The sequence below is a fragment of the Nitrospiraceae bacterium genome, from assembly GCA_035623075.1.
Lineage (GTDB): Bacteria > Nitrospirota > Nitrospiria > Nitrospirales > Nitrospiraceae > DASPUC01.
In genome coordinates this window covers 1-230,686 of record DASPUC010000022.1, presented here as the reverse complement: position 1 = coordinate 230,686, position 230,686 = coordinate 1, and the positions used below count along the sequence as shown (strand labels likewise).

The following is a 230,686-nucleotide window of genomic DNA, read 5'->3' as shown; positions in this document are numbered from 1 at the left end:
TTCAAGGCCGTTGTATGCGCTGACTGCGAAGAAATATTGTGTGTTGGGGTCAAGTCCCGTGACCGTTGCAGAGGGGGATCCAACAAAGGTTGAGGCGGTGTAATTACAACTGCCAGATTGGCCGGCGGACTGCGTCCCATAGTGAACGAAATAGGCATACACGGATGGATCAGAATCGGGATTCCAGGCAAGTGAAACAGAAGCAGTGGGACTAGCGGAGCCGCCGCCACCTGTACTTGGACCACCACCTGAGCTTGATCCCCCACCGCTCGGTGGTGGTACCATCGAATTGCCACTGGGGTCCGTCCCGCCACCACCACAACCGATGATGAGTGCCATGATGACGACTCCGAGGCCGAACCGTGTAGCGGTACACAACAATTGACAGGTAGAAGATAACCAGAGGGCTAATAGGCGCATTAGAGAGCAGAACCTTCTCAAATCGATCGGCAGAGGATCCTAATTCTTACTTGGGTCCGGCATCGAGCAACGAAATATCGCGACGCTTCGTACCCGGCAGTCCCTTCAGCAAGGGCGATGCCGTGGGTGACGGGATGTGGGAGAGCCCTGAACATCGCCGAAGGTGCAGCGCTGCAAGATTAAGAACTGTGAAAAGTTCAGAGGTTATAGATTATTGACGATTGGCGTATCTCCGGGCAGGTGGCGAGCCCGGTCAAGAAATTTTGAAGGAAGAGTGCAGGAAGTGTAGGGACTAGCCTACAGGCAAAAAGAAGAACAGGAGAAATCTCGGAGTTTCCAAGCTAGGCTATGACAGAGGAAAGTGGAAGCGGTCAGACTTACGGGACCGAGCGTTCTTTGAAGAAGCGATACAATAGGAACCCATTGAGGAGGACCACGATTGACAGGATGGTGTACGTGGTAATAGCAGAGGCCAGTTGCAACTCGACGAGCACTCGGGACAAGCCAAACGCGACTACCAAGGCATCAAACGCCATACAGATCCGCCGGAATGTTTCGGGATCCATCCAGCGGATCAGATACGTTCCAAGAGGAATACCCAGCAACACGCTCGGGACAATCAACGGAATGATTTCCATACTACCGGCACTGTAGAGGCCGAGGAAGCCATATGCCACGGCGGTCAGACTGGATTCGGCCACACGAATAACACCCAAGGCGGCTCGGAAATCCTGCTTGGCATATCCTTGATTGTTAAACAGCAACGCCAAGGGAGGGCCGGAGATGGTGGTGACGGAATAGAGCGTACCGATTCCCATCCCAAAAGGGATGGCAATGGTTTTCTCGGCACGAATAGGTTTTCTGATTCCGGCAGCCTGGAGGAGAATCAGAGGTAGTAAAGTAATGTAGGTTACAAATTTAATCCAGGCCGGTTGGACCATAAAAAGGATATAGCTCCCGATCCCAATGCCGATCCCCAGGCCGATAAGAATAGGTGCGACGCGCCACCAAATGTTCGGGATGCTCTTCCGGTTGATGTAGAGGACGTAGCTATTGATCACGAGTTCAACGAGAACCAGGGCTGGATTCAAGACGCGATTGGTATAAAACAACAAGGCGACGGGAACAGTGATGGAGGAAAAGCCATATCCCAGAGCTCCATTGACTGTTGCAGCGAGGAACGTGATGAGGATCAGCACAATTTGGTCCATGGCTACCCTTCTCGACGACTTGCTGCGAAGTCATTTAATGTATAGTTGTCCAGGATATCTGCAATGGCGTCGCGTACCGGTCCCATCACCTGCTGGACCGGACAGACTGGTTTGTCCGCATAGGGGCAATCTCGACATTTTTGGTAGGCTGTCTTGCTCACACAGCTGATTGGCGCAAGCGGGCCATCCAGAATGCGGATGACTTGGCCAACCGTAATGTCTTCTGGTCGTTTGATCAGCTGATAGCCGCCTTTCATTCCCCGTCGGCTGGCAAGCAAACCGGCACGCTTCAGTGCGAGTAAAATTTGTTCGAGAAACTCCACAGGAATGTGTTGACGGTCTGCGATGTCGTGACGTTGAAGTGAGGTCTTGCCGTAGGCGAGGGTAAGTTCTAGCAGGGCTCGAAGGCCATATTCGCTTTTCTTTGATAGTTTCATCGTCTAAATCGACTTAGTTAATCAAGTTTTCTGACAATAGACTACCCATCATCTGACCGTCAAGAGTTCATGTTCGCTTTTCTATGTTTAGAGCGAATCTCATCTGGATCAACAGTAGCAACTTCTTTGGTTACGGTTCTTCCGCAACCCATTGATCACAGAGGGAATGTTGCTTGACAGCCTGCGCGCATTCCTGTTAGCTTCACACCTCATTTTCTGGTTCAGAGCGAGCCCATTTCCACAACTGCCCGGACGACTGCTGGACTGTTTGTGACCTTCCAGGACCTGATCCTTACCCTCCATCGCTTCTGGGCCGACCAAGGCTGCGTTATTCAGCAGCCATACGACCTCGAAATGGGGGCTGGGACCTTTCATCCTGCGACCTTCTTACGCTCGCTCGGCCCGGAGCCCTGGCGCTCGGCCTATGCGCAACCCTGTCGTCGACCAACAGACGGGCGGTACGGAGAAAATCCGAACCGACTACAGCACTACTACCAGTACCAGGTGGTACTGAAGCCGTCACCGGATAACATTCAAGACCTGTATCTAGAGAGCCTCGCCCGGCTGGGGATCAATCCGAAACAGCATGATATTCGGTTCATGCAGGACGACTGGGAATCTCCGACGTTGGGAGCTTGGGGGTTGGGATGGGAGGTGCGACTTGACGGGATGGAAATCACCCAGTTCACCTACTTTCAAGAGATCGGAGGAATCGAACTTAATCCGATCACGGTTGAACTGACTTACGGAACCGAACGGATCGCGATGTACCTGCAACAAGTCGATAACGTGTTCGATCTGACTTGGACGGAGGGAATCACCTACGGCGACATCCATCATGAAACGGAGGTCCAGTTCTCCCGTTACAACTTTGAGGAGGGGGATGTCGCGATGTTAGGAGCTACCTTCCAAGCGTTCGAGGCGGAGTGCAAGCGCCTGCTTGCCAAGAAAGATGCGAGGCTGACGTTGCCCGCTTACGACTACTGCATCAAGACCTCGCACATGTTCAATCTACTCGATGCCCGCGGGGCCATCAGCGTTGCGGAGCGAACTGGTTACATAGCGCGGGTGCGAGCGTTGGCGCGGCAATGTGCGGAACGGTATGCCGAAGAACGGGCCGCCATGGGCCACCCACTGAGCGATCGTCCCAGCACCTCGTCGAAAACGGAACGCCGGCAGACCACCCGTCGCCTATTCAAGTCGTAGGAATGATCTGATTGATGGGCAGAGCCAAGGTTGCAACATCCAAGAAGCACGCGACGTCTCGCTCATCGAGCGCGGCCGAACTGTTGGTGGAGATCGGTAGCGAAGAGCTCCCCTTTGACTTTATTGCCCCGGCCCTCGCATCGCTCAAAGAAAACACCGAACGGATGCTGGCAGAATCGCGGCTGTCCTATCGGCACGTGCACACGGTGGGAACCCCCCGGCGTCTCGTCTTCGTAGTGAACGGACTGACTGCCCATCAAACTGCAACGGTGAAAGAAACCATGGGACCGTCCAAAGCGGTTGCCTTCGATCAAACCGGTCAACCGACGAAAGCGGCGGTCGGATTTGCCTCTGGGCAAGGGGTGGCGGTGCAAGATCTTCAGCTCAGGCAGACTCCGAAAGGCGAGTATCTCTTCGCGGTCAAGCGTGAAGAAGGACAACCGACTCGTGAGGTGTTGGCAGAGTTGGTACCTCAGATCATCGCCACACTCTCCTTCCCGAAATCGATGAAGTGGAATGAGGCAGGGGTTCGATTTGCCAGACCGGTGCGGTGGTTACTCGCCCTCTTCGATGGGACCGTGCTGCCGATTGAGGTAGCCGGTGTTAAAGCCGGTCGTAGTACTTACGGACACCGTATTCTCGGAGGCGGCAAAGCAGTGGTCGTCCGTGATTATGCCTCCTACGAGTCCGGACTCAAACGGGTCGGCGTCATGGTCGAGCAGGACAAACGACGCGCAGTGATTCACGAACAGTTGATGCAGGTCAGTCAGAAGGCCGGAGTTCACTTGAATGCGGACGAGGCTTTGCTGGAACAAGCGACCTACAGCACGGAGTGGCCGGTTCCTATCATGGGGAGTTTCAGGCCGGAATATTTATCGGTACCGTCGGAAATCCTGATCACCTCGATGAAAGAGCATCAGGGATTCTTTTCAGTGCGGGACAAGAAGAGCGGTGCCTTAGCCGCACACTTCATTGCCGTCGCCAACAACGAGATGAAGGACATGTCGCTCATTCGACAAGGGAACGAGCGTGTCTTAGCGGCTCGGTTGGCTGATGCCAGATTCTTCTACGATGAAGATCGAAAGACCACACTCGCGGAACGAGTGACGAAGCTCTCCGGTGTCGTGTTTCACCAGAAGCTCGGCACCATGGCCCAGAAACAGGAACGAATTACCAAGCTTGCCGTTCTGTTAGCGCAGCAATTGGGTATGGATCAGGAGTCAGCTACGATTTGTTCTCGGGCTGCAAGCCTGTGCAAAGCCGATCTCTTATCCGGTATCGTGGGGGAGTTTCCCGAGTTGCAAGGGGTCATGGGCGGCTATTATGCGCTGCATGATCAAGAGCCAGTTCCTGTAAGCCATGCCATCATGGATCACTATAAGCCTCGTGCGATGGAGGGGGATCTACCTCGCTCGCTCGAAGGGCAAGTGGTGTCCCTAGCGGACCGCATCGATACCATCGCGGCGTTCTTTCACGTCGGCATGGTGCCAACGGGATCGGAAGATCCGTTTGCATTGCGTCGCCATGCAACTGCCATCGTGCGTGTCTTAGTGGAGGGAGGCCTCCGGCTCGATCTGGGCCGGGTGATCGAGCAGGCTAGGACGATCGTCGCCGAGAGTGGGTTCAAGGCGGTAGCCGGGTCTGATGTCCAGCAACAGCGGATGGTGGAGTTTCTGTTTGAGCGAGTCAGATACTACGGGAGGGTAAAGCACGGACTGCGCGACGACGTGATGGATGCTGTTCTTCTGGTAGCCGACCATCGCCAGTTCGATCTGCAGGATCAGCTAGCCAAGATGCACGCGCTTCAGGGAATTACGACGCAACAAGAATTTGACCCGCTCATTATCGGGTTCAAACGTGCGCATCGGCTCGTGGAGAAAGAGCAATGGGACCGTGGACCAATCGATCCTACGGTGTTTAAAGATGCCGCCGAGACGGAGCTCCATCAGCAGAATGGTTTGTGTCGTCAAGACTTCGACCACCACATGCGGCAAGGGGAGTATCAGAAGGCCCTGGATGCGTTGGTCCGTGTAAAGCCGGCGATCGATGCCTTTTTCAACGGCGTGATGGTAAACGCAGAGGACCCCACATTGCGGAATAACCGACTCTCCTTGCTCAAGGAAGTCGATGAGACCTTTATGTCATTCGCCGACTTCTCTCGGATTGTGGTACAAGGGAGCTAGGGTGTTGCCACTGGAGCGACCGAATGGAACAGGCTTTCCTGAACGAAATTGCCCCGCGACTTTCGGTTGAGGCAGAGCAACGGGCAGGCCGCGTCCGGCGCCTCGGTATCGCAGTATCCATTGCCCTGATCATCATTTGTAATGTGATTCTTCTATTCGGTGTCTGGGCCAGCGGGGTTAATCTCGACGAGCTGGTCAGGAGCCCGGACTATTTCAATGCGAAGCAAGACATCTGTCTCAGGTTGACATGGCAGAAGGTGGCTGGCGCGTCGGAGCCGATGCGACTCTGTTCCGAATGGATCAACTTGTCTGATCCTTCCGGAAAGACTCATCAACTCCAGAATGACATGAAGGTCCGCCAAGGCGCCGATGGGCGGTACTATGTCGATCAAGGAATTCGCGCCGACTATCGGTTGCTCGGAGTTGCACTCTTCGTCGTTGTCGTGATCGTCATGGGGGCTGTGGTACAACGCTATTTGGTCAGGCGGTATAAGTTACATTTGGATGCAGCCGCTGGGCAGACCTCATTCGTACAGTGACGTCCTAGCAGAAGGAGAAGGGCTCGTGGCGAAGAAATATGTTTACTATTTCGGCGACGGCAAGGCCGAAGGCACATCGAACATGAAAGAATTGCTCGGTGGAAAGGGCGCGGGGTTGGCTGAAATGACCAATTTGGGCATTTCGGTTCCTCCCGGTTTTACAATCTCGACGGGAGCCTGTGTCGAATACTACAAGCTGGGGAGAAAATATCCGCCCGGCATGTGGGAGGCTTCCCTACGGGCGTTAAAGCGCGTCGAGCGGTCGATGGGCATGGGGTTTGGTGATCCGGAACGACCCCTCCTGGTCTCGGTGCGTTCAGGTGCGCGTGCATCCATGCCGGGCATGATGGATACCGTGCTGAATGTCGGGTTGACGACGAAGACCGTTGAGGGATTGGCGGCCAAGACACGAAATGATCGGTTTGCCCAAGACAGCTACCGCCGGTTCGTTTCGATGTTCGGCAGCATCGTCATGGGGGTCCCGCGCGAGCATTTCGAGGCGATCCTTAAACACAAGAAGACCGAAGTCGGTGTGGCCCATGAAACACATTTGGATTCACGCCACCTTCGTGAGTTGGTGGCGAGCTTCAAAGCGCTGGTAAAAGAAGAGACCAAGAAAGAATTTCCTGACGAGCCGCTTGATCAACTGCGCATGGCGATCAATGCCGTCTTCTCATCCTGGTTCGGCGCCAGAGCCAAAACCTATCGCCAACTCTATGGCATTCCCGATTCGTGGGGCACGGCGGTTAACGTCGTGGCGATGGTGTTCGGCAACATGGGAGAAACGAGCGGTACCGGCGTTGCGTTCACCAGAAACCCCAGCACGGGCGAAAAGGCATTTTTTGGCGAATGTCTGATGAACGCACAGGGAGAGGATGTTGTCGCAGGAATCCGTACCCCTCTACCGGTGAGCGCGCTCGCGAAGAACGTCCCGGAGGCGTACAAAGATCTCGAGCACACCTACAAGAGACTTGAGAAGCATTATCGCGACATGCTGGATCTGGAATTTACGATCCAGGAGGGCAAGCTCTACATGCTCCAAACGCGGGTCGGCAAACGAACCGGCATCGCAGCCGTTAAGATCGCGGTCGATATGGTGAACGAGGGAGCGATCTCGAAACGTGAGGCAGTGCAGCGGATCGGTCCCGACCAGTTGGCGCAGTATTTGTATCCGATCTTCGATCTGAAGGAAGAATCTAAAGCCAATCCGCTGGGAAGAGGCCTTCCAGCTGGTCCGGGCGCTGCGGCTGGGAAAATCTCACTGACGCCCGATCGTGCGGTCGATATGAAGGCGGCCGGACAGCGCGTCATTCTGGTCCGACAGGAAACAAGCCCCGACGATATTCATGGGATGAATGCCGCCGCGGGATTTTTGACTGCCAGGGGAGGCATGACGTCCCATGCGGCCGTCGTTGCGCGCCAGATGGGCAAGGTTTGCGTGGCGGGGTGTGAAGCAGTCGAGGTCATCGACGCGCAATCCGTTCGAATCGGCGCCAAGGTCTTTCGCGAGGGGGACTATATTTCCGTCAATGGTTCGACCGGGAACGTGTATGAAGGAGACATCCCGGTCGTTGAGTCAGAAATCATTCAAGTCATCCAAGGGAAGTTGAATCCGAACAAATCGGATAAGTATCAGCGGTTCGCGACGATTCTGTCCTGGGCCGACGAAATCCGGAGGCTGCGCGTGCGGGCCAATGCAGACGTGCCGGACCAAGCGCGTATCGCCAAGGGGTTCGGAGCCGAAGGAATCGGCCTCTGCCGCACCGAGCACATGTTCTTCGCTGAGGATCGCATCCCGATCATGCAGAAAATGATTCTGGCTCGTACAAAAGAGGAACGAGCAAAATACCTCGATCAGCTGCTGCCCCTCCAGAAACAGGATTTCATCGGCCTCTATCGAGAGATGAGAGGGTATCCTGTCACGATTCGCTTGCTGGACCCACCGCTCCATGAGTTTCTCCCAAAACGTGAAGAGCTTATGGTAGAGATCGCCCAGCTCGAATTGACCGGCAAAGATGCAGCCTTGTTGAACGAGAAGCGGCGGCTTTTGGCGCGCGTGGAAGAGTTGCATGAGTTCAACCCAATGCTCGGCCTCCGCGGATGCCGACTGGGGATAACCATGCCGGAGATTACCCGCATGCAGGCCCGCGCCATCATGGAAGCGGCCTGTGAAGTCGCGAAGGAAGGAAAGAAAATCGTACCGGAAATCATGATTCCCCTCGTCGGGATGGTCTCGGAAATGAAATCGCAAAAGGAACTGGTGCGTGAAGCAGCTCAGGAGACAATGAAGAAAAACAACGTCAAGCTGTCTTATCTTGTCGGCACGATGATCGAGCTGCCGCGTGCTGCGGTCACAGCTGATCGCATCGCAGAAGAGGCGGAGTTCTTCTCGTTCGGCACGAACGACCTCACGCAGACGACGTTCGGATTCTCCCGCGACGACGCGGCCAAGTTCATCGACTTCTACAAAACGACCAATATTATAGAAGCGGATCCTTTCGCCGTGCTGGATCGGGAAGGTGTTGGCTCATTGATGAGGCAGGCGATCGGAGCTGGTCGAAAAACTCGTCCGGGGATTAAACTCGGCATCTGTGGGGAACACGGCGGCGATCCGAGTTCCGTGGAGTTCTGTCACCAAGTCGGTCTTGACTACGTCAGCTGTTCCCCGTTCCGCGTGGCCATCGCGCGTTTGGCTGCTGCCCATGCTGCGTTGGCTGAAAACGAAGCCCCGAAAGCGTCGCAGCAACACTCCACATCCCGTTCCAGACCGAGCCGATCGGCCCGGGCCGCACACCGCCGCTCACGGGTCGCTCGCAAGAAACGGTGATCACCGCCGCACAGGATCTCCGCTTCATGACCGTGGCTCTTCGTCTAGCTGCGAAAGGCCGCGGCAAGACCAGCCCGAATCCGATGGTCGGCGCGCTTGTCGTGGCACAGGGACGCATTGTCGGTCGCGGCTACCACCACGGCCCGGGACAACCCCACGCGGAAATTCTTGCGCTTCAGGAAGCCGGACCTCGCACCCTCCGCGCGACCCTCTATGTGACGCTGGAGCCTTGCCATCATGTCGACAAACGGACTCCGCCCTGCGTCCCCGCGGTGATCGAATCAGGCGTGCGTCGGGTCGTCGTAGCCATGATCGATCCCAATCCATCCGTTAAGGGGCGGGGAGTCGCCCAGCTTCGACGCGCCGGGGTGACCGTGACAGTTGGTGTGGCACGGGAGGAGGCGGAGAACCTTAATCGCACCTATGTCCATTGGGTTAGTACAGGTCGTCCGTACGTTATTCTGAAAGCAGGAATGACGCTGGATGGAAAGATTGCCACGGCCCGAGGAGAGTCGCGATGGATCACGGGCGCCAAGGCGCGACAAGAGGTGCATCAGCTCAGACGAACGGTCGACGCCATTCTGGTCGGGAGCGGCACGGTCATCAAGGACGATCCTTCCTTGACCGCCCGGATTTCCGGGTATCCCCTCAAACTGGCTGCGCGTCAGCCGTTGCGTGTCGTCGCGGACAGCCGTCTTCGCGTGCCTCCGTCAGCCAAGGTCTTTTCGAAGCATGCGCGGACATTGATTGCCACAACATCCAAGGTATCTCGGGCCAAAGTACGTCTACTCGAGCAACGAGGGATTGAAGTCGCAATGCTACCGTCGGTTCGCGGTCGCCTGGTCCTCCGGGCGTTAATGGCATATCTAGGTAAGAACGGCGTGACGTCAGTCCTCATTGAAGGCGGAAGTACACTCAACGCAGTGGCGTTACGATCGAAGCTGGTCAATCACGTCGTTCTTTATATGGCGCCCACGCTCATGGGCGGCCAGGATGCACGTGCCGTCATCGGTGATCGGAGCCCAGGACGATTGGCTCAATCGATGAAGCTCCGGAACGTCACCGTCCGCCGCCTGGGGGACGATGTTGTGGTGGAGGGCGATCTCTGAAACTCACGTCCATCATTGGCGTACTCATCGGTCTGGTCACGCTCGTGGCCAGCATCGGTTGGGCCGAACCGCCGAAATCGGCCCGTCCCGGTCTTGTTCAACTGGTGCTTCAGTATCTCGACGTCGCGGATGCGGAGCAAGCAGAACGAACGTTACAGGACATCGTCGCTGATCCGGATGCCTCGATCGACACTATCACGCGACTGATCCAAACGGGGCGCGAGTATAAGGCTCAGCCGGTTGGAACAATGCCGGATGAGCAGATCATGGTGCAGGGGCGCACCTACCACCTCGCGCTGTTCGTGCCGCAGACGTATCAGCCGAGCAAGGGGTATGGGCTGGTTGTCTGTTTGCACGGAGCCGGATTTTCCGGCGAGGCTTACCTGGAACGGTGGCAGGCTAGGCTCGGGGAGGATTACGTCCTTGCCTGTCCCACCTACCCGGCGGGAGCGTGGTTCACGAGATGGGCGGAAGATCTGGTCATGGCGACAATCCATTCGGTCCAGCGACGCTATCACGTCGACCCTGATCGGATCTTTCTCACCGGTATGTCGAACGGGGGAATCGGTACCTGGCTGATCGGGATGCACCAGGCTCCGACGTTTGCCGGGATTGCACCGATGGCGGGGGGACTGGATGATGTCCTGCTGCCGTTTTTGGCGAATCTTCAATCGACTCCTGTCTATATGATTCATGGAGCCAAGGATCAGGTGATGCCCGTGGAATTGAGCCGAACCATTTCACGCGAACTGGCAAACCTAGGCTATTCCCACATCTATCGAGAGCATCAACGGGAACACCCGATGGCCGGCGGACATTATTTCCCGCGAGAAGAATTGCCGGCTCTGGTTGCATGGTTCAATGCTCAACGTCGCAATCCCTTTCCCGCCACAATACGACTGGTGCGAGAGGCGAGTCATTTCCAGGCCTTCGGCTGGGTGCGCATCGATGCCACAGATGAGATCGCAGCCTTCTCGGACGATCTCATCAATAAACGCGATGAACTCACCAAGCGCAAGCAGTACGCCACGTTGGAAGCGACAATCGCGGCGCCAAACCGTATCGAGGTCGAGACAAAGCGCGTGCAGCGCTACAGCTTGTTTCTCAACGACTACTTGATCGACTCGGCCAAGCCGCTCACAGTCGTGACGAACGGGCAAGTCTCGTTCGAGGCGCTTGTCGTACCGTCAGTTGATATCTTGTTGCGGCAGGCGCGACTCCGACAAGACCCTCGCCAGCTCTTTCCCATCCATGTCATGATTTCGGTCCAGAAACCGGTCTCATGAGCCCAGGCTGGTTGATAGTGCGAAGTGATGGGCCGATGGTTTTTGTCCTTCTGATGGGGCTGGGCGCAACCAGCCTTCCTGGTTTGGTACGGGCGGAATCCTGCGTTCTCACGCCTCAACATGCAGGTGTGACGTTCCCTGTGGAGAACGTCGATCCCGATTGGGCCTGCCGGCTGCAATCTATCATCGGCAACTATACGACCGTGAATGCCGTGGGGCCGATTCGGGCTGCTTTGTCGGAGTCGATGTATCAGTATCTCCTGGATCGTCCCCCTCTCGCCGCGGCCTTGATCAATCGACTTGATCTGGGTCTGTACAAAGCGGAAAGACAAGGTGCAGGTCGTTATTGGGGTAACGATGGCGAAGGAACCGAGGGGATCGTGGAACTTGTCTGTCAGGATCGGTCATCACGGATCTACTATCTCGTGGGATCTCACCACAGCCGGTTGCTTCCGAACATGACGGGGAAGGCTGTCGTGTTCCTCAGAATGAATCCGGTGAAAGAGGCTGGCGGAGCCGAGGCGATGGATAGCACGATGGTCTCGTATACGAAATTGGACAATCGCATCCTGTCAGGGCTGATGTCACTGCTTCGTCCGCTTATAAGCGGGATCATCGCGCGCAAGCTGGCAAAAGGAGTCGAGGTCGTGAACCGTTTGGGTTTAGAGATGCGTGAGCGCCCGGAGCGGGTCCTCTTTGAGGCAACGGATCCTCCTTCGCTGCCAGCAGAGGACGTGGCCTTCTTGAAAGGTGCGTTGGGACGTCAGCAGATTCCACCTCTCTCCGGTCAAACGAAAACGACAAAACCATGACCACCACGCGCAGTTTTATTTTGCTCTGTACGATCGGCGTATTCTGTTTCATCAGCTACAACATGGTGCGCATGCCTGTCTTGGCCTTGTTTGCGGAATCGCTGGGGGCCGGCCCAGAACGTATCGGCCTGATCGTGTCGGTCTCAACTCTCACCGGGGTGTTCCTCAAGCTGCCGTCTGGTGCGCTGTCAGACATTTATGGCCGGCGGCTGCTATTGCGCATCGGGGTCGTGGCTTTCGGGTTGCCGCCCTTTCTTTATCCATTCGTATCCGATTTGAATGTGCTGACAACTTTGCGGTTCGTCCATGGACTTGCTACGGCGATTTTCGCGCCGAGCGCTCTGGCGACCGTGGCTGAGCTCTATCGCGAGCGACGCGGCGCCGCACTCGGGACTTATACCGCCTGTACGCAATCCGGCGCCCTACTGGGTCCCTTTATCGGAGGCTATCTTGTCTATGCCGCCGGGTTCTCATCCGCGTTCGTGACGGCGGGAGTCTTTGGCTGTGTTGCCGTTGCAATCTTTTATAGCCTCCGCCTGAATGCACCCCCGCCACGGCTTCATGAGAAAGGGCTCACGCCACTACTGGCGGAGATGTGGAAAGGTTTTACGATCATGGCGAAAAACCGGAAGGTTCTGATTACCAGCTCCACGGATGCCGCCAAGATGATTGCCAATGGGGCCCTTATGGCGTTCCTCCCGCTCTATGGCGTGGCCGCTGGATTAAACCCTGGCGAAGTCGGTCTTCTCTTTACCGTGCAAGCGTTCACGTCGTTCTGTTCGAAGCCGATCATGGGGCGGGTATCCGATCGGCTGGGGAGGCAGCCGCTCATCATGATCGGATTGCTGATTTGCGCAGCAACCTTCGTCTGTATACCGCATGTCTCGCTCTTTGCTTTCTTGCTTGTCCTTTCTGCGGGATTCGGATTTGGTGAAGCCGTGGTCTCGTCTTCCTCCTCGGCGCTCGTCGCCGATAGTTCTGAATTCAAAACGCTCGGTGCAGGCATGGGGATGCAGGGGACCATTATGGACATCGGCCACGCAAGCGGACCGCTGCTCGCCGGGGTGTTAATCGAACGGATGAGCTATGCGAATGCGTTTGCCATCATTGCGGGCATTCAGCTGCTGGCGGCAGGGGTGTTCTGGCTGACCATGAGACGGGCATAGCCCCGGTGCTATAATGGGCCACTGTGAAAGAGTATGCGACGGAAAACATTGTAATCGGGGTACTGGCTTCGATTGGCGTGGTTGTCTTGATCGTTGTTTTCGCCTATGTTGTTCGTCAAGTCTTGAAGAAAGAATCGTAGCTGAGCGCTGACGGCTGAGAGCTTTTCTATGTTCACCGGCATCGTAGAGGAAATGGGCGCCGTAACGGCAGTAGAGAAGACTCTCGCAGGGACGAGACTGACGATTCTCGCCGCGACCGTTTTAAGTGATCTCAAGATCGGTGATAGCGTCAGCATCAACGGCACTTGCCTCACGGTCGTGACCAAGGGTGAGCGCAACTTCGCGGTGGAGGTTTCTCCTGAGACCCTATCGGTGACGACGCTCGGTCATTTGACGACAGGGGCCCCAGTGAATCTCGAGCGGGCGATGAAACTCAACGAGCGCATCGGGGGGCATCTTGTAGCCGGCCATGTCGATGGAGTGGGCACTATTCGCGACCGTCATCAAGAGGGCAACGCCATCTTTTTCACGATCGAGGCGCCGCACGAGATTCTGCGCTACTGTGTGGTGAAGGGGTCGATCACTGTCGATGGGATTAGTCTCACAGTCAACGACGTGACTGAGAAGGGATTCTCGGTTGCCATCATCCCACACACCGCCAAGGTGACGACGCTCGGCCTGAAGCAACCAGGGGATTCAGTCAATCTCGAATCCGACCTTATCGGCAAATACGTGGAGCGACTGCTGCAAGAGCGAAATCAGCTTCCTAAGTCCATACCGGTCATCGACAAAGAATATTTGCAGAAGCATCGCCTGATTTAAGATGTCGCCATCAGCGCTCGACTCGCGGCTCTGCTGAAGGCTGATTATTCGACATTCCCGGTCGTTACTTCACGAGGAACGGCTTCGAATCCTCGCCTGATGCCGTGGTCACCGTCAGAATAGCCAATCCCTTCCGACCGCCGCTCGGGACGGTTGCGGTAATCTTCGTTGCGCTCTCCATCTTGAAGGTGGCTGTGTGACCAGGACCGAATGAGACGCTGCGCAAACACTCGGTGCTTCCGAAATTCGCTCCGGTAATGGTCACCTTATCGCCGGGCTTGCCCTCATCTGGACTAACCTTGTCGATCTTCGGAGCAACTCCAAAGCAGGCCGTTGCCTTTCCCGCTGTTTCAGCCGTCTTGAATTTGGGCTTTTCCCCCTTCGGTTTTGCCGCTTTTGGTTCCTGGCTGGTTTTGGGCTTCTTCACCTTTGTATCCGACTCCGCTGCTGGCGCCATGCCCAGAGTGCCGCAGAGGAATCCGCCGATGACCATGCCCACGACCAAACTCATCCTCCAGCTAGATCGGACCATACCAGCCTCCTTGGTTGGCTGACCGCTGCACGCTGACGACTGACGGCTACTCTTCAATGGTCGAGATATCGCCGGGATCTTGTCCAAGCTCCTTTGCTTTCAGCACCCGTCGCATGATTTTGCCGGAACGAGTTTTCGGGAGCGAAGCCACGATGTCGATCTCGGCCGGCACGGCGATCTTCCCCAGTTCTTGCATCACCTGATCTTTGATCGATTGAATCAGCTCATCGCTTCCTTTTTCGCCCTGCTTCAGAATGATGAAGGCTTTGATGGACTCGCCGACCGTTTTGTGCGGCTTCCCGATGACCGCCGCCTCCGCCACAGCGGGGTGACTGACGATCGCGCTCTCCACTTCGGCCGTGCCGAGCCGATTGCCCGCCACTTTGATCACGTCGTCTGCTCGACCCATGAACCACATATAGCCATCCGCGTCTTTGTGGCACACATCACCAGCGGTATAGCAGTTCGGAATCGTATTCCAGTAGGCCTTGTAGCGCTCCGGATCTTTATAGATCGTTCTCATCATCGAGGGCCAAGGTTTCTTGATGACGGCGAATCCGCCGGCATTGGCCGGGAGGCTCTTCCCTTCCCGGTCCACCACGTCGGCTTCGATGCCCAGGAACGGCCTCGTGGCTGAGCCAGGCTTCAAAGATACGGTCGGCAGAGGAGTAATAAGGATAGAGCCCGTTTCCGTCTGCCACCACGTATCCATAATCGGTTTCTCTCCTCCCGTGACACGATGAAACCACTCCCAGGCCTCCGGGTTGATCGGCTCTCCCACGCTGCCCAGGATGCGGAGCGTGGAGAGATCGAATTGTTTCGGCCACTCTTCGCCGTATCGCATGAGCAGGCGAATCGCGGTGGGGGTGGTATAGAAGATCGAGACGCCGTAGCGTGCGATCAGATCCCACCAGCGACCGGGATTTGGATAGTCCGGTTTCCCCTCAGCTGTGAGGATCGTCGCGCCGTTTAGGAGCGGGCCATAGACAATATAGCTATGTCCCGTGACCCAGCCGGGATCCGCGACGCAAAAGTACACGTCATCGTCTTTGAGGTCGAACACATACTTCGTCGTCAAATACGTGCCGACCATGTAGCCGCCGTGAACGTGCACCACTCCCTTGGGCTTACCGGTCGTCCCGGACGTATACAAGATGTAGAGTGGAGTCTCAGAGTCCAGCTGCTCTGCTTCGCAGAGGGTCTTCTCCGGCTTGAGCCAGTCATGCCAATCGATTTCTTTCGGTGAAGACAGGGCGATCTCCGGTTTCAGTCGTCGCACGACCACGACACGTTCAACGGACTTGCAATGGGCCACTGCTTGATCGACGACGGGTTTGAGCTGAATAACTTTACCGCGATCGTATCCGACATCGGCGGTGATCACGAGGCGGGCCTCGGCGTCCTGAATGCGCGTGGCCAAAGCCGGCGCACTGAATCCTGAATAGACCACGCTATGGATTGCACCGATTCTGGCACAGGCGAGCATGGCGATGATCTGCTCGGGAATTTTCGGGAGATAGATGCTGACCCGGTCGCCTTTCTTGATGCCTAAGGCTTTCAATGCGTTCGCGCAACGGTTCACCTGTCGGGACAGTTCCCCGTAGGTGAACACCCGTTCCTGGTCGTTTTCACCCACCCAAATGACAGCGACTTTGTTTTTACGACCGGCCATGAGGTGTCGATCGAGGCAGTTGTGCGAAATGTTACACGTAGCTCCGACGAACCACTTAGCCCAGGGATAATTCCACTCGAGGACCTTCGACCAGGGACGAAACCACTCGAGTTGATTGGCAGCCTCTGCCCAGAATCGCTCAGGATCAGCGATCGATTTGGCGTACGCTGCCTCGTAATCCTGAATGTGGGCGGCCGCTCTGGTGGCAGGAGTCGGTTGGTAGATACGACTTTCCTTCAACAGGGTGTCGATGTTGTCGGCCATAGATGAGTACTCCTTCGACAGGCGGGTGTCAGACCCCGAATCGGCTTACTGAGAAAAGCCTGATCGGCATTATGCGGAAATGGTACGCGCATCTGCAACTGTACCTTGGTACGGGGCGTGTAGGAAACCGTCGGACTAACAGCGTGAGATTGTTGGGCCTGTCGGTCTTTAACAGGCTAGTTTCCTTGACAGTGATTGTGGGGCCAGAGTAGGCTGATTTTGTATGGCGGTTCACCCATACAGCTCCCCAATGCCTTTGCCGACGCTCCGACATAAGCAAGCCTCGCTCATCATCATCCTCTCATGTCTCTTCTTCAGCTGGAACTGTGTTTCTGTCTCTGCCCAAATGGGAAAGCCGGAGGTTCTTTATTACAAATCCTGGGCGGTGATTATCGGGATTGAGAATTATCTGGTTGCGCCGAAACTTCCTGGCGCGGTCGACGAGGGCAAGACCGTCGCTCACGCGCTTCGACAGCTTGGATTTGAGGAGGTTGTCGAGCTCTACGACAAGGATGCAAGTCTCCGTCGTCTGCAACAAACTCTCACGGATTTCTTGCCGAGAAAAGTCGGCAGGCAGGATCGACTTGTCCTGTATTTTGTCGGGCATGCGGGCATCACCCAGGATTCAGCCGGAAAGGATCTTGGATATCTGGTCCCGTGGGATGCCCAGCTTGGAACTGTCTCAAAGGCGATCACCTTTGAGCAGCTCAAGGAATTTACCAGGCGGACGGCTTCAAAACACACGCTGCTGATTTTCAATGCAGCGGTCCGGGGGTGGGAAGAAACCGCCGCTCAACAATTGTCGCTTGAAGGGCGGTCGGCCCCTGAAGAGGATACGGAAAAACGGGTGGTGCAGATACTGACGGCGGCCGACAAGGGCGAGACGTTGAGTCAGACCCAAGGGAAAAGTCTTTTCATCCAGATGCTTATCGACGGACTTCAGGGCCGCGCCGATCAGGACAAAAATGGCTGGTTGATGGCCTCCGAAGTGGGAAGATACGTCAAGCAGCAGGTTGAACAGGCGACACAAGGCAAGCAGCACCCGTTGTTTTCTCGCTTGGAGGGAGACGGCGATACGATCCTGGTGGAGGGACGGAAGGCGGCCTTCATCATGGGGGCGGGACCGCAGACGCCGGCAGAACGACAAAAGGCAGCGAAAACGCAGTATGAGCAGGCCTTTGCCCTCCTGCAGGCCGGCAAGTCTGCTGACGAGGCGCTGGAACGACTGAACAAGGCGATCGAATACGATCCCGCGTTTGGAGATGCCTATGTGCTGAAGAGCTACGTGCGGTTCGAAGTGCTGCCGAATCTGGACGAGGCGATGTCTGCGGCCAATTTGGCGGTCCAACATGCGCCGAATAATCCGGATTCATATTACACGCTGGGGTTGATTCAACAGAAGCGGGGCAACTATGCGGAAGCGGAGCAGGCCATGCGGAAAGCCGTGGCTGTCAATCCCAACTATGCCGACGTCTATTTCTCGTTAGGGGAGTTGTATGCGGATCAGATCAACGATCAGCCGAAGGCCGTGGAGTCGTTCAGGCGTTATCTCGAGTTAGGGGGTACCAATCCCCGTGCCCGCGCCGCCGTGGAAAAGGGCGGTTCCTCCAACCCCTAGACGTTCCTCCTTTACTCACGCTCCCCTCCTTTGAGGTACCCGAGTCCGATCTTCAGAGCCCGGCGTGTGATTTCCGCCCAACGGACCTCTGGGTAAGCAGCGAGCACTGCTGCTGCTTTAGGGTCTTGCACCTCGAGATTCGCGATTTTGATGATCCCGTCTTCAATCCGAACATCAGCCACAATCTGTTCCTCCTTTAGAAAGACGGCAACATGTGCAAAAAACACACGATGGGGTCAACCCGTGGCCCAGTGTTGCGTTGACTGGAGTAGGGGTGCATGTTAGCATGAATTTGTCCAGGTTCTCGACGACTCACCAGCGACAAAGGGGGAGAGATTGACCATGCCAATCACCAAGGAGGAATGCGCATGAAGACGTCACAGCAGATGTTCATGAAACTGGCTGGCGGGGGATTGGTGGTTGCCTTGTTGCTCGGCCTTACAGCCTGCGGCGGTCCTCCCAAATGGGTCAAGCAGGGCTCAGGGGCGCTCAATGAAAAAGACGGCAAGTACTTCTATGGAGTCGGAGCGGTCGCTGGTGTGAAGAATGAGCCATTGGCGTGGGATACAGCTGAAAACCGAGCCCGCGCAGAGATTGCCAAGAGCTTCGAAACCTATACCGGATATCTGATGCGAGATTATGCCGCCTCGACGACGGCTGGGGATTTTACCAAGAATACGGAAGAACAGAATATCGAACGTGCCATCAAGACGGTGACCTTCACGACGCTCAGCGGTGTTCGGCCTATCGATCGGTATAAAGATGAGAAGACGGGAACGTACTATGTTCTGGCCAAGCTCGATCTGGAAAATGTGAAAAATACTCTTGATCAATCAAAAGAGTTGAACGCCCAAGTCCGAGATTTTGTGCGAAAAAATGCCGATCGTGCTTTTGAGCGGCTGGAGAAAGAAGAAGACAAACGTGCCAATCGGTAAGTCCCCATCGCAATGAACCTGATGCAGGCAAAGGAGATCGGCATGAAGGGACTTGCCGAAACACACGCAAGGCAATGGGGCCGCTGCTCTCTAGTGTTCCTCATCGTGCTGGGGGCCGGTGGATGCGGCAGCGAAACCAAAGTGACACGCGTGGATTCGGGTGTCGTGACGGACCTGAGTGGACGGTGGAACGATACGGACTCCCGCATGGTTGCCGAGTCCCTGGTCAAGGATGCATTGGAGTACCCCTGGCTCAATAATTTTACCAGCTCCAAGAAGCGCCAGCCCGTCGTCGTCGTCGGAACCATTGTGAACGACAGCCATGAACACATCAGTGTTCAGACCTTCGTGACCGATCTCGAGCGTGAGCTGACGAATTCGCAGAAAGTTACGTTCGTAGCTGGAAGGGGAGAACGAGACGAAGTCCGTACTGAACGCAAAGAGCAGGCGATGTTTGCGCGGGAGGACACACAAAAGGCTCCGGGAAAGGAAATCGGCGCCGACTATATGATGAAGGGCACGATCTCGACGATCCTTGACGAAGCGGATGGCACCAAGGCCGTGTTCTATCAAGTCGATCTGCAGATGATTGATCTCGAGAGCAATGCCAAGGTTTGGTACGGTCAGAAAAAGATCAAGAAAGTCATCGAGAAGAAACGCGCGATTTTTTAGGCTCCACGAACTCCGTTGAGCCCGATTGCCTCACGCCCCACCGCTCCAATCTCGGCACGGTGGGGCGTGTTGTTTTTCACCCACGTCTGTCTCCCCCATCTTTTGCTCGGAGTCCTTACCGGCTGTGGTCCATCGGTCAACCGGTATGTGTTAATTGAAGAAAGCCTCCGTGCGAACGACCCCAAGCGCGCCGATGAAATCGTGGAAGGGGCTGAAAAGGATTACGGGTCGAAGAGCCGTGCGCTCTACGGCATGGATCGCGGGATGACGCTCCAGTTAGCCGGTGACTACCAGAAGAGCAATTCAATGCTCGAACAGGCGGAAGATGAAGTTGACCGCCTGTACACGCGGAGGATCAGGACGGAAACGGCTGCGTTCCTCACGAACGACAATGAGCTGCCGTACGAAGGTGATCCCTACGAACAGGTCTTGATCAACGTCATCAAGGCGATCAACTATGCCGAGCTTGGACAGTGGCAAGATGCGCTGGTTGAAGCCCGCCGTATCGATCACCGGCTCAACGTGTTATCGGATAGTACCAGTAACAAGAACGCCTATAGAAATGATGCATTCGCCCGCTATCTTACCGGGATTCTGTACGAAAGCACGGGAGATCTGAATAATGCGTTCATTGCCTATCGCACGGCCTATGAAACGTTCGAAGCCACTCATGGCTGGTCATACGTCTCAGTCCCAGCGCAATTACGCACGGACTTACTCCGTGCCACCGACGCGATGCATTTGAGCCAAGAACTCATGGAGTATCAACGGTTGTTTCCTGGGACTACCTGGGAGTCCAGTGAAGCGGCCCAACGACTCGCTCAAGTCGTCGTGATCAGCTATAATGGCCGGGCGCCACGCAAGGAGGATCAGTTTCTTGACCTGCCGATCAGTCTCGACGCGCTGCAATTGGTCTTGCTCAACCGCGGGCTTTCACAATCCTCTCGCCAGAACAACCGGGTTGCAGACAGCGTCCTGTATGGACTTAATGGGCGAGTGGTCCGAGTGGCTTTACCAAGGCTTGTCCCTCAGCCAACGCAAATCAAGAGTGATTTTGTGATGCTCTATTCCGACAGCGGAGCCCAACTGAGCGCGCGAACGGAAGTGGTTCACAGTGTAACAGCGATCGCCGAAAAGACGCTGTCCGAGCGCTTGCCGGGCATCACTGCCAAGGCTCTGGCGAGGGCGGCGGTCAAATACGGGTTGGCCGAAGGGGCGACACGGGGAGCTCAGCACGCGGCCGGAAGGGATGCAGGTCCATGGGTTGGATTGCTCGTGGGGTTGTTAGCTCATGGCCTGGCGGTCTACTCCGAAGAGGCCGACAAGCGGAGTTGGCAGACCTTACCTGACGAGATCCATCTCGCCCGGCTGTGGATACAGCCTGGCCGATACCAGGCGCACATTGGTGGGGCTAGCCAGCACAAAGGTCTCGGAGGAGTGGAGACGACACGAACATTTACACTCGGCCCGGGGGAAACAATTTTTCTCATCCAACGGGTGATGCCATGATAAAGGAATGGTTGCGGGCACCTTGGCGTATCAGTATGGGATTTGTAGTACTGATCTCCGCTGGTTGTTCGTGGTTTGGAGGGCAAGGCAAGCCCGACTGGATCGATGGTGTCAGCCGAGCCTATCCGGCGGAGCAGTATCTCCTCGGTGTCGGTCAGTCCGACAATCGAGCGGCGGCGGAGGATCAGGCCTACGCCGCAGTCTCGCGTATATTCAAGGCAGAAGTCAGTGCGCAGGCGAAGGACTGGGAATCGTATATGGTGATCGAGCAGCGAGGGCAGAGTAGCGAGCAACGCCGGGTGGCACTTGATAATTTGACTCGTGTGTCGACCGATAAGGTGTTGGAGAATGTTCAAATCTTAGACCGATGGGTGGACAATCAGAAGCGGTTGCACTATGCCTTGGCCGGTATGCAACGCGCGCAGTCCGAAGCAGCCATCATGGAGCGAATCAGAGACTTGGATCGTACCATTCAGGAAGAAGTCGATCATGCGCACCAGACGGCGGACAAGCTCGTCAAAGTCAAGGGGCTACGCCGGGCTGCCAAGAATCTCGTCCTGCGAGAAACCTATAATGCAGATCTCCGAGTCATTCGCCCGAGCGGGCAGGGAACGGCGGCGTCCTATCGAGTCAATGAGCTCACGAGCGAGCTGGAACAATTTCTCGCGACGAATCTGGTACTGGCTTTATCCGTCACCGGAGATCAGGTCGAGCCGGTGCAGCAAGCCCTCACCGAAGGGTTGATTCGAGAAGGCCTTCGTGTGACGAGCCGTCCGTTCGACGCCGCCAATTCGATCAGCGCCACTTCATCGGAACCGTCGCCTGAATTGCTGATTCGGGGTCTTGTCCGTGTGTGGCCGATCGATGTGCGGGATCCTCAATTCAAGTACGTGCGGTGGTGCAGTGATTTCGAAGTCATCGATTTGGCGGATCAGCGGGTGGTCGGAGCCCTCTCGAAAGGGGGGAAGGAAGGTCATCTCACAGAACGGGAAGCGACAGCAAGAGTGATTCGCGTGATGCAGCAAGACATGTCGACGGATGTGGCGAAGGCGATCGCGGCACATGTGTACGGAGAGACAGAACTGCCGGCTCAGGCAAATCCGCCTGCAGGATGTCCTCGAGAGGGACAGCTATCCAAACCGGCCGCAGCAACACATTAAACTACAAGAGAGGGAGGGCTCTTTTGATGGGAACTGGACGAGCAGGTCGCGCTCCGCGCAGTCGCGGACGGGGGTTGACGGTGATGCAACAGCGGGTGCCAAGTCGGCTGGCAAAACGCCGGTTGGGCGAACGCCTGCGGGAGGATACGGCATCGTTCAATAAGGGTAATCTCGCAGAAAAGTTGCGCAAAGAAGGCTATGAAGAATCACCGCTGGATGAACTCCAAGATCGCCTCTCGAAAATGCCGGGATCGATGGCGGCGGTGATTCTAAAGGGGAGGGTGTGAGCGCATGCCGTACTACTATTTCGACTCGACAGCCTTAGTAAAGCGGTACAGCATGGAACGCGGGACGCGCATCGTCAATAAACTCATGGTCAAGCGGGGGAAAATCGCTATCCTTCCGACCTGGACCGTCACGGATTTTTATTCGGTGCTTTCGAATCGAGCCCAGTCCGGGGAAATCACACGTGACGATTGTTATTCCGTTATCTATAAATTCGAAATCGAATCGCAGCAGGGCCTGTACCAATTCCTGACGCCGACAATGCAAACCTACCTGGCAACCAAAGAGCTCGCACTGGAGTATCCCTTTCTGCGATCTCCACAGGTACTGCATTTAGCACTGGCCTTGGAATTGAAGCCCTTACGATTGACCGTGGTGAGCTCGGACTCTCAGCTGTTAACGGCGAGTCGATCGGCCGGGCTGCATATCATCAATCCGGAAGAGGATTGAACGGGCTCAGCGTGGGAATTGAGAGTACCGAGCTGACGACTGAACGTCGTGACTGACACCTTTACGGGCACTGGTATTCGGATATCATCGAAGCAATCACGGTGCTCCAGTCATCAGCGGTGGCGCGTAGGTGTGTGGCTCGTTCGGCCGGAGGCCCTGTCAACGTTGTATCCTTTTCCAAGAGAGAGGTCGCTTGCAGCACGCTGCTATTGGCGAGAGCCAGACTGCCGCAGACTCCCGAGGAGGCCGGCAACTGACCACCGGCCCGTCGGAACAATGCCATTGCCCGGTACGCATGTTCTTGTGAGCGGAAAAGCTTTTCAGCCCCTTGAAAGACGCGAGCCGTAGACGCTACGTCTTTGTGCTTCGTCGCTAATTGTTTGGCCATCAGTGCGGCACGACCCATGCTCATGGCGGCGCCTTCCGGGTCGTTGTTCGCCATCAAATCCTCTGCCTTGGCCTTAAGCCGATCCATTTCAGCTTCGTCACCGACAACCTGACTCCAGCCGACTGTCTCCGTATGCCAGAACAAGAGTCCGGCCAAGATGACAATGGCCCTGCCGTGCGTTGTTGCGACACGCCGACGAATCGCCATGGGGAACGACCCGCTTACTGGAGGTACTCCCACGTGTCGATCTGTTTGATACTCCAGTTGACGGCTTCCTTCAGCTTCACAAGCTTGGGATCAGCGTCATTCTCTCGGACCTGGTAGAGCGATTTCTGCAGGGCCAACAACGGTTCATGAGCCCGGCGGTCCGGGAGTTTTCCCAATGCCCATACGACTTCGGTCTTCAGCACGACGTCATCTGTTTTCAGCGTCTCCAGCAAAGGATCTACGATCGTGAAGTCTCCGTGCAACGCGCCGAGTACTCCCAACGCTTTGGCTGCCGACGGACGCAGTTCGGGTCGGCCGTTCTTCATGGTTTGGACTAACGTAGGGATGGTGTCCTTCTGGCCGATGTTGCCCAACGCCAGAGCGGAGGCTTTCGCGATCTCCACGTCATCCCCATTGAGTCCGGCCAAAAGCCGTGGCACTGCTTTGGTCGAAAAGAGATGTCCGAACAATCCGATCAGTTTGACCTTACGTGCCGGCGGTGTCGCAGGGTCGTCGTACAACTTGAAGAGCCGGTCTTCCTGCCCCCATTCGGCAGTGAGCAACGCCGGAAAATCATAGTCCTCCAGCCGTTCCTTTAGTTTGCTCATGGCATAGGCGGTCGGATCGCCGGCCTTCGCCGCGTCGGCTGCTTGCTGCGCGTCGACGAACTCCGTTCTCACCTCCTTGCGCCAACCCATCTTCTTTCCATCTAACAAATAAGACAGTTGACAGGCTGGCCCTTTCCACACGCGCGCCGGAGAATCCGGCTGATCCGCATCACTCCCCATGTTCGTGGTGCCTTCCCAGGTTTTCCGCTGTTCGCATTTCACCTTGAAGACGACGTCGTGCGCTTGGGACGGATCGGTCGCCACCGTGTAACTCAGCTCCTTCATCCGTTTGATGACAACATCACTGAGCGCACCGGGATCGATCGATCCCTTGTCTGAGAGCGCAATCACCTCCACCAGCACCCGATCGACTTTCTCGAGCTCGGCTTTCTGTTCTGGGGTGAAGGATTCTCGGCGGGCCCAACTGGTCGCAGCCAGCAGTATGACGAGCACAACACTCCACACGATTACCTGCTTCATGAGTGCCTCCACGCGCCGAATAGAATAATTCCACGAGCACAATAATCCTCGCTACCACTGTACAGAAGAGACTGCGACTACGGCAAGTTGCAAGTTGAAGGAGAGGAGAGGCCGACAGTATAATCGCGCCCATGCTCGCGGGCCTCCGGATAGCCTTTGTCGGGGCGGGGAATATGGCTGAAGCCATGATCGCCGGCCTATTACACGCGAAGCTCGTTCACCCTGCTCAGCTTGTTGCTTCGGATATCGTTCCGCGCCGTCTTGAATCGCTCCAACAAACGTACGGAGTGGAGACAACCGGATCAAATCGAGAGGCGGTTTCCGGTGCACAAGTCATCGTGCTCGCCGTGGAACCGCAGATTCTCGACGAGGTGTTGGGAGAAATTGCCCCAGGTATCGGCTCCGACGTCTTGATCGTGTCCGTTGCAGCGGGATATCCGATTGCACGGATTGCCCGCCAAGTGCACGGGGCCCAACGGATTGTCCGTGCTATGCCTAATACTCCGTCGAGTATCCGCGAAGGTGTGACGGCCCTGACTTATGGAACCGACTTATCGGAGAATCATGTGGCGATCGCACGAGCCATGTTCGAGGTCATCGGGACTGTCGTGGTCGTGGCTGAGCGGTCGATGGATGTCGTCACCGGACTCAGCGGCAGCGGGCCCGCCTATGTCTACATCATGATCGAAGCCCTAGCGGACGGCGGTGTCAAGATGGGGCTTCCAAGAGAAACCGCACAACTGCTCGCCGCACAAACGGTGGCTGGGGCGGCGCGGCTGGTTATAGAGTCCCACGAACACCCGGGGGTTCTGAAGGATCGCGTGGCGTCCCCGGGGGGAACGACGGTTGCGGGTCTTCATGAGTTGGAACGGGGACGTTTCCGTGCGACGCTGATGTCCGCGGTGGAGGCGGCAAGCCGGCGTTCGGCTGAACTGGGCATGGTTTCGTAAGAAAGGAGTCACGAGGTGCAATATTGGGTGAAAGTGGTGTTTGTCGACAACCAGGAACTGATAGTCAAAGATGCCGTCCGTCATACGATTAGCGATGACATGGAAGTGCTCGAGGTCGATACACCCAAGGAGGTGTTTATTATTCCCATGAAGCAACTCAAGTATTTAAGCTGCGACGCGACCGTGTTTTCCGGCAAAAAGCCGAGCTAGAAGAGCCTGGGGCACATTGTCGTGCTAGGTGCTTACTTTCAGTCCGACGATGCCTGTCACGATCAGCAACAACGAGACGAGTCGGAGTAGTGCGGTCGACTCGGCGAACAACACGATTCCCAAGATCGCTGTGCCAGCTGCGCCGATGCCCGTCCACACGGCATAACCGGTTCCCACAGGAATGGTCTTCAATGCCTGTGCGAGAAAATAGAAACTCGCGATCATGGCTATCATCGTGCCGGTGCTCGGCCCAAGTCGCGTAAATCCCTCCGTATATTTCAACCCGATCGCCCATACGATCTCGAACATTCCGGCGATGACGAGATAGAACCAGTTCATTTTGTTTTCCTCCCTTCAGGTAACGGAAGCTGTCTTGTCTTGGGGCGTGTGATTCAGCCGCGTGCCCATTGTAGCTCGGATTACAGCATTCGCGGATGATTTCACATGACTCGCTTTGCCGGTTCTACTTCCGGACAGTCGGTGGGACGGAGACCTGAACCCTGGCTGTGGGTGTCATGCTCCCACGTGGATTGTCGGGGTCCAGCCAGACGTTGTATTGGATGGTTCCGGGCTAGGAAAAGCACAGGCTCGCATATTCCCGGGGCGGAATCGTCGCGGAATCATCCATGGTACCGAAGTGGGTAAATCCCTTCTCGCATGATACGAGATCCAGACGATGATGGCTCAGAAGGCTGACATTGACAGGGTCCGACCGCAGATTCTGCCAGCGAACTTCCTCGCCCACGTAGACATATAAATCCTGGGGACTGACCTGTTCGCGGATCTGGACGAAATGTGTGCGGACCGAAGGATTGGGCGTCGACGTATGCGCGCAGCCGGAAAAGGATGCAAGGCATGCCAACGCGATGATCAGACTGACTCGGAGCGTTCGTAAATCGCGGCGATCATTCATAGATATCTGGTCCTTTCCTTTACCGGAATGGATGTCGGGCCTACTCGGTTTTCTGGCACAGAGCCATCTTTTCCGCGCCGCGTCGGTTCCTGTTTCCCCGCGTAGTGGTCTTGAATGGCGCATCTCATCGGAAGCTGCGCATGAGCAGTTGAGAGAACGCCCTGCCGAGGTAAGGTGAACCTTAGTCTGGATTGTCTCGTTCGATGAAGGTGTCGAGTTCGTCGACAGCCGGAATGGGTTTTTTTAGTCGTTTCATGGCCGAGCCAAACGCACCGATCGTCCTGGTCCGACCTCTCCGCGAGCAGGCCTCATCCCCTTTAAGGCCATCGACCCTAAGGCTCCGTTTGCTTGAACGTCTCTATTCGTCAGGATGAGGGGGTCGATCACGTTGCCACAATTCATACAGAGCCACCCATCGTACTCCCACGTATGATCGCCGATAAAGTGCATGGCAACGCTGAGTCCGCCGCATCGGTCACATGTCATGGAGCCTCCTTCAGACATTCATCGACCCCCGGTGTTATCCCCTGACAAGCCAGACATACAGTGAAGGAGACGATCGTTTCCGATTGGGCTGCCTCTTTGATCTGAATGTCGGAACGAGACCGTCGACGTCTCGATCAGAAACCAGGCCAGTGATTTCCCCCAGCGTGGTGCAGAACGGATGTTCGGGAGGTGAACACCCGCGTGCAGAAGGGGGCAGCTTCCGCCGCATCACTGGATGGACACTGACCTGGAGTTCCTGGTCGATCTTGCGTTGTCGAATCATATGCCATCCTGCTTGATGTCAAAGACGAAGAAGCATTTCGATCGAAACAATTCTGTGTCCAATGGTTTAACGAGATATTCCCTGGCTCCCAATCTGATAGCCTGCCGCAGGCGGTCGATGAGAGTCGAATGGGACATGGCGATTACCGGTATGGAAGGGTAGCGGTCCCGTAGTTCCTGTAACACGGCCATCCCGCCGAGCGCGGGCATATCCAATTCCAATAGCACGCCGACGAATGATACATGCGGGGCTTCGCGTGCCAGCCGTGCCAGCGCTGAGATGCCACTGTCTTCCCCTGTCGCGTCAAATCCCATCGCACGAAGTCGATCACAGAGAGCCACACGGAAATCATCGTCATGGTCGATAACAAGAATACGACGCTGCATAGACAGCTCCTCACCAGGCCGAGGCGTGATCTCCGCGGATGCGCGTTGTCGAGTCAGTGACGCCGCTCTCATGAATCTGCCCTCTTGTTTGCTCCCACAGTGTGCCGCTTGGTCCTCTGCTCAGCCCAACAACGCATTGGGCCGCCCATTGTGTGGAGTGATCGAAGGTCTACCGATCTCAATCCCGTGGAACAGTAAGGATAGTCAGCGATGTAATCTTCCAATCCTCTTCGGTACGGACACAAACCTTCCTGCCTTGCCTGACGACGATAATCAGTGTCCCAGCCGTCCATTCGGACGAAGATGCATCACGGTGTCAGTTAAGAGATGTTCACGGAGACGCGAAGCGCGTCGACGATGCTGTCTTCTGTCCCTGAAGGTACTGACGATCAGCAACATAATGGCGGCGACCACGATGAGAGCCGTCGGATCTTCGAAAAAGGGAAAAAGGTCTGCGATCGGCATGGTGCCCTCCTTGCGTCAGAAGATCATTTGTGGGAAAAAGGAGAAGATGATGCCTGTAGCCTCACTCGGGGTTCGTTCTACCTCGCCGAATTCGGACGCGAGGCTCCCTCTGACGATCTTCAATGACGATCATGATTTGTTGGGGCGCGCTGCACTGATAGTCTGGCATTCCAAATGCCCGGAGACGAAATGATCCTTGCGTGGTTCGAACCGTTTTCTGAGTTCCTACTTGAGAGACGAGGTCGTCATCCCACAGTGTGCAGTCCTGTTCCCTGACTCGGGCTCCCAACTTGACGATCTCGATACGCAGGTCATTTTTCGACAAGGTAGTCGCGTGATGTCCGTCACACTTGCCCATCAGTTGACGGGCTTGTTCGTTGGCGTACTTCAACTGCATCGCATGTCCAAAGACGACGATCCCAGGCTCAAGCCTGGAACTGGGTGACACGTATTCCTGAAGGCTGCGACCGTCCATATACGTTGCTACGCCCTGATCCGGCGGTCAGCGGTCGATTCTGCACGCGGTTGGTCCGGCTGCCCGTACGTCAGCAGCTGACGGTAGAATGTCTCGCACGTTTCACAATAGACATCGACCACCTGCAGGGATGACAGCACAAGTCGGTAATGAGTCAGGAATCCCGATAAGTCTTCCCATTCCCCCGGGCCGCCCTGCTCTCTGTAAAACCGTCGTACCCGACGGCACAACAGGCAACGATCCACGAGCTGATCTTTGCACACGTTGGTCGTGATCGCCTGAACCGATGACATCCTACGCCACTCCTTTTTCATTCGGTATCCACGTGTCATGTCCGAAGAAGGCATGACCGGCATACCGTTCGAGTGGTCCAGGTTGAAGGTCCCGAATGACCGCCCTGAGCCTGCCGCGCAAGTTGCGCCGTCCCACTTTCGAGAGAAAGGCCGAGGCCCCTGCAGAAAATGCCGCTGCGACGTATTCTTGCTCTTTGTGATTACTCAGGAAAATAATCTTGACGTCAGGCATGAGGGCTTTCACTTGTCGAACCGCTTCCAGACCGCTCATGATCGGCATGTCGACATCGGAAATAATAACCTGCGGCTGTAGTTTCAACGCTGCGGCCACCAAGGCATTTCCGTCGCTGACTGTACCAACGACACAGAAGTCGTCTGAGAGCAAAGCGCTCAGGTAATGCAGGAGCGGCGGGTGTTCATCGGCGAGCAGCACACGCACTTTCTTCATGTGAACCCTCCTTGGACGCAGCCCTGGACCGGCCAATGGGCGTCGCTCGGTTATCTCTTACATGTGTACTCAATCGCACGAACCAGCAGAACTAGGGATATGCCTAGGAGACCCAAGAAAGACTACCGGGTAAGGGAAGGTAGGGTGAGATGATGCTGGGCGGACGGGGTAGTTACTCGGAAGAGATCAGTCCGTGGGTGAGTGCATATTTCGTGAGTTCAGCGGTGGTGTGAAGATCGAGTTGTTCCATGAGCTGCGATTTGTGGAACTCAACTGTTTTGGGGGAGATATTGAGGACGCCGGCAATCTCCTTAACCGTTCGGCCCTCGGCGACCAGCTGAAGGACCTCGCGCTGACGCACGGTAAGTGTGTCGCGCTGGATCAAAGGGGCTCGTCCGCCTGCAAGAGCGGAATGGACCAGGTTCTTGGCGATCAAGGACGTCACATAATAGTTCCCGTCCATCACGGTGTGAATCGCTTGAACAAGTTCGGATCCGGCGGACCGCTTGAGGAGATAGCCTGAAGCTCCCGACTTAAAGGCCTCGCTGATATAGGCTTGATCTGCGTGCATCGTGACGAAGATCAGTTTGGCCTGCGGAGCGATCTTGCGTAGCCGACGGGCTGCATCGATGCCATTGAGCTGAGGCATCGAGATATCCAGTGTGATGACGTCCGGTCGGTGCCGCTCCGCAGCTTCGAGCAGGGCCCGTCCATCTTCGACTGCGCCCACAATCTCGCAATGCTCCTCTAGGAGTTTCCGGAATCCGTCGAGGACAAGGGTGTGATCATCAGCGAGCAGCACGCGCGGTTTGTTCATAGATGGTCCTCGAATTGCGGGACCCGGACGCATACGTGCGTCCCTTTCCCTACGGTGGAGGCGATGTCCAATGATCCGTTCACTAAGGCGATCCGCTCTTTCATGCTCAGTAATCCCAATCCGTTTCGCACCGAATGAGGATCAAACCCGACGCCGTTGTCGGTGATCACAATCATGAGAGACTCTCGCGTCCGGCTGAGTTCGACGGATACCGTCGATGCCTGCGCATGCCGCGCGATGTTTCCCAAACTCTCCTGAGCGACCCTATACAAACATGTGGCGATATTCTGTGGAAGTGTTTTTGATACACCATGGTTCGCGAATTGACCGGTCGTTCCGGTCCGAGCGGTGAAGTCGTCCACTAACCGTTGGAGCGCGATGGGGAGACCGAGGTCGTCGAGGATGGAGGGATGTAACTGGTAAGCCAGGTGCCGAACGTCCTCGGAGAGTTCAGCCACTCGGTCTTGAACAGCCCGGACGACTCGACCATGCTGTTCTGGTGTCAGAGACAGCGGCCGATCGAGAACCTCCAGCTCGACCGCGAGGAGGGCTAACCGTTGGTTGATGTCGTCGTGAAGGTCGCGAGAAATACGCCGCCGTTCCTCCTCCTGTACGCGAAGTAACTCCGCAGCCAAGGATCGCAACTCATGGCGACTTGCGTCGAGCATTCGTTCGGTGTGCATTCGTTCGGAGACTTCCGTCACGAGCGCCTGATTGACTGACGCCAAATCCTTGGTGCGTTCCCGTACACGTTGTTCCAGCTCCTCGTTCATCCGGGTGAGTTGTTCCTCGTGTCTGCGGCGTTGCTGGAAGTATAAGACCGGAGTCCATATGATCACCAGACTGAACAGCCGGTTGCTGAGAGCCACCCACAGAGGAATGTTAAATATATCAGGACTCAATACGAAACCAACAAGATTGAGGATGGTGCAGACGCTTGCGACTACGAGAGGAAACGTCGTCCCCATGGAGAGAAAAGAAATCAGAAGCGGGACCACGTACAGAACCTGGTTCGTCAGACCACGAGGCGTCAAGATATCGAACAGAAAAATGCCCACCGTCAATGCGACGACGACACCGACGATAAGCCCCTTTCTTGCCTGGGTATGCATCGAGAGTGCTCTCGATCGAATTATGAATTATCCTCCCCCGTAGGTGAATGGTTCAAGCAGAGGGAGTGCCGGAACATGACGGTGACACGGACGATGATAACGTTCTGATACGCCGGAGGTGGTGTCCGTTGAGACTGCGCCTTGGGGTCTGTATGTTCCCACATGCTCCGACAGAGTTTTCCGCGTGGGAAGGGGAGCAAAGTCGCATTGAACGGGAAGATGCGGCAGCGATGGAGCCGTATACGCAGGGAGACTCCTTCGAAGCGTTGAAACGTTGTGAAGGCTCGGTACCGGGAGACTGACTAGCGGCTAATCCTCGGTCGCGACTGTCCACTCGACCAGACGCCCGTGTCTGAACACGAGATTCCACTCGTACGAGCGATCATACATGGCCTCGTAACGAAGCCGTGCCATCGGTCCAACGCTAAAACGGGCGGTCGGTTCGCCGTAAAGCTTGATGACGTGGTCGATGGTCACGCCAAGTTCAATTCCCTTCGCGGTTCTGATCGGCAGGGATGTGCGTATCGGGGCGTAGCATACTCCCGCGATGGGAGGGTCCTGGGACACTGTGATTGCATCCACATGGGCATTAACGTCAAGTCGGAGATAGCTTGAACCTTTAGCTCCTGCTACGTTGTACAAATAAGAAATCGTATCTCCGGTCGAGTTTGGAACCAGGCAGGGGGATAGGCCAAGCTTCCGTTCCACTTCCGGTGCCGCATCATGCCCGGCTACCACGGTCGCCAATTCCCAATCGTTGGGGCCCATCGGCGCAGCGCTGGCGAATACGGTAAACCCGAACACGAGCAAGCCCGTTAATGCCAGCATCACCCAGAATAGTTCCCGGTCACCACATTTGTTCAACCACGTCCGCACGGTGGAGCCCTCCTTAGACCGATCTATAGCCATACGCCTCCGTCCAGACGGCAGCAAAGCATGTGCCAATCGAGAAAGGCGAAAATGGCCTGCATTTTAGAGGTTAACGGGGAAAATTTGAGCGGTCCCGCACAGGTCGCACTGTGCGTACGGTCGCGTACCGGGAACTGAGGATCGAGGCCCTCGACAATGACTTTACAGTTGAGGAATACTCCTGCCGAGGGAACTGGGAAGGGGAAAGCCGGCACACTGTCACCGGTCGATGCGAAGAGACGGTGGCCTATCGCTTGGCATCGTCGCCGGATCCCATCCTAAAAGAAGCTCGAGTGGACGGAGCAGTATTGAACCTGTGACAGGTAAGGAAAGTGCAATCTGATGGGAGGAGCAACTATGCTGTGGCCACTAGGTAGAAAGCCGGCTGTTGTGAAATGGTTTATGTTCGCGGCAGTGTTGGTGATGCCGTTGTCGGGGGCGGCGGAAGTTTCTAATGACCTCCTGGTTCGATATCTTCTCGCCACCGTCCAAGCGTTCCGCACGGTCTATGTTGAGTTTGTCACAGAGCGGGTCAAGCAAGTGAACATCCAAGCCAAAGAAGATTGGGTGAAAGATAGCCATTCGATCATGCTTCCGTTTCAGTTCGTGAAGGTGGCAGGGCAGGAACTGAAAACCTTGGTCAAAGGAGTGGATGTGGGCCTTGTGTCGCTGACCCCTTTGTATACGTCAAACTTTCCCAAGACCGAGGCGGAGGCGGAGGCTCTGAAAAAACTCTTGGCCGATCCCAAGCTGAAAGTCCTGACATTCAACGATGGGAAAGAGTTCAAGGGGCTTTCCGCTGACCTTGCGATCGAACAGAGCTGCGTGGACTGCCATAATCATCATCCTAATAGTGTTAAACAAGATTTCAAAAAGGGAGATGTGATGGGAGCGATCGTGGTTAGACTGAGACTGTGATCAATCGTCCCGTACCCCGCGTGAGCGGGCAACTCACTCCATCATGTGTGTGACGTTCTCTGCCCCGTGAAAACGGAGGAGAGGTCACAATTTCGCAGATGATAATTGGCGGGACCGGCAAAGCGGAGCGTCATGTCATTACCGACGGTGGTATTCCTCTTCGACGTCGATAATACGTTGCTGGACAACGATCGGGTCACTGCCGATCTGAAAGAACACCTGCAACGGGAAGTAGGTCTCAAGCGAGAACAGCTCTATTGGACCATCTTCGAGCGGCTACGCAGCGATTTGGGCTATGCTGATTATTTGAGAGCGCTGCAACAGTATCGTGTGGAATACCCCCGCGATCCTCACGTGCTGACAGTCTCGCGGTTCCTCATCAACTATCCGTTCGCGAGCCGGCTGTTTCCTCAGGCGCTGAGTGTGCTCGATCATGTCAAACATTGGGGTAAGGTGGTGATTTTGTCGGATGGCGACGTTGTCTTTCAACCGTGGAAGATCGAACGTTCCGGGTTGTACGCCGCTGTCAACGGCAACGTCTTGATCTACATTCACAAGGAGCAGGAATTGGATGACGTTGAGCGACGATTTCAGGCCGATCACTACATTCTTGTGGACGACAAACTACGGATTCTCACTGCAGTCAAGAAAAGCTGGAGCAGCCGCGTCACCACGGTTTTCCCCCGACAAGGTCACTATGCGAGAGATCCCCAGGCGATCGCCGGTCTTCCTGCTCCGGACCTTGCTATCGAGCAGGTCGGTGACCTGCTTCAGTACGATCTTCAAACACTGCATGCCCTCGCCCGCTCCGAATAACCCTATCGTGCGAGCACTAAATCATCAGGTTACAGCGGGGAACCCTAGGCGCACGACGACAGAAGTGGGATGCACCCGACGAGCGGCTCGAACAACGAACACACGACTACGGTACGAAGAGACGCTCTCCCTGCTTGCATCACCAAGCGACAGAGGGAAGCTGTTCTTTAGTGTACTGATTGGCCCTTCACGATCGCTTCGGCTTTCAGCCAATCCTCCACATCATGGCCGTCTTCTCTGCCGCGCTGCTGATACAGTTCATAGGCAGCCGCTGCAACACGGTGCACGATGTCCCCGTGAGATCCATTGAGGTTGCCTCTCTCGTCGGGGCGCGCGCCCTTAATCAGCTTCTGAATTTGACGTTGTTTTTTCATCGGCATGCTCCTTTCTTGTTCAAGATCAATCACGCCCAAAGTACCAATCCCTCGGCATCAGCAGGGAGATGGTTCTCCTCTGATGAAGTGTCACCAATCACTGAAGCCCCTGTTCGATCAAACCTGATTCCACATCTAGATGCTTATTCTCCAGGTTTTGTCGCTGTTGACGGAGTTCCTGAAGGGCTTTCGCATACTCTTGCTGGTGCTGCCGCCACTGGTCCAGCAACTGCTTCTTCTGTTCAGGCTGAGCGGATGCCCGCTGGAGGCTATCCCGGGCCAAAACCAGATGATCACGCTGTAAGACCCATTGTTGACGGTGCAGTTGCCAGCCAGATAAATCGAGAGCCTGCAGGTCCTGCAGCACGGGAGGTGTTTTGGTCGAAATCTGTTGTGCGTCGGTCATACGTTTCGACAGTGCATTGATATTGCCGTTCAGCTGGGTAATGCCTTTTGTTAAAAGGTCAACGACCGGATCGCTTGGCCCGAGATTATTGTGCTCTCCATGGCTTGTACCGACACAGGCAGTGGCACCTATTGCAAGCACTCCGACTAAGACCCACGGTCTTCGTACCTTCATAGGTCCTCCTTCACGGGCAATTCCGACAACTTAGTGTAGTCCACATTCCAGATTACTTCCCAGCTACATAACGAATGGCCGTCCCGGTCAACACTTCTGTTCGCCCAGTCTGGTCAGCAGCTCCTTGTACAAAACTCCAGGGATCGTAGTAGAAGGGATTCCACCACCCCCAGCCGCTTGCGTAGGGGCTGAAGCTGTCCGCCGTCGGTCCGAGGGTCGATTCATAGAGAGGACTCGGCCCCATCATGGATTCCAAAACGTCCGATCTCCCCAGCACCACCGCGTCGGCTCCCATCGATTCTGCACGAGCCAAGATTTTGTCGCGCATCTGGTCCTCATCCGCAGTCTGGCTCGTCGCGATAATCCGGGCCAGATCGATATGCGGAGCACCGGGCTCGGACTCCAGCCACTGCACAGGAATATGATTGTTGCGCGGCGGATACGACTCATGGGTCAACGGCTCGACACGCACTGACACACACCCGACCAGCATCGCACAGGCACAGAAGAGTAGTCCGTGGCCGGCAGTATCGATGAACGAATGGTCCGATGAAATGATCCGGCAGGGTATGGTGAGACTGGGACGGATGGTGTTTCTTGGCGAGCGGCTGGGCATGAGTCGCCAACCTATGTAAAGCCCTAGCGATAACGAGTTCATTGATCTGTCTTAAGATCGTTCACGTTCGCCGTTTCTGTATAGCGGATGGCTGTTCCCTTGAGCATTCTAATCGTCTCGTCGTACGGGACTGCAACGCTGCCGGAGTACATTCCTCCCCACGGGCCCCATCCTCCAAATGGGCCACCATATCCGCCGCCATAGCCCCAAGGACTGCCATAGTATGGACTGTAATAGCCCCACGGGTTATAGACTGGCTCATACGCTATTTCATGAGTCGTTTGAGTTTGTGGCTTGTCAAACACGACGGCATCGGCTCCGAGAGTCGCCGCCCGACTCAAGATCTTTCGCTGCAAGCTGCCGAAGCTCAGCGAGGTATCGCCGATCCGCAATTCCGCAATTTCTCGATATGGTCGCGTTGGGTTTTGCTGCAGCACGGCCACCTCGTCGGCGGAGTTCTTGGGCGGAAATGTCTCGTTCGTCAACAGGATGGTGTCTACCTTTGCGCAAGCAGAGATGAGAAGGTAGAGACCAACGACCGGTAGCGTTGGAACGGACCGCTTCATGCGGGGCTGCCTCCGGCTCCAATACGCAAGAGGGTGTTCGGCTCCTCACGATGTTCCGATCTGATGCAGATAGTTACATCGACAGTTTGTTAAACGCATCCAGCGCTGCGACTTTGTAACACTCCGCCAAGGTCGGATAATTGAACACCGCGCGTAGAAAGTAATTCAGCCCCCCGCCCAGATCGAGCACAGCCTGCCCGATATGAATGAGTTCGGTCGCCCCGGTGCCGATGGCGTGGGCCGCGAGGAGACGCCGGTCTTCTCGATGAAAGAGGAGCTTCACCAGACCGCTGTCGTCGCCGAGGATTTGTCCCCGTGCGATCTCTCGATATCGGGCGACGCCGGTTTCGTAGGGAACGTGCTGCTCAGTCAGCTCATGTTCAGGTGGTCCTACCATGGAAATTTCAGGAATGGCGTAAATGCCAACGGGTAAGTGCTCGGGGAGGGGTTCCACTTCGACTCCGAACGCGTGACAAGCGACCTGACGGCCTTGCGAAGCTGATGTGGAAGCGAGGCTGGGGTAGCCGATGATGTCTCCCGCGGCAAAAACATGCGGCACCTCCGTCCGATACTGTGCATCGACCTTCAACCGTCCGCGCTTGTCAGCTGTTAAACCAATCGCCCCAAGGTTGAGTGGATCTGTTGCACCGATCCTCCCGATCGAATAGAGCACGGACTCCGACACGATACGCTTCCCGGACTCCAGGGTGATCACGGCGCGACGCGGTTGATCTTCAGTCAATTCCAGCCGTTCGACCGCCTCACCCAATCGGAAGGTAACGTTCCGATTACGCATTTGGTGCATCAATTCCTCAACAATTTCGGAATCGAGAAACTCGAGGAGTTGCGTCCGCTTATCCACCAGCGTCACGTTGATCTTCAGCGCGGCCAGCATCGACGCGTATTCGACACCAATGATACCTCCTCCGATCACGACCATCTTCCGAGGAAGTCGCCCCAATTTCACCATATCGTCACTGGTGAGAATGACTTGTCTGTCGACGGGTACACCATCAGGTCGCGCGGGTACCGTGCCGACCGCGATCAAGATGTTGGCGGCTGTGATGAGTCTCGATTCGTCTTCGTTTGTAACGACGACGGTATGCGTATCCTTGAAGGAAGCTTGGCCTTGAATCAGTGCGACATCATTTCGGCGAAGCTGATCCGCTACCACTTCGACTTCGCGTGTCGTCACGTCTTCGACACGCGTCAACAACTGAGCCGTCGTGGGTCGGCTTTCGAAATGATTTCCCAGGTGATGTTCAATATGATCCGCTGTGGATACGAAGGAAACGACTGCCTCGCGAAAGGTCTTGCTGGGAATCGTCCCGGTCTCGACGCAGACCCCGCCGAGAATGCGTCGGCGTTCGACGACAGCGACTCGCTTTCCCAGTTTCGCGGCTTGGATCGCCGCACGTTGGCCGGCCGGCCCGCTGCCGATACACAGGAGATCGAAATCGTACGCTGGCGCCATCAGTTCGCCTTCATACCGTTTCTAAGGGCGGAAGTCATGCCTCCCAGCTCTGGCCGTGTCCAATTCCTGATCACGGGCGAAGGAGAGGACGTCAGACTCTTCTTCAATCCGGGACGAAGTCAGGCGTTTGACTGGTCGATGCGATTATAACCTGTTCGATGGCTTCTTCAATGCGGTCGAGGCCCATTTGGGCTTGCTCCCTGTAGTAGGCATATCGAGGTTCAGCAAAGTTGGCGACGACGAAACTAAACATCTCTTCCGCGAATCCGGAGTGTCCTTCGTCTTGAGCGGCTTGTCCGGCCAACAAGGTACACGCAGCAGCCATGGCTTTGGGGTCCACCGCAAAACGGGGAGGAGGATCCGCCAATGTCTGCTCGATGACTTCAGGCAGTAACCGAGCTGCACGCGCAGCTTGATCCATGAGGCTAACAGCGCGATTCAACTGTTGAGCGTCCTGCCACTTCTGAGTCACATGGGGGCTCGACTGGCAATGGGTGTACTGTTTCCACGAATTCACGAAGACCGCGTCTTTCGACGCCCGTGTCTCATCGAGTGGTTGGATCCCCTGGCATCCGCTCAAGAGAGTCGCTGCGACATAAACGTGCCACCGCATTACGCTCTCCTTCTATCAGGACACGCGAGCGATCGTCTGCTTCCAACGATCTTCGGGCGTTTGCAGCGTTGCCGAACGAAGCACGCTGAGTACATGTTGGGTGTTATACGGTTTGCGGACGCATGAGAACGCTCCCCGTTCGGCTGCGTGATCGACGAGGTCTTCGGTATCACCGGAGAGAAGAATGACCGGGGTATTCGGCCAGACCACTTGGCTGAGGACCAAGAATTCCATCCCGTTCATCCGCGGCATGTAATAGTCCGTAAGTACCGCATCAAAGTGTCTTTTTTTCATCTCGTGCAAAGCCTCAAGCCCGTCAGCGGCAAGATGGACGTTATACTTCGCCTGCTGAAGCAAATCGGCGAGAAACTGCCGGGCCTCTTCGTCGTCGTCCACGACAAGAACCCGCTTGCCATATCCATCCATGAGCTCCTCCTCTCTTCTGTAGGTTTCCCTATGGTCGAACGACTCGATCACACCCTCTCCCTTCACGGCAAACAGATCTGGCTCGAATTTCCCGCCCTGTAAGTCTGGAGACTTCCACTCGACGATGAGTTCACAAAACTGCTACTCGATCCGCGTCACCGAAAGGGTATGGCCTTCCTGCGAAATTCTGGCTTCGATCCTGTCCCCGGGATTGGCTCTCTGGGGGACTTTCGTGTCGCGGCTGAGTTCCAGACGCAGCTCTTCACCTGTCCGAGTCGTGACGACATAGGACTTGTCCACGATCTCAAGGATGTCCTCGCCTTGAGGGGTCTTGGCCATATGAAATTCGCCCTCGACCGTGGACACTTCCCCAGTGACGGTCTTGGAAGCGGACGGATCGGAATGAGGTTGAGCCCCGACCAGTGTAGCGACCAGGCTGAGACCGGTTGCTGCGATGGCGGTACGGTTGAATTTATGACTCGGCCCCATAGCGCCCTCCTTCAAGGGTACCGAAGCAGCTGCCCACCTGCTGTCCGAATACCATTCTCGTCTTTCACCCGGAGGCAGCCTCCTGTCTGCCATTCCAGTCACGCGCTGGCGGACAAACTCGGCCAGGAACGGTTGCGATCGATGCTGTTCTCGATGTCACGGGCACTCGTCGAGAAAACCAAACCCGCGCGAGCAGCGGCGACCGACGGGTACCTACGTTGGCCGAGGTCAAACATGGCTTGGAGAATCCGTTCCTTCTTTCCCCAATCGCTCCATTGAACATGCGTGGTCGGTAGCACGAGCAGGCGCGAGAATTGGCGCGCGAGAACCGTCGCCGCGAAATTTACAGTGGGAATCATGCGATACACTTCATTGGCGATCTCATGTTCCTGGGCGTCTCCGACATACCGCTGAAGCATTTCGAAGTAGGCGACCAAATCCGGCACTGCTTCTCGAAATAACTCCATGAGTGAGGCAGCCCGCGACACGAATACCATCGTGTTCCAAAGCCAACCGTCTTGCAGCATGACATCAGCCGCTTCCTCAGAGGGTTTCTCCACGAATCGATCGACATGGCAGATCGATGTCGGTCCATCCGACAAGATCGATGGGCCGAGCTTCATCCAACCGTACTCCACTTCCGGAGATGTTGGTTCAACGGCCAGCACGATAGGGGAGTCGGAACGAGTGCGTACCAGAAAATCCGTTGCTTCGCCCACAGCGCGCATCAGACGTCGGCCCGGTAATACAAAATGATCGGATGGAAAAATGGCGACCAGTGCATAGGGATCTCTTCGAAGAATATGCACAAGAGGGAAGAGAATGCCCGGTGCCGTATCTCGGTTAAGCGGCTGAAACAATACCGAGCCGGGAGGCTTCTTGCCGAAACTTTGAAACATATATCGTCGATGATGAGCTGTGCCAACAACCACGAGCCGTTCCGATGGGATGAGCAACCGTGCTCGTCGTACGGTGCGCTCCAGCATGGTTCGCGTGCCGATCAAGGCACAGAACTGTTTAGGCGCTTCAGTACCTGTGTGCTCGCGAACAAATTCTTTGAGTCGCAGTCCATCCCCACCAGCTAATACGATTCCCCATAGTGATCCCATTGTGGTGTTCACGTTCACCTCCGTTGGGTTCGCCCGAACGAATTGCACAGTTCACTGTGTGCATATTCGAACGGTATTGGCGGAAGGGGCCCCTCCAGGAGGGGAGGGGCATAATCGCGTGGGCACTCCGCGATGACACCTTCCGGTTATATTGCTTGTGGCAGCCAACCCACTTGAACGATTCTCGGTCCTCTGGCCTTCCCTCTTCGTGACCGCATGTCATTCTGCGGTTGAGGGGCCACTCTATTGGCACATATGACGGCGTCCTCGAGGTTTCCGCAGTTCAAGCATCGCAGTGGATCTATTCCCGTGGAGCAGGCATCTTCCATGAGATCGCAAGAAGCTTCGACGACCATCAAACCACCACAGCGTTTGCAAGACATGCGGCCTCCTTACTGATTTATCTCGGTTCTGTCGATATGTTCACTACAAGCCCTCATGTGCAGAGTCGGTTCCGATGCCAAGCAAGTTACAGCAATACTGATGCCAGGGCGTTTATCATGATGCGCTTCTGCCGGCTCGATGAATGATGCGAACTACCAATGTGCAAGATAAACCCAGTGAGAACTCAAATTATTGATGTGTCATTGTGTCAATCGATGCCAGGTCGACACACAATACCTCAGGATTCTGCGAGGATGTAGAAACTGAGCGTAGTGACTACAAACGACTACGAGGTAGCCGAGTCGAGGGGTTCCGAGGTGGATGACGAGGAGTCTTTGCCCATCCCGTATCGATCAAGGCAACGGTAGAGCGTTCGCCTACTGATGCCAAGCAAGCGAGCGGCCTGTTCTTTGTTGCCTCCAGTTGAATCTAAAACTTTGAGTACGTGCTCGCGTTGGAGAGCGCTCAGTGTGCCTGGCAAATTCTCCAACTGATCCGTGCGGCTGCCTTCACCGTTGCGAATTTCAGCAGGGAGATCATCCAAAGACAACACCGTGTGGGTGGCCAGCGCCACGGCCCGTTCGATGACGTGCTCCAGTTCGCGCACGTTGCCGGGCCAAGGATAGTGGAGCAGGGCCTGCATCGCACCGGGAGACAGAGAAGCAGTCTCGGCCTGCTTCTCTGTACTATGACGAGCAAGAAAGAACTCGGCGAGCAAGGGAATATCCTCCGGTCGCTCTCTGAGCGGAGGCAACGTAATGGTGACGGTATTCAAGCGATAGAGGAGATCCTCGCGGAATCGTCCCATGTTGACCAGTTGATGAAGACTGCGCCGCGAGGCCGCAATGACCCGAAGGTCTACGGGAACGGCTTCGTTGCTTCCGACTCGCCTGATTTCTCCCTCTTGAAGGGCGCGTAACAATTTAGCCTGGCCGGCCTGGGACAGGTCCCCCACTTCGTCAAGAAAGAACGTGCCGCCGCTGGATTCCTCCAGCAACCCTCTTCGGGAGGCGTGGGCGCCCGTATAAGACCCCTTCACGTGACCGAACAGTTCGCTCTCCAACAGTGAGTCCGGGATGGCGCTGCAATTGACAGCGACAAAAGGCCGAGCTGCACGGGGGCTGTTGTCATGGATCGCCCGGGCGATCAGTTCCTTCCCTGTCCCACTCTCGCCGTGAATCAACACCGCTGTCCGGCTGCGGGCAACCTTTCCAACGACTTTAAACACCTCCACCATCTTGCGGCTCTGCCCGATCGTAGAGGCTGCCCGCGGGCGTTCACTGAACACCTTTTGTAGATGACGATGATCGCGGACGAGCCGACAATGTTCGACCGCGCGATGAGCCACCAGGATGAGCTCATCGAGGTTCACTGGCTTCGTGATGTAATCGAACGCGCCTTGTTTCATAGCCTGAATCGCAGTCTCCACAGACCCAAAGGCGGTCATCAGGATCACGGGCGTCTCAGGGGCTACGGTCCGAAACGTCTCCAGCACCTCCATGCCGGAAACCCCAGCCATTTTGATGTCGCTGAAGACCGCGTCGAATTCGCTGTGTCCCGCTTTATCGATCGCTTCCTCTCCGTCACAGGCCAGTTCAATCTCGAAATTGGCCTGCCGAAGCGCTTCCGCCAGCATTTCCCGGCTGCGGGTGTCGTCGTCCACGATGAGAAGACGGTGATCACGACTCATGGTGCTGGTCTCCTGTGCGAGAATCATCCCATACCGGCAGATCAATAGTGAAGCAGGTGCCCTGGCCAACGACACTGTGCACGGCCATCCTCCCCCCGACTGACGACACCACTCGATGGCAGATCGCTAACCCCAACCCAGTCCCGCCGCGATTATGCCGTGTGGTGAAAAACGGTTCGAATATCTTTGCCACATGATCGGATGGGATCCCGCAGCCGGTATCTTGTAGGATCAGACGGACGGCGCCTCTCTTTAACGCTGCGTCTCCGCGAAGGACGATCGTCCCTTGTATCCGTTCATCAATGGCATAGAGGGTCTTTACTGTCAATTCTCCACCGTCAGGCATAGCTTGTATGGCATTGGTCACCAGATTGAAGATCATACCGTGGAGTGCTCGTTGATCCCCGCCAACGGAGGGCAGCGGCGCTGCCAGGTCCATCTTGAACACAATGCGTTTTCCGGACAGGCTTGGTGCGATCAAACCCTCGACTCCTCGAATAACCTCGTTGAGGTCGACTGCAGCTGATCGTACCTGCAGCCTGGTCGATTCAAGAATGTGCTGTATGATGGTCACCATCCGATCAATCTCAGAACGAATGATGGTCAAATGCCGATAACGCTCCTGACGATCCGCTTGTTTCGATAACAACTGGAGGTGGCCGGATATTGCATTCAGCGGGTTTCCCAATTCGTGTGCCATCACGGCGGACAGTTCCCCCAACGCCGCTAATTTTTCGGCGCGCTCGGTTTGGATACGCGCTTCGACCAACATCGAGTTGGCCCGGTGCAATTCCTCCTTCGTCTCGGCCACTCGTCTCTTTAACATGTCGTTGAACCCTTGGATCTCTCCTAGCAATGCCTCCTTGACGGCAAGGGCCTCCCTGACTCGACCGAGCATTCGGTTGAACTGGCCGGCAACGTCTTGGAGGTCGGATGGTCCGACGAGAGGAGCCTGGCTCGTCAAATCTCCTCCCTCAGCGCGTCGCATGGCTTGCAAGAGCTGGCGGATCGGTTGGTGGACTTTCATCCGGATGAGCAGAAGGAAGACCAGGCAGGTGATGGTCACTGCGGCTATGCCGACATCTTTGGCCAATCGCCCTTCTTGCCGTATCAAGTGATCATATTTCCACACTGAATAGCGGCCGCGTAATGCGCCCACAATCTGACCGTTCAGCCGGATCGGAGCCGTGATGAGCCAGGCCCGGTCGACCAAGGAGTCATCGAAATGTGCCACGGAGCGGCCGGCCGTAAGTTCTGTTTGTTCGTGCAGGCTGAGGGTATCGGGAACGGCCTCTGGATCGCTGCTCAGGATCAACCGTGTGGAGACCGGCGTGATCTCATAGACCGAGAGTCGATGGATGCCGGGCCTGAGTTCGAAGATGTCTTGGAATGCTTCCCGCAGTGCGTCGAGGTCATGGATGTTTCCTGATTTTCCGATGATGCGGCTCACGGAACCTGCGGCACGAAGAAACTCGGCGTGAAGATTTTGGGCGGCGGCCTGCTCGATGACCAGCCGGTCGAGCAGATTCACCGCCGCGATCGTCAGGGCTACGAGGACGATCCCCGAGACCATGACCCAGGCCAACACCCCGTTGAACCGTTTGATCTTGCTCGTCATCCCGTCCTGTTCCGAATCCTCCCGACGGAGAGCCTAGAAGAGGAATTTCAAGCCGACCAGGTACCTACTCTCCCTCTCGTCGAGCGACACCTTCTGTACCCCACGTACTTCAGCCAATGTAGGGATTGCAACGAGATCGAACTGAGTCGGCACCCGTACATTCATGACCTGTTCCCTCTTGGGCGCTTCCTTCATGATGAGCAGCATTCCCTGAGAGGTGATATTCATCAGCAGGGCCATACCGTGATGGTCACGGAAGGTATCTTCATCTGCTGACCGAGTCACAGTGTATGAAATACGACGTACCGACTCGATCCGTTCGCTCTGTCGCAGATTCCACGCCACGGTTCGCCGATTCCGATCAGTGTTGGGAAAGTTATTCATTGACATCGATCTTGCCTTTCTTCTTCAGCGGGAATGGGCGTCCGTCTGGATGAGCTGGTGAGGCTGATCCGAACCGGGGTTGACCAGGATCGGGACGTTGAGTTTGTCCGGCAATAGCACCAGTTTTGAGTTTGGGCTGTCGTACAACTTGTAGCGGAGATAGTCGGGCGTCAACGTTTTCGTGATGGTTTCCTGCGCTTTGGCCTGTCCGATGGCCCGAATGCGCAATCCTTCTGCCTCGCCTTCGGCTCGAATCCGAATCGAATCTCCCTCACCTTTGGCTCGAGTCCTGGCAATCTCGGCATCCTTCATGGCGATCGTCAGCTCAAATTCCTTCTGTTCTTTTTCCTGCTCCTTGGCTTGTTTCTGCTCAATGGCGCTTAAGACGATCTGCGGAAAGTCGACGTCCGCCAATGCGACGCTTTGGATTGCAAGGTGACGGCCCTTCAATTTCTCAACCACGACAGCCTGAACTTTGCTGGCGATCTCGGAACTCTTTTCCGGAACCGTGACCATGTTGTAACCGGAGACTACGCTCCGGACTGCAGCCAAAAATTCCGGCTTCACGATTCGAGGGTAGAAATCCGGGCCCACCTCGTGCGCGAGAAAGTACACTTCTTCAGGAATCGGCCTCAGAATGATCGCAGCCTTGACGATGACTTGAAGGTCATCGGCGCTGAGGGCGTCGATGCCTTCGGTAAAGCTTTGCCACCGAACGTCATAGAGGTAGACATCGTTCCAGGGCGCCCTCCAGTAGAACCCATCCTTGAGAGGTTCGGTGGAAAGACCTTCGGAAAACGGACGCCACATGAGACCACGCTGGCCGGGTTGAACACTCGTTCCTGCGCAGGCACTGCTTAGCAACAGCAAAGGAATGGTCACCAGCATCAATGCATATGTAATGTGACGAGACATGGGGACCTCCATACGTCATCCATGATGACCATTGTTAAGGTAGAGTGGGTCTCATAGCTTGGGAATGGCCATTACCAGCTATGTCCAAATGCCAGCCCGCGAGATGTTCCCGTTCTTTTGCCGCATTTTCGTAGAACTGAACGAGGAAGCGGGCACCTGAGACCCATTCGGACTCGCCCCCGAACAGGCGTTCGTAGACCAAGACCCGTTGCGAGAGTTCCTCCGCCTTTAAGCGGAGTAGGACCGCTTCCTGACTGTAGTAGCTGGCGATTTTCCGTTGATCTTGAGAAGGATCTGTAGACGTAAGATCGAGGAGGGTCGAAGTTCGTGCACAGCCAAGTCCTGCAACCGCTACGAACAGCGCAAGCAGACCAATTTCCTTACACCTGTGGCCTCTCGCTATATTCATAGTGTTCGCTCGCTTTGGAGGACCTGGACGTAGCCTGCCCGTTAGGACCAGGGCTCAGAAAAATCACCTCATAGTCCCACCGGTGTGCGACGAGCTCAACGTGTTTTCGTTTGCTCAATTGACTGAGAGCGTTGAACAGGATTTGCCAGGTGCAATCGGGAAACGCTTCGGCGAGCTCGGAAAACATGACCCGTTGTCCCTTGGGTTGAAGGGTACGGATCCTGAATTCGATCTCCGTTTCGGGTGCGGACATCTCTGCGGGTTTCATCGCAGCCTCGTGGAAGGGGCATCCACCGATGTTGAGAGTCTACCCGGGCTCTCCTGCCCTCAAGCGGATGTGCAAATCCTAGTCCTCGTCTTGGATTTCGCTGACTGGTTCCCGAAGATCAAAAATCCAAAGATCTACATAACCAAACCTCTTGACGAGGGGATAGGTCGCTACGTAGCATCCCTTGTGTCAGCTCGTGATCGCTCACTCGCACTGTGCAGGATGTGCGAATACGCTCAGATAGGTGTTGATCAACTAGGTTTTTGCCTTTGCAATGGTGATTTTCTCCGCCGTGCACCTGGCATTGCTATTGCTGGATTCTTCCTCGGTCGATCGTACGGACGAATGAATCGACAGCATCCATTTCATACCCTTCTCTGAACGGGTGAACTCGCATCTGTAAGTGATGGCAGCGGGATTTTGAAACTCTTTTCGAGTAGAAAAAGAGGCATCTAACCGTATCGTTTTGTCACAGCTGTGCCGTTCTGGCACGAGAAACCTGGCAAACTCTACTTTCTTTTCGCGATTCGATCGGGCCGATTCACATAATGTCACATGAACATGCGTCAGCCGAACAATATGCTTCCTGCACCAGATTTCAGGCGTGAGTAAATGCCGAAGCTCCTTCTTCTCACAGATAGTCCAGGGGAAGCAGAGCTATTTTGTGACGCACTCACGGTTGTATGGGAAAGACTCGAATCTCCGCCAAGTTCCCCACAGCCAGCTATTGATGTGCAGCATACAGCTGAGTGTGCCCTGGAGAGTTTGAGGAAACAACTTGCCCTCGGGGCTCATAGCCTTCCAGATCTGATTGTGCTCGACCTGAATCTTCCCGGAGCGACCAGCCTATCCTGCTTGCGGGAATTGCGAAATGATTTCCGCCTGGCGAACCTGCCCGTCGTCGTCATGGCCCGGTCTGATGCCCAGCCGAGCATGCGGACCCTCTACGGACTTGGCGTGGTCGGCTATCTCGTCAAACCACGGTGTTTTTCTGATTTGATCACCATGGTGCGCAAGATTTGCCAAACCTGGCTTCCCAAGAATCCTCGTCAGGAAATCTGCTTGTCGGATGGGGAGCAGAATTTATGACAATGCTACTTCTGATCTTCCGTCAGTCGTTGGAACATGAACTTCATCAACTGCTGGCTGAGCTTGAGGTCAAAGCGTTCACCGAAGCACCCAAGATTCACGGAATGGGGGAGGCAGGGACAACGTTCAACGCATTTCCCTGGCCCGGACATAATTGCATGATTATTGCGGCACTGGAAGACCAAGAGGCCGACAAAGTTGTGAAACGATTGCGAGAATTTCGTGACGATCTCGCCCGCCGACAGAAGGGTGCGAAGATTCCTATGCGAGTCTTTGCCTATCCTTGTACACGACTGATCTAGGGAATGGCACCGCTATCTATGGTTTGGGTTTCGGCTACGAATCCGTTCGCCGTCATCACCCTACACGCAGATCGACAACAGCTCTTTGTGGAGAGAAATGAGGTCGCGTCCGCGCGCAGTGCTCTCAACGTGGTCAAAACGCCTTGGGTTAGGGCTGGCGTCGATCGCGGAGGTCACCCAAACAACGACGATACTGTAACTGGACGAAGTGCGCTCCTCGGTGGGCCAAATGTCCTGAAGGCGAGGACTGCGGCTGCTGTCGATTCGACCGACCAGGCCTACCAGAACTTTTGACCTGATTCCGCCGATTGACTATGATCAGGGGGCTTTCTTAGGATAGTCCAATGAGGGCCTGATGCGCTGGCTTCTCCAATTCCTCAGTAATCTGCCGATTGCCCGCAAATTGTTTCTTGTCTCAGTGATCCCTATCTTGGCCGTGATGGTGCTGAGCACTCTCACGTATCGGAGTGTCGTCACCTTTTCCGAGGATGAAGGAGAGCTCAACAAAATCTATCTCGCACAACGGTTGGCGGCGGAGTACTTGCGTTTGGTCGTGGATCTTGAAACAGGATTCCGTGGTTTTGTGCTGACGAGACAAGAGAAGTATCTCTATCCCTATCGAACAGCCCAGGATCACATCATCAATCTTGGGGCCTCCTTGGAAGAAAAGGTTGAGCATAATCAGGAACAGCGGGCTCACATCGCGAAGGTCGAGGAATTGGTCAAGCAGTTCATGGGGGAGAAAGAAGAACTTATCAAAGCCGTAAAGTCCGGACTCACCGAAAACGCTCTTCGCCACATCGAGGAGGGGCGTGGCCGAGAGATGATGCTGAAGATTCGCGGTGAGATGGCCTACTTCGACCGTCTCGGGCAGGAAGAACTGATCGCGCGATTGTCAAAACTGTCGCAGGATCGAAATACCATGCTGGCCGTCATACTCGGAGGGGGAGGGCTCGCACTCGTGCTGATGATCGCCACCCTTCGCCTCATTGCGCGGTCGATTACAGGTCCCCTGGCGATGCTGGCGAAGGTTGTCGGTTCGTCGCCGGCCGGAATGGTTCCTACTGTGCCGGTGATGGATCGGAAGGACGAGATCGGCAATCTGACCCAAGTCATGCATGCCATGAGCGCGCAGATCAGGGATCACCTTGCCGTGGTCGAGAAATCGGAAACCGAACTACGCGCGTTGAATCAGGACCTGTCTGCCTCCGAATCCAAGTATCGGAGCCTGGTCGATCATGCGCCGTTCGGCATCTTCACGACAAAGGGCATGGCCATGGTATTCAGCAACCGATATAACACGACATTGGCGGGCCTCAACCCGGATGAAGAAGCCGATCCCGAGGCGATTCGTAGCGCGTTTCATCCTGAAGACAGGGATCGGGTCCTTGCAGAGTTTGCCAAGGCCGTCAGGGAGGGCCGACCGTATGAAACAGTCTTCCGGTTTCTTCATAAGGACGGAACGGTGAGGAAAGTGTTGAGCCGGCGCATTCCAATTAAGGATGCCGACGGGCAGGTTGTGATGTATCAGGGGTTTAATATCGACATTACCGCGTTGGATCAGATGCAAACACGACTGAGCCGCTCAGAACGGCTTGCGACCCTTGGTCAGGTCGCGGCCGGAATCGCCCATGAGATTCGAAACCCGCTCGTGGGAATCGGATCGACCACATCGCTACTGGTTGAAGAAACCGACAGCAAAGATCCTCGACGTTCTGATCTGGAAGTCATCCTGAGAGAAACACGGCGATTGGATCGGATCGTGAATCAGATCATTGAGTATGCAAGGCCTCGCGAGCTAGCTCCCGTACTGTTCTCTTGTTCCGACTTGGTAGAGGAAGTGTTGAAATTGCTCGATGTGCCTCTCTCAAAGAAAGCGTTGACGGTCACTTGTGCGGTTTCCGCTGCTTTACCTAAGGTTTATGCTGATCGAGATCAAATCAAGCAGGTGTTGTTGAATGTGTTCCAGAATGCCATTGAGGCCTCTGAAGAGCGGGGCGGGCTCAGCGTCGCGGCGTGTCCGTTCGCAAGAAACCTGGACCCCGGCCTTGCGATCACCGTGACGGATCAGGGGCCCGGCATATCGTCAGAGGATCTTCCGCACGTGTTCGAGCCGTTCTTCACGCGGGGAAAGCACCGGGGGACTGGACTCGGCCTGGCCATTTGCCGAAATATCGTCGATGCTCATGGCGGCGACATCCAGTTGATGAGCGACAAGGGCAAGGGAACGACGGCTCGGCTCTGGCTTCCTCTTCGACAACAACCCAGATTGATCGAGGTTTAGTGTATGCGCGCAACGATCTTTGTCACTGATGATGAGCCGGCGATCCGTGCGTCAATTATCAAGCGCCTATCACGGCGGCACCACCGCGTTGTGGGGTATGACTCGGGAGATGCGCTCATGAAAGCGATCGAGCAAGACCTCCCGGACCTCGTGATGCTGGATCTGAAAATGCCCGGCCTGAGCGGTCTCGATACGTTGAAGCAGTTGCGGCCTCTCGTCCCCCATGCCTTGGTCATTATGTTGACGGCGTACGGGACAGTGCAGGATGCGGTCGAAGCGATGAAGCTCGGCGCCTACGACTTCCTCATCAAGACCGTGGATCTTGAGGGCATCGACCCCGTGGTGGATCGGGCGCTCGAATTCCTCGCCCTCCGACGGCGTATCGATTTTGAGCGGGAGCATGAGAGTAGCCAGTATGCGCTCTCCAACGTGGATGCGCGGAGCGCGACGATGAAGCAGCTCTTGTCTCAAGTGCGCGACGTAGCGGCCAATCCCAAATCCACTGTCTTGCTCCAAGGAGAAACCGGAACGGGGAAAGAATTTTTCGCGCAGGTGCTTCATCACAACGGACCCAGGTCCACCGGCCCGTTCATCGGTGTCAATTGCACGGCCATCCCCAAAGAGCTCTTTGAAAGCGAGCTGTTCGGTTACGAGCGGGGCGCATTTACCGGCGCGCACCAACGAAAAATCGGATTGCTGGAGAAGGCCGAGAGCGGGACACTGTTTCTCGACGAGATCGGTGATCTCGATCTATCTATGCAGGGAAAGCTGCTTCGTGTACTACAGGAAAAATCGTTCCGCCGGTTGGGCGGGACCGACGATATATCGGTGGATTTCCGGCTCATGACCGCAACGAACCGCGACCTCAAGAAGGAGGTGACGCGGGGAACCTTCCGGGAAGACCTCTACTTTCGGCTGAACGTGGTCTCATTCGAACTTCCACCCCTGCGAGCCCGAGTGGAAGATATCCTGCCTCTTTGCATGGGTGCGATGGTCCGGTTCGGCAAAGAGTTTGGGAAAGAGATTCTCGACATTGAGCCGGAAGCCAAAGCTCTCCTCGAGCGGTACGCCTATCCGGGAAACATCCGTGAGCTTCAAAATATCATCGAGCGGGCAATGATTCTCTGCCACGGTAAAACGCTCACGGTAAGCAATCTACCCCGCGAATTGCGAGAAGCGCCCCAGCAAATCGCCGTGACCAGCACGCAGGGGGATCAGCCCATCGTACGAGCGGAAATGCAGCTCGGCAAACAATCGCTCGCCGACATGGAGTTCGCGATCATTGAGGAGGTAGTCCGCCTTTCAGGCCACAACAAAAGCCTTGCTGCCAAACATCTGGGCATCACCCGTTTCGCATTAGATCGGCGTTTAAAAAAAATTGCAGACGCGTGAACATGTCTCCGGCAACGGAGGCATTTGCAGGTAGACACAGGATATCGGCCGTCGTCACGTCAATCGGGGTTTGTAGGGAGCCCAGCCAGTTGACAGAGGACGATGTGAGGCGTATGAAGACAACCAGTACGTCGTCTATCGGCGATTCTCCGTGTTTAGCCGTTCACCACGGAGGGGGTCAATGAAGGAAGACCTCAGTCCACCGGACCTGGCAGGCCCGCCGAGCTAAAGGCGGGCGTCCTATCGGTCACGTGAGCCATCTCTCCGACGGCAACACCATCTCCCGCGTAGGGAACCCAAGAGCGGTCTGGCATCGCGGTTCAGGTTGGATCAATCCCCCATGCGCGCAAGACGTACCTGCGACTGAAGAATAGAAATGCGGTCGAACAGCTTTTGCGCGAATTGGCGAATCGACTCGATCAGCCGATACCGGTGGAGCGTCAGCGGCTGGCCAACAGTTCCTGCACAGCATGATTCCAGCCGACGGGCCCGATGCCGGGTGCCCGAGTCATGCCGGGAATATGGATATCAGGATCGTAGGAGCCGTCCGGCTTCTGAACGAGGATCGGATGGTCGACAGTCGCCAGGAGCGGTGCATCGTTGACACTATCCCCGATTCCTACCGTTTCGATCCGGTCGCCCTCGCCTTGTAATTGGTGCTGGCGCTGATAACACCGGAGCAGGAGCGCTGCTGCCTGCCCCTTGTTGTTGTCGCCCGTCAGATGGAAGAACCGTCCGCCCTTGGTCCACCGCAGACCCCGCATGACGATTTGGCGACAGACTTCTTCAATGAGCGCCGGAGGGCCTTCCAAGAGATAGGGTTCGTCGTATTCCCTCTGTTTGGCGAGGGAGGCCTCCTGCCGACTAAGCTCCGTCACTTGCATGACGTCATCGACGGACAAGTCGCCGAAGCCTCGTAAGGTGGTGGCGACATTTTTTTCAATTTGTTTGAGGACATCGCGCAATATGCCGTAGGGAAGCCCGAGCTCGATCACGTCATAGGAGTTCCTGGCTCGTGCCCGTTCGAGCGGGAAGTCGAAGTGGCCTCGAGGGACGAAGACGGCGGCGCCATTTTCTACGATGAACGGGTCGTGGTGACTCAACCGCTTCCGCAACGGTTCGATCTCCGCCCGCGTCTTGCTGGATACGAGAACGAGCGGAATATGCTGCGCCCGGAGAGCCTCTAACGCTGGCCTAGCCGGTTCATAGGAATACGTGGTGCTGTCCAGCAAGCAGCCATCCAAATCTGTATAGACGACCAGCTGAGTCATGAGTAGTCAAATCGTCTTTCCACGTGAAGGCTGTATTGCCGTCTTGGCTACAAATGCCGCAAATCGTCGGTGCTGTCGGATCGTGATCGTCCTGCGATGCGGCGTTCGAGGAATTCCTTGGCGAGATCCTTCCCTCCGAGTCCGAAGGCGATGGCGGTAGCGAGCACGACACCGCCCCACGTAATTCCGAATCCCACCACGACGATGTTTTGGGCGATCCCCAGTTGTTCAAGGGCCATGGCGCCAGCGAGCAGCAGGATGCCCCAGCGAGCCGTAGCCGCGATAAGCCTGGCTGGGGGCAGTCCTGCATTCACGGCCGCGATCAGAACGGCTTGAGAGATGAAATTCGAAAGGAAATATCCTGCGAGCACGATCACCGCAGCCGTGACGAAATGCGGGACGTACGCTAATAGCGATTGGGCGAATTGGTTGATCGGAGCGAGGTTCAAGACTCCCAACGCGGCAATGGTGGCCAGAAGCACCACCGTCCAGTAAAAGGTGCGACCGATGAGCCGAGAGGGATCGGTCTTGATGCCGCCGCGAAGCAAGGCGGCATTGATCCCGAGCCGATCACTGAGGTGGTCGACACCGATCACGCGGAGCAGCCGTTCGACGAAGGTGCCGGTCAACCAGGCCACGGCGAAGCCTCCGAGCAGGATCATGCCCATCGCCAGGAGATTGGGGAGCACGGACAAGACATGCTGTCCGAGAATTTGGAGCGGCCCGATAATCGCTTGGCTAAGGAATTCGCTCATACGTCCCTCCCGCATCGGTCGCGGTTCGGTGGGCTAAGGGGTCCCCAGGTTCATGTGATTCCGAACCGGCCCAACGCTTGATCAGGTACGGTTTCAATCGCTCAAAGGTCTGACACAACGCCTCGATTCTCAGTTCCGCCTCGGCCGACGTGAGCCCTTGTGTGGTCAGGACAAAGGAGGCGGTTCGCCCTAAATATAATGGTGTCAAGGCTTTTAGGAGGTGATCACGAGACATCATTCGCTTGTGGTAAGCCGCAGCTGCGTCGTACACTACCTTGACCCAGAGCTCATCGGAGATACGACAGTCATTGCTGGGTGCATTCTTCAATCGGCACAACTGAGCGAGCGTGCCTTCAGCGAGCATTTTTTGCCAGACGGCCTCGAGATCCGTCAGCCCTTGCTGAAAGTTCGCGACCATCCGCTCAAGATTGACATGCACGGGCTCCACGCCGACTTCGTAGCGAAATCCGAAGAGGGGAACCGGCTGCGAGCTCTCCTGACGGAACCATAGTGTGTCATGCCGTTCCATCGCAGCGAAGAGTGCACCCACAACCTGAGTCAGCATGGCAGACAGGTCGGCTGCCGGGTCCTTCGGGTTGTGAATTTTGGCCCCGAGAAAACTTTGGCAGACACGGGCGCCGCTGGCGATGGCTTCTGTCGTCATCCAAATGTCGATGCCAAATCGAGCCACCTCGGACTCCCACACATGCTGGTCGAGATAATGGGTGGCAAGCGAACCGGAGAATCCAAATTCGCCGCCGATTGGTTGACGGATCCGCTGACCGTAGAGAGCCCTCGTCAGGGGATAGGCAAGGCTGTTCGTAATCGTCCCGTCGTACTTGTGCCGCAGATAGTAAGGTGCGACGTAGTCGTATCCCTCGTCGAGCAACGGACGTAACAATAGCTCGATCCATTCCGGCGCGATGCTCCGCAAGTCCGCATCGACCACGGCGCAGGCTTTCGCATTCAGCCGGTTGGCAATCTCGAAGATGGTCCGAAACGCGCTCCCTTTCCCCGGTATCCCGTGGTAGGGAGTGATAATGCGGTGCAACACGCTCTGCTGATCGCTGATGAATAATTGGTTGGGGTCAATGATAGTATGGGCCACGATGTCGCGGGTTTTGTCGGAGGAGCCCCCATCGGAATTGACCAGCACGGCGCGCCGATCAGGAAAGTACTTCGCCAAACCCGCGCTCACCGCCTGCACGACGTGACCGACTGTTGCAGCGTTGTTGTAGCTCGGGATGCCGACAAGAATGTCCGTCGATCCGATGGTGAGGATCTGTGCATCGGTTTCCGGCGTGAGCGGGGTCCGAGCGGTGCTCATCGTCCTGGCGATACCGTTTCGGTCGTAGGATCCCATGCGTGGTCCTCTTCAACCGCTTCGACGAGGCGGGCGAAGAAATCAGGCACGGCATGAGTGACGCGACTCCAGTTGGAAATCATCGGAACACCAAGAGGGTCCTCGAGAAACCCTTCTGTCGCGAGCTTCATGCCTTTCAGGAACACCTCGACGGCGGTCCGTTCCTCATGGCGGTCGAAGGTGAGGCTGTTGATTGCCGCATCGTTCTCATACCGGCTGATGGCGTCCTGAGCTGCTTGGAGATAGGTGGCCCGCAAGGTTTTCAGGATGCCGTCCGACAGTACCACGCCTTCGCTCGCTAAATTTCTGAAGAGAGACTTCGTGATATCCACACACATTTTTAGCAGTCCGCTTTCCGGATTCTGACTGGAAAGAGATTGATGTTTATGGTCGTAGGCGTCTGCAATATCGGCCTGGCAGATGCGCCTCAGAGCGCAATTTCGGTAGACCTCGGACAATACGCCGACCTCCAATCCCCAATCCCCGGGGATTCGGTTGATCCAGGCCAGGTCGCGAACCATGGCGAATTCTCCGGCAAGGGGATAGCGAAAACTGTCGAGGAAGGTCAGGAGTGGGTGAGGTCCCACGAGCTGTTGAAGGCTTCGGATCAGCGGAGTGATAAAGAGCCGTGTGGCGCGACCGTGCAGGCGGTCGGTGACTCGGCTGTAGTAGCCTTTGCAAAATTCATAGCCGAGGTTCGGATTGGCGACGGGATAGCAAAGCCGTGCCAGATACTCGCGCCGATAACTCGTAATATCGCAGTCGTGGAGTGCGATGACCTGGCTATGGTTGCTAGCCAGCACGTAGCCGAACGCCAACCAACAACCGCGTCCTTTGCCCGGCAATCCGATATCGATGTTCTGTGAGACGAGCAAGTTGAGGAGCGTCTGGATGCGGGCGCCGTCGTTCCAGATCAGCCGGACCCGCTGGGGCAGAACGGCGAAATACTGTTTGGCCAGGCGAAATTCTAACGCTGATGCCCGATCGAGTGAAATCACGATTTCGTGGAGGTACCTGACGGTCTTCAGGACCTCGACAATTGTCTTGAGAGCGGGTCGTTCCAACTCGGCATAGAGAGACGGAAGCACCAAGGCGATCGGATGCATGCCCCCGCATCGTTCCAACTCGCTCTCTAATTGATCGACATTCGGGCTGCCGAGTCTATGAAGAACAGTCACGACGCCGTTTTGGTAAAAGTCTGACATGCGGAACTCCAGTCAGATAACGAAAGGTCACCCTCTAGGGGGCGTGAATAGAGAAGAATAAGAAGCGGTATTATAGCCAGTGGATAACGACCGATTTAGGATACCTGAATTGCACAGGGTGTGCCATACGGAACTTGGGGGAAAGCCGACTTCTGGCAGTTTTCTGTTTGAAAACTGGGGCATTCCCTAGTGGCAAAAGCCTTCACTTATACAAATGGATCGGATAAGCGTTATGGCCTGTCGGTAGACAGTCGCTTCGCGAGGCGGTGGGCTAATCGCTTCATGCCGGCAGATCGATCGGCTGGATCGAGGAGGACGTTGAAGATGTGTAATTGGCTCGAATCGGCCAATGCGGTCGCAAGTTTCTGTTCGAATTCTCCCTGCGTTCGAATACGTGAGCCGACTCCACCACCCACGACATCGCACATCCGTTCATAGTGCCATTCGTGAAGATCGTTGAAGGGGCCTTCCAGAATTTCCCGTTCGGTCGAATATCCGTGATTGTTCAGGACGATGATGATCGGAGCTTGGCCGTACCTGACAGCCGTGGCAAGTTCAGAACCCGTCATTTGGAACGCGCCATCACCGACCAAAACGATGGGCCGGAGCGAGGGATCGGCGAACGACGCCCCCACCGCAGCCGGAACGGCGAAACCCATTGAGGTGTAATACGCCGGCGAAAGGAATTCAAACCGCCGGTGAACGTGAAGATCGGCTGCGGCAAATAAGGATTCGCCGACATCGGCGATCACGAGGGTTTTTTCGTCCAACACACTGTCAAGGTGGTGAAAGAGTCCACTCAACCTAATGGGGGAATTGGGTCCGTTCGTTCCGGCTTCGATTGGAATCGTCGGTGGGAGGGAGCGCGAAGGAAACGTTGGAAGCTGGTGAGTCGCCAATGCTCGGACAAAGTCTTCGAATCGAATCGCATCATAGCGGTGATGCTTGATAGCAACTCGATCTGCCGTCGCATGGATAGTCCGGCCCTCAATCAGCAGTGGAGAACGAACGTCGAAATCTTCGACATCGGAGAGAATTGAGCCGAGAATCAGCAAACAATCGGATTGATTGATAAACTGTTGAACATCATCGCGCGCGATCAACCCCCCGTACACACCGACGTAAAGCGGGTGGTCTTCGCGAATGACCGATTTGCCCAACAAGGTGGACGCAATTGGAATGTTCAGGCGCTCGACAAGCCGGGCCAGGTCATCTTGCAGTCCGAAACGGCCGATTTCTGCGCCAGCCAGAATGGCGGGTCGGCTGGCAGAGGTCAACATGGCCCGGACTTCTCCAATGGCCTCGTCGAGGGCTGCCGGATCGCTCGGTTCATCTTCGACACACATGGGACGGGAAGGGGTGGAAAGGGGAGCATGGACCATGTCGCGCGGGATCTCGATATAGATTGGTCGACGGTATCGAAGCAAGGCAGCAAAGGCCCGATCCATTTCGCGTTCCGCTGTGAGAGGATCGTCGAGCGACACTGCAGCAACCGTCATCTTTTCGAACACCTCACGCTGGGTTGAAAAATCGCGCACCATATGATGCAAGTAGGGTGTGCGCATCCGCTCTGAGAGTCCGGGAGAGCCGGTCAACAGGACGACAGGAGATCGCTCGGCGTACGCACAAGCGATGGCGTTGACCGTGTTCAAGCCACCGACGCAATAGGTTACACAGACCGCACCGATCCCATTGATGCGGGCATAGGCGTCCGCGGCGAATCCGGCGCAGTCTTCACGGGTTGTGCCGATGTGACGGATCGGTGAGGTTTCCAGAAGCTTGTAGAGACTCAGGACATAATCGCCGGGAATTCCGAAGATATGGCGAACCCCAAGCTTGTGCAGTCGATCAATGACCGTGGATCCGATCGTTGGCTTTCGTACCATCGAGTGCTCTTCCTCAATCCAGCAAACCACAGCTGACGGCGGCCGTCAAGCAAAGGAAGAACCACAGGGGGGCTTGACCTTCCTCTCGAGCAATCGGATAAGTACCTCCGATGATCCGACACGATGCACCCAGGGGGACGATCCGACTCTCGCGCTCCGGGAGGGGACAGGATTCCCGGCACCTCTGGGTGTACGCCGGCCATATCGATGAAGTCAGGGGAGAGCCGACGGCAGGCGATGTGGTCGATGTCGTGGCATCAAACGGAAGGTTTGTTGGTCGAGGTCTCTTCAATCCACACTCCAAAATCCGCGTACGCCTGCTCACGTTCGAGGAAGAACCCATTACGGAACAGTTTTGGCGGGGGAGGGTGATGCAGGCGATTTGTCTGCGGGAGCGAATTGTGTCGGCCACGAACGCGTATCGACTTTTGTACGGAGAGGCGGATCAGTTACCTGGCTTGATCGTGGACCGGTATGATGACGTCTTGGTCATGCAAACCTTGTCCTATGGTATGGACTGTCGAAAGGCTCTATTGGCCGATCTGCTGTGTCAAGAAGCGGGGGTCGGCCGAATCTACCTACGGAACGATGCGAAGAGTCGGGTCCTGGAGGGATTGCCGTTTGAAAAAGGATTCATGCGCGGAGGGGGAGCCACGCGAGTCGAAGTCCAAGAAGGGCGGGCGTCTTTTCTGGTCGACATTGAACGAGGCCAGAAAACCGGCTGGTTCTGCGATCAACGAGAAAACCGGCTGGCAGCGGCGCGACTCACGGCTGGCGCCGAGGTGCTGGAAGTGTTCTGTCACACAGGCGCGTTTGGGATGCACGCAGCACTGGGAGGCGCCAGGTCAGTCGAAGGGCTCGATGTCAGCGAAGACGCGCTCATGCTGGCGCGCGAACATGCGTCGTTGAACAAGGTGAACGATCGATGCCTGTATCGGATGGCTGATGCATTCGAGGAGTTGCGCAACCTAGAACGGGGAGGCCGGCGCTATGATGTGGTCATGCTCGATCCGCCTGCCTTTGCCCGAAGCAAGCAAGCAGTCCCGCGGGCCTTGGCGGGGTACAAGGATGTCAACTTGCTGGGGATGAGGCTCACAAGGCCGGAGGGGTTCATGGTGACAAGTTCCTGCTCTCACCATGTCAACGAGCAGGATTTTTGGATCGCCATCTGCCAGGCGGCGCGCGATGCCAGCCGACAGGTCCGTCTGCTTGAGCAACGTGGGCAAGCGAGCGACCATCCTGTTCTGGCCGCAATGCCGGAGACACGCTACTTAAAATGTTTCCTGCTGCAAATACTCTAGGTGCCGCCAGGGAATGTAGATTCTAATCACTCGGTGGTTCGAAGTGGCCGGGGGGACGATTCTGCCAGGGCACTGTGGCTTGTTTGGATTGTTTCACGAGGCTCCGCAAACTCGCCTCCGCGGCTCTCAAGAGTTTCGGCTCGCCGCTTTGCAGGAGCGCGGTGAGTAGGACATACAGCGAGCGGTCCATACGCGATCCGGTGAGGATCCGTTCAGTTATGGGATCCGGCCCGTTTGGAGTCATCGCCAGTTCGTCCTCTGGTCGCTCGAACAACGTGGCAAAGGTGGTGGGATGAGCAAAGAGCCAGGCGACCGGAATCTTCAAGGCAGCCGCCACCGATTCAATGGTCGATGCCGATGGATCGACGCACTCCGATTCGATTTCCTCCAAGGTAGTCGGCGAAAGCTGCGCTTCAGCTGCCACGTCCTCAACTGATTGACCGCGCAATAGTCTCCACGCTTGGATCAATGCGCCGATTGCCATGGGCCGATGATACTCAATCACCCCTGTCTCCGCAACCAGTCTTCAAGTATACGACTCTGAATATGTATATATAATCCAACACTTACGCTCGTTTTGTCCTTGTGGAAGATGAGGATTGAAATCGGGTACAATGAGTTCTCAAACAGCATACTAGCATTTAGGAGGCGCTCCATGCTCGGGACCGATATTCGGGGAATTCTTGCAGAAGAAGAGGAAGTTCAGCGACGGCAGCAGGCGTTGAAGTCCTTGCTGTCTATGCGTGCGAAACAACTGCGCGAGTCGTTGGAAGAACGGATCAAGCGTGCAAGGTCAAGTGGTGACTGGACGATGCTGTCGCGCGAGGAATGTGCGTCCTTGCACAAGCAGGAAAAAGCCTACTTGAAGTCTCAGTTCCAACAGCTCCAGCACGAACGGGACCGTACCAGAGGCAAGCTCACCGCGCTCAAGCGAGCCAAGGCGCGTGCGCAACGGATTCGAGCAGCCGAAGCCGCATCTGGCCGAAAGCGCCGTTGACCGATCTTCGTTCAATCCACGTTGCATTCCTCACGTGAGGTCCATCCTTCCGGCTCTGACGCGTGCGCAAGGCATGCGTCTTCGAGCACTCCTTCAGGACAAACGAGTACGAGCCAAGGAACGCGCCTTCGTCACCGAAGGCGCTAAAGCCGTTCATGATCTCCTTGTTCGTTTTCCGAGATGCATTCTCAGCCTCGTCATGACTCCAACGTATCTTGCCCGGGAGGACGCCGCCGCCCGACGTCTGAGATCTGGAGTCACGGCGAAACAATACTCCTGCTCTGATGTCTTGTTTGGAAGACTCTCCGACCTTGATGCGCCTCAAGGAATCCTAGCCGTAGCTCGACAGGCGACCTGGGATGAGGAAGCGGTCCTCCGTCAATCGGCCGTCTTGGGGATTTTCGGTGAGCAGCTTCAGGATCCTGCGAACGTGGGGGCTATCATCCGCACGGCAGCGGCCCTTAACGTAGATGCACTCTGGCTTTCTCGCGAATCGGCCGACGTGTACAACCCCAAAGTGGTGCGTGCCACCAGCGGAGCGCTGCTGTCCTTGCCGATTTTCGAAGCGAACGATGTGTCCCGTTTCATTCGGCACGAGTGCCGAATCTATGCGGCCGATGTGCCAGGCCACGGAGCGACCCCGATAGACGAAATCAGCGAGGTGCCGCGAAAACTGATTTTGGCTGTTGGGAGTGAAGGCCGGGGTCTATCTGCTGAGACCAGAAAGGCCGCCGCGCTTCGATTCACGATCCCCCTCAGCCGGGACGTCGAGTCTCTGAACGTTGCAGCCACCACGGCCATTGCCACATTTCATTTGAGACGATTGCGCCAAGTCGGGTAGTCGCGAGTCGTTCTGTACTTTCATTCCTGACATACACGAAAATTTTGCGGTACGGGTGGCGCGGAGTCGGTGCTGGGTGCGCAGGACCGAACTAGGGGGTTTCTGGCTTTATAAAAGTACATGAATATCAATAAAATATTGTACTTATAACAATAAGGCAATGTCAAACATGATGTTAAAACTTACACAGCTTGGGTCATATACAGGCGCAAATGCGTGGACGATACCTTTCATGGCTGACGGGCTGGCCGGAACCGTCTGGAGGCCAAGCATCGGTCCTTCCAAAGTGGGGAATAGCATTACTATAATAGGTGGCATCGTTCGGTGACGTTAATTCTTTGCACAGCGATTCCAGTGTTTGGCTAGTACGGGTAGGAAGATGTTCTGGTCTTCCTCTTGCAGCGGGGCTGCCATAGCGCAATATGCAACACAAAAATAGACCTAGTCTGGGGAATATGTCATCAGTGGCAGGTTTTGCTGTGGCATTTTTCTGCAGCAGAAGGTTTTTCTCTGGCAGAACATATGTTTGGTTGTCCTAGTTACGACAACCGTTGGAGAGAAAGATGACCGAGGAGTGGGGCGCGATTCTGGTTGTTGACGATGATGTCGAGATGCGGGCGTTGGTTCATGATGTGCTGAAGGCCCGCGGACATCAGGTCACCACTGCCGGGAATGGGCAGGAGGCGCTCATACAGTTGGCGCAAACAGACTTTGCCGTGGTGCTCACGGACCTACGGATGAAGGGAATGGAGGGCACAGAGCTCTTGGCGGAGATTAAGCGTCTCTACCCGGACACCGGCGTGATTCTGATGACGGCGTTCGGATCCGTAGAAACTGCGGTCGAGGCGATGAAACATGGCGCCAGCGACTATCTGACCAAACCGGTCAAGAGTGACGAGATCGTGCGCGTCGTCGAACGAGTCGTGCGGGAGGCTGCACTCCGGCGTGAAGTGAGCCGGCTGAGGAAGGAAGTCCATAAGGAATACAGCTTCCACCAAATTCTCGGCAAGAGCAAAGCGATCCAGGGGGTATTCGATCTCATCCGCCGGGTCGCTGATAGTCCCACGAACGTACTCATCACCGGCGAGAGTGGGACCGGCAAAGAGCTGGTCGCCAAGGCGATCCACTATAACAGCGACCGGCGAGAGGCGCCGTTTGTGCCGGTGAACTGTGCAGCGATTCCCGAGCAGTTGCTGGAAAGCGAGCTCTTCGGTCACATGCGAGGGGCTTTTACCGATGCCAAGATGGATAAGCGGGGCTTGTTCGAGGAAGCGCAAAAGGGGACGGTGTTCTTGGACGAAATCAGCGAATTGCCCCTCATGCTTCAAGCCAAAATCCTGCGCGTGATTCAAGAGAAGGAAATTCGTCGGGTAGGGGCGACGAAGCCAATCTCCGTCGACGTGCGGATCATTGCGGCGACCAACCTGAATCTCAATGACGAAGTCAAAGCCAAGCGATTCCGAGAAGATCTTTACTATCGACTCAACGTGATCGAGCTCAAGCTGCCGCCGCTGCGTGAGCGGCGGGAAGACATCCCTCTCCTCGTCGACGCCTTTCTGAAGAAATGTGGAGTGGTGCGCGGGAAGGAAATGAAAGGAGTGAATGAGGCTGCCCTCGCCATGCTGATGGATTATGCATGGCCCGGCAACGTCCGTGAACTGGAGAACGTCATCGAACGGGCGGTCACCCTAAGTTTGGGGGAAAAGATTTCTCCGGATGATCTCCCGCCGGCCGTGCAGGGTGCGCGCGGAGACCGCCGTGTTCTGGACGAGGCGGCGGAAAAAACCCTTCCGCTTCATGAGATCGAAAAAGAATACATCAAGAAAATCCTCGAAAAGATGGGCGGGAACAAATACCAGGCCGCGCACGTGCTGGGCATCGACCGTAAGACTCTCTATCGCAAACTTGGCGAAATCGAAGGCAAAGCCCAACCAGAACTGTGATCGCCTCATTCAGATCGACGTAGGCCGGAATCGATCGTATGAAGGTTGAGAAAAGTCTTGTCATGTGCGCCGCGCCAGTGGCGATCCCGGTCTTGGCCTTTGCCATTTTTGTCCTTGATCTGCTGACTCCGGTGGGGGTGGCAGTGTCCGTCCTCTACGTCATCCCCCTCGTGATGACATTCCTTTCTGTGCGCGAACGAGATCCTGTCTACTTCTGCATCGTCGCAACAGGACTTCTCTGGGCCGGACTGTTCTTGAAGCCTTCCGCTTTGCTTATCCAGTACGGTGCGTTGAATCGGGCCTTGGGCACGTTGGCATTGTGGTTCATCGCGGGTGCGCTACTCCAACTCAAAAGAACCCGAGCTCATCTGGCCACTGCCGAAACAGGTAAGAGCCAAGCTTTGCAGGAACTGATGTCGGAACGTGCCGGGCGATCGCAAGCGGAAGGGTTGCTCACGGCGGCGCAAGAGGCGCGGGCCTCTGCGGAGACGGCGGTAATGGGAGCGCTCGCTAGCCGCCGAGAGGCGGAGGAGCAATATCTCATCACCCGTCTGAGATTGGAAGGCATCATCCAGTCTGCAATGGATGCGATCATTACGGTGGATGAACGACAACGCGTCTTGATGTTCAACGACGCAGCCGAACGTATGTTCAAATGCCCGGCTCGTGAGATGATCGGCCAACCGCTTGATAAGCTCATTCCCGATCGATTTCGTGAGGCACATCGGCTGCACATCCAGAGGTTCGGCGGATCGGGCGTGACGAATCGGAAGATGGGGGGGCTTGGCACGATCATGGGACTTCGTGCCGACGGCGCAGAGTTCCCGGTCGAAGCAGCCATCTCGAACATCATCGTTGAGGGCAAGAAGTTCTACACGGTGATCCTGCGCGATATTACAGATCGGAATCAGGCTGAGCGGCTGGTACGCCAGAGTGAAGAGCGCTATCGACAACTCATTGGTGTGTCACCCCTCGCGATCGTGGTCTATCGCGGGGATCGAGTGATCTTCATCAATGACGCTGGTCTGAAACTCTTCGGGGCAGTGAAAGCGGAAGAGATTCTCGGGAAATCGCGCTTCGACCTGTTCCATCCGGACTGTCATGACTTGATTCGTGAAAGAGTCCAGCAATTGATGGAAGGCAAGATGACGGTGCCCATCGTTGGAGAAAAACTCGTGACGCTCGATGGAAGGGTTGTCGACGTCGAAGTGAGCAAAGCCCGATTTATTGATGAGGAAGGGCCGGCGGTTGTGGCCATGATTCGGGACGTCAGTGAACGTAACCGGCTTCAGGAACAGCTCCGAAGAACCGAGCGGATTGCAGAACTCGGTACGCTTGCCTCCGGCATGGCGCATGAAATCGGTACGCCGATGAACGTGATCCTCGGCCGAGCCGAGTACTTGATGCAACGAACGCAAGAGGAACCGCTCAAGAAAGGCTTGCAGACCATCGTCAGTCAGGTTGAGCGTATTACGAAGGTCATGAACCAGTTATTGGCCTTTGCGCGGCGGAGACCGGTGGAACGGCGGGCGCTCGATCTGCAAAAGACAGTCGACGATAACCTGGAGATTTTCGAGGAACGCCTGGGTCGGCATCGCATCGTCATCGAGCGAGCCTTCGCTGAGTCATGTCCTCCCGTGTTTGCAGACGCGGATCAGATGAGTCAAGTGGTGATCAATCTCGTCATGAACGCACTTCATGCGATGCCCGATGGGGGAACCCTGCGGGTTGGGGTTTCACCGCACGAGAGGATGGTCAGGCTCACCGTGGCTGACACCGGTCACGGCATCCCTGAGGAAGTCGTTGCCAAGATCTTCGAACCCTTCTTCACGACCAAAGAGTTCGGGAAGGGTACCGGTCTCGGCCTGACTGTTGTGAAGGGGATCATCGAGGAGCATCACGGAACCATCAGGGTCGAAAGTGATACCGGTAAAGGCACGACCTTCACGATTCATCTGCCGATGTATCAGCCGAAATCATAGCCTTCAGCCATCAGCTTTCAGCGTATGCGCAACTCCTAGAGTCAACTCTAATGTCTTCGCTGATAGCTGATCGCTGATAGCTGTTCCCATCCCCTGTAGCGGTTCTCGACAAATAACCTCACCCAATTGGGGTGTTTCTCCCCATTCCACCATCCTCGAATCGTCCTCCATCGTACGTTTCCTCAGAAATATGAGCCATTCTTCAGGGCGGGAGGGAGGATCACGCCGAAAGTTTATGAGGCACGTGACTTGCGTTTCCCTGAGCCAGGGGCCGATCCGGAACAGGAATGAGAGTGGTGACCGAAAGGAAATCCGCCGTGGTGCTGATTGTTGAAGACGACAATGATATGCGCAGTCTGCTCTGTGACGAACTCTGGAGCGAAGGTTACCAGCTCAGAGAAGCCAGAGACGGTGATGAGGCTCTTCGAATGGTGCTGGAGTCAGCGCCCGACTTGATTCTGACCGATCTGAAGATGCCGGCCGGGGGATTCGATTACATCAGTCGCCTGAAGACCTTCGCTCCCCACTCCCCAATCGTGCTAATGACCGCCTTCGGAGGGACCCGAATAAAGTCAGATGCATTGAAGTGGGGCGCCGCGGCCTACTTCGACAAACCGGTGCGGCTCGGCGAGTTGAAGGCGACGGTGCGACAATTGTTAACGAGCAAGGTTGCAGAGGAGTTCTGACAGCTTGTAGGTCTCAGCTGTCGGCCGAAGAGGTCGAGATGGCCGGATCTCTATCAAACCAATCAGCCTCCCGTAGCCTGAATGATCCTGTTCTCACGGCTCGTCTTGAGGCGATCAAACAACTCGCCGGTGGATTGACCGACCGTATCGCGGTCGTGGATCGCAACTTCAACGTCGTCTATGCCAACGAGTCGGCATGGACGGAAACCCTGCATGATGGAACGGGGGCACATCCTGCTAAGTGCTATGCGGTGTTCGCACATCGTGGTGGAACCTGTGAATCGTGCCCGAACATGACATTGTTCGAATCATCTGAAGTCCAGCCCGATGCCGGCGCCACCATCGAAGACCGGATGCCCTGCGACATGTATCAGGTTTTCCCGCTCACATCTGATCGGGGTGAGGTGGAGTTGATGCTGGTATTGTTCAAGCAAAAGACGATTCAGGGTCAGTCGGATCCTGCCCCTCCGCCAACGGAAAATTCCCTGCTCGCGCAGAGGGAATCCCTGGATGAGCTGATCGGTCGAAGTCCCGTGATGCAGCAGCTCTTCGAGATGATCGGCCTGGTGGCGGATAGTACCGCGACAGTCCTGATCCAGGGGGAGAGCGGGACGGGGAAGGAGTTAGTCGCAAAAACCATCCACAAAATTAGCTATCGAAGGAGCGAGCCATTTGTGATTGTCGATTGCGGTTCGCTGCCGGAGACGCTGCTCGAGAGTGAACTGTTCGGTCACGTGAAAGGGGCCTTTACCGGTGCGGTTTCGAACAAGCGAGGCTTGTTCGAAGAAGCGGATGGCGGGACGGTTTTCCTGGACGAAATCGCCGACACGACTCCATCGTTTCAAGCCAAGCTCCTCCGAGTTCTTCAGGAAGGGGAAATCAAACGTGTCGGAGGAACTCACCCGATTAAGATCGACGTTCGGGTCATCTCGGCGACCAACAAAGATCTTACCGAACTCGTCCGGTCGAAAGCTTTCCGACAGGATCTCTACTATCGGTTGGCTGTCTTGCCGTTGCATCTTCCGCCCGTTCGGGAACGACGGGAGGATATTCCGCTGCTCGTCAACCACTTCATCGCGACATCCTGTCAACGACATCGGCAGCCGTTCCGGACGATCTCGCCGGACGTGATGCACGCATTGACCGAAGCGACGTGGCCCGGAAACGTCCGCGAGTTACAGCACTATATCGAGCGGGCTGTGGTCACGACCGTTGGCCCTCAGCTGACGTGTGGTGACATCGTGGCGATGGGATCAGAACAGGCGGAACGAGACCTTCGATCTGTATCGCGGGGCGCGATGAAGCAAGCGGAGCGGGCACGCATCATCCAGGCTCTTCAACAGTCCGATGGCAACCGCGTCAAAACGGCCAAATTGCTCAAGATCAGTCGGGCAAGTCTCTATAACAAGCTGAGAACATATCAGATTCATTAGTGTCGTATTGTTGGGTTTGTAGGCAAGTGCTAAACACACGCGATCAGTAAATTCTTTGTCCGTTCTTTGATACTCTGAGAGCAAGCAGTTGTTGCCGATCTGGAATCATTACGGTGTTCGACGTTGTGAGTTTGCACCGTGATGAGTGTCCTCTTCATCGCCCTGCTCACATGTTATGCGGCGGGTGTCGTCCTACCTGCTTGTCTGCCAAGGCGCCCTAAACTGCAGAATCTTGTCGCCCACAGCTTCACCTGTGCGGCGGGCCTCCTTGGTGTAGCACTTGGCCTAGCAGGTCTGATCGCATCTGAACCCCTGACCACCTCGCTCTCCTCCACCATCCCCTATCTAAGTTTTGCAGTGCGCCTCGACCCGCTCGCAGCGGTTTTCCTGGTGACCATTTCGTTAATCGGTTTCGCTGCTTCAATATATGCCGTGGGGTATGTAACAGAGTTCTACGGCCGGCACTCCATCGCCGCGCTCGGCTCTCTCCTTAACGGTTTTCTACTCTCCATGACGCTCGTGGTTGTCGCGGATAATGGGTTCTTCTTCATCATCGCCTGGGAATTGATGTCGCTCATCTCGTATTTCCTGGTTGTGACGGAGCATGAGAACGCGGACGTCCGCTACGCCGGATTCTTTTATCTGGTCATGACTCACGTGGGAACGGCCTTTGTCGTGCTGACCTATCTGATCCTATTCCAGGCAGCCGGCTCATTCTCGTTCGAGGCGTTCCGTCATCCGACACAGTCCTTGCCAGAAGGGATGAGGACGCTGGTGTTTCTGGCCGCCTTGATCGGCTTTGGAACAAAAGCCGGGATCGTGCCGTTGCACGTCTGGCTCCCTTACGCGCACCCAGCCGCACCGTCGCATATTTCAGCGCTTATGTCGGGTGTCATGATCAAAACCGCGATCTATGGGCTGATACGTGTGTATTTTGATTTTCTCGGCGGACAATTCCCCTGGTGGTGGGGATTCGTTGTGTTACTTGTCGGAACTGTGTCGGCATTGCTTGGTGTGATGTATGCGCTCATGGAACACGACCTGAAGAGTCTCCTCGCATTTCATAGCGTGGAAAACATCGGCATCATTCTGCTCGGCATCGGAGCCGGCATGATCTTTCAGACATACGGGCTGAGAGAATTTGCCGCGCTTGGACTCCTCGCCGGGCTCTATCACACCGTGAACCACGCGGTGTTCAAGGCTCTGCTCTTTTTTGGGGCCGGTTCTCTTCTGTACGCCACGCACAGTCGGAACCTGGAGGAATACGGCGGTCTGCTCCGACGCATGGCCTGGACCGGCCTGTTCTTCCTTGTCGGTGCTGTGTCGATCTCAGCGCTGCCACCTACCAATGGATTCGTGAGCGAATGGTTGGTGTTTCAAACACTCTTCCTGAGTTTTCAACTTCCGGCTTTGTTCCTCAAGCTGATGCTTCCGGTTGCGGCGGCCATACTGGCCTTGACCGGTGTCTTAGCCCTGGCCTGTTTTGCTAAGGCTTTCGGCATGTCGTTTTTGGCGCTCCCGCGGAGCTACCACGCGCGCGATGCTGGAGAAGTTCCGATCGCGATGCGATTCGGAATGGGAATCCTGGCCGTAGTGTGCGTCATCCTGGGTCTGGCTCCCATGATCGTGGTGCCTCTCCTCGATCGGACTACGGCACCGCTGACGGGGGTGTCGATCAGCGACAAAATGTTGGCGCTCGACGGATGGGCGTTGGCACCGATGAACGTGGAGTTCTCGAGCATCTCACCGCCTGCGTTGGGGATCATGCTGATCGCTGGCGGTCTCCTTGCTCTGCTGTTGGCTTTCGTGTTCGGGGGACGGCTGGTGAGGCGCTCGTATAAAACCTGGGCCTGCGGGATTAATGTGTCGCCGCGAATGGAGTACACGGCTACGGGGTTCGTCCAGCCCATCAAGAGAGTCTTCAGCACCATCTATCGGCCGACCGTGAAGCTCGAGACTGAGTTTTTGGAAGAGTCCCGCTACTTTGCCAAGCGACGCCGATTTGAGTTTCACATCGAGCCGGTCTTCCAGAAATATCTCTACGATCCTGTGGTGGATGCCTTTATGGGAATCGCCGACCGGCTACGCATACTTCAGGCCGGCAGCCTGCACCTATACTTGGCCTATATTTTTGTTGCGCTCGTGATCCTGTTGCTGTTCGCCGTTTAAGAGAAGTCGAAAGAAAGAGGCAATCAATGATTTATATGGTCTTCCTCGTTGTGACGCAAGCCGTCTTGCTCCTTGCGATCTCCCCTTTTCTCGTAGGACTCATCCGCAAAGTGAAAGCGCGATTCCAGTGCCGGAAGGGCGCAGGTGTGTTCCAGCCCTATGCAGACCTTGCCAAGCTCTTCCGGAAGCAGCCGGTGGTTTCGACCACCACCTCGTGGATCTTTACCGCCGCACCCTATATTGTGTTTACCTCCGCACTGTCGGCAGGCCTGTTAGTCCCAGCGTTCACCTCTCAAACCCCCATGAACTTTGCGGGAAACATCATCGCGCTCGTGTACCTCCTTGCACTGGGGACGTTTTTCCTGATTCTTGCGGGACTGGATGCCGGATCAGCGTTCGGCGGGATGGGCGGCAGCCGGGAGGCCATCGTGGCGTCGTTGACAGAGCCGGCCATGATCCTCTCTATCTTTGCCATCGCATTGACCGCAGGCTCCACCAATCTCAGCACCATTGTCCATAAGACCGCGTTGTTGGAAGGCATCGTGACCGACCCATCGCCGCATCTGATGGCGTTGGCGGCCCTCTTTATCGTGGCGCTGGCGGAAACCGGGCGGGTGCCAGTCGATAATCCGGCGACGCACCTCGAACTGACCATGATCCACGAGGCGATGGTTCTGGAATATTCAGGCCGGTATCTCGCCTTAATCGAATGGGCGGCCGGGATGAAGTTGGCGGTGTTTCTCTCCTTGATCGCGAATGTCTTTGCGCCCTGGGGGATTGCAACCACGCTGACGCCCACCGCGATGGGAATCGGACTTCTCGCATATGTGGTGAAGATCGCTGGACTCGCGGTGCTGATTGGGACCCTGGAATGCATGTTCGCTAAATTGCGGTTGTTCCGTGTGACAGACCTCCTGGGTGTTGCCTTTATCCTCGCATTGCTCGGACTGCTGTTCTTTTACATCCTCCGGAGCTGAACGGATGCCAATCTCTTCTCACGTTGGATCGCAACTCGTTGATTTGTGCTCAGCGTTGTTGTTATTGACCTGCTTCGCGATCGTGGCGCAGCGACGGCTATCCGCCTGTGTCGACTTATTCGCACTGCAGTCGGGCTTCCTGGCTCTGACGGCGTCAGTGGTGGCCTTTCTGACCGGTAACCATCATATCTACATCGCAGCCGGGCTGACCGGCCTGATCAAGGTGGTGATCATTCCACGGGTTCTGAAAAAGGTCATCGAGCGGCTCAACGTCAAGCGCGAGCTGGTGATGAATGTCAACGTGCCGGCCGGGCTGTTAATTTGCGGTGCCCTCGTCATGCTGGCCTTCTTTATTACACAACCGATCATCGCGCTGGGATTTGTACTCACTCGCGATTCGCTCGCCATCGCGCTTGCGATCGTGCTCATCGGTTTTTTTACGATGATCGCGAGACAAAAGGCCGTGACCCAGCTGGTGGGCTTTCTCGTCATGGAGAACGGTCTATTTTTAGGGGCCACGGCCGCCACCTACGGGATGCCCTTGATCGTTGAGCTGGGTGTGTTTTTCGATGTGCTCATTGCGGCGTTGATCGCTGGGATTTACACGAACCGCTTACAAGATGCGTTTGACAGTGTGGATACCAGCCGTCTCACGGTGTTGAAGGAATAAGGGGGGATTCGACGGAATGATCGAAGTGGTGATTTTGCTGGCTGCGCCGCTCCTCGCCGGGTGGCTGAGCCTGATCGTTCACCGGTCCGCCTTGCTCCACGCGATCAATCTCACGAGCATCGGCGTGCTGGTGACGGCAGAAATCCTAATCAGCAGGACCGTCCTGAACAATGGGCCGTTCACGGCCCTGGCATCGTTGGTCTACTTCGACGCCTTGTCGGTTTTCATTCTCTTCATCATCGGAGCGGTCGGACTGGCCTGTTCGTTCTACATGCGCTCCTATATGGATGACCAGGTCGCACGCGGTGTGATCGCGCCCACACGACTCAATCTGTTCTTTTTTCTCTTCCACATGTTCTTGCTGTCGATGGTGATCGCGACGGTCGCAAACAGTGTCGGAGTGCAATGGGTGGCGATCGAGGCGACGACGCTCGCCACGACCTTTCTCATCGCCTTCTGGCGACGACGTGCTTCATTGGAAGCAGGCTGGAAATACCTCATCTTATGTTCGGTCGGGATTTCCCTCGCGCTCTTCGGCGTCGTGCTCACGTATTACTCGTCATTGCATGTGCTGGGTAACGTCAGTGAGGCGCTGAATGTCACGCAGTTGCTACGCGTTGCCGACCGACTGAATCCTCACGTACTAAACCTGGCCTTTATTTTTATGCTGGTGGGTTACGGCACCAAGGTGGGGCTCGTGCCCATGCATAGCTGGTTGCCGGATGCGTATACCGAGGCGCCGGCGCCGGTGGTGGCAATGCTGGCGGGTGTCCTCGAAGTTGTTGCGGTGTATGCGATCCTCCGTATGAGAATGATTGTGGATCACGCGGTGGCATCTTCTTTCACGGGAGGGTTGCTGGCGCTGCTCGGGTTTACCTCATTGGTGACCGGCGCGTTTTTTATCCTGATTCAGCACAACTACAAACGGCTGTTTGCCTATTCCAGTATCGAACATATGGGAATTGCCATGATCGGATTCGGAGTGGGAGGGCCACTGGGAACGTTCGGCGGGTTATTTCATCTGTTGAATCATGCGTTCGCCAAGTCGATGGCGTTTTTTGCCGCGGGCAATATTCATCGCCGCTTCCATACAGTAGAAATCGGCGAGGTGCAGGGGCTGGCCATCGCGCAGCCCTGGACCGCGATGGCGTTGATGATTTCAGGACTAGCTCTCTCGGCGCTGCCTCCATTCGCATCGGTCGTCAGTGAAGTGCAAATCATCACAGCGCTCGCTGCACAAGGGGTTCCGGGGGAATGGCTCAGCAGCACCGGAGGCATGGTGACCTTTGCTGTGTCAGATCAATTCAGTCGTTTGGGTCTTGCCGGAGTATTCTTGCTGAGTGCCATTCTGGCGTTCGGCGGCGTGCTCTATCGTACGACCGGAATGGTCTGGGGCACACCGCCGGAGGGAATCATCCGAGGAGAAATCTGGACGCTAGGCCATTTGCCAATCGTGTTGCTCACTGCCGCGCTGGTAGGATTCAGTCTCTTCCTTCCGCAGCCCATGCAGCAACTCTTAGAGCAGGCCACGCGACTTTTATTGATCCACTAAGGAGGACAACGGCCATGACAGAGGCGAGTTCATGTGAGTATGTGCTAAAGACTGCGTTTCCGTCGATCGCACAGAGTGAACCGGCGCAAATCGATTGCTCGCATTTTACAGTTCCCAAGGACCTGATTCCGTCGATCACCCACTACCTCCACACTCAACCGAGCCTGCGTGGTCGAATGACGATGCTGTGGGCTGTCGACAATCGGCCCATGCGCGACTCTTACGGATTGCACTACCTGTTTACTTTGGAGTCGTCCCGCCGATGGGTTTTGCTGTCCACCGAGCTTGCCGGGAACAATCGGCTGTTTCCTTCCATCACGCCCCACATTCATGCCGCCAAGTGGTACGAGCGTGAGATTCGCGACATGTTCGGGTTGATTCCGCAGGGACACCCGGATTTGCGGCGTCTCATCCGGCACGAACACTGGCCCAAAGGGGCACACCCGCTCAAGAAAGACTTTCACTGGGACCATGTGCTGGGTCGACAACAGGGTGAGCATCGTTTCCGCCACATCGAAGGAGAAGGGGTATTTGAAGTACCGGTGGGCCCCATTCATGCCGGGATCATCGAGTCGGGGCATTTTCGATTTTCTGTGGCAGGCGAACCCATCATGCAACTCGAGTTGCACCATTTCTGGAAGCATCGTGGAATTGAAAAGCTGTTCGAGCAACAGAGACTGACCGAGGCGGTTCCGTTGGCTGAGAGGGTGTCCGGCGACACGACGGTCGGACACAGTTTAGGCTATTGCCAAGCGGTTGAATCGCTCTTGCATCTGGACGTGCCGCGCCGCGGACGCTATCTCCGGAGCCTGTTTCTGGAACTGGAGCGCCTCCACAATCATCTCGGCGACGTGGGTGCGATCTGTAACGATACGGCCTACGCCCTGCCCCATATGCATTGCGGTCGGATGAAAGAGCGCATCATGCAGCTCAACGACCGCCTGAGCGGTTCACGGTTTCTCCGCGGGGTGAACCGGGTGGGTGGGGCTGCCGTGGATCTCACAAGAGAACAGCTGGCCGAAATCGTGGACGAACTGAATCGCATGGAACCGGACTTTTCAGAGTTGGAATCGATCATCGCCGCCAACGCCTCTCTGACAGACCGGTTGGAGACCACCGGTGTCCTGACAGAACGCACGGCATGGGATCATGCAGTCGTGGGAGTTGTCGGACGAGCGTCGGGTCTCGATCAGGACATCAGGCGTGATCGGCCATTTGCCGCCTACGACGAGCTGCCGGTCAAGGTAGTCCCTTATCGGTATGGCGACGTGCGGGCGCGAATGCGGGTCCGCATGGATGAGATTCATGAATCTATGCGGCTGATCAGAGAGATTCGCGAAAAGATTCCGCAAGGGCCGGTCGCCGTCGAACCAGACCGCACGCCCAACGCCGGTGAGTGGGCCCTCTCGGCAGTCGAGGGCTGGCGCGGCGAAATTGTACATATGGTGATGGCCGGAGAACAGGGCGCCATTCATCGATGTAAGGTGCGTGACCCGTCGTTCGTGAACTGGCCAGCAATACAATGGACTGTCCTGGGGAATATCATTCCGGACTTTCCGCTCATTAATAAGAGTTTCAATTTGTCGTATGCGGGGAACGACCTGTAAATGATAAGAGGAGCCTATCGTCATGGGCGTGAAGTCGACGTCTGCTAACTCACGGCCGTCAGTCGAGGAGGAATCATGTTCCGTATTCTCAAGAAGAGCCTCAAAACCGGAGTTGTAACGGGCCAGTATCCTGAAGCCGTTCTACCCGCGGCAGCACCGACACAGGACGTACAAGCCAAAGCCAAGCCGTTCCGTTCATCTCTTGCATTCCGCGCAGTGGACACCGGTTCGTGCAATGCCTGTGAGATGGAATTGAACGCACTCGCAAATCCGGTCTATGACATCGAGCGATTCGGAATTCACATCGCTGCTTCACCACGTCATGCGGATGCGCTCGTGGTGACAGGTCCTGTCACCGTCAATATGGAGCGTGCGTTACAAGATGTGTACGACCAGACGCCTGACCCGAAGATTGTCATCGCGCTCGGTGACTGTGCGGTTCACTGTGGCATGTTCAAGGGCAGCTACGCCGTGACCGGCCCAGTGGAGCGGCACATTCCAGTCGACGTCCGCATTACCGGCTGCCCACCGCGCCCATCAGAAATTCTCAAGGTCCTGTCAGAGCTCCGAGATGACCAACATTCCTCCCGCGACTGAACGAAGCTGTGACATCTGCCGAACGAGTCTGCTTAGCAACCTCTTGCAGCACGAAATTTCATTAACAGCTGTCCCGAATTTCCCCACATCTCGTTGTTGAGCTGTCCAAGAGTTTAGACAACCAAACACGTTGAAATCTCAATGTCCTTCTTCTCTGGATACATGAGACTGTCTAAGAGCGTAGAAATTTTCGCCGGCCATTGTTGACCTGCTGAAGGGGCAGCAGGCCACTAACTCCATGTGATCGCTAGGAAATTTCCAATCCGAATTCTGATGCGCCACTCCGGCACGTCGATTGCGCTAGATGGATTCCGCTGGTGAGGGTCTGGGTGATTTTGGACCGGCCTCCGAATGACCCACTCCTTCGCAAGAAGGGACCCTTCACCAGCTCTAAAACTGTAGGCCGACGGAAGCAAAGAAGCCTTCAGCAATCAGCTTAAGGCTGAAAGCCGAGAGCAAGAGTCAATCAACCATCCGCCCAATGAGGCGGGCACAAGAGGGGGAGGCCGTACGATGAGTTCCTTTAAATTTCAACCAAGAGGCAGGCAGCGCCGCACCAGTCTGGCGCTGATGCTGAACAGTGTGCTGCTGACGAGCAGTCTGGTGGTGACACCGGGATTGTTTGCGGCAGAACCGGGAGAGGCATCCCATGAGGGGCATGCGACTCCCGTCTCGATGCCTGGCTGGGCCCAGGCCCTCAAGAGTCAGACGTTGGTCGAGGATGCGATTGAGGGACGGGCGGGGCGATCCGAGAAATTGGAGATGCAGCACAATCGTCTGATGCGCCGGCTCGAGGAGCAGGCTCAGAAAGACGCGCAGGCCCAGCAGACGTCCGGGGCCTTCAACCACACATCGATGATGCACCAATATATGGGCGGCGACGGATCAAGTTTCCTACTCATGTCGGATGCGAGCAAGGGCGAGCCGGTCTTGACGTCGGGGGGCAAGTGCCCGGGCGGTGTACCGACCAAACAGTACGACATCTCGATGATCAACATTGAGATTACATTGAATCGGTGGCTCGATTACTATCCCGGCTACATGTACGTCCTGACTGAGGATATGGCGAAAGTGCGGGCCGAAGAAGCGAAGAACAAGGCTGCCCGTGACCAAGAAGGGTATGATCCGGGAGCTGTCTCTACCGGGTTGCAGGGCGACATGATTCAGCCCTTGGTCATTCGGGCGAACCAGGGCGATTGCGTGAAGATGACACTGCGCAATCAGATGGAAAGCGAGGATGGCAGCTTGTTCATCCAGGCTTCCAGCATGATCGTGAGCGCGACCGGCAAGCCGGCGACCACGACAAATCCGGAGTCCATCGTGGCTCCGGGCAAGGCGCAGGAATTTGAGTGGTATATCCACCCGCACATGCAGGAAGGGGTGCGGCAGTTCCATTCCTACAGCCATGACCGTGAGTTGACGGTGCTGGGCCTCTTCGGCGCGTTTATCGTGGAGCCGAAGGGTTCGAAGTACCTTGACGCGCTCGGAACAGGGCCCGCGCCTGAGACGAAGAGCGGATGGCAAGTGATGATTGATAATGGGTCCGGAGCGGACTTCCGCGAATTCGTGATTTTCTATCACGAGATCGGCGACGAAGCCTTCCGCCCATTGAACAAGAAGGGTGACTTCTTGCCCCAGCGGGATCCATTGACCGATGCCTATCGGCCGGGCGGACGAGCGCTGAACTATCGTAGCGAGCCGTTCGGTATTGATCAGATGCATCTGCAGCATGAGTATTTCGGCTTCGAAGACGAATCGATGGCCTACAGCGGCTATACCTTCGGCGATCCGCCAACCACGATTGCGCGCGGGTATTTAGGCGAACCGGTGAAGTGGCGTGTGGTGCATGGTGGGTCCGAAGTGTTTCACTCTCACCATCCGCACAGCGGGTCGATTCGCTGGCAACGCAGTCCGGTCACGGAGCCCAATAATCTCTGGGCGATGGGTCAGGATGGTCCGGTGAAGTATCCGGTCGTGCGGACCAAGTCCGACCGCGTGGACGTGGAAGTCATCGGCCCGTCTGAAGCGCTCGACCTCGAGCCAGAATGCGGCGGCGGCGGCTGCCAGCACCTGGCGGGTGAATTCCTCTACCACTGCCATGTCGCGCACCATTATGTGGCGGGCATGTGGGGCTACGGCCGGTTCTATAACACGTTACAGGTCGGCGCGGGCCACACCGACACGATGCCAGACATGCGGGAATTGCCGGACCGGCAGGGCCGGATGAAGCTCGGCGTGTCGTCCGACAAGCTGATCGGGACGACGGTCGATTGGTTCGGGAAGACCTTCAAGATTGTCGACAAGAGCCAGAAGACCAATTGGAAATCCGATCCCATCATTGTGAACATCAAGGATTGGGTGGAAATGTGGGTGCCGGCTCAGGGTCAGCCTGGCCACACGAATGACGAAAAGGGCCAGATCATGGCCTATGACGCCACCGTCTGGGATTGGAAGTGGAACGGCAATGTGGCTGTGGGCGAACGGGAGAGCACGGCGAAATATCCAAAGTATCCCGCTGCGGCGAAGTGGGATGATAGCACCAGGCCAGCCATTCTCTTTGACCCGACCACGGGCAAGATGGCTTGGCCGTTGTTGAAGCCCCACTTCGGCAAGCGGAATCCGTTCTCTGCGAACCACAGCGGCGCGCCCTGGTTAGAGCCGATTCACCAGGATGCGAACGGTGAGCGGACTTCCGAGCCGGCCAAGCCGGGCGAGCAGGGGCGGTGGAGCCTCTGTCCTGAGAATGCCAACCAGAAGTTTTATAACATCCACTTTGTCCGCATGCCGATCACCCTGGCCAAGAAGCAGGGCAAAGAGCCGGCCATGGTCGACAAAGACGGTCTGATCTATGTGCTCCACGAAGAGGAGCGTCTGACCAGAGCCAACGACGACCTCAAGTTCCCAGCGGTCATCCGCGCCAACGTGTATGACTGCGTAGACTTGGTCCTCACCAGCGAATGGGACGACGACGAGTACACCAACTTCCAGTCGTCCAAGATCAACATCCATCCCCACTTCTTCCAATTCGATACGGGGAACTCGGACGGCGTGATCTCGGGCATGGAATACGAAATGTCGGTTCGGCCGTTCACGATGTGGGGCAAGCCCACCAAACACGGGTTGCCGGCTCCGATGGTCGCGAAGATCGTCGGCGGTGCCAAGGCAGGAGCCACCTCCATCAAGATCCAGCTGGCGCCCGGTGCAACGAAGTTCCACGAGAACACCGAGGTGATGGTCGGGATGGATTGCTTGGAGAAGGGCAACGACCCGACGGTCTCGCTCCCGCGGGATAAGAGCTGTTCCGAAGTCGCCCGGATCAAAGATATCAAGGGCGATACGGTCACGTTCTTCAAACCGCTAAAGCACAACCATCCGGCGAACGACCTCGTGTCGCCGGAGTTCGTCCGCTATCGGTGGTGGGTGGATGTGGATCTGGGGACGGTGTTCTGGCACGACCACGCGTTCGGCGCGACGACCTGGCCGCATGGCGGGTTCGGCGTGACGATCGTGGAGCCCTTCGGGTCCACCTATCACGATCCGAGGAATGGCAAACTAGTGTGGAGCGGTCCGATCGCGGACATTCACAGCAACGAACCGATTGGCGCCGGTGTCAGCGGCAGTTTCCGTGAGTTGATGGTCTCCATCCACGACACGGTGCCGCATACTGTGAACATCATCGAAGCCGGCAATCCTCCTGGGCAGCCGGTCGAGGTGGCACTGGAAGCCGGCAAGACCGTGTCGTTCCAGATGCCGGAAAAGATTCTGAACGCACCGAATAAGTACATCAACGGCGGCACGCATACGACCGGCAGCGGCCTCAACTTCCGCGCGGCGCCGTTTGCCCAACGCCTGTCGAACAATCCGGATACGTCGAAGCTGTTCAGCAGTGCCATCCATGGAGACCCGGGTACGCCGTTGCTCCGTGCGTACACGGGGGACACCATGGTGTTCCGTCTGTTGCACCAGCTCATGAACGAATCCCATGTCTGGACCATTTCAGGCCATACCTTCCTCACGGAACGGTACGCGGCGGATGCTAATCGGAAGAACTCGATTCACGTCGGGATCGCCGAGCGGTATGACCTCGTGACCAAGGCCGGTGGATTCCAGGGCATGCCGGGCGATTACATTCACTTCAACGGCCGAAGCTCGCACTTCGCCGAGGGCGGATGGGGCATCGTGCGCGTGCTCGATAAAGAAACGGCTGACCTCCAGCCGCTCCCACGGGGAACGAATCCTCTCGGGATTCGGGCGACTCCAAGTTTTGTGTGTCCGGCTGATGCTCCGGTGAAAAGCTTCAACGTCGTGGCGTTGGACCGCCCGATGAAGCTCAATCCGAAAGCACCGGATGCCATCGAGGTAGACTTCGAGCGGAAGATCGAAATGACCATGCCGGAAGGCAAGATCTACGCGCTCGAGGAAGAAGCGACCACTGTGGCCGGCAACGTGACGCCAAATCCGCTCACGCTGCGTGTGAACCTGGGTGATTGTATCAAGGTGAATCTGAAGAACAAGATGAAGGCGAGCCGGGCGTCGTTCTTTGCGCCGGGATTGTCCTTCGATCCGAAAGACAGCCAGGGCCTGAACGTCGGCAACAACGGCGGCGATCAGACCATCGGCCCAGGTGAGAGCCGTGCCTACACCTACTACGCCCATCCTTCCAACAAGGAAACGACGTCGCTGGTGTGGGACGGTGGGAACATCGTCGTCAATCCGCGTAACGGATTGTACGGCGCCATCATCGTCGGTCCGAAGGGATCCCAGTATCGTGATCCCGTAACGGGGGCCGACATTTCGCAGAAGAATTCCTGGAGAGCGGACGTCATTGTGGATGGCAGCTTACCGGAGAACGTGGGTAAGCGGAACTATCGCGATGTGGCCCTCTTCTTCCAGGATGAAGACAACATCATTGGCACCGCGTTCATGCCCTACGTGCAGAACGTGGCCGGTTTGACGTCGGTCAACTACCGCGCCGAACCGTATAAGTTCCGTGAAGAACAAGGCTGCTCGTTGGGCAAGATCTTCCAGCCTTGCGTAGTGGACAAGCCCGAAGATCCGGTGACGCCGTTGATCGAGGCGCATGCCGGTGATGCGGTCCGCATCCACGTGATCGGGGCGAACAGCGAGCAAAACGGAATGTTCGGGGTCGAAGGCCATGAATGGCCAATCGAGCCCTACATGCCGGGTGCCGACATGATCAGCGTGGTGGAATATGCCGGATCCGAGACCCTGGATGTCTTTATCCGTGGCGGTGCGGGCGGACCGTACCGTCAGGTGGGAGACTTTGTGTGGTCCAATCAACGGCTTCCCTACACGCAGTCAGGGCAATGGGGTTACCTCCGGGTATTGCCAGTTGGCGATTCGCGGCTCCAACCGCTCGGAATCCAGGGGATGGGTGCCAAGCGTGCGGATGTGCAGCCTGAGCCCCAAGCTATTCCGACCGCGATGAAGTAGTCGACCGCGGAATAGTCGTCGTCGATACGGGGGAGCTGCGCGCGATGTGTAGCTCCCCCGTGTTCTTATAAAAAGGAGGCATGAGCAGTCAGCTTTCAGCTATTAGTTTCGGCTGACTGCTGAGGGCTGATTGCTGAGAGCCAAAATCGAGGAGGCCGGAACAACAATGAAGATAATGAAGATAATGAAGAAACTGAAGATACTGAACACAATTCTCGGTGTGCTGATCATCGGGTGGCTTGCCGAGACTGTCTGGGCCTATGAGGAAATTACGGTTTCGGATGGTGGGACTCTCATGGGTACCGTGAAGCTCGAGGGCGTAGTCCCAAAGCCGAAGGGATACAATCTCTTGACGCTGCCCGATCCCTACTACTGCGGCCGGATTTCAGACGGGCAGGGCTGGCGCATTCTGCAACCGTTCCAGGTCGGGCCTGAGGCTGAGTTTCGCGAAGTGGTGGTCTATCTGGATGGAATTGACAAGGGCAAACCCTTCGACGAAACAGGCGTGCCGAAAATTGAAGCGAAAGACTGTCTCTTCGTCCCCTTTACGACGATCGTGCGGGACGATCAAACGGTGACGGTAGTCAACATGGACCCTGTGATGCACGACATTCAAGCGTATGAAACGTCGCATCTGGGGCCGCGAGTGCTGTTCAACGTGCCGCTGCCGATGAATCCGCAGCACCCGAGGAACCTCAAGGATCGCAGCGATGCCGCGATGTACCACAAGCACATGGCCGGCGCGCCGATGAAGCAATTGGTCAATCTCAGCAAGGGCCGGCAGACCTTCGTCATGCAATGCGGTTTTCACGCGTACATGGAGAGCTGGGGCGTGGCCGTGAGCAATCCCTACTTTGCCAAGACGGACCAACAGGGCCGGTTCACCATGACCGATGTGCCGCCGGGCACCTATAAGCTGGTCGTCTGGCATCCCTATATCCGTAGCGCGATAGAGCAAACCGTCACCATCGGTCCGAAGGGGACGGTGGAGGCCAATATCGTCGTTCCGGCCCCGACCGGGCGGCTCTATGCCAATGAGGTGCTGGAGCATGCCTACGTTCGCTACAACGTGCCTGAGGAAACGAAGAAGGAAATCGATCCGATGATCAAGAAGCAGGAACACCACTAACGTGAGGCGTGACCCCTCGACGGGGCTCGGGGTCACCCTGAGCAAGTCGAAGGGTGAAACGTAAGGCGTGAGGCGAAGCATTGGCGAGGGGCTAGTGGCGAGAGGATAGGAGATGGTTCGGAGAAGAAAGGGCATTGCTATTCAGAGGAAGTATTCCCCTCGCCTCGTGCCTCGTGCCACTTGCGTACTTCTCTGCCTCTTGCCCCTTGCCTCTAGCCTGGTCCTATGCAGCCTTGCACTGGCCAATCATGAGTCTTCAAAGCAGCCGCCACTGTGGACACCGCTGGATGGACCGGAACGGCTGGCGGCAATGGACACACCGCAAGGGATGGTGACGGTGCCGGCCGGTTGGTTTTTGATGGGCAGCGATCTGAGCGTAGACCGTGCAGCTGGTCCGCAAGAACTGCCGCAACACAACGTGTATCTCGATGCGTTTCAAATCGATCAGTACGAAGTGTCGAACGTGGATTATCTGCGCTTCGTGCTGGCTACAGGGGTGGACTGGCCGCCATTTTGGCGGGAAAGTCCGTTTCCTGAAAAGGCGGCTCTCCATCCGGTCATTAACGTGAGCTGGTACGAGGCAGAGGCCTACTGCCGCTGGGCGGGCAAACGATTGCCTACCGAAGCGGAATGGGAAAAAGCGGCGCGGGGTGTGGATGGCCGGATCTTTCCCTGGGGCGACGAACCGGCTGGATGGATCAAGAGCAACATCGCCCATTCGGGGTCCAAACGCGGCTTCAAGTATCCGCCGCTCGCGAATATCAACCGGTATGACAAGGGCGTGAGTCCTTACGGCGTCTACCAAATGGCAGGCAACGTGAGTGAATGGGTGGCGGATTGGTTCGATCCGGAATACTACCGGAAGGGCAACAATGAGAACCCTAGGGGACCTGAATCGGGCGACATCAAAGTCTTCCGTGGAGGCTCATGGAATGAGGATCCGGAGGTGGCTCGCTCTGCCGGGCGCAACGGCGGCGAACCGGATCGGAAGAGCTATCTCACCGGCTTTCGTTGCGCAAAGTCTGGAACAAGCTCTCAGCCATCAGCGATCAGCTATCAGCTCACGAAAACTCCATAAGTTACTGACAGCTGAAGGCTGATCGCTGAAAGCTTAAGAAGGAGGAGACCAAAGTGTGGAAGGTAAAGACATACAGAGGTTTCGGAAGTGGGACTGGGTCGTCAACACACTGCTGATTGCAGCTGCGTTGTTTGCCCTGTCTCGCCTGGCCTGGGGGCTGAATACCCAAGACATCGTGGTGGAGGTGGAATGGACGGAGGCAGGGAAAAAGATCGCCGCGGAACGTGTCGCCACCTGGAAGGCCAAAGACGAGATGGTGCTGGTGCCGGCCGGTGAGTTCATCATGGGCAGCGACAAGAAAACGGACCGACTCGCGTATCGTGGCGAGACCCCGCAACGGCGCGTCTATCTGGATGCATTCGAGATCGGCAAGTATGAAGTGACGGCATTGGAGTATCTCCGGTTTGTCCTCGCGACGAATCGGAATCCCCAATTAGATTGGCGATACGACGGCGGGAATTTCCAGGAAGCCATGGCACATCATCCCATCATGCACGTCAGCTGGTACGACGCCGATGCCTTTTGCAAATGGGAAGGCAAGCGGTTGCCGACGGAAGCGGAATGGGAGAAGGCGGCGCGTGGGACAGATGGTCGGCTCTATCCGTGGGGCAATGAATATGCCGGGCCGAGCAGGGCGAACTTCGGAAGGACCGGCCTCTCCGGTCCTGTGCGGGATCGTCCGGAGCGGCTGCTGCTGTATCCGCCAATCATCTCCGTCGATAAGTACGACAAGGCCGTGAGTCCCTACGGGCTTTATCAGACGATCGGCAACGTGGCTGAATGGGTGGCCGACTGGTACGACAAGGATTATTACGCGACGGCGCCGGAACGCAATCCGAAAGGTCCGGAGACGGGAACCCAGAAGGCGTTCCGTGGCGGCGGCTGGATGGACAGCACGACAACCATGCGCGTCGCCATGCGGAATGGAACCGATCCAAACACGAAGATCAATTGGATGGGCTTCCGATGCGCGCGATCTATGAATGATACCTATCAACTATCAGCAGTCAGCAAGTCGATCAACCCCCTCCTGGCCTCCCCCTACTAGGGGGAGGAAGGGTGGGGGTGGCTGAAGGCTGACAGCTAGTGGCTGATAGCTATCGCTTTACGTGTTTCGATGACTCGACTCTTCAACTTGCTGATGTCTCGGGCCGGCGAGCGCAACTCAGCGAAGCCGTCGGAAGAGGAGGCAGCTCTTCCGATCATTGCCCAGGGAGGGGGACATCATGCAGATCGGGAAAACATGGTCGAACATTGGAGTGTGGTCTGTCGCAGTTGTGATCGTCGCGGGGCTCGCTGTTTGTGGTGCCTGGCCGGCCTTGGCTGAAGAAGGCACCGGAAATCAAGTATTTTTCAGGGGCGGGTTCGTGGGATTCAACAGCAACCGGGGAGGCGGATTCTTCACCGATTGCGGCCTTGGCCCTTCTACCACATGTAACCAAAACAACGACAGCACCGGCTGGTACGTCGGGGCTGGGTTGGATCTGGTGCTGTCGAAGAATATCTGGGGGGCGATGGATAAGACCTGGGCCTTGGGCGAGATCGGACTCCAGTTCAATCGGATCGGGTCGTCCACCGTTTGCGGCGGTGTGACAGCAGCAGCCGGCGGCTGTCCAGCAAAAACTCAGCTGACGTCGGTGACGATCGACGTGGCCCCCAAGATTAAGTTCATGGAAGGGAGCCCGCTCAGACCCTGGATCATTCCCATCGGGTTGGACATCATGGTCATCAGCCCTCCCTCTAACCAGACGCAGTATTTGGATGTGGGTGTCGAGTTCGGGGTCGGCGTCGAATACGAAGTATGGAAGGCTTTCAAGCTTGGACTGGAAGGTCGGTATCACCTCATGGCCAACATGACCAACACGAACAATAGCTATGGGCAGGTCGGCCCGTATGTGGGCATTTCGTTCTAGCTCGAAACACCTCTGTGTCAGATCGGTGTAGGAGTCTCGCCACGTGACAAAAGGTGCAGTCTTGAATCTGGTTGTTCACATTCCTCATCGCGGCACCGAGCCGGAACCCAGTGCGCTGGGCCTCGCTCAGCGCGCGCCGACGTTCACGACGGAATGGATGAATAAAGAGCGAATGAGTGTCGCGATTTTCCCTTCGCTGCCCACGGGGATCGATCTTGCCGTGCAACTGATTGGTGCGGCAATTCACATCGAGGGAGCATGGGCCAGCGTCAATTCCAAACCGATCTCCAGCCTGACGAAGCTCTGGCAACGCCTCGACTGCTATCGTGGCAGTCTTGCAATAACGGCTTCGAAGCGCTATTGCCAGGAGAAGGCTGTTCTCTTCAACACCCTCGTGGGATGCGAACACCAATCTTGCCCGGTGCCCTGCCAGTTCGTGTGTACACCGTGCCTGCGCATAACGCAGGAAGGATCCGCGTTGTCAGTCGATCAGCGCCATGAGGCGGTGACTGCTCTGGCAGAGATCGACTGGTGTCCCAGCTTGCGACTGCCTCAGAACGAAGAAGAACAACTCTGTATCCCGTCGAATTCAACTACGTTGACTTCCACGAGTTCCTAGTATCCGACTTTCCGATGCTTCCGCTCGTTGTCATCTGGCTTCACATCCTGGCAGCGGTCGTTTGGATCGGCGGGATGATGTTTCTCTCGTTGGTGCTGGCTCCACTTGTCAGAAGGGAGAATACGGTACCGGGGTATACGGTTCTTTTTCGATCAGCCGCACAACGATTTCGACTCATCGTATGGTTGGCGATCGGTATCCTTCTCAGTACGGGACCGGTGCTCCTACGTGGAAGAGGAATTTCCAGCATAGACATGACGCAGTGGCCACCAGTTTTTCTCTTCAAGGCGGCCCTTGTCGTGGTTCTCCTTCTGCTCACCTTCTTGCACGATCTCTTGCTTGGACCGCTTGTCAGTCGGAACAGTACAATACCGGCTCGTGTTCGGACCGTGGGGGAACAGATCTTTATGAGAGCCTCCCGCTGGGTTCCACGGCTTGCCTTGGCTGTCGCGCTGGGAGTGCTCTTTGTCGCCGTCATCTTTGTGCGGTCCTAGCCCGGTTCATTCTGTTGCCTTTTGCAACAGCGTCGTTTAACCACTGGGGCGGGGCTCACCTCGGTTCTGTTCCTTCTCCATAGCTTCAGCCTCGAATCGTTGATATTATTCCTGCCCAGATTCTAGGCTAATGAAACTGTTCTGCACGGCCCTCTCCTTGCAGCCTCTGACACGGTGTTGTAATTGGGGAACATCAATGCCCCGCAGGTTGGTTTGAAATGAGGATTCCCAAGCGCGGTGGCCTGGTTGTCGCCGGACTGGTTGCCTTGCTTGCCGGGGGCTATTTGGCCGTGGGTGCTGGTTTCTGGAATCGCGGATTGCCGGAAGGGTTGATTCAGGCCAACGGACGCATCGAAGGCGATCACCTGACCATTGCCAGTAAATTTCCCGGGCGTATTCAGGAACTGCTTGTCCGCGAAGGTGACACCGTCACAGCAGGGCAGGTTATGATTCGAATTGACGACGTCCAGACCCGTGCCAGGGTTGATCAAGCCCTGCACGGGTGGGAGGCACTCGAGGCGCAAGTGCAGGCGGCGCATACCGCTCTGGCTGTCCTCAACCTGGACGTGCCCTTAGCGATCGAGTCGGCCCAGTCCCACGTCGATGAAGCCCGAGCGGGGCTGGAGAAGGCGAAGACCGTCGAGCGGGAAGCCAGCCTGGATGAGCAGCGCTTCCGCAACCTGCTCCCCGAGCAGGCAGTGACGCAGCAACAGTACGATCAAGCACTTGCCCGATGGAACGTGGCGAAGAGCGAAGTGGCGGTGGCACGGTCGACGCTCGAGAAAGCGACGAAGGAGCTGGCGCAAGCGGAATTGGGGTGGAAACGGATTCGCGCCAAGGAGGATGAGGTCGCCGCGCTGGAACGTCAGCGGGATCAACTCGAAGCGGTATTGAATGAAGCAGAGAGCGTGCTGGCCGATCTCACGATTCGTGCACCGGCCAACGGAACCATTACGACGCGAATGGTGGATATCGGCGAAGTCGTCACCGCCGGGGCGCCACTGTATGAAGTTGTGGATCTGGACCGGCTGTACCTCAAAGTCTATGTGCCGGAAAACCAAATCGGAAAAATTCGGTTGAATCTGCCGGCTCGTATTTACACCGATGCGTTCCCCGATCGGCCGTTTGATGCAACGGTGCGATACATCGCCTCAAAGGCGGAGTTCACGCCCAAAGAGATTCAAACCCCGGACGAGCGCGTGAAGCTCATTTACGCGTTGAAGCTCTATGTGAAAGAGAATCCGGATCATCAACTGACCCCCGGTCTGCCGGCCGATGCAGTCATTCGCTGGAAGGACGATGTGGCGTGGGTGAAACCGAAACGATGAGCAGCCCCCCACCCTTCCCTCTCCCTACTAGGGGGAGGCTAGGAGAGGGTTGAGCTGATTACTGACGGCTGATAGCTGAAGAAGGAAGGAATAGATGCTCAACAATGACCAGCCGATAGTCAAAGTTGAACGTTTCGTGAAGCGCTACAAAAAGCATGTGGCGGTGGATGGTGTGGATCTTATGATCCAGAAAGGTGAGATCTACGGCCTGATCGGCCCGGACGGTGCCGGCAAGAGCAGTCTGATGAAGGCGATCGCGGGCGTCTTGACCTATGACGGTGGCGAAGTGGGGGTGTTCGGGACCCTGGTTGATTCTGAGCGCGCTGCTGAGCGAGTGAAGCCGCGAATTGGTTTCCTGCCACAAGGTCTTGGACTGAATTTGTATCCTGACCTCTCAGTCGAGGAGAACATCGATTTCTTTGCCAGACTCAGGCTGGTATCTGAGCACGAATTGGCCGAGCGGAAGGCCCGACTTCTCGCCATAACGAGGCTCGACAAATTTCGAAATCGAGCCATGAAGAATCTGTCCGGCGGAATGAAACAGAAGCTCGGGCTGATCTGCACTCTCATTCACGAGCCGGAACTCGCGATTTTGGACGAGCCGACGACAGGAGTCGATCCGGTGTCGCGCCGTGACTTCTGGGCGATCCTGGCAGATCTCATTCACGCAAAAGGCATGACCGCTCTTGTCTCGACTGCCTATATGGATGAGGCCGCGCGGTTTCATCGCTTGTCATTTCTCTCTCATGGGATGGTCTTGGCTGCAGGAACCCCAGCGGAAGTGCAGACGAAGGTTCCCGGATCGATCTTGACGTTCGAAACGGATCGTCAGATGGAAGCAGTCGCCAGGCTGAAGCCGAAATACAGGCAGGTTGAGCCGTTGGGTTCCAAGCTGCATGTGTTCACAGAGGAGACCGACCATGCCCAAGCGGTGAAGAGTCTCGAGGCGAGCCTTGGTGATATAAAGCCGGAAGAGATGCATGTGAGCGAGCCGGAGCTGGAAGATGTGTTCGTGGCGCTGTTGCTCCGGCAGGCCACGGAACAGGAAATTCCCACATTACCAGCGACGCCGGGCCAGCTCCCGAACTCGGGACTTGCCATCGAAGCAAGGGAACTCGTTCGTGACTTTGGACGATTTCGCGCGGTGGATCGCGTCAGCTTTCAGGTCAAGCCCGGAGAAATCTTTGGACTGCTCGGCGCAAACGGTGCGGGAAAAACGACTGTGATCAAGATGCTGAACGGTATCATGCCCCCGACTGAAGGAGAAGGATGGGTAGCCGGGGCCGATATGAAAACCGCGGGAGAGACGATCAAGGAACGGATCGGCTACATGTCCCAAGCTTTTTCGCTGTACCTGGACCTGACTGTGGAGGAGAACATCCGGCTCTTTGCCGGAATCTATGGGCTCGATCGTAGAGCGACCAATGGACGGTTGGCATGGATTGTGTCGATGGCGGGATTGAAAGGATATGAATCGAGTCTGACCGGTCGATTGCCGATGGGTGTTCGCCAACGACTGGCGTTGGGCTGTGCATTGGTTCACCGACCACGCGTGCTCTTTCTCGACGAACCGACATCCGGCGTCGATCCGATCGGACGCCGTCAATTTTGGGACATTCTGTCACGCCTGGCTCGCGAGGAGGGTGTGGCGATTCTGATTACCACTCACTATATGAGCGAAGCCGAGCATTGCGACCACCTCGCGTTGATGTATGCGGGCCGCATCGTGGCTGAAGGATCTCCTGCCTCTATGAAAGACCAGGTTGCGCGTGAGGCAGGTCGTCTCCTCGAAGTCACCACGGATCGACCAGGCGACGCCCTCCGACGACTCACGCAGGAGGGTTTCCTTGGGGCTGCTCTGTTTGGAACCAGGATTCATCTGCTGTCGCAGGATCCCTCTCACGACGAAGTTCGGCTCCGGGAAACGCTCTCCTCCTCGGCTGTTCATGTTCAGACCATCGCGGTGCGTCCACTGAGTCTGGAAGACGTTTTTGTCCATCGCGTCATGGAACTCGAGCGACAGGAACGACAGGCAGCCAAAGAGGTGGCTGCATGAACCTCGGGCGTATCGCAACCGTTGCGTGGAAGGAATGGCGTGAGACCATTCGGGACCGGATCTTTGTTCTTCTCGCTTTCTTCCTGCCAATCTTATGGATGCTCGTCTTCGGCTATGGGCTTGTGCAGGATGTTGAGAATATCCCGTTCGCCGTGGTCGATCGCGATCATAGTGCCCTGAGCCGTGATTTTCTGTCTCGTTTTACCGAGTCGCGTTACTTTAGTTTTCGGGGCTATATCCCGAGTGAGAATGAGGCCGGTGCCCTGCTCCAGAGTGGCAGGATCAGGGTCGCCATCATCGTCCCTGAGAAATTCGAAGAATGGTTGCTCAGGGGCCAATCGGTCGGGATTCAGACGCTTATTGATGGGACGTTTCCGCTCCGGACGGATATCGTCAAAGGCTATGTCATCGCCATCAATGGCGCCTTCAGCGAAGAGCGACTGGTCGACTATATCTCCCGCCGGAATGGGATTTCGGTTGAACAGGCCGAGGACCAGGTGCGGCCCATCAGGCTGGAGGTACGATATCTGTATAACGAAGAAGTTCGGAGCACCTGGTCAATGGTGCCGGCGCTCATCATGTTTACCTTGATGGTCTCGTCCCCCTTGATGACTGCGCTGGGGGTCGTCCGAGAGAAAGAAACGGGTTCCATTTACAATATTTACAGCTCAACCGTCACCCGATTCGAATTTCTCGCTGGCAAGCTACTCCCTTATGTGGCGATCTCCTCGGTGAATGCCGGGGTCCTATGGATCATCGCCACTCAATGGTTCGAAGTGCCGTTTAAGGGCAGCGTGCCATTCTTTCTCGCCGCCTCGTTGGTGTTTGTCCTCAGCAGTACCGGTATCGGCCTGCTCGTGTCTCTCCTGGTGCGCACTCAGATAGCCGCCCTGATCGTCACAATGATTGTGAGTATTATCCCGACAGTCCTGTATTCCGGCCTGATCGTTCCCGTCTCCTCCCTTAGTTCCGGCTCACAGATCCAGGCCCATCTGTTTCCAGGGATGTACTACACCAACATCGTCCGCGGAGCGTTTCTCAAAGGGGTAGGTCTCGAGGTGCTTTGGATGGACGTGTTGGCCCTGGCTGTGTACGCCGCCATTTTGCGGATCGCGGGGCATCAGCTCTTTACAAAGAGACCGCGATCATGAAGTCTGTGTTGGAAACCCGGTCACAACGCGCCATCGTGTGGTGGCGTCGTTTGCTCGTGATGACTCGAAAAGAGATGCTTCAGTTGTCCCGAGATATCCCGATCGGGGTGCTCCTCGTGTACTCTTTCACGCTGGCCGTATACCTCACTGGCAACGGCATCCGGTCACAACTGCAGAATGCCACCCTTCTGGTGCGGGATGCCGACCACAGCTTCTCGTCGCGCGAACTCATTCACAAGTTCCAGGCCCCCTTCTTCCGTCTGGAAGGTGAGATCGCTGATCCTCAAGAAGGTCTTCGCTGGCTGGACCAGGGCAAGGCGATGGCGGTCTTGGAGATCCCACCGCGGTTTCATGAGCAGCTCGGGAGAGGTGAGCCCACGGCAGTGCAGCTGTTAGTCGACACGACCAACTCGCCGCAAGGTCTCTCCGCTGCGAGCTATGCTGCGCGCATCGTCGCACAGTTCGGACAGGAAACCGCGCTGGTGCGAGTCGCGGACACAGAGGAGTCGTCACAGAATCTTCCGGTGATCATGAGCGAACATCGAGTCTGGTACAATCCGGACCAGAAGGACACCTGGTTCGAGTCTATCTCGCATCTCCTCCGCCAGATCACGATCTTTGCGATTCTGCTTCCCGCGGCCGCTATGGTTCGCGAAAAGGAACGGGGTACTGTAGAGCAACTCCTGGTCTCTCCGTTGACGCCGTTTCAGATCATGTTACCAAAGGTTTTGGCCATGACGGTGGTGATCCTGTGTGCCACGGCGGTCGCGTTGTTCGGAGTGATGCGGCCTGCGTTCGGGGTGCCGATCAAAGGAAGCGTCGTGTTGTTCTTCGGCCTCACGGCCCTGTTCGTCTTTACCACTGCCGGCATGGGCTTGGCTGCCGCGACATTGACGAGGAATCAGGCGCAGGTGGGGATGATGACGTTGCTCGTGGTCGCTCCCATGTTGTTGCTGTCAGGCCTCGTGGCACCGATGGAAGCCATGCCGGCGTGGGCCCAGGACCTCATGATCTTGTCGCCGCTCCGATATTTCATCGAGATTGCACACGGCATTCTGTTGAAGGGGGTTGGTTTGAGCATCCTGTGGGACTCAGTCCTCGCGATGGCATTGCTCGGGAGCGGGCTGTTCGGATTCGGCATGTGGCAGTTCCGGCGACAGTTTGAGTAACGGAGTGTGGCCATGAACAAAAAAATTTCATTCTCCATCTGGTACATCTTCCTCGCGATCTGGGCGGTCATTCTCGTCCACGATTTTATTCATGCGGTCCAGAAGGTTGAGGAACTGCCGTACAGCGAATTCAAGGCGCTGGTTGCATCCGGCAAAGTGGCGGAAGTGTCAGTGACCGCTCAGAAAGTATCCGGCAAGCTAAAGCCGGAAGGGGAGACGAAGGAGGAGAAATTATTTACTTCTGTCCGGGTTGAAGATCCGGATCTGACGAGGGATCTGACGGCCCATGGCGTCAAGGTCACCGGCGTGATTGAGAGCACGTTTTTCCGCGATGTGCTGTCCTGGCTGCTGCCGGTCGTCGTGTTCATCGGGATCTGGTACTTTATCTTTCAACGGTTGGGCCAGGCCCAGGGTGGCTTCATGCGAGTGGGGCAGTCCAAGGCCAAGATCTATATGGAGAAGGACATCAAGGTAACCTTCGCCGACGTGGCTGGCGTGGACGAGGCGAAGGAGGAACTCCGCGAAGTCATCGAATTCTTGAAGACGCCCGAGAAGTTTACAAAACTCGGCGGAAAGATCCCCAAGGGAATCTTATTGGTCGGTCCACCGGGAACAGGAAAAACGCTACTGGCCCGGGCTGTGGCAGGCGAAGCCGCCGTGCCGTTTTTCAGCATCAGCGGGTCGGAATTCGTGGAGATGTTCGTGGGAGTCGGCGCGGCCCGAGTGCGGGATCTGTTCGAGCAGGCGAAGGGCAGAGCCCCTTGCATTATCTTTATCGATGAGCTGGACGCGTTGGGCAAAGCGCGTGGGATGGGGCCGATGGCTCACGAAGAGCGGGAGCAGACGTTGAATCAATTGCTGGTGGAAATGGACGGATTCGATCCCCGCACCGGCGTGATCCTCATGGCCGCTACCAATCGACCTGAAATTTTGGACCCGGCGCTGTTACGGGCTGGCCGGTTCGATCGACACGTGCTCGTTGATCGTCCGGACAAGATCGGTCGTCTGGCCATTCTGCGGGTTCATGCCAAGCAAGTCACGCTCGCGTCGGACACCGATCTGGAGACCATCGCAGCGATGACACCTGGGTTCTCCGGCGCCGATCTCGCGAACGTCATCAACGAGGCTGCGCTGTTGGCGGTCCGGCGGGGAAGAGACCAAGTGGGGCTGTCCGAATTACAAGAGGCGGTCGAGCGCGTGATCGCCGGTCTGGAGAAGAAGAATCGTGTCCTGAACAAGATGGAGAAGGAACGGGTCGCCTACCATGAGACCGGCCACGCGATCGTGGCCTTGTCACTCCCGGGAGCCGATACGGTACAGAAGATTTCGATCATTCCTCGTGGGATCGCCGCGCTCGGGTACACCCTCCAACTGCCGACGGAGGATCGATTTCTCATGACGAAAACCGAACTGGAACAGAAGATCGCAGTGCTGCTCGGCGGACGGATCGCCGAGGAGTTGATCTTCGGCGAGGCGTCCACCGGCGCGCAGAACGATCTCGTGAAGGCCACCGACATTGCGAAGAGTATGGTGAAGGCCTATGGAATGAGCGAGAAGCTCGGCATGATCACCCTGGAGCGTGAACGCCAGCCAGCGTTCATGCAGATTCAGGTGCCTTCGGAGAAAGGTGACTACTCCGAGGAGACCGCCCGTGAAATTGATTGTGAAATCCGTCGCATCATTGAAGACCAATACGAACACGTCAAGCGCCTCTTGGCTGAAAAGAAGAATGCGCTCATTGAAGGAGCAAAGGTGCTGCTCGAACGAGAGGTAATCACCGGCGGCGACCTCAAGGCCATCCTGGAAAAATACTAGCTCCTGGGTGGTTCTCCATGTGTTCAGGGTTGCGTGTGTGCGCCGGGTGCGTTAAGACCGGCTCAAAAGTTCGATGAAGTCGTCGTTTAAAACCGGTTTGAGTTTTGGTCTTACCTCCGGCGTGATTACGACGTTGGGGTTGATGGTAGGACTCCACTCGGGTACTCACTCGCGAGCCGTGGTGATCGGCGGTATTCTGACAATCGCGATTGCTGATGCCATGTCGGATGCCTTGGGTATGCACATTGCGGAGGAGTCAAAGAATAGCGGTTCCACCAGCGAGATTTGGGAATCGACCATCGCAACCTTCGTCGCCAAACTGATCATCGCGCTGACGTTCGTGTTTCCGGTGTTCTTTCTCCCGCTTTCAACGGCGATTATCATGAATGTCGCATGGGGGCTCTTGCTCCTGGCGATCCTCAGCTTCGCCCTTGCCCGTGCCCAGAACATCGCCCCATGGAAGGTAATCGGTGAGCATGTGGTAATCGGTATTGCCGTCGTGGGGATAACCCACGCTCTGGGAGACTGGATTCGAGCGACGCTGACTTGAGAAAGACCTCATGGACCAGGCGAGACCCACGCGCAATCCCCTTGTTGCGTACCTGTCGATGGAAATCGGGTTGGATCCTGCCATGCCGACCTATGCAGGAGGACTGGGCGTGCTCGCCGGCGACACGATCCGGTCCGCCGCAGATTTGGACATCCCGATGGTGGCTGTCTCACTGGTCCACCGGCGTGGCTATTTCTATCAGCGTCTCGATACACAAGGCTGGCAGACCGAAGAGCCGGTTGCCTGGCCGATCAATGATTTTTTGAAGCCGGTGGATCATCGTGTGACAGTGGAGATTGAAGATCGTCTTGTGCAGGTCCGGGCCTGGACCTGCCGCGTCAAGGGTGAGTCTGGAGGCGATGTGCCCGTGTATTTCCTCGACACGGACGTGAGCGACAATCAATCGTGGGATCGGACATTGACGGACGTGTTGTATGGGGGAGACGATCATTATCGACTCTGTCAGGAGGTGGTCCTGGGATTTGGCGGTTATCGCCTGCTCAAGGCGCTGGGATACGCCGATGTACGACGGTTTCATCTGAATGAAGGGCATGCCGCCTTGCTCGTGCTGGCATTGCTGGAAGACATGCTGGCATCTCGTGCCCAGGGTGACGTGGTTCCAAGCGATCTCATCGAGGCGGCGCGCGAACGATGTGTCTTCACCACCCATACGCCGGTACCGACCGGACACGACCAATTTCCCGATGACCTGGCCCGCCGTGTGCTTGGCCCGCGCCGCTGTGGCTGGCTCCAGGCCTGTGGGCAGGATAATCAACTCAACATGACCAAGCTTGCGTTGCGTGGTTCCCGCTACGTCAACGGAGTAGCGATGAAGCACGGCGAGGTGTCGCACAACCATTTCCCCGGCTATCCGATTCACTCCATCACCAATGGTGTCCATGTAGCGACATGGGCAGCCCCCTCGTTTCAACACCTTTACGATCGACATCTTCCGGATTGGCGCCGCGATCAACTCTCGCTCCGCTATGCCATCAGTATTCCTGCGTCGGAGATCTGGGAGGCTCATCTCGAAGCGAAAGGCGCCTTGATCGAGTATGTAAATCGAGAAACAAATGCGGGGTTCGAGCACGACGTCCTGACCATCGGCTTCGCGCGACGGGCAACCGCCTATAAGCGCGTGGATCTGATTGTCCGGGATGTCGAACGACTCAAGGCCATCGCCCAACGGATTGGGCGGTTCCAACTCGTGTTCGCCGGGAAGGCCCATCCGCGCGATCAGGTCGGCAAGCAACTGGTCCATCATATTGTTGAGATCAGCGCTGCGCTCCGGGGCTTCATCCCCGTGTCCTACCTCAGCAACTATGACATGAGCCTGGCCAAGCTGTTGTGTTCCGGTGTCGATGTATGGCTCAACACGCCGCTTCCTCCGATGGAGGCGTCGGGAACCAGCGGGATGAAGGCAGCGATGAACGGAGTTCCGAGCCTCAGTGTACTCGACGGCTGGTGGATTGAGGGTCACGTAGAAGACATAACCGGCTGGTCGATCGGTGACCGAGTCGACTCGTCCGAATCGAGTGGTGACCTGGATACCAAACACGCGGCGGAACTCTATCGAAAACTCGAACAGAAGGTTGTCCCGTGTTTTTATCAGGGCCGCGAGCGCTTCATGGAGATCATGCGCCATACGATCGCGTTGAACGGCGCATTCTTCAATTCTCAGCGCATGCTGGCACAGTACCTGCACAATGCCTACCGACTGGTTGGTGAATATCTGCGGCTCGGCTGAGTTCGGAGAGGGAACCGATGACCGATCGTGAAGCTCAGGCGGAGTCGAATCTCGACCAGACGTACCACCATCTCCTGACGCTCTGGACGTCCGGTGTGCGGGATTATCACTCAATGCTGTCCGATTACTTGACGGCCAACTCGATTTTTGTCGCCGTCATCGGGCTACTCGTCTCACGGGAATCATTGGCGCTGCCGTTCACGCTCCTGATCCTGCTCCTCTGCATCTTCGGGATTCTCTTGTCACTCCAAATGGCGATCGTGCTCGGCCGTTTTTCGGGCCAGAATGCCCTATGGGAATGGGAACTTCGAGGAATAGAACGACGCCCGGGCTGGCGTGCACAAAAACTTTTAATGAGCCTCCATCAACTGCATGAAACCAGGCAGGCTATTGAAGATCCAGGCAACGAGCCTCCGGTATTTCAACCGAACTGGGCTTTCCGCCAACATCGGCAATGGTGGGGGCATCGGGCTGTCAGCTTCCCATGGTTCTTCGGATCGGTGTATGGCTTGTTCCTGATCTGGACGCTGACCCAGCTATTTCGGCAAATGGCGAATAGCCCATAGGGAACGATAAAGAAGAAAATCTCATCTGTGGCATCTTGCATCAGTCGTAGTTTTTCGGCTGGGGTCTTTCTCGCCACCTTTCATCTGCTCTCTCCTCATCTGGTGTGGTCATGGCTTCTAACCGATTGGTGTAGTTGATGTTCTTTCACCTTTCCTTCTGCCTGACCGTGGCATATCGCTCGCAACTGCTGCCAATGAGGTTCAGCCAGGGAGGTCTTCAATAATGCGACGCACGATGGTTCTTATCTGTGTGGTGTTTGGAATGGCGGGTCTTGGGTTTGCCGGAGGACCAGGGTTGAAGGACCTCCCCGTCTCTGCAAAAGAGCGAGATGCGGTGAGCGGCCGGGAAATCTATGCCAATACCTGCATCCGTTGCCATGGGATCGATGGAAAGGGCGCAATGGGTATCAAACTCACCCCGCCTCCGGCTGACCTCACGTCGGATGGTGTACAGAACCGACTGGATGCCAGTCTCTTCAAGCGCATTCACGATGGCAAAGCGAACACGGCTATGGGGGCTTGGAAATACTCCCTGTCGGACGATGAGATTTGGGATGTGCTGGCCTACATCAGGACCTTGAAAGAACATTAGCTGTCGACCGTGAGCGTTCAGCTGTTAGCACAAGCCTGTGATGTAGATGAGCGGAGCCGACGACTCGAAAAAGCTGAATCCATTGCTCTGGCGATGAATCATATTTATCAGACGACAGATTTCTAACCAGGAGGCTGATGGCTGAAAGCCGTAGGCTGATAGCATCACATCGAAGGAGGAAACGCCATGAAATGCAACGTTGGAGGAATTGAGCGGCCGATTCGGATCGTGTTGGGAATCGTACTCCTGGGGGTCGGGGCGTTCGTGGGATTGCCGGTCGTGGCGAGGACTGTACTACTCGTGGTCGGGACGATCGCCTTGGTCACCGGAGCGATCGGTTATTGTCCTGCTTGGGCCTTGTTGGGCTTCAATACCTGCCCAACGAATACCCTGCGCAAGGTCTAAGGGAGGATTGCAAGTATGAACGGAGCTGGCCTGATCGTTGCCGCTGGGATCAGCCTGGTCGGGCTCTCCGCCTGCCATCCACCCCCACCGCCGGAGCCTGTGGTAACGCAACAGGCGGTAGTTGAAATGGTAGAAGCGGATTTCCTTGCCAGCGCCGGGCCTCCTGCGCAACACGTGACATAAGGCGGAGAAACAGTCTTCCTCTGTGGGCAGCACGTGGGGGCCCGTGATCGAACTTGTGCCGGATCGAAGGGAATCATCAGCGACGTCATTTACGGATGCGAAGCGGATACCACTGTGTAGGCAGGCAAGGTGACCAACGTGCAGCATCGTCTCTATCCCGAGGGCAGAGGCCTACGTTCATTGCGACGCCATCGTGAGTAATTGTGTTCCGTGACGAAAGGCTCAAGAATGAACCGTCTCACAGGGATCCTGGTCTTCACGCTCGCAGTACTTCTCAATGGCTGTGTGGACTCACAGAATGCCTCCCGGCGCGAGGAATTTCCCGCGAGACGGACTTCGTCATCGCTCGATGCGATCTTTTCCCCGCCTTCTCCTGAAACCATTCCCGGCGATCAGCGAGGAGAGCAGATTCGCCTCGGGTATCAGATCGTCGTCCATACGCAGGACTATGCTGCGGCATATGTGGGAAATAAATTGAACTGCACGAATTGTCATCTGGACGCGGGCTTGGACCCGAATGCGGCGTCGTTCGTGGGGCTCAGTCGCGTCTATCCTGAATACCGGGCTCGCGTTGCCCGTGTCATGACCTTGGCCGACCGAGTGAATGAATGTTTTGAGCGGAATTTGAACGGAAAGCCGCTCCCCCCGGATAGTTCAAAACTCCAAGCGGTCGTCGCCTACATCGATTGGTTATCTGAGAATGTTCCGGTTGGAAGCGTAATCCAGTGGCGGGGAGTACCGCGGATTCAAACGGCGCGATCGCCTGATCCCGTCAACGGAAAGAAGGTGTTCGGTACTCGCTGTGTATTCTGCCACGGAGCGGATGGGGAGGGGACGATGATCGCGCCACCGGTGTGGGGAACAAAATCCTATACCATTGCGTCAGAGATGGCGCGTAACAGCGTGGCCGCCTCGTTCATCAAAGCGAATATGCCGCGCACGAGAGGATGGGCGCTCTCCGACGACGAAGCCTACGATGTCGCCGCATATATCAATAGCCAGCCTCGGCCGGATCGCAGCGAGAAGGTTCAGGACTGGCCGCAGGGAGGAAGGCCCCAGGATGCGCCCTATTGAAAATGGTGATGGGGCATCGCCATCGGGTGTCCAAGCAGAGGGAGATGTCATGACGATCCATGTGGCTTTCCATAGCGGAACACGGTATGACGTGACCAGTGGACGCCACAAAGTGGTGACCGATCAACCGGTGGTTGACGGCGGTCAGGATGCCGGAATGAGTCCGGTCGAACTCTTTGTCGGCTCCATCGCAAGCTGCGTCGGCTATTTCGTCGGGCGGTTCTGTGCACGGCATGGCATCCCCCGCGACGGCCTGTCGGTGGAAGCTGAGTGGGAGACGGCGGAGAATCCGCATCGGGTTGGGCGAATCACTCTCGCGATTCATCTCCCCCATCGGCTCACGCCGGACCAGAAGGAACGGTTGTTGAAAGTCGCACACGGTTGCACGGTTCATCAATCAATTGCGGTCGCGCCGACCGTCGCGATCCATTTAAATCCTCAGAACAATACGGTGACGCGTTCATGAACGCCACAGGATCTGCCGCACCAACGTCGCGCCGATCGATGCTCAAGACGCTGCTTCAAGGTCTCGGGCTTGGCTTGGTCATGCCGAACCTTCACCGTTCAGCCAATGCCGGCAACGAAAGCGCCGGGACGAGGGAGACCGCATCTCTCACCGTCAGGGTCACACATCCACTCGACGCCGAAACACCGGTTCGCGAGTTCACCTCATTTCTAACCCCGACTTCCCGTTTCTTCGTCCGGAGTCATTTCGGGCCGCCGCCGCCCGAGGCTATCTCCCAGGCCAATTGGAGATTACGGGTGGGTGGCTTGGTCGAGCAATCACGCGAGTTCACGCTGAAAGATTTACGTCACATGGAATCTGTAACCATCACGGCAGTGGTTCAATGTAGCGGTAACGGCCGTGCTCATCATCGTCCCAAAGTTCCAGGAGTGCAATGGGATCGCGGGGCCGTCGGGAATGCGCAATGGACTGGTGTGCGGTTACACGATGTGCTTGGGCAGGCAGGAATAAAGGAGCAGGCGCATCACGTGCAGTTCCTAGGAGCTGATCGACCGGTCGTCGACTCAGTGCCGCTGTTCGTCCGCAGCATCCCGCTTAACAAGGCGCTTCATCCGGACACGATTCTCGCCTACGAGATGAACGGGCGCCCCCTGCCGCTGTTGCATGGGGCGCCGCTCAGGGTGATCACGCCGGGGTGGATGGCGGATTCATGCACGAAGTGGTTGACCGATATTACGGTCCAGACGGAGGAGGCAAAGGGGTATTACATGCAAACTGCCTATCGCGTGCCGACAAGGCCTGTGGAACCCGGCACATCCTCGAGCGGACCATCGACACCGGTGGAAAAGATGATCGTGAAGTCACTTGTTGCTGCGCCGCAAGAGGGTGAAACCGTGAAGGCAGGTTCCATCACGATTCAAGGTGTGGCCTGGAGCGGTGAGGCGAAGGTGGTGAAGGTCGAGGTGTCGATCGACGAGGGAAAAACCTGGGAGCCGGCTCGCTTGGTCGGCGAGGATCAACCGTACGCCTGGAGACAATGGCAATTGATCTGGAACGCGAAGACAGCCGGAACGTTCCCTATTCTCTGTCGTGCGACCGATGAGCGCGGAGACGTGCAGCCGGCCACGAGTCCGTGGAATCCAAGCGGGTTTCTGTGGAATGGATGGGATCGAGTCACGGTAACGGTGACAGAAGCATGAACCGTCAGGCGTCAGGCATAAGGCGAGGGGGAGCTGTTCTCTTCATGATCAGCGCGCTTCTTGGTCTCGCCGTCATAACGTCGGCGGAAGAAGAGAACTTGGCTACGGTGAGCGTGTCGCTGGCGCCACGTGCGGAAGGATTGATCCTCGCTCGCTGTTCCGTCTGCCACAGCGCGGATCTCATCGTGCAACAGCGATTGCCGCTGGTGCGATGGGAAGCCACGGTCGAGAAAATGAGGCATTGGGGCGCAGAAATATCCAAGGATGAAGCCGAGTTGCTGGTGCGGTATCTGTCCGCCCGCTACCATCCGGGCGCCCCGGACCGAGTGCCGCCGCTCAACCATGAAATCGGGAAAACGGAGCCGCTCACGCAAGAGCCGGCTGCTGGAGGACGGATGGTCGGCGTGGCGGCAAGAGGTGCAGACATTTTTGCTCACAATTGCCAAGCCTGTCATGGGACCGGAGCCATGGGAGGTATGGGTCCGAAGCTGGCGAAGAATCCGATTCTTACGCAGGAGGATCTGTTTTGGGAAACCGTGTTGCATGGGCGGGGGCCAATGCCTGCTTGGGGGTCCGTCCTCAATCAGCAGGAAATTGCCGATATTCATGCCTGGTTATTATCACAATAACGCCTTGATGAGGGTGCTACAGATGAAGGAAGCCGTCATGAATGTGAGGAAAGGGGTAGTCATCGGAGGCGCGCTGCTGCTATTGGTGGGGGTGATCTCAGCTCCGCGTCTGTTGTTCGGGAGCGATCAGACCCGGGCGAAGGAATTGATTCAGCAGGCCTGCGTTCAGTGTCATCGATTGGAAGGCCAGGCAGAGTCACGCTTCAATCTTAGAGCGCCGGACCTGATCTGGGCAGGCAGTAAGTATCAACGGTCTTGGTTGATTCGGTGGCTGACCGGAAAAGAAGCGACTCTCTATGCCAAAGGGTATCGATGGGATCTCAGTGAAACGGCAGTCAAACATCCCGTCGTGGCGGATTCGGATGCAGAAGCCATTGCGGATTATTTCGAGAAGAACAACAAAGATCCCCGGGTGAAAGTCGGCGCGTTCGACGTCTCGAAGGTGACCAAGTTCGAGGCCGCGTTCGGCGGCGTGGCCTATAAAGCGCACGCCTGCCTTGGCTGTCACACAATCGAGGAAAATGGGAAGCTGATCGGCGGGCAGCAGAGTGCTGCCTTGCAGAATGCGGGCCAGCGGTACAACATGGACTGGCTCTACCGTTTTGGGCAGAACCCGCAGGACTTCATCATCCACACTGGTGAATTTCTGGCCGATGCGACGGATCCGCAATTGCGGGCTGTGATCGGATATCTTGCCGCGCAGGACGTGCCGGACTTCAAATATTACGAGCCCTGGACGGCGCCGGAGTTTGGCAAGGCCAGCGTCGGTCGGGGCAAGGTCATCTACAAAGAGTATTGTGCGCAGTGTCACGGGTTTACCGGCAAGGGTGACGGTCCGGCTGCGGCGACGCTGGAGCCGAAACCGGCGATCCATGCCAATATCAACTTCAGCGAGGTGCCGACGGAATATCTCTACAACATGATCAATTACGGCGGTGCAGCGATGGGGAAATCCGCGAACATGCCCTATTGGCGTTTGACCATCGACCAACAGGGAGTCGCCGATGTCATGGCGTATCTGAAAGCGACCTTCAAAGGACCACGTTAACGGTATGCCAAAGTGGGTCGTTGCAGAACGGGATGACAGAATCGCCTTTTACCGGGGAAACCGTAAGGCTGTGAGGGTGGCAGTGCGGGTGTTGGTCGCGACGTCGCTGTTCGTTGGTTTCGTTGTTGCTCCCGTACCGGCTGCCGAGCAACACATGATGCAGCCGCGGGTGCCGGCCGACAAGCTTGCAGAGGCGCGCACTCTCACGAGTCCGTTGCCAGACTCCCCCGACGTCGTCGAAAAAGGGAAGGTCCTCTATAACGGCAAAGGTACCTGCTTCAACTGCCACGGCAAGGACGGAATGGGAAACGGTCCGGCTGCGACCGGGCTCGACCCAGCCCCGAGAAACTTCCACCACCATGGATTCTGGCGGCATCGCACCGAAGGCGAAATCTTCTGGGTGATCAAGAACGGCTCGCCCGGCACCAGCATGATCGGATTCGTCGGCCAGCTCACGGATGAGGAAATTTGGGCCATCATCCAGTACGAGCGTAGCTTCGCAGGAGCGCAGGGACCGGGTCACGGGATGGGTCATAGGGGCCCTCATCGATCAGGTGGCATAGAACCAAGGAATGGAGGGTGTTGCGCCGGTCCGGACATCACTCCGTGAGCTAGTCGCACCCTTAATGCGGAACTCCACTGTCGCCTTTTGCACCAGGCTTCATTCTTGATCAGGCCTGGAATGCCCCAGAACTTTATTCTTCACCGCGAAGCCCTTCTCTAAGATCTCGTCAAATCTCAATAAATGCTCGCTTTGTCACTCCTGCTTTGTGGCATAGACCTCGCTTTTCAGCAACACGGGAATTATCCCAATCAAGGAGGATGAATCATGGAGAGTCAGGACGCCAAATGTTCAACACAGGCCATCGCCCTCGCGTTTCTCGGTGGTGCCATCGCCGGAGCGGTGGCCGGTATTCTTCTCGCGCCGAAATCGGGCGAGGAAACGCGCCGAGCGCTGAAGGGGTATGCCAGAAAGGCCGAGGACGAGGTCATCGAAAAGGCCAAGGAGGCTCGAGCCGCTCTCGATGAAATGATCGAACGAGGGAAACATTTTGTCGCGGAAAAACGAGCTGATGTCGACGCGGCCGTCATGGCCGGTAAACAGGCCATGAAAGAGAAGATGGATACGTGCTGTAGTTAATGAGGATGCACCGTGCTATCCATTCGCTTTCATGGCCGAGGCGGGCAGGGGGCGAAGACTGCCAGTCGGATTCTTGGAACCGCAGCTTTTCTGGAAGGATATCAGGCACAGGATTCTCCGATCTACGGGGCTGAGCGCCGGGGCGCGCCGATGTATGCGTTTACGCGGATTGCGAAAGAGCCGATTCGCGAGCGGGGATTCATCGTCAGTCCCGATCTAGTCGTGGTCGCAGATGCGTCGCTCATCCCAGATCCTGCCGCCCGCGTGTCGGAGGGTGTCGACGAAGGAACGGCCCTGTTCGTCAATTCTCCACTCAGTCCCAAACAAATACGGGCTCAGACCGCTCTTTACGGTCGTCTCTCGACATTGGACCTCAACCAGATGGCGCTTGAGCATTTTGGCAAGCGAGGAGCGATCAGCGCCTTGCTTGGAGCCATAGCCGGACGACTCGTCGGACTTCGTAGGGAATCAATCCAAGAGGCGATCGCGCGGGAATTGAGTGAGCTCGGTCTTGCCGCATCGGACATCGAGAGTAATCAAGCGGTAGGGCTTCGCTCCTATGAAGCAGTGCCGGTCATCTCTATTGACAGAAGTGCGCGCCAGCCTGCAGCTCTGGCGAAGCTATGGGCTCCGGCGTATGAATCACCGACGAGAGGAACCGCCAGTATTACGGCCGGACCTAATTCTGCTATCCGCTCGATGAGCGGGTGGCGGACATTCCGTCCGGTCTTGCGGCCGGACCTCTGCAATGGCTGCTGGCTCTGTTTTGCCAACTGTCCGGAAGGAGCAATTACGATCAAACCGGATGGCAAGCCCGCCATCTACTATCCGCACTGTAAAGGCTGTCTTGATTGCGTCGAAGTCTGTCCGACCGACGCAATGACCGTGGAACGGGAAACGAATGTAGGCTGAACGGTCTATTTGGTTTGTCTTGTTTCCTTGGTCTGAGGAACGAAATAAGCCAGACATCGAAAGAAACCGGACCAACGAAATGAACCAAATAAACCAAACAACCCAGACAAACTAGATGAACCAGACACACCAGATGATGACCGGCAATCTCGCAGCAGCCTGGGGAGCTCGTCTGTCCGACGTGGACTATGTCCCGGCGTTTCCGATCACTCCGCAAACGGAAATCGTCGAAGCTCTTTCCAAGTGGTGCGGGGACGGATCACTCAATGCCCGCTTCATCACGCTCGATTCGGAACATTCGATGATGACTGCGGCAGGAGCGGCGGCGGCAACTGGTGCGCGCGTGTTTACCGCGACGTCGAGCCAAGGCCTGCTTCACGCCTTCGAGGTGCTCTACACGGTGGTGGGATGGCGGGTGCCGTTCGTGCTGGTGAACGTGTCCCGCGCGCTGGCGTCGCCGATCACCCTGGAGCCGGACCACAATGACGTCCTGGCAGCGAGAGATTCCGGTTTTCTACAGATCCATGCTGAAACCTGTCAGGAAGTGGTGGACTCCATCATTATGGCGTACCGCATCGCTGAAGACCAGCGGGTCTGTCTGCCCGTCATGGTGAATCTGGACGGATTTTATCTTTCCTTCACGCGCGAGCCGGTCATCCTACCTGATCCACAGATGGTGCAGGCTTTCCTGCCGCCGTTCCGTCCGGCTCATCTGGGGTTCAAAGCGTCGGTCCCTCACGCGCTCGGGACGGCAGTGCTCGGCGGATCGACTTACAGTTACTTCCGTCACCAAATCCATCTCGCTTCAATGAACGCGCTTCAAGTGCATGAAGAGGCGGCTACGGACTTCGAACGGCTCTGTGGCCGTCGCTACGACCTGGTGGAAGGCTACCGTCTTGATGAGGCAGAGGATGTCCTCGTCATGACCAACGCCTTTGCGAGCAAAGGGAAGGCAGCGGTCGACGCGGCGAGGGGACAGGGCCGCCGTGTGGGATTGCTTCGGTTGCGTGTGATCCGTCCCTGGCCGACCACTGCGATCCAGCAGGCGCTGCAAGGCCGCCGGGCCGTGGCTGTGTTGGATCAAAATCTGTCACCGGGGCAGGGCGGTATTCTGTTTCAGGAGATTTCAGCCTGTCTTTACCACGAAGCCTTGCGGCCGAGAGCACTTTGTTCATTCATCGGGGGTCTGGGAGGAAAGAATCTGTCCGAGGGAGAATTCCAAGCGATCTTCGAACAAACAGCGGATGCCGGAGTCCGGGGGAAAGGGATCGGACCGGTGTTGCTCTATACCGAAAGCGAGCATCGAGAGATAGAACAGCTCCAGTACCTCGCGCACGAACTCAAAACTGGCAGGTGAGATGCAGCATGGCTTGGGAGCCACATATCTTCAAAGAGTTGCATCAGATTCCTCGAGAAGAGCATGTGTTTCCTGGCACACCGCTCTGCGCTGGCTGTGGAGGACTCGAATCGTTGCGGCTTGCGTCCAAGGTGCTCGGCAGCCGTGTCGTTTACGTCAATGCAGCAGGCTGCTTCACCAACCTGGCGGCCTTCCCTTTCACGCCGCTCGATGCGTCCTGGCTCTACACAACGATGGGATCAGCACCGGCCGGGGCACAGGGTGTTCGCGATGCTCTCGATGTGTTGATTGCCAAAGGGCGATTGCCGAAGGAAGAAGATGTCAAAGTGGTGGTGTTGGGCGGAGACGGATCGACCTACGACATGGCGCTTTCATCGACATCAGGGGCCATTAGCAGGAAGTTGGATTTTTATTATTTCTGTTACGACAACGAAGCCTACGGCAACACAGGGGTTCAGCTCAGCCCTGCCACCCCGTATGGTGCTAGAACCGCCACCTCACCCTGTGCGGTGCAACACCCCGCCGGCACCACTCAGGAAAAGAAAGACATTTTCGAAATCTGGCGTGCACATCAGCCTCCGTACATGGCGACTGTGTCGCCTCGTTTTCCACTCGACCTCGAAGAGAAATTTCTGCGCGCGGCGAGCTATCCCGGTCCCAAACTTTTCCTGGCGTTCGCGGCATGTCCGACAGGATGGGTATTTGATGCAGCCTATACTCCTGATGTGGCGAGATTGGCGGTGGAGTGCGGACTGTGGCCATTGAAAGAAGCGATTAATGGCAACGTGGTGCATACCTACATGCCTACACTCCAACCTGTCGAAGATTATCTCAAACTCCAAGGTCGGTTCCGCCATCTCTTCGAGCCGATCGTGCAGACGGAAGTCATCGTGCACATCCAGACTCGAATAAATACGTACTGGGACAGGGTAAAAAAAGCTGAACAGACGGCCTGACGGAGCTAACGTATTGATTTCATTCAAAGAGCTTAAAAATGTCTCGAATGTCGTCTCTACCATTATATAGAGGGAATCTGGTCCTCCTGGGAGGAGCGGTTCTAACGGCCTTTTCTAGCATGTTATCAGCTGGTTGTACCCAGGTCGCGCACCACCGCGCCGAGGAGCGGCCCAACCCCATTTCAACGCCTGAGACCAGGCATACGATTCCGCTGTCGCCATCGGATGCGAAAGTACATCGCGCGGTCATGTTGCAACATCTGGAAACAATCCAGGCAATTGTGAACGCCCTGGTCGAAGAGGACTATGAATTGGCGAAAGGTCTAACCGAATCCCACCTAGGTTTCTTCATGCACCGACAGGCGATGGCTCAACAGCGACCGGAACAGTTTCCTCCCGAATATCACGATTTGGCCTTGGCACACCACGAAGCAGCGGAGGAGTTGGCACGCATCATTCCTACCAAGGACATGAAGCAGATTTTGCCGCGGTTCAATGATCTTTTGAAGGCCTGCGTGGCTTGTCACCTGGAGTACAAGGTAAGGGAGGGTGCGTGAGGTGTATTACCGGAAACCGTCTCTCGTGAAGCGAATCTTGATTGATCTGGTGAGAGGCAAGAGGGACTGGGTAAGGGCCAGCAAAGCCCGCTCTTTCCAAGTCCTCCCGCCCCTGGCCCAGAGCGTTGTGCCCGCTAAACGAGATACGAGCGACGAGGGACGTACCTGGTATAGGCTTTCAGCCATACGCCATATGCTCTTGGCTTTACATGAAGGGGGACACAATGAGTGAGCTGAACACGATTCTCAAGTTTTACGAACAGGACCACGATCGGCTGGATGAGTTGTTCAAGACCTACCAAAAATTGAAGCGGTCTGACTTCGCACAGGCCAAGGAAGCCTTTGAGCAATTCAAAAGCGGCCTGCAGCGGCACATCGTGTGGGAGGAAGATCTCCTGTTCCCTTTGTGGGAAGACAAAACCGGCATCTCCGGAGCTGGGCCGACCGTTGTCATGAGAGCAGAGCATCGTCAGATCGGGCAGCAGCTCGAAGCCATTCATGACAAAGTGGCGGGGCAGAACCGTGACAGCGATCAAGAAGAGCAGGCACTCTTGAACGTTCTCGGCTCCCACAACATGAAAGAAGAACGGATCCTCTATCCGGCGATTGATCAGGTGATTGAGGAGAAAGAGCGTGAGATACTCTTTCGACGTATGGCCAACATTCCGGAAGAACGGTACAAGGTGTGTTGTGGTCATGAGCCGGTCTGACATGGGCGCTTCCCAGCGGGGGTTGATCTTTGTGATGCTCTTTGAAACGGGGGTGGCAGCGCTGAACGTTTCCACCTTCCTCGTTCCGCCTGCGCAGGCCGTGGCGGTTGATCATGCTGTCCCCTCAGAGGCCGGGACTCGCGACATGGGAAGCCAACCGATGAATCCCCACAGTGATCTTATCTTTCGTGCGACGGGAGCGACATCGTGCCAGGATTGTCATCAGGTCGGAAAGAGCGGCATTCTGATCCCCCAGCCGACCGACAATGATCTCGTGCGGACCCTTCGAGAAAAAGCAAAGGGTATCCACGGACCTGGACGCTTCGCGGATTGCCTTCGTTGCCACGCCGGGGGACGCAAGGGAGTCGAAAACTATTAACCATGACACCTGTGTTGCGGCGTCTCACAACGATCGCTGTTTTGATGATTGCCGCGGTTGCCGGCGCGCTTTTATTCGAAGCATCTCTGAGTATCGGAACTCCATCACCGTTCGCTCATACGAGACAGGGGCACCTCCTAGGCTGGATAGGTTTCGGAGTCATCCTGTTGGTGTTCGTCTACCCGATCAAGAAGCGGATGAGTCGAAACCACCGGTGGCCTCGCGGCTGGTTTCAAGTCCACATGGTGGCCGGCATGGTCGGTCCGTTGCTGATCCTTCTTCATTCAGGCGCACATGTGCAGGCGATGGTGCCACTCCTTGCATTGGCGGCGATGCTGGTGGTCGTCGTCAGTGGAATCGTAGGACAGGGTGTCCATTATCTCGCGTTAAGGACCCTCAACGACCAGCGACGGCAACTCCGCGAAGAGGGATTGTCCCTCAACGAAGTCGATCTACGTCTGCACCGGATGGCAGCGCAGGAGGAGGCATTCCGCCTATGGCAATCGATCCATGCGCCGATGACGCTGATGTTCCTCGTGCTCACGGCGATACATGTGATCGGGTCGCTGTACTTTGGTGGATTGTGAACAATGCCATATCTGCCCCTGCCAAGAACCGCTGTACCGGTCGTCGCGATGGCGACGCTGGTTCTTGTCATCTGGCTTGCCTGGGGGTCGTTTCGCGATCCAGAAACCTTGTGGGCCCCCGGAGATTTGAGCCGTTATCATGCGGATGTGGCTCGATGCACAAACTGTCACGAGCCATTTCGCGGGCCTGCCAGCGGCAAATGCATCGTGTGCCATTCGGAGGCGCGCTTCGTAGAGCGGTCGAAACCGTCAGTCGGAGTCTTTCACCAGGAAGTCATCAGACAGCAGAAAACCTGTTTGGCCTGCCATACGGAACATCGGGGAGCTCTTGCGCAGATCACCTCCAGCGCGATGTCCAATCCACACGGAGAGTTTATTTTCCGTGCGACAGGAACCAGTTCTTGCACCGCCTGCCACGAGTTTGGCACCGAGTTCGGCGTCCGTCCAACCCTGCTCGACAACCCCACGGTCCGTCGTGTATTGGAGAAAGGCGGCGGCGCGCACCGCCTGGGGAGGATGGCCAACTGCCTGAAGTGTCATACCGCCGGTCAATATGAGATCGAGACGAATGGGCGGTCGACAGAATACGGGCGATGAGCCCGGCAGGCTGATCTCTAGAGGGAGATAATGCAAAGCGTCGGTGCGGTGACATTGCCCAAGAAACCTATCGATGACCGCAATCCGATCGGAGTCATCGCCAAGGTGCATGGCCCGGTCGTCGACATTTCATGCGATCGTCTTCCTCCTATGCACCAAGCGTTGTGTGCAGCGATGGATCATGAGACATACACCTTCGAGGTCTATCAGCACCTCGATGAGCGACACGTGCGCGCCATCACGTTACATCGAACGGGCGGACTTCGTCGCGGCATGCTCGTGTTCGACACAGGAGCACCGGTGCACGTTCCCGTAGCGACTGATTGCCTCGGTCGAGTCTTGAACCTATTTGGTGAGCCCTTGGATGGGGGGCCGCCGCTGGAAGTCAGTGAGTTCCGTAACATTTTGGCCAGGCCAGCCTCCTTGCACGAAACGAAAGCCACGAGTGGAATTCTGGAGACAGGCATTAAGGTGATGGACCTGCTCTTTCCTTTTATCAGAGGGGGGAAGACGGGATTATTTGGCGGTGCTGGAATTGGAAAGACTGTACTCCTCACGGAGTTCATGCATGCCATCGTGGCGCTACATCGTGGAGTATCCGTGTTCGCCGGGGTAGGGGAACGGATTCGGGAGGGACATGAACTCTGGAATGAGATGCAGAAAGCCGGAGTCATGCCGCAGACGACGCTGATCTTCGGCCAGATGGACGAATCTCCAGGCGTTCGGTTCCGAGTGGGGGCGGCGGCCGTGACCTACGCAGAATATTTCCGCGACACGCTCCAGAAGGATGTGCTGTTTCTCATGGACAACGTCTTTCGGTTTGTTCAGGCGGGGAGTGAAATCTCCGGTCTGTTGGGACGGATGCCGGCAACGGTAGGATACCAGCCGACTTTGATAACGGAGATTGCGGAGCTGCAAGACCGCATTATCTCCACCACCAAGGGTGCCATCACTTCTGTGCAAGCTGTATATGTTCCGGCTGACGATATGACCGACCCCGCCGTCAGCGGCATTCTCAATCACCTCGACACGCTGGTAATCTTAACCCGCGACCAGGCCAGCAAAGGAATTTATCCGGCTGTCGACCCTCTGCAATCCACGAGCAAGCTGATGGATCGTCAGACATTGGGAGATCGACACTATCGGATCGCGGAAGGGGTAAGGGAACATCTTGCGAGATATCGTGAACTCGAAGATATCCTCACCATGCTGGGCATCGAAGAACTGTCTGAGACCGACCGACGCATCGTGCTCCGCGCCAGGAAACTCCAGCGGTATCTGACCCAACCGTTCCATGTCACTACGGAACTGACGGGGATACAAGGCGTCACGGTGCCTTTGGCCGACACGCTCCTCGATTGTGAGGCGTTCTTGCGGGGGGAGTACGACGATGTGCCAGAAGATAAATGTTACCTCCGTGGCTCGATGAAGGGCGTGCGAGCATGAAGACCTTTGTTCTCCATCTGCAGGATGCGACACACTACGAGCAGATCGACAAGGTCGTGAGTTTCGTGGGCCAGGATGACTCGGGCCTGTTCGGAATTCTCGGCGATCATGAACGGATGATGACGGTACTCGCGTTCGGACTAGCTCGCTATCGGACCATGGATGAGCGGTGGCACTTTCTGGCTGTGCCGCGCGGCCTCCTCTATTTTGTCGACAATAATCTCTATGTGAGTGCGCGACGATGCATCGGAGACGACGAGTATGCGCGCATCAGTCAGGCGCTCGAGGAACAGCTGGTCGAGGAAGAGACCGAGTTGCGGAGTATCAAAGAGAGTGTGCATCGGTTGGAAGAAGAAATGTTCAAACGACTCTGGCGAATGGGCCGTGGGGAGCACCCTGCGTCATGAAGAGCGAGAACCAATTGAAAGAAGAAGTGGCCAAACAGATTCGCCGCATGAAGCAAGCGGAACATGATCGGCCCACCCTTCTGAGGCAGACCGTCTATCTCGGCACCCTGGGCTTGTTGTTTGTCGTGCCCGTCATCGTCGGTGCCTATGTGGGCCGGTGGCTGGATGGTCTGACAGCAGGGTATTCGATGCGCTGGACACTCAGTCTGATCATCCTCGGGGTGGGAGTTGGCGGGCTGAGTGTTTATTTGAATGTCAAGGAGTAACAGATGGGATCGGTTGATCTGTTGAAAGGGACAACGGTACAGCTGGGACCGGTGATCCTGACGGAACCGGTCCTCACCACATGGGGGATCATGTTTGCACTTGGTCTGGGGTCTTGGATAGTCACCAGGAAATTACGGCTCGATCCTGGGCCGGTCCAAGTGGTGTTGGAAGGACTGCTCAGTGCGGCGGATGAGGCGATTCGGAGTATGCTGCCCGCACAGGCGAGACGCCTTCTACCGTTCATCGCGACTCTCTGGCTCTTTATCATCGTGGCCAACCTGTCGGGAGTAATCCCTGGTGTGAATGCTCCAACCAGTAACCTATCGACGACGGCGGCATTGGCCATCATTGTATTTTTGTCGGTACACTGGTTTGGTATCCGTTCAGAGGGGGTCAGAGTGTATCTACGACACTATCTGGCTCCCATGCCACTCATGCTCCCGTTCCACCTTATGAGCGAACTCACGCGGACGATGGCCCTTGCCATCCGGCTGTTCGGCAACATGATGAGCCTCGAAATGACGGCGCTGTTGGTACTTCTTGTGGCGGGCTTTCTGGTGCCGATTCCGTTGTTGATGTTGCACATCATCGAAGCAGTCATCCAGGCCTATATCTTCGGCATGCTCGCCTTAATCTATATTGCAGGCGCCATTCACTCACAACAATCGCGACAACCTCAAGCACAGGAGTGACCATGCGTGACATGAGTTGGTTTGCCCTCGCCTCGACAGTCGCCGCCGCCTTGGCCATCGCCGTCGGAACCATGATTCCGGCAATGGCGATGGGACGCGCCATCAGTCAGGCGTTGGAAGCGCTGGCGCGGCAGCCTGAAGCAGAGCGCTCGATTACGCGGGCTCTGTTCATCGGCCTGGCCATGATTGAATCATTAGCGATCTACTGTCTGGTCATCGTCCTGATCATTTTATTCAGAAACCCGTTACTCGAGTACATGCTCAAACCATGACCGTCAGGTGTCGAGTGCGGCACATCTCTGTGCCGGTGATGAGCTGCGGAGGATGAGTCGTGGAGCTAGACTGGACGACGTTCATACTCGAACTGATCAACTTTCTGGTCCTCATGTGGATCCTCAACCGGTTTCTCTATAAACCGGTGATGAACGTGATTGCCCAGCGCAAGGCGGCCATCCAAAGGACGCTGTCGGATGCACAGGTGACCAGAAGCGATGCACAGGCGTTACAAACCCAATATGAAAATCGCCTCGAAGAATGGGAACAGGAGCGGGAGAAGGCTCGCGCGCAGCTGCGCGAGGAGATCACCGCCGAACGGAGCCGGTTGCTGGAAGATCTGCGTGCGGAGCTCAGTCAGGAACGGGAAAAAGCGGCAGTCGTCGAACAACGGCGTATGAAAGAGTTCATGCAGCAGACCGAGGTAACGGCGATCGCGCAAGGGAGCACGTTTGCGAGCCGACTTCTGTCTCGTCTCAGAGGACCGGAGCTGGAACGGAAGATTGTCGACATGGTCATGCAGGATCTTCCCCACCTGCCTGATGCCCAGAGACAAGTCATCCGGTCGACGCCGATCGGGATGGGACTCACGATGAAAGTCACGAGCGCGTATCCGCTCGACAAGGCCCAGAGAGAAGTCATCAGTAAGGCCTGTCGAACGTTGGCGGGACAGGATGTGTCCTGCGAGTTTCTCGAAGACAGGGATCTGATCGCCGGACTACGGATCAGCGTTGGTTCCTGGGTGCTCCGTGCCAACGTGCAGGATGAACTGAGGTTCTTTACCGAATCGCGGACTCATGCCTAGTCAACCGATGATATCGAATCAGTTGCTGGCGAGTCAGGCCGACTGGCTGCGCCAGTACCGATTTGGCCTGCGGGTGTCCGAACAAGGAACCGTTGTGGCGCTCGGGGATGGCGTAGCCTGGATCGAGGGACTACCATCCGCCGCGATGGATGAAATCCTGGATCTGGAAGACGGCAGTCGGGCGATGGTATTCCAGCTGGAAGAGAGTCTCGTCGGCGCGATTCTCCTTGAGCAAACCAACCGACTGACTGCCGGGACGATCGCGCGCCTGTCTGGGCGGCGGATGGGCATTCCCACCGGGGATGCTTTGATCGGACGGGTCATTGATCCCTTAGGCAGCCCACTCGACGGCTTGGACCAGCCGGACTGTTCGTCCAATCGTCCGCTCGACATTCTCTCGCCGCCGATCACGGTGCGCGACTTTGTCCACAAGCCTCTGTATACGGGCAACAAAATTGTGGACACGTTGATTCCCATCGGCAAGGGTCAACGTCAATTACTGATCGGCGACAACGCCTTGGGGAAAAGCTCCCTCGCCGTAGACACCGTCATCAATCAGCGAGGCCAAGGGGTGCGGTGTGTCTATGTCATGGTCGGGCAAAAGCGATCCAGCGTGGTCGATACGATCGAAACTCTGCGGCAGAACGGCGCACTGGACCATACCGCCGTCGTCGTTGCGGAGGCGACATCGTTGCCTGGGCTCAAATTCCTTGCTCCGTTTGCGGGCTGTGCCGTCGCTGAAACCTGGATGTGGCAGGGCCATGACACGCTGGTGATTTACGACGATCTGACGACGCATGCGGAGGCCTACCGCGAACTTTCGCTGCTGCTGCATCGTCCTCCTGGACGGGAGGCCTACCCCGGTGACATCTTCTTCCTCCACTCCCGTCTCCTCGAACGCTCGACCTGCCTCGCCGCGGCGCAGGGAGGCGGCAGTATGACGGCTTTACCGATCGTAGAGACGAAGGAGGGTGAAATCGCCGCCTATATTCCGACCAATCTGATTTCGATTACCGACGGCCAGATTTATTTCGATAAACGTCTCTTCGCATCGGGTATCCTGCCCGCCATCGATGTGACCAAATCCGTGTCACGTGTCGGGGGAAAGGGGCAGCATCCGCGAATCAAGGAAAAAGCGGGACGGATGAAGCTCGACTACCTCCAATATCTCGAGTTGGAAGTCTTCACCCGATTCGGATCGCGTCTTGAGGCCTCGATGGAAGCAAAGATCGTACGAGGCCGGGTCTTGCGGGAATTGCTGAAACAGGATCGACTATGCCCTCTGCCTATTACATTTCATCTGGCCTGGCTGACCGCGTTTAACCACGGCCTATTCGACAAGGTCCTTCCGGAGTCGACCGCTGCCTTGCTCGATTCTCTGGCCACGCGCGTGAGAGACAGTGACCTGACTCTGGACAGTCGCGACGAGGAATGGACAGAAGCTGTGGACCATTGGCTCAAGGAGCACAAGTCCGTATGAGCAAACGTCGTGACATCGAGGGCCATATCCGCTCGCTCGGTGAGATCAGCGATATCATGGGGGCCATGAAAAACCTTGCGGTCATGGAGACGCAGAAGGTGACGCGGCTCTTGTCCGCGCAAGAACGGGTGGTGTCAAGCATGCACGCGGCGGGGACTGACTTCCTCACGTTTTACCCGGAGGTCTTTCCGCGGGTGGAGGAGGGCAGGCTTCTACTCCTTGTTATCGGTTCGGAGCGAGGCTTTTGTGGCGAGTACAATGACAAGTTGCTCGCACATGTTGAAGAACGGCTGCGGGTGGCACGCGACAAGGAGCCAGTTCTCTTCACCGTCGGGCGAAAGCTGGCAGCGCGAATGTCGGACAAGCGGACCGTCGCGGTCTCCATCGAGGGAGCGTCCGTCGCGGAGGAAGTCCAATCAGTGATGATTCAAGTGATGGACCACGTGCATCAGCTGCAGAGGCAGGACACATCAGGCCGACCGCTCACAATAACGGTTGTCTCACATGTTTCCGAATCAGCCGGTGTAAACACCCAAATTCTCAGACCCTTCGAGACGTCTCCTGGCCAAACGACTCGTTTCAAGGGGTCGCCGCTCTTGAATCTTCCGCCACATGTGTTTTTGGCTGAGTTAGTCGATCTCTACCTGTTTTCCCTCCTGCACAAGATTTTTTACAGTGCCCTCCTGGCTGAGAATCGGGCTCGGGTATCCCATCTCGAAGGCGCGATACAGCGCCTCAAGAAAGAAGCCTCAGAATTGGAACGGAAGCGCAATATGCTCCGGCAGGAAGAGATTACACAAGAGATCGAACTGTTGATGTTGAGTGCGGAACGATTGCGGCAACAATGACACTCCGATTGGATCGATATGAACATGTGCCACCAACGTCCTTTCATTATTCCAGGGAGTAGCTGTGAATTTATCCAATAAATGTATAGCCCAACTGTTGACGTGGTTGATTTGTTTTGGTGGAGTCGCCGTCGTTGTTGAGAAGAGTGCAGCCGCTGCTCCAGATCGAGTTATTCGCGTGTCAGACAAGAAAAGCGAAAGTGGCATGGCTTCCACGCATCCAATCGGCGACAACACCAGGGGGGAGGAACTGTACAAAGCCAGTTGTGTGGTGTGTCACGGCCCACAAGGGACTGGGGGAATCGGGCCTCGATTGGCAGGCAACCCCGTGTTGTCGAACGAGCAAGCCTTCTGGAAAACCGTGTACGAAGGACGACACGTGATGCCGCCATTAAGAGGCGCATTGACTGAGCAGCAGATTGCCGATATTCGGGCCTGGCTGAAAACATTGCATTGATCTTGGAATCTCTCTCAGACAAGACCATGCTGCACCAGGCAAGGTTCTCGGCACGACGCTGCTCAAGGCCTTTATAGAATGACCGCTCGTTGTCATCGGTCTACTTCCGGTTTCGGCCTAAACGTGGATCGACTGAAGAACAAATGATTTAGCCGCTGCGTTCCTACCGATTCAGCGCCAAGTCAAATGGGATCTGTCCGGTACTGCGCTGGGCCTCCTTTGCCAATTTGTCTTCTCTACTGGTAGTCTTGAAGACGGCCAACACTTCCTGTAATCTTTCCACCCTTAGACCAAGTCATGTAACTTGCAAATGTTAAGTGAATTGTCCTGCGTGTGTGCAAGAGGGCATAGGCCGCACATCCAGCAGACTGGTGGAGGTTCAGAGTGAACATTCGGAGGTTCAAGATAATAATCGCCGCTATCGCGGGACTGGCAGCCATCGTCGGGACGTGGGAGCCCATCAAGGCTGAACCTCTAACCGTTGGGGCACCCCCCAGCTTAAGACCGGCGTTCAGCGAAATCCTGCCGATGTTCGAGCGAGAACATGGTGCGGCGGTCCAGATCGTGTACACACCGTCGAAAACGCTTCTTCGAAAAATCGAAAAGGGTGCGCCGATCGATGTCTTTCTGTCGGCAGGAATTGAAGAAGTTGAGTACCTGCACAAGAAGAGACTGACGCTCAACAGCCCGCGGACCTTCGCGCAGACGTCCCTCGTCCTCGTGATGTCGTCGGACTCTTCGGCCACGTTAGAATCCTTTCACGATGCGATGATGAATCGAACCACACGTATTGCTCTCGGCGATCCTCAGACATCCTCATTGGGAGACGTTACGGCCCGGGCGCTGACAAAGCTCTATCCGACGTACAAAAGCCGGTCCCACATCCTCTATGCGCCACATAGCGAGGATATTATGGACCTGATTCGCACGGGCAAGGCGGATGTAGGCCTGGTCTATCGCGTCGATTCGATCAACAGCGGGCTGGTGCGCATCAGCGATGAAGCCCCGATCGGAACGCATGTGCCGATTCAGTTCGGGCAAGCGGTAGCGTCGACCTGTCGAGCCTCATTACGGTCTGTCGCGGATCAATTTTCCAATTTCCTGATGACGACTCGTGTACAAAAACTCTTGGTGAAATACGGGTTCGACTCCGCCCCATTGCCTATGAGTCTAACCCCCGTCGAAAGGAAGGAGAGGGTATCATGATCAGGAAAGCTTTAATTTGGATCGCCGTCATCGGTACGATCGCGGCGCTGGCGGTCCCAAACATCTTCGCCGTCGACAAGACATCCGGCACCCCGATGGGGGTTCCTCCCGCAACCGTTGCGGATTATTTGCGGGCAGTCATCATGGCTCACCGGCACTTTTACACGATCCACATTGTCAACCGGCTTCGCCAAGAGCGTATAGTTGATGCGTCAGAAAACTGGAAGGCCACGCACTCATTGCCATTACCAGTGCAGCTCCTCAAGGAGACGAGCGAGATCGCCGAATTGACCGGCCCGAATGTCCGCTACCGCCTGATCAGTCAGTCGCCGATCAATAAGGCCAATGCGCCAAGCACCGAATTCGAGCGGCAGGGTCTTAAAGCAGTACAGGCCCATCCCAATCGACCGTATTCCAGCACCAACGACAGCGGTGGGAAACGCTTGTTCGAAACGGTCTATGCGGACGTAGCTGTCACAACGGCGTGCATCGAATGCCACAATGCACATCCCAACAGCCCTAAAAAGGATTTTAAAGTCGGTGACGTTATGGGAGGACTTGTGATCAGCTTTCCACTGAGCAATCAGTGAGCAGCCAGGCTGATTAGACGGAAGGACAACAGCATCGGTCGAGGTGGCACCTGCTCCGAAATCAGTCCGTATCGGAATGTCCCAAAACCATTCTGAATGGTCATTTGTGAGTCCCAGACATTTCATACAGTTCTGTGTCGCTATGTGATGGTCCAAAATCAAATCTCTTTGGTAACAAGCGCACCCATGAGGGGAAACGTTAGAGGAGGAGTTCATGGAATCAAGAATAACCACAACCAAGTCCTCCATCTGTGCCGTCGTGAGTCTCTGCGTAGGCCTGGTGTTCGGCGATCCTGCCCTTGAGGCCTCGGCGCTGCCTACCGCCGAGGAACTGTTGCAGGCGTTGCAGCTTTCGGATAACGACCAACAGAACATCCGAGAGGGCAAGATTGTCACCTGGTCGACCACTGAAGGATCGGATCGGGAACTTGCCCTCGGCATGGCATTGCTGGCCAAGACAAAACCTGAAAAACTTGTCCCGCTCTTTCGCGAGGCGGCTGCGTTCAAGAACGTCTCCTCGATCACTGGGTATGGCAAGATCGAGGGCGAGGGGACCGTGGCCGACTTCGCAGGGGTAAAGCTGGCTCCAAACGGAGAGAAGGAAGCCCGCCGCTACCTCGAGGCGGAACCGGGCGATGAACTCAATTTAGATACAAAGGAGATTGCGGCCTTTCGGGCGCTGAAGGCCGCCAGCAAGGATGGGGCGGTGTCGATCCCGAAGGTGGAGGCGCTGATCCGCGAAGGGTTGCTGGCCCGCTACCAGGCCTATCATGCAAAGGGGCTGGCCGGCATTGCGCCGTATGCACGCAAGAGCGGACGTCAGACCCTGGCAAGCGACGAACTCTCGATCGCGACCAAGCAATCGAAGCTCGTAGCTAAGTACCTTCCCTCCGTGTACAACGCGCTGCTCAATTATCCGGCCATCAAGTTCAAAGAAGCCGATGAGATCGAGGAGCAGTTTTTCTGGGTGACGATCGAAGTGTTTGGGCGTCCGACCTACGTACTGTCTCACCGCCTGCGTTTCCGAATCGACGAAGCCTTTGTCATCGTGGATCGCCACTACTACGCGAGCCACGATTACAATGCCTTGCAGCAAGGAGCGGTGGCGCTCCCAACGAAGGACGACACTGTTGTGACCTACCTGAGCCGGGTGTCAACTGACCAGGTCGCTGGATTTGGGTCCTCGGCGAAGCATCCTGTGTCTCGTGCCTTGATGGGGCCCTACCTCAAAGATCTGCTTGAAGCGCTTCGGGCGAAGGCCGAGAAGCAGTAGCGGGGTTCTGACTCAGACTGATCGGCAATCAAGAGGGCGAGGCAAGCCAGGTGCAGCGGTGGACAAATGGAACAAGCACTGTACAATGACCGGTGTCGTGACGAACTTGTGTGTGCCTTCCCAAATAAACTATGCTGAGAGGGCGAGGAGAGACCTATGAGCTGTCGCGCGACCTGTCAGCATTCCCCCGCAGCTCAACGTCCTGTCATCTGTGCCAACTGCGGGGTTTCCGATCTGCACACCTTCTATACGTCCACCGACCGAGGGCTTCACCTATGTCCAACATGCTTCGGCTCTTGGGTCGAGCGCGGCCTGGCGAAGGAAGGCGAGCCAAGACTGCTTGAGGAATAGTGTAGAGCCAGATCTGCCTAGCCGTAGCACCACTGTGAGTAAGCCGTGGGTGACGGAAACGACATACCGCACGTCAGTTCATCAGGTGTCGTGTGACGGTGCCAAAATGAGTTGATTTTGATCTATCGGTAGGCCTGCGAGACACACTAGACATTCTCATCCTTCTTGCAGCTTTTTCTGAGGGGTTTTTAGAACCCACCTCGAGACCGGAAGGAAGTGGCCACTATGCCTCGCAGACTCATATTGGACATGTTTGGGATCATCACGAGGACACTCGCGACCAACTGCGCCATGGCTTTCTCCATTGGATCGGTATGAGCGGCTGTGCCACCGAAGTTCCCTCAGTAATGTTAGCCCCCCCTTCGGTGGAAAAGGCCTTAATCGGGAAAACGGAGTAGGAGCTTCTCGCTTGTGCAGCGGTCACCCCTAATGAACGTGCGCTCGGGGATGTAACCCAACTGATGTTTTACAATGAAGCTTCTCTGTTGGAAGAATCGTTCCCGACATCCAAAGGCAGCATACCCCAACCTCATCACGGGTGTCTGGCTCATGTCCAGCTGAGAGAAAGACGTGTCGACAGTATCCACTACCACGCGGTACCACCGAGCCATGCCGGTTACGACCACTGCGACGCCATCTTTGAAACTTGCCTAGGACACTAACCCCTCGGCAGCAGAGCTGAGCACTGTGAGAGGGTCACGCTTCTATCCTCTAGCTAGGATAGTCTGGCTCCATCGCTCAAGGGAGACAAGACCGGAGGCTAGAGTCAACCGAGTTGTCACGATTGCCACGAAGTTCAACCGGCTGGTAGGAGCGTAATAGCTCTGGTGCTGTGCTCATTTTGTGCTCAACTCCACCTCACTCCAGCTCATTCCAGTCTACTCCAACCAAAGTCAGATTTTTCACAAACCTTGGCTGGAGTGGGGTCAAGGAAACGCTTTCCTAAACCGGTGTCCTGTTGGACCAGTTAGCAAAACCTTCTATCATGATGTTGAAACCCGGATTGCGGATTCGCCCCCTCAACGCCGGCCTCGAGTAGTAGGTTACCAACTCGCTGCGGGCTCTTCGGCCGACCGGAAACAGGAACCATCGGTCGGGGGCCGTCTTGGCTCCTAATCAAGGGCAGAAGATTCAGTGGTATTATGACCCGATGGTCAGATTGCTGCTGTTGCTTCTAGTTACACTGCCTCTACTAGTCCGGTGCGCTGCGGTCCCGTCTCCGGAAGAGAAGGCTGCGTCTCTGAATCGGACGATTGAGGAGGCCTCTCGCACCATTGCCAGGAACCCGACGAACGCGCCTGCATATGCCGCCCGGGGCTATGCGAGAGGACAATTGGGCGATTTGCAGGGTGAAGTCACGGATTTGACGCAGGCCATCAAACTGAATCCACGCATCCCCACCTTTTATATGAGTCGCGGCTGGGCGAAAGGGGAGCTGGGCGATCTGCAGGGGGCGGTGGATGATCACACTCGGGCGATCGCGCTCAACCCCTACGATCCCGAACCCTACTATCAACGTGGAGTGACGCAGATTCGAAGAGGGAGGCATGCAACCGGCATCCGGGATTTGACGCTTGCCATCCAGATGAATCCGCAGTATCAGCAGGCGTACCTCAGTCGAGGTGTGGCCAAGTGTGATACGGGGGTGTGTGAAGAAGGACTGGAGGACCTCACCCGTGCCACCCAGCTCGACCCCAGCGATGCAACCGCCTTCATCAGTCGAGGGTGGGCGAAGGGCATCCTGGGGAACTACCGGGGAGAGATCGAGGACACCACGCGAGCGATCGAGCTCAATCGAACCCTTGCTGAGGCCTACGTGAATAGGGGCGCAGCCAAATACCAGAGCGGCGAATACCAGGGAGCCATTGAGGATTCCAGCTTCGCACTGTCGCTCAAGCCGCAGCTAGGGCTTGGTTATTACTATCGAGGGCTCGCCTATCAGGCGATAAACCGGACCGCAGAGGGCCGCATCGATCTCAAGCGGGCACAAGAGCTCTTGCCAGAATCAAAAGACGACATCGCAAAGTTCCTGCAAGACTAGCTGCGTGCTCCAATGGTCCCAAGGGTGTTGAACGAGCACTGACTTTCGCGAAGGCTCGCGAGAAGTCGCTCCTATCCCGCGTTGCCCTTGTGCAAAAATTCCGAAACACAAATGAGCCTCGTTCCTCGAGACCTGGGTCTGTCAACACCAACCTTTCGGTATCAGCACAGCAGAAAGTTGCGGGACCCGCCTGTCGCAGGAGCAGCGGTTTGTTAGACCGCGGGTTTGGGTGAAGTATGATCCAGGCGAATCCTGGCGTCTGCGATCCGGCAGCCTTGGCCAGGCGGGAGGGCAAAGATCGGATTTAGGTCGAGCTCGCTGATCTCTGGGATTTCTTCGACCAGGCGAGAGACTCGCAGCAACACGTCTTCAATGGCTTCAATGTCGGCTGGCGGATGTCCGCGATAGCCTGAAAGCAAGCGATAGCCCTTTATGCCACGGACCATCTCGGTGGCGTCGCGCTCGGTGAGCGGTGTGATGCGGAACTGCACATCGCCAAGAATCTCGACATGAATGCCTCCGAGGCCAAAGGCGATCAAGGGTCCAAACGATGGATCGTTCGCGACCCCGACCATCACCTCGACACCGCCGGTCACCATAGGCTGGACAAGGACTCCCTCCATGGCCTGCAGTTGGTTGCTCTGGACCAGGCTTGTTCTGATTGATTCGAACGCCTTGCGAACCGCCCGTTCATCCACGAGGTTCAACTGAACCCCGCCGATTTCTGTCTTATGCACGATCTGATGCGAAGCCAGCTTCACGGCCACCGGATAACCAATCTTCTTGGCCAAGGCCGCCGCCTCATCGGCTGTTCTTGCGACTCCGCCGGATTGGACGGGCAGCCTCATCGAGTTCAACAGGCTTCTGGTCTCCTCCGTCGTGAGCCAGCCCGCTCCTCGTTGGGCTAGGGCGGTTACACAGATCTGCCTTGCGGCAGACAGCTCCAGATCGTCGAAGTCGGGAACCATGCCGACGGATTGTTGACGCCACTCCGCATAGGTCGCTGCTTTGCTGATGACGAAGGCGGGACTTTCCGGCAGGGAATAGGTTGGGATCGTTTCCGTGGGAAAGGAAAATTCCCGACCCAAGTCGCCTTCCGCCATCCAACCGATAAGCACGGGTTTACTCTTGGGCCCTGTCTTTCGCCCATTCTCTATTCCTGCCTTGATGCCCTGAGCGATTCCCGCCGTGTCGACTACGGTCACGGATATATAGAGGATGATCAATGCATCGACTTCGTCCGACGCCAGTATCGTTTCGATCACCTTGGCATATTGCTCGGGTGTAGCCGACGCGATGAGATCGATGGGATTGTTCAGGGCAGCGGCCGAAGGAAGAAAGCCCGCGAGTGATGCCTTCGTGCCGGAGGACAGCTCCGGAACAACCAAGCCTCCTGCCTCGCACGCATCGGTGCAGAGAATGGCCGGTCCTCCCGCATTCGTGATGATGCCCACGCGACGTCCGGACGGCAATGGTTGTGCGGCCAGACCGCTGGCCAACTCCAACATCTCGTCGAGCGTCTCAGCGCGAATCACGCCGGCCTGACGAAACATGGCCTCGACGGCCACATCGCTGGCGGCAAGCGCCGCCGTGTGGGAACTGGCGGCGCGTCGTCCGGATTGCGACCGGCCGGCCTTCACGGCCACGATTGGTTTGCGACGACTCACACGTCGCGCGATGCGAGCGAACCGGCGAGGATTACCGAAGGATTCCACATAGAGGAGGATGACGTCTGTGGCCGGGTCTTCCTCCCAATATTGCAGGAGATCGTTGGTCGAGACGTCGGCCTTGTTTCCCACGCTGACAAAGGATGAGATTCCCAGATAGAAACGGCGCGCTCCGGCAAGGGTGGCGATACCGAGGGCACCACTTTGCGACGACATCGCGACGCGCCCGGGGAGAGGAAACTGTGAGGTGAAGGTGGCATTGAGCTGTACGGTTGGATCTGTGTTCATCAAGCCGAAGCAATTCGGGCCGACCATGCGCATGCCGTGCTGACGGACCTTTTCTAGCAATCGGTTCTGGAGCGCTGCCCCCGTCGCTCCCACTTCGGCAAAGCCGGCCGTAATGACCACTACCGCTCGAATGCCCTTCTCCGCACAATCGTCGACCACCGAGAGCACCTTGTCCCAGGGCACGGCAACGATGGCCAGTTCGATCGGTTCCGGGACCGATCGTAAGGATGGGTACGTGCGGACTCCGGCGATCTCCGCAGCGTTCGGATTCACCGGATAAACAGATCCTCGAAACTGATTCGTCACCAGCGCATCCAGCAGGCGAAATCCGATGCTCTTCTGATCGCGTGATGCGCCGATGACGGCCACGGACTGCGGGTGGAAGAACGGTCGAAGCGAGGCGGTGGTAGCGAGCCGCTCCCGTACCTCCGCACGGGTGACGGTTGTCTCCGTGGGAATCAGCGACAACTCAACTTCCATGTCGTCGCCTTCATAGCCCTCATGGGCTGTAAACCCGGATTCTCGGAACACTTCGCGCATCGCGAGATTCTCCGCATGGGTCACAGCCCATAAGCGGGTAAACCTGTGACGGATGGCCTCTAAGGCGAGACGTTCGAGGAGCAACGTGCCCAAGCCCTTGCCGTGAAACCCGTCGTCGACGGCCATCGCCACCTCAGCCGTATGTGAGTCCTTCGCCCAGTAGGAGCCGGCTGCAATCATGCGCAGGGTGCCTTCCCAAAACCGTGTCACGATGAGCGTGAGTTGCGAGCGGGGATTGGTCGAATTACACAGAGCCGCGATGATGTCGGCGGGCGGCGTGCTCTCAGAGAAAAACCGGTGCCGTCTCGATTCCGGCGATAAACGGTCCACGAACTGTTGCATCATGCCCGCGTCGGTCGGTTCGGACGGTCGAATCGTCGCAGTCGTTCCATCGCGAAGAATGAGCGAACCCGACTCAACACGATCGGACCTCAGGGGCGGAATATAGAGAGGACGAAAGTGCTTCACATTGAGCCTATCTAAGGTGCCAGCCAGGCGGGCTTCACCAAAAGCACGAGTCCCAGCCCCGCCATCACGGTCCCACTGATTAAATTCAGCCAACGGCCTTCTCGCTCTTGAAGCCGGTAGTGGCTGATCGTGATGACTCCGACTACGAGAACAATGACATCGTCCAACATGTACGCAATATTGTACAGAGCCAGATATCCGTAATAGACCAGCCAGTCAAGCTGTTGCAACGTGAGAATGCGTGTATAAAGAGCCGGTAGTCCCGCCGTACACAATAACTCGACCGCCTGCACGAGCACGGCGAACAGCACTGTTCCGACGAGCGCTGCGGTCATGTTCTCAGCCTGCAAGATCTTCCTGATCCGCTCATACAGGCCGGGTTTCGCCGCCTCGGGGATACCGAGGGAGATGCCGCGTTTGAATGCCCAGAAGTCTTTGATGTGGACCGCTCCGGCGAAGACCCCGATGCCGCCTAGGATCAGTTCCGTGATGCGAGAAAGACCAATGATTAAAAACAAGTTCAGCCAAGCCGCCATGAAGGCGAAGTACGCAACGCCTTCGACGGCCACAAATGTTCCGGCAATGAGCAGCATCTTCATTCGGTTGGCCAGGCTTGCCAACAGGGAGAGCATGAACAACAGCACCCACATCGAACAGGGGTTAAATCCGTCTAGCAAGCCGATCGCGATCGTAAAAAGAGGAAGGCCCAAGTCCCTGACTCGAAGTTCACCGAACCACTTCGTCGGGATTCCCTCAACCGTCGGCTGGGCTACGGCGCTTTGAATACGCTGGTCGAGTTTGGCCCGGACCGCTGCTCCGGTCGTGTTGGATGAGAGAAATCCGACGATCATTTCTGTGCCGATGAGGAATGTGGGAACACCGACGGCGGTCATTCCCCGTTCGATGGTCAACGTGTCAAGGCGTTGCCGCGCGACTGAGTCTTCGGCGATGTCGTAGACGGCGATGTGGAGGGAGGGTCGTTCATGCCGAAGTTCCTCAAGGAAGATCTTCGCTGCCTCGCAGTGGGGGCAGCCAGCGCGGACGAAGACTTCGAGATCCGGGGGGGCTTCACCGGCAGAGACCTGTGTCCCGCCGCACAGGACCACAAACAACAAGGATGTCAGGAGTCCGGCAATGAATCTTTGGAGACCTGGTGGTTGTCGGCACACAATTTGAGGTCTAGCTGACGGCTTCGAACGGCGCCACGGACCTGATGTATGACAGCACGTCCAGCATTTGCTCATCCGTCAGCTTTCCACGAAAACTGTGCATCGGGCTGAACAGCACGCCGTTTGAGATGGCGACGAGGAGTTCCCAATCGGTCTTCGACCGTAGGACCTGCGATGTGAGATTGGCAGGCGGAACGATTAAATCCTTCCAGTCCGGGCCTTTCCCCTCCAGTTTGTCTCCGTGGCAGCGGACACAATGTTGTTGATAAATCGTCTGCCCCGCTTTTGGGTTACCTCGCACCGTTTGTGCCGATACCCATGAGGTCCCGAGGACGACGAGAAGAATGGCGATTGCCGAAACTGTTTCTTTCATCGGATTGACTCCTTTGCAACAGGTCAACGCCATGTGCTTCAGCGAATCACCAGAATGGGGCATGCCACCTGGTGGACAATCGAATGAGACACGCTTCCTAACAGGAAACGTTCCACTCCCGTGCGACCATGTGAAGCCGCCACTACCAAATCCATGGTGCTCGCCTGCTGAGCCACCATGGCTGCCGGTTCTCCCGTGACGGCACGCGTGCTGACCGAATAATGGGCGCCCATCAGCCCCGCTCCGGCCTCTTTGACGAGGTCTTCCGCATACCGCATCGCCGTGCCCGACCAGGCTTGAAACCCGATGATGCTCGCCGGGTCCGCCATTTGAAGGGACGGAACAACCGTGAGCACGGTCAGTGTCACCGGAGCCGTAAATGGGTTCGTCAACAGCCACTTCTTGATCCACCCCGCGTCCTCGCGTCCTTCAATGGCGACGAGCACCTGCCGAATCGGCTTGGCATTTCCCTTCACGATCAAGGTCGAGCAGGGAGCATGACTGAGCACACGATGGGAGACACTGCCGAGCACGACTTCGGTGGCGCGACTTTGCCCGCGCGCACCAACGACGATGAGGTCGGCCGCGACAGTTTTCGCGGCGTTGAGGATGACGTGAGCGGGGCTGCCGATTTCATTCACCCGCCTGACCTTGTCGACACCGGGCGGGAGCATCGATGCTGCGCGGTCGAGGAGTTGTCGCCCTGCATCAACCATCGCGTTGCGGAAATCGTCGTACCCCTGCAAGTTAGCGGCTTCGGCGACGATCGGGTGTTGAAACATCCCAAGGTCGACGCCATGGACCAGCGTGACGTCGCTTGGACGGTACGCGTGAAACGTTTGCGTCACAGCCGTAAAGGCTTGATCTGACCAATCAACGCCGATCGCGACTCTCATCCAGACCTCCTGCCGCTCAGCCTTCTGCGTTCAGCTATCAGCCCAGAAATAGTCCGCTGGCTCCGCATGCACGACAATGACTGGCTGCGTGACATTGGTCACCCAGCATTTCAGAAAAGGGGATGCGGCGCCGTGCCAAACGGCAGGACACGCGGTGATTCCCCGACATTCCCGCGAATGCGCCAGGCCCCGTCCTCGAAGATCAAAAAATGCACTTCTTCATGCCAGCTATCGATCGGGACATAGAGCTTACTCGTTTTGGACACCGCCCACAAATGACCGGTGCAAGTGACTTCCACGACAGCCTGGCTTCCCGATCCGACCTTCGTGATTTTGCTGAAGAGGTGAGTGCTCGCGATCTCACTATACTCGTCGAAGAGGTCCTTCCAGATTTTCCGGACGTCGACCTTTTTGAGTCCGTGATAATTATATTGGGAAGAGTAGAGACTCAGCAGCGTCTCAAGATCGTGAGCCTTCACGGCCTGTTCAGCCCGTTCGAACATCGTGACGATGCTGCTCACCGTCGCATCGTCCGCTTCGATCACGGCACCGGCGGGAACGACAATCTTGGCTTCTGCTGTGCCGAGCCCGCTCACGGAGAGGGCCACGATCATCAGGAAGTCAACGACCCGAAGCACACGGCACTCTCGTCCAGTCATCATCTTCAGCTCTCCTCTCCTGTTGTTGAATCTGAGTCCGGCCAAGGCGTGATTAACGAGTCCATGTGACCCGTGCGAAATCTTCATCCTGTTCGTACTGCAATACCAACTCGCCGTGATAGGCATGCTTTAACGCCTCGCCGATCCGCCGGGGCAGATGGGTATCGGTCGTGGAAATCACCAGACCATCACGTTGCTGTTCAATGGCCATGATTCGAGAGAGGGGGTGCTCCTTCTTTTCTTTCTCCTCCGTGTTTTTCACGACGCCAATGACCTGTTCGTGCTGTTGGTCCTTGAAGGATCCTTTGATAGTGACCAAGCCCTTGGGATACTTGTCTCTCACACGGTGACAAGCGGGGCAGGTGGCCTGCTCCGCCCCTTTGGGTGTGGGGCCCCACATCCAGCGTCCCTTGTGGAATACCGCTCCGCAGTCGGGACAGGCAGTCGGTTCCTTCAGTTTGCCGCGTAGTTTATAGGTGTCATGCTGATATTCCTGGACGGTCCGATCGCGCCGCGTGCTCAAGCCCGCCGCTGTTTTGACTTTTGATGCCATGAATGCTCCTTGCTCGTTTAGGCCGGCGATGAGTGTGTTCGCTCACGCAACGCTTCCTCGGCCAGATTCAAGTATTCCACCACGTCGCGGTCATCGACCTGGGTGAAATCTACATAATGGTTGCCGACCGCCCAGAAGGGGATCGGTGTGGCAAGCACGACCAATTCATCGACTCGTTTCCTACCTTCGGCAATCGTATCCACAGGCCCGACCGGAATGGCCCCGATCAGGCGTCTTGGCTTGAGGTGTCTGATCGCTTCGACCGATGCAAAGAAGGTGGAGCCGGTGGCGATCCCGTCGTCGACAAGAATCACGGTCCGATCCGTAACCGTCGGCATCTTGCGTCCTTGTCGATAAAGATTTTGGCGACGGACGATTTCTTTCTGTTGCCCCTTAACCAGATCCTGAACGTCCGCCCGCGAGAGACAGAACTCGGCCACCGCTGTGGGGTTAAGGTAGACCGTCCCTGTTTCACCCACCGCGCCGAGTGCATATTCCGGATTGCCGGGGGCGCCCAACTTTCGGGTGATAAAGACATCGAGCGGCAGATGCAGCCCCAGACTGAGCTGATAGCCGACGGCGACTCCTCCTCGCGGAAGCGCCAGGATCACGCCGTCCAGATTCTCCCGATAGCGCATCAATTCGGCAGCCAGACGCCGCCCGGCCTCTTCGCGGTTCTGAAAGATCACAGCTATCCTCGCCTCTCAGATTTATCCGGTTGGTCTGGGTTTGTGTCGTTTTCTGGTTTACGTCGTTCCTCGAACTAAAGAAACGAGACAAACCACATAAACCAACCAAACCAGATAGACTTCTCAACCTACATGAGTCCGCTCGTGACACCAACCCCAATCAAGAACATCGCCAAAAGGACCAATGCCCCGATCAACCATCATAAATGACGGTGATGTCTTGTGGTCTCAGGATGCCAGTGAATGTCCCAGGGCACCTCCAGATAATGTGGGTGACGAAACATGGCAACCTCCCTTCGATCAAGGTTGGGGCCGAAGTTCAGATTGAGGTACATCCGATCAGGTTTTCTCGTGTCACCCTAAACCTCAACCTTGACCTTTTCTTGCTCACGCGATCTTGACTTCGATCGCCTTCGGTTTCGCCTTTTCCGACTTAGGCAAGCGCACCTTGAGGACGCCGTCCTTGTACTCGGCGTTAACCTTGGTGCCGTCCGCATCCTCCGGCAGAGTGAAGCTTCGCATAAAGCTACCATAGGCTCGTTCGACGCGATGATACTTCTTGCCTTTTTCTTCCTTCTCGTATTTTCGCTCGCCGCTGATTGTGAGGACGTCGTCGTGCACGTTGATTTTGATCTCCTCTTTCTTCATCTCCGGGATCTCAGCCTTCACGATATACTCTTTGTCGTCTTCCGTGATGTCGACAAGCGGCGACCATTCGGCGACCGCGATCGCCTCCTTCTTGTCGCCACCGGCCGTGGACGGGGCAGGCCCAAAGACAGTGGAGAGGCGTTTCTCCATTTCTTCAAGTTCTTTCCACGGATTCCAACGCCCGAATGGTTCCCATCGTGTCAGTGCAGGCATGGTACTCCCTCCTTCTGGTGTGAAAGAATACTTGCTGTGGCTCCCTTATGAGGACGTGGTCCAGCAAGCGATGACCTCTGTAATTGTGACTCACCATGACGATATGCCGGTTTGGTATTGGCTGTCGCTCAGAGAAAGTGCATCGGTAATGCCACGCGCCAGATATGTCGGAAAAGGGCAGTGTCCCTTGCAGATTCAAGGAGTTGGTCGGATTGGGGAAGGGGTGGCTTGGGAGCAAGCTGTCGCGTTACAGGACAGGACTGCTTTGCGCACTGTGGAATCTTTCAACATTGATGATAAAACACCGGAGACTGCAGGGGCACCGGAGTCAAGGAGAAGGAGGAGATAAGATCGGGGTACTTGAATGGTCTCGCTCTTGTGTAGGTAGTTGAGAAATTATCGTTTTCGCGCCGAGTTGATAAAGGCGGTTGGAATGGGCGCGCTTCCATTTCGCTACTGGTGGAGGAGGGTTTGGGAATGAGACTGATGTGCCCGGTGCTCTAACCGCCTGATCTTCCGTCTGGTTTGTCGATTAAACGAAGGAATCGAGGACCGATAAACTTCTGCTTGCTGCGGTAGGTCCTCTCGACTCTCTACTCTCCGTTGTTCTTTAGCACAAATTTAGCATGTCGACAGGGTGGATGACAGATTGCCAAATGGTTCTTACCGGGGCCCGTGCTATTGATTGGACGGTCTGTGCTGATTAAGGCTGTTGCCATAAACAATTCTCAATTTGATCCTGGCGCACCCCAGAAGACTAGTCCTTGTCTTCAGGGAAAACTGGCCCGATGACTGTCATGCTACCAAGTAAGCAGCGGATCAAGATTCCTGAAGCCCTGGCCCGTTCGACAATGACGGATGAATGATAGGGGATGGCAAGCGGGTTTCTTAACCATTGCTCCAGGGGACGGAAGTATTGTAGTGAGCTTCGATTTATCGCGGCCATGAGATTCACCGAGAGAGGGAATGTATGAGAGCTTGGCCAGGTCGTCCCTATCCACTGGGCGCTACGTGGGATGGCGAGGGGGTGAACTTCGCGCTGTTTTCGGAAAACGCGAGGGCGGTTGAGCTCTGTCTATTCGAGGGAGCGCGGGCTGTCGAAGAGAGCCATCGAATTTGGATCGAGGAACGTACCGATCAGGTCTGGCATCTCTACCTGCCGGAGGTGCGGCCCGGGCAGCATTATGGCTATCGGGTTCATGGCCCCTACGAGCCGGAAGCCGGGCATCGGTTCAATCCGGCCAAGCTCCTGTTGGATCCCTATGCCAAGGCGATTGCCGGAACGATTCAGTGGTCCGACGAGATGTTCGGCTATCGATTAGGCGATCCGCGAACGGACCTCTCGTGTGACCTAGGCAACAATGCGGGTTATGTCCCCAAGTGCGTCGTGCTCGATCAGTCCTTCACGTGGGGCGGAGACCGCTTACTCCGCACACCATGGGACAGGACCGTGATTTATGAAATGCACGTGAAGGGGTTTACCGCACGCCATCCGGATGTTCCGGAGAAGCTTCGCGGGACGTACGCCGGGCTTGTGACACCCGCGGCTATCGAACACCTTCAGCGATTGGGGATCACGGCGGTGGAATTGTTGCCGGTTCATCAATCCGTGGACGACAAGCACTTAGTCGACCGCGGACTCACCAACTATTGGGGGTACAATTCAATCGGATTTTTCGCTCCAGACATCCGCTACGCGACCTCGACGTCCGGGGGACAGCATGTGCAGGAATTCAAGACCATGGTGAAGACGTTGCACAGTGCTGGAATCGAAGTCATCCTCGACGTGGTGTACAACCACACCGCCGAGGGAAACCATCTCGGACCGACGCTCTCGCTTCGGGGGATCGACAACTCGTCATACTATCGCCTCGTGCCCGACCGGCCGCGCTACTACATGGACTACACCGGCTGCGGGAATACGTTGAACGTGCGTCATCCGCGAGTGCTTCAATTCATCATGGACAGTCTGCGCTATTGGGTGCTGGAAATGCACGTGGACGGCTTTCGATTTGACCTAGCATCCGCCCTGGCACGAGAGCTCCACGATGTCGATCGGCTGAGTAGCTTTTTCGACATCATTCATCAGGACCCGGTGCTGTCGCAGGTCAAGCTCATCGCCGAGCCGTGGGATCTCGGTGCAGGTGGATACCAGGTCGGGAACTTTCCTGTCGGCTGGGCCGAATGGAACGGGAGATATCGAGATACGATCCGTCGATACTGGAAGGGTGATGGTGGACAGGTGGCCGAACTGGCCAATCGTCTCTCAGGCAGCAGCGATCTCTATGAGACGAGTGGTCGCCGTCCCTACGCCAGCGTAAATTTCGTGACCGCGCACGACGGATTTACTCTAGAGGATCTCGTGTCCTATAACCAGAAACACAATGAAGCCAATGGGGAACAGAATCGTGATGGCACAGACGACAATTTAAGCTGGAACTGCGGCGCGGAAGGTCCGATCAATAATCCTCGTCTTGTTGAGCTGCGGGAGAGGCAAAAACGCAACATGTTGGTCACCCTGCTGCTCTCTCAAGGGATTCCGATGATCTGTGGAGGTGATGAAATCGGCCGCACGCAGCGCGGGAATAACAATGGCTACTGTCAGGACAACGACATCAGCTGGTTTGACTGGAAGCTCAGCAAAACTCAACAGGCTCTGTTCGATTTTACGAAAAGCCTGATCGCCTTACGACAGCGCCATCCGGTCTTTCGCCGGCGCCGTTTCTTTCAGGGCCGCCGAATCCGGGGTGCGGAGGTGAAGGATATTTCATGGTTTCGGCCCGACGGCAAGGAGATGACGGACGACGACTGGGCACAAGGTTACATTCGATGTCTGGGAATCAGGCTCGCCGGCGATGCGATTCAGGAGACCGATCCGAAAGGGCAGCCGATCGTGGATGAGACGTTCTTGGTGTTGCTGAATGCCCACTATGAGCCGCTGCCCTTCACCTTGCCTGCACATAAACGTGGGTTACGGTGGCAGCCGATACTGGATACGGCTGCGTCCCGCGATCGTCTCAAGGGAGTCAAGATTCTGAAGGCAGGCGAGGGTTACGATCTCGAGGCTCGATCGATTGCGGTCCTCCTCTTGCGGCAAAAGCCATTGTGAGAACGCTCGGATCAGCGATGATTTTGAAGTATCCTTCTGCCTTCGCCCTCGCCATGATCGCCTCAAGATGACCCCGCAGACCGTAGGCGTGGTACAGAACTTCAAGATCGCCCATCACTTCTCCCAGGACTGCCAGGAATGTGTCTCCCTGATCTTTGACCTGGCGCCTCAAGTGGGAGGCTTCGAGCGCCCGGCTCACTGCCAGTAGAAATGTCTCATCCTCGATCGGTTTGGAAAGAACATCATAGGCCCCGGCCTCAATGGCAGCATATGTGGCAACCTGAGTGCGCTGGTCCGTTAGAAGCAGAATCGGAGTGTCTGGACGGAACTTGTGTACGGCCCGCACGAAAGATTCCCCCGACAGCCGAGTCTGGTTCGCATCACAGATGATGACGGTATAGTCGGTCCCTCGGATCCATTCCAAGGCTCCGACCGTCGAGTCCGACATCTCCACCTCGACTTGTTGACGAAGTCGCAAGATCGAAGCCAGCGTCTTTTGCGCAAGTGGATCATCATCGATAATCAAAACAGGACCCTGAAACATGTGTGCGTTCCTCTCCTCAGAACACGTAGCTCGACTACAACACCGGTTGAGTGGACAAAACTAACGTCGGTTGATCATCATTGCCATTATACTCGACCTATCGTCAGTGATGGACAAGCGTCTTCAACCAATATTGAACCTGCGACCTGCTGGTGCAAAGCCTCTCGATTGGGCAGCGCGAGACAACCAGACGTTCATGGTTCCGGTACAGTGTCCGGACGCGACGGATTGCTATCGCGCCAGCATGCGTCGGAGGTACCGGACGCAGCCATCGATCGTTGTGAGCTCAGGGTAGTCCGATTCGGGAACATCGATCTGGAACTGCTTGTGCATGGCGACAATGAAGTTGAGGAAGTCGATAGAATCGATGTCCAGTTGATCGCGAAAACTGACATCCGGTTTCACTGACGCCAGATCTGTTTCCGGAGCGATCTCGCCAAGGAGGCGAAGAACAGTTTGTTTGAGTTCATCCTGCATAAGTGATCGATTCAGAGCCGCCCTGGTTCCTGTAGCAACCGATCGATGGCTGAGAGAAACAGCCCGCCCCGATGGCCGTCGGTCACGCGATGGTCGGCGGACAGGCTCGCGGTCACAACCGGTCTTGAAACGACCTGTCCCTCGACGACCCAGGGGCGTTCCACGATTTTCCCGAGGCCGACCAGGGCCACCTGCGGAGGATAGATCACACCGAAGACGGTTTCCACTCCCTGTTCGCCGAGGCTGGTGACCGTGATCGTTGGATCGGAGAGCTCCGAACTCCGCAATGTTCCTGCTCGGGCCCGCTTTACCACATCCAGAAACCGTTTCATCAGTTCGTCAAGACTGAGCTTGTCCGTGTGATGAATGGCCGGCGCAATAAGGCCTCCTTGCCGAAGGGACACTGCTACTCCAACATGGACGTCGGGGCTCTGAACAGCGGCGCTTCCTTTCCACAATCCATTCAGCTCCGGTACCTGCCGCAGAGCCAGGGCGACTGCCTTAATCAGTAAGACACCGTAGAGCAGCCGATCCGCTACCGATCGCTTGAGGTTTTCGTCTTTGAGCCAGTTCATGGTCCGGCCCATGTCGATGGTGGTGCTGAGGTAGTAATGGGGAATCTCGCGCTTCGATCTGGCCATCGCGGCGGCAATGGTCTGTCGCATCCGGGATTGTCTCTCAGCCGCTGTACCAGGCGCCTCGGCCATGGGCGAGGCGCTAGGGGCAAGGGGTTGCACTTGTTCTTCACCTCTCGTCTCTCGCCTCTTGCCACTCGCCTGTGCGGCCCGGAGCACGTCTTCGCGGACAATGGCTCCGTCCGGTCCGGTACCTCGAAGGGTCGATGGATCGATACCCAGTTCTGCCGCCAATTGTCTCGCGGCCGGCGAGACGCGAAGTCGTGCTGGCTCAGGTGCCGGAGACGGGATGGCCCTTCTCGCGACGGAAGGTGGAGCCTCCACGTGGGGCTTTATCGCAGCCTTGGCCTCGACCTCCACCTTTCCCGCCGGCCTTCCTTCCTCGCGGATGATCGCCATTACAGTGCCGACCGGAATCTTATCCCCAGGTCTTGTGATCAGTCTTTCGACGATGCCTGTATGAAAGGATTCGATCTCGATCGCGGCCTTCTCGGTATCCACTTCGGCAAGGATCTCGCCCTTGACCACCCGGTCACCAACCTTCTTTCTCCATTCGACCAGAGTCCCTTCAGTCATGTCTGATCCGAGAGTGGGCATTAGAAAGTCAGCCATGGTTCAAGCTCCGTGATGCGTGACGAGTAGAAGAAGATTCGATGACAAAGGGTAGAAGAACGCATCCGCGCATGAGCAGTTACACGCAAGCTGGTTCCTCAGATGGTCCGGCCGTAGCCGGAAGATCAGTCCCGGGTCGATCGAATATGCCGTGCTGGACCGTGATATCGCGAAAGACTTGCCGTTTCTTGATCCGCTGGCGTTCTCTTGAACTCAGCAAATCCGCGAGAGTCTTCACGGCATCCACCACAAACCTTCCCTTATTCAACATGACGCACTCGGCCCGCTGACCGGTAGCAGCATCGGTAATTTCAGCTCGTGCGGGCAACCCGCTTTTCGCCAAGCTTTCCAGCACCTGAGTGGCCCAGATCACCGGCACATGGGCGGCTTCACAAAGGCAGAGGATATCTTCCTGGACCAATGCCAGATGCTCAAAACCCACTTCGACCGCGAGGTCGCCGCGCGCAATCATCACGCCGAATCTCGGACGATCCAACCCGGCAAGGAGGAGCTGTGCCAACCGATGGATGGCTTCTCGAATCTCGATCTTAATGACAATTCCCAAATCTGAGCATCCAAGGCCCTCCAAGGCTTGGCGCAAATCTAATAGATCCTGAGGATGGTGTGCGAATGAGAGACCGACCGCCGTCGCATGACGGGCGACAAATTTAAGATCCTCCCGGTCTTGGGCTGTGAAGGCGGGAATGTCGAGGGGCGAGTCCGGAAAATTCAGGCCCTTCTCCGAACGAATGCGGGCCGGGACATCATATGGAGCGATGACTTCAAGTTCCAGGTGTGCCGGATGCAGATTCCGGACGATCGTCGTGATCTTGCCGTCATCGATACACACGCGATGACCCGGTTTCACCATTTCCAACACGGCGGGAAGAGTGCAACTGATTCCTGCCGGCTGTCCTGCGCGTGCTCCGTGGCCGAGACGAGTCGGCTCTCGGTAGAGAACCAATCGGTCTCCTGCCCGCACTCGAATGTCCATGGGTTGAGGCATGATCGGCCCGATTTGAAAACTCGCTCCGCCGGTCGTCACGAGCTCCATTCCTTCTTCGAGGTAGGCTGTCCTCTCCAACCCGACGCGAACCTTCGTGGGACTCACGCGTTCGAGCACATGGAAAACTCGTTCACGACCCCTGGTGTCGGTGAACCGGAGTTTTTCGGCGAGTATGAGGGCCGCGAGACCGCTTTGCCCGGGAAGTGCGATCACAAAGTTCCAAGGGAGGTCCGGTGAACGGAACCGTTGGGATTGCAAGGCTTCTGTGTCAAGAAATCCTTCCAAGATACGAGACGGCCGTCCGTAGGCATCTTTCTCCACAGTGAGCTTGAGTGGCCTGGTCGTGGGCATCAATGGTCCGGTCCGGACCTTCGGTCCGGCAAGATCCATGAACACGCGGCAGCGGCGTCCGATCGCTCGTCCTCGGCTCGCTAACCGTTCCTCTGCATCCCGTACCGAAGCAATGATCATCGCCCATTCATGAGCCGTGTCATGGGCACAATTGACCCTGGCGATATCCATCCCTTCCACGAGAAGTTGCTCGAGCAGTTCAGGTTGCCTGACGACGTCGGGGTCCAGTGTCACCATGATACGGGTGTGGCGACGCGGACGAGGCCGACCCAATAGCGCGGTGCTACGCCGCGAGAGGATGGACTCTGCCTGTGCAAAGTCGGGAAGCATAAGAGGAGTGTCCGTCGGTTCGATCCCCACATGCTGTGCGACCTTCCGGAGGCTATGGAGTACCGAACCCTCGAGCCTTCCCAGCGAAGACAGCCCGCGTCCGGCCAGTTCGAGTTGAAGATCTTGAAGGTCATGCTCGCGCAGCGCCAGGTAAGCGAGGAGATTGTCACAACTGCATTGCGCGTCAGGGTCCGCAAAATGGAACTTGGCTCGAGCCTCAGCGGCCTTCTGTTGAACATCCTGCAAGAGGTCGCCGAGTTCCTGCCGGAGCGAGTCGGGCTCAGCGTCCTGGCGGTTCTCCGAAAACGGACTCATGATCCCTCAATTCGTTTCTCGATAGGGGGCTATTCATCTCGGCCTCGAAACATGTTTCTAACAGTCAGCACGATCTTCTCAGACTGAGGAAGTGCCGCGTCTTCCAAGTGTTTGGCGTAGGGAATCGGAACTTCGACGCTACACACGCGGGCCACCGGGCCATCGAGATCGTAAAAGGCCCCTTCCATGATCTGCGCACTGATCTCCGCGGCGAAACTTCCTGTACGCCAGCCTTCATCGATGATGACGGCCCGGTGGGTCCTACTCACGGAGGCGAGAATCGTCGCCCGGTCGAGCGGGCGGAGCACGCGAAGATCGATGACGTCGGCTTCGATTCCTTCCGCGGCAAGGGTGTCGGCTGCCTGCAGCGCTTTCCATAATGAGCCGCCGAACGTGATCAGGCTCACGTCTTTCCCTCGGCGGCGTATAGCTGCGTTCACAATATCGACGGGGAGCGCCCGTTCATCGAGCTCCCCTTCCATAGGGTACAGATAGGCATGCTCGAAGATGAAGACGGGGTCCGGTTCCTTCAAGGCGGTCAAGATCATGCTTCGTGCATCGGTCACGGTCGCAGGGGCGAGGACCTTGATACCCGGAATGTGCGCGTACCACCCTTCGAGACTGTGAGAGTGTTGTGCGGCGACTTGCCGTCCGGCTCCTGTGGCCATGCGCACGACCAAGGGAATGCTGAACTGTCCGCCGGACATGTGACGAATCGTCGCGGCATTGTTGACGATCTGATCCAGCGCCAGCAAACTGAAGTTCACTGTCATCACTTCGACGATGGGTCGCATGCCTCCCAGTGCCGCACCGATGCCGGCACCGACAAAGGTGGATTCGGATAGAGGCGTGTCGCGAATACGCGCAGGGCCGAACTCCTCTAAGAATCCCTTGGTGCAGGCGTAAGTCCCACCGTAACGCCCGACATCCTCTCCCATGAGAAAGACGAGCGGGTTGTTCTGCAATGCCTCGCGGAGTCCGGCACGAACAGCTTCACGGTAGGTGATCTTCATACGAAGACTCCGGCTAGAGGCAAGGGGCGAGAGGTCTGATCATTTGCCCCTCGCCTCGCACCTCTAGCCTGCCGGCTTCGCCGGCGTATACACATCCTTCGTCAAATCTTCTAAGGGCTCCCATGGCCCCGCTTCGGCGAAGGCCATGGCTTCGGCAATTTCGTCCGCAATGGTGGACTCCATCTTCTGCAGATCGGCGTCCTCTAGGGCACCTTGTGCGCGAAGCTGTTGTTCGAACAGGGCAATGGGGTCCCGCTGCTTCCACTGGGCGACTTCGTCCTTGGTTCGATACAGTTCGGCGTCGTACATCGAGTGAGCTCGGAAACGGTACGTGCGGTACTCGATGAAGTAGGGACCACCGCCGTGCCGCACGAGCTCGACGGCTTTTTTGGTCGCTGATTCCACGGCAAGGACGTCCATCCCGTCCACCGCTTCGGCCGGAATGGCGTAGGCATCGGCTTTCCGGGCGATATCGGTCTGCGATTGATGCCGGCCCAGCGCCGTGCCCATCGCATAAAGATTGTTTTCGCAGAGGAAGAGCACCGGCAGTTTCCAGAGCGCAGCCAGATTCATCGACTCGTGGAACTCGCCTTCCGCCACGGCTCCATCACCAAAATAGCAAGCGGTGACCCCCCCTTTATTCCCCCACTTATGAAGGGAGGGAGACAGGGGGGCGAGCTTCTGCGCGAGCGCCAACCCGACGGCGATCGGCAAGCCCCCTCCCACGATCGCGAGTCCTCCGTAGAAGCGGCGCGATGCGTCGAAGAAATGCATCGACCCGCCCCGCCCCCGCGCACAGCCGGTTGCCTTCCCGTAGAGCTCGGCCATCAATGGCCCCATCGGGGTGCCACGGACGAGCGAGTGGCCGTGCTCGCGGTAGGTCGCCACGATGGCGTCATCCGGCGTGAATGCCGGTATGGATCCGACGGCCACCGCTTCTTCTCCGATGTAGAGGTGGAGAAACCCCCGGATCTTTCCGAGGCTATATAGTTCCGCACACTTTTCCTCGAAGCGGCGGATTCGGAGCATCTGGTGGATCAGCGCTAATCCGTGATCGCGATCGACAACGGCGTCCATGTCTTCTCCATACAGCACCGAGCTGTCAGCTATCAGCGTTCAGCTCTCAATGAACTCTCTCTCCGAGGCTAACTGCTGGAAGCTTACAGCTAAATGCTTACCCTTCCAACGTCGAGGTATCACCTTCTGGCAATCCCAATTCTCTGGCTTTCAACAGTCGCCGCATGATCTTGCCGCTCCGCGTCTTCGGCAGGGTCGGCAGGAACGTAATTTCTTTGGGTGCCACGACGGCACCGAGACGGGCACGTGCGAACCCGAGCAATTCGCGGCGGAGGGAGTCGCTGGCCTCGTATCCCTCCTTGAGCGACACAAACGCCTTTACCACTTCCAACGCAACCGGATCCGGTTTGCCGATGACACCGGCTTCCGCGACGGCCTTGTGTTCCATGAGAATGCTTTCCACTTCGAACGGGCCGATCAAATGGCCGGATGTCTTGATGACATCGTCCGCCCGGCCGACGAACCAGTAGTAACCATCCTCATCGCGTTTGGCGAGGTCGCCCGTCAGGTACCAGCCATCGGCGAAACATTTCCGATAGCGTTCCGGCTCATTCCAGTATCCGCGAAACATGGAAGGCCATCCGGGACGAAGGGCCAACTCACCCTGTTCCCCAGGTTTCTCGATCACTTCGACCGCGCCCGAGCTGATCTTCCGCACAATGGCGGCCTCGATGCCGGGCAGCGGTCGGCCCATCGAACCGGGACGAATGTCCATCGCGGCATAGTTGGCGATCATGATCCCGCCGGTTTCAGTCTGCCACCAGTTATCATGGAACGGTTGTCCGAACGCCTCCTGCCCCCAGACGACGGCCTCCGGATTGAGCGGTTCGCCCACGCTGGCGAGAAAGCGGAGATGACGGAGATCGTACTTGCGGACGAGCTCGGCGCCGCCTTTCATCATCATGCGAATGGCTGTGGGGGCTGTATACCAGATCGAAACCCGTTGGTCCTGCAAGATGCGATACCACCGTTCGGCTTCGAACTCCGCTTCATCGACGATACTGGTGATGCCGCTGGTCAGGGGGGCGATGATCCCGTACGAAGTGCCAGTTACCCAACCGGGGTCCGCCGTGCACCAGAATACGTCTTTCTCATGGAAGTCCAGCGCGTACTTGCCGGTCATGTGGTGAGCGACCACTGCTTGGTGGACGTGAATGGCGCCTTTCGGCGTCCCGGTGGTTCCGCTCGTAAAATGAAGCAGCGCCACGTCCTCCGGATCGGTCGGACCGATCGTATAGGACGAACTCGTCCGGTCCATCAGGCTGTGAAAATCAGCCGTGCCCGGGATGGAGGTGGGCTGTCGATCCTCAGCGACGAGTAACACGTGTTCAAGGGTTGGTATGGCGGCGTGAATCGCGGCGACTTTCCGCTGGTAGAGTCCGACCGTGGTTACCAAGACCTTCGCTTGGCCGATGGTCAGACGCGTACGAATCGGATCCGGACCGAAGGCGGAGAACAACGGGCAGAAGATGCTTCGATTCTTCAGGGTCCCAAGCGCGGTGAGGTACAACTCGGGAATGCGTCCGGTGAGGGCAAACACGCGATCGCCTTTTCCCACCCCTAGCTGCGTGAGCACGTTCGCAAAGCGATTCGTCGACTCTTTTAACCGGCGGTACGAATAGTCCTCGATGGTCCCGTCCTTACCGAGCCATCTGAGCGCCAGGTGTGACGCCGACGGTCCGTTGGCATGGCGATCGACCGCTACATGTGCGATGTTCAGACCCTGACTGGCCGAAAGTCCCTCCAATTGCTGTTGAGCCTCTTTCCATGAAAAGTGCGAATAAACCGTCTGATAATCATGGAGATTCGGCACGATGTCCCAGTCTCGACGAGACTTGATGATGGTCGACCACAGCACAGCCCGTCCCTCCATGAGCACGAGTTCTGCAAGGTAGAGACCATGGGGTGCCGACCTGGAATGGCACAATTCTCTTGTGAATCCAGCGGTGTCCGAACTCCACTGTGCTCGTAAGAGCAGGATTGTCTGTGGCAGAAGTCATCAGCGCAGGAACGGCCCCGGTGGAAAATCGCGCCAGCGCGCCGATAAAAGTGGTGATTATGGGAGCGGCTGGCCGGGACTTCCACAACTTCAACGTCTTCTTTCGGGCGAACCCCAGGTATAACGTCGTTGCCTTCACTGCCGCTCAGATTCCAAACATCGCCGGGCGCAACTATCCTCATGAGCTAGCGGGGCCGCTCTACCCGAGCGGCATTCCGATCGTGCCGGAAGACGACTTGGAGTCCGTGATCGTGAAGCATGACGTCGATCAAGTCATCTTTGCTTACAGCGACGTGTCTCACGAAGAGGTCATGCACCGCGCGTCTCGTGCCCTGGCAGCCGGAGCAGACTTCCGTCTCTTGGGCCCCGGTTCGACGATGCTTCGGTCACGAAAGCCGGTCGTATCCATCTGCGCAGTCCGGACGGGAGCAGGGAAGAGTCCGGCCGCTAGAAAGCTTGCCGCATGGTTGAGAGAGCAGGGGCGTCGGATTGCGGTCATTCGTCACCCGATGCCCTATGGGGACTTGGCGCAGCAGGCGGTTCAACGGTTCGCCAATCTGGATGATCTCCAGAAGGCACGCTGCACCATTGAAGAACGGGAAGAGTACGAGCCACACATCAGTCGGGGCGACGTCGTGTTCGCCGGAGTGGACTATGAACGCATTCTCCGTCAGGCTGAATCAGAGGCCGATGTGATCATCTGGGACGGAGGTAATAACGACATCCCCTTTTTCGAGTCGGATTTGGAAATCGTTCTCGTGGACCCGCACCGGGCCGGTCACGAGCGAAGCTACTTTCCCGGAGAGGTCAACCTGCTCCGTGCTGATGTGATCGTCATCACCAAGGTGGATACAGCTGACCCTGCGAAGGTCGAATCAGTTCGCCGGACGATCAGATCCGCCAATCCGAGCGCGCAGATCATCGAATCGACGATGCCGCTGACAGTGGACGATGCCTCGGCGATACTTGGAAAGCGTGTGCTCGTCATCGAAGACGGTCCGACAGTCACCCATGGCGGGATGGCCTATGGTGCCGGCGTGCTAGCAGCCCAGAAGTATGGAGCGGCTGTCTTAAGCGATCCGCGACCGTCTGCGGTCGGCAGCATCCGCGAGACCTTTCGAGCCAACCCACATCTGGATTGCCTCCTGCCCGCGATGGGCTATGGAGCAGAGCAAATTCGCGAACTCGAACAGACGATCAATCGGGTGGACTGTGATCTCGTGCTGATCGCCACCCCAGTGGATTTGCGCCGGCTGATCACCATCAAGCCGCCAAGCTGCCGAGTCCGCTATGAATTTCACGAGGCTAGCGGGAGACTCAAGGAGCTTCTCTTCGGGGCAGTAAAAAAGGCAATGCGGGCATGAATCCTTTTCGGGGATTGTGTCTCACATGGATAACCCAATACTTCAGCAAGGAGGAGGTGTGTCTTTATGGTCAGGATCTCAAAGACGTCCGTTGCTCACCAATCGGATCGCGCCGACCATTGTCATCGCTGCGGAGGGCTTATGGTGCCGGAGCGAGTTTTCGAAATCGGTTCGATCGATTGGCGCTGTGTGAGTTGCGGCGAGCGGATCGACCCGGTCATTCTCGCCCATCGCAAGCAGGAACTCGCACGTGCAGAAGCCGAAAAGCTGTTCGTCGGCCATGGGAAACCCCGCCTGAGTTAAAGCTCGCCCCCGATAGAACGCGGGGGCGTCGGTGCCTTCCGCCCATATCGTGCCAGCCTCGAGTTCCGTTGAGCAGACTGGTGTGTCAACGGGCAGATAACTGTCCGAAAGGACCGGGTCTGCCATGCGGATGATGCTCTATCATCTGGGCGGTAGCCTGCAGGGCAAGACTCAACAGTTCGAGACCGACAGGGTCACATTCGGAACCGATGAAGGCTGTGGCGTTCGGTTCGATGTGTCACGTGACACCTCGGTGCAGCCCATTCACGCGGATCTTGCCGTCGAACACGGCGTCCCGGTTCTTCGCGATCGAACAGGTCAGCGCCTCGTGTTCGTGAACGGTCTCAGACAGGCGGAAGCCGGGTTACGAGACGGCGATCTCATCCAGTTCGGAGAGTCTGGTCCTGAAGTCCGCTTCCGGCTGCCACCAGATGGTGTTCCGACGTCCAAACCGCTGAAGACCATCATGGCGGACAGCCGCGATATCCTGGTCCGAACTCCCCATCCGCGCTATCTGTCACCCTTCTACCTGGCCCGCCACATCCTTGGCGAGATCATGATCCATGCATCGCCTCTCGTCAGGATTGTGGTCGGAGCTGTCTTGCTTGCGCCTGTGATCCTCATCCTGTGGCTCGGCGTCGCACTGTATCTTCAGCAGCAGGCCGGCGTGGCCACACAGCGGCAGATGGTCGAGTTGCTGCGTCAATTGGAAATCAAGCGGGTCACGCAGGCTGAATTGGAACGACGTGTGGAACATGAGCGGCAAGAGGCGGCTGAGCCCCGACGACAGGGAGAAGAACAGATTGCCACACTGACGGCCAAACTGAAGGCCCAAGAAGCCGCACGGGAGTCCCAACGTGAGATTGAAGCGATCCGCCAGCAGCTCAGTGCCATTCGCCAGTCGCAGGGCTTCGCGGAAGATATCGCGCGTCGCTTCGGAGGAAGCATCGGATTGCTGCAAGGCGGATACGGATTCAAGGAAAAGACCACCGGCCGTCCGCTGCGGTATCAAGGACTCGACCAGCTCGGCAACCCGTTTGTGGACAAGGATGGAAATGCACTGGTCACATTGGAAGGCATTGGCCCTCCCGTGATGATTTACTTTGCCGGCACGGCGTTCCTCGTGGATCGTGTCGGGACCGTCGTGACGAATCGTCATATCGTGCGGATGTGGGAAGTGTTCGAGCCGGCTCAACAAGTGATGGCAGCGGGATTCGAACCGGAGCTGACGCTCCTGAGGTTGTTCCTTCCGGAGGAGGAAACGCCGTACCGCCTCAGCGAAGTCACGATCTCCGACCGGGCCGACATCGCCATCCTGCGCACCGATCGCCCTCCTAAGGCCGGCAATCCGGTGACACTGGCCGGTGATGACTCCCCGCGAATCGGGGAGCCGGTGATCATGCTCAGCTATCCCGGTACTGCGGATACCCTGCTCGCGCGGGTCGTCCCTGCGACCAGTCGAGAAATCCTTGCCAAAGCCGGTAATGACTCTGTCAGCTTGGTTGACGAACTCGCGCTGAGGAAGTTGATCCGGCCTTTGGCCACACAGGGACACATCTCCGATGTCACGCCGGAACTGATCACGTATGAAGCGGTTTCTGCGACCGGCAGCAGCGGCGCGCCGATTTTCAATCGGGCAGGGAAGGTCATCGGTGTCAACCAGGCGATGTTGCAACGAATCGGCGGGGTCCACTTCGCACTGCCGGTTCGGTTCGTGAACGAGCTGATCGGTTCACCGGTGCGTCGGAAGCCATGAACCGAGTGAGGGAGGGCCATGCGCATCGTATTGGCTGTTGATGCATCGCCTGATTCCAAGAACGCCGCACAAGTCATCCGACACCTGGCGGAGCCTCCAGTCCTCGACGTGCTCAACGTCGTGGACGAAGACGCCCTCAAACATGCCTATATTTCTCCTACGATGCCAGCCGACTATCTAGAAACCTATCGCCAGGAAGTCACGGAGGTCGCCGGGCGTGTCCTGCACGAGATGAAGACTGAACTCGAACCGTACTGCCGGCACATCAGACTGATCGCCGACAGCGGCGATGCGGCAGAAAGCATCATCCAGACGGCCGAGGAATCGGGGGCCGACCTCGTGATCGTCGGCCAGCGAGGCATGACGGCGACTCCGTCGTTCCTCTTGGGCGGTGTGTCGCAGAAAGTGGCGACCTACGCTCCCTGCTCGGTTCTGGTGGTGAAGGAACCGTTCGCGAGGTTGGAACGGATTCTTGTGGCCGTCGACGGGTCTGAGCCAGCGCACAGGGCTGTGGAGTTTTTGGCCCGTTGCCCCTTCAAAGGTCCGGTGCAGGGGGCGGTGGTGACTGTATGGCCCTCTCCGCGATCGGAGGCCTTGCGGATTCCAGTTGGAAGCACCGGCCGATCAGAGTTGAAGCAGATGGTGGAAGAGAAGGGGCAAGAGTTGCTCCGGAACACCGCCGGCGAATGTCCGCGCGATGTCTACCGGATCACCACGGAACTGCTCCACGGTGATCCCGCGTTTACCATTCTCGATGCGGCAATTCGGTTTCAGGCGCAGATCATCGTGATCGGTTCGCGTGGGATGAAAGCGATCAAACGTTTCTTGTTGGGCAGCGTGTCAGAAAAGGTTCTCGTCCATGCGCCCTGCTCGGTGCTGATTGTCCGATAAAAGAGGTCTCTATGCCGACTAAAGAGGAATTACTGGCCAAGGCGCAGAAGCCGGCTGAAGAGTCACGGCGGTTACACACCCATTATAAGGGGAAGATTCAAACATTCCCGAAATGCCCGATCCGCAGTCTCGACGACTTTGCCCTCTGGTACACACCGGGCGTTGCCGCTCCTTGCCGGGATATCCAGAGGACTCCGGGGTTGGTCTACGACCTAACGAATCGGGCGAACAGCATTGCCGTCGTCTCGGATGGCACGCGTGTCTTGGGGCTTGGTGATATCGGTCCTGAGGCCGGGCTGCCGGTTATGGAAGGGAAGGCATTGCTCTTCAAGTATCTCGGCGGAGTCGACGCGGTGCCGATTTGTTTGGGCACGAAAGACCCGAATGAGATCGTCAGAACCGTGAAGCTGCTTGAGCCTACCTTCGGCGGTATTAATCTCGAAGACATCGCCATGCCCAAGTGCTTTCGCATTCTGGAGCAGGCCCGCCGTGCCTGCACCATTCCCGTCTGGCACGACGATCAGCAGGGGACCGGTACGGTGCTGCTCGCCGCGCTGATCAATGCGCTGAAGATTGTCGGCAAGCCGATGGGAACCATTCGCATCGCGATGATCGGGATGGGTGCGGCGAACGTGCCGACGTATCGATTCTTGAAAGCAAACGGAGCGGATCCGGCTTCGATCGTGGCCTGTGACCTTGGAGGCATTCTTGGGAGTCATCGTGCGGATTACCGAGACAACCCTGATTACATCGAGCAATGGAAGGTCTGCCAGGAAACGAACGCAGACAAGCTGCGAGGCGGGATCGCAGAGGCCCTTCGGGGCGCGGATGTCTGTATCGCTTTCGCAGCGGGGGGGATTATCAAGGCTGAATGGATCAAGGCGATGGCCAAGGATGCTGTTGTCTTTGCCTGCGCCAATCCGATCCCGGAAATCTGGCCCTGGGAGGCACGGGAAGCAGGGGCCAGGATCGTGGCAACCGGACGGAGCGATTTCCCGAACCAAGTGAATAATTCACTCGTGTTCCCTGGCATCTTCCGCGGCACCCTGGATGTGCGGGCCCGTACGATCTCGGACGAGATGGCGCTCGCTGCGGCCATGGAACTGGCTGCCTGCGCTGAAGAGCAGGGTATCAACGAAGACAACATTATTTGCACGATGCAAGAATGGCACGTTGTACCGAGAATCGCCGCCGCCGCCGCCCTCAAAGCGCAGGAACAGGGATTGGCTCAATTGAACAAGACGAAAGAGCAGCTCATGGAGGAAGCAGCGATCAAGATTAGAACCGTAAGGGACGGGCTGGGTGTCTTCATGAAGGAAGGGCTGGTTTCCCCACCACCGAAGTAGCCTGTTGCAAAAAGAAACATTGATTCCCTGAGGGAGGTGATTACCTAAAAATCGAAGGAGGTGGCGTGAGCCTAATGAGGTCGGCAACCTCACGTGTTCGACTCGCCCTTCTGCAGCCAGCGTGCAGAGGGCACCGTTCCTGGTTCGTTGCGGGGTCGAGGTCCGAGGGACGCGCTATCAATCGTCGGTGCCACTAGGCACGGCCGTTGAGTAGAAGCGAGCCCGTTCGAAGATTGAGGCGCGGGGCAGCCAGCCTCAGGCGACTGAAGGGTTGCCGGACATGACTCCGGCCCGTGCAGGTCCGGTGTTCCACAGAAGGGAGGGCCGTTTTTTTGTGATTACCCGCGTCGCAGAAAATTCTACCGGTTTCAAATCAAATCACACGATCGAAGCTCCCCCTCCTAATAGGTCTCCAAAAGGCAACACCCATTTAGTGGGAAATGTTGGAAGGATACAAAAAAACTGAGCGGAGGCGGGTCCAGAGAGCTTCATCTACATGGTAGAGTCTTCGAGGGGTTTTAGGCTTCCCGCTCGTTACTGGCGGGCCTGCTCACCGCCCCTACGCTCGACCCCGGTTACCTTGAGTATTCCTCTCACCGAGGCCTCCGCTCACTTATTGAATAACGATGATTTCTAGACGGTCAACCGGCATCCAGCAGGTTTAGGCTTTCTTCTCTTCTCCAACTGTACGATTCCGAAGGCGGTGGACTAACTCGTCGTAGGAGTAAGACCGGATGATCGACGTGAATTGACTCCGGTAATTTTTGACGAGGCTCACCCCATCCACGATGATGTCGTAGGCATACCACCGGCCCCCCTTATTAATAAGCCGATAGTCCATCGGGATCTGGACCTTGCTGGATACCAGCTTGGTTCTTACTTCTGCATACTGACCTTCTAGGCGCTCGGTCAGGTACTCCGCCTGTTCGCCGGAATAGCCCTCGATCTTGGACGCATACCGGTCTGAGAGAAAGGACTTGAAGAGGTCCACAAATTCGTCACGTTGCTCGTTCGTCAAGGGAGTCCAGTTGGCGGCGAGAGCTCGTTTGGACATTTCGGCATAATCGAAACGCTGGGCGATCACCTGTTCAAGCATTCGTCGCCGGGGTAGGAGCTTGGCCGGAGCTTTCAGCGAGTCATCGTTGAGAATACGGATCACCTCGTTAATCGTCGTTCGGACCACGTCGGTGGGTGATTCGGCGGCGAGGCTCAGGGGCCCGGCGGAGATAACAAGCCCTACGCCGAGAAGCTGGAGGATCCGTCGAATGCGACGGCAGTTGGTGGGTACGCTGTCAGCAAGCCAGCAGGGGAGCCGCATACGGTCTCACCGGTTATCGGATTACGAGCACGGAGCAGGGAGCTCGGTGCACGATCGCATGGGAGACGTTGCCGAGGAGAAATCGGTCCAGTCCCTTTCTCCCGTGAGAGCCGGCGACCAGGAGGTCGAACGATTTTGCCTGTTCCGCGATTACCGCGGCAGGCTCTCCTTTCCGGATCATACTGGATGCCATAAAATGCGGAGGTCGGAGTGATTCCGCACAGGACTTGGCGGTTGCCTCGGCCTGCTTCATCAATCCTTCTGACCATGCTTCAAATCCCCCTATACGCTCGAGCTCGACCATCGGGATCGACGGGACGACCGTTAATACCGTTGCCTCCACGGGTTGCCTGAACGGATGGGCCGTGAGCCATTCGCCGATCCGCCTGGCGTCGTCACGACCCTCGACCGCTACGAGGATGCGAGCCACCGGTTTAGCTTTCCCCTTGACGATCAGAGTCGGCTGCGTGGCGTGAAGGAGAATACGGTGCGAGACACTGCTGAGGACGAATTCCGCCATTCGGCTGTGTCCCTGGGTGCCGACGACAATCAGGTCGGCATTGATCGACGTAGCAGCGTCAAGCACAAACCGGGCCGGCTTGCGAAATTCACAGAGCTTGCGGGCCGGCGGAATGTCGGAGGGCAATAACATGGAGCCTCGATCCAAGGCCTGACAACCTGCATCGAACATGGCCTTGCGGAAGATATCATAGCCTTGCAGATTAGCGGCCTCCGCCACGATAGGGTACTCGAAGAATCCAATATCGACTCCATGGGCCAGTGTCACCTCGTCTGGTCGATAGAGCAACGCAAGTTGTTCGACGGCCGCGAACGCGTCGTCCGACCACTCCACGCCTGCGATGACTTTCATGGCGAAGCGCCTCTCAACCTCGTGAGGGGGAGGGCTGCTGGAAGAGCGCATCCTGAGCGGCCTTCAGCAGCGCGACGACCTGTGCATCCTCGACTTGCGTGAAATCCTGGTAGGCCGCACCAACGGCGTTGAAAGAATCGGGCACTTCGAGCACGACCAACTCGTCCACCAGCGACTTGACTCGCGTGAGCGTCTCAAGAGGTCCGACGGGTATCGCGGCGATCAGGCGACGCGGCGAAAGTTCCATCACGGCTTCGATCGTGGCGAAGAACGTCGATCCTGTGGCAATGCCGTCGTCCACCAGAATCACCGTGCGATCAGCGAGGACCGGCAGAGAGCGTCCCTGTCGATACAAAGTCTGCCGGCGCGCGATTTCTCGACGTTGCGCCTGGATCAACCCTTCCAGATCATCGTGAGACAATTGGAACGCTTCGACCGCCTCAGGATTGAGATAGATGGCGCCTGTTTCGCTGACCGCTCCGATGGCATATTCCGGGTTCTCCGGGGTACTCAGCTTGCGCGTAATAAATACATCGAGCGGGAGATGTAAGGTGCGGCTGATCTCATAGCCAACGGCCACTCCCCCGCGCGGGAGCGCGAGAACTAGCGCAGTCGGATCACCGCGATAGGCGCTCAATTGCTTCGCCAGGGAAAAGCCTGCGTGGCCACGATCGCGAAAGATCATCGGCTCCCTCCTCTTGAGGATCATACGACCCTGCTCGGGGCAATCCAAGGCCTTGCTCCACTGGTGATAATCAGGACGGCCTCATGGCCCGGTGGCTCGGCCTGACGCTGTAATGACCACGTCCTTCAAGCTTCAAAATCACATAACCGTCCCGGCTCAATCGGTCCACTTCGTCAAAGACCTGGTTCCATGTCAGGTCGGCACATTCCTTCATGACCTCCTCCAAGTCACAGCCGGGCGAGCTGATCACAACTTCCATGACACGTCGACTGACGTCCGTCATTTTGGCCACAACAACGCCTCGCAGGTGGGCTGCTGATCATGGAAAGTGCATCGACAGTGCCAGATCAGAAATGAAGAGGCGAGAAGCACACCACCCAGCAATTCAATCAGTTGCGCTGGTGGCAAATTTCAGCACGCTGGATTGTAAAGGGGAGCCTGTAGCGTTACGGGACAACGGGGAGGGGATTGGCTGACGCCTCTTTCGACAGTGATCGTCATGGGGTGAAAGGAGCCGCAAAGTGCCCCCGCAGTTGTGATAAAGTGACGCCCCCATGCGAGTCTTCATTCTGGGAGTCGGCGCGACTGGGTCATTGTTGGCTCAATTGCTCGTCCGGCAAGGGCACCAGGTGGCTTGCGGCGATCGTGACCCGGGCCGGGCCCGCGCCTTTCTAGGCGAACGGTTGCTGCTCTCGATCCAGAAGGTGAATGCCCGCAATCTTCATGGCATTGTCAAGGCGGCGAAGGGTTGTCATCTCCTCATCAACGCCTGTCCGTCTGTCTTCAATAAGGTCGTCCTCCGCGCAGCCTTGCGGATACGCGCGCACTATCTCGACACGGCCTCGCATTTGAGACAGAATCCCTTCCGACCCGAACAACTCCGTTTTGACCGGCAGTTTCGGAAGAAACGGCGGACGGCGCTCATTCATGCTGGTGCTGCTCCTGGTTTGACGAATGTCTTGGCGATCCACGCCGCGGCTTCGTTCGAGACGCTGGACAGGATTCAGATCCGATTGTTCGAAGGGACCGCGAGCGACGATCCCATTTCGCAATGGTCCGCTGACAGTTCGTTCGACGAAGCGGTCTCGCGGCCGCGCCTCTATCGGAATGGACGTTTTCAGTTCGGGGCGAGATTTGGCGAGAGAGAAGTGTTCCGCTTCCCACCGCCGATCGGACGGGTTGGCGTTGTCTTGGCGGCGCAGGACGAAGTTGTGAGCCTCCCACACGTCGTGCGTCTGCGCGAAATGGACGCAAAAATCGGTGGACCTGACATGGAGCGACTTCGACGGTGGCACCGGCAGGGGAAACTGAGCCGGTCACGCGGTTTGGTGGCAGCGCGGTTTCCTGCCACTCTGACTCCCCGCGTTCTCACTCGCTTGGTTCGCCGGGGCATCCTGCGAAATGCCCGTTTCGCCGAGGCGGTCTTGGTGTACGGGCAAAGGCATGGGCGACCGCTGCTGATTCGATGGGATGCCACCTTCCCATCACTGGTGGAATTGCGCCGCCGCGGCCTGTCCTCTTCCCCGATTGCGTGGGCGACTGCGCAACTCACCGCTATTTTCGTGAAGCTCTTCCCTCGCGACCTGCCAGGTGTCCACCTTCCCGAGGCCTTGCCGACGGCCATCCATCGCCAGATTCTGAACGCTGTCCGATCGCGCGGAGTCCGTTTGACGAAAAAGATGATTCGTCTTAAGCCATCCCACGAGACGGACGAACCCTAGAATTCCAGCTTCGCGGGCTCTCGGTGGAACTCCGCCACCTTGGGGTGAACAAGCTCGGCGAAATCCTTATACCGCAGCTTGATTGCTCCCACATGTGTGCCGGCCTCAAAGAGAATCTCTTCATCGCGCGTCAGCAATTCATCCACATAGACCTCGATCCCGTAGAGATTGCCGAACGGCGGCATGCTGCCGATGTCGCAGTCCGGGAATAATTGCGCGAATTCATATTCAGTAGCGAGGCGGACATTCTCTGCGCGAAGGACATCCTTCAACTGTTTGAAATCAACCTTCCAGCTGGCAGGTAGCACCACCATCAAGAGACGTTCATCGGCTTTGACTATCACGACCTTGGCGAACATGTTAGCCGATACGTGAAGCGTCTCGGCTACATCGTGTGCGGTATAAGCGGTCGGATGGCTCACCACCTCGTACGGAATGTTGTGGCTGTCCAGATAGTTCTGCAGTCTTTTCAGAATAGCCATGGCAACCTCCCTCACTTATTTTCATAGGATGGGGTTGAGGCAGTATGCGCTTGAAAATGGATCTGAGCAAGAGCAATGCCATGAGAGGCTCGCGGAACGAAACGATAAAACTTTTGAAAAGAAGCACAGTTAAGGTGTGCACAACGCGAACGTCACTCAGTTACGGATTCAGTGGCGTAGCAGAATGGGGCAATGTATGGGTCTTGATCTGTCCGGAAATGCGACGAGGCGTTGATTGCCTATCAACCGTGTGCCTGAAGAGAGAGATGGATGCTCACGCTCCTGCATCGCCCATCTGCCTGTACAGGGGTAAAGCTCCCCACCGCTATACTGAGCACTGTAGCAGATCGGAACAGACAGGGAGGGAACCCTGCGAGTATTGTGTCGAGTAGCACATAACAATGTGAAGAAGTGTTTCCCTAAGGCGTGCGCCCTGTTAGTCACCTTTAACACCACCTTCAAGAGAGGAGTGACTGATGACAACCGTCCGGGGGAAAACCAGCGGGCATCGGTGTTGCACTCCCTCCGGAGTAGTCAATGATCAAGGTTAGGGAAACGACTGGCGGCCGGGTCATGAGATACCACCTTGATGACAACATAGACTGTTCACTTCAACCACAGGAGGGTGCTATGAGAGGCTCGGTCTATAATTTTCGTATGTTGATGATTCCGATAGCTGTGGGAGCCATCGCTCTCGCGGGAGTCAGTACAGGTATTCCATCAGCCGTCCAGGCCGAGGATGAGATGAAGATCGAAGTCACGATTACGGACAAAGGGTACGACGTGAAGGGGCACACGATGTCTGGCACGTTGACCAAGATCATCGTCCGTAATCAGGGTACGATGACCCATGGGATCACTTCACCGCTATTCAAGGAAGGAGTCATCAACAAAGAAGGCGACGGAGTGGAGATCAGGGGCCCGAAGGGCAAAGGAATCAGGGCCTACCACATTGAGCCGGGGAAGACGATGACCTTGACCTTTAAGAGAGAATCCCGCCCGGATCCCACGACCGGAATCAGCGAAACCATGCAGGTGCCCTTCTGGTGTGATATTCACACCCACATGAAGGGAGAATTCCTGGTTGTTGAGACGAAGGGCGAAGTGGGTGGTGGCTGATCATCCATCGGAACGTGAGAAAGGTTTGAGTGAGTGGTTCTAGGGAGGACGGGTCGTGCGGCTTTGTGAGTCGCACGACCCGTTTGCTGTTTCTAAGTTCCAGAATGTCGACGGAGTCAGAGTGCACCATGGCAAGACGTATCGCCCTTCGATTATTATTCCATCTCACCTTGCCCGCGATCACGCCGTTACAGCCGGATAGTTCGAGTTCCACCTTGCACCGTGGCTTACCGATCCTGATAAGACGACGATGATGCTTGGAGGCCGACCTGCGGGTGAAGTGTGGCACGCTCTGGAGCCTAAGGAAGTCGCGCGACGACTGGGCTCTGATCTGTCGGCTGGGCTAAGTGGAACGGAAGCAGCCGATCGGTTGATCACTCACGGAAGAAACGAATTACCGGAGGCGGTGCCTCTTTCCCTACTCCGCATTTGTCTCTCCCAATTTTCGAGTCTTATCATCTGGGTGTTAATCGGTGCTGCCGTGGTGTCCGGTATATTGCAAGAGTGGCTGGATGCCGGAGCCATTGTCGCGATTGTCGTACTCAACGGGCTGCTGGGCTTCGTCCAGGAGTACAAAGCCGAGCGGTCACTGGCGGCCTTGAAGCGCCTGTCGATCGTGATGGCTCGGGTATCGCGTGACGGTGTGGCGCACGTGATTCCCGCCCACGATCTCGTTCCTGGCGATCTGATTCTTCTGGAGGCCGGCGATCATGTTCCAGCGGACGCGCGCATCGTCTCCGTCGCGCGCCTGCGCACGCAGGAAGCTACGCTGACGGGAGAATCGACGCCGGTTGAGAAGTCCTCTGCACTGCTGTCCGCTCCAGATCTTCCTATTGCCGAGCGGGCCAATATGCTCTTCCTCGGGACCGACGTGGTCGGAGGAAAGGCGAGCGCCCTTGTGGTGGCGACTGGCCCCCGGACCGAATTGGGACGCATCGCGTCCATGCTTCAGCAGACCGAACGTGAGCCCACGCCCTTACAACGACGCCTTGCACAGCTTGGACATGTGCTGATCTATCTCTCGATGGCGATCGTTTCGCTCGTCTTCGGACTGGGCCTCTTGCGCGGAGAGCCTCTTGTCACCATGTTCCTGACGGCCGTGAGTCTCGCCGTCGCGGCGATTCCCGAAGGACTTCCTGCCATTGTGACTATCACGTTGGCATTGGGTGTCACGCGAATGGTGGAACGACACGCCTTGATCCGCCGACTCCCCGCGGTGGAAACCTTGGGAGCGACCACGGTTATCTGCACGGACAAAACCGGAACTTTGACGAAGAACGAAATGACCGTCACGCAATTATATGTGGGAGGACGGACGATTGAAGTCTCTGGCGAAGGTTATATTCCCGAAGGGGTGTTCGTTGAAGACGGCCAATCTCTGCGTCGCCTGTCGCCGGCTGTTCAGGCATTTCTCGAAGCAGCCGTGCTGTGCAACGGGGCTCTCTTGCAAGAGCAAGGAGGTGCCTGGTCCGTACTCGGCGATCCGACGGAAGGGGCGCTGCTTGTAGCGGCGGCAAAGCAGCACCTTCATAAAAGTCAGCTCGAGGCGACATGCCCCTTGACCGCCGAGATCCCGTTCGATCCGGACCGCAAGATGATGACCATGATCAGACAGACTGGCGGCGGTCCAGTCGCGTATGTGAAGGGAGCAGTAGATGTGCTTCTGAACCGGTGCAAGAGTGTCATGACCTCCGAGGGAATGGTTCAGCCGCTCGAAGACTCAGACCGGCGACGAATCGTCGCGGCGAATGCCGCCTTTGCCCAAGACGCGTTGCGGGTTTTGGGAGTCGCGCGGCGGAGTTTCGATGCAGCCCCACTTGATGCCGCCCCCAAAGACGTAGAACGAGACTTGGTGTTTCTCGGCATGGCGGCGATGAAGGATCCGTTGAGGACAGAAGCCAAACAGGCCGTCCACCAGTGCCGTGAGGCCGGCATCCGCACGGTGATGATCACCGGTAACCATAAGGACACGGCTGTGGCCATCGCCAGGGAATTGGGCCTTGCCGACGGGGCAGGTTCGGCCTTCACCGGGATGGACATCACCAATGTGACCGACGATCAGTTAGCTCAATGTGTCGAGCGGGTGACTGTGTATGCCCGAGTGTCGGCCGAGCACAAACTCGGTATCGTGCGCGCTTGGAAAAAGAGAGGGGCGATCGTTGCCATGACAGGTGACGGGGTCAACGATGCGCCGGCCGTAAAGGCTGCCGACATCGGAGTGGCCATGGGGATCACCGGAACCGATGTGACGAAGGAAGCCGCTGATATGGTCGTGACCGACGACAACTTTGCCTCCATTGTCTCAGCGGTCGAGGAGGGGCGGACTATCTATGCCAACATCCTCAAGGCCGTGCACTTTTTACTGTCGTGCAATGTTAGCGAAATCCTGGTCATGCTCGTGGCCACGCTCGTCGGGTCCCCCCTCCCGCTTCTGCCGATTCAGATTCTCTGGATCAATCTCGCGACCGATGGCCTGCCGGCCTTGGCCCTGGCAGTGGATCCGCCGGAACCGGATGTCATGCGGCGCCCGCCGCTCGATCCCCGCGCGCCCGTGTTGGAGAAGGATCGACTGGTGTTGATGGGGACCCAAGGACTCCTGCTCGCCTTTGTTGCGGTATCCGCCTTCGCACTGAGTTTTTATGTGAATCGGGAGAGTCTCGAAGAGGCCCGTACGCTGACCTTTGCCGTGATGGTGCTAGCCCAGCTGTTCCATGCATTCACCTGTCGCAGCACGCAATATTCGATATTCACGCTGGGGTTTCTCACGAACTGGGCACTGATGGGAGCCGTGATCCTGTCTGCCCTGTTGCAATATTGTATCGTCCAACTGGCTTGGACGCGGGACATCTTCAAAGTGGTCCCACTGGATGCGGGCGACTGGTTGCTCGCTGTCGGCTTGGCCCTGGCTCCCCTGGTTTTGGGCGAGATGCACAAGGCGTTCAAACTCTGGCGTGCGACGAAAGACGTCCAAAGGATGTCGGTTCAATGATGTCACCGGATCACGAATTGATCGTGGACGCTGAGCCTGGTTGCCATCTTCTCGACATCATGAAGGCTCACTGCTCAGCCATCTGTTAGGAGAATACTCGATGAATACCCAATTTCGGCGGTTCCGATTTCTGCCGCTTCTGGCGCTGGTTTGGCTCGCGTTCCTGCCGGAGAGCCAGGAATCCGTTGAGGTGCTGCCGGAGGCATCGGTGACCATCGACGGCCGGGTGATGGCAGATCACAATGCTGGCGTGAAGCATCCTATGCTGAAAGAAATTCTGGCGGCGTTTGAGCGGGCGGAAACAGCTGTGCAGAGGAGAGACCTCGAGGGACTCATGAACTTCTATGCCAAAACGTACAACTACCACGGATTGAAATCGCCCGACGTGCGTCGGATCTGGAGCGAGGTGTTTGTCCATTATCGAGACTTGTCCTCCACTCATCTGTTTTCAGAAGTGAAGCTCTTCCGGTCCGGAGGTCAACTCCGAGCGGAGATCACCTGCACCGGTGGATTGTACGGGACCGAAGTCGAGGGAGGCCGGAAGATCACGTTGGACAGTTGGTTTCATGAAGTCCACTATCTCGTCCATGACGACGGCGCATGGAGATTTTTGGGAAATGCCGGCGAGGCTCCAGGGACAGCACCACCGCCACCGACCTCCGCACCTCATCACCCGCTCTTCTGACCGGTTCTGCCTGATGCGGTATGTAAAATAATCGATGATGGCACCGGTGCCCTCACGCGTTCCGTGCCCCGGCGTAAAAATGTCGTTTCACCACCTCGGCTGTGATCACATAGCCGAGTAAGATAGCCGCCAGCAACAGAAGGAAGAGGGGAGGCAGGGGGGCCAAACCGAAGGGCGCGGCAATCGGCAGAAAAGGGATCACCAAGGTCGCCGCGGCGATGCCGAGGGTGGCCAACACGAGATAGCGTCCCGGTTGGCTGGTGAAGAACGGGCGCCTCGTTCGAATCACGAGAACGATTGCAGAAGCTGAAATGACCGATTCCACGAACCAGCCGGTCCGAAATTGCTCCATCGAGGCCTGAAGAACCCAGAGTAGTGCGCCGAACGTCAGAAAGTCGAAGACGGAACTGACGAAGCCAAAAGTCAACATGAACTTCCGAATAAAAGCGATGTCCCACCGCCGTGGCTGATTGATGAGTTCAGGATCGACGCGGTCAGTCGCGATCGTCATCTCAGGAATGTCGGTCAAGAGATTCGTGAGCAGAATCTGTTTTGGCAAGAGCGGGAGAAACGGCAGGAAGAGAGACGCGCCGGCCATGCTGAACATGTTTCCGAAATTGGCGCTCGTTGCCATGAAGACGTACTTCAACGTGTTGGCAAACGTGACGCGCCCTTCGCAGACGCCATCGAGAAGCACGGCGAGATCTTTCTCGAGCAGGACGATGTCCGCCGCATCCTTGGCTACGTCCACGGCGCTGTCGACGGAGATTCCGACGTCTGCTGCATGGAGGGCCGGGGCGTCGTTGATCCCGTCGCCGATGTAGCCCACGACGTTCCCGGATTTTCTCAAGGCGAGAATAATGCGGTCCTTCTGATTGGGCTCGACTTCCGCGAATACATCCACTTCATTGACGCGTTGCCGGAGGGCGTCGTCCGTCATGCCTCGGAGATCCCGTCCTGTGACCATCCGTGGATGGTCCACTCCTACCTCCCGACTGACATGCTCGGCGACGAGGTGATGATCACCGGTCACGATCTTGAGCGAGACGCCGAGCTGTTTCAGCTGTGCGATGGTACCGGCGATTCCGGCTTTCGGCCGATCAACGAATACGAGGAGTCCGAGAAACGTCATGGTGGCTTCATGACTCGTGTCGATCCGTGAAAGTTTCCCCATATCGCGTGTGGCGAGGCCGAGCACTCGGTATCCTTGCCGGCTCAGATCGTGAAATCTGGTTCGAACTGCGTTGATGACCTCATGCATCGCGACCGTCGTGCCATCTGATTGCTCGGCCAGCGTACAAATCTGCAGGATCTGTTCGACGGCTCCTTTGGTGATCAGGAGGCGGCCGGTTGCCGTAGCCACGAGAATGGAGAGGCGCTTGCGCAGAAAGTCATAGGGCACTTCATCGAGTTTGTTATAACCGGACACATCGAACGTGCGATGTGATCGAATCGCTTCGTCCAGAGGGTTCAGAAAGCCGGTTTCGAAGGTCGCATTGAGGTAGGCGTAGAGGAGCACGCGTTCGCTTACAGCACCGTCGAGATTCAGAGCTCCATGGAGCTGCATTTTCCCTTCGGTGAGCGTGCCGGTCTTGTCGGAACAGAGGACGTTCATGCTGCCGAAGTTCTCGATCGACGCGAGCCGTTTGACGATAACATGCCGCTCGGCCATACGTTTTGCGCCGTGCGATAAATTCACACTGATAATGGCCGGTAGGAGTTGAGGGGTGAGCCCCACAGCGAGCGCTAATGAGAAGAGGAAGGACTCGATCACCGGACGTTGAAGATAGACGTTGATGGTGAAGATAGCCAGGATGAGAAGGAGTGTGACCTCGAGCAGCAGGTACCCGAAGCGGCGGACGCCTCGCTCAAAGTCCGTCTCGGGTGGCCGCAGTTTCAGATGATGGGCGATGCGGCCGAACTCCGTATCTTTTCCCACGTGCACGATGAGAGCCGTTGCGTCACCGCTTACCACATGGGTGCCCATGAAGAGGCTGTTGGATCGTTTTGAAAGCGGGGTGGCGGTCGCGACGGTTGCGGGAGATTTTTCGACCGGATAGGTTTCGCCCGTCAGGGTCGCCTCATCGACGAAAAGATCCTTGGTTTCGAGCACGATGCCGTCGCCGGGAACGTTGGAACCCGCGGAGAGGCTGACGACGTCCCCGGGCACGATTTCCTCACTCGGTACCTCGACAAGTTTCCCGTCCCGCCAGACTTCAGTCGTCACATGAACGAGCGCCAGCAAGCTGGCGGTGGCTTTAGCGGCTCCGTATTCTTGCCAGAAGCCGAGCAGTGCGCTGACGACGATGATGGTCAGGATAATGAGGGCGTCGCTTCTGTCTGCGAGAAAGATGGAAATGACTGCGGCGATTAACAGTATCAGGATGATCGGACTTCGGAACTGGGAGAGGAAGAGAAGGAAGGCGTTGACGTTCCGCTGAGGTCTAAGCCTGGTCTTGGCGTAGTCGATTTGGCGTCGTCGCGCCTCTTCACCGGCGAGGCCCTCCGGTATCGTCTGTAATCGCCGGATGAGTTGGTCCGGCGGAGTGCTCCAGAACGGGCCCTCACCCATGATGCATGGCCTCACCTCCGCTATCCGTTTTGAATTCCCACGACGGTGTGCCTCTCACCGGTTCGGTAATACTCTTCACATGCTGATTCCCGACCCCGGACCACGCGTTTGTTGACGAAAGGCGGCTGGTGGCCGGTGACCATGGTCCGTTGATGCTCGCCGTGGTGTTCGTCGTCATAGTAGAGCAGGACCCAGTCGTGTGTTTTCTTCAACTGGTGAGCCAGCGCGCTGTTCGAGAACGTGGCGGTGTAGTGCCGAGTTCCTCTTGTGGTGTGGAGGATCGGCAGCCAGGCCTCCCGCTTGGGGTTGAAACGATGCGGGGCGATCCTCTGCAGTATGCCGGCCTGTACAGCTTCCCGATATTCACGATCTACATCGAAGAGCTCTTCGACGGGAGGCTCGGCGGGAGCAGAAAGGCCGGTGGTTTGGCTCTGTGTTCTGATCCGACCGAGGCGAGCGCTGAGCGAGTCGATGATTCCCTGAAGTTTTTTGGGGCCGACTCCTTCAATGTCGGCGAGCCGTCCGTCGTGCGCGGCTATTTCAAGCTGCTCCAACGTATGGATATGCAAATCATCGTGCAGTCGTGTCGCGAGAGCCGGGCCGATGCCGGGAATCGAAGCCAACAGCGCGACCGAGTCCATCTCGCCTCGGACACGGTCCAGCATCGGCAGCCGGCCGGTGACGATCAACGTATGAATCGACCGCGCCAGACTCACCCCGATACCGGGAAGAGCCTGTAAGCCGTCCGTGCCTTGCTGCTGCAGGATGTGCGTCACGGGAGTCGGCAGACGTTCAAGCGTGTCGGCTGCAGTTCGATAGGCTCGCACACGGAAGCGATTCGCGCCTTGCTCTTCGAGCAGCAGTGCGACCTCTCGCAGTTTGCTGGCGACTGCTCGATTCTCTTCGATGCTCATGGTGTCTCAAGGGTAGCTTTCAGCTATCAGCAGTCAGCTCTCGGCAAGATACTACGTGCTGAAAGCTGATGGCTGATCGCTGAAAGCCCATACGCGAAGTCTGAGAGCCGGTTGTTTGCTTACTCATATCTCAAGGCTTCGATCGGATTCAATTTCGAAGCCTTGTTCGCCGGATAGAGACCGAAAAAAATCCCCACGATCAGGGAGAACAGGAAAGCCACGCCGATGGCTTGGGACGAGATGATCGTCGGCCAACCGATCATGGCAGTCATCAACCGGGCGATTGCGATTCCCGCGCCGACGCCGAGCGCCCCGCCGATCGCGGTCAGGATGATCGCTTCGATCAAAAACTGCAGGAGGATGTGCGCGCGTTTGGCACCGACTGCCATGCGAAGCCCGATTTCTCTGGTCCGCTCGGTGACCGAGACCAAGAGAATATTCATGATGCCGATGCCCCCGACGATGAGCGAGATGGAGGCGATGCCCATCAGCATCAGCATCATCGTCCGGCTCGTGCCGGCGATGGTCTTGGCAATATCCTCCATCGTGCGGATGGTGAAGTCGTCTTCTTCCGATTGATGGAGGTGATGCCTGGTTCGCAAAAGGTCCTTAATATCATCCACCACGGCAGAAATGTCATAGCGTGTCCGAGTGGCCACGAGAATGATCCCGACGGTTCCCAGGAATTTCGTGCCCAGGACTTTTCGTTCAGCCGTGGAAAAGGGGAGGATGACGAGATCATCCTGATCCTGGCCTGTGATGGACTGACCCTTGGGAGTCAGGATGCCGATCACACGGAGCGGGACGTTTTTAATGCGAATCTGACTGCCGATGATCTCTTCACCCGGCTCGAAGAGATTCTGGGCGGCGGTTTTCCCCAGCACGGTGACTTTCGTCGCTGTATCCATGTCCGATTGTGTAAAGAAGTTGCCCTGAGCAACCGGCCAGCTGCGAATTTCAGGGAATTCAGGGGTTGTGCCCAGAACCACGGTGCTCCAGTTCTTATTCTCATGAATCACCTGGAGAACCGAGCGGTTGCCGTAGATGGCTGCCGTGACGTTCATCACTTTTTTTTCGATGTCCAGCGCATCATCGACCGTCAACGTCGACACCGAACCAAGTCCTCCCCTCACACCGCCGACCGTGGTAGCGCCCGGGACGATGATCAGCACGTTCGTCCCAAGGCTGGCGATCTCGGCCTGGACCGATGCGGTCGCGCCCTGACCGAGGCTGACCATCGCGACAACGGCTCCGATGCCGATGATGATGCCGAGCATGGTGAGTCCGGCCCGCAGCGGATTCCGGCAGAGGATCCGGAGGGCCGAGAGAATGGTGAGCCATAAAAAAGACATGGTGATTAGCTCTCAGCTGTCAACTATCGATGATTAGCTTTCGGCTGTCAGCTATCAGCCATCAGCGTAGGATTGGAAGCTGAGTGCTGACAGCTGATCGCTGATGGCTATTCTCTTCACCTCATCCTCGGGCCCGTATCGAAACCGGGCGGCAGCTTCTTCCGAGTCTGTTCTTCCGGCGTTTCAATACCGATCACCACTCGGTCTCCTTCTTTCAGCGGTCCTTCGGCGATTTCTGTATACAGGGAGTCGACGATACCCGTCGTGACCGTCGTTTGTTTCGGCGCCTTTTCCTCTTCCAGCACCCATACTTGCGTGGTTTTTCGGTCAACCGGCATGCCTGGCATCCGGAATCGCAGCGCCGCGTTTGGCACGCGCAGCGGGTTTTCTTTTTTGGCAGTGACGATCGTGACGTTCGCCGTCATGCCGGGTTTGAGTTTGAGGTCCCGGTTATCCACCGTGATCACCACGTCGTAGGTAACAACGTTCTGAATGCTGATCGGAGCATTTCGCACCTGCGTAATGGTACCTTCGAAGAACTGTTTGGGGTAGGCGTCCACGCGAAAGTTCGCACTCTTCCCTTCGGCCACGCCGCCGATATCGGCTTCGCTGACGTTGGCGTCGACCTGCATCTGCGTCAGGTCCTGGGCGATGACGAAGAGGGTCGGAGTCTGAAAACTGGCGGCGACCGTTTGGCCGACATCCACGTTCCGAGACACGACGATGCCGTTGACCGGCGAATAGATTGAGGTGTAGCCGAGATCCAGTTCGGCGGAGGAGAGCGTCGCCCGGGCTTGATCCAACTCCGCCTGCACCACTTCGACATTGGCGTCGGCGTCCCGATAATTGGTCTCGGCGAGATCGAGGTCAGCCTGCGACACGAATGCCTGTTTTCGCAACCTGGCCATACGATCGCGCTCACGCTTGCGCTGTGCCGCCATGTTCTCGGCTTTGGCCAGATTTCCTGTGGCGCTTTTCAAGGCGGCTTGGGCTTGGCTCACACGAGCTTGGAACGGTTGCTCGTCGATCTGGGCTAGAAGTTGTCCTTCCTTGACGACGGAGTTGAAATCCGCGAAGAGCTTTGCGATCTTGCCCGAGACCTGGCTGCCAACCTGAACGGAGACGACAGGATTGACGGTTCCGGTGGCTGTGACGATGGCCGTGATCGGACCTCGATCAACCGGCGTGGTGTTGTATTGGACTGGCTGTGTGCCGAAACTCCACCAGTACCATGTGGCTGCGGCCAGAGCGGTAAGGATGGTTGCGAGGCTGAGAAGCCACGGGAGACGAGATCGTTTATCTGAAAAGGGGCGAGGAATGACAGAGATGGGGAGGATACGTTTCTGTTCCGGCAACGAGGCGGAACGATCGTGGGCTGGCGGGGCGGCGGGATCTGTGATCACCTCAGTGACGGGAACATGATGAGGGGGTTCATGGGGTTCAGTCGTCATGCTGAGCTCGCCGGCTGAGCTGTTCCGAACGGACGCCTGTCATAGTGCCGATTCGTCGCGATTGTACGGGTTTTTTGTGCCAATAGCAGTATGAGGGAGCCCAGCGCAAGGGGACCGAAGATCCAAGCATGGATTGAGTGAGTCGTCGATCAGCTTTTTCCTAGGACAAACCCGCAGGGCTCGTTTCCAACTGATTGAAGCCAGCTTCTGCCGAGAAGTTCGCGATGACTGGCTGGAAGGAGTCAGCCACGCGCACCTCGCACGATCAGGACAGAGCAGGGGGCGTACTTGAGAAGCGACTCGGACACGCTCCCGAGTTGGAGCCGCTCCATCCCGGTCAAGCCTCGGGAGCCGACCACGAGCAGGTCGCTGTGATTCGCGGTTGCCAGCTTGATGATGGTGTCGATAACGTGATTCATCCGTACCTCGGTCGACACGGCATAGCCTTCCTTGATGAACTCCTCTCGAAGTTCCGTCACCAGATCGGTTGCTCGTTCGAGAACCGGTCGTTTGAGTTCCTCGAGTTGTCGGTCTGACAGATAGCGAGAGGCAAGGTCGGTGACCGGTGTTTCGGCTGATGTGCAAATGGTGATGGCGGCGGTGTCCGGAAGAATGCCCGCTCGAAGAAACCGCGCGGCAGCGCGGGAACCTTTGGAATTGTCTACGGCAAGAAGCGCCCGACTGATGGCTGAGAGCGGTCGCTTGATCACCAAGACAGGGCAAGGCGCGAGCGAGGCCACCTTCCGCGCCACGCTGCCCAACAGGAAGCCCTTGACATCGCTTAATCCCCTCGTCCCCACCACGATGAGGTGCGAGCGCTCCTGGGCTGCACGTCGGACGATCGCCTCGGCAGGGGAGCCCGCGAGCAGAATGGTTCGAACCTTGGTGCGTGGCTCTACCGCCGATTGTGAGAGGACGACGTTGGCCTGCTGACTTGCCCGCTGGAGGAGCACATCGCCTGCCTTTTCGAGTGCAGCTCTGGCTCCACGATAACTCATGACCCGCGGAGAGCCGGCCACCTTCAGTTTGTGGGTATCCGCCACGTGGAGGAGCGTGATGGATTCGAGACTCGACCGATCGAAAGCACCCAGTGCTTCGACTGCCCACTGGGAAAATTCTGACCCGTCGACCGCGCAAAGAATTTTCATCTTCCCGGCACCCTCTTCCTTTCAAGGGGCAGACCGACACGGTTTCCCTTGGGAGATTTTTGCATCAGACATGCCCAGCCTCCCCCTCCTTGTCGTGCTGGAAACAGTTTTGGTTCCAAGGAGTTATTGCGAAACTTGCCAACTGATCGACAGGCACTGGAGCGTTTTGCTGCAGTATAGGAAATCAACTGGGGTGAATGGCGCCAGTCATCGTCGTATGTCAATTGCGCGCCTCGTCCATTTCCTCGACTCTTCTAGCCTTTTCACAACCACGGCCCATCAAAGGCATGGCACTGTGATTGCCTATGCACTTGAGATGGAGGGTATTGAGAACATCAAAAGGGAGGACCATCAATGCGGATGATGAATCCTAACAATGCTGTGGAAAGGGGTCCGGGGATCGGTATGCTCCTGAGCCTCGGGTTGCTCAGTGGCCTGGTGGCATTCGAGCAGGCGGATGCAGGGGGCGTCGCGCGCGTGCTTCCATCTGGAGACGGCATCCAAATGGATTATCAGGGCGTTGAGGGTATGCAGCAAGACATCATTCCGCTCTATCGGGCCGGGACGGTTCGCTATTTCAGTGCCGGCATCGGCCTTGATGAGCGGGGGGCGGAGTACCCGCCGTTTTCTCTGAAGCTGGTATTCACCGCTGGGGGAAAGCCTTTTCTCACTGGGGTAACCGTCACGATTCAAGGACCGAAGGGCACGGACCAGATTGTAATCCCAGGAGAACGAGTCACCGGCCCCTGGTTGTTCGTGGACCTCCCAGCCGGCACCTACAACATCACGGCAGTACAGGCCGATCAGACGCAGGCGTTGAAATCAGTGAAGGTGGAGCGAGGCAAGACAACGGTCGTCCACCTCCGTTGGTCGGAGGATCGCGGGGTAAAGCTCGCTTTGCCGGTCAATTGAGCTAAGACCATCGGAGTCAGCAGTGCCTGTGACCGAGACCAAGGGGGACTATTACGAAGTCCTGGGAGTTGGGCGGGATGCCACCCGGGACCAAATCAAACACGCCTACCGTCAGCTGGCGTTGCAATATCATCCCGACAAGAATGCCGGTCCCGATGCAGCCGCCAAGTTCCGCGAGCTGGCGGAAGCCTATGCGGTGCTGTCGGATGACACGAAGCGCAAAGAGTACGACACGACCGGTCACGCCGGTGTGAGCGAACGGTGGTCTCCTGACGACCTCATGCGAGATTTTCAGTTCGGCGATTTCTTCGGGGGGCGCTTCGGTGATCTCTCCGGCATCTTCGGAGACTTCTTCGGACGAAGGACCAGGCCTGGGGCAGGAGCGGCGAGAGGCATCGATCTGCGGTACGACCTGGATTTGACCTTGGAGGAGGCAGCCCGAGGAGGGGAACGAGAGATCCACGTCACGAAATCGGAGAAGTGCGGACCCTGTGGTGGAACCGGGGCGAAGGAAGGGACGAAGCCGGTTTCCTGCACGGACTGTCACGGGACCGGTCAACGGCAGGAAGTGAAGACCAAGAAGGATGTGCGACTCGTCACGCTCACAACCTGTCCACGATGCCACGGACGGGGACAGATCATTGAGTCGCCTTGTGCTGCCTGTCGGGGGAACGGGTTTCAATTCGTGTCTCATAGACTCAAGGTCAAGATTCCGCCCGGCGTCGACGAAGGAATGGTCATTCGCCTGGCAGGCCAGGGGGAAATGAACGCCAATGGAGGGCCGCCGGGTGATCTGCTGATCCGGCCGCATGTGTTGCGGCACCCTGCTTTCGAGCGGCATGGCGACGATCTGTATGCGGTCAAGAACATCACCTTTCCCGAGGCCGCGCTGGGGACGAAACTGGGAATCGCAGGACTTGGCGGAGAAGCGTTGCAAGTGAAAATCCCGGCCGGCACACAGAGCGGGACAGCGTTGCGAGTGGGAGGGAAAGGGATGCCGAAGGTGGGAACCAAAGGAAAAGGCGATCTCTTCGTTGTTGTCGAAGTGCGCACGCCCACAGAGTTGACACCGCCGGAGCGTCGGCTCATCGAAGAATTGGCCACCTTGCAACGGCAACGACCTTCCGTCAAGACGGGATGAACAAAGGGGTCCGGATGGAGTGATCAAAGAAGGAGAACCGGCATGTCGATAAAAAAGGTCCAAAGGGCTGATAAGGTGAAGAACTTTTCTGCAGCGACCGTGGCGCAGGTCATGGAGAAGGCAGTGCAGTTCGCTCATCTTAAGACCAAAGGCGATGTGATCGCATCGTTGATGATCGAGGGATTCGGTGCGGTCCCAGTCGTGAATGAGGAAAAGAGGCTCGTCGGAATCGTCAGTGAGCATGATCTGTTGGCAGCCATCGACGACGGTCACAAGCTGGACGTGGTGAGGGCGGGAGATATCATGACCGGTAATCCGTATTCCGTCAGGCCTGAGACAACGCTCGGCACGCTCGTGCACGTTTTGCGCGCAAGCGACCTCGTGCGCGTACCGGTGGTGGATGCCAAGGACAAGCTTGTAGGGATTATCGCCAGACGGGACGTGCTCAGAACCTACCTGGCGTCCGAGTCAAACAGCACAACGTGAGGAGCCCATCATGAGACAAACCGATTTTCTCACCGCAGCCTGTGATCCGAAAACCCTGACGGTTGGACGGCTGATGCAGGATGCCGTATTTACCTGTGGATCTCGAACCGATGCCTTGACGATCGCGCGGATGATGACCCAGCGGAGCTTCGGCAGCCTTCCGGTCGTGGAGGCAGACGGCACTCTCATCGGGATCGTCAGCGAGTACGATCTCCTACAAGCAATGATCGATGGACGGGACCTGCGTAAGATACTGGCCGTCGAAATCATGTCAACCAATCCTGTGACGATGACTGAGGATCAGACGTTGGCCCAAGCGGCGGATCTCTTTCAAGATCGATATATCACGCGAGTGCCGGTCATTCGAAACAAAAGGCTAGTGGGAATTCTTGCACGGCGCGATCTGCTGTTCGGGTATCTCAAAGCGTTGCAATACTGGTCGTGAAACGTACCCAGAAGGAGGAGGATGCGGCGGGGGGTGTTAATCGGTGCTTTCCAACACGCACCCGGCTCCCAAACATGCTGGTGTCCGGTTCCATGCTCGATCTGAGGAGACGATGATCGCCGAACAACTCGCTTCGTATCACTCTTCCGTGCTCCTTGTGGAGGATGATCCGGACGTCTCTCTCACGCTCGAGGATCATCTTCAGCATGAAGGGTATACAGTGCACAGAGTGATGACGGGAAAGGAGGCACTGCACGAAGCCGAACAGAACCCGTTTGGCGCCGTGATCTTGGATCTGGGACTGCTGGATCTGAGCGGGTTCGCGGTCCTTCGTGGGTTGGAAGAATTGGATCCTCTGCTACCGGTGATTGTCCTTACCGCATCGGTGCAAGAAAAGCACACGGTGGGGGCACTCCGGCGTGGTGCCTTTGCCTACATCACCAAACCGTTCAACAAGGAAGAGTTGAAAATCGTCCTCCGTCAAGCAGTCGATGTCCGGAGATTAGTGCTCAAGATAAGCCGTGTGGAGCACGCTCTGAGCGCGAAGGAAGAGCAGTTCCGGCGCGTTGTGCACACCGCACCGGAGGGGATCGTACTCGCAGATGGGGACGGCAGGATTGTCTCATGGAATGCCGCTGCGGAATGCCTTTTTGGCTATACGGAGGGAGAGATGCTGGGACAGCCGCTGACCATGATCATGCCGATTCGGTACCGAGAGGATCATCAGCGAGGACTTGAACGGGTCAAGGCCACCGGCGTCTCAGCTCTGACGGGGAGAACGATCGAGGTATACGGCTTAAGAAGTGACGGGTGCGAATTTCCCATCGAGCTGTCGCTCAGCACGTGGAAATCCGACGATCAGACGTTTAGTTGCGGCATCATTCGTGATATTACCCAGCGGAAAGAGGCTGAAGCGAACCTTCTGCGACAGCAGATCGAACAACAGGCTCTGCTGGATCTCATTCCCGCCATGGTCTGGTATAAGGATTCGCAGAATCGGATTTTGCGGGCCAATCGGCGAGCAGCGGAATCAATCGACAAATCCGTGGCGGAGGTCGAAGGCCAATCTACCTACGATCTCTATCCCGAGGAAGCGGAGCAGTATCATCAGGACGATCTGGCAGTCATCGCCTCCGGTCAGCCGAAACTCGGGATTGTCGAACTCTATGAAACATCGCCGGGGCACAAGCGCTGGGTGCAGACAGACAAGATGCCTTACCGTGATGCCGAGGGGAACGTGATCGGAGTTCTCGTCTTTGCTCAAGATATTACGGAACGCAAGGAAGCAGAAGCAGCGTTACAGGAGAGCGAGCGTCAGTATCGGCTCTTGATGGAGGAGGCCTCGGATGGCATGGCGGTGGTGGATATGGACGGATATTTTAAGATGGCCAATTCGAAGGTCTGTGACATCTTTGGGTACTCGAGGGAGGAATTGCTCCGCCTGCATGTAAAGGACACCTACCTTCTCGCAGAAAGAGATCTAGCCCAACAACGCCTCAATCGACTCCGTTTCGGCAAGCCCTTGCGTTTTACGCGATTGGTACAGCGCAAAGACGGAACGGTCATCCCGGTCGAAATCACTGCCACGAGGATGTCCAACAGTCGCTACGTTGCTGTTGTACGAGACCTTACGTGACAGGTGGTGGATCACAAGCAAATCTACAATCAGTTGTTCGGGAAACAAGACGAGCAACCACTGCGTGTGCGCACGATGGCGAGTCTCGGTGCGGGAGTGGCGTTCTGCCGAAGCTCGTTGCCGGGTGCGATGGGAAATGGTTCCTCATAGCGTGTCTAGTTCCTAAGGCTGAGACGAAGCCAATTCAACGTTCGCTCAGCCTTGGTCTCGACTTGCGCCTACGTTTCCGGCTGGCACCATGTCGCAGTCTATTCAGCGGCTTGGTCTTTCTGGTCTCGACGGTGTTCATACCGTCTGCATTTGCGGAACCCCCCACGAAACACCCGAGTCCGTGCGAGATTCAGTACCCGAGTGATGCGACGGTCGACTGGCGCTGTCAGACTCTTCGCCCCGGTGAATTCCTGGACACATTATTCGGTGATCGCTGGATCGATGTCGCGCGGTTCAATCGGATCGACCGGCGACATGCGCGCCCCGGTGCTTCAATCAAAGTCCCGAAAAGGCTCGATGATCTCGCCTCATTCAATCCGCTCCGCTCGTCTACCCCGCCGCCGAACAGGATGAACAATTTGTTCTGATCGACTTGGCGGAACAGTTTTTGGGCGCCTACGAATACGGCGCGCTTCGATTTGCCCTGCCGATCGCGTCTGGGAACGGGAACAATGAAACGCCAACCGGCGAGTTTCGCATCGCGGCAGCGCATCGCAGCCATCAATCCTGCCTCTACACGGTTGAGGGAACGGATCGTCCTTATCCCATGAACTATGCGTTGCGATTCCACGTGAATCGGGAGGGCGTGTCCTATTGGATTCATGGACGCGATATGCCTGGGTATCCCGCATCCCACGGCTGCATCGGCCTCTACGATGAACCGATGCAGGCGGAGCAGTATGGGATGCCGAAGGATCCTGAGCTGAGCGATGCGAAACGACTCTTCGTGTGGGTATTAGGCAGAGAGCCGGAGGACGATCACGTGGTCTTGCTCGAGCATGGTCCGCGGGTGCGAATCATTGGCCAGGCCCCGAAAAGCGAGCGCTAGTGGCAATTGTCTCTCTGAAAGCTCTCAGCTTCCCAGTGTCTAAATCTCTATTTGAAATGCAAGGAAAGAAAGTCGAGTCCTCAGGCAATTTCACATCGCTCCTAGCGATGGTCCAAAACCAAATGTTTTCCACTCGCTAAGCTCCGCCTAACGATTCCGTAACACATCATCGCTCTATACTCGTCCTCCTCGTTGGTTGAACAATCAATGTCTTCGGATCCATTACCTCAATTACTCACGACTGATGAATCTTTATGAATTCCTTATTTGACTCGGTCATGCTCTGAGCAGAGAATCGATCCAAAGAGATTCTATCGCGGACGCGAAGGCTCAAGTGAGCGAGCAGTGGTGCCCTGAAGTCTATCGACGTGTCGGAAGCCGCGCCAGTCTTACACAGTAGTTCAGCAACAGGGACAAATCTTGAAAGGTGGGCAGATTCGAGCCCTAGGTCAGCAGTGATCTTTCCGCTGCGACAAACCCTCTGAACCGTAACATGCGTATCGCTTACAGCAATGTGATAGGGCCGATCGGGATTGGTCTGATCATTTCAGATACCTGCAAAACTAACATTATTGGAGGTGTGCGATGGCGACCAAGGTCTGTGTCCTGAGTGTCATGGTGGTGGGGTTGCTCGGTAGCGTCTGGTTCAGCAGCAACCGCGCGGGAGCGGGAACGGCGGCCGCGCCAGAAGCCGCCAACAATATCGGGCCGGTCCTCATCAAGGCCTACACGTTTGAGCCGGTCCACCCGAATCCGCCCAACCATCTGTGGCTGGACGAAGGCCATGGCCGGGTCCAGTTCCTGATGTTCGATAAGCCGGTTAGCGATCCCACCGCAGTCTTACAGTGGGTCGGCCAAGGCATCAAAGGCCGGTTTTGTGCCGAATCGCAGCCGGATCATGGGAAGACCGGCTTTACCCATTTTCATCGGACCAATACTCCGGCTACCGGAGATACGTCGATGCACGGCGCGAAAGGCGAGGAGGGCTATTGGCTGAAGCACGTGGCCGTCGCGGAATTCGACGTGGTGCCCCACGGCGAACACGCGGCACATGGAGGCAAGACGCACTACCAACCAGGTGAGGTAGAGGAGTCGCCCCAGCCCACGACACCCACGTGTGAAAAGTAACTGTGTCGTAAGGCGGGCCCGTGCATACATTGCGTCGACTGATCTCCAAGCTTCATGCGGGTCCAGCTTGGATCGTGACGATTCATACACCAATCGTTGTGTCTTTACTCATGACTCTCGATCTGATGACACCATGACCACAGAACCCCAAGGAGGCCGACATGCCACAGATGATCGCTGTTCAAATTCCCTCGCCAGGCAAGCCATTCGAAGTGGTCAAGCGAGAGATCCCGACACCGGGGGCCAACCAGGTCCGCATTAAAGTGCAGGCCTGCGGGATCTGCCATAGCGACGTCGTCGTAAAGGAGGGCATTTGGCCGGGCGTGCAATTCCCGCGTGTGACCGGCCACGAGATAGCCGGAGTCATCGACGAGGTCGGCGCGGGCGTGACAGCCTGGAAGAAAGGCCAGCGGGTCGGCGTGGGCTGGCACGGCGGGCACTGTTTTCAATGCGACCCTTGCCGGCGAGGCGATTTCATGGGGTGTCGGCACTTCCGCGTGACCGGAATCAACGCCGATGGCGGATACGCCCAGTACATGATCGCCGGGCAGGAAACCGTGGCGGCAATTCCAGACGGTCTTTCGCCGGTGGAAGCGGCCCCTATCCTGTGCGCGGGGGTCACGACGTTCAACAGTCTGCGGCATAGCCGTGCGGTCGCGGGAGATGTCGTAGCCGTGCACGGCATTGGCGGACTCGGCCACCTGGGCATCCAGTTCGCGAGCAAGATGGGATTTCACACCGTGGCGATCGGTCGAGGTCAGGACAAAAAATCCCTGGCGTTGAAGCTCGGTGCCGTCCGATACCTCGACACCAATGCCGACGATGTCGCGAAAGAACTCACGAGTCTGGGTAGCGCTTCCGTCATTCTTGCGACCGTGCCGGACGGGAAGGCCATGTCGCCCCTCATTGACGGACTGGGGGTTGGGGGGCAACTGCTGGTGGTCGGGGCCTCGGCCGATCCCATCAGCACGACACCCCTGCAACTCCTCCTCCAGCGCCGGTCCATACTCGGTTGGCCGTCAGGGACCGCCAGAGATTCGGAAGACACGCTCAACTTTTGCGCCCTCACGGGGATTCGCGCCATGGTGGAGACGCTGCCGCTCGAACAAGCGGCTACGGGCTACGAACGCATGATGAGCGGCAAGGCGCGGTTCCGCGTGGTGCTCACCATGAACTAAACCGAGTTGCGTCTGTGAAAAGAAGGAGAGGAGGACACAATATGCGTGAGCTCATCGCCCCGGGCAGTTCTATCCAATCGAAGAGAGGCTGGCGGTTCTAACTGATAATACCTTTGCTATCAGCTCAGTATATCGCTGCCCGGGATCGACCGCTCGCCCAGGATAGACTGTGCGATCTGCCCGGCAGCGACGAGCGCTGTCGATACAGGAGAAAGGAATGAGACGGCATACTAATCAACCGCAGTTTCGCAATCCACAATCACTCACAAGGAGGCCGCCATGACCACCAGTCCAACCAAAGAGCGCAGCGACCAGACAGCTGACAAGAATGCGATTCGACCGTTTCGTGTGAATTTTCCGGAAGCGGAACTTACGGAATTGCGCAGGCGCATCAGCGCGACAAGGTGGCCTGAGGCGGAAACGGTCCCGGAATCCTCGCAACGCGACGACCGGTGGCCTGGGAGGAACACGGTCACGGAGTTCGCACAAGGTGTGCCGCTCGCAACGATGCAAAGACTCGCGCGCTATTGGGCGACACTCTACGATTGGCGCAAGGTCGAGGCGAGGCTGAACGGCTACCCGCAGTTCATCACTGAGATCGATGGGCTGGATATTCATTTCATTCACGCCCGTTCAAAACACGAAAATGCGTTGCCGCTCATTGTCACGCACGGATGGCCGGGATCGATCATCGAACAGCTGAAGATCATCGATCCCCTGACCGATCCCACGGCACATGGCGGCAAGCTGTCGGATGCTTTCCATGTCGTGATTCCATCGATGCCGGGCTACGGCTTCTCCGGAATGCCCACCACGAGAGGCTGGGATCCTGTGCACATGGCACGCGCCTGGGACGTGCTGATGAAGACGGCTACACGCAATACGTAACACAGGGCGGCGATTGGGGCGCGGTCGTCGTCGATATGATGGGTCTGCAGGCGCCGTCCGGACTGCTCGGCATTCACACCAACATGCCCGGCATCTTTCCGGCCGACATTGACGGAGCGGCTTTTTCCGGGGCACCGGCGCCATCGGGGCTCTCAGCCGAAGAGAAAGTCGCTTACGAGCGCTTACAATTTGTATATCAAAAGGGAATCGGCTACGGGTACCAGATGGGGCTGCGACCGCAGACATTATACGGAATCGTGGATTCACCCGTCGGTCTGGCGGCTTATTTCCTTGATCACGACGCGCGTAGCTTGGAGCTCATCGCACGTGCCGTTGATGGGCACCCTGAAGGCCTGACGCCAGACGACGTTCTCGACAACATCACGATCACTTGGTTGACAAACAAGGCGCTTTCTGGCGCCCGTCTCTATTGGGAATATTGGGGCAAAGGGTACTTCAATGCCAAAGGCGTCTCCATCCCGGTTGCCGTGAGCGTCTTCCCTGACGAACTCTATCCAGCCCCGCGGAGCTGGACGGAGCGGGCATATCCCAAACTGATCCATTACAACAAACTCGACAAAGGCGGTCACTTTGCGGCCTGGGAGCAGCCGAAGGCCTTCACGGAAGAACTTCGTGCCGGCTTCAAGTCCGTTGCGTTAGCTGTCAAGGATTTGGCCTGTCCCATAAAGACGGACAGGCCAAATCCCAGTTTGCGACGACAGATGCTGGAAGACATTGACCTATCCGAAGTGAATTCTCCAGCTTGGTGGGCCAACAAGGCAAGCCGGGTTGCCCTTCAAAAATGGTGGATTTTGAACCGACGCATAGAGTGCGGGTGACAAAAGAAGAGAGGAGTACGCAAATGCGTAAGTTCATTAAGGTCGGGCGTCAAATTTCGGTTTGGGTGTGTACAGGGATCCTACTTGCCGTCGGGTTTGGCTTTTCTATGTTGCCCAGTGCATTGGCTCAAAATCTCAGGGTCACAGAACAGACCTTTGGGTGTATCCTCGACTGGCCGAAGGTCAGGAATACGCGCTTCAAGCATGCTGATCCGGAGAAATTGAAAGAGGCGATGCGGATCTTCCGGGACAGCGTGCCGGACACGGAGTATCCCGTCGGCACCATCCTCCAGCTGGTTCCGTTTGAAGCCATGGTGAAGCACTCGCATGAGAAGTTTCCCAACACGAATGGCTGGGAATTTTTCGCCTTGAACGTCTCCAAGGAAGGGACCAAGATCAGAGATCGTGGAGACAACGTCGTCAATCTGTCGCTCGGAGCCCCATGCTTAAGTTGTCATCAGCCGGCGAAGAGGTTTGACTTTGTCTGTGAAAAGGGACACGGCTGTGCTCCCATTCCGTTCGATGATCAAAAAATCGCGGAGCTCCAGCATGCAGACCTGCGCTGTACGAAGAAGTAGGAGTGGCAGATGAACTGAACCGTTTAAGGTCAGTTGCTTCTGTGGCTCCAGTTTCTGAACACCCTTGCTTGATGTTCCACCGTCCGAGCCGTGCTAGAATACAATTAGTTTCTGGAACAATGCTTGAGGCGCACCGCACTCAGAGCTCTTCTTGATGGTCCATAGACAGCTCACCCAACTGCTTGTCGTCGGGTTGATCGTACTGCTGAGCGCGCAGCTCACAGGACTCAGTTGTCTGGACGAGTGGCGACTTGCAGCATCAGCTGGCAGCGTGTTTGACACTGTTCAGATCACTGGCGTCGTCCCAAGCTCAGGAGGGCTGACTGATGACGGGTGCCCTTGCCACTTGGCGTTTGTTTCTATTCCTTCCGGTGCGCATCAAGTTTCACATCCCGTTTCCTTGATTGACCCCGCCGTTCCTATAACCACTCCACTCGTCCCACCCTTCTCGCTCTTTCATCCTCCGCTCAACCGGTAACAGGTCCTGACACAGCATTCTCCTCGTCCCATGTAATGGGTGTGGGGTATGGCCCTGTCTGATCGAGGCAGCTGCCTGGCGACCATGCCCGTGCCGTGTGTGGCCATTGGCTCTGATTGAGCCATGGTGATGAAAGGGTGCCCGACGTGCGCATGAAATTCGGTAACACAGAAAAACCGGTGGTCATACTGATTACCATCGGAATAGGTCTGTACCTTCTTCTCGTGGGTTGCAGCAGCTTGGGCGGACCGTCATTAGCCCCACTCGATCATCCCCTCAAGGTTGTGGTCGGACCTGTGATTCTGGAGAGGCCTCTTCCAGTGAGTACACAGATCCATTCCTTCGAGGACAATCCACCGCCGGAAGTGGAACGGACAATTATGGCTCAGTTAGTCGATGAAATCCAAACAAAAGCCCAGATGTTTCTGACGGAACAATTGACTCGTCAGAATAGATTGGTCGTCATTCCCTTCGATGAGACTCGCCGAATGATGGCGGACATCGCTCCCGCCGGCACGCCGCTGACCGCCGAACAGGTCGATGCCCTCGCAGCTCAGAGCGGTGCGGATGTCGTCGTCACAGGGCTTATTCATGACTACGGTCGAGTGCGCTGGCAATATTGGGTCACCGGCTGGGGCGCGCACGTCACCGTCTTCACCACCGTGATTGGCCTGGCCACCGCGTGGAATCCGGCCGCGATCGGGGCCTATCTGGCCTTGGACGCGACGACGGATTTTCCTCTGTGGTATGGCGGTGCGGAAGTATTCGGATGGGCTTTTCGACCGGTGCGGGTGCACGCGGAGGCGGTGCAGATGAAGCACTGTCGAGGTGTGGTGTGGAGCGAAGACGAGCTGGCCGTCAAGGTCCCGGGGAAAACGTTGGCCGAGTATCCGCCCGAGCAACAATCAAAGAAAGAAATTCAGCTGGAGGCGAATCTCCGGCGCGTCATGGCAGATATTGGGGAGACTATCGGGCCAAAGCTCGCGGTACAGCCTTGCCAGGATGATGGGACCCCAGCCAAGATAAGCACCTTCAGTCTATGGTCGCTACTCGACCTCTTATACTGAAGGCTGTGCGTCTCGAGGCTGGTGATCGTAAGCTATGTGATTAGCAGGAGCTAGTGCTTGCTCTTGGCCGCCGGGCAGGCAGCGGGACGACTGAGTTCTGCTGGTAATTTCGTCTGCTCGTCGAGGCACGCGGTGTTCAGCTGAGCTTGTGTAAGGCCTGAGACCGAAGAAAGATTGGCTCCATAGAGCTTTGTTTGGTGGAGATCAGCGTCATGGAATTGGGCGCCGCTGAGATTCGCGCCGGACAAGGTTGCACCGCGCAAGTTGGCTTCTTGCAGGTTTGTGTCAGTGAGGTTGGCGTAGCTGAGATTCGAACCGCTCAGGTCCGCGCCGACGAGATTGGCCGATTCGAGAGTCGCGTCGTTAAGTTGGGCCTTATGGAGCGCGACCCTCGGTGCATAGATGTCGCTCATGTTTGCCTTGGTAAAAATGGTGCCCGTTCCGCGTGCGCCGATCAAAATGGCATTGTGGAGCCGCGCTTCCCGAAAATCGGCTCCGTCAAGGATGGTGTGATACAAGATCGCCTTCCTCAAATTCGCGGTACGTAGGTTTGTCTTGATGAGACGTGCCCCTTCAAAGTTGACTCCCTCCAGGTCGGCCTGTTGGAAGCTCGCTGATTCCAAATTCGTGAATCGCAGGTCGGCTCCTCTGAGCAACGCTTCTTGCAGGTTCCCGTTGGTGAGGTTTGCCTCGTCGAGATAAGCTCCTTCCAGGTCTGCCCCGGTCATCCGCGCCCCGGCCAACTGTGCTCGGTCGAGGAGCACGCCCTGGAGACTCGCCTGGTGCAGGGTCGCGTTCGTCAGGTTAGTTCGGCGCAGGTCGGCGCCCAGGAGATCGGCTCCCGACAAGATGGCCCGATAGAGGCTAGCGCCATAAAAGTATGTGTCTGTGAGATTAGCGCTCCTCAGATCGGCCGATTGGAGATCGGCCTCCTCGAAATGGGCCCGCTCGAAGGTCGATTCACGGAGCTGTGCTCCGATGAGGGTCGCAGAGTACAGCGCGGCTTCCTCCCCTTCCGCTTTCGCCAGGTTGGCATGGGTCAACGTCGCGTGTCGAAGATCAGCTCCACCAAGACTGGCATCTTCCAGGTTCGCATTGGTCAGATCAGCTCCGGCCAAACTCGCCTGCAGGAAACTGCTGTGACGAAGGGTCGCGCCTCGAAGGACTGCCCCTTCCAAGCGAATCCGTTCCAAGTTGGCCCCCACGAGCTTGGCGCCATGGAGATCTGCTTGGCAGAGGTTGCCTCGGCTGCCGCCTGGGGCCTCGCGGTCCTCGAGCCATTGTTCGTGTGAACGAAGAATGTCCTTCAGCACGTTGGACGGGATGGTCTTCTTCTTGTACTTGCTGTCACAGGTGGGAGTCCTTGTTTTGAGAGAAGACCCCTGTTGGCCCGCTGAGGAAGGTGGCAGAGTCGCAAGAAGTATAACCAGCATCCCACCCACTCCCACCAGAATTCGCGTCATGGACCTCTTCATGTATCGACTCCTTCTTTCTCCGGTTGAAGAACCGTGCGAGGCGAAACGACCTAGACACATTGATCCACTCGTTCGGCGAGTGACTGAAGCGCCTGCGAAATTTGGACCTCATAGGGCGCTCCCGCTTCCAGCCGTCTCAGTTGATCGGGCAATTGTGTGAGTTGAACCTGAACCTGATGCCTGATTTCCGGCAGGGCAGGAGACGGCGAGATGCAATGGCCAGCCTTCATCACCGGCTGCAAGAGCGGCTCGCCTGTTTGCGGATCGTTCAGAGTAGTGACCACATCATGACCGAGATGCCGGTTATCGCTGTACTGTCGATAGACCTGTTTGCGGCCAGGCCAGGTGGCTTTGCCTTCCGAACGTTTTCGGCAGGGCCTGCCGGCATATTCCTGAAGTTTATAGGCACAGTCCAATGACGGCGCGTCCGATGAGGTGGTCATGGCCGTGCCGACGGCAAAGCTGTCGATCGGTGCTCCAGTTCCCACGAGTGCCTGCAGTCGGTACTCGTCGAGATTGCCACTCGCAAGAATCTGAGCCTCACGAAGTCCGCCCTCGTCCAGGATACGTCGAACTTTTCTCGCATGGTCGGCCAGATCGCCACTGTCCAATCGCACACCTTTGACAGGGATGCCCTTTTTCTTCAATTCCGGCGCGAGTGCCACCACTCGGTGCGCGGCAGCTTCCGTGTCATAGGTGTCGATGAGAAGCACCACGTTGTCCGGCTGCGCGTGGGCAAAATGCTCGAATGCAGTCGTCTCATCCTTGTGCGCCTGGACAAACGAATGGGCCATGGTGCCGTAGATCGGAATCCCGTACTCCATTCCGGCGAGCACTGTGGCGGTTCCGGCGAAACCAGCGAGGTAGCTCGCGCGGGCGGCGAGGAGTCCTGCTTCGGCGCCGTGGGCTCGTCTCAGTCCAAAATCGATGATCGGCTTCCCCCCTGCAACCAGCACGGATCGTACGGCCTTCGAGGCGATCAACGTCTGAAAGTTAAGCAGATTCATGATGCGAGTTTCGACCAGCTGGGCCAGAGGGATCGGTGCGACGACTCGGAGAATCGGCTCGTTCGGGAAGAAGAGCGTGCCCTCCGGCATGGCATCTACGCCGCCGGTGAATCGTAGCGTTTCGAGATAGCGGAGGAGTTTCGGTGAGAAGCGACCCGTCTGCTCGAGCCAGGACAATTCCTCCGAGGTGACGTGCAGGTCGGACAGGAATGCCAGCACCTGCTCCAGGCCGGCGGCGATGAGAAACTGCCGATTGGGCGGGAGTCGTCGCACGAAAAACTCGAAGACGGCTTCTTCCTCCATCTCGCGGTCGAGATAGGCTTGAACCATCGTGAGTTGATAGAGATCGGTCAGGAGCGCGCTCGTGGAGGGATTCATGCCGGAAGGTTCTCCAGCCGGATCGGTACTGCACCGAGGCGGATCATTTCCTGCTCGGCCTTTTGGCCGTCGTCCGTCCGGAGGTTGACCGCTTTGACACCGTCCATCAGCAGGCCGACGTCGTAGCCCAAGGCGCGAGCGTCTTTGACCGTGTTCAGCACACAATAGTCGGTGGCCAGTCCTCCGATGAACAGGCGGTGCACACCGATCGCGCGCAAGTGGCGTTGTAATGGGGTGTTGTGAAAGGCCGAATAGGCCTCCTGGTCCGCATCGATCGCCTTGTAGATGATGACAGCTGAGCACGGTGCTTCAAACGTCTGTGGGGGGAGTGATCCGGGCGATCCGGCCACGCAATGGATCGGCCATGGTCCTCCGCGATTCCGAAACGAGCAGTGGTTGGGCGGGTGCCAATCGCGCGACAGAAAAATCGGGAGCGCTCTCGAATGGAATCGATGAATATAGGTCAATAATGCGGGAATGATCTCGTCCCCGCCGCTGATGCCCAACGCTCCACCAGGGAGAAAGTCGTTCTGGATATCGGCAATCAGCAACGCATCGCCGGCAGTGAGGGGCTCCATACGATAGGCGTGCTCCGGTCCATCCCGTCATTCAATACTGTCACCGCCCTTGCTGCGAAAGCAACCTGATGTAGGCCACCACGTCCTGCATTTCTCCGTCGCTCAACTGGCCTCGCCACGCATGCATGGGACTGAACACGACGCCGTGCTCGATGGTCCGGAGCAACTCCTCGTCTGATTTGAGGAACGACCGAAACGCATGAAAGTTCGCCGGCCGGACTTTAAGCTCCGCCGCCTCCGGTCCGTCGCCCCATCCACCTGCGCCATGACAGCGCTGACAATGTCGTTCATAGACGGCTTTGCCGCGAGCCATGTCGGAAGGAAAGTCTTGACCGTGGAGGAGCGAAGGCCGTAGCGCAGCGGTCAGACCTATCATGAAGACGATGACGGCCGGTATGGCGGAATAAAAAACGCGCATGAGCGACTCCTAGCTTTTCTTCGTCGTATGGGCGATGAACGGAGTATAGAGTTGTTTCATCTTTTTACTGCCGCAGGCCGGGCAGGTTACCTCACCCCGTTCGTGTTCTTTCAGCGTCAGCACAACCAAGGATTCTTTCCCGCAGTCCAAGCATTTGTAGTCGTACATGGGCATGTGGTGCCTCAATCGTGGATCAATAATGTCTAGGGCTCGCGGATGATGTGTCCTTCCGATTTCGATTCGCTGTCGCTCCACTCGGCGACGGCCTGCGCGAGTTCCACGAGCCGCTGTGCCGCCCGCCCGTAGACTGTGTCGGACGGATATTCTCCTTCGAGACCTCGCTGGCCGGCGGGAAGGCCAGTCAGCAGTTCGATGGCCTCCTCAATCGTATTCACCCCATAGACCGTGAATCGTCCGGATTCCACCGCTTCCACGACATCACGTCGCAGTGCAAGGTGCTTGGTGTTGCGGGCGGGAATAATAACGCCTTGTTTTCCCGTAAGCCCTCGTCCCGCACAAGACTCGAAGAACCCTTCGATTTTCTCGTTCACTCCGCCGATCGGCTGGACCTCGCCCAATTGGTTGACGGAACCCGTGACCGCCAACCATTGTCGAATGGGAAGATCGGCGAGACTGGAAAGAATGGCGGCCAGTTCTGCGACGGCCGCACTGTCTCCTTCCACTTCCGAATAGGTTTGCTCGAACGTGAGCGTCGCCGATAAGGCAAAGGGATGAGTCCCGGCGAACTTTCCGGCGAGGTAGCCGGCTAAGGTCATCACACCCTTGCTGTGAACGTGACCGGCGAGCTCGGCTTCGCGTTGGATATCGATGACGCCCTTCGTTCCGACATAGGTGCGGGCGGTAATCCTGGTCGGCCGGCCGAAGGCGTAGTCGCCGAGTTGATGCACTGAGAGCCCGTTCACTTGGCCTACGACCTCTCCGTCCAGATCCACCATCACGGTGCCCTCGCGGATCTCGTCCTGAACCCAGTGTTCCACCAAGTTCGACCGATGACGTTTATGTGCAGCCGCGGTCTCGACATCGCCGCGCGTGGCGAACGAATGCCCGCTTTTCTTGGCCCAGTAGCCCGCTTCTCGGATTAAATCGCTCACGAGGCTGAAGCGGAGTGACAGGCGATCATGACGATCGGCGAACCGAACACCCTGACGAATCACTTCCGCGACGGCATCCGCGCCGAAGTGAGGCAGACCTTCTTCACGGCAAAGTTTCGCGATGAAGTTGGCATACTGGCGGTCGAGGCGATCGTTCCGGTCGACTTCGACGTCAAAGTCCGCCTTGACCTTGAAAATCTTGGGAAAGTCTTCTTCATATGCCTGTAAGAGGTGAAACAGCAGAGGATGTCCGACGAGAATGACTTTGACTTGAACGGGAATCGGCTCAGGCCTCAGTCCTGCGGTGGAGAAACCGTAGAACTCACCAGGATCTTCGATTTTCGCCTCGCCGGTCTTGATCGCTCGCTTCAACGCATCCCAGGAGAAGGGCTGACGGAGCAGGTCCATGGCGTTCAGGATTAGATAGCCGCCGTTGGCGTGGAGCAGGGCTCCGGCCCGGATCTCGGTAAAGTCCGTATACATCACGCCCATGTGAGCCCGGCGTTCGATCTTTCCGATCAGATTCGTATAGGTCGGGTGCGATTCGTCGATCACCGGGGCTCCGTGCTTTGGGTCGTGGTCGACGATCACATTCACCTCATACCGTGTCATGTCCGCGCGACGGAACGGCTCAAATCCTGGAATGGTCAGCGCCGGCCCTTCGCGCGGAAGAAAATCTTTGTAGTGATGGACGACATCCTGCTGAACTCGCTCAAGGTACGAGAGCGCCTCCGTGTGATCCGGATAGGAACGGCGGAGCGTTTCATAACGGCCCTGCATCACCTTGGCGACGAGTTGGCGATCGAGCTGGCGCTTACGTTGATCGGCGTCTTTCTCTACGGCATGGATGCGGACATGGAATTCGCGGATCTCGCTTTCCAGGGATTTGCGTTGTTCGGAGAGCTCCTTCTGTTGTTGCTCAGTCAAGGCCTCCATCTCCTCCTCTGTCATTGGATGTCCGTCTTTGAGGGGGGCGAGTCCAAATCCCATCGGAGTTTCCTCGAACCCGAATCCTCGGGCGAGGCTCAACTTCGTCAGATCGTGGAAAAGCGATTTCTTCTTCGACTCGGTCTCCTCCGTGATCTTGGCTTTCTCGTCGAGATACGGTTTGCTCTCGAATGCAGCGGGGATGTCGTTCCGTAGACCCTCAACGAAAGCGGCCATTTCCCGCTTGAATGCACAGCCCTGTCCGGCTGGAAATGAGAGGCACTGGGGGCGGGAGGGGTCCTGGAAATTGTTGACGTAACACCAGTCGGGGGGTGCTGTGCCGATTTCCGCCATTCGTTTGACCATCTGTCGGACCAAGGTGCCCTTGCCGGTGCCGAGCGGACCGGACACGTAGATATTGAATCCTGCGCTTTTCATCTGCAGCCCGAACTCCAGGGCCTCGACGGCTCGCGCTTGTCCGATGGTCTCGCTCAGCGGCTCCAACTCACTAGTGTCTTCGAACCCCAGCCGTCCTGGGTCGACGGCGGGCGAGAGCATCGATACGGGGAGCTTGAACTTGTCGACAGTCATGATCAGTCTTGCATCCGAATAACGGGGAGAGGATGAACGGCGGTGGCTTGAAGTCCTTCTTTTCCCTCTTCGATGTTGAGGACGACTTCCATGCCATCTTCTAACTGATCGAACGCCAACCCCTGCAGGGCATTCTGGTGAAAATAGACCTCTCCGCCTCCTTCCTTCAGGATGAACCCATAACGTTCCTTCGGGAACAGCTTACACACCACACCGCGAAATGGGGGAACGGGGGAGGTTCGCACCTCTTTGCTTTTTCGTTTCTCTCGAAACTTACGCAGTTCGATCGAAACGGCATCGAACGCTGCTCGAATCGCCTCTTCAAACGTCTTGTCCTCTTTGCGTGCCGTCAAGGTCCGGCGTCGTGGAAGTGACACGACGACGAGAGCCTCGGCCACATGCGCCTGTTTCTTATGGTGGGAATTCTTGGTCAAGGTGACTCGTCCATGAAGGATATCCTCATATCCTCGTGCGAGTGCCTCCATACGGGATTCAATTTCCTTTTTCCATCGCGGGGTCATGCCGACATTACGGCTTTCGATCTGCAGTTGCATCTCGCCTCCTTTCGAGGACACGACATTCCGACAAGGGAGATCAGCAAACGATGTGCCGACTTCGAAACGGGGAGCGAGGCAAGAGGCGAAAGGCAAGGGGCAAGAAAATTGAGCCTCTAGCCTCTGGCCTCGCACCTCTCGCCTCACGTGTGTGTCGCATTTTGCCTCAATGGGTGATTGCCGGGTGAAGCCCAATGCACCAGTTGAAGAACGGGCAAGAGGCGAGACGCGAGGGGCTAAGGGCTCGGAATCGAATGGTTGCTCTCTTGGTCCTTACCCCTTGCTTCAGACCACGTGCCTTGCCGATGTTGGAACATGACTTGCGTGCACCACCCGTGATGCCTACTTTGACGAAACAGTCGCTTGAACGGTACCTCCGAGACCGGTTTGGCCGGCGTGCCACCGTCGTGTCGTACGGTCTGATCGGCAAAGAAAGCTCGAAAGGGTTGTACAAGCAATACGGTTATGGGGCGCCGATCAAAGTCACGTTTCGAGTGGGCCGTACCCTCAGGTCTGCCGTGCTTGAAACAATGAGTCCCGGCCCGTTTGGTCATGAGCACATGGCTGATCGAGCGCAGGCGATATTATGGGATTTTCATTCGTATGGACGGCTTCCTCATCACGTGAAGGCCTTGGATGTTGGCGCCTTTGCGGTGAAAGGAACACTCTTCTCCATCGCCAAGGCGGAGGAGTTGTTCGTGCTCACCCAGTGGGAAGAGGGCACGAGCTATCACGTGGACCTTGAACGACTGGCGCAGGAGGCATCGGTCCCGACACTCGATCGTCGGAGAACGGAAACCTTAGCGCGGTATTTGGCGATGATCCATCGCAAGAAACGGCGGGATCCTGATCTCTACAGGCGGCGCCTGCGGGAGCTGATCGGTCACGGTGAATGCATCATGGGCCTGACCGACAGTTATCCGGCGCGCTTCGAATTCATCACGGAGGAGCTGTTGCGCACGATCGAGGAGGCATGCAACCGCTGGCGGTGGCGTTTGCGCAAGCGGACCGACAGATTGTCGCAAGTCCATGGGGATTTCCACCCGTGGAATGTGTTGTTTCGGCGAGGCGCCGCCTTCTCGGTGTTGGATCGGTCACGAGGAGAGTGGGGGGAGCCGGCCGATGATGTCACGTCGATGAGCATCAATTACCTGTTCTTCTCGCTCTGTCGGTCAGGAAAACTTGAGGGAGCATTGGAACGTGTTTTCAGGTCGTTCTGGGATATCTATTGCGAGGCCAGCGGCGATCAGGCTGTGACGGAAACTGCGGCACCCTTTTTCGCGTTTCGCGGGTTGGTCCTAGCAAGCCCGGTCTGGTATCCCAAGTTGTCTGTCGACGTGCGTCGATCCATTTTCCGCTTCATCCAGAATGTGCTGGACGAGCCGCGGTTCGACCCTTCTCGTGTTAATGAGTATTGTTCCGCATAACGGTGGGCTAAAAGCGGGGGGGTAGAAGCGAGAGGTGAAAGGAAGAATTATCTTACCCTGGCCTCTCGCCTCGTGCCTCTCGCCAGGCGGGTCATGAAATGACACAACATCAAGCTTTCGCCGTCTGGGTCACCGGATTGCCGGCTTCGGGGAAAAGCTCGATCGTCGAGGCCTTGAAACCAAAGCTCCAAGAACTCGGTCTCACTGTCGAGGTCTTAGAGTCGGATGTTGTCCGCCGAGTCGTCACGCCGGTCCCCACGTATTCCCAGGCCGAGCGGGACCAATTCTATCGTACGCTGGCGTTCCTCGGGGCCCGGTTGGTGGCTCATGGGGTCACGGTCGTCTTCGACGCCACGGCCAACCGTCGCGCCTATCGCGAGTTTGCGCGCCGCTTGATTCCTCGCTTCCTCGAGATCGCGGTCAACTGCCCGCTCAATGTGTGTATGGAGCGCGATAAAAAGGGGACCTATCGCAAGGGAGCGCGTGGCGAGTCCTCGACGGTTCCCGGCCTGCAAGAGCCCTATGAAGCGCCTGCCAGCCCCGACTTGCTCGTGGACAGCACGAAGACCACTCCTGAGAGAGCCGCCGACCTCATTCTTGAGGTCGTGCTGCAACGGATGGTCACCCCTCCCTGCTAACGGTACACGAGCACTGGGTAGCTGGCTGAGTGGAGCAAGGCATGGGCGACGCTGCCAAACACGAACCGCGAGAGCCCCTTGTGTCCATGCGTGCCCGTGACGATCAGATCGGGCTTCAGTTTCGACGCTTCGCGTAGGATCATCGTCGCCGGAGCCCCCAACACGGCGAGTGTTCGTGTCTTGTACCCGAGTGCGGTGAGCTTCGGGGCGATGGCGTCGAGGAAGTTCTTAGCGCTCTCCAGCCCCTGCTTCTCCATGGATGCCGCCGTCACTGCGTCGACCGGCCACGGCGGTGTCGTCGACGGAAACACGGTCAAAAGTGTGAGCTCCACGAGGTCGCGAAATGGCTTCGTGCCAAAGAATCGCACCGCCGCTTCTGCGTCGTATGGACCTTGGAGCGGAACCAACACGTGGTGCAGGGCCTTGAGCGGCCCGTTCAGGATGCACGTGGTGGCCGAGGCCAGGGTCAAGACGCGATGGGAAACGCTCCCGAACAGCTGTTCCTTGATGGGGCCCACGCCGCGAGCTCCCATGAGAATTAAATCCACCTTCCGTTGTTCAGCTTCTCTCACAATCACCTCGGCCGGCGAACCAACTTCCAGACGTTTGGTAACAGGGCCGGCGCTGGCAGGTAACAACGACTCAATACGATCCAGGAGCCGCTGACCGTCTTCCTTCATGCCGTTCTCAACCGTGCGATACAGTTCGTCGGCGACTTCCGGGACCATCATCGGGTAAGCCGGCCTCGGGACATTCAGCACATGGAGAACCGTGAGCATGTCAGCCCGACGGAAGTATTTTAGAGCCCTGACGGCCTCATACGAATAGTCTGATCCGTCGACTGCCAAGAGGGTATTCATCGGGAGGACTCCTTTCCTGCTGTCCGGGGAGATCGTGGAGAAGGCTGCGCAAGATGGCGCTGGAACCACTGGCGCGCCTGGTCGGCGACCTGTTCGAGCGTTCCAGGTTCTTCGAACAAGTGCGTCGCGCCTGGCACGATGACGAATTCCTTCTCGCATCGAAGCAACGCGTAAGCTTCTCGATTCATGTCGATCACCGGCTCGTCGTCGCCACCGACGATCAGAAGCGTAGGGGCGGTGACCTTGGAGAGGTAAGGCTCAGCCAAGTCAGGTCGCCCTCCTCGGGAAACGACAGCCGCGATCATGGCGGGATCGCAAGCGGCTGCTTGCAAGGCTGCACCCGCTCCTGTGCTGGCGCCGAAGTAGCCGATCCGAAGATGTGCGGTGCGGGGATCGTGAGCGAGCCACGCTTTGGCCAGCAGGAGACGGTCTGCGAGCAGACCGATGTCGAAAACCTTGTGGCGATCCTCTGATTCCATGGGATCGAGCAAATCGATGAGAAGGGTCGCGAGAGAGCCATCTTGCAGCTGCCGGGCCACAAAGTTGTTCCGTGGACTGAAGCGTCCGCTGCCGCTCCCATGGGCGAACAAGACAACACCGAGTGGCGCCTCGGGCATTCCCAAGATACCGTCCAGCCGAACGCGACCGGAGCGGATCGTGACGTTTTCTGAGGGATGTGCTCGTATGGATGCCGACATCGCTAACCTTTTTGTGAATCCCGGTTCTTGCCTGACAGCCTCATTGCCGTTTCAAGGCTCGGGTAGACGGTCCGCTCGAACATCTTGCAGGATCTTCACCGCAGACCTGACGCACCGGTGTGAGACATCCGTGCTAGGCAGTGAGCGCCGTCAGTTCATCAGGTCGAGGTCTGGTGCCTCGCCATCGTTTCAGCACCCGGTAGACCCAATTGCGATATGCCGATCGGTTCAGAAAGATGTGAGGCCCATCGGTTTTGCCGCAGTTGCCACAACGCCACGTACGGAGCCAGAGGGAACTCTCCGGATGTCCCATATCAACGTACGCATCGACCGTCATGAATCGATGACATCGCTGGCATCGCATGTCCTACCTTTCTCCTCCTTTACCAGGGCCGTGATCGATGACGTGCTCTCAATGACATTCCGTCGGGCAAAAAACGATATACAATGCGATCGCGAGACCGAGCAGAACCGCTCCTAGGAGCAACCAATGTGTGCGCGTCATGCCACCTCCCTCGTTGCCGTTCAGGCACTTGTTCGAGCAAGAGCAATGCCATACCGGACATCAACCATGGAATTTTGGGAATGCAACGAGAAACCAGATCCGTCACGTCTCGCGCCCTCTTTCGGCCCACGTTTGACCCCCCATCGCTCAAGCGGTCTGTCCCCTTCCGCTACAACCTCGAAACAACTGCTGTAGCAAGACTCCCCCATCTGGAATTCACTAATCTGCCATCTGAAAATTGACTGCTCGGCCTCGAGGACGAAGCCCTTGTTTCCATACATCATTCGGCGAAGGTCGGGAACCTCGACCTAGTGGCACCGGCTTTGCTGAAGAAACGTGTGGACTCTCCTGATCCATCGGAGCTTTCATGGCAGAAGGCTTGTTCTCAAGAATCCTTGTTCCCGTCGATTTTTCTCCCTGTTCAGTCGAAGCCTTCCGCATGGCTGTGTCACTGGCGGAGGTCACGCAGGCCGATCTCCTCCTTCTTCACGTCATCGACACCAGTGCGCTCGACGCGTTCAATCGGCTTGGTCTCTTGGCTGTTCCCTCCGATACGGCGGCACAGAAGAGGCGGCTTCGACACCATGCCAGGCTGAACGTGCGTCGATTGTTGGAAACTGTCGAGGCATCCGTTGTCACAGTGCGCCGGATGATTCTGGAAGGTGCGCCGTTCGTGGAGATCGCCAAAACGACGCGAGCCGAGAAGGTTGATCTCGTCGTGATGGGCAGCTATGGTGGGCGAGCAGGAAGCATGGAGAAGATTTTCTTCGGCAGCACGGCGGAGAAGGTTGTCCGAACGGCAGGGTGTCCGGTCTTGACGGTGCCCCTACCAGGCAAAGCTAGTCGATGAATAGCTAAGAAGGAGGGAGGTCCTGATGATTGGTCAGATGGTACAACGGAGCAGATTGGCGCTCGTTCTCAGCATGACGTGCGTATTAGGGTGGGGATCGGCTGAGCCGCTGTTGTCGCAGACGGAACAAGTGGTGGAGGTCACGATCAAAAATTTCACCTTCTCGACCAAGCAGGGCATCCTCCATTTGGGGCTGCCGACCGTGATCAAGGTGAAGAACGAGGACGCCGAACGGCATGATTTCGGGTCGACCATGTTTGAAGGGATCCCCACCGCCGTTGAAAAGGACGGCACGATCATCTATGGAAGAGGGATCGGAGGTGTGTACCTTGACCCGAAGCGCGATGCGACCATTCGTTTTAACATGAGTCGTCCGGGGCGGCACGAGTTCCGGTGCTCGATTCATCCCAACATGAAGGGAGAGTTGTTGTTGCTGAGTGTGGAGGCTGTGTGAGCGCATGATAAATCGATTGCACATTCTCTTCGCCACTGACTTTTCCCGTTGGGCTACAGGAGCGGAAGCCTACGCCTGTTGCCTGGCGTCTGTCTGGAGAGCGGACCTCACGGTCATGACCGTCTTAGAGTTTCCGCCTGGGCTCAATCCGGACTACCCCGTCAATCACATGTACTTGTCCGAACTGATGAAGACAGCGACGTCGCAAATGGCGGACCTGAAAGCGCGGGTCTCCGCTCGGGGAATCTCAATCCACACGCGTATTGCGACGGGGATTCCGAGCGAGGAATTGATCGCTGCAGCCAAAGCCGAAGACTCGGACCTGGTTGTTGTCGGTACCAAGGGGAAAACCGGCCTTGAGCATGTGCTCGTGGGAAGCACTGCAGAACGGGTGATCCGCACGGCTCCCTGCCCGGTCCTCGCGGTCCGGACGGAGCGGCGTAACGGCGAAGGGGGCGGGACGGATCCCTGCAGAGGTGTGAGCCTGGAGCGGATCCTTGTGCCGATCGATTTTTCGGATTGTTCGCTCGATGCGCTGGAGTATGCGGTTCAGGTGGCACAACGCTCCGGGGCATCGATCAGGTTGCTCCATGTTCTGGAACCAGTCTCATACGGATTGGATTTCTCGCTTCTCCATGTGGCGAAGCAGGAAAAGATGCGAGAGGTGATCCGTGGACGGCTGTCGGATCTGGCCAAGGCACTCAGTAAGGCGCGGGTGAAGACCGACGTCGAACTTTATGGTGGTCTCCCGCCCGATTCAATTCTCGATCGGGCCAAGACGATGCCGGCGGACCTCATCGTGATGGGCACACATGGTCGACGCGGTCTGTCTCATACGATCAGCGGTAGTGTCGCGGAGACCGTGGTCCGGAAATCATCGTGCCCTGTGCTGACGGTGCGCAGCCCGAAGTTCTCGGCCGGCCATCGTCGCGTGGTGCCACCGATTGAATTGCCGGAAACGAGCATTTCATAACGCGTAACCAAGGGGGTCTGACATGCGAACAACCACCAAAAAGCGGGTGGCCTTCAGGTCCGTACAAGGAACGAGGTCCGTCGGCTCTCAGAAGCCGATTGAACTGCCGGACGGCATGTGGGAGCGGATTTCGAAGAAGGCCTATGAATTGTGGGAATCGAGAGGGCGTCGGGAGGGGAGGGAACTCGAAGACTGGCTCGACGCAGAAACGATCGTCATGGAAGAGATTCATGAAGCTCGCGAGTGAAACGACCGCTGGCTTGGACGTTCCGCTCCCCCCTGCTCTTGAAGCGCTGCTGGTTCGGCTCGAAGAGCTCTCTCTGGAACCTGGTTTTGCAACTCAGCGGCAGATTGCACTCGGTTTTGCTTTTGAGCCCTATCTTGAGGGGGCGGCACGAGGACTCTTGCTTCCGTTGTCGCAAGAAACGGAACTGGCCGAGCTCTCCCTCTACGCCGACTTCTATCCTCAGGACGGGCAGCTCACGCTGATCGAACAACTCCGCGACGTCATCACGGAACACATTCCACAGGAAGAACGGGCGTGGCTCGATCCGCTCAAACATTCATACCTGGATCTGGTCGAATTCATCACGCTCGAGGACTCGGAGAAGCGGATCCTCCTCCGGTCTCTTGGCGACAGCCGGACCTATCGCGTGCCAGACGGTGAATTCCGCCACGCGATCAAAACAGGACAGGTTCTGCTGACCAGGATGATTCGAGAGCCAGGCAATGAGGAGTGGGAACGGGCGGTGATCGCAGGTCCGGCGATCGTGCTGTCGAAGGAAGACAGTCAGGCACTCTTGAGTTCGACTGCCGACTACCGGCGTCAGGTCGAAATGACGGCCGGCTCGTTTGAGCTCGGAGACTGGGCGGAGTTTGCCAAGCGCTACGGACACGTCTTGTTGTGGACCTTCGCCCGTATGCGGTTTTCCGCGCTTCTCGACGCCGTCGTCAGCATCCGCTACGTGACGGGAAACGGCCAACCTTATCTGTATGCCCTGGTACTGTACGATCACAGCGAGTATCGACATCTCGCGAACACCCTCGGAGACTTGGAGGGATTTGAGCCGGACTCGGCGGCTTCCCCCGACGGCACGGAAGTCGGCCCGAAACGCGACCAGTTCTATGTACGGCGGGAACCATTCGGAACGGTCAAATCCGCGGTTGTGGCGAGGCTGACCCTGACGGCGACACAGTTGTTGGTGGAATGCGACTCGCGAGAGCGACTGGATACGATCAAGCACCAGCTTGCGGCGGCGTTCGGGTTCTCTCTCCATTTTCGGGGAGAATCCGCGACTCCGCCGCCACGCCGGGTGACGGAGTCGCAGTTGGCCACGGACGAGCCGCTCACAGTGGTCGTGACGCCGGAAGAGGATCGAGCCCTGTTGAACAGCTTCTTGGAAACCGTCTATCTGGAGTGGGCTGAGCGGGCGTGCCCCGCGTTGGAGAACCAGACGCCGAGGCATGTCATGGGATCAGCAGTCGGCCGAGACAAAGTTGGGAATCTCATCGCCGAGATGGAGAGGCATGATCTTGGTGTCCGGCGCGTCGGGCGTGCGGCCTTCGACTACAACAAATTGAGAGCGCACGTAGGGCTCGACGAGGTTGTTCGATGACGACACGACACCACCAGACTCTGGAAGAGGTGCTGGAGTCCTGCCGGCCGGTCCCGCCGGCCAGACCCAACATCCTTCAGGTCCTCCTTGCGGTTCAGGAGGTGTTCGGCTGTGTCCCGGAGAAGGTGGTGCCTCGGATTGCGCGTGCGCTGGGAGTGACGGACGCACAGGTCGCAGGAGTGCTGTCCTACTACCCCGATCTTCGCACCGCATCACCGGGGCGGTGTGTGGTTCAGATCTGCATGGGTGAGTCTTGCACGGCGAACCACGGAGAGCGGGTGCTTCGTACCATCCAGGATCAGCTGCTGGTCGACGTCGGAGAGACCACGCCCGGAGGGCGGTTTACGCTCGAGAAAATATACTGTGTCGGGAATTGTGCCGTCTCTCCGACCGTGATCGTCGGCGAGGACCTCTATGGACGAGTGACGCCTTCGCAGATTCCTTCGATTCTGGAACCGGCGAAAAAATGAAAACGACGCGCCTTTATCTTGCCAACGACACATCGGCTCGTGCGGCAGGGGCCGGTCGTCTTGCCGATGCCTGGAAGGAACGTCCGGAGGTACAGCTGGTCCGCACCTCTGCCCGCGGGGCTTTCTATCTCGAGCCAATAGTAGAACAGGATTCTCCACGCGGACGGCTGGCCTGGTTTAACGTCTTGCCGAACGATCTTCCCCGAATTGAATTCGGTCTCGAAGGCACGCTGGTCGACTCGATTCCGTTCTTGCGGCAACAAACCCGACACACGTTTGCAAACTTCGGCGTGACCGAACCGCTGGCGATCGATGAATACCAGTCGCAGGGGGGATTCAAGGGACTTGCTGCTGCGATGAACATGTCTGAGGCAGCCGTGATCGAGGAGATCAAAATTTCCCGGCTCCGCGGGCGTGGCGGTGCGGCGTTTCCCGTGTGGAACAAATGGCAGATTGCCCGGCAGACGGAAGCCGATGAGAAGTACGTGGTGGCCAACGCGGATGAAGGGGATGCCGGCACCTACTGTGATCGTATGATCATGGAAGGGGATCCCTTCAGGCTGATCGAAGGCATGTTGATCTGCGCGCGCGCGATCGGAGCCACAAAGGGGTATGTCTACTGTCGTCATGAATATCCCGCAGCGGCCGCCACGTTGCGAACGGCGATTCGCAAAGCGATGGAAGAAGGACTCCTGGAATTCAACGGAGCTTCCTTCGAGATCGAGGTAATAGTTGGTGCCGGCTCGTACGTGTGCGGAGAAGAGACAGCGCTCTTGGAATCGCTGGAAGGGCGACGCGGCGTCGTGCGGGCCAAGCCGCCTTATCCCGCCGTGGCAGGCCTGTATGGACGTCCGACGATCGTCAGCAATGTGCTCACCTTCGCGACGATTCCGAACATTCTCGCTCGCGGGGGAGCCTGGCATGCGTCGATGGGAACCGAGCGGTCGCGGGGCACGATCGCGTTGCAGATCGGTGGGCGTGTGAAGCAGCCGGGGCTCGTTGAAATTCCATTCGGACAGACGTTGCGCCAGGTGCTGGAACAATTTAGCGGCGGCATGGCCGCCGGTTCCCGATTCAAGGCGGTCCAAGTCGGCGGGCCGCTCGGGAGTCTGTTTCCTGAGTCAAAACTCGACATCCCGATTTGTTACGACGCCTTCGCAGAGGCCGGTGCCATTCTCGGCCACGGCGGCATCGTGGTCTACGATCAGGATACAGACATGGTGGAGTTGGCGCGGCATTTCATGGCCTTTACCGCGGATGAATCCTGTGGCAAATGCACGCCCTGCCGGGTCGGTTCTGTGCGGGGACGCGAAATTCTGGAACGGATCCAAGCCGGTGAAGGGAGTACGGACGATCTTGCGGTGCTCCATGACCTGGGGGACACGATGAAGGCCGCGAGCCTCTGTGCGCTCGGTGGTCGCGCGCCGTACCCGGTGTTAACAGCGATCGAACATTTTGGAGATGAGTTTAGGAAGAAGCTATCAGCCTTCAGCCGTCAGCAGTGAGCTGATTGCTGATAGCTGATCGCTGAGGGTTGGTAGCTATGAAGATTACCATCAATGGCAGAACGGTAATCGCGGAACCGGGTGACACCGTGTACCAAGCGGCGAAGAAGGCCGGGATCAAGATTCCCAGCCTCTGCGCATCCGATCATCTGGCCCCGTTCGGGTCCTGCCGTCTCTGCCTCTGTGAAATTCAAGGGCAATCCGGGACACCAGCTTCCTGTACGACGCCGGTCCGCGACGGCATGGTCGTCCGCACTGACACGGACCGGGTGAATCACCTGCGACGTAACGTGCTGGAACTGTATTTGTCCGAGCAACCCTCCGGGACAGAATGGCCGGAGGAGTTGCAGCGACTCGCGCTCGGCTTGGGCGCGAAGCGAGTTCGGTACCGGCGGCCATCCAGCCGGGTGACGTCCCGGGATGAGTCCAATCCATTTTTTGTTTTCGACAATGCCCTCTGTGTTTCCTGCGCCCGCTGTGTCCGGGCCTGTGACGAAATCCAGGGGACCCATGCCTTGACGATGTTCGCCCGAGGATTTGCGACGAGACCGATCGCCGGGGCCGGTCCCCGTAATGGGACTGCCGGAGGGTTTGCCGATTCGAATTGCGTCTCCTGCGGCGCCTGCGTGAAGGAATGTCCCACGGGCGCCCTCACGGAGAAAACGATTCTCGATCTTGGCTACCCGACGGCGACGGTGCGCACGACCTGCGCGTATTGCGGGGTCGGTTGTGCGTTCGACGCAGGAGTCCGGGACGGTCGCGTGGTCAGGATGATGCCAGCCGACGACGGGCCTTCCAATCACGGCCATGCCTGCATGAAGGGTCGATTCGGCTGGACCTACAATGACGCGCACGACCGGCTGAAGGTGCCGCTCTTACGTAGGGCAGACGGTTGGGAAGAAATCTCCTGGGACGCAGCGCTCGATCGCGTCGTACGGGAATTTACGCGTCTGAAGGAATCGCACGGAGCCGATGCCGTCGCCGCGATCTCATCCAGCCGCGGAACGAATGAAGAAAATTACCTCTTCGGTAAGTTCATCCGTTGCGTCATGGGGACCAACCACATCGACAACTGCGCACGGGTCTGCCATAGCGCCACCGTCACCGGGATGATGGAGACCTTGGGCGCCTCGGCCGCGACCAATTCCATCGAAGATCTCGATCAGGCCAAACTCATCCTGGTGGTCGGGGCCAATCCCACTGAATCCCATCCCGTGGTCGGAGCCAAGATCAAGCAGGCCCATCGTCGTGGGGTGCCGCTGATCGTCATCGATCCGCGACGGACGGAACTCGCCCGGCTCGCCGACCTTCATCTGCAGTTACGGCCCGGCACCAACGTCGCGTTGCTCAACGCGATCGGCTATGTGATCGCCAAAGAGAAGCTCTTTGACCACGCCTTCGTTGCGGCGAGGACTGAGGGATTCGAAGAGTGGCTCAAAACCGTCTCGGATTGTTCACCGGAACAGCTGGAACCCGTCACCGGCGTTCCGGCTCACCTCGTCTACCAGGTTGCGCGGCACTATGCCAAGAGTGGAGCATCGCTCTGCGTCCATGGCTTGGGCGTGACCGAACATCGGTGGGGAAGCCACGGGGTGATCGCGCTCTGCAACGTGGCTCTGGCTACCGGTAATGTTGGGAAGCCCGGCAGCGGCATTAATCCGTTGCGTGGTCAAAACAATGTGCAGGGTGCCTCCGATGTCGGATGCTTGCCGACCTACTTCGCGGGCTATCAGAGTTTGGACGATCCCGCTCTTGCGTCGCTTCATCAAACTGTCACGGGACGTCCGTTGCCGACGAAGCGGGGGATGAAGACGCCGGATATGTGGGATGCTGCGATCGCTGGACGGCTCAAGGGGCTCTGGATCATCGGCTACGATGTCGCGCAAACCGATCCTAACTCGAAGAAGGTCCAGCAAGCTTTGCGAAACCTGGAGTTTCTCGTCGTTCAGGATTTATTCATGAGCGAGACCACCAAGTTTGCGACCCTTATCCTTCCCGGCGCCTCGTTCTTGGAAAAAGACGGCACGTTCACGAATCTCGAACGTCGCATCCAGCGGATCAGAAAAGCCGTCGATCCTCCGAACGGAATTCTCCCGGATTGGCAGGTCGTCTGTGAAGTGGCGACACGCATGGGGTACCCGATGACGTATACCCATCCCTCCGAGATCATGGACGAGATCGCGAAGCTGACCCCCGTATTTGCGGGCGTGTCGTATGATCGATTGGAGTCGCATGCCGGTTTGCAGTGGCCGGTGCCGACCACGGTACACGCAGGGACAGCGCTCATGCATGGAGAAACCTTCCCAAAGGGGAAAGCCCGCTTCGTGCCTGTCGATTATTTGCCGCCTGGTGAGCAAGCGACCAAGGACTATCCGTTCGTCTTGACCACGGGACGGATTCTCCAACATTACAATTGCGGAGCCCAGACGCGCCGGACGGAAATCTTGAAAGTCGTCGATACTGACGTGTTGGAAATGCACCCAGCCGATATGGAGCGGTTGCATCTAGATGATGGTGCGATCGTTCGATTGGTGAGCGCCCGCGGGGAGGCGATACTTCCTGTCGCGAAGAGCGAGCGCGTGCTGCCCGGGCATGTCTTCACCAGCTTTCACTTCCCGGCCTCGACGGTCAACGAGCTGCTCTCATCGAGCGCGGACGAAAGCTCCAAGTGCCCCGAGTACAAAGTATCCGCTGTTCGCGTGGAACCGATTGAACAAGAAGAGCTCGACGCGGAGGATGAAGCGGAACTACGGCGCTTGCGCCGCCAACTGATCCTGTGAAAAAGGCGATTGGTCGTCATTCTTCAGCGTCAATCAAAAGGACAGAACCGGAACTGAAGACATAGACTGCTGCTTCTTAGTGAGGGAAATCGATGCCAGCCGCCAGGATCCCGCTTCTCTAGTGCCACCTTCCTATCTTGAACAAGCTCCAAGCGCGCGAATGGTGGTGCCGAGGGACAGAATCGAACTGTCGCTGCCAGCCTTTTCAGGGCGTCATGAAAATGAGCATAAACAACAAGTTAAAAGAAAAAGACAATGCAAAAAGTGACATTTCGTGTCTACTAGTTACAAGTGGTTACAGATCCAAGTGCCACGAGTGGCACCTCGACCAGGGGTTACCAGGGGTATGCCTCAGCCTTCTAGCCCTTTCTAATATTTCTACCGACTTCGAAAGCTAAGTGGAATAATGTCGATCCGGGAACTGGGATCGAACCAGCGACCTGGGGTTTACGAACTGTCTCGACCCTTCATGTATTTGTTTTCTTATCCTCAACGCTTTTATTACCGTACAAGGTTCATTCTTTCAGCGCTCGGATGAAAGGAGCAGCGCCATTCGCTCAAAAGGGCGATTTGCTAACTTCGGGTCACGATCTGATCGACACACGAAGGCTTTCGGCCGTCGGCACAGATGGTTGCACGCTAGCAGGGGGCCAGACTCGGTCTAGCCAGTAGAGTTGCAGGAAAACTCAGGCATCATCCCAGAACGGAAGTCCTGGTGGAGGTCCGTCACCTGGGCACATTCATGACTTACACTTGTCCAGCAGATGGCCCTGTGTTTTTTATTGCTCCACTTCGGTTTTAGTCGCGCCGCCGCTCTCGGAATGTCCGAGGAACACGACGCGCAGAGGAGGCACGACCACCAGTAACATAATCGAATCGAACAACAAGCCACCAACAACCACCGTTGCCAAGGGTCGTTGCACTTGGGCACCGATGCTGGTTGACATGGCGGCGGGGAGAAGCCCCAGGCAAGCCGACAGCGCCGTCATCAGCATAGGCCGCATTCGTTGGGAGGCAGCATGGAACATGCCGTCGATACTCGACAGGCCGCCCCGCTGCATGACCTCGTTGTAGTAGGTGAGCATCAAGATGCCATCCATTACCGAAATTCCGAACACCGAAATGAACCCAACGGCAGCGGAAACACTGAAAGGAAACCCTCTGGCCAGCAAAGCTAATGTTCCGCCAAAACCGGCAAAGGGAATGCCCACTAGTGCAATCAGGCTGTCTCGAACCGACCCGAATAGGGCATACAAAATGATCATGACCAGGGCGATGCTCACCGGAACGATCACCTCGAGCCGTTTCTTGGCCTGCTGCAGTTCGTGGAACTCCCCTGCCCACTCGAGCCGATAATTTTGTGGGAGCGTTATCGTCTGCGCAATCCGATCTTGTGCATCGGCTACCGTGCTCTCGAGGTCACGGCCGCGCACGCTAAACTTGATGGGAATGAATCGCTGATTTTTTTCGTGAAAGATATAAGACGCGCCCGTATCCAAGGATATCGTGGCAACGTCGCGCAAAGGAATGTAGGCATTGTCGCCCCTGCTCGTCTGAAACCCGACCTTGATGGCACGTACCTTATCCAGACTGTTACGGTATTCGGGAGCGAGGCGGACGATCAGGGCGAATCGGCGCTCGTTCTCCAGGACCGTTGTTGCCTGCGCGCCCCCGAGGGCTGCTTGGACGACGCTGTTCACATCCCCTGAATTGAGACCGTAGCGGTCCGCGGCCTCTCGGTCTATGACGATATTCAGGTTCGGCTGACCTCGTACCCGGTAGATGCCGAGATCGGTGACCCCACGGACTTGATCCATTTCATGCAGGACTTGTGTCGCAATCTTCTCCAGAGCGGCTAAATCCGGCCCAATGATTTTGACGGAGTTGGCGCCCTTGACCCCCGACAGCCCCTCTTCAATGTTGTCCTGAATGGCTTGCGAAAAGTTGAACATAATGCCCGTGAACTCGTTTTTAAACTCTTCCTGAATTTGCTGAATCAGCTTCTCTTTCGTCATCCCAGAGGGCCACTGATCCCTTGCCTTCAACGCTGCAAAGAATTCGGCGTTGTAAAATCCCGCAGCATCGCTCCCGTCGTCAGGCCGGCCATGCTGCGAGACGACTGTAATGACTTCTGGGTGGCTGAGGATTATCCGACGAATGCGGTCGACCACTGGCATTCCGGATTCCAACGAGATCGTTGGGGGCATTGTGGCACGAATCCAGAGGTTTCCCTCTTCGAGAGCGGGCAGGAACTCGCCGCCCAGAGGCGGCATCAGAATCCTCGAAGCCAAGACAGCGACGCCGATCGCCACCATGATGGCCCGGTGGGTCAACACCCAACGGAGGGTCGGAAGGTAGATGGCACGTAAGCCTCGCACGAGAATCGTTTCGGTACGCCGAACGTGCTCCGGAAGCAGGAATGTGGACAGGACCGGAGTGATCGTGAATCGACCGATCAGGGCGCCCACCAGGGCGTAACCATATGTCCTTGCCATCGGACCGAAGATCTGCCCTTCGACGCCCTGCATTGTGAACAGCGGCAGGAAGGCCACCAATGTAACCAATGTCGAATACAAGATCGCCTTGTCGATCTGCAAGGCGCTGCTATAGACCATCCGAAGCCGGCTCGTCCAGCCTGAGGCTTCCGGAGGGGGAGGGTACGTCTTCAGGAGACTGTTTTGGTCCTCCTCATTCATCTGGAGATTACGTACGAGGTTCTCGACAAAAATAACGGATGAGTCGACGACGATGCCGAAGTCGATGGCCCCAATTGACAGAAGGTTGGCCGACTCTCCCGTCAAATACAAAGCGATGATGGCAAAGAGCAAGTCGAAGGGGATATTGGCACCGACAATGATCGCACTGCGTAGATCGCCCAGAAAAAGCCACTGGATCAAGAAAACCAGTAGGCAGCCGAAAATGAGATTGTGCAAGACAGTGTGTGTGGTGACCGAAACAAGCGTAGCACGATCATAAAACGGGACTACATGGACTTCCGGGGGCAGCGTGCCGTCGCTATTGATCTTCTGGATTTCGGCCGCAACCCTGGCAACAACGTCATTGGTATGCTGCGTCCGATCCATGATCACAATCGCAGTGACCACGTCGTCCTCATCGTCGCGACCTGCCTTCCCCAACCTGGGCAGATTGCCCACTGAAACCTTCGCCACATCCTTTACCAGAATCGGGATGCCGCCCTCTTTGGCGCTGAGAGCGATGTTCTCGATATCCTCCACCTTGTTAATCAGGCCGACGCCCCGGACATTGACTGCCTGCTGGCCAACGTTAAGGGTTCGGCCACCGACATTAATATTAGCGTTGCCGACAGTGGTCAGAATTTGCGGGAGGGTAATGTTGAATTCGTCAAGCTTGTGGAGATCGACCTCGACATCGTAGGTCTTTGTCGTCCCACCCCATGTCACCACCTGGACCACGCCAGGAACTGTCAGCAGTCGACGCTGGAGAACCCAGTCCTGTAGTGTGCGCAAGTTGGTCAATCCGAAGCGTGGGGGGCCCACTAGTTGGTAGCGAACGATTTCACCCACCAAGCTGGAACCTTGGATGAGTGGGGATACCCCGTTCGGCAAATTGACATACTGTTGCAGGGCAATGGCGGTCTGTGTTTTGGCCCAGTAATATTCGATACCGTATCGAAATGTGACGCGGACGAACGACAGCCCGTAGAACGAGGTCGAGCGAATGACCTCAACCCCCGGGACAACAGCGAGGCCCACCTCCATAGGAATCGTGTAATACCGCTCCATCTCCTCCGCAGACAGACCTGGAGCCTGGGCCGTTATTTCGAGGATGACAGGAGCCGGGTTTGGATAGGCCTCGACATTGATCTTGTAGAATGCGACAAGACCGCTGCAAAGGAGCAGGCCTAGGCCGATTAGAACAATCGGGCGGCGGGACAGACAGAACGTAAGGATGACCCTTAGCACGGAATACCTCTTGGGATATTCATCCCCTTCGTCTGCAGAAAAGGATCTATCGGGACATCTCCGTCAGTGCATTGCTTAGGAAGAGTGCCCTCTCGGTGGCCACCAGTTCTCCCGGTTGCAACCCCTCAACAATCTGGTCGTACTCGTCCTGCTGAAGCCCTATCTTGACCGTCCGTTTGACCAAGTGCTTTCGGTCGGTGGTGACCCATACCGTCATGGACCCATCGCCTTCACGGACGACGCCGTTGATCGGTACCGCCGGAGACCGGACTATCGAGCCTATTCGGATCGCAAAGGTCGCGAACATTCCCGGACGTAATTCATGCTTAGGATCTTGGACTTCCGAGCGCACCAACAGCCGGTGCGTGACCGGATCAACGGATTCTCCAATTCTGACGACTTTCCCCCGAAACACCCGTCCCGGATACGCCTTCACCGATACATCAACTTCTTCACCCAACCGGAGAGTTGGAAAGTCAGTCTCGGCAACTTTTGCCATCATCCACATGGTCGAGACATCGGCCAGCGTGTAGGGCGCTACCGAACTGCCTGGCTGAACCAATAGACCAGGGGCGGCATTTCGCGCAGTCACGCGTCCTGTGATGGGATTGCGCACGACGAGGACCGGATCGACCTTGCGTTGGGCGACCATGCGATCCATATCCTTCTCCGTCTTGCCAAAGATGCGGACGGCATTGCGCGCTGCTTTGTAGGCTCCTTCCGCAGCCTCCTGATCAGAGATAGCCTGCTCAAGCTCTTTCTGCGAAAGCGCCTTCAACTGTCTAAGTTCCTTGTTACGCTTGAGAACGCGCGTCGTCAGAAAAAGGGTACCGGCAGCAGAAATGAGTGCTGATTCTGCTTGGACGAGATCAGGGCTCTCAATCGTGTAGAGTGGCTCTCCTTTCTTTACTTCGTCGCCGACTGTGGCAAAAAGAGCGATAGTCTTTCCCGAAACAGGGGGAAAGACCTGCACCAACATCTCTTGGTTGAAATCGATATTGCCAACCGCCTCGCGTTGGATCGTGAAGTCATGCTCTTCGACAGGCATGATCTTGAACTGCTCGAATTCCGAAGCGGATAACTCCACGGTTTGGGCACTCAAGACATCGGCCGAAGGGCGTCGCGGGACCTCGTAGGCGGATTGCGCAGTGCCCGCCGCTTTGTCAGAGGAAGGAGCCTGGCCTTGTTTGACCGGTTCGCCAGATGGCTCAATGAAAAACCACCACACAGCAATGATAAGTCCCACTGCTATAATTCCGGCGCCAACGACCACACTTTTCTTGTTAAAACCCATCCCTTGCCCTCAACGTCGGTCCTCTTCCGAGACACCTTGTAAAGAGAATTCCGCTCGCCGTGGGTGGCAGAGAGATACTGCACCTTATACCGCTTACCTCTAGGGGGCTCACGGCGCTGAAGGCTAGAACTTGCACATGCGAACGCGGACTCAATGCCTTAGCCTAAACATATAGTGCCAAACGGACGTTATATCCTCGTTGGTGGACCTAGTCGGGATTCTTACTTCCTCCTTGGCTGCGATTTCCCTTCCGTTCGAAGAACGGAAAGGTAGGCAAGGACATCGTAAATTTCTGCGTCCTTAAGAAATTGATGGGGAAACATAGCAGTACCGCGATGCCCGTTCTGGATGGTGTCAAAGCGCTCCTGATCGTTTTTCGACTTCAATGCGGCAGGATTTCGAAGGTCTGCCGGAGGCGGATCGAGGTGATCGATCACCCGGCGCATCTCTTCGTTCATATTTGGCCGCCGGTCGATGTACCCATCAGATCCATGGCATTGGTAGCAGAATCCTTTTCCGTTATAGATCTTGCGCCCTTCCTCGATATTTCCTGTGTTCTTGTCCGTCGAGAGAGAGGGAGAAGATGCTGGCCCCGCATGCGCAGAGTCGACGAATGAAAGCCCGACGAATGGACTGCCGATCAGGAACGTTCCCGCTAGGAGCATATCCAGCATGTAACTTAGCAAGGCAGTCATCGCGATTTTCACCCCCCGTCTATTCCTAACTCGTCGTACAACTCCATTCTAATAGGACTCACACCCGGCAGGCCATCGACCCTCTGAGAAGACCTAGGGTTTCGCCTTCACAGGAGGAGCTGCACTGCGGATGTAGGCGATCAGATCTCGTACCTGCTCGTCACTCAGGGTATCCTCCCAGTTGTGCATCCCGAGGAACTTCTTGCCTTCCTTGATGGTTTTCTCCAATTCGCCATTGTCTTTCAGGCGGGAGAGGTACGTGTGGAAGTTGGTAGGGGGAACGCGGAGGGTGACCGCATCTGGTCCTTTTCCATCCAGAGCCGGTCCGTGGCAGCGGAGACAGTTCCGTTGGTAAAGTCGCTCCCCTTTATCTATAGGGCTCAGCTGCGTCTGGGCTAATACCAGAGAGCTCATGAGCACGAACGCCAACATGACGCCACCGAACATTTTCATCGCCATGAGCCCCTCCCTTCAACGCGTATTCTCCGCAAGACTCTCGCCGGGAGACGAGAATGATTCTGAAACCAGTTGTGCTGTCCTTGAATGAATGCAGTGGGCGCGGATTTCATGCTTGGTTGAGTCCGAAGCGAGTAGAACCGTCTCGGATGCCTACCCGAACCCATCCTCAGATGCCGACGAGGATCCGATGGGCACTGATGGCTTTCATCGTTCGCACAACATCCTCGAACGAAATACCCGGGATCTTTCCCCCTTTCGCCTCCCCAGCCAGGAGGACGAAATCGTTCATGGCGACCATGCCCTGAAGCACTCCGTCTTCATCAACGACAGGCAGTCGTCGCACTCGTTCCCGTTTCATTATGTCCATGGCCATGTGGACGTCATCCTCCATCCGGCAGGTGAAGGCTTTGCCGGACACGGTTTCCCAGACGGTGATGTCCGATGGTGCTTTATTCTTCGTCGCAGCAGCCATGCAGATATCGCGATCGGTGATCATACCCACTGCCTGGCCGTGGATGTTGAGGACGGGCAGAGCACCGCAGTCACTGTCCCACATCATTTTGGCAGCGGCCGCAAGATTGGTATCGGGGCTGCACCCTTGCACATCGCTGGTCATGATCTCCTGGACTTTCATGGTACCCCTCCCTGGTTTGATCGGTTCGGTCTTGTTACGGCCCGGTCACGCTGAACGATTTGGGGTCGACCTTACGGCGACCCCGGCGGCGAGAACCGCTTCTACGTGACGCGCCGCGCTTTCATCGAGGCATCCTCTCCTTGTGCTGCGTGCGCTCATCCTTCTACGGTTCACGGAAGAAACTCAGATAAGTACACGGGCAAGAAGGAGGCCACGCGACGTCAAGACGGGGAACACCACAACTCGTTGAAAACTTCAACCATTGGACTGCCAAGGTGGGTCCAGGATCGAATGCTTTTGAGGAAATCCGCTACAAGAGGTGCCCCGCCGATGTGGCAAAAGGTCGCGGTGGTTCCCGGATCATGGAGTCGATCCGATACCCCTCCCATATGGTTCTATGCTCTCCGGAAATCCGATCTCATCGAGTTCTTTCTGGAAAAGCGTTTTCGGTCGACTTTGAGGAACGGCCGGGCCTCAGTCGGCATCCCACTTGCTCAGTGAACTCCAAAGCGACGGTTTAACCTTCACATGGTACCGTGGGCTACGTGACCAACGTTGTCAGAACTGCTATGGCGAAACAGATTCACCGACCGATCTTTACCGTGCAAAAACATCAGGCGTCCCATCTCCATTATGATTTCCGATTAGAAATCGGCGGAGTCCTAAAATCCTGGGCGATCCCCAAAGGGCCGACGCTTGATCCGCGCGTGAAGCGGTTGGCGGTCGAAGTTGAAGATCACGACCTGACATACGCCGATTTCGAAGGGGTGATTGAGGAAGGCCAGTATGGGGCGGGGCCGGTTCTTGTATGGGACACAGGTTGGTATGAACCAACACGAGGGCAAGGGTCGGTTGCAAAGATGTGGGAAGTGGGCGCGTTAGATCTTATCCTGCATGGCCGTCGACTACGCGGGCGTTTTGCTCTCGTCAAGATGAAAGGGCGCTCGCGGCAATGGCTTTTGATCAAACAGCAGGATGAAGAGGCTCGCCCTGATCGCGAGATGAAGGAAGAGTGGGATACGTCGGTCTTGACCGGCCGCACGATCGACGATCTCCAACGTGCAGCTCAGGCCGGGCAGCTCAAGGCATATCGCTGTGGAACATGATGTCGCAAGATGAGACGGTTCGCGAAGCTCCAGTAGGCCGAAGAGCGATGATGAGTTGGAATGTACTGGCCGCGGCAAAGGATCACGAGCAGGGGCGTCTGGCCAGGAGGCTCAAGCGGTTGGGTGACTTCCGGTGGTCTCCTTATCTCGGGGTATTGATGGGACGGGTCGAGGACCATCAGGCATTCTTTGATCAGCTGCGCCGCAGCGAGGAAACTGAACCGGGATTTCTCCTACCGCTGGCCAGAGTTGTTCCGCTCGATAAGACCGTCACGATCGATGCGGCCTCATTCGTTCCCACACTCAGGGCGGAGGTGCTGAACTATGCCGACCAGATCGGCAGCGGGTCTTTTTATGTGCGAGTCGAACGGAGGGGCCACAAGGGCGAGATCCATGGCCAGCAACTCGAGCAAGAACTCGACCATGCACTCATAGAGTCGTTGACACAAAGAGGATTCAGGCCTCGTGTCGACTTCAAGAACCCCGACGTGATTATTGCGATCGAGACCGTCGGCGACGAGTGTGGAATCGGTATCATCACCAAGTCACTGCGTGAACAATATCCATTCGTCAAGGTCCCGTAAGTCGGCGTAAGGTCGGGAAGAAAGGAGGAGGAATGACAGTGTCTCGTCATTTAGAAGAGGCTGCGCAACGGCTGAAGGAGGCCAGGTTGCGGATCGATCAGGTTCGCGAAAAGCCGGCCACGTGTGAGAACCAGAAGGTGTGGCTGGAAGCCCTCACGGGCTACTGTCAGGCCCTCGGCGATATTCAAACCTACAATAATGAGTCGATTCACGAGAAGCTGCATGAGTTGGCGGCGAAAATGGGGTTGAGGAAGTTTCCGGCCTCGACCTAGATTTCAAAGACAGGGCCAATCTCATATGAGTGGCTGCGAAAAAACGTTTCGATCCGGTTGACGGTCAGGCTCCCGTTGGAATGGGATCGAGGGACTGACAAAAGGAGGATGTCGTGACTTTTCCAGACGCCTTGCGATTACTCGAGCTGTTTCATCAACGGGATTATGCTCAAGCCAGGCCACATCTGTATTTCAAGTCCTTGAAGTCGGATAGTTGGGTCAGGCCAAAGGGGGTGAGAGTCCTCCCCTCGAATCTCGAACTTGCCATTTTGGATATGGAAAAAGAGCAGTGGGAAACGATCCCGTTCAGAGATGTGTGCTTTGGGCTCTGGTAGCGCTCAGCACCCGCTGAATCACACGTCTTGTTCCGTCCGACCCATGGCAGAGTCAGCTGATGGATGTGGGTCTCGATCGTCGCTGCGTGCTCGGTAATTTGGAATGACCACGACGTTGCAGGGGAATGAGAAAATACTCTGGCAGGCCTATGCCTCCTGGAACCAGTTTGCCTGGCTCTATCTGATCAGCTTGATCACGGCTCTGCGTGGAGCGATCCTTAAAATGTTCGGCGTTCCCGGCTGGGAGGCGTGGTTCATCGGAGCGGTCGCATTGGTTGTCTGTTCGATTGTTCTGCGGTACTGGGTACGATATGCCATTACTTCACGCCGCGTCGTGATCACCAACGTGTTCACAGGCCAGGAGATTCAGGCGATCGCTCTTGAAGACATTGGTGACATCTCCGTTCAGCAGAGATTGATCGCACGGTTCTTGGGCATCGGGACGCTCGTGCTTCGTTCCGTTAGAGGAGGCCAGGTCATGCTGCTCCGTGGTATCCAGGAACCGGAGACGGCTCAGAGTCAGCTCCAGGCCGTCAGACTCGGGGAGCGTCTTTTGCGACCCGAGCAGGCGGGATAATGACTTCCATTCGTTTGGTCAAATTGTGAACTAAGATGCGCATTGCATTGACAGGAGATGTCATGCTCGGGCGGCTGGTGAATCAATATGTGATCCAGAACCGGTCCGTGCGTCCCCAGGCCCTGTGGGGCGATGTTCTGCCGGTCATGCTCGCGGCCGACTGTCGACTGATCAATCTGGAATGCGTCATCAGCGATCAGGGAGTGGAGTGGCATCCAACCACGAAAGAATTTCACTTTCGCGCCGGCTCCCGTGCCGTGGATTTTCTTCAAGCAGCCAAGATCGATGGCGTCACGCTGGCAAATAATCACGTGTTGGATTTTGGTACTGACGCACTCGTGGATTGCCTCAAGTTGCTGGACCGGACAGGCATTAAGCGAACAGGCGCCGGTGCGACATTGGAGGAAGCGTGCGTTCCCGCCTCGTTCAGGTTGCCGGATGCGCGTGTGGCCGTCGTCGCCTTGACGGACAATGAGCCGGAGTGGGAAGCGACCATGACGAAGCCTGGTATCAACTATGTCACCTACAGCGAGCGCGGGCTGGCGGAACCGCACCGGTCGCGACTGGCGCAGATCATTTCCTCAACGCGGCGGCAGTCCGATCTGGTGATCGTCAGTGCCCATGTGGGTCCCAATTGGGGAGCGCCCTCACGAGCGATGCAAGCTTTGGCTCATGATCTTATCGAAATGGGAGCGGACCTCTACTGGGGGCATTCCAACCATACCCCTCAGGGGATTGAACTCTACAAGGGGAAAACCATCCTCTACGCGACGGGCGATTTTATCGACGACTATATGGTTGACAGGGATGAGCGTAACGATCTGTCGTTCTTGTTTGTGCTGGAACGGGAGATGAACGGAATGACGCGGATCAGACTCTACCCCACCCGCATCGAGGATTTCGGAGTTCGTCTGGCTAATGAGCAGGAGTGGCAGTTCCTTAAGCGAACCATGCAGGCCAAGTGCAGGGCTTTTGGAACGATGATCGAGACCGCTGAACAAATAGGCACGATCAACGTGCAGTAACCTCCGTCGTCCTTTCACGCCAGGTACGCCGCGACAATTCCCGAGAGCACGATGCCGTCGAAGGTACCGGCGCCGCCGATGCTCGCGATGCCAGTGGCGATCTTGGAGACGTCGCGGAGGTGCAGAAGATCGGCTCCGATCAGCGGCCCCAGCACGCCGGCCACGAAGGCCACGGGAGGGGCTTGATCGGGAGCCAACAGCAGGGCGCTCATCACGGCAACGAGCGGAGGAAAGAGACCAGGCATCGCGATACCAATGCCCTCTATGGGCTGGGCCAACCGGTAACAGACCAGTGTGTTCACGAGAATGGCAAGAACCAATCCGACGAGGCTATGCCAGTTTTCGATCATGAGGTGGGCTGTCTCGTAAAAGGCCAAGCCGACCGGGATAAGGCAGCCGCCGACGTTGACGGCAATGATCGTTTCCCGTCGAACACGTCGGAACTGTGGCCACCATCCAGAGATGCCGAAGAGGGCGAGCGGGTCCTCCACGACGTCCTCGTTCCGTGCGATGCGTCTGACGGGAATGTTGATACTGCTTCCAACCAGGATACCCAGAATCACCCACAGGGCTGCGCGGGGGGGTCAGGCGCAGTTTCATGAGGGCGGTGGAGAAGAGCTCTCCGAACACGAAGGGCAGGAGTGCAAGCAACAGCAGGAACAATAGGAGCGGGAGACAACCGAGAGTTCTCATGGGCGGTTTTCCTTCTTGGCCCGCTCCGCCAGCAGGTCTGCCTGTCGCGTCGGTTCAGGAATTCGGTAGCCTCTCCCGCAGGCCAGGGTGAGGCGAACGGCTTCAGCGAGACTGATTTTATGGCCGACCGACACAAAGACCGGCTTGACTCGATCGCGCGTCCGAACGACTGCGCCCATTACTTTGCCCTGGGGATCATACAGCATGGAGGTGGCTCCGCGGGCTAGGCCTGGCTCGCGAAACTCGCCGGTGAGTTTGGATTTGGCACATCCGATGACCGGTCGGTCCACAGAGATGCCGATATGGCAGGCGATCCCTGCTGATCGAGGATGTGAGAGGCCGTGCCCATCGATAAAGATGACGTCGGGATCGTGCCGGAGTCGGGCGAATGCGTGGAGCAGGGCGGGAGATTCACGAAACGATAGCAGGCCGGGGATGTAGGGAAACGTGCAGCGGTCGCGGTGGATCACCGTCTCGACCCGTTCCAAATCGGGAAACGACAGCACAACCACCGCGGCGAACACCAGCCGGCTTTCAAGATCGAACGCCGCGTCGGCTCCGGCGACCAGCGCCGGACGAGGCACTCGCCCGCGCGACAAGACCTTTCGTCGAAGCTGTTCTTGAATCTGCACAGCCTCCTGCGGCGTCACGTTCCATGGGTGGAACAGAGAGACGTTCATCGATCGGTGCCCCTCTCTCCTTTCTTGATGAGAGCGAGCCGGCCGGTCAACGCTTCCCAGTGAGTCCCCGGCCAGTAGACGCGGCCGCAGGAGTCGCATTGCAGGAACTCGTGGTAATGCCGTGCGACGAAGGGTGGAACCAGAGCCGACGCCTCTTCAGCGGAAATGGGATGGAGCGCGGCGTTACAGTCGGCGCAGCGGAACTGTCCGTGTTCGGCAAGATCAAGGTGAAGGGACAGTTGATCATGGAGCTGACGGAGTTGGTCGTCGATGTGGCCGCTCGCGATCAAGGTATGACGACCACGGAGCACTTTGCGTTGTGCCAGGTATCCGTCGCGGGTGAGGAGCCACCGATTCTCCCCGAGCACACGCTCGATCAACACCTCGTCCGGGATGATCTTTTCATATGCCGTGTCATAACCGAGGATGCGGAGCCACCGCGCGAGGCGACCGAGCATCGCATCGGCCATGAACCGCGTCGGCGGCTGACTGGATGGGTGAAGAGAATCCATATGGAGAGGAGTCTTGTTAACTGGTTTTGCGATCACGATTCGGCCAGAATTCAACTCCGTCGATGGTCATTCGTCGACCGTCGATCCTCACGCGCGCGCCAAGAAATAAATCAGCCAGCCAGGCGCCCGTCAATACATGATCCGTCACGGCTGGGATGATAAACCGACTCTCGCCTCCCGCCAGCGCGGCAAAGGGAATGATCTGATCCGCGGCGAACCGGTCCAGTGTCGCACCGGACTCGAGATCCTGGAGGAGTTGGCGGGCGACGTGCTTGCCGATCGACTCCGCCCTTCTTCGTAAAGCGCCAGCCTGGTCCGCGCCAAGTCGCACTGCTTCCCCTTGATTGGCGAACAGCGCGAGCGCCGCGCCGGGCTGCAGCGACTCGGTATCGTTGCGGACTTCGATTTCAGCCCGATAACCGGCCTTGACGAGCACGTCTCGCGCCGCGTCTGCCATACGCCGGCTCACTTGCCGTTCCTCAAGATGAGAGGAGAGAGCGATCCCCCATATTCGTGTCACTGGTCCCGCCTGTTCCTTCACGATCGCTCGAAAAGGTTCCGTGAGTGGGTTCACCGCGAGTCGGAGGATGCCGTCGCCGCGGGGCACGTAGCCGGGACGTGCGATCTCGATCTCTACCCGGAGATCCATCGCGTGCAGGATTGGAAGGAGGATATGCTGGAGATGAAAGGCAGACGGGGCAAAGTCCTGGAAGAGACCGCCCCGCAATTCGACTGTGACATCTGACCCTGCGAAGGCGAGGACCGGCATGATCCCGAGGCCCAACATGGTGGTCGAACCGGCGGAGCCGATGTCCCAGTTATAATGTCGCCCCGCCTTGAGGAGGCCGGGACGAAACGTGAATTCCTGCGAGCCTTGCGCCAGTCCCTCGGCGCGTCCCGTGACGAGCTCGGCTATCGCTTCAATGACGCGAATGTGCTGCGGACGCAAGCCGGGCTTGTCCCGCTTGGCTCGGGCATTGATTACGCGGATGGACTGGCCCGTCAGGGCGGAAAAGGCGACCGCCTGTCTTACGATCGTTCCGCTTCCTGAATAGCGCGAGCCGTCAATCGTCAGCATAAAAGGAAATGTCCTGTGGGAGCTGACTCACACACGAAGGATTTGATTGGTATAATGCACGGGCAGTCTTCATCTCAAGGGATGATCGCATGACGAATTCACAAGTCACAATGAACGCGCCGACGAAATATTGGCATCAATTGAACGATGGACGCATCCAATGCGATCTCTGTCCGCGCTACTGTAAACTTCTCGACGGACAACAAGGGTTGTGCTTCGTCCGGGCGCGGGAGGAGGATCAGATCGTCCTGACGACATATGGACGGTCGAGCGGATTTTGCGTCGATCCAATCGAGAAAAAGCCGCTGAATCATTTTCTTCCCGGTACCTCGGTCCTATCGTTTGGAACCGCTGGCTGCAACCTCTCGTGCAAGTTCTGCCAGAACTGGGACATGAGCAAGTCACGCGAGATGGACACGTTGGCGGACGAAGCCTCTCCGGAAACGATCGCGCGTGCAGCGACGGAACTCGATTGCCGGTCTGTTGCCTACACCTACAATGATCCGGTCATCTTCCACGAGTACGCGATCGATGTCGCGCAGGCCTGTCGCGAGCGAGGAATCAGATCGGTTGCCGTCACGACGGGATATGTCTGTGATGAGCCGCGAGAAGAATTCTACCGGTACATGGACGCAGCGAATGTCGATCTTAAGGGATTCACGGAGCGATTCTATAGGCAGATCTGCGGCGGAAGCCTTCAGCCGGTTCTCGGCACACTGGTCTACATCAAGCATCACACGAACGTGTGGCTGGAGCTCACCACCCTCGTGATCCCTGGAGAGAACGATTCGGAGGCTGAACTCGAGCGGTTGACGCAGTGGGTAGTCGAGCATCTTGGCCCTGACGTGCCGATCCACTTTAGCGCCTTTCATCCAGACTATAAAATGCTCGACATCCCGCCCACGCCACCATCCACATTGACCATGGCTCGGAGGATCGCCATGAAGAACGGCATCCGTTACGCCTACACCGGCAACGTGCGAGATGTCGAGGGTGGTAGCACCTACTGTCATGCTTGCGGCCAGCTGCTCGTCGGCCGAATAGGGTATGAATTGTCCGATTGGAATCTGTCCCTCGGTGGGATTTGTCGGTTTTGCAGTGCTCCCTGTGCCGGAATCTTCGAAGCACAGCCGGGGCAGTGGGGTGCGCGCCGAGCGCCGCTGTTGCTCAAGCAGGCCCGCCCGGACCGATAGCTGAGCGATCGGTCATCGCAAAATTCCGCTCACGATTATCTCCACGGCTTGTTCCGGCGAGAGTCCCCGCGCCATTAATGTTTCCAATTCTTTCTTATCGACACTGCCGATGGCGGCTTCGTGGGTGACTTTTGCTTCCGGATGAAACACCCTGACGATGGGAATCGCGCTGGCATGGGCCTGACCCTGCACGATTTCCATGCAATCCACGTGGCCACGGGCTCCTTTTGCATGGGCCTCCGTGATCCCCGTGATCTCCGCGCGAGCCTCGTTCTCCAGCACCACTCGCGTCTTGATGAGACCCCGCGACCGCTCCCCTCGGAGCATGACGGCTTCCTTGAGCGTGATGTGATCGGTCCTGTGTGCGAAGATCTTCGCAGTAAGTTCGGCGATGCCCTCCTCCTCCACGTCGACGAGATAGTCGATATCGAGACTACCCACCGAGCCGGATAGTAATGAGAAATCGGAAAAGTAGCGCGCGCCTTTTCCGATTCTGATCGTGGCGTGGGGAAGAACCTGCATGCCGCCATGCGGGCCGTGGTAGTGGCCTTCGGTGTACGTCAGCGACGCGCCTGGTCCGATGTCGATCCTGGCCTGCATGCGATGCTCTGCGGCTTGGGCGACAGGAAAGAGGCAATGGGCAAGCACGTGCGCTGTCGCCCCCTCTTCCACCATGACGTCGATTTTAATTCGTTGTCTACCGGTCCGATGAGCCAGGCCAAAACACATGTGGATGGGTTGAGCGATGCTTGCGCCCGCTTGAATCGTCATCTTTCCAACGATTGCATCAGGCGTTTCCTCCACGTCCAGGTGTAACCCTGGAACAGACCGGCGGCTGAGGATGCGATGGCCGTGTCCGACGACGTGCGCGATCCGCTCGTCGTCAAGGATCGTCGGCTCCGCTCCGACCATCGGCAGGGCGCGAATGAGCTCCTCAAGGTCGGACATATCCGCAAACCTCTCCATCGCACCGGACGCAGGTCCGCCCGCGAAAGTGTTCGATGACATGGGCCGGATCGCCGGAGAAGATGATCTGGCCGTTACATAATTGGGATGCCGAGTCCGCAATCGCCGCGACTTCTTCCTGATGGGTGATGAGCAAGACGGCCCCGCCGTTGTCCTTGAGCGTGCGGATGACCTTGATAATGTGGTTGACCGAGAGCATGTCGATACCGGCGGCAGGCTCATCGAGGATGGCCAGCTTCGGCTTCATGGTTAGCACGGAAGCCAGCTCGATGCGGTGGCGTTCGCCTCCGCTGAGGGCTTTATCGACTCGCCGGTTCAGGTAGCGGTCGGGGTCGAGCCCGACTTGCATCAGCACTGGTTCCGGATCGCGTTCCGAATGGCCAAGCGTCAGGAACTCGCGAACCGTGACGCCTTCAAACCGAGCCGGTTCTTGCCAGGCGAGGGTCAGGCCCAGCCTCGCCCGTTCGTGCATTTTGAGCGGAAGCAGGTCAGCGCCTTCAAATAGAAGGGTTCCGGCTGTCGGTACATAGCCCTCGCAACCCATGAGGAGGTAGGCGAGCGTCGTCTTGCCGGAGCCATTCGCCCCGAGGAGGGCGTGGATCTCTTGCGCTTGGATCGTGAGATCGAGTCGGTCGAGAATCGTCTGACGGCCAACCTGGAAGGTGAGATTGCGAATGTCTACGAGAGGAAAGGTCATTGTGCCCACCGCACTGTTTGGAAGCTGGTGCATCATGTGTGCCGTGAGGCGACGCAGATTTCACCTTGTCATTTCTTCTTTGAGTTCCCGGGACCGTAGCGTTTTGCTGCACACAGAGATTGATATTTGTGGAGTTTGTCCTCATCTCTCCTCATCCATGGGTGGGAGTGCAGGGCCTTCGAGTACTGATCGACTTGAATCATCAGGGACTTCGCGATATGGGGCGACATGGCATTGCCGTTGCCTATGTAATCACCAGTACGACAATCCGGTGGGGGCGATCGCTATGGCGGCAACGGTCATGTCGGATCGAAATCGAATCCTCAAAGAAGTTCATGCGTCGCTCGAGCGGGCGCGTATCAATCTTCATAAGCATCCCATTCAGATGGAATACCAGGACGGCGTCCTGACACTTGAAGGGGAGGTCGAGCACATCGCAGCGAAGAAGCTGAGCATGGAGCTCGCGGCGGCAGTGCGCGGCGTGAGTGGGATTGTGGACCGGTTACATGTGGCGCCGGCGACCCACATGGGTGACGGAGCCATCTTGGACGCCGTGCGCGATGCACTACTCCAAGAGCCCACCCTCCAGCATTGCACGATTCAATTGATCCGGAAGGGGGAGCTCGAAACGGTTCGAGACATCACAGAAAATCCCCACGGGGTGATCCAGGTCTCCGTGACCGACGGAGTGGTTTTACTCGACGACCATGTGACCGGGCTCACACAGAAACGGATGGCGGGAGTGCTCGCCTGGTGGGTGCCGGGAAGCAGGGACGTGATTAACGGGATGGAGGTTGTTCCCGATCAACCGGATTCAGACGAGGAACTTGCCAAAGCGATCCGCATCGTCTTAAAGAAGGATCCTTTGGTTCACGAGGATCGAGTCCGTGTGAGTGCGAGGCAATCGGTGGTGACGCTCGATGGCGACGTCCCTTCTGCACCGCAGAAGGAAATGGCTGAGTTCGATGCCTGGTATGTCTTCGGCGTGGACAAAGTGGTCAATCGGTTGGAGGTTCGGCCATAACGAAACGGAAACAGTAAGATCCTGCATCGGTGACAGATGAACAACTCATCGCAACGACCGTTGCGATGAACGAAGGAGGAGGAGTCATGGCGAAAGAGAAGGAGAAGGGCAAAGAATCCAAGGAAATCGCGGTCAAGAAACCTGCCGACGTGATGCCGCGTTGGGGCGAGCGAGATTGATCGCTGGTTCGATCGACTGACAGAAGATTTCTGGCGCCGTCCGTTTCCGAGCCTCTTCGGCGAGCGATGGCCGATGCCGATGATTTCGCTGAGAGCCCCTTCATTGGATGTCTTCGAGGAAAAGGATGACATCGTGGTCAAGGCCGATCTGCCGGGTATGAACAAAGAAGAGATCGAGGTGACGGTGACGGGGGACGTGGTGACGATCAAGGGAGAGAAGAAGAAAGAAGAGGAGGTCAAGGAGAAGGACTACTACCGGCGTGAACGGTCGGACGGATCGTTTGTGCGGAGCGTGGAGCTTCCGTGCGAGGTCAAGAGCGACCAGATCAAAGCGAATTTTAAGGATGGTGTGCTGGAAGTCCGAATGCCGAAGACCGAAGAAGCCAAGAAGAAATGTGTCTCGATCAAGATCGACTAATCTGTCAGCAGGAGGGCGGGGGGTCCATGAGGAAGCGCTTTTGGAGAGGACTAGGACTTGTGGTTTTAGTCATGTCCGGCGTGACGCTCTGTCGTCCCCCGACGCCCACCGTGGCCAAGGTCGAAGTCCCTCCGTACGCAACCGTGACGGCCGATGAGACCACCGTGAAGGAGATCATCGCGCCTTTGATCGAGCGGAGCAGGCCATCCAGGCGCGAGACCTGGATGGCCTCATGACCCTCTACTCGAAGCGGTACAACTACCACAAGCTCAGGAAATCCGTTGCCCGTCGTCTGTGGGAGGAGATCCTCGAGTACCACCACAAGTTACATTCGACGCATCTGTTCACGGATATCAAGACGACCCAGGTGGACGGAGAGACAAGGGCGGAGGTGAAGTGCACAGGGGCTCTGTGGGGGGTGGCCAGCGAGACCGGGGAGAAGGTCACGGTGGATAGTTGGTTTGAGGAAGTGCACTACCTCGTCAAGGAAGACGGAGCCTGGCGCATCATCGGCAATGCGGGAGGAGCGCCTGAGATGCCCCGCTTCGGCCATGCCCCGCATCCATTATTCTGACCGACGCAGGCAATGTCTCGTCGCCCGGTTCCCTCGTCCGGCTTGACTGTAATTCCTGGGCTGGAGTCTGCAATCGTATGACCGATGTCGCCTTCGGCCAGTTTCCCCGACCGATTCCTGGATGCGCGAGAGAACGAAGGTAGGGGAGCCAACGATAGAAGCTAAAAATTTCATAACGCTGCCACTTTCCCAACGAGAACTGTTTTGGATCGCGTGAGCGATTAAAATGGTGCCGAGGGACAGAATCGAACTGTCGACACCAGCCTTTTCAGGGCTGTGCTCTGCCAACTGAGCTACCTCGGCACCGGCGGGAGTTCGTTACGTGAGGCGGTCTTGTCTACCGGATCAACCAGCAAAAATCAAGCTCTGTCAGGCGACCGAGGACTCCTGGCATCGTAGCAGCTTACAAGGAACTCTGCTCAGTCCTCAGCACTCATCGCTCAGCACAGAAGTTATGAAAAACACTGAAGGTGTTTATCCCGTCGCCAAAAGCCATCGAAAGGCTCCGGGTCGAGCGAGCTTGGTTTGGCGGAGAGGGAGGGAATTTGAAGTCGCGCTCACAGGCTGTTCGCGCTCCTACAGAGGGGGTCAACCCCCTCGTATGCTCCCCACGTGGGGGAACTCTTCCCCCACGATGCTCCCTCGTTCAAATCCCTCCCTCATTTTTGATGCGCACTTTTTGTGGCGGAGAGGGAGGGATTTGAACCCTCGGTAGAGGTTTTAGCCCCTACAACGGTTTAGCAAACCGTCGCCTTCGGCCACTCGGCCACCTCTCCACACGATCACTCTGTGCGCGGGGTTCCCGGCCATCTGCGAGGAAAAAACGATGGCCACCGAATTGCCTGCGAATGAGGGCTGATCTTACATCAGGGTATACAAGCGGTACAAGAGATTCGAAGTCGCGGAGGATGATTTTGTCCAGGGAGAATCGACTTCACCCGGCCTAGTCGATCGTCCATTGCGGACCGACAGGTTTTCGAGCCAACTGTGTCATGATTTTCAGGCTGGTCTGCGCCCATGGGTACAGCTGCTTTACGCTGGCCAATATCGCAAGCTGCCATGAAGGTGCAGGGGAGGGTTCTGTGAAGAGTGGAGCCTCAGGTATCATGGCTTGTCGGTATGATGCGGAAGAGATTGCCCGCGGCGTTCCGTATCGAAGTTCAACGTGGCTAGGTCGTATCACGCCGCTGAGTGCCATCATACGAAGGGCGGTGCGTTTCTGTTTAGCGCGGGCTCGGCTGGTCGAGATGGTGCGGAGTAGAGAGTTCGGCATGCTTAGGGATTGGCCTCGTGAGTGTTGCGCGTGGGTTTCCTCACATCCAAAGAATTTGTCCCAGATCTTTATCCAGTCCACGAGGGCGCTGGCATTGTATACAACGAGCGAACAAAGTACCGGATTGAGGCTCCACATTGCCTCGAAGGACCAGTTGATACTTGTGGCCTCCGCAGATTGGGCAGGCCTTCCCGCGTAATTCCCGCCGAATTGCTCCGATCTTGCCGATCTGCTTTTGCATCGGGGACCCTCCTCCACGTGAATCCGCATGCTGATGGTGCAGCGCAGTGCTGAGGGTCATACTGGAGCAGAGTGAAAAATCTGAAAATACCGTAGAGGTAGGTAAGCCCTGCCCAAAGGAGGGAGAAACGCGATCGCCTTATGAATCGTGAATAGTCATAGCAACACAAATATAACAGCATCTTATCATTATACACTTCATCTAAAAGATGCAGTAATAATTTGGGCTGGCACTCAAAAATTGAAGCGATAAAAGGAAGACAGACCAAAGAATCCGCGGAATCTAGGAAGCGGTGGAATGAGACAAAGGGTGGAGGCAGATCTCCCCAGGAGGGAGCAGAGACCTCTTGCTGCTTTGACGTGGGCACAGCCAAAGCAGACACCCCCACCCGCGATTACTTAACCATACCGTTACTGGGTATGCAACTCCGTAGCTACCCTAAGTGAAGATCGATGGGGCTTGAGGGAAGGGAAGGCAGAAGCCGGTAGGTGACACCCACTTAACTTATCTGGGTATCAGAGTAGGGCAGATTTCAGTGTGGCGGAGGGGGCGAGATTTGAAAACCCGGTAGCCCAAGAGAGTATAGGGCGCGATCCGCATCATCGGTTCCATCTCGATCATGTATAGGCGAGCAGCTAGCAGACGAAGGACCGATGCAGCCGATCGGGCACGTCGGATACGATAGTTCATCCACAGTTTGCCTGCGAGAAAGGAACTGGTTGCTTTGAATCTCACATGGGGACTGGTCCGAGCCAAACCTGATCTCTTGGCCTATCTCGTGTTCTTGCAATAGCCAAATCCCACGAATTGCTTAGACAGGTACAACTTTTGACCAGTTCCCATAAGGGGTGCACCATGTTTCTTGATAATCATCCCGATGGGAGAGACGGTGTTAGCCAAAGACAAAATCTGATCTTGGATTTAGGATGAGAGTCAGTGCGGATTGTTGATCGCGCCCTCCAGGTCCAAGAGGATAGCGGGCATCAACTCCTTGAGCATGGTGTCGTACCAGAAGTCGGAAGGAATGGCGTAGGCCCAATAGACGCCTTCGTCATGATCTGCCTTATACTGTTTGCTCCACATCACCTGGCCAGACATCTGATTTTCGAGACGTAACTCGATGGACAAATCATTCTTGATCTTTCCGGCAGGCAATCCAAGTACCCACAGAAGTTGCCCGTAGATTGAAAGCCCATAGGAATACAGGGTCCCTTGATACCCCGTTGAGAGGAGGGTGCCTCGCAAGATGAGTTCACCGTCACTTTCCCGAAAGGTGAAAAAGGCTTCCTTAAACACATGCCGATTCTGCACCTCCAGGGCGAGCGCCTTCGCCATATCTTCAGTCGGCCTGAACTGCCAGAGCCCGGAGGCAATGTGACTTTGAATCGTCTCGGGCGCGTTCAATTCCTGCCATCCAAATGGCATGAGGGGTATCATCCAGAGACCGATATTGTTGCTGTTGTGGGGAGGACGCTGGTCGATGAACGGCACCACCGCAAGAGTCTTCGCCAAGCCGGCAGCTTGCTTCGTTGGCTGTGTCGGACTATAAGCCCACCCCCGCTGGGAGGAACAGCCTGTGGCAAGCCATGCCACCAAGAGAATCAGAGCCAGGCAGAACGGTGCTTTTCTGAGACTCTGTTCATGGTCCCTATCGATGAATTTCATGGATACTTCTCTTCCTAACGTCTTGCTCATCCCTCCCCATCGAATGTCACGTACATGCCTTCGCAGGAAGCGGCCTCTCATGTGTTGTTCTGCATTGAGAGAGCCGTCCTTGAGAGTGGCCACGACTGATGGTAGGCGATGAGGAGGTTGGCCTTAGGCCTGCTCATTTCCGTCTTTGGTTGTCGGCCTGCTCACGATATTGCAGCGCCAACTTTAGCTGTTCCAACGCTTGCCGAGATTCTTGAATCGCTTGAGCCTTGTGCCCGCCAAAATCGTGCGGAGCCGCTTCCATGTATTGAATCGCGCCTTCGAGGGCATGAATTGCATGGGCAAGGCGTGGGTGGTGTGCCTTTTCACTGCCCATTGTTTCTTGGGAAAGTGCTTGCACGGAAAAAATGACGCTGGCAAAGCTCACGCCTAACAGCGTAGGCAGTAATTTGCATATCATAAGGGCCTCCTTCATCGAGATGCTCTAGTGATGCGTTACCTCGATTTCTCGAAGTCGTTGGGTATACGGCGCACACAGTTCCTTGGACTTGGGTGGATCATCCTGATATTTCTCTAGGCAGAGTCGGTAGTCGTGGAGCAAGTCTGCCTTTTCTTCATTGAGATCGGCCGTTGCCTTCTTCACGCGAAACTCTTCATAGTACTGACACCCGGCGAGCCCGATCAGTACAGAACCGATTGTGAAGATGAGTACAAGGCAGGAATTTTTAGACATCTTCAGTCATCCTTTCCCCTTCGGCAACAGGTACTTCTTCTCCAATGACTCCCGTACTCTCGAAGTTGACCTACTAGGAGCAGCCCCGACACCTTCTCACCAACGCACCGATTTTAAAGAAAGCCTGAAGTGCCAGAGACTAGACAAGAACGAGCGTTCAAGTACAAGTTGGCGGCTCATTTCCATCATACGACCGTGTCGGGTCTTCGGAGATGTGCTCCTGAACGTAACGTATGTCGCTTCAACTGGTTGACAAGATACACTACTATCACAAGATTCAGAAGCAACACACTGACCCGAAGGATCGTCACCTCTTCTATCACTTCACGAAATTCAAACGGAACCAGCAGGCTTGTCGAGACTACGGTCAAGTATGCGGCCCAGGAGAACTCCATCCACAGCCCAATGCCTTCCATCAACAACAGACCCGCATAAACGAGGCTCACGAGACCCCCCACCAGCACACTATGAGGTTGAAGCGCATCCACCTTTAAAACCAATGTGTGCATGAGGCGTGAATCGGCTGTCAGATGGAGGGTTTCGATCAGGATCGAAAACAATGTGGCAATATCGGCATGCATCAACTCGATTAGCCCTAAGCCGACAAAGAGCAACAGCACACCTTTCACGATTTTGAACACAGCAATCGCAGCCAGGCCGGCATGGCGTGCATTCGTTGTCATCAATTGAAAAGATTATCACACATGACGAGGACTTCAACTATGAACTTGATGCGTAAGGTTGGCAATCATGTCTACCAGTCATGAACACTGAGGCACCTTCATTCGCCACTTGCCATAGGCTTATCCGTTCGTTGAACTATGGAACGCCAGGCGTCCATCCGACAAATTGCCGCGGTTGAATGTTGGCTGATGAGCGTCACCTGTCGACCAAGTTGGAGACGTCGATCTGGACGAATGAAAGGTGGGAGGGATGCGTCTCCGAGCGAGCCGGTATATTACGGACTTGATCAACGTCATACGGGGGCAGATGGCGGGACAAGATCGTGATGTCCGATGGCGACAGAAATTTCACCGGCATCATGCACTGCTGGTGCGAGCGCTCCTTGCGCTTTCTATCGTGCCGGGCGTGCAGGGCAGTTGTGCCTCGGTGCCGTCACCGGAAGAAAGGACTGCATCGCTGAATCGGACGATTAAGGAAACCTCACGCACGATCGCGAAGAATCCGGTCAACGAGCGCGCGTATGTACTGCGTGGGTATGCGAAAGGAGAATTGGGCGATCTACAGGGCGCAGTGGAGGATCACACGCTGGCAATCATGCTGAACCCCCTGAATCCCGAACCTCTCTAGCAGCGTGGGGTCATCAACATTCGACGAGGGCATCGCGAGGATGGCATCTTGGATTTGAGTCGAGCCATCCGGTTGGATCCGCAGTTCCAGGAGGCGTACCTTAGTCGAGGTGTGGCCAAATGTGAAACCGGCGCATGCGCCGACGGACTCAAGGATTTAACGCGTGCGATCCAGATTAACCCACGTGATTCAATGGCCTTCATAAGTCGAGGGTGGTGAGAGGCGTGATGGGTGACTACGAGGGAGAGATCGAGGATAACACACGGGCGATCCAGCTGAATCCGAACCTTGCAGAAGCCTATGCGAACAGGGCCGTGGCGAAATATCAGACCGGCGACTTCATGGGAGCCATTCACGATTCAACTCTTGCGCTGTCGCTTCAGCCGCAGATGGGCGTCGGCTATTACTATCGCGGCCTCGCCTACCTGGCGATCAATATGGCGGAAGAGGGTCGCAGAGACTTGAAGCGGGCACGAGAACTTTCTCCACAATTGGCGGACGACATCGGACAGGTTCTCCAAGACTAGGGGAGTTCCTGGGAAACTAAGGCAGGAAGTCGGGTCGACTTGACTCCACATTGCCGGACTTGATGATGCAGGCCTGCCCCTTCTGTTGTCCGCGATCGCAATTGAGACTGACCGTCAAGGGGTTGCTGGGATCCCAGACTCCTCGCCCTGCTCGTCGTGCCTCCTCTTGTGCCTGTTGATACTCCTTCACATGTGCGACATTGGGCGGGACTGTCTCGACAACTGCCATGCCTTTCCTGATCAGCTCCAGATTGACGAAGGTCTCCCCGACAAAGATATATGAGAGCAGTTGCCCAGCCTGATCCCGGTCCGTAATATCCGTTTCAAGCTGCACGATCTTCCCGACAACGAGCGTTTCGAGTGCTTCACGGGCCAGCTCTCCCCACGAGGCTTGATCCAAGCTAGGCGCAATAATACCGATCAGGCGGGCCTGAGTGTTCTGCCCATTAAGTGAGATGGTCAAAGTATCCCCATCGTGTACAGAGATGACCTGTCCGACGAAGACTTTGCCGGGCACTGAATCGTCTTTGGCGAGGTCACGAGCAGAATGTGGGGGATCGAGGGGGACTCGGACACCAAGGCCTGCGACGCCGTGCCTGCCTTGACTGTAGCCCCACGGTCTGACGTTCTCACACCCTGCCAAGACAAGTGAGAGCAGGAGAACGATCGGAAGGGAAGCGAGAAGAACGTAGGGTGGGAAGGAGTTTACGTGCTTGGGGAATCTCTTCATTGGTCTTGTTGTTAGTGGTGTCAAGGCTAGGCTGTCGGCGAAGTGGTGTCAAGCGTCAAGAGGAGGCGTATACCCAACAGTCCTGACTTTTTGCAGAAGCATGTCGGTTGCTTGGATTGTTCGGGCAGATCCACTCTAGCAATGCGGTGTTGTAGCGGAGCTTCAAGAGCGGACACTCGTTGATTCGATTACACGGCGGTTGGCTGACAGCAGCAAGTAACAGCAGCCTGTTCGGGTCAATGTGAAGCGGGAAAATCCCTATGAGTCGCTCTTGATGTACTCATTTATGAGGCCAATATCATCCATCTTAATTCGTCCCTCGCGCAATAATCTGGCCATCAGGACACGGAAGGCATGAAGATACCGCTCCGTATGGCTCGCTTCCAGTGTGTCTCCCGCTCTTTTCGCAGTTCTCCTGATTCGATCAATTAACTGAAGGAGACGATGAAGACGATAGTGCCTCAAGCTTTGCCCACTGAGTTTGTAGAACGCAAAGACAATGGATAGATAGCTCCCCAGGCCTGCCAAAAAATGCGGGTCCAGAAAAAACGGAGGATCATGGTTATAAAATCGAATCGCCCCGTGATGGAGAGGGTAGTAAAGATCTACAGAGCCATTGACGGTCTTGCTCACGTTCAACGGGATATCCTTCAGGAGGTCATGAATGTGATGCGATAGTTTGGTGGCGATTTCGAAGACCTCAGAATCGCTGAGGTCCGTTGATGCTGCCAAAATAGTCTTGGCCCCGACAGTCGTGATCTCCTTGGGCGAAACCTTATAGGTGGACGGGGGGATCTTGATAATTTCAAGGTACGGCGCCAGGAGTGTGAGCGCCTCTGCAGAATCTACGCTGAGCAGATGCAAGGTTGGAGTGTCGAAGAGTTGTTTAATCTCCTGACTGTTGAGAGCCATTAGAAAAAACGCTACATCAAGATTTCCTTTGAGCACCTCTTGCATTGCCTTTTGAAAGTCCCAGGCTGCACCTTTTCGATCGATAGGAATGCCTTCATGTTTGAGCACAAGACTGGCGATAAATGAAGTGCCGCTCCCGTCTGGGCCAATATACACCTTGCTGTGAGGCTTAATGTCACGGACATCCGTATAGTTGAGCCGCCGATTTGAGACAACATGTAACAGCGACAGGTACAGTGGCATCACAGCGCGAAGACGAACCTCTTGACGCTTCGCCGCACTGCGATCCTGTTGTTGATTGATGGGTAGCAAGCAGGTGGGTGGTGTATCCATATGCAAAGGGAGCCCATCCTCGACAAAAGCAAGCTGGGCTCTGCCTTGATTCAGATTCGCAACATTATCTAAGGAGCCGCAAGATTCGACGGCGGCAAAATCTCGGATCAGTTTGAGGGGCGACCATCGCTCAAGCCCGGTTGTTTTATCCAGTACCGCTTCGAATTGGGGACCAATGAGTGAAGCTGTGCTGGCATGAGGACCCGTGAGGAGATAGTACTTGGTATGTGTCTGTTCAACCAGGTAGATGCTAAAACCAAGTAGGGGAATGAGAATGAGAAAAATCAAAACGAGCGACTTATTACTTGGCATAAGAGCATGGAAGATCGGATGACGATGGACCATCCGATTAGCTCTATCCAGAAATCTGATAGCACGATAGACGAGTGTTTGTTTAGGAAGAGTTCTTGCCTTTGCAGTCATTATTCGATAGCTACCCAGGCAAGGTGTACTTGCGTCCATTTAGCCTGGCTGTGGAGCGAATTTCAAGACGAACCCACGATAACAAAGAGAGGCTTGAACAGGCAATGGGATGAATGGCTGCCGGTCGGATTGACTGCACTGGTGCTCAATACGGTATTCACCAACGGTTCACTAGGATGGAGCATACTTAGTAACAACTTGTATCTGAGACTTCATTACCCCACAATCACACCAACCATAATGCAAGGTGTCCTTCAGATGTCTTGGTGTTATCCATTCTCCATCATCTGCCTTATCGGTTTTCTGTCGTGGAGTGGCTTTGGCTGCACACTCTCGCCAAAGGTGAACGTGTCCGAAGGAGTAGCCAAATCAGCTGCGTCGGAACTCGGGACGGGCATGGAAGGGGCGGCAAAGACGTTCGGTGCCGAACTGGCGCATGCGAGCAAGCCATATGAAGAGGAGTTGCTAGCTCGAGTCAGCGATCTAACAGCTACAGCAAAGGAGCTTATAGAGGCAGCTCGGACTATGCCAACGGCATTTGGTGAAGCTGTGACAGATCGGCTGGTAAAAGAACGGTCCTTTCAAAATGCTCTTCGCGGGTTTTCGGTGCTGGCTCAGTCTCCGGAGCACCTTGCTTCGGCGGTCGAAAAAGGCCCTGATCTCCTAAAGACCAAGATTGAGGAGTTGCAAGCTGAGTTCAAGAAGGAGGATGGTTTTGTGACCCAGCAACGTGCCGCGCTGTTTGATGGCATCAAAAAAGAGCGCGAGGCGATTACCGAAGCGATCCGCCAGGAACGGGCGAACGCCATGAAGGACTTCGATGCCCTGACCAAAAGCGCTATCGACGAAGTATTCTCACAGGCAACGCGTCTGGTGCAAGATTCGCTCTGGCTCGTCGTTCTTCTCGTAGTTGTATTATGGGGATTGCCGTTTGCGTCAGGGTTTTTTGTGGGACGCCTTTTCGGAAGGAAATGAAAATGATCATTTTAATACTTGACTGACAGGTTATTCTTCCACATCAAACGCCTATACTGAGGAAGGCCGAAGTCATAGCCCTCGATCAGTTGACTGTGTAGCCTTTGCCCTCAAGACAGGTTCGAACAGCTCGTTGAAAATCCCCGGCTCGCTGAGCACCTTCCGTCCCAGCCTGCGCAGGATCATAACCGGTTTGCCCGATTGCCCAGTTATTACATTCGCTTCGATCTGACGTGATCTGGCTTTGGCTTTGCCCTTGGCGTGGATAGACGAACATGGCTTGAGGGGTAGATGGTGCTGGCAATGTCTGGGCTTGTGGAGACGGAACTGCCGGTGGCGGTAAGGCCAGAGGCGGAGCTGGAGCAGGTTGTGGCGCTGCGGTTTCATACCCAGGAGGAGGTGCGACGACAACATACTCTGGTGTGTTGGGGACAGCTGCGTAGTAAATGCCGTTCGCATAGTAATATGGGACACCGCCAATCCAAATTGTGCTGTATGAGGGAGGCAAGATCCGGAGACGGATGCCAAGGGGAGGTTGGACAACGATGAATCCTGATCCCTGCGCACGGAACCAGACCCCCGATCTGAAGAAGTAATGTTGTTTCGAATAGATAAGATCGACATATCCAGGGGGTAACGCTGGTACCACATAACCCCTTGCAGGGTAGAAGTGATCATGGCTGTGTCGGACATCCAATTCCCAATGTGGGGAATAGTATCGATCCCGATCAAATCCGTGGCCCCGCTCGGCTAGGGCCGGACTGGTCACGAAGGGTATCATGAGGAAGACGATGCACAGTATGCGGTAAGTAGATCTTGCCACGTTCGTCATGTCAGTCCTCCTATCATTCACAGCATTGCAGCAGCACTTGCTGATTTCTTATGATTCTCTTTCTTCGTGGCTTTCCGGGTTGCCGCTGCCGCATCCGCCAGCATGTAGAGTGCCAATACGAGCAGGAGGGTTCCACTCGCAAACCATTGGACCCCAGCAAGCTCAGCGGAACTGGACCATGGAAACGACGTGAATCCGAGTATCCCACAGAGCGCGCTAGGCCTGGCAATGAGGCGGACGATAAGCGTGTGCTTGCTTCCAAGCTTCATAGTTTACTGAACATGCGAGACTTAACTGCCCTCACCCTTGGTCATTGACAGCTGCCATTGGAATTCCACGCGCTACCCTCGGCCCTCCGTTTATCTAGTCGAACTAAGGTACGAAAAAGTTACAGGCTCGTCGAACTGAAGAGTCTTGACATGAGAAGGATTACAAGACCTGCAGCGCTGGACCTGGGGGATGAGTGGTAGGGAAATTCGGTGCGCGACCGTTTCGCTATGGAACATCGGGCGACGAGAGGACAAACATCACCGGCTGTCCGGTGGGGTCCTGGAGCCAAGTCACGGTGGCACTTATGTTCTGAGGCAAGACGGTCGCAAACAGCCAAATCGTTTGTTCTCCTGGACTGATGCCCACGTATATCGTGCCGGGTGCACTGGAGGAGAGCAGGGAGTCCATCGGCTGCTTCCCGGTCACACAGACCTGGTCATAGAAGAGGCGTTCTCCATTCCGGCTATAGGGACTGAGCGTGGGCAGTGGGCCTGAACGGCAGGGCCAGGGCGTTCCCGGTTTGGCGATCTGTTCAAACTCGTCACGCACATGAACGAGTTGCTGGTAGACCTCGCGGACCGCGCGATGATACGGGAGTGGTGAGGCAAAGTGCGGGTACCCAATCACGAACCCGGAGATGAGTGCCGGGAGCACTAGCCACCACAGCCTCGCATGAGGCCGGAACAAGACCCAGCCAGCGGGGAGTGCACCGAGCAATCCAAGCAGGAGCCATAACATCGCTTCACCGAGATACGCGTGCTCGACGTAGTAATCGTTGCCCGCGTGAACGCGAATCCACGTGAGAAAGATCATGCCTCCACTGGCGAGCACGATAAGCGGGAAGATCCCACTGAGAAGCGCCAGTGTACGGCGAAGGACGGCGGCGAATCTGATGGTCCAGGAACTCACACTCCAGGACTTTAGCAGAGTGTACCTAAGTGACAAAGAAAAACATGAGCGAGTCACACTGCTCTTCTGCTGGTTCTGATCACCAAGACCCATGCCCTGCTCCGGAAAGCGATAGGTCCTGGAGCACACAGCTCGTATTGCGCATTGATACCAGAACGACTACGGAGGTAGGTCGAGAATGAGGCGTCGGATTACAGAATAAGCGTACGCCCGAGAGGAGACATTTCAAACTTGGTCGTTTGACAAGGAAATTTTGGCGTGCTAACCATAAATATAAGGTATCAATTTCTTTTGAAACTTACCCTGATTCAAGTATCATTCAGTATTGGACCATAGAATCTCGCAGCTCTTCGCCGAGATGAATCGCACACGCCTCAGATTTCTCTTCATCGTTCTCCTGGCGCTTCCCTATTCCTTCGACGTTGTCTACTGTGAAGACTTGACCCCGTCTCATTTTGCTCAAGCTGTGAGTGGAGAGGGAAAGGACGTTGATCCTTCTGACCTCAAAGATTGCCTCCTTGTCCCTGATGACCAATCCGAACACATCGGTTCTGGCTGTGCTGTCTGGGGAACAGGTCTGCTGCGGCCTGCTTGTCAAACCAGCGTATCGCTTCCCGGTCATTACCTAGTCATCGCCTCGCTGATTTCACGACCTCCTCCGATCCTCTAGTCTCTCTGATTCTGCTTGGTCTCATTACCTGAATGTTTCTCGACCTTCTTGCGGATACGCGTTGGGCTTCGTACGGGTTCTTCGTTTTCTCCAATGCGGAGGACAAACTTATTAGCGAGTTCATTGAGATCTGCTCTCCATGAGGAACTATGATTAGTCGAATTGTAGAAATCGCACTCGCTCAGCGGGTATTGGTGGGCGCCGTAGGTCTGGCGTTACTCTTCGGTGGCCTCTTGGCTTTCCACAGCCTCGACATCATTGCGTACCCCGATCCCTCTCCGCCGATGATCGAGGTGATTACGCAATATCCCGGCTGGTCGGCTGAGCAGATGGAACGCGCCATGACAATCCCAATAGAAATCACTCTGCAAGGGATGCCCGGGTTGACCGACATTCGAAGCTTGTCCATCTTTGGTTTGAGCGATATCAAGGTCTACTTTGACTTCGGTACGGATTACTTTCGGGATCGGCAAGAGGTACTTAATCGGCTGCAGCTGACCACCCTTCCCCAAAATGTGCAACCAACTATCTCTCCGTGGTCGGCAATCGCAGAGATTTACCGATATGAAGTCGTCGGAGAAGGGACGAACCTCACCGATCTCAAGACCATTCAGGATTGGCAGATCCGTCGTGAGTTCAAGCAGGTGCAGGGGGTGATCGACGTCACAACGTATGGAGGGACCACCAAGGAGTTTCATGTCAATGTCGATCCGGGGGCGCTGCTCAACTACGGTCTCGAGCTGCCAAAATTGATGACGGCCCTCACCAACAGCAATATTGACGTCGGAGGTAACTATTTGTCGGTCGGCTCCCAGAACTTTAACGTCCGCGGCTTAGGGCTGATTTCGAGCCTGGAGGATATCGGGAATGCGGTCGTAGGTGAAAAAAATGGGACGCCCGTGTTCGTGAAGAATCTGGGAAACGTGAACGTCGGCTATCGCGTGAGACTCGGTAAAGTCGGGATCGATGACCGGGATGATGTGGTCGAAGGCGTGGTGCTACTTCACCGTGGGGCCAAGGCCTCCCCCGTCCTTGAGCGTGTCCAACAGAAGGTAGACGAGCTGAACACCTGGAAACTCCCTCAAGGCGTGAAAATCAAGACTTTCTATGATCGGAGCGTCCTCATTCACACGACGATCGAAACGGTCCTCGATATTGTGATAACTGGTATCGTCTTAGTTTTCGTCATCCTGTATGTGTTTCTCGGTCATTTCCGGGCGGCGTTGATTGTGGCGCTTACTGTCCCCACGGCACTCTTGTTCACATTTTGTCTGATGGTGCTGACTGGGGAATCGGCGAACCTCATCTCGTTGGGTGCTATTGATTTCGGCATTATCGTGGACTCGACGCTTATCATGGTAGAGAGCATCTTCTATCATTTAGCTAACGGCACAGGATCGAGGCTGACGGTGCCCATGCACATCGTGCGGGCGGCGAAGGAAGTCGGGAGGCCGATCTTCTTCGCAACCACGATTATCGTCGTTGCGTTCATTCCATTATTCACAATGACAGGGGTGCCAGGTAAGATTTTTGCTCCCATGTCGCTGACGTATGGGTTTGCCCTAACCGGGGCCTTGCTCATGGCGTTTACACTTGCCCCGACCCTCTGCAGCTGGCTACTCCGCGGGCCGATCCGTGAGGAAGACACGACCGTCGTTCGATGGATTCGGCAGGGGTACCTGACTGCCTTGAAGTGGGCACTTGCCCATCAGATCATCGTCATCGCCGTTTCGTTGGGCCTCATGGTCCTGGCCTTGGCAGTCGTGCCTTTCCTGGGCGGAGAGTTCATGCCGGCGCTGGAGGAGGGCAACTTGTGGGTACGTGCCACGATGCCGGTCGACATTGCGTTCGAGCAGGCTGCCCAACTAGCGTCCGAGATCAGGGCGATCTTCCGCCGCTTCCCCGAGGTGACCACGATCGTCTCCCAACTCGGCCGACCGGACGATGGCACCGATCCTACCAGCTTCTTCAATGCCGAGTTTTTGGTAAACCTCAGGCCAAGAAAGGAGTGGCGTCCCGTATTACGCACAAAGAAGGATTTGGTCAGAGAAATTGAGACTGTGTTGGAGGAGATCCCCGGCGTGACCTTTAACTTTTCTCAAGCAATTCAGGATAATGTCCAAGAAGCGATGGCCGGCGTCAAGGCTGAAAACGCGATCAAGCTGTTTGGGACTGACCTGAAAGTAATGGAAGCCAAGGCAGAGGAGATCAAACAGGTAATGAATCAGGTCTCAGGAGTCAAGGATCTAGGCATTTTCCATCTCCTAGGGCAACCCAATCTGTCGATTGCGGTAGATCGTCAAGCGTGCGCGCGCTATGGTCTCGCGGTGGCTGATGTAGAGGCGGTCATCCAGGCGGCGATCGGCGGGCAGGCGGTCACTCAGGTGTATGAGGGCGAACGCTGGTTCGATTTGGTGGTACGGTTCCAAGCTGAGTTTCGTGGAGATCCCGATGCGATCGGCGAGATCCAGGTCAGCACGCCAGACGGGGCGCGTATCCCGCTCAAGCAATTAGCCTCAATCACGGAACAAACCGGTGCCTTCATCATCTATCGAGAAAACAACCAGCGCTATATCCCGATCAAATTCAGCGTTCGGGGTCGGGACTTGGAGAATACGGTCCGAGAGGCGGATGCCAGGCTCCATGAGAAGATCACTCTGCCAGAGCGGTACCGGACTGAGTGGCATGGAGAATACGACCAGTTGCAGGATGAGAAACAACGCCTGGCACGAATTGTCCCTTTGAGTCTTTTGGTCATCTTATTCCTTGTGTATCTGGCTGTACAGTCTTTCAGAGAGGCCATCCTGGTTCTGTTTGCAGTCCCCTTCGCTTTGATTGGAGGGGTGCTCTCCCTTCTGCTGACAGGGACGAACTTCAGCATTTCTGCGGCAGTGGGATTCATCTCGCTCTTTGGAGTGGCGATCCAGGGAGCGCTGATTCTCGTCGTGAGAATCCGTCAGTTTCTAGACGAAGGCCACGATCTGGAGACCGCGATTTTAAGGAGCGCCGAGGTTCGAATGAGGCCGGTGTTAATGACTACCCTGGCCGCTGCCATCGGCCTCTTACCCGCCGCAGTCGCCACGGGCATCGGGGCCCAATCCCAGCAACCACTCGCGCGCGTGGTAGTTGGCGGGATGCTGACCTCTGCGCTGCTCATCTTGCTGGTGCTCCCGGTCTTTTACCATCTCGTCCATAAAGGCTGGCGGAACGTAGGAGCTTTTCAAGGAGAGGAACCGAAATAGAGATAACAGCTGCACCACTATAAGCTTCTGTTCAACCCGCGTTTTTATCTACAGTCGTTTGTTCTATTGGAAAAGTCGAGTAAAGTCCCGGAGTCCACGCTAAGCCAAGCGCATCGTGTGGCGCTCCCGATGGGACTTGAACCTGAAACCTCCCGATCCGTTGTTGTATCTGAGGAAGAGGACACTCAGGGATAATGTCAAAGCCGGCCAGTTTTGAGGGACGGAAAGAGGTCAGGAAAGGTCATCTAGCTTGCAACCCCGCAACCCTTGCGCACCCACCATCCGACCGCTTCCGAATTCCATAAAAAATCCAATTCCAACCTCGCGAGGGAAGCGACTCGGTTGGCGTACCAATTTGTAACGGTTTTAAAAGTTGGACATTGACTCGAATATGGCGGAGGGGGCGAGATTTGAACTCGCGGATGGGTTACCCCATCTCCGGTTTTCAAGACCTACGGAGAAATACCAATGAACCGTTACACCTTCTTGAAAGAGGCCAATTTAGCGCAACGATAGGAATTGGATGGATGGGTGATAGTTGCATCAGAGGGCGGTAGATTGCGCCTTGAACGGGCCAGACAGTTGCGGCCAGAGTTGCGGTTGCTGGGCACGCACAGCAGGGGAGGGGGTGTGGGGTGATACACGCATCTGATACCACTCCTACAAGCCTTCCGGCAAGTTTGTAGAGGGAGGGCAAAGGTCGGTAGTCATGTTGCACGAGTCAGCGATTTCAGCGAAAGCGATCAGGATATACTCGAATCGCACGAGTCATTGCACAGTCGTCTCATGTCTCATCTCACAAGCACATACGTGGGACAGATCAGAACAGTGAGACGGCGGGAAGTGAGCAACGAGGCGGAACAGCCACGCGCCGCGAATCGGTTTGTTATCGCCACTCCCACCGCGGCACGGGATACACTGATTGACGTGGTGCAAGTCAGTCGCTAGAGTCTCTTGCGACCGGCGGAAGAAACTACCCTATTTCCGATGTCTACTTTAGGTTAGACGGTATCCAGAGGAAATGCTGATGTCAAAGAAATTGGCAGTTGCTCTTGCGGTACTTATGCTCGCAATCGTTGCATGGGGGCTGTTTCTAGAACGCAATGCCGTAACTATCGTCATCAATGGGCAGCAAGTGACCGGACCGCTCAAGGATTCCATCGGGGCGGGGGGCCTGGTCGTGGCGTTGATTGCTCTGTTTTGTGCCGCAACCCTTTTGGTGTTTGTCTTTGCCGGAATCGGGCTGCTTGTGTTGGGGTGCCTTGTCGTCCTGGGCCTGATTCTGGCGGGGCTGGCCTTTCCGTTCTTGCTACCCGTACTGATTCCGTTGGCTATCCTTTGGGGGTTCGTGGCCCTTACACGGAACCCCTAGACTAGGCTGAGACTCCTTTCCATCGGTTCCTTCCGATGCGCCTGGCGAGCGCACATCACTTCTGCTTCATCACAATCTGATCCTTGATGTTGTCGTAGGTTGTCTAATCGCTTGGCTTGAAGCCCATTGCGGTTGCTCTAGCACGAGGTTGCTTTGGATTGAACTCGACAGACTCGATTACTTCATAGGGCAGCGTGAGAGCAGGAAATGCTGTGTCAAATGGAGGTTTCTCTCCAAGTATCTTCTCAGATTTGTTCTTATCGTAATAGATAAAGGTGATTGTGTCTTGATCGACTGAAAGCGTTCGATAGAGGTTGTATTCTTTCCCATATGCCTTCAGAGTCACTGTCACCGTACCACATCGGAATATCTTGAAGTATTTGTTAATTCTCTCAGATAGACTTTCGAAGAACATCTTGCCAAAAGGCATACCTTTTCTCCTTCTGCCCGTATTCCAAGTTCAGTTAAAATCTAGGCCGTCCGTGGGGAGGTGTCAAGGATGGGGTGGGGGAAATGGTTGTATTACGATCTAGAAGATTACGGGCTTGGTAGGTACTCAACCATCTATGGCAGGGATTTCTAAAAAATCCCGTCTCGGTGGGCATCCTGCCAGAACCTT

231 protein-coding genes and 3 tRNA genes (1 of these 234 cut by a window edge) are annotated in these 230,686 nt (G+C 56.6%); 134 read left to right on the top strand and 100 right to left on the bottom strand.

Features of this window, described 5'->3' with window-relative positions:
- The 3 genes from VEI50_05905 to VEI50_05895 form a co-directional block, all read right to left on the bottom strand.
- Positions 1-339, bottom strand: partial view of a fibronectin type III domain-containing protein gene (locus VEI50_05905; protein ID HXX74642.1) — the 5' portion only. The gene continues 48 nt to the left of window position 1, outside the view; 339 of the gene's 387 nt are visible here — the first part of the coding sequence; it begins with the start codon at positions 337-339; its stop codon lies beyond the left edge, outside the window.
- A 458-nt stretch (positions 340-797) separates the two neighbouring features.
- Positions 798-1,631, bottom strand: a complete 834-nt coding sequence (locus VEI50_05900; GenBank protein ID HXX74641.1) for a sulfite exporter TauE/SafE family protein — start codon at positions 1,629-1,631, stop codon at positions 798-800.
- A 2-nt stretch (positions 1,632-1,633) separates the two neighbouring features.
- A complete protein-coding gene (locus VEI50_05895; GenBank protein HXX74640.1) occupies positions 1,634-2,068 on the bottom strand; it encodes an Rrf2 family transcriptional regulator in 435 nt (144 codons plus the stop codon).
- A 270-nt stretch (positions 2,069-2,338) separates the two neighbouring features.
- Here VEI50_05895 and VEI50_05890 point away from each other — a divergent pair, with 270 nt between their 5' ends.
- The 9 genes from VEI50_05890 (at position 2,339) to VEI50_05850 (ending at position 14,018) form a co-directional block, all read left to right on the top strand.
- Positions 2,339-3,274 (top strand): glycine--tRNA ligase subunit alpha, encoded by a 936-nt coding sequence (locus tag VEI50_05890; GenBank protein HXX74639.1) that lies wholly within the window; start codon positions 2,339-2,341, stop codon positions 3,272-3,274.
- A 14-nt stretch (positions 3,275-3,288) separates the two neighbouring features.
- Positions 3,289-5,457: a glycine--tRNA ligase subunit beta gene (gene glyS, locus VEI50_05885; GenBank protein ID HXX74638.1), complete on the top strand. Its 2,169-nt coding sequence runs from the start codon at positions 3,289-3,291 to the stop codon at positions 5,455-5,457.
- A 23-nt stretch (positions 5,458-5,480) separates the two neighbouring features.
- Positions 5,481-5,996: a hypothetical protein gene (locus tag VEI50_05880; GenBank protein HXX74637.1), complete on the top strand. Its 516-nt coding sequence runs from the start codon at positions 5,481-5,483 to the stop codon at positions 5,994-5,996.
- Between the two features lie 25 nt (positions 5,997-6,021).
- Complete coding sequence (ppdK, locus tag VEI50_05875) at positions 6,022-8,823, top strand: pyruvate, phosphate dikinase (GenBank protein HXX74636.1); 2,802 nt, start codon at positions 6,022-6,024, stop codon at positions 8,821-8,823.
- A complete protein-coding gene (ribD, locus tag VEI50_05870; protein HXX74635.1) occupies positions 8,820-9,932 on the top strand; it encodes a bifunctional diaminohydroxyphosphoribosylaminopyrimidine deaminase/5-amino-6-(5-phosphoribosylamino)uracil reductase RibD in 1,113 nt (370 codons plus the stop codon). Before ppdK ends, ribD begins: the two co-directional genes overlap by 4 nt.
- Positions 9,933-9,976: 44 nt before the next feature.
- Positions 9,977-11,218 (top strand): hypothetical protein, encoded by a 1,242-nt coding sequence (locus tag VEI50_05865; protein HXX74634.1) that lies wholly within the window; start codon positions 9,977-9,979, stop codon positions 11,216-11,218.
- Between the two features lie 35 nt (positions 11,219-11,253).
- Positions 11,254-12,030, top strand: coding sequence for a hypothetical protein (locus VEI50_05860; GenBank protein HXX74633.1), 777 nt, complete (start codon positions 11,254-11,256; stop codon positions 12,028-12,030).
- Positions 12,027-13,196: an MFS transporter gene (locus VEI50_05855; protein ID HXX74632.1), complete on the top strand. Its 1,170-nt coding sequence runs from the start codon at positions 12,027-12,029 to the stop codon at positions 13,194-13,196. The genes VEI50_05860 and VEI50_05855 overlap by 4 nt, the downstream gene beginning before the upstream one ends.
- Before the next feature lie 168 nt (positions 13,197-13,364).
- The gene (locus VEI50_05850; protein HXX74631.1) at positions 13,365-14,018 is read left to right on the top strand and encodes a riboflavin synthase; all 654 of its coding nucleotides are present in this window, start codon (positions 13,365-13,367) and stop codon (positions 14,016-14,018) included.
- Between the two features lie 64 nt (positions 14,019-14,082).
- Here the strand turns inward: VEI50_05850 and VEI50_05845 are convergent, their stop codons facing one another.
- Positions 14,083-14,550, bottom strand: a complete 468-nt coding sequence (locus VEI50_05845) for an IPT/TIG domain-containing protein (GenBank protein ID HXX74630.1) — start codon at positions 14,548-14,550, stop codon at positions 14,083-14,085.
- Between the two features lie 46 nt (positions 14,551-14,596).
- Positions 14,597-16,486, bottom strand: a complete 1,890-nt coding sequence (gene acs, locus VEI50_05840; protein HXX74629.1) for an acetate--CoA ligase — start codon at positions 16,484-16,486, stop codon at positions 14,597-14,599.
- A 250-nt stretch (positions 16,487-16,736) separates the two neighbouring features.
- Between acs and VEI50_05835 the strand changes: the two genes are divergently transcribed.
- A complete protein-coding gene (locus tag VEI50_05835; GenBank protein HXX74628.1) occupies positions 16,737-18,104 on the top strand; it encodes a caspase family protein in 1,368 nt (455 codons plus the stop codon).
- Between the two features lie 11 nt (positions 18,105-18,115).
- Here VEI50_05835 and VEI50_05830 read toward each other — a convergent pair whose 3' ends face one another.
- The gene (locus VEI50_05830) at positions 18,116-18,286 is read right to left on the bottom strand and encodes a hypothetical protein (GenBank protein HXX74627.1); all 171 of its coding nucleotides are present in this window, start codon (positions 18,284-18,286) and stop codon (positions 18,116-18,118) included.
- 186 nt (positions 18,287-18,472) lie between these two features.
- Between VEI50_05830 and VEI50_05825 the strand changes: the two genes are divergently transcribed.
- From VEI50_05825 to VEI50_05800, 6 genes are read left to right on the top strand one after another with little or no spacing between them, the layout of a single operon-like run.
- Positions 18,473-19,039, top strand: a complete 567-nt coding sequence (locus tag VEI50_05825; protein HXX74626.1) for an LPP20 family lipoprotein — start codon at positions 18,473-18,475, stop codon at positions 19,037-19,039.
- A 42-nt stretch (positions 19,040-19,081) separates the two neighbouring features.
- On the top strand, positions 19,082-19,711 hold the full coding sequence (locus VEI50_05820; protein ID HXX74625.1) for a penicillin-binding protein activator LpoB: 630 nt from the start codon (positions 19,082-19,084) through the stop codon (positions 19,709-19,711).
- Between the two features lie 15 nt (positions 19,712-19,726).
- Positions 19,727-21,220 carry a hypothetical protein gene (locus VEI50_05815; GenBank protein ID HXX74624.1) on the top strand — a complete coding sequence of 498 codons (1,494 nt, stop codon included), beginning with the start codon at positions 19,727-19,729 and terminating at the stop codon, positions 21,218-21,220.
- On the top strand, positions 21,217-22,380 hold the full coding sequence (locus VEI50_05810; GenBank protein ID HXX74623.1) for an LPP20 family lipoprotein: 1,164 nt from the start codon (positions 21,217-21,219) through the stop codon (positions 22,378-22,380). Before VEI50_05815 ends, VEI50_05810 begins: the two co-directional genes overlap by 4 nt.
- A gap of 26 nt (positions 22,381-22,406) precedes the next feature.
- On the top strand, positions 22,407-22,667 hold the full coding sequence (locus VEI50_05805; protein ID HXX74622.1) for a hypothetical protein: 261 nt from the start codon (positions 22,407-22,409) through the stop codon (positions 22,665-22,667).
- A gap of 4 nt (positions 22,668-22,671) precedes the next feature.
- A complete protein-coding gene (locus tag VEI50_05800; GenBank protein HXX74621.1) occupies positions 22,672-23,115 on the top strand; it encodes a type II toxin-antitoxin system VapC family toxin in 444 nt (147 codons plus the stop codon).
- Positions 23,116-23,176: 61 nt separating this feature from the next.
- Here the strand turns inward: VEI50_05800 and VEI50_05795 are convergent, their stop codons facing one another.
- Positions 23,177-23,743: a hypothetical protein gene (locus VEI50_05795; protein HXX74620.1), complete on the bottom strand. Its 567-nt coding sequence runs from the start codon at positions 23,741-23,743 to the stop codon at positions 23,177-23,179.
- Positions 23,725-24,798, bottom strand: coding sequence for a HEAT repeat domain-containing protein (locus VEI50_05790; GenBank protein HXX74619.1), 1,074 nt, complete (start codon positions 24,796-24,798; stop codon positions 23,725-23,727). Before VEI50_05790 ends, VEI50_05795 begins: the two co-directional genes overlap by 19 nt.
- 131 nt (positions 24,799-24,929) lie before the next feature.
- On the opposite strand from VEI50_05790, the gene proC reads away from it, so the two are divergent.
- Both proC and VEI50_05780 read left to right on the top strand, forming a co-directional pair.
- Positions 24,930-25,748, top strand: a complete 819-nt coding sequence (gene proC / locus VEI50_05785; protein HXX74618.1) for a pyrroline-5-carboxylate reductase — start codon at positions 24,930-24,932, stop codon at positions 25,746-25,748.
- Between the two features lie 15 nt (positions 25,749-25,763).
- Entirely contained in the window at positions 25,764-25,958 is a 195-nt protein-coding gene (locus VEI50_05780; protein ID HXX74617.1) for a hypothetical protein, read from the top strand.
- A 24-nt stretch (positions 25,959-25,982) separates the two neighbouring features.
- On the opposite strand, the gene sugE is transcribed toward VEI50_05780, so the two are convergent.
- The 11 genes from sugE to VEI50_05725 all read right to left on the bottom strand — a co-directional run bounded on the left by sugE (position 25,983) and on the right by VEI50_05725 (position 32,512).
- The gene (gene sugE / locus VEI50_05775) at positions 25,983-26,297 is read right to left on the bottom strand and encodes a quaternary ammonium compound efflux SMR transporter SugE (protein HXX74616.1); all 315 of its coding nucleotides are present in this window, start codon (positions 26,295-26,297) and stop codon (positions 25,983-25,985) included.
- Between the two features lie 232 nt (positions 26,298-26,529).
- Positions 26,530-26,871 (bottom strand): hypothetical protein, encoded by a 342-nt coding sequence (locus VEI50_05770; GenBank protein ID HXX74615.1) that lies wholly within the window; start codon positions 26,869-26,871, stop codon positions 26,530-26,532.
- A 252-nt stretch (positions 26,872-27,123) separates the two neighbouring features.
- On the bottom strand, positions 27,124-27,357 hold the full coding sequence (locus VEI50_05765) for a hypothetical protein (GenBank protein HXX74614.1): 234 nt from the start codon (positions 27,355-27,357) through the stop codon (positions 27,124-27,126).
- A gap of 279 nt (positions 27,358-27,636) precedes the next feature.
- The gene (locus tag VEI50_05760) at positions 27,637-28,026 is read right to left on the bottom strand and encodes a response regulator (protein HXX74613.1); all 390 of its coding nucleotides are present in this window, start codon (positions 28,024-28,026) and stop codon (positions 27,637-27,639) included.
- A gap of 273 nt (positions 28,027-28,299) precedes the next feature.
- Positions 28,300-28,491, bottom strand: a complete 192-nt coding sequence (locus tag VEI50_05755) for a hypothetical protein (GenBank protein HXX74612.1) — start codon at positions 28,489-28,491, stop codon at positions 28,300-28,302.
- Between the two features lie 61 nt (positions 28,492-28,552).
- Complete coding sequence (locus tag VEI50_05750) at positions 28,553-28,966, bottom strand: hypothetical protein (protein HXX74611.1); 414 nt, start codon at positions 28,964-28,966, stop codon at positions 28,553-28,555.
- A gap of 8 nt (positions 28,967-28,974) precedes the next feature.
- Complete coding sequence (locus tag VEI50_05745) at positions 28,975-29,259, bottom strand: hypothetical protein (protein HXX74610.1); 285 nt, start codon at positions 29,257-29,259, stop codon at positions 28,975-28,977.
- A 1-nt stretch (position 29,260) separates the two neighbouring features.
- Positions 29,261-29,707 (bottom strand): response regulator transcription factor, encoded by a 447-nt coding sequence (locus VEI50_05740; protein ID HXX74609.1) that lies wholly within the window; start codon positions 29,705-29,707, stop codon positions 29,261-29,263.
- A 172-nt stretch (positions 29,708-29,879) separates the two neighbouring features.
- The gene (locus VEI50_05735) at positions 29,880-30,524 is read right to left on the bottom strand and encodes a response regulator transcription factor (GenBank protein HXX74608.1); all 645 of its coding nucleotides are present in this window, start codon (positions 30,522-30,524) and stop codon (positions 29,880-29,882) included.
- Positions 30,521-31,636: a sensor histidine kinase gene (locus VEI50_05730; protein ID HXX74607.1), complete on the bottom strand. Its 1,116-nt coding sequence runs from the start codon at positions 31,634-31,636 to the stop codon at positions 30,521-30,523. The genes VEI50_05735 and VEI50_05730 overlap by 4 nt, the downstream gene beginning before the upstream one ends.
- 309 nt (positions 31,637-31,945) lie before the next feature.
- A complete protein-coding gene (locus tag VEI50_05725; GenBank protein ID HXX74606.1) occupies positions 31,946-32,512 on the bottom strand; it encodes a hypothetical protein in 567 nt (188 codons plus the stop codon).
- Positions 32,513-32,655: 143 nt separating this feature from the next.
- Between VEI50_05725 and VEI50_05720 the strand changes: the two genes are divergently transcribed.
- The 3 genes from VEI50_05720 to VEI50_05710 all read left to right on the top strand — a co-directional run bounded on the left by VEI50_05720 (position 32,656) and on the right by VEI50_05710 (position 34,279).
- The gene (locus VEI50_05720) at positions 32,656-32,865 is read left to right on the top strand and encodes a hypothetical protein (protein ID HXX74605.1); all 210 of its coding nucleotides are present in this window, start codon (positions 32,656-32,658) and stop codon (positions 32,863-32,865) included.
- Positions 32,866-32,902: 37 nt separating this feature from the next.
- Positions 32,903-33,463, top strand: coding sequence for a DUF3365 domain-containing protein (locus VEI50_05715; GenBank protein ID HXX74604.1), 561 nt, complete (start codon positions 32,903-32,905; stop codon positions 33,461-33,463).
- Between the two features lie 132 nt (positions 33,464-33,595).
- Entirely contained in the window at positions 33,596-34,279 is a 684-nt protein-coding gene (locus tag VEI50_05710) for an HAD family hydrolase (GenBank protein ID HXX74603.1), read from the top strand.
- Positions 34,280-34,446: 167 nt separating this feature from the next.
- Here VEI50_05710 and VEI50_05705 read toward each other — a convergent pair whose 3' ends face one another.
- The 15 genes from VEI50_05705 to VEI50_05635 all read right to left on the bottom strand — a co-directional run bounded on the left by VEI50_05705 (position 34,447) and on the right by VEI50_05635 (position 46,194).
- Positions 34,447-34,653 carry a DUF2934 domain-containing protein gene (locus tag VEI50_05705; GenBank protein ID HXX74602.1) on the bottom strand — a complete coding sequence of 69 codons (207 nt, stop codon included), beginning with the start codon at positions 34,651-34,653 and terminating at the stop codon, positions 34,447-34,449.
- A 97-nt stretch (positions 34,654-34,750) separates the two neighbouring features.
- Complete coding sequence (locus tag VEI50_05700) at positions 34,751-35,233, bottom strand: hypothetical protein (GenBank protein ID HXX74601.1); 483 nt, start codon at positions 35,231-35,233, stop codon at positions 34,751-34,753.
- A gap of 52 nt (positions 35,234-35,285) precedes the next feature.
- Entirely contained in the window at positions 35,286-35,849 is a 564-nt protein-coding gene (locus tag VEI50_05695) for a hypothetical protein (GenBank protein ID HXX74600.1), read from the bottom strand.
- A 38-nt stretch (positions 35,850-35,887) separates the two neighbouring features.
- Positions 35,888-36,415 (bottom strand): hypothetical protein, encoded by a 528-nt coding sequence (locus tag VEI50_05690; protein ID HXX74599.1) that lies wholly within the window; start codon positions 36,413-36,415, stop codon positions 35,888-35,890.
- A 73-nt stretch (positions 36,416-36,488) separates the two neighbouring features.
- Positions 36,489-37,889, bottom strand: a complete 1,401-nt coding sequence (gene sthA / locus VEI50_05685) for a Si-specific NAD(P)(+) transhydrogenase (GenBank protein ID HXX74598.1) — start codon at positions 37,887-37,889, stop codon at positions 36,489-36,491.
- Positions 37,890-37,992: 103 nt separating this feature from the next.
- A complete protein-coding gene (locus VEI50_05680) occupies positions 37,993-38,502 on the bottom strand; it encodes a hypothetical protein (protein ID HXX74597.1) in 510 nt (169 codons plus the stop codon).
- Positions 38,503-38,517: 15 nt separating this feature from the next.
- Positions 38,518-38,928 (bottom strand): response regulator, encoded by a 411-nt coding sequence (locus VEI50_05675; GenBank protein ID HXX74596.1) that lies wholly within the window; start codon positions 38,926-38,928, stop codon positions 38,518-38,520.
- Between the two features lie 141 nt (positions 38,929-39,069).
- On the bottom strand, positions 39,070-39,417 hold the full coding sequence (locus VEI50_05670) for a hypothetical protein (GenBank protein HXX74595.1): 348 nt from the start codon (positions 39,415-39,417) through the stop codon (positions 39,070-39,072).
- A gap of 98 nt (positions 39,418-39,515) precedes the next feature.
- Positions 39,516-40,538, bottom strand: a complete 1,023-nt coding sequence (locus VEI50_05665) for a sugar phosphate nucleotidyltransferase (GenBank protein ID HXX74594.1) — start codon at positions 40,536-40,538, stop codon at positions 39,516-39,518.
- A 658-nt stretch (positions 40,539-41,196) separates the two neighbouring features.
- On the bottom strand, positions 41,197-42,600 hold the full coding sequence (locus VEI50_05660; GenBank protein HXX74593.1) for a sigma-54 dependent transcriptional regulator: 1,404 nt from the start codon (positions 42,598-42,600) through the stop codon (positions 41,197-41,199).
- A complete protein-coding gene (locus VEI50_05655; GenBank protein HXX74592.1) occupies positions 42,590-44,218 on the bottom strand; it encodes an ATP-binding protein in 1,629 nt (542 codons plus the stop codon). Before VEI50_05655 ends, VEI50_05660 begins: the two co-directional genes overlap by 11 nt.
- A gap of 33 nt (positions 44,219-44,251) precedes the next feature.
- Positions 44,252-44,608 carry a hypothetical protein gene (locus VEI50_05650; GenBank protein HXX74591.1) on the bottom strand — a complete coding sequence of 119 codons (357 nt, stop codon included), beginning with the start codon at positions 44,606-44,608 and terminating at the stop codon, positions 44,252-44,254.
- An 18-nt stretch (positions 44,609-44,626) separates the two neighbouring features.
- Positions 44,627-45,517: a prohibitin family protein gene (locus tag VEI50_05645; protein HXX74590.1), complete on the bottom strand. Its 891-nt coding sequence runs from the start codon at positions 45,515-45,517 to the stop codon at positions 44,627-44,629.
- A gap of 34 nt (positions 45,518-45,551) precedes the next feature.
- Positions 45,552-45,926 carry a hypothetical protein gene (locus VEI50_05640; protein HXX74589.1) on the bottom strand — a complete coding sequence of 125 codons (375 nt, stop codon included), beginning with the start codon at positions 45,924-45,926 and terminating at the stop codon, positions 45,552-45,554.
- Entirely contained in the window at positions 45,898-46,194 is a 297-nt protein-coding gene (locus VEI50_05635; GenBank protein ID HXX74588.1) for a hypothetical protein, read from the bottom strand. The genes VEI50_05640 and VEI50_05635 overlap by 29 nt, the downstream gene beginning before the upstream one ends.
- Positions 46,195-46,806: 612 nt before the next feature.
- Between VEI50_05635 and VEI50_05630 the strand changes: the two genes are divergently transcribed.
- The 4 genes from VEI50_05630 (at position 46,807) to VEI50_05615 (ending at position 51,261) form a co-directional block, all read left to right on the top strand.
- Positions 46,807-47,283: a response regulator gene (locus VEI50_05630; GenBank protein ID HXX74587.1), complete on the top strand. Its 477-nt coding sequence runs from the start codon at positions 46,807-46,809 to the stop codon at positions 47,281-47,283.
- Positions 47,280-47,585 (top strand): hypothetical protein, encoded by a 306-nt coding sequence (locus tag VEI50_05625; GenBank protein HXX74586.1) that lies wholly within the window; start codon positions 47,280-47,282, stop codon positions 47,583-47,585. Before VEI50_05630 ends, VEI50_05625 begins: the two co-directional genes overlap by 4 nt.
- Before the next feature lie 355 nt (positions 47,586-47,940).
- On the top strand, positions 47,941-49,869 hold the full coding sequence (locus VEI50_05620; GenBank protein ID HXX74585.1) for an ATP-binding protein: 1,929 nt from the start codon (positions 47,941-47,943) through the stop codon (positions 49,867-49,869).
- Between the two features lie 3 nt (positions 49,870-49,872).
- Positions 49,873-51,261: a sigma-54 dependent transcriptional regulator gene (locus tag VEI50_05615; GenBank protein HXX74584.1), complete on the top strand. Its 1,389-nt coding sequence runs from the start codon at positions 49,873-49,875 to the stop codon at positions 51,259-51,261.
- 440 nt (positions 51,262-51,701) lie between these two features.
- Here the strand turns inward: VEI50_05615 and VEI50_05610 are convergent, their stop codons facing one another.
- From VEI50_05610 to VEI50_05590, 5 genes are all read right to left on the bottom strand, one after another.
- Complete coding sequence (locus VEI50_05610; GenBank protein HXX74583.1) at positions 51,702-52,532, bottom strand: HAD-IIB family hydrolase; 831 nt, start codon at positions 52,530-52,532, stop codon at positions 51,702-51,704.
- A gap of 47 nt (positions 52,533-52,579) precedes the next feature.
- Complete coding sequence (locus tag VEI50_05605) at positions 52,580-53,287, bottom strand: hypothetical protein (GenBank protein HXX74582.1); 708 nt, start codon at positions 53,285-53,287, stop codon at positions 52,580-52,582.
- On the bottom strand, positions 53,271-54,650 hold the full coding sequence (locus VEI50_05600) for a glycosyltransferase (protein HXX74581.1): 1,380 nt from the start codon (positions 54,648-54,650) through the stop codon (positions 53,271-53,273). Before VEI50_05600 ends, VEI50_05605 begins: the two co-directional genes overlap by 17 nt.
- Complete coding sequence (locus tag VEI50_05595) at positions 54,611-55,855, bottom strand: glycosyl transferase (GenBank protein ID HXX74580.1); 1,245 nt, start codon at positions 55,853-55,855, stop codon at positions 54,611-54,613. The genes VEI50_05600 and VEI50_05595 overlap by 40 nt, the downstream gene beginning before the upstream one ends.
- Before the next feature lie 230 nt (positions 55,856-56,085).
- On the bottom strand, positions 56,086-57,741 hold the full coding sequence (locus VEI50_05590; protein ID HXX74579.1) for a thiamine pyrophosphate-binding protein: 1,656 nt from the start codon (positions 57,739-57,741) through the stop codon (positions 56,086-56,088).
- Between the two features lie 110 nt (positions 57,742-57,851).
- Between VEI50_05590 and VEI50_05585 the strand changes: the two genes are divergently transcribed.
- Positions 57,852-59,042: a class I SAM-dependent rRNA methyltransferase gene (locus VEI50_05585; protein HXX74578.1), complete on the top strand. Its 1,191-nt coding sequence runs from the start codon at positions 57,852-57,854 to the stop codon at positions 59,040-59,042.
- A gap of 22 nt (positions 59,043-59,064) precedes the next feature.
- On the opposite strand, the gene VEI50_05580 is transcribed toward VEI50_05585, so the two are convergent.
- Entirely contained in the window at positions 59,065-59,547 is a 483-nt protein-coding gene (locus tag VEI50_05580) for a helix-turn-helix transcriptional regulator (protein ID HXX74577.1), read from the bottom strand.
- Between the two features lie 150 nt (positions 59,548-59,697).
- Between VEI50_05580 and VEI50_05575 the strand changes: the two genes are divergently transcribed.
- From VEI50_05575 to VEI50_05290, 58 genes are all read left to right on the top strand, one after another.
- Positions 59,698-60,039, top strand: a complete 342-nt coding sequence (locus VEI50_05575; protein HXX74576.1) for a hypothetical protein — start codon at positions 59,698-59,700, stop codon at positions 60,037-60,039.
- Between the two features lie 73 nt (positions 60,040-60,112).
- Positions 60,113-60,880: an RNA methyltransferase gene (locus tag VEI50_05570; GenBank protein ID HXX74575.1), complete on the top strand. Its 768-nt coding sequence runs from the start codon at positions 60,113-60,115 to the stop codon at positions 60,878-60,880.
- A 563-nt stretch (positions 60,881-61,443) separates the two neighbouring features.
- Positions 61,444-62,823: a sigma-54 dependent transcriptional regulator gene (locus VEI50_05565; GenBank protein HXX74574.1), complete on the top strand. Its 1,380-nt coding sequence runs from the start codon at positions 61,444-61,446 to the stop codon at positions 62,821-62,823.
- Positions 62,824-62,861: 38 nt separating this feature from the next.
- The gene (locus VEI50_05560; protein ID HXX74573.1) at positions 62,862-64,805 is read left to right on the top strand and encodes a PAS domain S-box protein; all 1,944 of its coding nucleotides are present in this window, start codon (positions 62,862-62,864) and stop codon (positions 64,803-64,805) included.
- Between the two features lie 296 nt (positions 64,806-65,101).
- Entirely contained in the window at positions 65,102-65,491 is a 390-nt protein-coding gene (locus VEI50_05555; GenBank protein HXX74572.1) for a response regulator, read from the top strand.
- Positions 65,492-65,529: 38 nt separating this feature from the next.
- On the top strand, positions 65,530-66,924 hold the full coding sequence (locus tag VEI50_05550; protein ID HXX74571.1) for a sigma-54 dependent transcriptional regulator: 1,395 nt from the start codon (positions 65,530-65,532) through the stop codon (positions 66,922-66,924).
- A 141-nt stretch (positions 66,925-67,065) separates the two neighbouring features.
- Entirely contained in the window at positions 67,066-69,093 is a 2,028-nt protein-coding gene (gene hyfB, locus VEI50_05545; protein ID HXX74570.1) for a hydrogenase 4 subunit B, read from the top strand.
- Positions 69,094-69,119: 26 nt separating this feature from the next.
- The gene (locus tag VEI50_05540; protein ID HXX74569.1) at positions 69,120-70,070 is read left to right on the top strand and encodes an NADH-quinone oxidoreductase subunit H; all 951 of its coding nucleotides are present in this window, start codon (positions 69,120-69,122) and stop codon (positions 70,068-70,070) included.
- 4 nt (positions 70,071-70,074) lie between these two features.
- A complete protein-coding gene (locus tag VEI50_05535) occupies positions 70,075-70,740 on the top strand; it encodes a hydrogenase (GenBank protein ID HXX74568.1) in 666 nt (221 codons plus the stop codon).
- 16 nt (positions 70,741-70,756) lie between these two features.
- Complete coding sequence (locus tag VEI50_05530; GenBank protein HXX74567.1) at positions 70,757-72,292, top strand: proton-conducting transporter membrane subunit; 1,536 nt, start codon at positions 70,757-70,759, stop codon at positions 72,290-72,292.
- Between the two features lie 14 nt (positions 72,293-72,306).
- A complete protein-coding gene (locus VEI50_05525) occupies positions 72,307-73,899 on the top strand; it encodes an NADH-quinone oxidoreductase subunit C (GenBank protein HXX74566.1) in 1,593 nt (530 codons plus the stop codon).
- Between the two features lie 75 nt (positions 73,900-73,974).
- Entirely contained in the window at positions 73,975-74,496 is a 522-nt protein-coding gene (nuoB, locus tag VEI50_05520) for an NADH-quinone oxidoreductase subunit NuoB (GenBank protein ID HXX74565.1), read from the top strand.
- A 513-nt stretch (positions 74,497-75,009) separates the two neighbouring features.
- Complete coding sequence (locus VEI50_05515) at positions 75,010-79,950, top strand: hypothetical protein (protein ID HXX74564.1); 4,941 nt, start codon at positions 75,010-75,012, stop codon at positions 79,948-79,950.
- 166 nt (positions 79,951-80,116) lie between these two features.
- Positions 80,117-81,079 carry a carboxypeptidase regulatory-like domain-containing protein gene (locus tag VEI50_05510; protein HXX74563.1) on the top strand — a complete coding sequence of 321 codons (963 nt, stop codon included), beginning with the start codon at positions 80,117-80,119 and terminating at the stop codon, positions 81,077-81,079.
- Positions 81,080-81,389: 310 nt separating this feature from the next.
- Entirely contained in the window at positions 81,390-82,157 is a 768-nt protein-coding gene (locus tag VEI50_05505; protein HXX74562.1) for an SUMF1/EgtB/PvdO family nonheme iron enzyme, read from the top strand.
- Positions 82,158-82,212: 55 nt separating this feature from the next.
- A complete protein-coding gene (locus tag VEI50_05500; protein ID HXX74561.1) occupies positions 82,213-83,205 on the top strand; it encodes an SUMF1/EgtB/PvdO family nonheme iron enzyme in 993 nt (330 codons plus the stop codon).
- 178 nt (positions 83,206-83,383) lie between these two features.
- On the top strand, positions 83,384-84,070 hold the full coding sequence (locus tag VEI50_05495) for a hypothetical protein (protein HXX74560.1): 687 nt from the start codon (positions 83,384-83,386) through the stop codon (positions 84,068-84,070).
- A 43-nt stretch (positions 84,071-84,113) separates the two neighbouring features.
- Positions 84,114-84,689, top strand: coding sequence for a hypothetical protein (locus tag VEI50_05490; protein ID HXX74559.1), 576 nt, complete (start codon positions 84,114-84,116; stop codon positions 84,687-84,689).
- A gap of 14 nt (positions 84,690-84,703) precedes the next feature.
- On the top strand, positions 84,704-85,183 hold the full coding sequence (locus VEI50_05485; protein HXX74558.1) for a hypothetical protein: 480 nt from the start codon (positions 84,704-84,706) through the stop codon (positions 85,181-85,183).
- A gap of 218 nt (positions 85,184-85,401) precedes the next feature.
- Positions 85,402-86,511: an efflux RND transporter periplasmic adaptor subunit gene (locus VEI50_05480; GenBank protein HXX74557.1), complete on the top strand. Its 1,110-nt coding sequence runs from the start codon at positions 85,402-85,404 to the stop codon at positions 86,509-86,511.
- 94 nt (positions 86,512-86,605) lie between these two features.
- Positions 86,606-88,567 (top strand): ATP-binding cassette domain-containing protein, encoded by a 1,962-nt coding sequence (locus VEI50_05475; protein HXX74556.1) that lies wholly within the window; start codon positions 86,606-86,608, stop codon positions 88,565-88,567.
- Positions 88,564-89,718 (top strand): ABC transporter permease, encoded by a 1,155-nt coding sequence (locus VEI50_05470; protein HXX74555.1) that lies wholly within the window; start codon positions 88,564-88,566, stop codon positions 89,716-89,718. The genes VEI50_05475 and VEI50_05470 overlap by 4 nt, the downstream gene beginning before the upstream one ends.
- Positions 89,715-90,887, top strand: a complete 1,173-nt coding sequence (locus VEI50_05465) for an ABC transporter permease (protein ID HXX74554.1) — start codon at positions 89,715-89,717, stop codon at positions 90,885-90,887. The genes VEI50_05470 and VEI50_05465 overlap by 4 nt, the downstream gene beginning before the upstream one ends.
- Before the next feature lie 12 nt (positions 90,888-90,899).
- Complete coding sequence (gene ftsH / locus VEI50_05460; GenBank protein ID HXX74553.1) at positions 90,900-92,702, top strand: ATP-dependent zinc metalloprotease FtsH; 1,803 nt, start codon at positions 90,900-90,902, stop codon at positions 92,700-92,702.
- Between the two features lie 73 nt (positions 92,703-92,775).
- On the top strand, positions 92,776-93,252 hold the full coding sequence (locus tag VEI50_05455; protein ID HXX74552.1) for a hypothetical protein: 477 nt from the start codon (positions 92,776-92,778) through the stop codon (positions 93,250-93,252).
- Between the two features lie 10 nt (positions 93,253-93,262).
- Positions 93,263-94,999, top strand: a complete 1,737-nt coding sequence (glgP, locus tag VEI50_05450) for an alpha-glucan family phosphorylase (protein ID HXX74551.1) — start codon at positions 93,263-93,265, stop codon at positions 94,997-94,999.
- 17 nt (positions 95,000-95,016) lie between these two features.
- Positions 95,017-95,565, top strand: a complete 549-nt coding sequence (locus VEI50_05445; protein HXX74550.1) for a hypothetical protein — start codon at positions 95,017-95,019, stop codon at positions 95,563-95,565.
- A gap of 223 nt (positions 95,566-95,788) precedes the next feature.
- The gene (locus VEI50_05440) at positions 95,789-96,157 is read left to right on the top strand and encodes a cytochrome c (GenBank protein ID HXX74549.1); all 369 of its coding nucleotides are present in this window, start codon (positions 95,789-95,791) and stop codon (positions 96,155-96,157) included.
- Positions 96,158-96,343: 186 nt separating this feature from the next.
- A complete protein-coding gene (locus tag VEI50_05435) occupies positions 96,344-96,562 on the top strand; it encodes a DUF2892 domain-containing protein (GenBank protein HXX74548.1) in 219 nt (72 codons plus the stop codon).
- A gap of 15 nt (positions 96,563-96,577) precedes the next feature.
- Entirely contained in the window at positions 96,578-96,745 is a 168-nt protein-coding gene (locus tag VEI50_05430; protein ID HXX74547.1) for a hypothetical protein, read from the top strand.
- Between the two features lie 228 nt (positions 96,746-96,973).
- Positions 96,974-97,819 carry a c-type cytochrome gene (locus VEI50_05425; GenBank protein HXX74546.1) on the top strand — a complete coding sequence of 282 codons (846 nt, stop codon included), beginning with the start codon at positions 96,974-96,976 and terminating at the stop codon, positions 97,817-97,819.
- Positions 97,806-98,285, top strand: coding sequence for an OsmC family protein (locus VEI50_05420; protein HXX74545.1), 480 nt, complete (start codon positions 97,806-97,808; stop codon positions 98,283-98,285). Before VEI50_05425 ends, VEI50_05420 begins: the two co-directional genes overlap by 14 nt.
- Complete coding sequence (locus tag VEI50_05415) at positions 98,282-99,484, top strand: sulfite oxidase (GenBank protein ID HXX74544.1); 1,203 nt, start codon at positions 98,282-98,284, stop codon at positions 99,482-99,484. The genes VEI50_05420 and VEI50_05415 overlap by 4 nt, the downstream gene beginning before the upstream one ends.
- 44 nt (positions 99,485-99,528) lie before the next feature.
- Complete coding sequence (locus VEI50_05410; GenBank protein ID HXX74543.1) at positions 99,529-100,113, top strand: c-type cytochrome; 585 nt, start codon at positions 99,529-99,531, stop codon at positions 100,111-100,113.
- Between the two features lie 22 nt (positions 100,114-100,135).
- Positions 100,136-101,161 (top strand): cytochrome c, encoded by a 1,026-nt coding sequence (locus VEI50_05405; protein ID HXX74542.1) that lies wholly within the window; start codon positions 100,136-100,138, stop codon positions 101,159-101,161.
- Between the two features lie 4 nt (positions 101,162-101,165).
- The gene (locus VEI50_05400; protein HXX74541.1) at positions 101,166-101,771 is read left to right on the top strand and encodes a c-type cytochrome; all 606 of its coding nucleotides are present in this window, start codon (positions 101,166-101,168) and stop codon (positions 101,769-101,771) included.
- Between the two features lie 219 nt (positions 101,772-101,990).
- Positions 101,991-102,302 (top strand): YtxH domain-containing protein, encoded by a 312-nt coding sequence (locus VEI50_05395; protein ID HXX74540.1) that lies wholly within the window; start codon positions 101,991-101,993, stop codon positions 102,300-102,302.
- Positions 102,303-102,314: 12 nt separating this feature from the next.
- Entirely contained in the window at positions 102,315-103,214 is a 900-nt protein-coding gene (locus tag VEI50_05390; GenBank protein ID HXX74539.1) for a 2-oxoacid:acceptor oxidoreductase family protein, read from the top strand.
- A 115-nt stretch (positions 103,215-103,329) separates the two neighbouring features.
- Positions 103,330-104,571 (top strand): pyruvate synthase, encoded by a 1,242-nt coding sequence (locus tag VEI50_05385; GenBank protein ID HXX74538.1) that lies wholly within the window; start codon positions 103,330-103,332, stop codon positions 104,569-104,571.
- A gap of 8 nt (positions 104,572-104,579) precedes the next feature.
- Entirely contained in the window at positions 104,580-105,527 is a 948-nt protein-coding gene (locus tag VEI50_05380; protein HXX74537.1) for a thiamine pyrophosphate-dependent enzyme, read from the top strand.
- A gap of 47 nt (positions 105,528-105,574) precedes the next feature.
- Positions 105,575-106,084, top strand: coding sequence for a hypothetical protein (locus VEI50_05375; GenBank protein ID HXX74536.1), 510 nt, complete (start codon positions 105,575-105,577; stop codon positions 106,082-106,084).
- A gap of 224 nt (positions 106,085-106,308) precedes the next feature.
- On the top strand, positions 106,309-106,794 hold the full coding sequence (locus VEI50_05370; protein HXX74535.1) for a hemerythrin domain-containing protein: 486 nt from the start codon (positions 106,309-106,311) through the stop codon (positions 106,792-106,794).
- On the top strand, positions 106,781-107,173 hold the full coding sequence (locus tag VEI50_05365; protein ID HXX74534.1) for a hypothetical protein: 393 nt from the start codon (positions 106,781-106,783) through the stop codon (positions 107,171-107,173). Before VEI50_05370 ends, VEI50_05365 begins: the two co-directional genes overlap by 14 nt.
- 2 nt (positions 107,174-107,175) lie before the next feature.
- Positions 107,176-107,760 carry a hypothetical protein gene (locus tag VEI50_05360; protein ID HXX74533.1) on the top strand — a complete coding sequence of 195 codons (585 nt, stop codon included), beginning with the start codon at positions 107,176-107,178 and terminating at the stop codon, positions 107,758-107,760.
- A 3-nt stretch (positions 107,761-107,763) separates the two neighbouring features.
- The gene (locus VEI50_05355; GenBank protein HXX74532.1) at positions 107,764-108,357 is read left to right on the top strand and encodes a hypothetical protein; all 594 of its coding nucleotides are present in this window, start codon (positions 107,764-107,766) and stop codon (positions 108,355-108,357) included.
- 30 nt (positions 108,358-108,387) lie between these two features.
- A complete protein-coding gene (atpD, locus tag VEI50_05350; protein HXX74531.1) occupies positions 108,388-109,803 on the top strand; it encodes a F0F1 ATP synthase subunit beta in 1,416 nt (471 codons plus the stop codon).
- Positions 109,800-110,210, top strand: a complete 411-nt coding sequence (locus tag VEI50_05345) for a hypothetical protein (protein ID HXX74530.1) — start codon at positions 109,800-109,802, stop codon at positions 110,208-110,210. The genes atpD and VEI50_05345 overlap by 4 nt, the downstream gene beginning before the upstream one ends.
- On the top strand, positions 110,207-110,476 hold the full coding sequence (locus tag VEI50_05340; GenBank protein ID HXX74529.1) for an AtpZ/AtpI family protein: 270 nt from the start codon (positions 110,207-110,209) through the stop codon (positions 110,474-110,476). The genes VEI50_05345 and VEI50_05340 overlap by 4 nt, the downstream gene beginning before the upstream one ends.
- 3 nt (positions 110,477-110,479) lie before the next feature.
- On the top strand, positions 110,480-111,169 hold the full coding sequence (locus VEI50_05335; protein ID HXX74528.1) for a F0F1 ATP synthase subunit A: 690 nt from the start codon (positions 110,480-110,482) through the stop codon (positions 111,167-111,169).
- Positions 111,170-111,171: 2 nt separating this feature from the next.
- On the top strand, positions 111,172-111,441 hold the full coding sequence (atpE, locus tag VEI50_05330; GenBank protein HXX74527.1) for an ATP synthase F0 subunit C: 270 nt from the start codon (positions 111,172-111,174) through the stop codon (positions 111,439-111,441).
- Between the two features lie 59 nt (positions 111,442-111,500).
- A complete protein-coding gene (locus tag VEI50_05325) occupies positions 111,501-112,247 on the top strand; it encodes a F0F1 ATP synthase subunit delta (GenBank protein ID HXX74526.1) in 747 nt (248 codons plus the stop codon).
- 7 nt (positions 112,248-112,254) lie between these two features.
- Positions 112,255-113,727 (top strand): F0F1 ATP synthase subunit alpha, encoded by a 1,473-nt coding sequence (locus tag VEI50_05320; protein HXX74525.1) that lies wholly within the window; start codon positions 112,255-112,257, stop codon positions 113,725-113,727.
- Positions 113,724-114,575 (top strand): FoF1 ATP synthase subunit gamma, encoded by an 852-nt coding sequence (locus VEI50_05315; GenBank protein HXX74524.1) that lies wholly within the window; start codon positions 113,724-113,726, stop codon positions 114,573-114,575. The genes VEI50_05320 and VEI50_05315 overlap by 4 nt, the downstream gene beginning before the upstream one ends.
- Before the next feature lie 64 nt (positions 114,576-114,639).
- Positions 114,640-115,032, top strand: a complete 393-nt coding sequence (locus tag VEI50_05310) for a cytochrome c (GenBank protein ID HXX74523.1) — start codon at positions 114,640-114,642, stop codon at positions 115,030-115,032.
- 384 nt (positions 115,033-115,416) lie between these two features.
- Positions 115,417-116,238: a molybdate ABC transporter substrate-binding protein gene (modA, locus tag VEI50_05305; GenBank protein ID HXX74522.1), complete on the top strand. Its 822-nt coding sequence runs from the start codon at positions 115,417-115,419 to the stop codon at positions 116,236-116,238.
- Positions 116,235-116,828 carry a DUF3365 domain-containing protein gene (locus VEI50_05300; protein ID HXX74521.1) on the top strand — a complete coding sequence of 198 codons (594 nt, stop codon included), beginning with the start codon at positions 116,235-116,237 and terminating at the stop codon, positions 116,826-116,828. The genes modA and VEI50_05300 overlap by 4 nt, the downstream gene beginning before the upstream one ends.
- Positions 116,829-117,042: 214 nt before the next feature.
- On the top strand, positions 117,043-118,101 hold the full coding sequence (locus tag VEI50_05295; GenBank protein ID HXX74520.1) for a hypothetical protein: 1,059 nt from the start codon (positions 117,043-117,045) through the stop codon (positions 118,099-118,101).
- A gap of 1,456 nt (positions 118,102-119,557) precedes the next feature.
- Positions 119,558-120,493: a hypothetical protein gene (locus tag VEI50_05290; protein ID HXX74519.1), complete on the top strand. Its 936-nt coding sequence runs from the start codon at positions 119,558-119,560 to the stop codon at positions 120,491-120,493.
- 212 nt (positions 120,494-120,705) lie between these two features.
- Here the strand turns inward: VEI50_05290 and VEI50_05285 are convergent, their stop codons facing one another.
- The 8 genes from VEI50_05285 to VEI50_05250 all read right to left on the bottom strand — a co-directional run bounded on the left by VEI50_05285 (position 120,706) and on the right by VEI50_05250 (position 128,656).
- Positions 120,706-123,549 (bottom strand): GNAT family N-acetyltransferase, encoded by a 2,844-nt coding sequence (locus VEI50_05285; GenBank protein HXX74518.1) that lies wholly within the window; start codon positions 123,547-123,549, stop codon positions 120,706-120,708.
- Positions 123,468-124,562 (bottom strand): glutaredoxin domain-containing protein, encoded by a 1,095-nt coding sequence (locus VEI50_05280; protein HXX74517.1) that lies wholly within the window; start codon positions 124,560-124,562, stop codon positions 123,468-123,470. The genes VEI50_05285 and VEI50_05280 overlap by 82 nt, the downstream gene beginning before the upstream one ends.
- A 73-nt stretch (positions 124,563-124,635) precedes the next feature.
- Positions 124,636-124,998 carry a cytochrome c gene (locus VEI50_05275; protein ID HXX74516.1) on the bottom strand — a complete coding sequence of 121 codons (363 nt, stop codon included), beginning with the start codon at positions 124,996-124,998 and terminating at the stop codon, positions 124,636-124,638.
- Positions 124,999-125,036: 38 nt separating this feature from the next.
- Positions 125,037-125,894, bottom strand: coding sequence for a universal stress protein (locus VEI50_05270; GenBank protein ID HXX74515.1), 858 nt, complete (start codon positions 125,892-125,894; stop codon positions 125,037-125,039).
- A 110-nt stretch (positions 125,895-126,004) separates the two neighbouring features.
- Complete coding sequence (locus VEI50_05265; GenBank protein HXX74514.1) at positions 126,005-126,556, bottom strand: hypothetical protein; 552 nt, start codon at positions 126,554-126,556, stop codon at positions 126,005-126,007.
- A 49-nt stretch (positions 126,557-126,605) separates the two neighbouring features.
- Positions 126,606-127,106 carry a BCAM0308 family protein gene (locus VEI50_05260; GenBank protein HXX74513.1) on the bottom strand — a complete coding sequence of 167 codons (501 nt, stop codon included), beginning with the start codon at positions 127,104-127,106 and terminating at the stop codon, positions 126,606-126,608.
- 17 nt (positions 127,107-127,123) lie between these two features.
- Positions 127,124-127,795 carry a phosphoribosyltransferase family protein gene (locus VEI50_05255; GenBank protein ID HXX74512.1) on the bottom strand — a complete coding sequence of 224 codons (672 nt, stop codon included), beginning with the start codon at positions 127,793-127,795 and terminating at the stop codon, positions 127,124-127,126.
- A 387-nt stretch (positions 127,796-128,182) separates the two neighbouring features.
- A complete protein-coding gene (locus VEI50_05250; protein HXX74511.1) occupies positions 128,183-128,656 on the bottom strand; it encodes an Hsp20/alpha crystallin family protein in 474 nt (157 codons plus the stop codon).
- A gap of 970 nt (positions 128,657-129,626) precedes the next feature.
- On the opposite strand from VEI50_05250, the gene glgX reads away from it, so the two are divergent.
- Positions 129,627-131,765 (top strand): glycogen debranching protein GlgX, encoded by a 2,139-nt coding sequence (gene glgX, locus VEI50_05245; GenBank protein ID HXX74510.1) that lies wholly within the window; start codon positions 129,627-129,629, stop codon positions 131,763-131,765.
- Here the strand turns inward: glgX and VEI50_05240 are convergent.
- The 7 genes from VEI50_05240 to acsA form a co-directional block, all read right to left on the bottom strand.
- Positions 131,683-132,309: a response regulator gene (locus tag VEI50_05240; protein ID HXX74509.1), complete on the bottom strand. Its 627-nt coding sequence runs from the start codon at positions 132,307-132,309 to the stop codon at positions 131,683-131,685. The genes glgX and VEI50_05240 overlap by 83 nt on opposite strands.
- A gap of 231 nt (positions 132,310-132,540) precedes the next feature.
- Positions 132,541-132,786 (bottom strand): phosphopantetheine-binding protein, encoded by a 246-nt coding sequence (locus tag VEI50_05235; GenBank protein ID HXX74508.1) that lies wholly within the window; start codon positions 132,784-132,786, stop codon positions 132,541-132,543.
- Positions 132,787-132,797: 11 nt separating this feature from the next.
- Positions 132,798-134,033: a dihydrolipoamide acetyltransferase family protein gene (locus VEI50_05230; protein ID HXX74507.1), complete on the bottom strand. Its 1,236-nt coding sequence runs from the start codon at positions 134,031-134,033 to the stop codon at positions 132,798-132,800.
- Between the two features lie 79 nt (positions 134,034-134,112).
- Positions 134,113-136,035, bottom strand: coding sequence for a pyruvate kinase (locus VEI50_05225; protein ID HXX74506.1), 1,923 nt, complete (start codon positions 136,033-136,035; stop codon positions 134,113-134,115).
- A gap of 29 nt (positions 136,036-136,064) precedes the next feature.
- On the bottom strand, positions 136,065-137,048 hold the full coding sequence (locus tag VEI50_05220) for an alpha-ketoacid dehydrogenase subunit beta (protein HXX74505.1): 984 nt from the start codon (positions 137,046-137,048) through the stop codon (positions 136,065-136,067).
- A gap of 63 nt (positions 137,049-137,111) precedes the next feature.
- Entirely contained in the window at positions 137,112-138,125 is a 1,014-nt protein-coding gene (gene pdhA, locus VEI50_05215) for a pyruvate dehydrogenase (acetyl-transferring) E1 component subunit alpha (GenBank protein ID HXX74504.1), read from the bottom strand.
- A 97-nt stretch (positions 138,126-138,222) separates the two neighbouring features.
- Positions 138,223-139,983 carry an acetate--CoA ligase gene (gene acsA / locus VEI50_05210; protein ID HXX74503.1) on the bottom strand — a complete coding sequence of 587 codons (1,761 nt, stop codon included), beginning with the start codon at positions 139,981-139,983 and terminating at the stop codon, positions 138,223-138,225.
- A 128-nt stretch (positions 139,984-140,111) separates the two neighbouring features.
- Between acsA and VEI50_05205 the strand changes: the two genes are divergently transcribed.
- From VEI50_05205 to VEI50_05185, 5 genes are all read left to right on the top strand, one after another.
- Entirely contained in the window at positions 140,112-141,488 is a 1,377-nt protein-coding gene (locus tag VEI50_05205) for a cyclic 2,3-diphosphoglycerate synthase (protein HXX74502.1), read from the top strand.
- A gap of 66 nt (positions 141,489-141,554) precedes the next feature.
- Positions 141,555-141,791 carry a hypothetical protein gene (locus VEI50_05200; protein ID HXX74501.1) on the top strand — a complete coding sequence of 79 codons (237 nt, stop codon included), beginning with the start codon at positions 141,555-141,557 and terminating at the stop codon, positions 141,789-141,791.
- A 124-nt stretch (positions 141,792-141,915) separates the two neighbouring features.
- On the top strand, positions 141,916-143,547 hold the full coding sequence (locus VEI50_05195; GenBank protein HXX74500.1) for a trypsin-like peptidase domain-containing protein: 1,632 nt from the start codon (positions 141,916-141,918) through the stop codon (positions 143,545-143,547).
- Positions 143,548-143,565: 18 nt separating this feature from the next.
- A complete protein-coding gene (locus VEI50_05190; GenBank protein HXX74499.1) occupies positions 143,566-144,438 on the top strand; it encodes a universal stress protein in 873 nt (290 codons plus the stop codon).
- Between the two features lie 11 nt (positions 144,439-144,449).
- Positions 144,450-145,784 (top strand): NADP-dependent malic enzyme, encoded by a 1,335-nt coding sequence (locus VEI50_05185; GenBank protein HXX74498.1) that lies wholly within the window; start codon positions 144,450-144,452, stop codon positions 145,782-145,784.
- 661 nt (positions 145,785-146,445) lie between these two features.
- On the opposite strand, the gene VEI50_05180 is transcribed toward VEI50_05185, so the two are convergent.
- From VEI50_05180 to VEI50_05165, 4 genes are all read right to left on the bottom strand, one after another.
- Entirely contained in the window at positions 146,446-147,102 is a 657-nt protein-coding gene (locus tag VEI50_05180) for an ABC transporter substrate-binding protein (GenBank protein ID HXX74497.1), read from the bottom strand.
- 13 nt (positions 147,103-147,115) lie between these two features.
- Positions 147,116-147,973 carry a universal stress protein gene (locus tag VEI50_05175; GenBank protein HXX74496.1) on the bottom strand — a complete coding sequence of 286 codons (858 nt, stop codon included), beginning with the start codon at positions 147,971-147,973 and terminating at the stop codon, positions 147,116-147,118.
- A 13-nt stretch (positions 147,974-147,986) separates the two neighbouring features.
- Positions 147,987-148,658 carry a phosphoribosyltransferase family protein gene (locus VEI50_05170; GenBank protein ID HXX74495.1) on the bottom strand — a complete coding sequence of 224 codons (672 nt, stop codon included), beginning with the start codon at positions 148,656-148,658 and terminating at the stop codon, positions 147,987-147,989.
- A 70-nt stretch (positions 148,659-148,728) separates the two neighbouring features.
- Complete coding sequence (locus VEI50_05165) at positions 148,729-148,950, bottom strand: hypothetical protein (GenBank protein ID HXX74494.1); 222 nt, start codon at positions 148,948-148,950, stop codon at positions 148,729-148,731.
- A 262-nt stretch (positions 148,951-149,212) separates the two neighbouring features.
- On the opposite strand from VEI50_05165, the gene VEI50_05160 reads away from it, so the two are divergent.
- On the top strand, positions 149,213-150,379 hold the full coding sequence (locus VEI50_05160; protein HXX74493.1) for a saccharopine dehydrogenase NADP-binding domain-containing protein: 1,167 nt from the start codon (positions 149,213-149,215) through the stop codon (positions 150,377-150,379).
- Here the strand turns inward: VEI50_05160 and VEI50_05155 are convergent.
- Complete coding sequence (locus VEI50_05155) at positions 150,376-150,861, bottom strand: YbaK/EbsC family protein (GenBank protein HXX74492.1); 486 nt, start codon at positions 150,859-150,861, stop codon at positions 150,376-150,378. The genes VEI50_05160 and VEI50_05155 overlap by 4 nt on opposite strands.
- Before the next feature lie 630 nt (positions 150,862-151,491).
- On the opposite strand from VEI50_05155, the gene VEI50_05150 reads away from it, so the two are divergent.
- The 3 genes from VEI50_05150 (at position 151,492) to VEI50_05140 (ending at position 155,654) form a co-directional block, all read left to right on the top strand.
- Positions 151,492-151,980: a hypothetical protein gene (locus VEI50_05150; protein ID HXX74491.1), complete on the top strand. Its 489-nt coding sequence runs from the start codon at positions 151,492-151,494 to the stop codon at positions 151,978-151,980.
- A gap of 250 nt (positions 151,981-152,230) precedes the next feature.
- Positions 152,231-154,969: a cation-translocating P-type ATPase gene (locus VEI50_05145; protein HXX74490.1), complete on the top strand. Its 2,739-nt coding sequence runs from the start codon at positions 152,231-152,233 to the stop codon at positions 154,967-154,969.
- Positions 154,970-155,069: 100 nt separating this feature from the next.
- Positions 155,070-155,654 carry a hypothetical protein gene (locus VEI50_05140; GenBank protein HXX74489.1) on the top strand — a complete coding sequence of 195 codons (585 nt, stop codon included), beginning with the start codon at positions 155,070-155,072 and terminating at the stop codon, positions 155,652-155,654.
- Positions 155,655-155,706: 52 nt separating this feature from the next.
- Here the strand turns inward: VEI50_05140 and mgtA are convergent, their stop codons facing one another.
- From mgtA to VEI50_05115, 5 genes are all read right to left on the bottom strand, one after another.
- A complete protein-coding gene (gene mgtA, locus VEI50_05135) occupies positions 155,707-158,226 on the bottom strand; it encodes a magnesium-translocating P-type ATPase (protein HXX74488.1) in 2,520 nt (839 codons plus the stop codon).
- Positions 158,227-158,246: 20 nt separating this feature from the next.
- Positions 158,247-159,140, bottom strand: coding sequence for a helix-hairpin-helix domain-containing protein (locus VEI50_05130; GenBank protein ID HXX74487.1), 894 nt, complete (start codon positions 159,138-159,140; stop codon positions 158,247-158,249).
- Positions 159,141-159,259: 119 nt separating this feature from the next.
- Positions 159,260-160,492: an ABC transporter permease gene (locus VEI50_05125; GenBank protein HXX74486.1), complete on the bottom strand. Its 1,233-nt coding sequence runs from the start codon at positions 160,490-160,492 to the stop codon at positions 159,260-159,262.
- A 116-nt stretch (positions 160,493-160,608) separates the two neighbouring features.
- Positions 160,609-161,943 carry an efflux RND transporter periplasmic adaptor subunit gene (locus tag VEI50_05120; protein HXX74485.1) on the bottom strand — a complete coding sequence of 445 codons (1,335 nt, stop codon included), beginning with the start codon at positions 161,941-161,943 and terminating at the stop codon, positions 160,609-160,611.
- A gap of 242 nt (positions 161,944-162,185) precedes the next feature.
- On the bottom strand, positions 162,186-163,091 hold the full coding sequence (locus tag VEI50_05115; GenBank protein ID HXX74484.1) for a universal stress protein: 906 nt from the start codon (positions 163,089-163,091) through the stop codon (positions 162,186-162,188).
- A 354-nt stretch (positions 163,092-163,445) separates the two neighbouring features.
- On the opposite strand from VEI50_05115, the gene VEI50_05110 reads away from it, so the two are divergent.
- From VEI50_05110 to VEI50_05055, 12 genes are all read left to right on the top strand, one after another.
- Positions 163,446-164,003, top strand: coding sequence for a hypothetical protein (locus tag VEI50_05110; protein HXX74483.1), 558 nt, complete (start codon positions 163,446-163,448; stop codon positions 164,001-164,003).
- A 22-nt stretch (positions 164,004-164,025) separates the two neighbouring features.
- Positions 164,026-165,144 carry a molecular chaperone DnaJ gene (gene dnaJ / locus VEI50_05105; GenBank protein ID HXX74482.1) on the top strand — a complete coding sequence of 373 codons (1,119 nt, stop codon included), beginning with the start codon at positions 164,026-164,028 and terminating at the stop codon, positions 165,142-165,144.
- Between the two features lie 42 nt (positions 165,145-165,186).
- Positions 165,187-165,630 (top strand): CBS domain-containing protein, encoded by a 444-nt coding sequence (locus VEI50_05100; GenBank protein HXX74481.1) that lies wholly within the window; start codon positions 165,187-165,189, stop codon positions 165,628-165,630.
- A gap of 10 nt (positions 165,631-165,640) precedes the next feature.
- Positions 165,641-166,075 (top strand): CBS domain-containing protein, encoded by a 435-nt coding sequence (locus VEI50_05095; protein HXX74480.1) that lies wholly within the window; start codon positions 165,641-165,643, stop codon positions 166,073-166,075.
- 112 nt (positions 166,076-166,187) lie between these two features.
- The gene (locus VEI50_05090) at positions 166,188-167,711 is read left to right on the top strand and encodes a PAS domain S-box protein (GenBank protein ID HXX74479.1); all 1,524 of its coding nucleotides are present in this window, start codon (positions 166,188-166,190) and stop codon (positions 167,709-167,711) included.
- A 520-nt stretch (positions 167,712-168,231) separates the two neighbouring features.
- Positions 168,232-168,750 (top strand): L,D-transpeptidase, encoded by a 519-nt coding sequence (locus tag VEI50_05085; GenBank protein ID HXX74478.1) that lies wholly within the window; start codon positions 168,232-168,234, stop codon positions 168,748-168,750.
- Positions 168,751-169,335: 585 nt separating this feature from the next.
- Complete coding sequence (locus VEI50_05080) at positions 169,336-169,878, top strand: hypothetical protein (protein HXX74477.1); 543 nt, start codon at positions 169,336-169,338, stop codon at positions 169,876-169,878.
- Between the two features lie 161 nt (positions 169,879-170,039).
- The gene (locus tag VEI50_05075; GenBank protein HXX74476.1) at positions 170,040-171,056 is read left to right on the top strand and encodes an alcohol dehydrogenase; all 1,017 of its coding nucleotides are present in this window, start codon (positions 170,040-170,042) and stop codon (positions 171,054-171,056) included.
- Between the two features lie 279 nt (positions 171,057-171,335).
- Entirely contained in the window at positions 171,336-171,944 is a 609-nt protein-coding gene (locus VEI50_05070; GenBank protein ID HXX74475.1) for an epoxide hydrolase, read from the top strand.
- Positions 171,945-171,979: 35 nt separating this feature from the next.
- A complete protein-coding gene (locus tag VEI50_05065; GenBank protein ID HXX74474.1) occupies positions 171,980-172,783 on the top strand; it encodes a hypothetical protein in 804 nt (267 codons plus the stop codon).
- 23 nt (positions 172,784-172,806) lie between these two features.
- Positions 172,807-173,361: a cytochrome P460 family protein gene (locus VEI50_05060; GenBank protein HXX74473.1), complete on the top strand. Its 555-nt coding sequence runs from the start codon at positions 172,807-172,809 to the stop codon at positions 173,359-173,361.
- A gap of 630 nt (positions 173,362-173,991) precedes the next feature.
- On the top strand, positions 173,992-174,906 hold the full coding sequence (locus tag VEI50_05055) for a hypothetical protein (GenBank protein HXX74472.1): 915 nt from the start codon (positions 173,992-173,994) through the stop codon (positions 174,904-174,906).
- 50 nt (positions 174,907-174,956) lie between these two features.
- Here the strand turns inward: VEI50_05055 and VEI50_05050 are convergent, their stop codons facing one another.
- From VEI50_05050 to VEI50_05020, 7 genes are read right to left on the bottom strand one after another with little or no spacing between them, the layout of a single operon-like run.
- Complete coding sequence (locus tag VEI50_05050) at positions 174,957-176,381, bottom strand: pentapeptide repeat-containing protein (GenBank protein HXX74471.1); 1,425 nt, start codon at positions 176,379-176,381, stop codon at positions 174,957-174,959.
- A gap of 50 nt (positions 176,382-176,431) precedes the next feature.
- Entirely contained in the window at positions 176,432-177,766 is a 1,335-nt protein-coding gene (locus tag VEI50_05045) for a nicotinate phosphoribosyltransferase (protein ID HXX74470.1), read from the bottom strand.
- Positions 177,763-178,344 (bottom strand): isochorismatase family protein, encoded by a 582-nt coding sequence (locus VEI50_05040; GenBank protein ID HXX74469.1) that lies wholly within the window; start codon positions 178,342-178,344, stop codon positions 177,763-177,765. Before VEI50_05040 ends, VEI50_05045 begins: the two co-directional genes overlap by 4 nt.
- Before the next feature lie 40 nt (positions 178,345-178,384).
- Positions 178,385-178,762, bottom strand: coding sequence for a c-type cytochrome (locus VEI50_05035; protein HXX74468.1), 378 nt, complete (start codon positions 178,760-178,762; stop codon positions 178,385-178,387).
- A 9-nt stretch (positions 178,763-178,771) separates the two neighbouring features.
- Positions 178,772-178,936: an FmdB family zinc ribbon protein gene (locus tag VEI50_05030; GenBank protein HXX74467.1), complete on the bottom strand. Its 165-nt coding sequence runs from the start codon at positions 178,934-178,936 to the stop codon at positions 178,772-178,774.
- Between the two features lie 29 nt (positions 178,937-178,965).
- On the bottom strand, positions 178,966-181,392 hold the full coding sequence (locus VEI50_05025) for an ATP-binding protein (protein HXX74466.1): 2,427 nt from the start codon (positions 181,390-181,392) through the stop codon (positions 178,966-178,968).
- 2 nt (positions 181,393-181,394) lie between these two features.
- Positions 181,395-181,946 (bottom strand): HPF/RaiA family ribosome-associated protein, encoded by a 552-nt coding sequence (locus tag VEI50_05020; GenBank protein HXX74465.1) that lies wholly within the window; start codon positions 181,944-181,946, stop codon positions 181,395-181,397.
- Positions 181,947-182,284: 338 nt separating this feature from the next.
- On the opposite strand from VEI50_05020, the gene VEI50_05015 reads away from it, so the two are divergent.
- Positions 182,285-183,373 (top strand): phosphotransferase, encoded by a 1,089-nt coding sequence (locus VEI50_05015; GenBank protein ID HXX74464.1) that lies wholly within the window; start codon positions 182,285-182,287, stop codon positions 183,371-183,373.
- A 98-nt stretch (positions 183,374-183,471) separates the two neighbouring features.
- Positions 183,472-184,011, top strand: a complete 540-nt coding sequence (locus VEI50_05010; protein ID HXX74463.1) for an adenylyl-sulfate kinase — start codon at positions 183,472-183,474, stop codon at positions 184,009-184,011.
- Here the strand turns inward: VEI50_05010 and VEI50_05005 are convergent.
- The 3 genes from VEI50_05005 to VEI50_04995 form a co-directional block, all read right to left on the bottom strand.
- Positions 184,008-184,871 carry a universal stress protein gene (locus tag VEI50_05005; GenBank protein HXX74462.1) on the bottom strand — a complete coding sequence of 288 codons (864 nt, stop codon included), beginning with the start codon at positions 184,869-184,871 and terminating at the stop codon, positions 184,008-184,010. The genes VEI50_05010 and VEI50_05005 overlap by 4 nt on opposite strands.
- Positions 184,868-185,569 carry a dienelactone hydrolase family protein gene (locus VEI50_05000; GenBank protein HXX74461.1) on the bottom strand — a complete coding sequence of 234 codons (702 nt, stop codon included), beginning with the start codon at positions 185,567-185,569 and terminating at the stop codon, positions 184,868-184,870. Before VEI50_05000 ends, VEI50_05005 begins: the two co-directional genes overlap by 4 nt.
- Before the next feature lie 133 nt (positions 185,570-185,702).
- Positions 185,703-185,933: a hypothetical protein gene (locus VEI50_04995; GenBank protein ID HXX74460.1), complete on the bottom strand. Its 231-nt coding sequence runs from the start codon at positions 185,931-185,933 to the stop codon at positions 185,703-185,705.
- Positions 185,934-186,441: 508 nt separating this feature from the next.
- Between VEI50_04995 and VEI50_04990 the strand changes: the two genes are divergently transcribed.
- From VEI50_04990 to fdhF, 8 genes are read left to right on the top strand one after another with little or no spacing between them, the layout of a single operon-like run.
- Positions 186,442-186,924, top strand: a complete 483-nt coding sequence (locus VEI50_04990; protein HXX74459.1) for a universal stress protein — start codon at positions 186,442-186,444, stop codon at positions 186,922-186,924.
- Positions 186,925-186,949: 25 nt separating this feature from the next.
- Entirely contained in the window at positions 186,950-187,378 is a 429-nt protein-coding gene (locus VEI50_04985; GenBank protein HXX74458.1) for a hypothetical protein, read from the top strand.
- Between the two features lie 4 nt (positions 187,379-187,382).
- Positions 187,383-188,351: a universal stress protein gene (locus VEI50_04980; protein HXX74457.1), complete on the top strand. Its 969-nt coding sequence runs from the start codon at positions 187,383-187,385 to the stop codon at positions 188,349-188,351.
- Positions 188,352-188,373: 22 nt separating this feature from the next.
- The gene (locus tag VEI50_04975) at positions 188,374-188,598 is read left to right on the top strand and encodes a DUF2934 domain-containing protein (GenBank protein ID HXX74456.1); all 225 of its coding nucleotides are present in this window, start codon (positions 188,374-188,376) and stop codon (positions 188,596-188,598) included.
- Positions 188,582-189,967 (top strand): hypothetical protein, encoded by a 1,386-nt coding sequence (locus VEI50_04970; protein ID HXX74455.1) that lies wholly within the window; start codon positions 188,582-188,584, stop codon positions 189,965-189,967. Before VEI50_04975 ends, VEI50_04970 begins: the two co-directional genes overlap by 17 nt.
- Positions 189,964-190,437 (top strand): NAD(P)H-dependent oxidoreductase subunit E, encoded by a 474-nt coding sequence (locus tag VEI50_04965; protein ID HXX74454.1) that lies wholly within the window; start codon positions 189,964-189,966, stop codon positions 190,435-190,437. The genes VEI50_04970 and VEI50_04965 overlap by 4 nt, the downstream gene beginning before the upstream one ends.
- Positions 190,434-191,942 (top strand): NADH-ubiquinone oxidoreductase-F iron-sulfur binding region domain-containing protein, encoded by a 1,509-nt coding sequence (locus VEI50_04960; GenBank protein ID HXX74453.1) that lies wholly within the window; start codon positions 190,434-190,436, stop codon positions 191,940-191,942. The genes VEI50_04965 and VEI50_04960 overlap by 4 nt, the downstream gene beginning before the upstream one ends.
- A gap of 38 nt (positions 191,943-191,980) precedes the next feature.
- A complete protein-coding gene (fdhF, locus tag VEI50_04955) occupies positions 191,981-194,722 on the top strand; it encodes a formate dehydrogenase subunit alpha (GenBank protein ID HXX74452.1) in 2,742 nt (913 codons plus the stop codon).
- A gap of 779 nt (positions 194,723-195,501) precedes the next feature.
- Here fdhF and VEI50_04950 read toward each other — a convergent pair.
- The 5 genes from VEI50_04950 to VEI50_04930 form a co-directional block, all read right to left on the bottom strand.
- Positions 195,502-198,666 (bottom strand): CusA/CzcA family heavy metal efflux RND transporter, encoded by a 3,165-nt coding sequence (locus VEI50_04950; GenBank protein ID HXX74451.1) that lies wholly within the window; start codon positions 198,664-198,666, stop codon positions 195,502-195,504.
- Between the two features lie 46 nt (positions 198,667-198,712).
- Positions 198,713-199,960, bottom strand: coding sequence for an efflux RND transporter periplasmic adaptor subunit (locus VEI50_04945; GenBank protein ID HXX74450.1), 1,248 nt, complete (start codon positions 199,958-199,960; stop codon positions 198,713-198,715).
- Positions 199,961-200,181: 221 nt separating this feature from the next.
- Positions 200,182-200,667 carry a cytochrome c gene (locus VEI50_04940; protein HXX74449.1) on the bottom strand — a complete coding sequence of 162 codons (486 nt, stop codon included), beginning with the start codon at positions 200,665-200,667 and terminating at the stop codon, positions 200,182-200,184.
- 81 nt (positions 200,668-200,748) lie between these two features.
- Entirely contained in the window at positions 200,749-201,114 is a 366-nt protein-coding gene (locus VEI50_04935; protein ID HXX74448.1) for a cytochrome c, read from the bottom strand.
- Positions 201,115-201,280: 166 nt separating this feature from the next.
- Positions 201,281-201,748, bottom strand: a complete 468-nt coding sequence (locus VEI50_04930; protein HXX74447.1) for a CBS domain-containing protein — start codon at positions 201,746-201,748, stop codon at positions 201,281-201,283.
- Positions 201,749-202,293: 545 nt separating this feature from the next.
- Between VEI50_04930 and VEI50_04925 the strand changes: the two genes are divergently transcribed.
- The 6 genes from VEI50_04925 (at position 202,294) to VEI50_04900 (ending at position 205,647) form a co-directional block, all read left to right on the top strand.
- Positions 202,294-202,854 (top strand): DNA polymerase ligase N-terminal domain-containing protein, encoded by a 561-nt coding sequence (locus VEI50_04925; GenBank protein ID HXX74446.1) that lies wholly within the window; start codon positions 202,294-202,296, stop codon positions 202,852-202,854.
- Positions 202,851-203,438, top strand: coding sequence for a THUMP domain-containing protein (locus VEI50_04920; GenBank protein HXX74445.1), 588 nt, complete (start codon positions 202,851-202,853; stop codon positions 203,436-203,438). Before VEI50_04925 ends, VEI50_04920 begins: the two co-directional genes overlap by 4 nt.
- A 32-nt stretch (positions 203,439-203,470) precedes the next feature.
- Positions 203,471-203,710, top strand: coding sequence for a hypothetical protein (locus VEI50_04915; protein HXX74444.1), 240 nt, complete (start codon positions 203,471-203,473; stop codon positions 203,708-203,710).
- A 113-nt stretch (positions 203,711-203,823) separates the two neighbouring features.
- Complete coding sequence (locus VEI50_04910; GenBank protein HXX74443.1) at positions 203,824-204,045, top strand: hypothetical protein; 222 nt, start codon at positions 203,824-203,826, stop codon at positions 204,043-204,045.
- A 103-nt stretch (positions 204,046-204,148) separates the two neighbouring features.
- Positions 204,149-204,622: a PH domain-containing protein gene (locus VEI50_04905; protein HXX74442.1), complete on the top strand. Its 474-nt coding sequence runs from the start codon at positions 204,149-204,151 to the stop codon at positions 204,620-204,622.
- Positions 204,623-204,657: 35 nt separating this feature from the next.
- Entirely contained in the window at positions 204,658-205,647 is a 990-nt protein-coding gene (locus tag VEI50_04900; GenBank protein HXX74441.1) for a CapA family protein, read from the top strand.
- Between the two features lie 14 nt (positions 205,648-205,661).
- On the opposite strand, the gene VEI50_04895 is transcribed toward VEI50_04900, so the two are convergent.
- From VEI50_04895 to rtcA, 4 genes are all read right to left on the bottom strand, one after another.
- Positions 205,662-206,210: a DUF1614 domain-containing protein gene (locus VEI50_04895; protein HXX74440.1), complete on the bottom strand. Its 549-nt coding sequence runs from the start codon at positions 206,208-206,210 to the stop codon at positions 205,662-205,664.
- Between the two features lie 126 nt (positions 206,211-206,336).
- Entirely contained in the window at positions 206,337-207,020 is a 684-nt protein-coding gene (gene nfi / locus VEI50_04890; protein ID HXX74439.1) for a deoxyribonuclease V, read from the bottom strand.
- Positions 207,017-207,532 carry a Mut7-C RNAse domain-containing protein gene (locus VEI50_04885; GenBank protein HXX74438.1) on the bottom strand — a complete coding sequence of 172 codons (516 nt, stop codon included), beginning with the start codon at positions 207,530-207,532 and terminating at the stop codon, positions 207,017-207,019. The genes nfi and VEI50_04885 overlap by 4 nt, the downstream gene beginning before the upstream one ends.
- 16 nt (positions 207,533-207,548) lie before the next feature.
- A complete protein-coding gene (rtcA, locus tag VEI50_04880; protein ID HXX74437.1) occupies positions 207,549-208,610 on the bottom strand; it encodes an RNA 3'-terminal phosphate cyclase in 1,062 nt (353 codons plus the stop codon).
- Between the two features lie 89 nt (positions 208,611-208,699).
- Here rtcA and amrS point away from each other — a divergent pair, with 89 nt between their 5' ends.
- Positions 208,700-209,803 carry an AmmeMemoRadiSam system radical SAM enzyme gene (gene amrS, locus VEI50_04875; protein HXX74436.1) on the top strand — a complete coding sequence of 368 codons (1,104 nt, stop codon included), beginning with the start codon at positions 208,700-208,702 and terminating at the stop codon, positions 209,801-209,803.
- A gap of 12 nt (positions 209,804-209,815) precedes the next feature.
- Here the strand turns inward: amrS and VEI50_04870 are convergent, their stop codons facing one another.
- The gene (locus tag VEI50_04870; GenBank protein HXX74435.1) at positions 209,816-210,751 is read right to left on the bottom strand and encodes a SufD family Fe-S cluster assembly protein; all 936 of its coding nucleotides are present in this window, start codon (positions 210,749-210,751) and stop codon (positions 209,816-209,818) included.
- Positions 210,738-211,466: an ABC transporter ATP-binding protein gene (locus VEI50_04865; protein ID HXX74434.1), complete on the bottom strand. Its 729-nt coding sequence runs from the start codon at positions 211,464-211,466 to the stop codon at positions 210,738-210,740. The genes VEI50_04870 and VEI50_04865 overlap by 14 nt, the downstream gene beginning before the upstream one ends.
- A 286-nt stretch (positions 211,467-211,752) precedes the next feature.
- On the opposite strand from VEI50_04865, the gene VEI50_04860 reads away from it, so the two are divergent.
- From VEI50_04860 to VEI50_04840, 5 genes are all read left to right on the top strand, one after another.
- On the top strand, positions 211,753-212,490 hold the full coding sequence (locus tag VEI50_04860) for a BON domain-containing protein (GenBank protein HXX74433.1): 738 nt from the start codon (positions 211,753-211,755) through the stop codon (positions 212,488-212,490).
- 29 nt (positions 212,491-212,519) lie between these two features.
- On the top strand, positions 212,520-212,669 hold the full coding sequence (locus tag VEI50_04855; protein HXX74432.1) for a hypothetical protein: 150 nt from the start codon (positions 212,520-212,522) through the stop codon (positions 212,667-212,669).
- Between the two features lie 73 nt (positions 212,670-212,742).
- Entirely contained in the window at positions 212,743-213,087 is a 345-nt protein-coding gene (locus VEI50_04850; protein ID HXX74431.1) for an Hsp20/alpha crystallin family protein, read from the top strand.
- A gap of 26 nt (positions 213,088-213,113) precedes the next feature.
- A complete protein-coding gene (locus VEI50_04845; GenBank protein HXX74430.1) occupies positions 213,114-213,323 on the top strand; it encodes a hypothetical protein in 210 nt (69 codons plus the stop codon).
- Positions 213,320-213,661, top strand: a complete 342-nt coding sequence (locus VEI50_04840) for a hypothetical protein (protein ID HXX74429.1) — start codon at positions 213,320-213,322, stop codon at positions 213,659-213,661. The genes VEI50_04845 and VEI50_04840 overlap by 4 nt, the downstream gene beginning before the upstream one ends.
- A 227-nt stretch (positions 213,662-213,888) precedes the next feature.
- Here VEI50_04840 and VEI50_04835 read toward each other — a convergent pair.
- The 7 genes from VEI50_04835 to VEI50_04805 all read right to left on the bottom strand — a co-directional run bounded on the left by VEI50_04835 (position 213,889) and on the right by VEI50_04805 (position 218,244).
- Positions 213,889-213,964, bottom strand: a tRNA-Phe gene (locus VEI50_04835).
- A 379-nt stretch (positions 213,965-214,343) separates the two neighbouring features.
- Positions 214,344-214,437: transfer RNA gene (locus tag VEI50_04830), tRNA-Ser, on the bottom strand.
- Between the two features lie 537 nt (positions 214,438-214,974).
- Positions 214,975-215,175: a hypothetical protein gene (locus tag VEI50_04825; GenBank protein HXX74428.1), complete on the bottom strand. Its 201-nt coding sequence runs from the start codon at positions 215,173-215,175 to the stop codon at positions 214,975-214,977.
- A 933-nt stretch (positions 215,176-216,108) separates the two neighbouring features.
- Entirely contained in the window at positions 216,109-216,840 is a 732-nt protein-coding gene (locus tag VEI50_04820; GenBank protein HXX74427.1) for a hypothetical protein, read from the bottom strand.
- Between the two features lie 163 nt (positions 216,841-217,003).
- A complete protein-coding gene (locus VEI50_04815; protein ID HXX74426.1) occupies positions 217,004-217,288 on the bottom strand; it encodes a hypothetical protein in 285 nt (94 codons plus the stop codon).
- Positions 217,289-217,312: 24 nt separating this feature from the next.
- Positions 217,313-217,561, bottom strand: coding sequence for a hypothetical protein (locus tag VEI50_04810; GenBank protein HXX74425.1), 249 nt, complete (start codon positions 217,559-217,561; stop codon positions 217,313-217,315).
- A 185-nt stretch (positions 217,562-217,746) separates the two neighbouring features.
- Positions 217,747-218,244: a DUF2127 domain-containing protein gene (locus VEI50_04805; protein ID HXX74424.1), complete on the bottom strand. Its 498-nt coding sequence runs from the start codon at positions 218,242-218,244 to the stop codon at positions 217,747-217,749.
- A gap of 250 nt (positions 218,245-218,494) precedes the next feature.
- Between VEI50_04805 and VEI50_04800 the strand changes: the two genes are divergently transcribed.
- Entirely contained in the window at positions 218,495-218,872 is a 378-nt protein-coding gene (locus VEI50_04800; protein HXX74423.1) for a hypothetical protein, read from the top strand.
- 227 nt (positions 218,873-219,099) lie between these two features.
- Positions 219,100-219,399, top strand: a complete 300-nt coding sequence (locus VEI50_04795) for a tetratricopeptide repeat protein (GenBank protein ID HXX74422.1) — start codon at positions 219,100-219,102, stop codon at positions 219,397-219,399.
- Between the two features lie 16 nt (positions 219,400-219,415).
- Here the strand turns inward: VEI50_04795 and VEI50_04790 are convergent, their stop codons facing one another.
- Entirely contained in the window at positions 219,416-220,129 is a 714-nt protein-coding gene (locus tag VEI50_04790; GenBank protein HXX74421.1) for a thermonuclease family protein, read from the bottom strand.
- Positions 220,130-220,387: 258 nt separating this feature from the next.
- The gene (locus tag VEI50_04785; GenBank protein HXX74420.1) at positions 220,388-221,686 is read right to left on the bottom strand and encodes a TAXI family TRAP transporter solute-binding subunit; all 1,299 of its coding nucleotides are present in this window, start codon (positions 221,684-221,686) and stop codon (positions 220,388-220,390) included.
- Positions 221,687-221,890: 204 nt separating this feature from the next.
- Between VEI50_04785 and VEI50_04780 the strand changes: the two genes are divergently transcribed.
- The gene (locus VEI50_04780) at positions 221,891-222,772 is read left to right on the top strand and encodes a hypothetical protein (protein ID HXX74419.1); all 882 of its coding nucleotides are present in this window, start codon (positions 221,891-221,893) and stop codon (positions 222,770-222,772) included.
- Between the two features lie 85 nt (positions 222,773-222,857).
- Here VEI50_04780 and VEI50_04775 read toward each other — a convergent pair whose 3' ends face one another.
- The 3 genes from VEI50_04775 to VEI50_04765 all read right to left on the bottom strand — a co-directional run bounded on the left by VEI50_04775 (position 222,858) and on the right by VEI50_04765 (position 224,783).
- Positions 222,858-223,604, bottom strand: a complete 747-nt coding sequence (locus VEI50_04775) for a DUF6515 family protein (GenBank protein ID HXX74418.1) — start codon at positions 223,602-223,604, stop codon at positions 222,858-222,860.
- Between the two features lie 17 nt (positions 223,605-223,621).
- Positions 223,622-223,873, bottom strand: a complete 252-nt coding sequence (locus VEI50_04770; GenBank protein HXX74417.1) for a hypothetical protein — start codon at positions 223,871-223,873, stop codon at positions 223,622-223,624.
- A 226-nt stretch (positions 223,874-224,099) separates the two neighbouring features.
- Complete coding sequence (locus VEI50_04765) at positions 224,100-224,783, bottom strand: hypothetical protein (protein ID HXX74416.1); 684 nt, start codon at positions 224,781-224,783, stop codon at positions 224,100-224,102.
- A gap of 819 nt (positions 224,784-225,602) precedes the next feature.
- Between VEI50_04765 and VEI50_04760 the strand changes: the two genes are divergently transcribed.
- Positions 225,603-228,695, top strand: a complete 3,093-nt coding sequence (locus tag VEI50_04760) for a CusA/CzcA family heavy metal efflux RND transporter (protein ID HXX74415.1) — start codon at positions 225,603-225,605, stop codon at positions 228,693-228,695.
- 392 nt (positions 228,696-229,087) lie between these two features.
- Here VEI50_04760 and VEI50_04755 read toward each other — a convergent pair.
- Positions 229,088-229,181 (bottom strand) — tRNA-Ser (locus VEI50_04755).
- 300 nt (positions 229,182-229,481) lie between these two features.
- Here VEI50_04755 and VEI50_04750 point away from each other — a divergent pair.
- Complete coding sequence (locus VEI50_04750; protein HXX74414.1) at positions 229,482-229,643, top strand: hypothetical protein; 162 nt, start codon at positions 229,482-229,484, stop codon at positions 229,641-229,643.
- A gap of 79 nt (positions 229,644-229,722) precedes the next feature.
- Positions 229,723-230,067, top strand: coding sequence for a hypothetical protein (locus VEI50_04745; GenBank protein HXX74413.1), 345 nt, complete (start codon positions 229,723-229,725; stop codon positions 230,065-230,067).
- Positions 230,068-230,170: 103 nt separating this feature from the next.
- Here the strand turns inward: VEI50_04745 and VEI50_04740 are convergent, their stop codons facing one another.
- The gene (locus tag VEI50_04740) at positions 230,171-230,497 is read right to left on the bottom strand and encodes a hypothetical protein (protein HXX74412.1); all 327 of its coding nucleotides are present in this window, start codon (positions 230,495-230,497) and stop codon (positions 230,171-230,173) included.
- Positions 230,498-230,686: the final 189 nt, after the last annotated feature.

What these genes read in the sequence shown, in the direction of transcription:
- VEI50_05595 (HXX74580.1), bottom strand. Translation starts at nt 55,855, where the DNA reads ATGTCAGACTTTTACCAAAACGGCGTCGTGACTGTTCTTCATAGACTC.
- VEI50_05370 (HXX74535.1), top strand. Translation starts at nt 106,309, where the DNA reads ATGAGTGAGCTGAACACGATTCTCAAGTTTTACGAACAGGACCACGAT.
- pdhA (HXX74504.1), bottom strand. Translation starts at nt 138,125, where the DNA reads ATGGACGCCGTTGTCGATCGCGATCACGGATTAGCGCTGATCCACCAG.
- VEI50_05805 (HXX74622.1), top strand. Translation starts at nt 22,407, where the DNA reads ATGGGAACTGGACGAGCAGGTCGCGCTCCGCGCAGTCGCGGACGGGGG.
- VEI50_05365 (HXX74534.1), top strand. Translation starts at nt 106,781, where the DNA reads ATGAGCCGGTCTGACATGGGCGCTTCCCAGCGGGGGTTGATCTTTGTG.
- VEI50_05095 (HXX74480.1), top strand. Translation starts at nt 165,641, where the DNA reads ATGAGACAAACCGATTTTCTCACCGCAGCCTGTGATCCGAAAACCCTG.
- VEI50_05770 (HXX74615.1), bottom strand. Translation starts at nt 26,871, where the DNA reads ATGAATGATCGCCGCGATTTACGAACGCTCCGAGTCAGTCTGATCATC.
- VEI50_05465 (HXX74554.1), top strand. Translation starts at nt 89,715, where the DNA reads ATGAAGTCTGTGTTGGAAACCCGGTCACAACGCGCCATCGTGTGGTGG.
- VEI50_04760 (HXX74415.1), top strand. Translation starts at nt 225,603, where the DNA reads ATGATTAGTCGAATTGTAGAAATCGCACTCGCTCAGCGGGTATTGGTG.
- VEI50_04785 (HXX74420.1), bottom strand. Translation starts at nt 221,686, where the DNA reads ATGCCAAGTAATAAGTCGCTCGTTTTGATTTTTCTCATTCTCATTCCC.
- VEI50_05160 (HXX74493.1), top strand. Translation starts at nt 149,213, where the DNA reads ATGCGAGTCTTCATTCTGGGAGTCGGCGCGACTGGGTCATTGTTGGCT.
- VEI50_05535 (HXX74568.1), top strand. Translation starts at nt 70,075, where the DNA reads ATGCCAATCTCTTCTCACGTTGGATCGCAACTCGTTGATTTGTGCTCA.
- VEI50_05315 (HXX74524.1), top strand. Translation starts at nt 113,724, where the DNA reads ATGAGCAAACGTCGTGACATCGAGGGCCATATCCGCTCGCTCGGTGAG.
- VEI50_04980 (HXX74457.1), top strand. Translation starts at nt 187,383, where the DNA reads ATGATAAATCGATTGCACATTCTCTTCGCCACTGACTTTTCCCGTTGG.
- VEI50_05405 (HXX74542.1), top strand. Translation starts at nt 100,136, where the DNA reads ATGAAGGAAGCCGTCATGAATGTGAGGAAAGGGGTAGTCATCGGAGGC.
- mgtA (HXX74488.1), bottom strand. Translation starts at nt 158,226, where the DNA reads ATGGGTGAGGGCCCGTTCTGGAGCACTCCGCCGGACCAACTCATCCGG.
- VEI50_05070 (HXX74475.1), top strand. Translation starts at nt 171,336, where the DNA reads ATGACCACCAGTCCAACCAAAGAGCGCAGCGACCAGACAGCTGACAAG.
- VEI50_05620 (HXX74585.1), top strand. Translation starts at nt 47,941, where the DNA reads ATGCGCTGGCTTCTCCAATTCCTCAGTAATCTGCCGATTGCCCGCAAA.
- VEI50_05735 (HXX74608.1), bottom strand. Translation starts at nt 30,524, where the DNA reads ATGAACAAACCGCGCGTGCTGCTCGCTGATGATCACACCCTTGTCCTC.
- VEI50_04905 (HXX74442.1), top strand. Translation starts at nt 204,149, where the DNA reads ATGACCACGACGTTGCAGGGGAATGAGAAAATACTCTGGCAGGCCTAT.
- VEI50_05225 (HXX74506.1), bottom strand. Translation starts at nt 136,035, where the DNA reads ATGAGTCCGTTTTCGGAGAACCGCCAGGACGCTGAGCCCGACTCGCTC.
- hyfB (HXX74570.1), top strand. Translation starts at nt 67,066, where the DNA reads ATGAGTGTCCTCTTCATCGCCCTGCTCACATGTTATGCGGCGGGTGTC.
- VEI50_05000 (HXX74461.1), bottom strand. Translation starts at nt 185,569, where the DNA reads ATGTCGGCATCCATACGAGCACATCCCTCAGAAAACGTCACGATCCGC.
- sugE (HXX74616.1), bottom strand. Translation starts at nt 26,297, where the DNA reads ATGAACTGGTTCTATCTCGTCATCGCCGGAATGTTCGAGATCGTATGG.
- VEI50_04985 (HXX74458.1), top strand. Translation starts at nt 186,950, where the DNA reads ATGATTGGTCAGATGGTACAACGGAGCAGATTGGCGCTCGTTCTCAGC.
- VEI50_05660 (HXX74593.1), bottom strand. Translation starts at nt 42,600, where the DNA reads ATGAGTCGTGATCACCGTCTTCTCATCGTGGACGACGACACCCGCAGC.
- VEI50_05650 (HXX74591.1), bottom strand. Translation starts at nt 44,608, where the DNA reads ATGTCAATGAATAACTTTCCCAACACTGATCGGAATCGGCGAACCGTG.
- VEI50_05155 (HXX74492.1), bottom strand. Translation starts at nt 150,861, where the DNA reads ATGGCTATTCTGAAAAGACTGCAGAACTATCTGGACAGCCACAACATT.
- VEI50_05560 (HXX74573.1), top strand. Translation starts at nt 62,862, where the DNA reads ATGAAGGTTGAGAAAAGTCTTGTCATGTGCGCCGCGCCAGTGGCGATC.
- VEI50_04965 (HXX74454.1), top strand. Translation starts at nt 189,964, where the DNA reads ATGACGACACGACACCACCAGACTCTGGAAGAGGTGCTGGAGTCCTGC.
- VEI50_05180 (HXX74497.1), bottom strand. Translation starts at nt 147,102, where the DNA reads ATGCGGCTCCCCTGCTGGCTTGCTGACAGCGTACCCACCAACTGCCGT.
- VEI50_05525 (HXX74566.1), top strand. Translation starts at nt 72,307, where the DNA reads ATGACAGAGGCGAGTTCATGTGAGTATGTGCTAAAGACTGCGTTTCCG.
- VEI50_05585 (HXX74578.1), top strand. Translation starts at nt 57,852, where the DNA reads ATGATCCGACACGATGCACCCAGGGGGACGATCCGACTCTCGCGCTCC.
- VEI50_05765 (HXX74614.1), bottom strand. Translation starts at nt 27,357, where the DNA reads ATGACATGTGACCGATGCGGCGGACTCAGCGTTGCCATGCACTTTATC.
- VEI50_05270 (HXX74515.1), bottom strand. Translation starts at nt 125,894, where the DNA reads ATGAGAGTCGCGATCGGCGTTGATTGGTCAGATCAAGCCTTTACGGCT.
- VEI50_04960 (HXX74453.1), top strand. Translation starts at nt 190,434, where the DNA reads ATGAAAACGACGCGCCTTTATCTTGCCAACGACACATCGGCTCGTGCG.
- VEI50_05810 (HXX74623.1), top strand. Translation starts at nt 21,217, where the DNA reads ATGATAAAGGAATGGTTGCGGGCACCTTGGCGTATCAGTATGGGATTT.
- VEI50_05005 (HXX74462.1), bottom strand. Translation starts at nt 184,871, where the DNA reads ATGAATACCCTCTTGGCAGTCGACGGATCAGACTATTCGTATGAGGCC.
- VEI50_05030 (HXX74467.1), bottom strand. Translation starts at nt 178,936, where the DNA reads ATGCCCATGTACGACTACAAATGCTTGGACTGCGGGAAAGAATCCTTG.
- VEI50_05300 (HXX74521.1), top strand. Translation starts at nt 116,235, where the DNA reads ATGATCAGGAAAGCTTTAATTTGGATCGCCGTCATCGGTACGATCGCG.
- acs (HXX74629.1), bottom strand. Translation starts at nt 16,486, where the DNA reads ATGGCCGACAACATCGACACCCTGTTGAAGGAAAGTCGTATCTACCAA.
- nuoB (HXX74565.1), top strand. Translation starts at nt 73,975, where the DNA reads ATGTTCCGTATTCTCAAGAAGAGCCTCAAAACCGGAGTTGTAACGGGC.
- VEI50_05625 (HXX74586.1), top strand. Translation starts at nt 47,280, where the DNA reads ATGACAATGCTACTTCTGATCTTCCGTCAGTCGTTGGAACATGAACTT.
- VEI50_04975 (HXX74456.1), top strand. Translation starts at nt 188,374, where the DNA reads ATGCGAACAACCACCAAAAAGCGGGTGGCCTTCAGGTCCGTACAAGGA.
- VEI50_05130 (HXX74487.1), bottom strand. Translation starts at nt 159,140, where the DNA reads ATGAGCATCGAAGAGAATCGAGCAGTCGCCAGCAAACTGCGAGAGGTC.
- VEI50_05835 (HXX74628.1), top strand. Translation starts at nt 16,737, where the DNA reads ATGCCTTTGCCGACGCTCCGACATAAGCAAGCCTCGCTCATCATCATC.
- VEI50_05820 (HXX74625.1), top strand. Translation starts at nt 19,082, where the DNA reads ATGAAGGGACTTGCCGAAACACACGCAAGGCAATGGGGCCGCTGCTCT.
- VEI50_05690 (HXX74599.1), bottom strand. Translation starts at nt 36,415, where the DNA reads ATGAAGCGGTCCGTTCCAACGCTACCGGTCGTTGGTCTCTACCTTCTC.
- VEI50_05505 (HXX74562.1), top strand. Translation starts at nt 81,390, where the DNA reads ATGGACACACCGCAAGGGATGGTGACGGTGCCGGCCGGTTGGTTTTTG.
- VEI50_05395 (HXX74540.1), top strand. Translation starts at nt 101,991, where the DNA reads ATGGAGAGTCAGGACGCCAAATGTTCAACACAGGCCATCGCCCTCGCG.
- VEI50_05895 (HXX74640.1), bottom strand. Translation starts at nt 2,068, where the DNA reads ATGAAACTATCAAAGAAAAGCGAATATGGCCTTCGAGCCCTGCTAGAA.
- VEI50_05640 (HXX74589.1), bottom strand. Translation starts at nt 45,926, where the DNA reads ATGAATATAGCGAGAGGCCACAGGTGTAAGGAAATTGGTCTGCTTGCG.
- VEI50_05790 (HXX74619.1), bottom strand. Translation starts at nt 24,798, where the DNA reads ATGAAGCAGGTAATCGTGTGGAGTGTTGTGCTCGTCATACTGCTGGCT.
- VEI50_05515 (HXX74564.1), top strand. Translation starts at nt 75,010, where the DNA reads ATGAGTTCCTTTAAATTTCAACCAAGAGGCAGGCAGCGCCGCACCAGT.
- VEI50_05680 (HXX74597.1), bottom strand. Translation starts at nt 38,502, where the DNA reads ATGCGGTGGCACGTTTATGTCGCAGCGACTCTCTTGAGCGGATGCCAG.
- VEI50_05705 (HXX74602.1), bottom strand. Translation starts at nt 34,653, where the DNA reads ATGAAAAAACAACGTCAAATTCAGAAGCTGATTAAGGGCGCGCGCCCC.
- VEI50_05170 (HXX74495.1), bottom strand. Translation starts at nt 148,658, where the DNA reads ATGATCTTTCGCGATCGTGGCCACGCAGGCTTTTCCCTGGCGAAGCAA.
- VEI50_05420 (HXX74545.1), top strand. Translation starts at nt 97,806, where the DNA reads ATGCGCCCTATTGAAAATGGTGATGGGGCATCGCCATCGGGTGTCCAA.
- VEI50_05295 (HXX74520.1), top strand. Translation starts at nt 117,043, where the DNA reads ATGGAATCAAGAATAACCACAACCAAGTCCTCCATCTGTGCCGTCGTG.
- VEI50_04860 (HXX74433.1), top strand. Translation starts at nt 211,753, where the DNA reads ATGGCGGCAACGGTCATGTCGGATCGAAATCGAATCCTCAAAGAAGTT.
- amrS (HXX74436.1), top strand. Translation starts at nt 208,700, where the DNA reads ATGACGAATTCACAAGTCACAATGAACGCGCCGACGAAATATTGGCAT.
- VEI50_05800 (HXX74621.1), top strand. Translation starts at nt 22,672, where the DNA reads ATGCCGTACTACTATTTCGACTCGACAGCCTTAGTAAAGCGGTACAGC.
- VEI50_05430 (HXX74547.1), top strand. Translation starts at nt 96,578, where the DNA reads ATGAACGGAGCTGGCCTGATCGTTGCCGCTGGGATCAGCCTGGTCGGG.
- VEI50_05630 (HXX74587.1), top strand. Translation starts at nt 46,807, where the DNA reads ATGCCGAAGCTCCTTCTTCTCACAGATAGTCCAGGGGAAGCAGAGCTA.
- VEI50_05750 (HXX74611.1), bottom strand. Translation starts at nt 28,966, where the DNA reads ATGGACGGTCGCAGCCTTCAGGAATACGTGTCACCCAGTTCCAGGCTT.
- VEI50_05470 (HXX74555.1), top strand. Translation starts at nt 88,564, where the DNA reads ATGAACCTCGGGCGTATCGCAACCGTTGCGTGGAAGGAATGGCGTGAG.
- VEI50_05380 (HXX74537.1), top strand. Translation starts at nt 104,580, where the DNA reads ATGGCTTGGGAGCCACATATCTTCAAAGAGTTGCATCAGATTCCTCGA.
- VEI50_05760 (HXX74613.1), bottom strand. Translation starts at nt 28,026, where the DNA reads ATGCAGCGTCGTATTCTTGTTATCGACCATGACGATGATTTCCGTGTG.
- VEI50_05645 (HXX74590.1), bottom strand. Translation starts at nt 45,517, where the DNA reads ATGTCTCGTCACATTACATATGCATTGATGCTGGTGACCATTCCTTTG.
- VEI50_05745 (HXX74610.1), bottom strand. Translation starts at nt 29,259, where the DNA reads ATGTCATCGGTTCAGGCGATCACGACCAACGTGTGCAAAGATCAGCTC.
- VEI50_04995 (HXX74460.1), bottom strand. Translation starts at nt 185,933, where the DNA reads ATGCGATGCCAGCGATGTCATCGATTCATGACGGTCGATGCGTACGTT.
- VEI50_05120 (HXX74485.1), bottom strand. Translation starts at nt 161,943, where the DNA reads ATGACGACTGAACCCCATGAACCCCCTCATCATGTTCCCGTCACTGAG.
- glyS (HXX74638.1), top strand. Translation starts at nt 3,289, where the DNA reads ATGGGCAGAGCCAAGGTTGCAACATCCAAGAAGCACGCGACGTCTCGC.
- VEI50_04770 (HXX74417.1), bottom strand. Translation starts at nt 223,873, where the DNA reads ATGAAGCTTGGAAGCAAGCACACGCTTATCGTCCGCCTCATTGCCAGG.
- VEI50_04810 (HXX74425.1), bottom strand. Translation starts at nt 217,561, where the DNA reads ATGTCTAAAAATTCCTGCCTTGTACTCATCTTCACAATCGGTTCTGTA.
- VEI50_05115 (HXX74484.1), bottom strand. Translation starts at nt 163,091, where the DNA reads ATGAAAATTCTTTGCGCGGTCGACGGGTCAGAATTTTCCCAGTGGGCA.
- VEI50_04840 (HXX74429.1), top strand. Translation starts at nt 213,320, where the DNA reads ATGACCCTCTACTCGAAGCGGTACAACTACCACAAGCTCAGGAAATCC.
- VEI50_05590 (HXX74579.1), bottom strand. Translation starts at nt 57,741, where the DNA reads ATGGTACGAAAGCCAACGATCGGATCCACGGTCATTGATCGACTGCAC.
- glgP (HXX74551.1), top strand. Translation starts at nt 93,263, where the DNA reads ATGGACCAGGCGAGACCCACGCGCAATCCCCTTGTTGCGTACCTGTCG.
- VEI50_05345 (HXX74530.1), top strand. Translation starts at nt 109,800, where the DNA reads ATGAAGACCTTTGTTCTCCATCTGCAGGATGCGACACACTACGAGCAG.
- VEI50_05410 (HXX74543.1), top strand. Translation starts at nt 99,529, where the DNA reads ATGATCAGCGCGCTTCTTGGTCTCGCCGTCATAACGTCGGCGGAAGAA.
- VEI50_05200 (HXX74501.1), top strand. Translation starts at nt 141,555, where the DNA reads ATGGTCAGGATCTCAAAGACGTCCGTTGCTCACCAATCGGATCGCGCC.
- VEI50_05125 (HXX74486.1), bottom strand. Translation starts at nt 160,492, where the DNA reads ATGTCTTTTTTATGGCTCACCATTCTCTCGGCCCTCCGGATCCTCTGC.
- VEI50_05600 (HXX74581.1), bottom strand. Translation starts at nt 54,650, where the DNA reads ATGGGATCCTACGACCGAAACGGTATCGCCAGGACGATGAGCACCGCT.
- VEI50_05040 (HXX74469.1), bottom strand. Translation starts at nt 178,344, where the DNA reads ATGGAGCCCCTCACTGCCGGCGATGCGTTGCTGATTGCCGATATCCAG.
- VEI50_05710 (HXX74603.1), top strand. Translation starts at nt 33,596, where the DNA reads ATGTCATTACCGACGGTGGTATTCCTCTTCGACGTCGATAATACGTTG.
- VEI50_04865 (HXX74434.1), bottom strand. Translation starts at nt 211,466, where the DNA reads ATGACCTTTCCTCTCGTAGACATTCGCAATCTCACCTTCCAGGTTGGC.
- VEI50_05265 (HXX74514.1), bottom strand. Translation starts at nt 126,556, where the DNA reads ATGATGACTGGACGAGAGTGCCGTGTGCTTCGGGTCGTTGACTTCCTG.
- VEI50_04820 (HXX74427.1), bottom strand. Translation starts at nt 216,840, where the DNA reads ATGAAATTCATCGATAGGGACCATGAACAGAGTCTCAGAAAAGCACCG.
- VEI50_05435 (HXX74548.1), top strand. Translation starts at nt 96,344, where the DNA reads ATGAAATGCAACGTTGGAGGAATTGAGCGGCCGATTCGGATCGTGTTG.
- VEI50_05240 (HXX74509.1), bottom strand. Translation starts at nt 132,309, where the DNA reads ATGTTTCAGGGTCCTGTTTTGATTATCGATGATGATCCACTTGCGCAA.
- VEI50_05185 (HXX74498.1), top strand. Translation starts at nt 144,450, where the DNA reads ATGCCGACTAAAGAGGAATTACTGGCCAAGGCGCAGAAGCCGGCTGAA.
- VEI50_04805 (HXX74424.1), bottom strand. Translation starts at nt 218,244, where the DNA reads ATGACAACGAATGCACGCCATGCCGGCCTGGCTGCGATTGCTGTGTTC.
- VEI50_05715 (HXX74604.1), top strand. Translation starts at nt 32,903, where the DNA reads ATGCTGTGGCCACTAGGTAGAAAGCCGGCTGTTGTGAAATGGTTTATG.
- VEI50_04970 (HXX74455.1), top strand. Translation starts at nt 188,582, where the DNA reads ATGAAGCTCGCGAGTGAAACGACCGCTGGCTTGGACGTTCCGCTCCCC.
- VEI50_05605 (HXX74582.1), bottom strand. Translation starts at nt 53,287, where the DNA reads ATGAGCGAATTCCTTAGCCAAGCGATTATCGGGCCGCTCCAAATTCTC.
- VEI50_05860 (HXX74633.1), top strand. Translation starts at nt 11,254, where the DNA reads ATGGTTTTTGTCCTTCTGATGGGGCTGGGCGCAACCAGCCTTCCTGGT.
- VEI50_05825 (HXX74626.1), top strand. Translation starts at nt 18,473, where the DNA reads ATGAAGACGTCACAGCAGATGTTCATGAAACTGGCTGGCGGGGGATTG.
- VEI50_04845 (HXX74430.1), top strand. Translation starts at nt 213,114, where the DNA reads ATGAGGAAGCGCTTTTGGAGAGGACTAGGACTTGTGGTTTTAGTCATG.
- VEI50_05700 (HXX74601.1), bottom strand. Translation starts at nt 35,233, where the DNA reads ATGAAGGTACGAAGACCGTGGGTCTTAGTCGGAGTGCTTGCAATAGGT.
- VEI50_05445 (HXX74550.1), top strand. Translation starts at nt 95,017, where the DNA reads ATGACCGATCGTGAAGCTCAGGCGGAGTCGAATCTCGACCAGACGTAC.
- VEI50_05355 (HXX74532.1), top strand. Translation starts at nt 107,764, where the DNA reads ATGCCATATCTGCCCCTGCCAAGAACCGCTGTACCGGTCGTCGCGATG.
- VEI50_05845 (HXX74630.1), bottom strand. Translation starts at nt 14,550, where the DNA reads ATGGTCCGATCTAGCTGGAGGATGAGTTTGGTCGTGGGCATGGTCATC.
- VEI50_05335 (HXX74528.1), top strand. Translation starts at nt 110,480, where the DNA reads ATGGGATCGGTTGATCTGTTGAAAGGGACAACGGTACAGCTGGGACCG.
- VEI50_05360 (HXX74533.1), top strand. Translation starts at nt 107,176, where the DNA reads ATGACACCTGTGTTGCGGCGTCTCACAACGATCGCTGTTTTGATGATT.
- VEI50_05340 (HXX74529.1), top strand. Translation starts at nt 110,207, where the DNA reads ATGAAGAGCGAGAACCAATTGAAAGAAGAAGTGGCCAAACAGATTCGC.
- VEI50_05855 (HXX74632.1), top strand. Translation starts at nt 12,027, where the DNA reads ATGACCACCACGCGCAGTTTTATTTTGCTCTGTACGATCGGCGTATTC.
- VEI50_05175 (HXX74496.1), bottom strand. Translation starts at nt 147,973, where the DNA reads ATGAAAGTCATCGCAGGCGTGGAGTGGTCGGACGACGCGTTCGCGGCC.
- VEI50_05510 (HXX74563.1), top strand. Translation starts at nt 80,117, where the DNA reads ATGAAGATAATGAAGATAATGAAGAAACTGAAGATACTGAACACAATT.
- ftsH (HXX74553.1), top strand. Translation starts at nt 90,900, where the DNA reads ATGAACAAAAAAATTTCATTCTCCATCTGGTACATCTTCCTCGCGATC.
- VEI50_05400 (HXX74541.1), top strand. Translation starts at nt 101,166, where the DNA reads ATGCCAAAGTGGGTCGTTGCAGAACGGGATGACAGAATCGCCTTTTAC.
- VEI50_05880 (HXX74637.1), top strand. Translation starts at nt 5,481, where the DNA reads ATGGAACAGGCTTTCCTGAACGAAATTGCCCCGCGACTTTCGGTTGAG.
- VEI50_04885 (HXX74438.1), bottom strand. Translation starts at nt 207,532, where the DNA reads ATGGATTCTCTTCACCCATCCAGTCAGCCGCCGACGCGGTTCATGGCC.
- VEI50_05655 (HXX74592.1), bottom strand. Translation starts at nt 44,218, where the DNA reads ATGACGAGCAAGATCAAACGGTTCAACGGGGTGTTGGCCTGGGTCATG.
- VEI50_05570 (HXX74575.1), top strand. Translation starts at nt 60,113, where the DNA reads ATGCGTCTTCGAGCACTCCTTCAGGACAAACGAGTACGAGCCAAGGAA.
- VEI50_05320 (HXX74525.1), top strand. Translation starts at nt 112,255, where the DNA reads ATGATATCGAATCAGTTGCTGGCGAGTCAGGCCGACTGGCTGCGCCAG.
- VEI50_05275 (HXX74516.1), bottom strand. Translation starts at nt 124,998, where the DNA reads ATGAAAGAAACAGTTTCGGCAATCGCCATTCTTCTCGTCGTCCTCGGG.
- VEI50_05415 (HXX74544.1), top strand. Translation starts at nt 98,282, where the DNA reads ATGAACGCCACAGGATCTGCCGCACCAACGTCGCGCCGATCGATGCTC.
- atpE (HXX74527.1), top strand. Translation starts at nt 111,172, where the DNA reads ATGCGTGACATGAGTTGGTTTGCCCTCGCCTCGACAGTCGCCGCCGCC.
- VEI50_05850 (HXX74631.1), top strand. Translation starts at nt 13,365, where the DNA reads ATGTTCACCGGCATCGTAGAGGAAATGGGCGCCGTAACGGCAGTAGAG.
- VEI50_05100 (HXX74481.1), top strand. Translation starts at nt 165,187, where the DNA reads ATGTCGATAAAAAAGGTCCAAAGGGCTGATAAGGTGAAGAACTTTTCT.
- VEI50_05550 (HXX74571.1), top strand. Translation starts at nt 65,530, where the DNA reads ATGGCCGGATCTCTATCAAACCAATCAGCCTCCCGTAGCCTGAATGAT.
- sthA (HXX74598.1), bottom strand. Translation starts at nt 37,889, where the DNA reads ATGGCGCCAGCGTACGATTTCGATCTCCTGTGTATCGGCAGCGGGCCG.
- VEI50_05900 (HXX74641.1), bottom strand. Translation starts at nt 1,631, where the DNA reads ATGGACCAAATTGTGCTGATCCTCATCACGTTCCTCGCTGCAACAGTC.
- VEI50_05495 (HXX74560.1), top strand. Translation starts at nt 83,384, where the DNA reads ATGCAGATCGGGAAAACATGGTCGAACATTGGAGTGTGGTCTGTCGCA.
- VEI50_05485 (HXX74558.1), top strand. Translation starts at nt 84,704, where the DNA reads ATGCTTCCGCTCGTTGTCATCTGGCTTCACATCCTGGCAGCGGTCGTT.
- VEI50_05540 (HXX74569.1), top strand. Translation starts at nt 69,120, where the DNA reads ATGATTTATATGGTCTTCCTCGTTGTGACGCAAGCCGTCTTGCTCCTT.
- VEI50_04825 (HXX74428.1), bottom strand. Translation starts at nt 215,175, where the DNA reads ATGCAAAAGCAGATCGGCAAGATCGGAGCAATTCGGCGGGAATTACGC.
- VEI50_04740 (HXX74412.1), bottom strand. Translation starts at nt 230,497, where the DNA reads ATGCCTTTTGGCAAGATGTTCTTCGAAAGTCTATCTGAGAGAATTAAC.
- VEI50_05250 (HXX74511.1), bottom strand. Translation starts at nt 128,656, where the DNA reads ATGCCTGCACTGACACGATGGGAACCATTCGGGCGTTGGAATCCGTGG.
- VEI50_05480 (HXX74557.1), top strand. Translation starts at nt 85,402, where the DNA reads ATGAGGATTCCCAAGCGCGGTGGCCTGGTTGTCGCCGGACTGGTTGCC.
- VEI50_05055 (HXX74472.1), top strand. Translation starts at nt 173,992, where the DNA reads ATGAAATTCGGTAACACAGAAAAACCGGTGGTCATACTGATTACCATC.
- VEI50_05565 (HXX74574.1), top strand. Translation starts at nt 61,444, where the DNA reads ATGACCGAGGAGTGGGGCGCGATTCTGGTTGTTGACGATGATGTCGAG.
- VEI50_05575 (HXX74576.1), top strand. Translation starts at nt 59,698, where the DNA reads ATGCTCGGGACCGATATTCGGGGAATTCTTGCAGAAGAAGAGGAAGTT.
- VEI50_05010 (HXX74463.1), top strand. Translation starts at nt 183,472, where the DNA reads ATGACACAACATCAAGCTTTCGCCGTCTGGGTCACCGGATTGCCGGCT.
- VEI50_05695 (HXX74600.1), bottom strand. Translation starts at nt 35,849, where the DNA reads ATGCCCAGCCGCTCGCCAAGAAACACCATCCGTCCCAGTCTCACCATA.
- VEI50_05140 (HXX74489.1), top strand. Translation starts at nt 155,070, where the DNA reads ATGAATACCCAATTTCGGCGGTTCCGATTTCTGCCGCTTCTGGCGCTG.
- VEI50_05675 (HXX74596.1), bottom strand. Translation starts at nt 38,928, where the DNA reads ATGGATGGATATGGCAAGCGGGTTCTTGTCGTGGACGACGACGAAGAG.
- VEI50_04870 (HXX74435.1), bottom strand. Translation starts at nt 210,751, where the DNA reads ATGTCCGACCTTGAGGAGCTCATTCGCGCCCTGCCGATGGTCGGAGCG.
- VEI50_05195 (HXX74500.1), top strand. Translation starts at nt 141,916, where the DNA reads ATGCGGATGATGCTCTATCATCTGGGCGGTAGCCTGCAGGGCAAGACT.
- VEI50_05755 (HXX74612.1), bottom strand. Translation starts at nt 28,491, where the DNA reads ATGCCGATCGCAGACCTTTTTCCCTTTTTCGAAGATCCGACGGCTCTC.
- VEI50_05635 (HXX74588.1), bottom strand. Translation starts at nt 46,194, where the DNA reads ATGAAACCCGCAGAGATGTCCGCACCCGAAACGGAGATCGAATTCAGG.
- proC (HXX74618.1), top strand. Translation starts at nt 24,930, where the DNA reads ATGCTCGCGGGCCTCCGGATAGCCTTTGTCGGGGCGGGGAATATGGCT.
- VEI50_05425 (HXX74546.1), top strand. Translation starts at nt 96,974, where the DNA reads ATGAACCGTCTCACAGGGATCCTGGTCTTCACGCTCGCAGTACTTCTC.
- VEI50_05730 (HXX74607.1), bottom strand. Translation starts at nt 31,636, where the DNA reads ATGCATACCCAGGCAAGAAAGGGGCTTATCGTCGGTGTCGTCGTCGCA.
- VEI50_05475 (HXX74556.1), top strand. Translation starts at nt 86,606, where the DNA reads ATGCTCAACAATGACCAGCCGATAGTCAAAGTTGAACGTTTCGTGAAG.
- VEI50_04745 (HXX74413.1), top strand. Translation starts at nt 229,723, where the DNA reads ATGTCAAAGAAATTGGCAGTTGCTCTTGCGGTACTTATGCTCGCAATC.
- VEI50_05110 (HXX74483.1), top strand. Translation starts at nt 163,446, where the DNA reads ATGCGGATGATGAATCCTAACAATGCTGTGGAAAGGGGTCCGGGGATC.
- VEI50_04775 (HXX74418.1), bottom strand. Translation starts at nt 223,604, where the DNA reads ATGACGAACGTGGCAAGATCTACTTACCGCATACTGTGCATCGTCTTC.
- VEI50_04920 (HXX74445.1), top strand. Translation starts at nt 202,851, where the DNA reads ATGATGTCGCAAGATGAGACGGTTCGCGAAGCTCCAGTAGGCCGAAGA.
- nfi (HXX74439.1), bottom strand. Translation starts at nt 207,020, where the DNA reads ATGAACGTCTCTCTGTTCCACCCATGGAACGTGACGCCGCAGGAGGCT.
- VEI50_04945 (HXX74450.1), bottom strand. Translation starts at nt 199,960, where the DNA reads ATGGGTTTTAACAAGAAAAGTGTGGTCGTTGGCGCCGGAATTATAGCA.
- VEI50_05145 (HXX74490.1), top strand. Translation starts at nt 152,231, where the DNA reads ATGATGCTTGGAGGCCGACCTGCGGGTGAAGTGTGGCACGCTCTGGAG.
- glgX (HXX74510.1), top strand. Translation starts at nt 129,627, where the DNA reads ATGAGAGCTTGGCCAGGTCGTCCCTATCCACTGGGCGCTACGTGGGAT.
- VEI50_04800 (HXX74423.1), top strand. Translation starts at nt 218,495, where the DNA reads ATGCGTCTCCGAGCGAGCCGGTATATTACGGACTTGATCAACGTCATA.
- VEI50_04750 (HXX74414.1), top strand. Translation starts at nt 229,482, where the DNA reads ATGTCTCATCTCACAAGCACATACGTGGGACAGATCAGAACAGTGAGA.
- VEI50_04915 (HXX74444.1), top strand. Translation starts at nt 203,471, where the DNA reads ATGACAGTGTCTCGTCATTTAGAAGAGGCTGCGCAACGGCTGAAGGAG.
- VEI50_05670 (HXX74595.1), bottom strand. Translation starts at nt 39,417, where the DNA reads ATGGGGCCGAGTCATAAATTCAACCGTACCGCCATCGCAGCAACCGGT.
- VEI50_05045 (HXX74470.1), bottom strand. Translation starts at nt 177,766, where the DNA reads ATGAATCCCTCCACGAGCGCGCTCCTGACCGATCTCTATCAACTCACG.
- VEI50_05065 (HXX74474.1), top strand. Translation starts at nt 171,980, where the DNA reads ATGATGGGTCTGCAGGCGCCGTCCGGACTGCTCGGCATTCACACCAAC.
- VEI50_05740 (HXX74609.1), bottom strand. Translation starts at nt 29,707, where the DNA reads ATGAAGAAAGTGCGTGTGCTGCTCGCCGATGAACACCCGCCGCTCCTG.
- VEI50_05260 (HXX74513.1), bottom strand. Translation starts at nt 127,106, where the DNA reads ATGGCATCAAAAGTCAAAACAGCGGCGGGCTTGAGCACGCGGCGCGAT.
- VEI50_04990 (HXX74459.1), top strand. Translation starts at nt 186,442, where the DNA reads ATGGCAGAAGGCTTGTTCTCAAGAATCCTTGTTCCCGTCGATTTTTCT.
- VEI50_04900 (HXX74441.1), top strand. Translation starts at nt 204,658, where the DNA reads ATGCGCATTGCATTGACAGGAGATGTCATGCTCGGGCGGCTGGTGAAT.
- VEI50_05455 (HXX74552.1), top strand. Translation starts at nt 92,776, where the DNA reads ATGAAGTCGTCGTTTAAAACCGGTTTGAGTTTTGGTCTTACCTCCGGC.
- VEI50_04815 (HXX74426.1), bottom strand. Translation starts at nt 217,288, where the DNA reads ATGATATGCAAATTACTGCCTACGCTGTTAGGCGTGAGCTTTGCCAGC.
- VEI50_05615 (HXX74584.1), top strand. Translation starts at nt 49,873, where the DNA reads ATGCGCGCAACGATCTTTGTCACTGATGATGAGCCGGCGATCCGTGCG.
- VEI50_05230 (HXX74507.1), bottom strand. Translation starts at nt 134,033, where the DNA reads ATGGCTGACTTTCTAATGCCCACTCTCGGATCAGACATGACTGAAGGG.
- VEI50_05015 (HXX74464.1), top strand. Translation starts at nt 182,285, where the DNA reads ATGCCTACTTTGACGAAACAGTCGCTTGAACGGTACCTCCGAGACCGG.
- VEI50_05035 (HXX74468.1), bottom strand. Translation starts at nt 178,762, where the DNA reads ATGCGCGTTTTTTATTCCGCCATACCGGCCGTCATCGTCTTCATGATA.
- VEI50_04795 (HXX74422.1), top strand. Translation starts at nt 219,100, where the DNA reads ATGGGTGACTACGAGGGAGAGATCGAGGATAACACACGGGCGATCCAG.
- VEI50_05235 (HXX74508.1), bottom strand. Translation starts at nt 132,786, where the DNA reads ATGCAGGATGAACTCAAACAAACTGTTCTTCGCCTCCTTGGCGAGATC.
- VEI50_04790 (HXX74421.1), bottom strand. Translation starts at nt 220,129, where the DNA reads ATGAAGAGATTCCCCAAGCACGTAAACTCCTTCCCACCCTACGTTCTT.
- VEI50_05385 (HXX74538.1), top strand. Translation starts at nt 103,330, where the DNA reads ATGAACCAGACACACCAGATGATGACCGGCAATCTCGCAGCAGCCTGG.
- VEI50_05060 (HXX74473.1), top strand. Translation starts at nt 172,807, where the DNA reads ATGCGTAAGTTCATTAAGGTCGGGCGTCAAATTTCGGTTTGGGTGTGT.
- VEI50_05025 (HXX74466.1), bottom strand. Translation starts at nt 181,392, where the DNA reads ATGACTGTCGACAAGTTCAAGCTCCCCGTATCGATGCTCTCGCCCGCC.
- VEI50_04935 (HXX74448.1), bottom strand. Translation starts at nt 201,114, where the DNA reads ATGGCGATGAAAATGTTCGGTGGCGTCATGTTGGCGTTCGTGCTCATG.
- VEI50_05050 (HXX74471.1), bottom strand. Translation starts at nt 176,381, where the DNA reads ATGAAGAGGTCCATGACGCGAATTCTGGTGGGAGTGGGTGGGATGCTG.
- VEI50_05075 (HXX74476.1), top strand. Translation starts at nt 170,040, where the DNA reads ATGCCACAGATGATCGCTGTTCAAATTCCCTCGCCAGGCAAGCCATTC.
- rtcA (HXX74437.1), bottom strand. Translation starts at nt 208,610, where the DNA reads ATGCTGACGATTGACGGCTCGCGCTATTCAGGAAGCGGAACGATCGTA.
- VEI50_05610 (HXX74583.1), bottom strand. Translation starts at nt 52,532, where the DNA reads ATGACTCAGCTGGTCGTCTATACAGATTTGGATGGCTGCTTGCTGGAC.
- VEI50_05375 (HXX74536.1), top strand. Translation starts at nt 105,575, where the DNA reads ATGTCGTCTCTACCATTATATAGAGGGAATCTGGTCCTCCTGGGAGGA.
- fdhF (HXX74452.1), top strand. Translation starts at nt 191,981, where the DNA reads ATGAAGATTACCATCAATGGCAGAACGGTAATCGCGGAACCGGGTGAC.
- VEI50_05190 (HXX74499.1), top strand. Translation starts at nt 143,566, where the DNA reads ATGCGCATCGTATTGGCTGTTGATGCATCGCCTGATTCCAAGAACGCC.
- VEI50_04850 (HXX74431.1), top strand. Translation starts at nt 212,743, where the DNA reads ATGCCGATGATTTCGCTGAGAGCCCCTTCATTGGATGTCTTCGAGGAA.
- VEI50_05090 (HXX74479.1), top strand. Translation starts at nt 166,188, where the DNA reads ATGATCGCCGAACAACTCGCTTCGTATCACTCTTCCGTGCTCCTTGTG.
- atpD (HXX74531.1), top strand. Translation starts at nt 108,388, where the DNA reads ATGCAAAGCGTCGGTGCGGTGACATTGCCCAAGAAACCTATCGATGAC.
- VEI50_05440 (HXX74549.1), top strand. Translation starts at nt 95,789, where the DNA reads ATGCGACGCACGATGGTTCTTATCTGTGTGGTGTTTGGAATGGCGGGT.
- VEI50_05220 (HXX74505.1), bottom strand. Translation starts at nt 137,048, where the DNA reads ATGAAGATCACCTACCGTGAAGCTGTTCGTGCCGGACTCCGCGAGGCA.
- VEI50_05080 (HXX74477.1), top strand. Translation starts at nt 169,336, where the DNA reads ATGGCGACCAAGGTCTGTGTCCTGAGTGTCATGGTGGTGGGGTTGCTC.
- VEI50_05150 (HXX74491.1), top strand. Translation starts at nt 151,492, where the DNA reads ATGAGAGGCTCGGTCTATAATTTTCGTATGTTGATGATTCCGATAGCT.
- VEI50_04930 (HXX74447.1), bottom strand. Translation starts at nt 201,748, where the DNA reads ATGAAAGTCCAGGAGATCATGACCAGCGATGTGCAAGGGTGCAGCCCC.
- VEI50_05020 (HXX74465.1), bottom strand. Translation starts at nt 181,946, where the DNA reads ATGCAACTGCAGATCGAAAGCCGTAATGTCGGCATGACCCCGCGATGG.
- VEI50_05530 (HXX74567.1), top strand. Translation starts at nt 70,757, where the DNA reads ATGATCGAAGTGGTGATTTTGCTGGCTGCGCCGCTCCTCGCCGGGTGG.